Genomic DNA, 227,177 nt, shown 5'->3' on the forward strand with positions numbered 1-227,177 from the left:
GTAAGGGTGGCACCCCTGCGCGCTGCCATACGTCGGGGTAAAGTATGTAACGTTTTGTTAAGCCATTTTGAGCGAAAGCGAGAGTCGCTAAGATACCGCCATGGAAAATACCAGCCACAAGATTCTTGTCGTGGACGATGATCCGCGTCTGCGCGACCTGCTGCGCCGCTATCTGGGCGAGCAGGGCTTCACGGTGCTGGTGGCGGAGAACGCCACCGCCATGAACAAGCTCTGGCTGCGCGAACGCTTCGACCTGCTGGTGCTCGACCTGATGATGCCCGGCGAAGACGGCCTGTCGATCTGCCGCCGGCTGCGCGGTGCCAACGACCAGACGCCCATCATCATGCTGACCGCCAAGGGCGAGGATGTCGACCGCATCGTCGGCCTCGAAATGGGCGCCGACGACTACCTGCCCAAGCCGTTCAACCCGCGCGAGCTGATCGCGCGCATCCACGCCGTGCTGCGCCGCAAGGGCCCGGCCGAAGTCCCGGGCGCGCCGTCCGAGACGCCGGAAACCTTCGCCTTCGGCGACTTCGTCCTCAACCTGGCCACCCGCACGCTGACCAAGAACGACGAGGAAATCACCCTCACCACCGGCGAGTTCTCGGTACTGAAGGTGTTCGCCCGCCATCCGCGCCAGCCGCTGTCACGCGAGAAGCTGATGGAAATGGCGCGCGGCCGCGAGTACGAGGTGTTCGATCGCAGCCTGGACGTGCAGATCTCGCGCCTGCGCAAGCTGATCGAACCGGACCCGGGCAACCCGCGCTTCATCCAGACGGTCTGGGGCCTCGGCTACGTCTTCATCCCCGACGGCGTCAAGTGATCCGGCCCGGCGTACCCAGGTACGCCGGCGACCGGCCCGCTTCGCGCTGACCAACAACCGCTTCCCTTCCGGCCCCTTCCATCGTGGCGACTGCCCTCAGCCGCACGGCCACGCGCTTCTTCGGTTCGCTGTTCTGGCGGACCTTCATGCTGATCGCCCTGCTGCTGGCACTGTCGCTGGTCATCTGGTTCCAGAGCTACCGCCTGTTCGAGCGCGCCCCGCGCGCCCAGCAGGTGGCGATGCAGGTGGTCAGCGTGGTCAAGCTGACGCGCGCGGCCCTGCTCTACTCCGACCCCGCGCGCCGGCGCTTCCTGCTGCTCGACCTGGTGCAGAACGAAGGCATCAAGGTCTACCCGCGCGAGAAAGAAGACGACTTCAAGGTCCCGAACGCCAATCCCTTCCTGACCCAGCTGGTGCAGCAGGAGATCCGCAACCGGCTGGGCGAGGACACCGTCATCGCCACCACGGTCAACGACATCCCGGGCATCTGGGTCAGCTTCGAGATCGAGGGGGATGATTACTGGGTGGCGATCAGCCCGGAACGCTTCGAGCGCGTGTCGGGCGTGCAGTGGCTGTGGTGGAGCGTGGCCGCGCTGCTGCTGTCGATCTTCGGCGCGGCCTTCATCACCGCGCGCGTCAACTACCCGCTCAAGCGCCTGGCCAACGCCGCGCGCGCCATCGGTGCCGGCGGCGACCCGCCGCCGCTGCCCGAGCACGGCGCCAGCGAAGTGGCGCAGGCCAACCACAGCTTCAACCAGATGGTGCGTGACCTGCGCCAGCTCGACGACGACCGCGCGGTGATGCTGGCCGGCATCTCGCACGACCTGCGCACCCCGCTGACGCGGCTGCGGCTCGAGACCGAGCTGTCGCCGGCCGACGAAGCCACGCGCGACGCGATGATCGCCGACATCGAGCAGATGGATGCCATCATCGGCCAGTTCCTCAACTATGCGCGCCCGCCCCAGGAAAGCGCCGAGCCGGTCGACCTGTCGGCGCTGGTGCAGGAAGCGGTGGGCGTCTATGCCGCGCACGACGACGTGCGCGTGCGCGTGCGGGCCAGCGAGCCGGTGATGGCCGTGGCCAGCCGCATGGAGATCCAGCGCATTCTCGACAACCTGGTGGAGAATGCGCGCCGCTACGGCAAGGACGAGGACAGCGGCATGGCCGAGGTGGAGATCAGCACCCACGTGCAGGACAAGGAAGCCGTGCTGACAGTGGCCGACCACGGCGGCGGCGTGCCCGAGTCGCAGCTCACCCTGCTCACGCGGCCCTTCTACCGCCTCGACAGCGCGCGCAGCGAAGCCAAGGGCACGGGGCTGGGGATGTCCATCGTCAACCGCATCCTGCAGCGCAGCGGCGGCCGCCTGCTGCTCGCCAACCGCCCGCCGCCCGCCACCGGGCTGGTGGTCAGCGCCTGTTTCCGGCGCGCCTGAGCGCGCCTGAGCCCACCGGTGCCGCGCGGCCGCTTTCCCGCGCGGCCTTGTCGCCCCGATCTCCCCCGCAGCTTCCAAATGCGCCTCGCGCGGCACTCCCTGCCGCGCGAGGACGGTCAACCCCCACTTTCCTCCCCCGCTGACAGGCTTTTGACAGCCTATGATAGGGAGTTGAAAGGGCTTTGACAGCGAATTGACAGCGACTGGGCGCACACTTGCCGCACACCGCAGCGGGCGCCAGACACCACGTCTCCACCGGCCTCCGGCCAACGCCCGCAGCAAGATCCGCGCGGACCACGCGCACCTCAGAAAACAGGCCCCCGGAACCCACCGGGAGCGTTGGAGAGACAGTCATGTCAGCTACCCCCACCCATAGTCAATCCGGGTTCCGCACGGTATTCCGCGTGGTCAGCGGCAACTTCCTGGAAATGTACGACTTCATGGTGTACGGCTTCTATGCCGCCGCCATCGCCAAGGCGTTCTTCCCGGCGCACAGCGAGTTCGCCTCGCTGATGCTGTCGCTGGCCACCTTCGGGGCCGGCTTCCTGATGCGCCCCCTCGGCGCCATCTTCCTCGGCGCCTACATCGACCACCACGGCCGCCGCAAGGGCCTGATCGTCACGCTGATGCTGATGGCCATGGGCACGCTGCTGATCGCGCTGGTGCCCGGCTACGCGACCATCGGCGTCGCCGCGCCGCTGCTGGTGCTGTTCGGCCGGCTGCTGCAGGGCTTCTCGGCGGGCGTGGAACTGGGCGGTGTCTCGGTCTACCTGTCCGAGATCGCCAAGCCCGGCCAGAAAGGCTTCTACGTGGCGTGGCAGTCGGCCAGCCAGCAAGTGGCGGTGATCTTCGCCGGCCTGCTGGGCGTCGTGCTGCACTCCACCCTGGCCCCCGAGCAGATGACCTCCTGGGGCTGGCGCGTGCCCTTCTTGATCGGCTGCATGATCGTGCCCTTCCTCTTCATCATCCGCCGCTCGCTGGAAGAAACCGAGGAATTCAAGCAGCGCAAGCACCGTCCGAGCGTGGGCGAGATCTACCGCTCGATGGCCGAGAACTGGGGCATCATCCTGGCCGGCTGCATGCTGGTGGTGATGACCACGGTGTCGTTCTACATGATCACCGCCTACACCCCGACCTTCGGCAAGACCGTGCTCAAGCTGGACGACGTCGACAACCTGATCGTGACGATGTGCGTGGGCCTGTCCAACTTCATCTGGCTGCCGCTGATGGGCGCCGTGTCGGACCGGCTGGGCCGCAAGCCGCTGCTGGTGTTCTTCACCGCCGCCACCATCCTGACCGCCTACCCGGCCGTATCGTGGCTGGTCGCCGAGCCCTCCTTCGGCCGCCTGCTGATGGTGGAGTTGTGGCTGTCCTTCCTGTACGGCAGCTATAACGGCGCCATGGTGGTGACGCTGACCGAAGTGATGCCCCCGGCCGTGCGCACCGCCGGCTTCTCGCTGGCCTACAGCCTGGCTACCGCGCTGTTCGGCGGCTTCACCCCGGCCATCTCGACCTACCTGATCCACGCCACTGGCAACAAGGCCGCCCCCGGCCTGTGGCTGACCTTCGCCGCGGTGTGCGGCCTGATCGCCACCCTCACCATCTTGCGCCGCGGCCGCCAGCAATCGGCGCTGCAGACGGCCTGAAGTCAGGCGGACCGGACGAACGGGCGGCGCACGCCGGTGCGCCGCTCGCGCCCTCTCCCTTCCGCTTCCCTGCCGCTTCCCTTCCGCTTCCCTGCCGGATCCCTTCCGAACGGACAGGGGCTGGCGCCATCGGCGCCGCCCCTCCCCCGGCTCCCGGCCTCCCGCAGTGCAGCGCGACCCTCCGCGCCAGACCCGGGCATGCGCCCGCCGCCGTCCCGCCGGTGCTGGAAACCGCACGCTTCGCCGCGATTCCGCATCCTGTCACACGCCTGCCTATCGCCCTGTTTGAGAATATCAATTAGCCCCGCCGGCCGGGATGACGCATAATCAGCACTCATTGCATTGCGCAGCCCAGGCCGGCCAGGCCGGACCGCGCATCGCGTGCGTCTCTCTTAACCCAATCAGGAGAAGTGTCTATGAAGACCGTTGGTGACAAGCTCGAAGCCTTCAACGTCGTCGGCGTCAAGCCGGGTTTCAACAACCACGAAGAGAACGGTCAGTCGGCCTTCGAAGACATCAACGAGAAGTCGTTCGAAGGCAAGTGGAAGATCATCTACTTCTACCCGAAGGACTTCACCTTCGTGTGCCCGACCGAAATCGTGGCCTTCGCCAAGCTGAACAACGACTTCGCCGACCGTGACGCCATCGTGCTGGGCGGCTCGACCGACAACGAGTTCGTCAAGCTGGCATGGCGCCGCGAACACAAGGACCTGAACAAGCTGAACCAGTGGCAATTCGCCGACGTGACCGGTTCGCTGGTCGACCAGCTGGGCGTGCGTGACAAGGAAGCCGGCGTTGCCCTGCGCGCCACCTTCGTGGTCGACCCGCACAACGTGATCCAGCACGTGTCGGTGAACAACCTGAACGTCGGCCGCAACCCGGACGAAGTCCTGCGTATCCTGGACGGCCTGCAAACCGACGAGCTGTGCCCCTGCAACCGCGCTGTCGGCGGCGCCACGCTGTAATCACAGCCAGGCGATGCAGCCGCGCGCTGCCGGCATGCCCTGCCGGCAGCCGTACGCGATGCGGCTGCGCGGGGCCCCGCCCCGTGCAGCCAAACCCGCTGATGCGGGTTTTTTGAGCCCCGAACGATAGGAGAATTTTATGGAATTCCTCGCGACGATCAAGAATCTCATCCCCGACTACGCCAAGGACATCCGCCTGAACGTGGACGGCACCATCGCCCGCTCCTCGCTGGAAGGCAATGACGCGGTCGGCGTGGCCCTGGCAGCCGCCTTCGCCGCCAAGAGCAAGATCATCGTGGACGCCATCCGCAACGCCGGTGTGCTGTCCCCCGAGGAAACCAACGGCGCGCTGACCGCCGCCTCCTTGATGGGCATGAACAACGTCTGGTATCCGTACGTCGAGATGGCCGGCGACGCCGACCTGTCGAGCCAGCCGGCCGGCCTGCGCATGAACGCCTACGCCACCCATGGCGGCGTGGACAAGCGCCGCTTCGAGATGTACGCGCTGGCCGCCTCCATCGTCGGCAAGTGCCATTTCTGCGTGCAGTCGCACTACAAGCTGCTGAAGGACGAACAGGGCATGACCACCCAGCAGCTGCGCGACGTCGGCCGCATCGCCGCCGTGATCTCGGCGGCGGCCAATGTGATCGCGGCCGAGTAAGACTGCCGCGCGCCGGCTCCCAGGGCCGGCGCTTTTGCGCCAGGCGCCCCGCAGCGGGCGGTTCTCCAGCGCGCTCCCCTGGCGGGAGCGCGTTTTTTTCTTGCCGGCGCCGCCCGGCCGACCCGCTGACCTGCCGCTTGGTGTGCGACACCCTGTGCCACGCCATGCGACGGGCTGCGCGCGGGCGCCGGACGGCCTACAATCCAGGAAAAAGGAGACAGCGCCCGCCGCGCCCACCACACCGCCGACATGAGTTCCCTGCCCTCACACACTTCCCCGCGCTTCCGCTACCGTCTCGCCACCGTGCAGGACTGGGGCGACATCGCCGCCGTCACGCAGCAGGCTTACTCGCAATACGAGCTGGAAATCATGGAAGACTGCCGCGCCTCGTTCCAGCGCGGCATGCAGTCGGTGCTGGCCGCGTCCGGCGCCGACATGGAATGGTGGGTGGCGGAGACCGATCACGGCATCAGCGGCGCCGTGCTGTTCTGCCATCCCGGCGCCACCCTGCCGGCACTCGACGGCAGCACCGTCACGCTGGCGCTGCCCGAGGCGCGGCTGCTGTCGGTCAGTCCGGAAGCGCGCGGCCTGGGGCTGGGCCATACGCTGATGCAGGTCTGCATCCAGCGTGCGCGCGACATCGGCGCGGCCACGCTGCTGGTGCGCGCCATGCCCGAGATGCGCTCGGCCGTGCAGCTTTGCGAGCGCATGGGCTTCGTACGGCGCACCGAAGCCGGCTCACGCAGCGGCCCTCTGGCGCGCGTGATCGACTTCAGCTATCCGCTGTCGCCGGCCGAGAACCAGGCGTCGGCAACGTCGGCAAGCTGAACGGCGGCGCCTGCCGCCGCTCCGCTCAGTCCTGCGCGCTGGTGGCCAGTGCGCCGCGCCACAGCAGCACCACGGCCTGCGCCACGATGCCTTCCTGGCGGCCCTCGAAACCCAGCTTCTCGTTGGTCTTGGCCTTGACGTTGCAACGTCCCGGCGCCAGGTCGAGGTCGGCCGCGAGGTTGTCCACCATGGCGCCGATATGCGGCGCCAGCTTGGGCTGCTGGGCGATCACCGTGGCATCGACGTTGCCGATCTCGTAGCCGGCCGCGCGCACGCGGCGGGCCGCCTCGCGCAGCAGCACGCGGCTGTCGGCGCCGGCGAACTGCGGATCGGTGTCAGGAAAATGGCGGCCGATGTCGCCCAGCCCGGCCGCGCCGAACAGCGCGTCGGTGATGGCGTGCAGCAGCGCGTCGGCATCGGAGTGGCCGAGCAGGCCACGATCGTGCGGAATCTCCACGCCGCCCAGGATCAGCTTGCGCCCCGGCACCAGGGCGTGTACGTCGTAGCCCTGGCCCACGCGAATGTCGAAGGGTGTCATGCCTGGTTCGCTCCTTTGCGAGAATCGCCGGCCGCCGGGTCGCCAAGCAACACCTCGGCCAGCGCGAAATCTTCGGGATAGGTGACCTTGAAATTGCGCAGCGAGCCGTTGACCAGGCGCGGACGCAGGCCCAGCCGCTCGATCGCGCTGGCCTCGTCGGTCACCACCGCGCCCTCGGCCAGCGCATCCTGCAGCGCCTGGCGCAGCACGCCGATGCGGAACATCTGCGGCGTCTGCGCCTGCCACAGGCCATCGCGCGCCACCGTGGCGCCGATGCGCGCGTCCTCGCCGGCCCGCTTCAGCGTATCGGGCACCGGCACCGCCAGGATGCCGCCGATGGCGGCGTCGGGGCCATCGCCCTCCACCGCGCGGATCAGCGTATGGATCATGGTCGGCGTCAGCCCGGGACGGGCCGCGTCGTGCACCAGCACCCAGTCGCGGTCGCTGGCGCCCATCTGCGCCAGGTGATGCAGGCCCGCCAGCACCGAAGCGTGGCGCGAATCGCCGCCCACGAAGGCGGTATCGAAACGCAGCCCGGCAAAGGCATCGGCGCCGAAGCGTGCCGCCAGCGGCATGTCGTCCGGGGCCAGCACCAGTGCCGTGCCGCTGATGGCCTCGCAGGCGCTGAAGGCAGCCAGCGCGTACCACAGCATGGGGCGGCCGGCGACGGTCTGGTATTGCTTGGGCAAGGGACCGCCGGCGCGGCTGCCGGTACCGGCACAGGGGATCAGGGCGAAGCGGCGGTCGGACACGGGCAGGACGCTGGGCGTGGCAATGGATGAGGGAAAGGCGGCTGGCGCGGAGCGGGCCTCCGGCCCGCGGCACGCCGCGCCGGTGCGGCGCAGGATCGACGCGCATTCTATAATACGGCCCTTGCCTGCCGCTACGGCAGCGTGCGCCACGGCGCCGCGGATCCGCCACCTGGCGCTTTCGCGCCGCGCGCACGCCACGTCGCGCCGGCAGACCGCACCCCGCCCCGGATCGTTGGCGGGGTGTTTGCGTTGAATCCGGCGTGCGCAGCCAACCGAAGTTCATGCCGCACGCCCAGCCGTCTTTCGCCGTCCCGACACCCGTACCGAACACAGACAACCCCTGACCCGCCGCCGCGCCCGCCAGCCCGCATCGCGCACCGCCGCCCTGCCACCGCGCAGCGCGTGCCGCGCAGCCGATGCCGCCGCCTGCCGCGAACCGGCGCGCCCCATCGACCATGCCCGACGCTCCGTCCCTTCCGCTTCCCGTCTCCCTGCCGCTGCTCAAATCCGGCCAGCGCCATACCGTGGCCGGCCTGCACGGCTCCGCCGACGCGCTGGCACTGGCGGCCTATGCCCGCCAGATGAAAGGACAGGCGCCGATGCTGGCCGTGGTCTGCGCCAGCGCCGTCGACGCGCAACGCCTGGCCGAGGAGATTCCCTGGTTCGCGCCCGAGCTGCGCGTGCGCCTCCTGCCTGATTGGGAAACGCTGCCCTATGACAGCTTCTCGCCGCACCAGGACCTGGTCTCCGAGCGGCTGGCCACGCTGCACGACATCCAGGGCAGCCAGTGCGACGTGATGCTGGTGCCCGCCTCGACCGCGCTGTACCGGCTCGCGCCGCCGTCCTTCCTGGCCGCCTACACCTTCTTCTTCAAGCAAGGCGAGCGGCTGGACGAAAACGCGCTCAAGTCGCAGTTCACGCTGGCCGGCTACGAGCATGTCAGCGCGGTGATGCGCCCCGGCGAATACAGCGTGCGCGGTGGCCTGATCGACCTGTTCCCGATGGGCTCGGCGCTGCCCTACCGCATCGACCTGTTCGGCGACGAGATCGAGACCATCCGCGCCTTCGACCCCGACACCCAGCGCAGCCTGTATCCGGTCAAGGAGGTGCGGCTGCTGCCGGGACGCGAGTTCCCGCTCGACGAAGCCGCCCGCACCGCCTTCCGCGGCCGCTGGCGCGAAGTGTTCGAGGGTGACCCGAGCAAATCGCCGATCTACAAGGACATCGGCAACGGCGTGCCCTCGGCCGGCATCGAGTACTACCTGCCGCTGTTCTTCGAACAGACCGCCACCGTCTTCGACTACCTGCCCGCCGACACCCAGCTTGCCTTCGTCGGCGAGATCGACGAGGCGGTGCGACGCTTCTGGGCCGACACCACGCAGCGCTACAACTTCATGCGGCACGACCGCGAGCGCCCGCTGCTGCCGCCCGCCGACCTGTTCCTCTCCGACGAAGCCTTCTTCATCGCCGCCAAGCCCTACGCGCGCCTGGTGCTGCAGGCCGGCGACGGGCGCGGCGAAGCCGTCAGCGCCACGCTGCCCGACGTCTCCGTCAACCGCCGCGCCGAAGACCCGCTGGTCAACCTGGAAGCGCTGCTGCTCGACAAGCAGCGCCGCGTGCTGATGTGCGCCGACTCGGCCGGGCGCCGCGAGACGCTGCTGCAGTTCTTCGCCGAGAGCGGCCTGCGCCCGCTGCCGGTGGACGACTTCGCCGCCTTCCTGGCCGGCGACAGCCACTTTTCCATCGTGGTGGCGCCGCTGCAGAGCGGCTTCGGCCTGCCCGGCGCCGCCGGCGCCCCGGCCCTGGTCACCGAAGCCGAGCTGTACGCCGGCACCGCGCGCCGCGCCGGCCGCCGCAAGCAGGAACAGGCCAGCACCGTCGATTCGATGGTGCGCGACCTCGCCGAGCTCAAGATCGGTGACCCGGTGGTGCACAGCGAGCATGGCATCGGCCGCTACCAGGGCCTGGTCTCGATGGACCTGGGCAACGGCGATGAAGAGTTCCTGCACCTCGACTACGAGAAGGGCGCACGCCTGTACGTGCCGGTGCACCAGCTCCACGTGATCTCGCGCTATTCCGGCGCCGATCCCGACACCGCGCCGTTGCACCAGCTCGGCTCCGGCCAGTGGGACCGCGCCAAGCGTAAAGCCGCCCAGCAGATCCGCGACACCGCCGCCGAGCTGCTGAACCTGTACGCCCGCCGTGCCGCGCGCGAAGGCTTCGCCTTCCCGCTCTCGCCCAAGGACTACGAGACCTTCGCCGAGAGCTTCGGTTTCGAGGAAACGCCGGACCAGGCCGCGGCCATCGCCGCCGTCATCGCCGACATGACCTCGGGCAAGCCGATGGACCGCCTGGTGTGCGGCGACGTCGGCTTCGGCAAGACCGAGGTGGCGCTGCGCGCGGCCTTCGTCGCCGTGCTGGGCGGCAAGCAGGTGGCCATGCTGGCGCCCACCACGCTGCTGGCCGAGCAGCACTTCCAGAACCTGTCGGACCGCTTCGCCGACTGGCCGGTGCGCATCGTCGAGCTGTCGCGCTTCAAGACCAAGAAAGAGATCGACGCCGCCGTCAAGCAGATCAACGAAGGCGCCGCCGACATCGTCATCGGCACCCACAAGATGCTGTCCGACGACGTCAAGTTCCAGCGCCTGGGCCTGGTCATCATCGACGAGGAACACCGTTTCGGCGTGCGCCAGAAGGAAGCGCTCAAGACGCTGCGCGCCGAAGTGGACGTGCTGACGCTGACCGCCACCCCGATCCCGCGCACGCTGGGCATGGCGCTGGAAGGCCTGCGCGACTTCTCCGTGATCGCCACCGCGCCGCAGAAGCGCCTGGCCATCAAGACCTTCGTGCGGCGCGAGGAAGACAGCGTGATCCGCGAGGCCATCCTGCGCGAGCTCAAGCGCGGCGGCCAGGTCTACTTCCTGCACAACGAAGTCGAGACCATCGAGAACAAGCGCGCCAAGCTGGCCGAACTGGTACCCGAGGCGCGCATCGCGGTGGCGCACGGCCAGATGCACGAACGCGAGCTGGAGCGCGTGATGCGGGACTTCGTCGCCCGCCGCGACAACATCCTGCTGTGCACCACCATCATCGAGACCGGCATCGACGTGCCGACCGCCAACACCATCCTGATCCACCGCGCCGACAAGTTCGGCCTGGCGCAGCTGCACCAGCTGCGCGGGCGCGTCGGGCGCTCGCACCACCAGGCCTATGCCTACCTGCTGGTGCACGATCCGGAAGGCCTCAGCAAGCAGGCCACGCGCCGGCTGGAGGCCATCCAGCAGATGGAGGAACTGGGCTCCGGCTTCTACCTCGCCATGCACGACCTGGAAATCCGCGGCGCCGGCGAGGTGCTGGGCGACAAGCAGTCGGGCGAGATCCACGAGATCGGCTTCCAGCTCTACACCGACATGCTCAACACCGCCGTCAAGGCGCTCAAGGCCGGCAAGGAACCCGACCTGCTGGCGCCGCTGTCGGCCACCACCGAGATCAACCTCGGCACCCCGGCGCTGCTGCCCAACGACTACTGCGCCGACGTGCACGAGCGGCTCTCGCTGTACAAGCGGTTGGCCAACTGCGAAACCGCCGAGGCCGTCGACGATATCCAGGAAGAGCTGGTCGACCGCTTCGGCCGCCTGCCGCCGCAGGCGCTGGCGCTGATCGAGACCCACCGCCTGCGCATCGCCGCGGTACCGCTGGGCGTGCGCAAGATCGACGCCGGCGAAGCCTCGCTGGCGCTGCAGTTCGTGCCCAACCCGCCGATCGACGCCATGCGCATCATCGACCTCGTGCAGAAGAACCGCCACATCAAGCTGGCCGGACAGGACAAGCTGCGCGTGGAAGCCAAGATGCCGGACGTGGCCGCGCGCGCGCAGCAGATCAAGCAGACGCTGCGGCAGCTGAGCTGAGCTGAGCTGAGCTGAGCTGAGCCGGCAGTTCCATTGAGCTTCATTGCGGCCCCGGGTTGGCAGGCCCCCGCCGATCGGGGCGGCCGCCGACCCCGCACCTGATCGCCAAGGAGACCCGAGATGCCGCGCTTCGCCGCGAACCTGTCGCTGATGTACACCGAGCACGACTTCCTGGACCGCTTCGCCGCCGCCGCGCGGGACGGCTTCCAGGGCGTCGAATTCCTCTTCCCGTACGAGCATCCGGCCGCCGAGATCCGCCGGCGGCTCGACGATAACGGCCTGGTGCAGGCCCTGTTCAATGCGCCGCCCGGCGACTGGACCGCGGGCGAGCGCGGCACCGCCGCGCTGCCCGGCCGCGAGGCCGAGTTCCGCGCCGGCTTCGCCCGCGCGCTCGACTATGCCTCGGTGATCGGCAATGATCGCCTTCACGTGATGGCCGGCCTGGTGCCGGCCGGTGCCGAACGCGCGCGCTGCCTCGCCGTGTACCGGGAAAACCTCGCCCACGCCGCGGCCGCCGCGGCCGCGCACGGCATCACGGTGCTGATCGAGCCGATCAACACGCGCGACATGCCGGGCTACCTGCTGAACCGCCAGGACGAAGCCCAGGCCATCCGCCGCGAGATCGGCGCGGCCAATCTCCAGGTCCAGTTCGACTGCTACCACTGCCAGATCGTCGAAGGCGACCTGGCAAAGAAGCTCGAACGCGACATCGGCGGCATCGGCCATATCCAGATCGCGGGCGTGCCCGACCGCCACGAACCCGACCTCGGCGAGCTGAACTACCCCTATCTGTTCGACGTGATCGACCGGCTCGGCTACGCCGGCTGGATCGGTTGCGAGTACCGTCCGCGCGCCGGCACCTCGGCCGGGCTGGGCTGGCTCCGGGCCTACCTGGCGCGCTAGCCTCGGCATGGGCGGCGGCGCCGGCGACACCACACCGCCGCCCCGCGCCTTCCCCGCGCTCCTGCGCGCCGTTTCGCTATACTGGGCCGCGGACCCGGGCACGCCGGCCCTGCTCCGGCGGCCCGTCCGGCCATGGCAGCGGTCGCGCCACCTGAAGCGCATGCAGCGACGGCCGCCACGGTGCGCCTGTATGGAGGCCCCGATGAAATCCTTCCACTGCGGCCAATGCGGCCAGCTGGTGTTCTTCGAGAACGTCCGCTGCGAGCGCTGCGAAGCGCCGCTCGGCTACCTGCCCGACCTCGGCGAAGTCAGCGCCTTCGCGCCCGCCGACGACGGCACCTGGCACAGCCTGCACCCGGCGGCCGCGGGCAAGCCCTACCGCCCCTGCCACAACTACGCGGTGGAAAACGTCTGCAACTGGATGATTCCCGCCGACGCGGCCCACGCCGACGACACGCTGTGTGCCGCCTGCCAGCTCACCGCCACCATCCCCAACCTGGACACGCCGGGCAACCGGCTGCTCTGGTACAAGGTCGAGGTAGCCAAGCGCCGGTTGCTCTACACGCTGGACATGCTGGGCCTGCCGATCGGCACCGGCGAGCTGCCGGCAGACCGGCCCATGCGCTTCGCCTTCAAGGAAACGAGCGAAGACGAGCCGGTACTGACCGGCCACGCCGACGGCCTCGTCACCCTCAATATCGCCGAAGCCGACGATGCCGAACGCGAGCGCGTGCGCGCCCAGATGCACGAGCCCTATCGCACGCTGCTGGGCCATTTCCGCCACGAGATCGGCCACTACTACTTCGACCGCCTGGTGCGCGGCACCCACTGGATCGAACCGTTCCGCGCCCGCTTCGGCGACGAGCGCGCCGACTACCAGGCCGCGCTCGCGCAGCACTACGAGCACGGCGCGCCGCAGGGATGGCAAGAGCAGTACATCAGCAGCTACGCCGCCATGCATCCCTTCGAAGACTGGGCGGAAACCTGGGCGCACTACCTGCACATCGTCGACACCCTCGACACCGCCACCGCCTGCGGCCTGGTGCTGGCGCCCGAAGACGAGCGCCTGCCGCAACTGAGCGACCAGACCGCCGTCGACGAAGCCAGCTTCCACAACCTGATGCAGCGCTGGTTCCCGCTCACCTACGCGCTCAACAGCCTCAACCGCAGCCTGGGCGTGCCGGACGCCTATCCCTTCGCGCTGGCGCCAGCGGTGGTGGCCAAGCTGCGCTTCGTGCACAACGTGGTCAGCGCCGCGCGCCGCGCCGGCCGCGCGGCGATGGCGCCCGGCAGCGCAGCCGCACCCGGAGCGACGGCGGCCGGCAGCAGCAGCGAGGCGGATGGCGCGGCGCAGGGTTGAGGGGGGTGGTTGGCGGGTCTTGTGCCGGGCTGGTGGTGGATGCCGGCCATCACGGCTGGCGCCGGCGCGGAGTGAATGCCGCCGTACTGGCGAATGCCGGCCCTCTCCCCCAACCCCTCTCCCGCAAGCGGGAGAGGGGAGCAAACCGGCGCGGAGCAAATCCCGTCACGCTTGGTGGAGCCAGACGAGATGCGCCAACACGAAGCGCCAAGCGCGCGGACTTGGTTCCTTCTCCCCGCACGGGGAGAAGGTTGGGGAGAGGGGTGGTTCAGCAAGGCGCCACGCGCAAACGAAGCCAAGGGTGTAATCCCGCCCGCAAGCAAAGAAACGAAGCCGACGGTGTGATCCAAGCATCCACGGCCAGCCGGCGCCTGCCCGATCAAACCGCCCCGCCAGCGCTACACTATCGCCAGCAAGCGCCCCCACCCCGGCAAACCCGAACCGCCCGCAGAGACGGCAGAGGAGACAGGACACCCGATCCCCCGGGACCGATCGCCCCCATGCATGGACCACCTGGTCCACAAAGGTGTAGCATCGGTTCCTTAACCTGTTAGCCTGTTAGCCCGTTAGCCAACCCGACGATGCAAGCCGATACCCTCAAGCAGCCCGCCACCGCCCCCGCGGATACCGCACCGCACAAAGGCAGCGCGCTCGACTGGACCCAGCGCCTGGTGACCTACGACACCACCAGCCGCCACTCCAATCTCGGCCTGATCGAGGCCGTGCGCGACCACTTCCTGGCCAAGGGCCTGCGCCCCCACCTCAGCTACAACCCGCAGCAGGACAAGGCCAACCTGTTCGTCACCGTGCCCGCCGCCGACGGCAGCACCGATGGCGGCATCGTCCTCTCCGGCCACACCGACGTGGTGCCGGTGGACGGCCAGAACTGGACCACCGACCCCTTCCAACCCGTGGTGCGCGACGGCAAGCTGTTCGGCCGCGGCACCTGCGACATGAAGGGCTTCATCGGCACCAGCCTGGCACTGCTGCCCACCATCCTGCAGGCCCGGCTGCGCGAGCCGGTGCACTATGCCCTCTCCTTCGACGAAGAGATCGGCTGCATGGGCGCGCCCTACCTGCTGGCCGAACTGCGCGAGCGCGGCGTGCGCCCCTCGGGCTGCATCGTCGGCGAACCCACCAGCATGCGCGTGATCGTGGCGCACAAGGGCATCAACGCCTACCGCTGCTGCGTCAAGGGCTTCGCCGCCCACTCGTCCCTCACGCCGCGCGGCGTCAACGCCATCGAATACGCGGCGCGCCTGATCTGCTTCATCCGCGACATCGCCGACGAGTTCAAGGCCAACGGCCCCTACGACCAGGCCTTCGACGTGCCCTACACCACGGCGCAGACCGGCACCATCCAGGGCGGCATCGCCCTCAACACCATTCCGGCGCTGTGCGAATTCATCTTCGAATTCCGCAACCTGCCCGGCGTGGACCCCGAGGCCCTGTTCCAGCGCATCCAGTCGCACGCCAATGACGTGCTGCTGCCGCGCATGCGCGCCGAGCACCCGGACGCCGACCTGGCCATCAGCAAGATCGCCGCCGCGCCCTCGCTCGACGCCGCCGAGCAAGACGCCATCACCCAGCTGGTGCGCGCCCTCACCGGCGACCGCGAGGTCAACAAGGTCGCCTACGGCACCGAGGCCGGCCTGTTCCAGCGCGCCGGCATCCCCGCCGTGGTGTGCGGCCCCGGCGATATCCAGCAGGCCCACAAGCCCGACGAGTTCGTCACGCTGGAGCAGCTCGCCGAATGCGAGCGCTTCCTCGGCAAGGTGATCGACAGCCTGCGCCTGCCCTGAGCCTGCGCTTGCCCTGAGCCGGACCTGGCTACGCCCGGCCAGGCCCGCCAACCCGATGCAGTAAGCCCCGTCTACCGTAGTACCCGGGCCGCGCTACCCGCCGCGGCCCGGCCTTTGCGTCATGTCCCATAACAAAACGAGGAGACAGCATGACAGCAGTACCGGCAGGCAACACCAAGGCAAACCCCGCCCACGCAAGCGCCGTCGCCCCGGCCTCGCGCCACCCCTGGCGCGCGGTCATCTCCGCCTCCATCGGCAACGCGCTCGAATGGTTCGACCTGGTGGTCTACGGCTTCTTCGCCGTCACCATCTCCAAGCTCTTCTTCCCCACCCATGACGAAACCACCTCGCTGCTGCTGACGCTGGGCACCTTCGGCGTGTCCTTCTTCATGCGGCCGCTGGGCGCCATCGTCATCGGCGTCTACGCCGACCGCCGCGGCCGCCGCGCCGCGCTCACGCTGTCCATCCTGCTGATGATGGTCGGCACGTTCATCATCGCCCTGCTGCCCACCTACGCATCCATCGGCCTGCTGGCGCCGCTGGGCATCGTCGCCGCGCGCATGATCCAAGGCTTCTCCGCCGGCGGCGAGTTCGGCAGCGCCACCGCCTTCCTGGCCGAGCACGCCCCGCAGCGGCGCGGCTTCTACGCCAGCTTCCAGGTCGCCAGCCAGGGCCTCACCACACTGCTGGCGGCCGGCTTCGGCGCCCTGCTCACCGCCACCCTCACGCCCGAGCAGATGCAAAGCTGGGGCTGGCGCGTGCCCTTCCTGTTCGGCCTGGCCATCGGCCCGGTGGCCTACTACATCCGCCGCCACGTCGACGAAACCCCCGAATTCCTGCACAGCGAAGGCACCGCCACGCCGCTGCGCGACACCCTCGGCCACCAGAAAGAACGGCTGCTGCTGGCCATGGGCGTGGTCATCGTCGCCACCGTGTCCACCTACCTGGTGCTGTACATGCCCACCTACGCCGTCAAGCAGCTCGGCCTGCCGCCCTCGGCCGCCTTCGCCGCCACGCTGGCCACCGGCGTGGTGCAGATGCTGTTCTCCCCGCTGGTCGGCCACTGGTCCGACCGCATCGGCCGCATCCCCCTGATGCAACTCGCCGCCGCGCTGCTGCTGGCCACCATCTGGCCCGTGTTCTGGCTGCTCAGCACCTACCCCAGCTTCGGCATGATGCTGGTCGTGCAGATCATGCTGGGCCTGATGATGACGCTCTACTTCGGCGCCCTGCCCGCGCTGGCCTCCGAGATCTTCCCGGTGCAGACACGCACCACCGGGCTCTCGCTGAGCTACAACATCGCGGTGACCATCTTTGGTGGGTTCGCGCCGTTTATCTTGACGTGGCTGATCGGGGCCACTGGCAGCAAACTGGCGCCGAGTTTCTATCTGATTGCGTGTGCGGCGGTGAGTTTGTTTGCGCTCACGCGGACGCGGGATCGGTTGGGGATCCGCTAGCGCCTACCCAAGCCCGAACCTCGCGCCGTGCCGGGCGCGCCCCCATCCAACCAACAAGAAACGGCACAACAGGACCCAAACAGAGGAGAACCATCCCATGGCAGCTCGCCATCCCGCACGCTCCCGAGACAACACGCGCGGCAATCATCGTCGCCCCCTCAGCATGGCCGGCACGCTAGGCACCCTCGCCCTGGCCGCCGGCCTGCTGATGGCGCCGGCCGCGCAGGCCCAGACGGCCGCCGCCCCGCAAGCCGCCACCGCCACCCCGGCCGCCGCCGACCTGCACGCCCAGATCGAAACCCGCGCCAAGGCCATCGAAGCCCAGCTGATCGCCTGGCGGCGCGACATCCACCAGCACCCCGAACTGGGCAACTACGAAGTCCGCACCTCCAAGCTGGTAGCCGACCACCTGCGCAAGCTCGGCATGGAAGTGAAAACCGGCGTGGCCAAGACCGGCGTGGTCGGCCTGCTGAAGGGCGGAAAGCCCGGCCCCGTGGTCGCCCTGCGCGCCGACATGGACGCCCTGCCCGTCAAGGAACGCGTGGACGTGCCCTTCGCCTCCAAGGCCAAGGGCCAATACCTGGGCAAGGAAGTCGACGTGATGCACGCCTGCGGCCACGACACCCACGTCGCCATCCTCATGGCCACCGCCGAAGTCCTGGCCGGCATGAAGGACCAGCTCCCCGGCAGCGTCAAGTTCATCTTCCAGCCCGCCGAAGAAAGCCCCGCCGACTTCGAACCCAACGGCAGCAATATGTGGGGCGCCAAGCAGATGGTCGCCGAAGGCGTGCTCGACAACCCCAAGGTAGACGCCATCTTCGGCCTGCACGTCAGCAGCGGCCTCGAATCCGGCAAGCTCGGCTGGCGCAGCGGCCCCTCCATGGCCGCCGCCGACCAGTTCTGGATCGACGTCAAAGGCCGCCAGACCCACGGCGCCCGCCCCTGGGCCGGCATCGACCCCGTCGTCGTCGCCTCCCAGATCGTGCTCGGCCTGCAGACCATCCGAAGCCGCCAGGTCAACGCCATGCTCGAACCCTCGGTCATCACCGTCGGCACCATCCACGGCGGCAACCGCATGAACATCGTGCCCGAGAAGGTCGAGATGATGGGCACCATCCGCACCTATGACGAAGGCATGAAGAAAGACATCCATGCCCGCATGAAACGCACCACCGAAGCCATCGCCTCCAGCTCCGGCGCCGAAGCCACCTTCAAGGTGGTGGAGCTGTACAACGCCACCGTCAACCAACCCGCGCTGACCGAAAAGATGGCGCCCACCCTGGTGCGCGTGGCAGGAGACGGAAACTGGATGATCGTGCCGAAGGCCACCGCCTCGGAAGACTTCTCCTTCTATCAGGAAAAGGTGCCGGGCCTGTTCTTCAACCTGGGCGTAACGCCCAAGGGCACGGACCTGGCCAAGGCCGCGTCCAACCACTCGCCGGAGTTCTATGTGGATGAACCGGCGTTGGTGAACGGCGTACGCGCCTTGTCCAATCTGACCGTGGACTATATGGTGATGGCGCAACGCTGAGCGAAGCCAACGGGCGGCTGAGTTGCCCTCAGCCGCCCCGCCCGTCGTGGATCCAGGCCAGCGCCGCACCCGCATCCCAACCCATCCAAAACGAAGCCGCTCCCAGCCACCAGGCCGGCCAGCGGCCGACTCTCCTCTCATGACACAAACCATGCAGATTCGCCCGATCCGCCCCGAAGACTACGCCATGTGGAAACCGCTCTGGGACGGCTACAACGCCTTCTACGGACGCTCCGGCCCCACCGCCCTGGCTGATGACATCACGCAGGTGACATGGCAACGGTTCTTCAACCCCATCGAGCCGGTCTTCGCGCTGGTCGCCGAGCAGGACAGCAAGCTGATCGGCCTGGTGCACTACCTCTTCCATCGCGGCACGACCCGGATTGAACCGGTGTGCTATCTGCAGGATCTGTTCACGGATGCGAACGCGCGCGGGCGGGGTTGTGGGCGGGCGTTGATTGAAGGGGTCTATGCGCAGGCCAAGCTGGCGGGGGCTCGGCGGGTTTATTGGCAGACGCAGGTGGGGAATGCGGCTGGGCGGGCGCTGTATGACAAGGTGGCGGAACACAAGGGGTTTATTGTGTATGCGCATGAGATGCCTGCTTGAGCAGAAGCCTCGGCGAGAGATCCGGAAAGCTCGCTTAGTTGGCGCATGCATCCCGCGCTATACTCTGCCCGTCGCTGCAACCACAGCGATCGGGGTTGGAAGCCCGTACACAGGCGGACAAAAACCGTCACACGACGATTTTTGTCCGTCGCGCCTTCGCACGTCCTCAGCGGGCGGGCCTTGGCGGGGGAGCCTTCGGGCTCGCCGGTCCTGTGTCCGGTCTTCCAACCTTGTCATGCGCCCGCCCACCCCATTTGGAAGTGGGGAGCGGATCCACACCGCATACACAGGAGGCCGTACCATGCGCAATCCCGCGCTTTTCTGTATCGAGCCGCTGGCATGTCCCGCATGCCGTTTTCCCACCGCCCCCTCGCTTCGCGTGCCTGTCGCGCACAAGGAGGCTCCCAATGGATAACCCCCGCCAGCACACCCGCTACGGCCTTACCGCCGAGTATCGTAATGCGGACATTCATCTGCATTCGCGCGCGCTCTGCGAAACGCCGTTGACCTTAGCCGCCGAGAAGTCGGCACAGCTTTATGCTCTGCTCTTTCTGGCTCGCGACTGCGCGGAGTCAGGTACGTTCGGTGACCTGAACGCGGAGATTCAGAACCGCGTGCTCACGCTGGCTGCTGGGCTGGCGCACGAGACGTTGGTGTTGAGTGAGTTGGCGGCGCAGGGCGAAGCTGACTCGGCAGCTCCATAACCATTGGGACGAGGCCGGTTTGATGCCGGCCTCGACGGGATCGACTGAGACGCAACCGCTCCATCCTCTTCGACCAGCCTAACTGTTGGCGGCGACAGCCTCTACCGGCCCGTAAGAGGCCTTCACCAGTGAGTCGTTGCCGACCGCTGTGCAGCGATAGGCGGCCATCTATTAAAACGGCCACGCCCCATTTCGCAGTTGACCCGCTGACCTGTCTGATAAAGCCCTGGAATTGCCAACTCATTGAACCCGTTGCGCCAAGACGCGTTCGTTCGGGGCCTTCCGGCGGAGTATCATGCCGTGTGCCATATCTGGACTCACACCGCATGTACGGTCAGAACCGCTCACGAACGACAGGTTCGCGGAAGGGGCCTTCGGCCTGCCGGATAACTCGCGTTGCCTATTTCGACCAGAATCAAATGGGCAAAACCGAATCGACAGAGTTTCCGATCGATCTTCATGTCAATCGACGCTATTAAAAGAAGACCATGAAAAGAGAAATTCCCAGCGCCAACGAAATGCCATCCGTTTTAGACCGGGAGATCGCGGATGCTCAACTCGACGCGTTTGGTCACCGTCATTTTGCTCTCGCGTTACGTAGTCTGATCGAGTCGGAAGATCACCCGACGCCTTTCAGCATTGGCCTTCTCGGTGGCTGGGGTACGGGTAAGAGCAGCATCAAAGAGATGTACATGGCAGAGCTTCGAAACGATGCCACAAAGCACCAGGGCTCGAAGCGATCGGAGAAGATACAGTGCATAACCTTTAATGCATGGCGGTTTGGGGGGCGCGACCAAGACATCAAGCGGGCACTACTGCGCCATGTATTTCTTGAGCTCGGTGGGCACGAGGAAAATCTGCAGGACCGGCTCTTCCGCCAGATCAGCCACGTCACGGAACAGCCCAAACCGACCCTCAAATACTTCTGGGAAACACTTCGCTCCTGGATGCTGCCTATCCCCGCTGTGCTGGCGGTTATGGTCACATTTATCAGCATTCTCGCCGTCAGCAACTGGATCCTCGGCTCCGGTCATGACGCGACCAAGGTAACTTTGACATTGTGTGTGTCGGTTCTCTTTGGATACGTGCTCAAGCACATGAAACCACCAGAAGTGAAGGCCACGTCTGCCATGACGCGCGTGATGCTACCCAGCACCAGTTCGGAGCAGTACGAGGACATGCTGCTTGAACAACTGGCGAGCTACAAGGACGGAAAAGACAAATCCCCCGATGGGCGGAATGGGAAGAAATGTGAACGACTGGTTGTTTTCGTCGATGATTTGGACAGGTTGTCGGCGGAAGAGATGGTGCTCGGTCTGGATGGCGTGCGCACGTTCATGGAGATTCCGAAAGGTCGCCTGCCAGATGGTCTCGGTCTGGTATTTGTCATTTCGTGCGACGAAGGGAAAATTGCGGATGCGCTGGCCAAAGGCCGACGTTCGGCAGATTTGCCCGCGACAGTTTTCAACCGGTTTGATGCCCGGCGGTACCTCGACCGGATCTTCCAGTTCCGCCTGGAGATTCCACCGTCACCCCGTAACGACATGCGAGACTTTGCTACCCGGAAACTGGAAAGCATGGGCGGCGTTGCATCCGATCTCGCAGCACGCGGTGTGCCTCTGGCACCCGTTGTTGACAGAATGATTCATGCAGGCGTGCAGGATCCGCGAAATGCGCTGCAAATTGTCAACGCGTTCGAGCAGTCGTGGTGGCTGGCAAAAAAGCGTGAAGCCGACGGGGTTGGCAGCGATCGCGCAGGCGGGTTGCACGAGGGGGCAGTCACCGACCATCCCATATCACTTGGCGCGCTTTCGGCCCTGAAAGTGAGCTTTCCGGATTTTTATCGCGAACTGCAGGATGACCCTGAGCTTCTCTTTCATTTCACAGAAGTCGTCGTGAGAGGGCAAAGTCTGTCTGAGCGCCCGGAATCCATCCAGCGAATCCTGGCCGACAAGTACCTACTGCCTGAGCCTGCTCCGGTTGGGGAGGAGACTACCGCCAAACAGAAACCGCAGTTGCGACCAGAATACAGGCTGCTACGTCAGTTTCTCGCCGGACTCGTAGGCGTTCGATGGGCGCAGCCACTGGAAAGCCTGCTACTGCTCTCCGAAGATCCTATCTCCCGACGGCTCGGGCCGAAGATTGCTCAATTGCGAAACGCATTCGTATCCGGCGACACCGATGGCGTTCTGGAGGGACTGGGCAGGCATCATGATATTTCGCCTTTGAGCGTCGAGCAGGCAAAGAATCTGTACAACCTCTTTGAAGATCTGAGAGGCGAAACGGAAGCGCGCCGCACGAATGGGGCGCGCGTGATGGCAGACGTAATCGAGCGGATTCCGGATCCTCCTCTCACACAGGTGCTAAACGAGCTTTGCAGGACGCTTGACGACAGTCCAAGCCTACGTTCGCAGTTGGGACCTGTACGGATCAGGAGTCTGCTCACCAAAGCATCAGGTTCCGACAAACGTGCCGTGACTTCTCGCCTCATTGGCGACGCGATGGTAAGCGACGAGGATTTGGGCCTCAAGCTCGACTCCGGTCAGACGCCGAGCCTAGACGAGGCAATTGGGATGATGAGAACCATTGTTGCGCTTGCCATCCGTGTACGCGCGGAACAGGGTTTGGAAGCAAGGGAAGACGCGCTGTTCCTTGACTGGTTGCTGGCTCGAAATGTTCGTGTTCGTAGCGCATCCAGACAGCTCGGCTTTGAGGAACTGGAAGCATGGCTCTCAAACGATACAGGCAGCATCGCGAGTTCTTTGGGGACTCGCTACGTGGATGCACTTGCAAGTGAACTTGAAAAGGACGAGCCGGCAACATTCGACATGGGCGCCGCAATGCAACGTGCTGACGACGTGTTCTCCGCGCAATTGCCTGTTGGGGAAGAGGCACGGCGAGCGACATGGCCAATCGTGTGCCGGTTTATGCAGCTCAGTCAGCCGGGTGCAGTGAGAACCGCCTGGCAAGTCGCCGTGTCAAACGAAGGACTTGCCACAGACGGTGAAATCTCATCGTTCGTCAGTGCATTCGCCACTCGTCTGCTGCACAGCATCACTGACGACAGTTCCGAGGTCGACGTTCATGAGGCATTCCCGGAGCTGATGAAGCTGGTTGTCGCGCGGATAAAGTCGCTCGACAATAGCGCGCTGCAGTGCCTGGTCGAGCTTGCAACAGCATGGAGTCGCAAGGACGTTCTCGCCCGACACGCGTGCGACCTCATCTCTCAACTGCGTCGGGCAAACACTGCCATGGTCACAGCGGTGTTGACCACTTGGGCTCCGCGAGTAATCTCGGATCTTCCCCTGCCCTGTCTCGAGATGCTAACGGAGCTTCTGCCCGGAGAGGATGACAGCCTCAAGGTTGCGGTCACGAACTCAGTGACCACCATTCTGAGCAATGAGTCGATTAACGATGCCATGGCAAACCGTTACTCAGCGTTCATCGGCGGGCTTCCCGCCTCAAACTGGGACAAGACACCGTTCAAGGGGCATCTGGACAGCGCTTTAAGCAATCTCGCCAGCCGGAGCGCAAACGGTAACTATCTTGAAGCGATCTTTCCGCCCATCGCAAAAGTGCTTGCCCATGCGACACCCCAAACACTTGGAACCTCACTGCAGCAGCTCTTCCAGCAGGCCAAGAACTATCCCGGTCACTACGCGTTGCTGCATCGACAGATGGTCGGTCGCTGGCCTGCGTCTGCCCCGACGCTAGCGCCATATGACCCATCTGTACTGTTTGATGAGGCCTGTGCCACTTCGATCGGCCAGGCGGTAACAGTGAAAGACGATGTGCTCAGCTCCGTTTCCGACATGCTCGACCGCAGCGTGGTCGGGCAGGAAAAGCGTGCGCGTCTCATCGAGACCGCATGTGCTCTCTGGAAGGTCGAGCCTCGTCTCGCGCTACCGTTCTTCCGGCGATATCCTGACCTCTCGGTCGAGCAGATTGATTCTCTCGTGAGCACGTTGAAAACTGGCGAGCCTGAACAGATAGCGACACTCAACGAGGCATGGCAGGTCGTGTCACGACACGTCGGGGACGATGCGCGTTGGGCAGTTACCGTTGCGCTGCTTCGTCGCGGTGCCGTTCAGACCAGTGGGGATGCAGACCTGGCCCTAAATGTGTGGCTTTCTGCTCAGGACGAGGGCGGACGTGCGTTGCTGAAAGACCTGCTCGTTGATGCGAATATTGCTGATGAGCAAAGGGCAAGACTCTGGAGACAAGCCATTTCACGCTCCGAGATATTTGACAGAGGGTTCTTTGTTGACTTAATTCCGCGTTCCTTGAGCGTGCAGAACAGCGAGGCCATCTCGGCCGCTATTTTCGACAGCGAACAGATCATTGAAAAGCTGATGAATGATGGCGAAGCACGCTCGGACTTGGCCCGCGGCCTGATGGGCCGGTTCCATGAGTTCAGAACGGAAACGATCAAGGGCCGCGCAGCTGCTATGGCGAACCGACTGGTCGGCAACGTTGCACTGAAGGGGCTGAGCATCGAAAGCCTGACGGCGAGCGATGCTGCGATTCTCTCCGGCGCATTTGGCCCGTCCAGGGAACTGGACCGGATCGGAGACCGAATCCCTAAAGACAATTAGAGGCGTGCTGGCTCGGCGAACTGTTCACACATCGGTTCGTCGTGGTCGCGGTGGTCCCTACGAAGTACGACGCGCACAATTGGGCGACGCGGCCTTCCTGAATCGGGCCCCAATCCGGCCTCGCGTCGGCCTCCCTCCGGCCACCGCGCTCACGCACGTTGGCCAGCCTCCAGTGCCGGAAGCAGAAGACCGACGAAGGTCTCCATCAGGTGATCACTGACGGCCAGCGTCCCCGAAGCGGACAACTCTCCGGCCTCGCCTTTCCCTTCGTGGACAAATTGGAAGCAGACCCGGTCGATTACCGGCTTGAACTTCGGGAAAGCGGCACGCAGGTCATCACTGGCGTTGCCCTGTGACTGGAGTTCCAGCCGGACGCTGGCATGGCCGCCGAGCAGCGCGCCGGCCGCCTTGACCTTGCGTACCACCAGATGCCCAGCCTGCGGCGCGGCACGCAGGACATTCAGCAGCGCAAGCACATCGAAGCGCACGGCCTCGACTGACATGCCTGTCTCCACGACGTCCGACAACACGGTGACGAACGATCTGACTGATCGGGGAGGGTCGATCAGCACGATTAGGTAGCGGCCGCCGCTGATCGCCAGCAAATAGAACCGGAATATGTTGTAGCGCACCGACTCGACGTGCCGGATTTCGCCGAATGGATCCTCGAGTGTCTCCCGCTGGACAAAGCGCTCGATGAAACGGGCCTCGATCCGCTTGCTGCGGACTTCCAGCAACTCGAAACCCAGGCCACTCTCGAGCGTGAAGGCGGACTCTGCCAGGCGCGCAGCGAGCGCCCGCACCCCCAGGTCAAGATGCATCTCAATCCATTTTGTCTTCGCCATTGCCATTTCGCCGTCTGCCTTACAGCTTCTTTGCCACCGCCCGGGCTGCCTCTTCGATGCGCCGGCCCAACGTGGTGTCCTCCCCGTCCGTGAGCCCCGTGCGGGATTTGTTGAAACTCGAGTCTTCCTGCATCTTGTAGAACCCGCGTGGCAGATACGAAAACCTGGTGCAGGTCTCGGGCTCGGAGAACTGCGCCTCGAACTCATAAAGGTCCGGGTCCTGCGCCCGCTCGTTGACGGCCTGCCACACGATCTTCCACAGGTAAAACCCTTTAGCAAAGAGAATTCGCAGTTCGTCGGATTGCAGGACGCCTTCGCCCTTGAGCGACGCTTTGGTGATATGTACGCCGATGTCGACGGTGGGATCCGGTTCCTCGTCCTCACCGTCCCCGTTCAACTTCGGCTTGTAGACATACGCGTCCGTGACATCGTGAAACTTGAAGCCCTTCACATTCTTGATGAGTTCCGTGAAGAACTGCGAGCGCCTGACTGGATCCTGGACATGTTCGAGGGACACTTCATCGATGTCGAGCGTGTCGTCGGTTTCCTTGGCCACATCGGCGATCAAGGTGCGCGTCCACTCATCGACGTGATCATTATGTGGGCCGCTGATGGCGATGTCAGAGCCGGATGCCTCGACGGTGAGAGTGGCCTCCTTGGCGACCACCTGGCGGAATTCTGTGTGATTGAACTGCGTGACCTGGTATTTCACGACGACGTCAAAACTGCCGTTCGCCCGCACCCGGACCGTCGCGACATCGCCTCCCGCGCGGATGGCTTCGCACAGCTTGTGGGCCGCCGTCTCAAACTGGCTGAGTTCCGCCGATTTCGAAACAACCCGCAGCGATGACATCCGTTCGCGACGCACGGGCGAGCCGAACAGCCTGGCCAGGGTCTGATAGTCCTGATAGTCATGGGCCAGGCGCGAATAATAGTTGGCCAGGCTGCGTCGAGGGGTGCCTTTCGAGACGATGATCCCCCGGCTGATGAACAGCTCACGCAGGTGGTGATTTGTAACAGCCGGCAAGTTCAGGGCATCGAAGATCGCCTTGTCGCCAGCACTATAGATGGCCATTTATTTCCCCTTCTTTTCCCAGCCCAGCTCCACCTTCGAGAAAGTCTTCTTCTCGATCTCGAGGATATCGAGTTTGATCGCCTCCAACATTTCCCGCTTGGCCGCGTCGAAGCCCCAGTCATGCAGGTAGGCGTCGATCGCGCGCTGGAAGTGGCTGCGAATATCTTTGTGCGGCTGATGGTGCGCCACTCGGATGCGCAGGGACTGTCCCGCCTGGGGAATCTGGTAGGTCGCGAGGCAATCGAACAGATACATAAACTCCGCATGGCTGTTGCCTGGCCGGTTGTAATAAATCACGTAGCCCGGACCGTGACGCTCAACGGTTGCCTTTTTCTTTTCATCGTACTTTGTCACTGTGTCATGCGAGATGATGAGAAACGGCCCCGCGATCAGTTCGATGGTGGCCGGCGCCTCGTCCGATCGGACTAGCACCCGATGCCTGCGCAACTCGGGATAGAAGAATTGATAGGAGGTTTCCGGAAAGCTGCCTTCCCGATGCAGGCGATTGGCATCCGAGATGATCGTGGTCATGTAATTGATCATCAACGGATCGATCACATGCAGCATCATGTTGGGTTCGAGCGGGAGGTTCTCGGTGCGGATCCCTCGCTCGCCGTGCTCGAACCGACCCGACTTCTTCGGATTGAAGATGTCGTAGAAATGCTTGTCGTACTCCGCGTCGTGGTTGTAGACAAACAATGCGCCACGGATCTCGCTTTCGCCCTCCTCCAGATTATACCGGCTATCCCATTCCTCACTGGATCGTGCACAGTCGATGGTCTGCGCCAATGACTTCAACGCAGCACGCACTGGGGAAGCCGAGATACTGCTGGTCGAATAGCTCTTCAGATCCATATTCATGAGTATCCGACGGTTCAGGTACGGGTCCACATAGCCGAACACAACATCCACCGGATGGGTATGTTCCGCCTTCTCCTTTCCGTTGTGCTTGGTGGCCTTTACGCAGGTGAAATTCTGGTCGAGCAAATCGACGCGTTTCCATCTGAACCACTCGAAGATCTCCTGCGAAATACGATTCGCCATCTCCGCTGTGGGTGCTGTTTCGCCACCGCTCATCTTGCCTCCAATGCCTTGTCAAACGGAACATTATGTGCCATCCAGCGGGACGCGCACCCCCTACCTCCGCAGGGCGTCGGACCCACTACGGATCGCCATTTGCGGCCGATACGCCACACAGGCGTGGTCAGCGCCGATGATATCAACTGCGCTGTAATGTCACGAAAGACGGCTTGTTTCGGCAGACGGCAATGACTGCTCTTTGCCCGACAGCCGGCAGCTTTCAAATGCTGCGCAGACGCACCAGCCTTGCATTAGGTCAGCCCGGCTTTGCCTCGACAAACGCCAACAGAAAGTCGCTCGCCAGCACCACGCACTCATCAAACCCTCGCTGAAAATCGAGACGCTGGATCCTCTCAAACTGCTCCCGCATGATCGGCGGCGCAGCCTGGATCTGCCTGACAAACGCCTGTGCGTGCCGCTGCAGGTACGGGGCAGCAGCAGCCAGCGCCGCCGGCTCGCGATCGATCACCGTGGCCAGGTCGAACAGGTCTCGTGCCGCCGCACGGTCGCCCCGGTGATAGAGCTTCTTGGCCACGATCTCCGCTGCGGTCTCGACCTTGACCGGCTGCCCCATGATTTCCCAGACCTCGAACGGGTGTTCCGTCAGGTTGGCGGCGGCGACGATATCGATCTCGCCGGCTTCCAGGACCAGCTTGACGAAGTTGGCTTGCTCCAGATAGTCGGGTGAGATGGCCTCGGCCGCGTCGCTCAGTCGGGGCGTCACGTAGCCAAGGTATTGCGGGTCCGGTACGAACAGATCGATGTCGCGGGAAAAGCGATGGCGGTACCGGAGCATGAGAACGGTGCCGCCGCCGAACGTCCAGAGCGGCTCGATCCCGCCGTGTTTGCGCACCTCGTCCATCAAGGTGAATGCATGTGGGAACAGGCTTTCCCAGATATCCCCTTTCAGTTCCACCTTCATGCCCACAGTCCTCCGCGCGTCGCCATCAATGCCTGAGCCAGCCTCCGCAGGTTCTTCCAGATCTCTGACGGCCTGCGCTGCCGCCTGGCGGCCACCTCCGCCACCATCTTGGTAACGAGCTGCAGTGGCGCCTCATCCAGCACCTGGGCCAGATGCGCCCGGAAGGCGCTGGGCACTTGGCCAGTAGCCAGCGCCTGCTCCAGTTCCTCCGGCGTCAACTCCCCTGCATAACTGACGCTGGCCCCTTTTGCGGCCATCCACAGTGCCCGCGTCGGCCTTCCCTCGGCTTGCCGCACTGCTTCGGGGTCGTCTACCTCCAGCGTCAGGCCAAGCACGTCCAACAGCCGCCCCAAGGTATCGAGCGTGGCATTGACGTGGCCGTGCTCGATGCCATTGAGGGACTGGCGCGACACATTTGCCATGTCTGCAAGCTGTTGCTGGGTGAGGTCTAGCGCTGTTCGTTTGCGTTGGATGGCTGCGCCAAGCGTTGCTGAGTTCATCCTGTGCTCCATTTTTGTCAAGTATAGGCGACAAAATGCTCGAGCTCGCTCTTTGCGGTCAGAGGTCACTCACAGGTCAGGGGGAGACGCACATCCATCCCTGCCGGTGTCAGACTGCGAGCGGGCCGCGAAACGCTGATGACCTCTCGTCGCAGAATCGATGCGTGGCTATGCCCCATCCTTCTTCGCGCTCGACTCCGTAGTGCCTGGGCACCTTGCGCAGAGATCCAGAGGCCCGTATTCACGCCACTGATATGCGCCATCGAGAAGTCGATGTGGCTTGATGCCCCGCTCTTCCTGGCCCGCGACGGAACGAATCGGGTCTCTTCGACAACCTGAACGAGGAGATCCAGAACCGCCCGCTCACGCTGGCTGCGGCGCTGGCAAATGAGGCGTTGGTGTTGAGTGAGTTGGCTTCGCAGGGCGACGCTACCTCAGCCGCTCCGCAGCCATTGGAGCGAGGGCAGTTTGATGCCGGCCTCGACGGGATCCGCTGACGTGTAGCCGCCCCATGCTCCTCGACGAGCCGAACTGTTCGCGACGACGGCCGCTACCGGCCATGAAGGGACATTCGACGAAGTGCTCCGTTTCATCGACAATGTGAAAACATTCAGTAATCGCGTAAAGTACCCGTCTTACGCGGAGACATAGGCGTCGCACTTCAGTTATCGAACCACTTTTTTAAATTCTATCGACCACAGATTTCTACGAGCGCGCTGATTGGTTAAATTCGGGTTACAGCAGAAACCTAACACAGCCTCAACATCCATCTGACTAAGTCGAAACAAGAAACATGAATCCAAATATCGGCCGAAAGCCACTAATCGTTTGCATAACAGATACCGAGTATGCGGCGGTGAAAGCTAGTTTCCATGAAGGTAGCAGAGAAGTCTTTCAATCCGTGGTGCTGGAACATGGATTTTTCGGTGCGCGGCCAGTGACTCTCTGCAAATTCTCGGAAATGGGATCGCGAGGTGGAGATTCCATCGCACACCGTCTACCGGAGATCCTGGAATATGTATCGCCGACTTTTGTAGTTGAGTTGGGAATCTGCTTTGGCCTTAAAGATGACGTGAAGATCGGTGACATCGCGGTATGTCAATATTCGGCCGACTACGAACTGCAGAAGGTGAACCCCGCATCCAAGCAGTTCCGCACTCGGACTACGAAAGCCGATCCAGAGCTTTATTCTCAGTTGCTGTCGTTTGCGGCTCGAAGTACCTTCTCTTATGGTGTTACTGGCGCCATTTACGCCAGTGGTGACAAGGTTGTTAACAGCCCGACCCTGAAGAGGGAAATTCTTCGCGCTATTCCCGATGCGAAATGCGGGGACATGGAATCTTATGCATTGGGAGTCGTCTGTGACAATAAGCGCATTCCATGGTTGGTTATAAAGGCTTCGTCTGACGATGGCGTGAACAAGGGCGACGAATTTCAAAATTCAGCCGCGGCGGCAAGCGTAGATTTTTTTAGTGCCTTTCTAACAGGTGCCGACGACATTGAAAGCTATTTCGACGTGCCGTACGAAGTTGATTTTCATTCGGGCGCCGAATTCGAATACATATCACGCGAAATTTTTAATGGCACACCAATCAAGGTCGACACCATTGACAACAATCGCACCACTGCAATCATCCATTATCATCCGGAAGTAGAGGACGAATGGGTAATTGTTTATATTTCAAAGGCACACAGCATTCCGGAGACCTTGAGAACCATTTTAAGGAGATTTTCGCATTGCCCGTCGCGCATTGAGGTGTGCATCGCATCCGGCACGAATATGGGATCTACTAATCACTCAGCATATACATCAATACTCAAGGCTGCGGGATGCAAAAAACCCTTTGTCTCAAGGATCGGCGATTTTATTTTTAACAGAATCGTAGCGAAAAAAACTTTCTCGCTTCCAGCTCATTCCCCAGTAAATTACGTTGACCAAGTGGTTTACAAAGGCGATGAGAAATTAGCAGGCGGCCGCGTCTATGCGGATAATTTCTTATCGGACCCTGATGGCAATCGAATAAACCTCAAGCCTATCGCGGTCGTCTTGGGGCAAGGCGGAGTGGGCAAGACGACCTTTTGTCGTAGCTTAGTAAACTTGATTAATGCCAATCAAGAATTCTCCAAGAGGGTGTTGCTGATCACCAAAAGCGACATCATGAAAAACTTTAGTGGCGATTTTGTCACGAGCATTGCTGATCTATATAAAGAATATACGCGTGGATTGGGTGGCCAGACCCCAAGCATTACCCAGCAAGGATTCAAGCTGGCATTGAGCAGTGGGTCGTTGGTTGTCGTGATCGATGGCATTGACGAGATCGAGTCGGCGCTAGGCGAAAAATTCGATATGGAGTCATTTGCGAATTCCATATCTGAACTGAATGAATCTTTGCATTCCTGCCGAGTTTTGGTCACATCGCGCGATGCGAATGCTGGCAGATTGTCCGTGCTGCCGAATGCGGACATCATTTATCTGAAGGGCTTCCTCGAGCCAGATATCGACGTCTTTCTCGCGCACGATAAGCCTGAAATCAAAGTTCGCTTAAAAAAGCTGTTCCCGAAAATCAAGAACGACAGAGGATTTGTAAATCCGTATTTGTTGCATGTGACTCGACAATTCATTGTCAATGGACCTACCGATTCACTTAATCCAATTGACACTCGAAAGCTAAGGCTCACCGACCCATTCGACTACGTCCTTGCCAGATGTATTCAACGAGAAATTGAGAAGCAAAGTCTTTCTATCTCTATCGACGACTACTATGATCTTCTCAATGAGATTGTTATCACACACCACAATCGCATCGATGAAGCAAGTTTCGAAAGCTACATCGATACGTGTCTAGATGACTCGTTTGCTGGACGAACTGGTGCACGCCGCGATCCCTATCTGAAATTCTTTTTAATCGAGGAGCAAGCCGGCACAATCAGCGTGTGCCATCAGGAGTATGTAGCGCAGATATTGCTAAATCGCGCAGCAGAAATATTCATCAATGAGAGTCAAATAGCTGACGGCCATCTGCGAGCTATAGAATCCATTTTCGGTGATGTCAAAAATGAATCGTTCGGCCTACGGGAGCGACTTTGTCAACGTTTGACATCGTCTGAAATTAGTCGAGCGAAGCTGGATGAGGTGCTTAGGCAGTTTCTTCTTAAGTTGAAGGCATTGGCGCCGACCCTTAGAAGGGATAGGGCTATTTATGAGCTTTATTTGTTTGCATTTGATTTCTACCGCGCTCTTTCGCCAAAAGAGCGTCGCGAGATTTTAGTCAAATTTGATTCGTCAACAACTATCAATAAATTATATGTGCTCGGCGATTTTCCTGCAGTCGATTTCTCCGGCTTGATCATCTCCGACAGCGTGTTCCGAAATTACTCCAACTTCTTCAAGGGGACATTCGACTCTGGAACACAGTTCCAAAGATGTGAGTTTTCGAATTGTTCCAGTCGATACAAGATTGAAAACGCTTGGTCGGCACTGTTCAAGGAATGCACACTTGACGAATCCATGAAGCGACTTCTTGCGGTCGGCGAGGAAAAGCGAAAGGATTCGGCTGCCAGAGTAAAATTGGATGTGAAGCAGATTTTTAAAGCGATGCGGCAAGGGCTTGGATTCCATGCCGCAAGCCTGAATCGAATAAAGCTCCAAACGCATCTAGCCTCCGAGCTTAGTTACGAATCGTTCTTGCGCACGCTAGTTTCATGTGGCGTGCTACAACTCGCCGACGATCTTTACAGTGTTTCCAAGGCGGCTGAAATCGACGCTATCGCGCTTTGCGAAGAGGACCATGTGCAAGGGGTGATTACAGAGGCATTGAGCCTGCTGCTCAGTTGATATCCGGCTGATCTCGGCACCTGCGCGCTTGAGGAGACTCGCCGCAAGCGCGTAACAACGAGTTTTGCTTGAACGGCCGCTTTCCGCTTCAGTATGTGTCCGCTTAGGGTTGTGGATTCAACCGGTCGAATCTGCAGCCAGGAGCCGTCATTCACCGCTATGTTCGCCGGCCCCGCAGCCGGAACACCCCGTGAGCCAGGGGCCGCCTTGCTTTGTGGCCGGTGGGCGCCGCACAGCGCAAGCGGCTCTTCACGCGTACAGCCAGGAAAGCAACAGCCCTGCACGTCCGATCAGCTATCATGCCATTCCTCTCCGAAGTAGCTCCCTATGATTTCCATCCGCAATGTCACGCTGCGCCGTGGCGTCAATGTCGTGCTCGACCGCGCGTCCGTCAGTTTCAACCCCGGCGAGAAGATTGGTCTTGTCGGCCGCAATGGCGCCGGCAAGTCGTCCTTCTTCGGCCTTCTCAACGGCACGCTGCACGAAGACAGCGGTGAGTTCTCGATTCCCGCGGCATGGAAGATGGGCCAGGTCGCGCAGGAGATGCCGGAGACCGAGCAGAGCGCGACCGACTTCGTCGTCGAGGGGGACACCGCGCTGTTGGCCGCGCAGGCCGAAGTCGCCGCCGCCGAGGCCAGCGACGACGGCATGCGCATGGCGCACGCCTACATGGCCCTGCACGACGCCGGCGCGCACGATGCCCCTGCACGTGCCCAGGCGCTGATCCTGGGCCTTGGCTTCAGTGCTGCGCAGCTGGATCAGCCGGTCAACAGTTTCTCCGGCGGCTGGCGCATGCGGCTGCAACTGGCGCGCGCGCTCATGTGCCCGTCCGACCTGCTGCTGCTCGACGAGCCGACCAATCACCTGGACCTCGACGCGCTGGTCTGGCTGGAAGCCTGGCTCAAGCGCTATCAAGGCACCCTGGTCGTGATCAGCCACGACCGCGAATTCCTCGACGCGGTGACGCAGGTGACGGTGCACGTCGACAACGCCAAGCTGGTGCGTTATGGCGGCAACTACAGCAAGTTCGAGGAAATGCGCGCGGAGCAACTCGTCTTGCAGCAGGCCGCGATGGCCAAGCAGGCGGAAAAAATCGCCCACCTGCAGAAATTCATCGACCGTTTCAAGGCCAAGGCTTCGAAGGCGAAACAGGCGCAGAGCCGGGTCAAGGCGCTCGAACGCATGGAGAAGATCGCTCCGGTGCTTGCCGACGCAGAGTTCAACTTCGAGTTCAAGGAGCCACTCAGCGTTCCGAACCCGCTGTTGTCGATGCTGGACGCGAGCTTCGGCTACCCGGCGCCGACCGACGCACTGCCGGGCACGCCGCCCACGGTCATCGTGCGGGGCATCAACCGTTCCGTGCTGGCCGGGCAGCGCATCGGCATTCTCGGCGCCAACGGCCAAGGCAAGTCCACGCTGGTGAAGACAGTGGCGCACGCGCTGGCGCCGATTTCCGGCGAAATCAGCGAAGGCAAGGGCCTGAACATCGGCTACTTCGCCCAGCAGGAACTCGACGTGCTGCGCCCGCTCGACACGCCGATGGAACACATGAACCGCCTGGCCAAGGACACGCCGGCGCACATGCGCGCTCCCGGCCAGAGTGGCACTGAACAATCCCTTCGCACCTTCCTCGGCACCTTCAACTTCAGCGGCGACATGGTCCATCAGCCGGTTGGCACGATGAGCGGCGGCGAAAAGGCGCGGCTCGTGTTGTGCATGATCGTGTGGCAGCGCCCCAACCTGCTGCTGCTCGACGAGCCGACCAACCACCTCGACCTGGCCACGCGCGAAGCGCTAGGCATCGCGCTCAACGAGTTCGAAGGCACCGTGATGCTGGTCAGCCACGACCGCGCCCTGCTGCGCGCCGTATGCGACGAGTTCTGGCTGGTCACCAAGGGCGGCGTCGAGCCCTTCGACGGGGATCTGGACGATTACCAGCAGTTCCTGCGCGACGAAGCCCGCCGCATGCGCGAGGAGGCTGCCGCAGCGTAGGAGGTCATTGCCTGACATGGTGAGACAAGGGGCAGGCGTGAGCCTCACGGATTCCGCCTGAAGGTCGCCCGAAGACCGCCATGGAGCGCATCGAGACAGACACGAACTTCGGCACCGAGATCGATCAAGAGGCGCCGCTGTCCGAATCCAATAAGGATTTCTTGCAGGGCGCGGTGCGGGAATTGCCCCTTGCCAAGGCCTTACATAGATTCCCCGCGCATTGGCAAGACGGTTACGTTTGCGTCGGCAAGTCAATCGCCGGCGATGGAGACTCCGTGCCGTGCTGCTTCAGCATGGCCTTGAGTCGTTCTGCCATGGCTTTGGCGCGGGCCATGAAGTCAGCATCGCTGACGGCATCACGACTCGAGGCGGTTGTTCTTGCGATCGTCAGGTAGGCATCGGCGTGGCTGGTACCGGCCAGCGTCGAGGTATCCACCGACATTTTGCTTGCTGTCCGGTCGGCGCCGGATAGCAAGCCACCGCTGGTGCTTGGATCTGCGCCGCCCGCGCTTGCCCCGTCGGACTGCGTGAATCCTGATGTCTCGCTATGGAATACAGCCTGAATCTGCGGGTCTCCAGCCCCTGTAAATTGGCTCACGGGGTCTTTCAATGCCTTCGCCGTATCTGCGATGACTTTCGGCTGAAATTCGAGCAGATACAGGCGGCACATCATCTCTTCAAGTCAGAAGCCGGCGGCCCCCCCGGGTCGAACGATCGGACGCTGACCTACATCTCCACCTTGTCCGACATCACGTTGGACACAGATCCACCAGCGAGTTTTCCGAAAGTCACGGCGGTCGATTGGGACGGGGACGACGTTTAGCGACACGATGGCTCGCAGGCCGATCGCGATACCGCTGGCTGCAACGATCGGACAGAACCCATCGAAGAACGACATTTCATTCGACACAAGAAGCCAAATCCGCGCCAAGAATAGAGATCTCCCAATACTCTATCAATCAGTATGAAAATAGCATTTATTCTCCGCATTGGCTCTTTCACTTCCTGAGCTCACATTGCCACAATCGAAAGGATCAAAATACCATGATGAAAGGAATTGTCCGGCAGGGGGATAAAACAACGCACGGCGGCACAGTACTAGAGGGTATCCCTAACTTCAGGATTCACGGCCTCCCTGCAGCCGCCGTTGGACACATGGTTTCATGCCCTCTTTGCAATGGGGTTTTTCCAATTATCGAGGGCGATACAGGATTTACCGCACACGGCAAGGCTATTGCTTTGCACGGAATGCGAACCGCCTGTGGCGCTCAGTTGATCTCGTCAACGGCGGGCTTCGCTAACGTTGAGCATCCGAGGAGCAGTGCAGTCTTTGCCAGCACCCATAACAAAGACGGATTGCTTCGCGTTCCGGCGTCGCCTCATGATGCCAACAGATTTGATGACCTGTATGTGCTTCTTGATAGCAAAACCCAGGCTCCGTTGGCGAACACTGAATATGCACTTGTGCGAGAAACTGGCGAACCGGAGTTCGGCACGACAGACAACAAAGGGCGAACGCATCTGCTAGCCTCGGAGGCGCGTGCACGGAATGTGCAAATCTATGTAGAGGGTTGACACCATGGCAGACAAACTCGTATCCCCCTCCACAGGCAAGACTCTGATTCCCATTGGCAGCCGCACAACAACGCCGCTACCCGAAAACGAGCCAAAACCGATTCATATTGATCGTGAGTATATCGAAGTGGTCGTCTTCGACAGCTTGCCACGACCGGCATCTGCATTTGGGCACGTAGCAATAGCCATCGACAGAACTGTGTATAGCCGTGCGCATGATAAGTATTTCAAAGGGCCATTCAGAGATTACCTGAATAGCAATACGCAAAAAGTACAGCGCGATGCGATCGGCCTCCATTTATGGGTATCTCCTCGCGAAAGGAAGATCATTATTGATGAGCTAGAGCGGCGCGTCGCCATCGACGCGAAATATAGCGTTTTCGATAATTCGTGCAGTTCGAACGTGGCGGACGTACTTGAAATGGTCGGAGTACTGGCGCATGATCCTCGATATTTTCCAACGCCAGTCTCGCCTGCTGACTTGTTGGCGGTTTTGTCGAAATCGAACCGGCTTGTTGAGCGGAGACTATATCGCAAGGGGCAAAGCTATGAGGGCGGCGCGTCCGGGAATTGGTAGATGGACGTTGATTGGCCTACTAGCGCTGACCGCAACTGCCCTGCTCGCCATCTGGTGGAATGACTATGTCATAGACATGTTTGGACGCACAGCTGAAGCACGCGTCGGTTTGCGCGCAATGGCCAATGACGCAATGGAGGGGACCGGACCCGTTATCGGAACAGTAGAACCAGGCACACGATGCTATCTGTTGCAAGTGAAAATCAAAGGACTTGCAGCATTTCGCATCAAGTGTAGCAACGGCCTGGAAGGGTGGACGGACGAAGCTCAAGCATTCGATCCACCCCTAAGGGTCAGCTTATTCGGAAGGTAGACGAAATCAGGTAGCCTTCCCTGGGGATGCTCTGCACAAACGCGAATCGAGTGTGCTTGGCCGATTAACAGGAGTGAATGCGCCACGACGCCAACCTATCAGCCCGGAGCGAAGCTGGCTGGCGCGCGTGGCGCAGCATTCGCGGACTGCGCGTGAGGCATCGGCGTGAGCCAGAAGCGCACTCATGCCGCTTTCCAACCTATCGACCTGTCTGAGGAAATTAGACCATCACACGCGCCCTGCTGCGCGCCGTATGCGCCGAGTTCTGGCTGGTCACCAAGAGGCGGCGCCAGCCCTCACCGGGCAAGCGTCTGGAGGTTGCGAACCCAATGTGTCGCCGAAAAGCTCGGGCCCGGGTCAGCCAACTACCAAGCCCAGCCAACGGGCGGAGATCGGCAGGAAAGCAGCCTTTCAACTTCAGAAGAATGCTTACTCCTTCATCGACCGACTCGCCCCATCAAGTGGCCTCATCGATGATACGGATCCCTGCTGCCGGTGGGGACGAACGAAGGGGCGCTGGCGCTGGCCGATGCCAACCGGGATATCTCGAAGAAGCGCTTCGCCCAGGCGCGTGCCAGGTCGACACTGCCGCGGCACAGTTGGCGTGAGGCCAAGCAGGCGGTCTTCCACAGGCATGCCGGGCGGGCCGCCACGGTCTCTGAAGATCCGCTGACCACGGCGTCACACTCATGATCGTTGCGCCGTCAGCGCGCGCAGTTCCTCGAGCAGCTTGATCGACGGACCGGGCAGCATGCCGGCCCTTCGACGGAACGCAGTCAGGACTCTCTTGTCGCTGGCGCCTGGCATCTCCAGGGCGTCGATGAGCCCCGCCTTGCGCTCGGCGTCGTACATGGGCTCGGGCATCCAGCCGAGGAAGCCTGAACGCCCGATCAAGCTCTTGAGCGCCATGACGGAGCGGGTCTCGACGACGATGTTGGGCAAGGCCAGGTTCTGTCGCGAAAACACCTTCTTCATGTGCTCGAAAGGCCCGGTTCCCTTCGGAAGCATGGCCCAGCGCTCTTGCAGCGTATCAGCGAGCTTGAGATCTGGCTTTTTTCGCAAAGGATGGCGCCGACCCGCAACCACGTGGCTGGTGTCCTCCCAACGGCAATCCTTGACAGCGACGATCTCGTCAGTGTCTTCGACGTCGACCCCCAGCGCCAGATCGATTTCGTGGGAGACCAGCGCATCAGCAAGGCGATCCCAGACGCCTTCGATGATCTGGACTTGAAGATTTGGCCACTTCTTGATTGTGCTGCCGATGGCCAAGGGAAGCACCAGGCAGGCAATGCTGCCGACTGCGCCGACGCGAATCGTGCCTTTTGCCAAGCCTAGCATCGCCTTGATGTGCTCATTCGCATGCTCGGACTCGCGCTGCAATAGGAGCGCGTGGGGCTGCAAGGCCTTTCCCACATCCGTCAGCTGCATACCCTTCGAGTGGCGCTCGAACAGAGGTGCGCCAACCTGCTCCTCGAGCCGGCGGATGGTGCGACTGAGCGCCGGTTGCGTCACGTTCAGGGCGTTAGCCGCCCGCCCAAGGCTTCCAGACGAAACGATGGCGTTGAAGGCGACAAGATATTGGAGGTCGAAAGTCATGCTTAACGGTAATGACTTTCTCTCAAGAAAGCAATTTTCATGAGGGTGACGAACTTTCACACTTGTGCCATCGAGACTAGTGCTGCGACTCGTGCAGTGCACAACAGAAGGAAAGCGCGCAATGACCGGACCCCTACCACTCGCCGTCGTCGACGCAGCCAAGCAACCCGGCACCGTCACCGTCACCGTTCGCGACGCCGTCGTCGACCTCATGCGTCGTTTCGGCATGACTTCCGTGTTCGCGAACCCCGGTTCCACCGAGCTCCCGATGTTCCGCGATTTCCCAGCCGACTTCCGCTACGTACTGGGCTTGCAGGAGGCTACCGTGGTGGGCATGGCGGATGGCTACGCCCAGGCCACGCGAAACGCTTCCTTCGTGAACTTGCATTCGGCGGCAGGCGTGGGCAATGCGATGGGCAACATCTTCACCGCTCACAAGAATCGCACGCCGATGGTCATCACGGCAGGCCAGCAGGCGCGTTCGATCCTCCCTTTCGACCCATTCCTGTCTTCGGCGCAAGCCACCGAACTCCCCAAGCCCTATGTGAAATGGAGCATCGAGCCGGCGCGCGCTCAAGACGTGCCACAGGCCATCGCGCGGGCGTACTACATCGCGATGATGCCGCCGCGTGGCCCCGTGCTGGTGTCGGTGCCGGTAGATGACTGGGACCAGCCAGCAGAGTTCGTGCCGGCAAGGGTCGTGAGTACGGAGCTTCGCCCGCAGCCTGCCGTCCTGGCACAAATCGGCGACGCGCTGGATGCAAGTCATCGGCCGGCGCTCGTCGTAGGTGCCGCGATCGATCGGGACAATGCGTGGAACGAGGTCGTGGCTCTGGCCGAGGCGCACAACGCCCGCGTGTGGGCAGCGCCGATGTCCGGCCGGTGCAGCTTCCCCGAAGATCATCGGCTGTTCGCAGGCTTCCTGCCCGCAATGCGCGAGCGGATCGTCGAACTGCTCGGCGACCATGACTTGATCCTTGCCATTGGTGCGCCCGCGTTCGCGTATCACGTCGAAGGCGCGGGACCACACATCCCAAGCGGCGCTACGTTGTGCCAACTGACCGAGGACCCGGATACCGCGGCTTGGACGCCGGTCGGCATGTCGGCGGTCGGCAGCATCCGCCTGGGAGTTCTCGATCTGCTCGCCCGCCCGGCGCCCCAGGTTCGAGCCGTGCCGCCGGCCAGGATCAAAGCGCCAAAGGCGGAGCCTTCGCCGTTGATGTCGGTTGCCTACGTCCTGCAGACGTTGGCGCAAGTGAAGGCACCCGAGGACATCGTGGTCGAGGAAGCACCGAGCGCGCGTCCGGTGATGCAAGCTTATCTGCCCATCACCCGCAGCGAAACCTTCTTCACCATGGACAGCGGCGGTCTCGGCTACGGCATGCCGGCAGCAGTGGGCGTAGCGCTCGGCAAACCGGGCAGCCGCGTCATCTGCCTGATGGGCGACGGATCCAGCATGTACTCGATACAGGCGCTGTGGACCGCCGCGCAACTCGAACTGCCGATCACGTTCGTGATCCTGAACAACCGTCGGTACGCTGCGCTACAGGATTTCGCGCCCGTGTTCGGGTTCTCTGCGACCGATGTCGTCCAGGGAACGGAACTGCCTGATATCGATTTCTTGTCGCTGGCCAAGGGCATGGGATGCGCCGCCACGCTCGTCAGCGATGCCGGCGATCTGCGGGCGGTGCTCCAGCTCGCCCTCGCCGCCAAGGCGCCAAACGTCGTGGAGGTTCGGGTCGCCTGAAGACACCGCCGGCTCACGCATTCATTCAAGACCCTTCCGGAGACAAGGCCATGAAGATTTCGATGTTGATCAACGGCGAGCCGGTCCAGGCCCGCCATGGTGCAACCTTCGAGCGGCGCAATCCGCTTGACGGCAGCGTTGCGACGGTCGCGCCCGCGGCCACCGGGGAAGACGCGGTCGCGGCCGTCGACGCTGCCGCTGCGGCCTTCAAGACCTGGTCGCGCACTGGCCCGACCGAGCGCAGAACGCTGCTGATGAAGGCCGCCCAAGCGCTCGAAGCGAAAGCCGAGGCATTCGCGGCAGCCATGGCGGCCGAGACCGGTGCGTCGGCGATCTGGGCCGGCTTCAACGTTCACCTTGCGGCCGGCATGCTTCTCGAGGCCGCATCGTTGACCACGCAGATCGGCGGCGAAATCATTCCTTCCGACGTGCCGGGCAGCCTCGCCATGGCTGTGCGGCAGCCCGCGGGCGTCGTCTTGGGCATCGCTCCCTGGAACGCGCCCGTGATCCTGGCGGTACGGGCCATCGCGACGCCACTGGCTTGTGGCAATACGGTGGTGCTCAAGGGCAGCGAAATCTGTCCGGCGACGCACGGCCTCATCATCGAGGCGCTGCAAGAGGCCGGACTACCCCAGGGCGTGGTGAACTTCGTCACCAATGCGCCGGCCGACGCGGCGGCTGTCGTCGAAGCCATGATTTCGCACCCGGCTGTGCGACGGGTGAACTTCACGGGATCGACCCAGGTGGGCAAGCTCATTGCCGCAACCTGCGCGAAGTACCTGAAGCCCGTGGTGCTCGAACTCGGCGGCAAGGCACCGCTGGTCGTCCTCGACGACGCCGATGTCGACGCCGCCGTCAATGCGGCCGTGTTCGGTGCGTTCGCCAATTCGGGACAGATCTGCATGTCGACCGAGCGGATCGTCGTCGATTCGGCCATCGCCGACGAATTCGTGGCCAGGTTGAGCGCCCGTGCATCGAGTCTTCCGCTCGGTGATCCGCGCCTGGGCCCGGTGGTCCTCGGCTCGGTCGTGGACATGAGCACGGCAAGACGCTGCAACGAACTGATCGATGATGCGCTGGCGAAAGGCGCGAAGCTCGTGGCGGGCGGCAAGGCGGACGACACGCTGATGCCCGCCACCCTGCTCGACCACGTCACGCCGGACATGCGCATCTTCCGCGAGGAGGCTTTCGGCCCCGTGAAAGGCATCGTGCGTGTGCGTGGCGTGGAAGAGGCAGTCGCTTGCGCCAACGATAACGAATACGGCCTCGCCGCCGCGGTCTTCGGCCGTGACGTGGCGCGCGCCATCCAGGTAGCGGGACGCATCGAGTCCGGCATCTGCCACGTGAACGGGCCCACGGTGCACGACGAAGCGCAGATGCCGTTTGGCGGCGTCAAGGGCAGTGGCATCGGGCACTTCGGCGGGAAAGCCGGGGTCGATGCCTTCACCGATCTGCGATGGGTGACCGTTCAAACGAGCCCGCGTCACTACCCCTTCTGAGACGGACACCGCGATGAAAACACAAGTTGCCGTCATCGGCGCCGGCCCGGCCGGGCTGATGAAGCAAGACTGTGGTGGGCATGCGTAGTTTCGTGACCGTGCCGATGCAGTACGGCGCGCAACGTTTCTCTTGGTGGATGACCTCGATGCTGCATCGCTTCCCCGACGCGGACGAGTTCCAGCACAAGGTGCAGCTCGCCGAACTCGACTACGTAACCGGCTCGCGCGCTGCTTCGACAGCGCTGGCCGAGAACTCTGTCGGCTTGCCATTCGACACGCTGGACGACTGAGACGCTTTCCATCAGAGACCGCCCGGGAAGAGGCGGAGGCTGTTCGAAAACGATGGGGTGAGGGATGCCGTTTTCCCACAATTTCCCGGCAGGCGTCCATGCCGGACACCGCTACTGATGCGACCAGGGCGCGCGCACGCCAGAGCGCTCAAACAGGAGACAAGACATGATCGAACGAACCCCGTCAGCCATTGGCGCGCAAGCTTCTCCATCGCGCAACCAATGCCAGCGCATGCTGCCCACGACCTGCAACCCGGGAGTACGCGCATGAACTCCCAAGCGGTTCCCTTCAAGAGCCATGCCGACATCGGCCGGCTGCTCGACGACGGCGCCTATACGACCATGCAAAAGGTCGTGGTCTTCCTGGCAGCCATGTCCATTGTGATGGATGGCTTTGACGGCCAGCTCATCGGCTTCGCGATTCCGTTGATGATCAAGGAGTGGAACATCACGCGAAACGCCTTCGCCCCGGCGGTCGCCGCCGGTCTCATTGGCATGGGGATCGGCAGCGCCTGCGCAGGCCTGTTCGCGGACCGATTCGGCCGCCGGATGGCGGTCATCTCCAGCGTCTTTGTCTTCGGGGCGGCGACCTGCGCCATTGGCCTTGCGCCCAATGTCCTGACCGTGGCGGTACTCAGGTTTGTCGCCGGCCTGGGCATTGGTGGCGCACTGCCGAGTTCGACCACGGTCACGGCCGAGTTCACGCCGGCGCGCCGCAGGACGCTCGCCGTCACGGCCACGATCGTCTGCGTGCCGCTCGGCGGCATGCTGGCGGGCCTCTTTGCCGGTGAAATCCTGCCGATATTCGGCTGGCGCGGACTGTTCTTCATCGGTGGAACCTTTCCCATTGCGCTGGGCACCATCCTTCTGTTCACGTTGCCAGAAACGCCTCGATTCCTGGCACGACATCCGGCACGCTGGGTTGAGCTGGGCAAGCTGCTTGGGCGTATGGGCCATCCGATGGCTGCCGATGCAACGTACACCGATGCCGCGGAACAGCTCGTAGAAAAGCGGGCCGGATTTGGCGCGCTGTTCTCAGACGGCCTGGCGCGCGACACGCTGGCAACCTGGGCTGCGTTCTTCCTGTGCCTTACCGCCGTCTACAGCGCCTTTAGCTGGCTGCCGACGATGCTGGCATCGGAAGGACTGTCGATGGCCGTCGCTGGCTCGGGGTTGACCGCCTACAACCTCGGAGGCGTCATTGGCGCGCTGGTCTGTGCCGTCGCGATAACGCGATTCGGGTCACGTTGGCCACTGGTCCTGTGCTGCGCCGGCGCAGCCGCCAGTGCATTCGCGATGCAGACCCTGAATGTCGGGCGCGACACGCACCTGTTGATCTTCGGCTTCGGTGTACATGGCATGTTCGTCAATGCAGTGCAGTCGACCATGTATGCGCTGTGTGCGTTCATGTACCCCACCAGCGTCAGAGCGACCGGCACCGCGTCCGCGCTGGCCTTCGGACGGCTGGGCGCGATCCTCAGTGCATTCGCAGGAGCCGTGGTCATTACGGCCGGCGGTGCGACGGCTTATCTCGCGCTGCTTGGCACTGCCATGGTGTTGGCGATGCTTGCGCTTCTTGTCGTCTCGCGTCACATCCCGAAGCGCGATGGGCTGCTGAAGCCGGGTTCCGCGGCGGCAATCACCAGCTGAAATTCCTGGGGAAATCATGCGGATCACTATCGTCGGCGCTGGCGCCATGGGCTCGATGTTCGGCGGTTTGCTGGCTGAGTGCGGCAATGCTGTCACGCTGATCGACATCAACGATGCACACATCAGCGCCATCCGCTCGGACGGCTTGCGATTGGTCACGGACAACGGCGATCGGCGTGTGAAGACGCTGAAGATCTGCCGACCGGAAGACGCTCGCGAGCCACCCGATTTGCTGGTGATCTTTACCAAGACGCTGCACACCGGCGCCGCGCTCCAGGGCGTCAAGCACCTGATTGGCCCGGATGTCCATGTGCTGTCCCTGCAGAACGGGCTGGGCAATGTCGAGAAGATCAGCGAGTTCGCCTCCGCCGAGCGCATTCTGATCGGTGTGACCACCTGGCCGGCCGACATGGTCGCGCCTGGCCACGTGCACTCGCATGGCAAAGGTGTCGTCAGACTCATGGCCGCTGACGGCAACGCCCGACCGATCGTCAGCATGGTCTCCGAGACGCTCTCGGCCGCCGGTCTCCAGTGCAGTGCGGACGCCACCGTATGGGCTGCGATCTGGGAGAAGGTCGCGTTCAATGCCGCGCTCAACAGCATTTGCGCCGTCACCGGGTGCACCGTCGATCAGCTCGGCTCTACGCCTGAAGGCAGCCGGCTCGCAGAGCAAGTCGTCGTTGAAGTGCTGTCGGTCGCGCAGCGGCTCGGTATCGACGTGAATCCAGCCAAGTGCAAGGCCAACGTCGCCGGCGCCATTGCTCAGCACAAGGGGCACAAACCATCGATGTTGCAGGACGTTCAGGCCGGACGCCGCACCGAGATCGAAGCGATCAATGGCGCAGCGGTCGCCACGGCCGGGAGCTTGAACATGACACTGCCCGCAACCGAAACGCTGCTGTCGCTCGTGCGCCTCGTCGAGGCGCGGGCAGTTGCCTGTCATCCGTCGCCTGCCTCAGGAACAGATCAAAATGCCCTCCCCTCGAGCGTTTGAATGACCGAAGCCCGACAGCAAGGCACGCGTGCGCTTCGGGCACGCGGAATCCACGCATGCGCCGCTCACGTTCACGAGTGGGCCGGCGATGTCTGCCTTTGCTGCCAGGTGGCTGCGCGGCCGGCCGGTGGCGATCTTGCGCGGCGCCGGACAGGAAGGCAGCACGCGCAGGAAGAAGCGTTTGGCCGCAGCCTTATCGCGGCGCTTCTGCAACAGGATGCCGAGTTCGGGCGCCATGCTCGTCGACCGCACGCCATCGCAGGCAGGGCTCGCCACGCAGCGTCATGAACATCGTGTCGAGATGCCTGGTGCTGCCTGGCTTGCGCCGTGCGTCGATGCGGCAGATGCGGCAGATGCGTTTCGACAACGACAAAGGCCCCGGAAGATCTCCCCGCCCTCGGCAGTGAGATACCCGAGACGTCAATATCAACAGGAACACCGAGCGATGCGCGCCATGCCGCGAAGCGATTTCCATCGATTCATCTTCGTACGCGATCAACGTTGCTCCGTCTTCCCGCCAGGCAGAGACAAGTTCTGAGCATCCCCAATTAACAACCAAGCCAGGAAGCCAAGATGGGCTCACTCGTCAACGTAGAAGATTTCCGGAGACTTGCTCAAGCTCGTCTGCCGAAAATGGTGTTCGATTACATGGAGGGCGGCGCCGAAGGGGAAAGTGGTCTTCGGCATAATCGGGATGTCTTCGAAAAAGTCCGCTTCCAACCTAAGCGCCTAACGGACACCAGCAAGCGTTCGATGGAAGCGTCGCTGCTTGGCAAGCGGTTGCGTGCACCGCTTCTGATCGCCCCCACCGGTATCAACGGCATTCTGTGGCCAAAGGGCGACATCGTTCTGGCGAAAGCGGCCGAGCGATTCGGCATACCTTTCATCCTCTCCACCGCATCAAATTCCTCTATTGAAGAGGTGGCTGACGCAGCTGGCGGCGATCTCTGGTTTCAGCTCTACATCGTGCACAGAAAACTCGCCGAGATGCTTATCAAACGTGCCCTCGCCGCTGGGTACAGCACACTTGTGCTCACGGTCGACGTTGGCGTCAACGGGAAGCGGGAAAGGGACCTGAAGAACAACTTTGGTGTACCCGTGCGCTACACAGCCCGCACACTCATTGACGGACTCATGCACCCGCACTGGTCCTTCAACTTCCTTCGCAACGGCGTTCCACAATTCGGCAATCTCGCATCATCCGCAATGAATGATCCGGAAATTCAAGCCGCCCTCATGACACGGCAGATGGATGCGAGCTTCTCCTGGGATGATCTGGCACGACTGCGAGAACTGTGGCCCCACAAGTTGCTGGTCAAAGGCCTTAGCCGGCCGGATGATGCAAAGCGATGTCAGTCGATGGGGATTGACGGAGTGATTCTGTCAAATCATGGCGGCAGACAACTCGATAGTGCCATCGCTCCGTTCCAAGCACTACCCTCCACGCGCTCCGCGGTGGACATCCCAGTCTTGATTGATAGCGGCATCCGCCGAGGTTCAGATGTGGTCAAAGCTGTCGCAATGGGGGCTTCAGCCGTTCTGCTGGGGCGTGCCACACTATATGGCCTCGCGGCAAAAGGCCCTGAAGGCGTCGACGCCGTACTTGAGATTTTTCGAGACGAAATCGATCGTACACTGGCGCAGATCGGGTGCTCTGATGTCGCACAAGTAGACATCACATACCTGTGGCCTCAAGGCAGCGTTGTGGCATAAATCCTGGGCCGGGAGGGCTGACGTCCAGATCCCGGCGGATACACCGATCGACACCATCGGGGGTGATGGCGCTTACGGCAGCTGTGCTGCTAGGAGTTCTCGCGCTTGCTGATCTCCAGCATCCGCGCGGAGCCGCCACCCTTGCGCCGGTTGTATTCCCAGTACATCAGGCCGGGGGGACTTGGCCGCCGCACGCACGCCGCAGTCGTTGATCTGCTGCTGCATGTTCTTCCAGCGCGAAATGCCCAAGGAACTGGTGACCACCTGACTGCGCAGGGTGCGCAGCCCGAATGCAGCAGCACCTTGCCGTGGCCGCCGGGCAGCGGAGGCGTTTTGCGCTCGACGGCGGTGTTCAGCCCTTGGCTCCCTGGGCCATGGCAGTGCTGGTGGCAATTGCGGGCTGGCGGGCCAGTTCAATGAAGGCCCGCACGTAGTCAATGGCGGTGTCCGCTTCGCGTGCGCCCAGGAAGATCTGCTTGGCGATACCGCGCGCGCCCAGCCGCACAGGCACCACGTCCATCTTGGCCGCGTATTCGTCGACCAGCCAGCGCGGCAGGGCAGCCACGCCGCGGCCGCTGGCCACCATCTGCAGCATGATGTCGGTGGTTTCGATGGCTTTGTGGCGCCTGGGCGTCACGCCGGCCGGCAACAGGAACTGGCTGTATATGTCCAGGCGCTCGATGTCCACGGGGTAGCTGATGAGCACTTCCCGGGTCAGCTGCTGGGGTTTCACATAGGCCGCCGAAGCCAGGGCATGGTCCTTGGCCACGACAAGCACCTGCTCGTAGTCGAATACGGGTTCGAACTTCAGCCCCGGCTTGAACAGCGGGTCGGGCGTGACCAGCAGGTCGATCTCGTAGCCGAACAGCGCACCGATCCCGCCGAACTGGAATTTCTGCTTGACGTCCACATCCACGTCGGGCCATGCGGCCAGATAGGGGGAAACCACTTTGAGCAGCCATTGGTAGCAGGGATGGCATTCCATGCCGATGCGCAGCGCACCGCGCTCGCCCTGCGCGAATTGGCCCAGGCGCTCTTCTGCCAGGTCCAGTTGCGGCAGCACCCGGTTCGCCACCGCCAGCAGGTATTGGCCGGCCTGCGTCAGGCGCAGGCTTCGGCCTTCGCGCAGCCAGATGTCGGCGCCCAGTTGCTGTTCTAGTTTCTTCATGCTGTGGCTCAGGGCCGACTGGGTCAGGTTCAGTACGCCGGCGGCGGCCGTCAACGACCCTTGCTTCTCGACCTGCTGAACGATGCTGAGATGGATGCGCTCAAGCATTCACATGATTCCCATTCATGGATTGGTGAAATAAAACCATTTTACTTCATCGACACACATCCATACCATGCGTTCCCATTGTTCGACTGCAGCCATCTGAAGGCAAAAATGACACGTCCACTTCGAGTCGTAGCGGTTTCCGGCGGACTGCAACGCCCCTCCAAGGCTGCAGCCCTGTCAGAGCACCTGCTGGATCTGATCGCCGACGAAATCCCGTGCCAGCAACGCCTGGTCGAACTGGGCCACCTCGCACCGCAGCTTGCCGGCGCGGTCTGGCGTTCCCAGCTGCCCGATACGGTGGAGCGGGAACTTGCAGCGGTCGAGCAAGCGGACGTCCTGGTGGTGGCAACACCGGTTTACCGCGGCTCTTACACGGGACTGTTCAAGCATTTCTTCGACTTCATTCACCAGGACGCCTTGATCGACAAACCCGTTCTGTTGGCAGCCACCGGCGGCAGCGAACGTCATGCCCTGGTGATCGACCACCAGTTGCGGCCGCTGTTCAGCTTCTTCCAAGCACGCACATTGCCGTTGGGCGTTTACGCGACCGACAAGGATTTCGTGGATTACCGCCTGCGGGACGAGGCCCTGATCGAGCGGGCAAGACTGGCGGTCCAACGGGCATTGCCGTTGGTCAAATTGACGCACCACGCCAGGCCCTCTCTGGCCGATGAAGTGGTTGTGGCCTGAAACAGGAATCGGCTTTTCTCTCAGAGATTAGGTCATGAGATCACAATGAACCAAGAACTTACCTTTCGCCTCAAGGGCATTTGTTTCGATGAGAACTATCGCCCATCGGACAGCACGCGCATCACCACCAACTTTGCCAACCTGGCTCGAGGAAGGAGTCGGCAACAGAACCTGCGCAACACGCTGAGGATGATTGACAATCGCTTCAATGAGTTGGCGCATTGGGACAATCCGACGGGAGACCGCTACGCTGTCGAACTCGAGATCATCTCTGTCGAGATGAATATTGATACCGATAGCCGCAGCAATGCATTCCCGCTGATCGAGATCCTGAAAACCAGCATTCTCGACAAGACTGCGAACAAGCGCATCGACGGTATCGCGGGGAACAACTTTTCCTCCTACGTGCGCGATTACGACTTCAGCGTCTTGCTTCCGGAGTACAACGCCCAGCGCGCGGAATTCAGCACGCCAGACAACTTTGGCGACTTGCATGGAAAGCTGTTCCAGCAATTTGCCAACTCGAGCGCGTACAAGGAGCGCTTCAGCAAGCCGCCTGTCATCTGCATCAGCGCATCGACCAGCAAGACCTATCGGCGCAGCGGGAACTGGCACCCCGTACTGGGTGTTGAGTACCAACAGAATGAACTGTCCTCAACCGACCAGTACTTCGCAAAAATGGGGATGCAGGTTCGGTTTTTCATGCCCCCGAATGGCGTTGCACCATTGGCGTTCTACTTTCACGGCGACCTGCTGGGCGACTACACGAATCTCGAGTTGATCGGCACCATCAGCACCATGGAGACCTTTCAGAAGATCTATCGCCCCGAAATCTACAACGCCAATTCTGCAGCAGGGAATCTCTATCAACCGAGCCTGAAGAACCAGGATTACTCGTTGACGCAGATTGTCTATGACCGGGAAGAACGCAGCCAGCTGGCTGTCAAGCAGGGGAAATTTGCCGAGGAGCACTTCATCAAACCATACAAGAGCGTCCTTGAACGATGGGCTGCCGATTTCGCGCTCTGAGCGGCCAGCATACATAGGCCATTCTTCCGGCATCTCGTCGGCCCAGCGCGCCGGAGCGAATATGGCTGCCTGGCGGCACTCGCATCGGCGCTGCCTGCCGTCCTGCCTCACATCACACACCATCCCGTGGCTGCTCTGGCAGAACGGTCCCGAAGTACGTTTGCCACACCCATCTTTCTTGAAAGGAATCCTCAGATGTTTGAAACCTCCATCGCCGGCAGCCTGCCGAAGCCAGCCTGGCTGGCTGAAACCAACAAACTCTGGCCTCAGTGGAGGGCTGAAGGCGATGCACTGCTCCAGGCCAAGGCCGACGCGACCCTGCTGTGGATCAAGGCCCAGGAAGACGCAGGCCTGGACATCGTGTGCGACGGCGAGCAATCGCGCCAGCACTTCGTGCACGGCTTCCTTGAGCAGGTCGAGGGCATCGACTTCGAGCACAAGGTGAAGATGGGCATCCGCGACAACCGCTACGACGCCATGGTGCCGCAGGTGGTTTCGGCCCTGCGCCTGAAGGGCCGCGTGCATGCGTTCGAAGCACAGCTGGCGCGCGCGCACACGAAGAAGAAGCTGAAGTTCACGCTGCCCGGCCCCATGACCATTGTCGACACCGTGGCAGACCGCTTCTACGGCGACAAGGTCAAGATGGCCTTCGCGTTTGCGGAATTGCTCAACCAGGAAGCGCTCGCGCTGCAGGCCGATGGCGTGGACATTATCCAGTTCGACGAACCCGCGTTCAATGTCTACATGAAGGACGCCGCTGACTGGGGCGTGCAGGCACTCGAACGCGCGGCGCAGGGCTTGACCTGTACGACCGCGGTGCACATCTGCTACGGCTACGGCATCAAGGCCAATACCGACTGGAAGAGCACCCTGGGCGACGAATGGCGCCAGTACGAGGCGGTATTCCCCGCGCTTGCCCGCAGCCGCATCGACCAGGTGAGCCTGGAATGCATCCACTCCCATGTGCCGCCCGACCTGATGAAGTTGCTGGCCGGCAAGGACGTGCTGGTCGGCGTGATCGATGTGGCCAGCGACGTGGTAGAGACCCCCGAGGAAGTGGCTGACACCATCGGCCGGGCGCTGGAGTTCGTGCCGAAGGAGCGGCTGTTCCCGTGCACGAACTGCGGCCTGGCGCCGATGGCGCGGGACGTGGCGTGGCGCAAGCTGGAAGCGCTGGCAGAAGGCACGAGGCTGGCCAAGGAGCGGCTCACCACGGCGTGACGTCCACGCGGTCATCGCGACCAGTCATCCAAGTCGCGCCGTCGGTGGCGCGACACAATACACGCCTGCTGAATCGCCCGGCTTTTCCAAGCTTGCTTGACATCTCAAAGACCGTCGAGCGTTAGGTATGGCTGCTATGTGGCAGTAAGTGGCCCATCACGATTTGGGCCCAGGCTTCCGGCATTCCGAGTCTTCGATACCGATCGAACAGGGTTTCGCGTGGCATGATCGCCCCACAAATCTGATTTCAACTCATTGATTTCACTGAACCAATCCTAATGACGGTCATCAGGCAGGCTTGCGGTGCTCGGCCGCGTGCATCGCGAGGTAGGCTTTGAGGTTCTCGTCACTTATACCCAAGGTGCGCAAGATTTCGGCCATGAAGCTGACCGGGGCGGAGCCGGGAGCTGTGACGACGCGCTGATCGGCAATTGCATAAGGAACATCCTGATAGTGAGAGGCTCCGCGATAGTTCAGTTCCGACAGGTTTTTCGCCGAATTGGAAGTATGGCGGAGGTTGTCGAGCACGCCCGCTTGCGCCAGCACACGGGTACCATCGCAAATGCCAGCGACGACGATGTTTCTTTCATGGGCAGCGGCAACAAGCGCTGCGATATCTGGGGCCATATCTGTTTTCCAGATAGTACCTCCACATACGACTAGCAGGTCAAGCTCATCGAGCAGGATGCTTTCGAGCGCCAAGTGCGGGGTGACGATCATGCCTCCGGAGGAGGTAACTGCGGCGCCATTGGGGGTGGCAAAGCGTGTATCGAAGCCGTAATAGGCACGACCAGTGGAATTGATCAGGGCGGTTTCCCAATCGGAGAAATCTTCGGCGAGAATAGTAATGGCACGAGTCATTGAAGTGTCCTTCTTCATGGTTTCCCACAAAGCCTTAAATCGTAATAGACACTACTGTCATTTTCTGTCAGTAGTGTTGGTTCCTGTGGAGGGATTTCCTTCATTTCGTACCGATCTTTGAGAAGAACGTTCTGGCGGCTGGCGATGTGGATGGCAATGGCACGAGACCAAATTGCGCCATCGATAAGGCTGCAAGTCCTGGCCAGAAGGGGATCACGATGCCCTTCACGACGCAAGCTACCAGGCCGGGCCGTTCAGGCTGGTCTACGAGTTGAGCCAGAAGGCCCGATCGTCATCAATACCGGCACATGCATCTGCGATAGACGCGAGTCTCTTGCACTGACTTATTCCAGGTTTCCCGGCGATGGCCTGGAGATTGTCGAAGAGGGGCAGGAGGAATGGGGGTCATCGAGGAGTTTGCCCTGCAAGCAGTGGATACCCTGCCCGACGGTGCAAGGCCTTGACTTCAGGCGGCGCACGGCAAGGTGGTGGTATCCACTGCCACCACCAGGTAGCGCCAGCTTGCGACGCTTCGCCGTTGCGGACCGGCGTGGCGAGCGGTAGCTTGGCGGTGGGCGTCCACCACCGAGCGCTTCGCCCCGGCCGCAGCGGACTCCTGCGCCGGCGGCGCTCAGAGTTTGTCCATCAACAGGACCAGCCCCTTCCCCTTGATGGCAATGCCTTTGGCATTGCGGACTTCGCCTTCCAGTTGCGCTAGGGTGCCTTTCATCTTCTCGCTCGGCGTCAGAGCCGATACGGTCCAGTGCATGCGCAGCGTGTCACCGGCGCGGATGGCGGACAGGAAGGAGAAGGAGAAATCGACGCCGACCATTGGCGTGATCTCAGAAAAGTGCGTCGCCACCATCGAGGTGAACAGGCTCATGATGTGCGGGCCGGCTGCAATGATCGAGCCGAACCGGGTCGTCCTGGCATAGTCCTCATCGTGGTGCAGAGGATTGAAGTCTTCGCAGAGCCCGGCGAACTTGGCAATGTCTTCGCGCGTCACCAACAGATCGCGGTGAAACGTATGCCCTGGGGCAATCACAGCGTTTCCGAATTGCATGGCAACCTCATCGAGAATGTAGTCTGAAACCAGCATCGTTGCTCTCCCCTACCTGAGCAGGCCGTCCGGGCTGTGCCAGATGCCGTCCAGGCGGCGCTCTGCGCGCGTGCCGGGATCGAGCTTGACCATAAAGCAGGGGTTCTCGACGACGTGCTCAACCGGCGAAAAGGCAGTCTCGCCGCTGCGCAGCTCGAAAGTTAGCCCATCCCATCTGCTGTGCTCGCTCGACTGGAGCGCAGGCGCCCCGAACAATTGACGGACGTCGGCAGCGTTAGCGTCGTCGAACACCGGCAAGATCATCGATCGGCCCTCGCGGCAGTATTGGCACAAGAATGCGCGGACTCGGGACATCGGCATATGCGTCGTCGGCGCCAATACGCTGCGCCCAGGGCCATGCTGCCTTGTCCGCAGCTGTCGCGGCGGTATGGCCAACGAATTGTTCCATACAATTCAATTGCATTCAAATGTATTGTCGGATGGCAGCCTCGCTGGATAGGGTAGTCGGCGTTTTCCCGTGCTGAGCGTGAGGCACCAATGGGGAAGTGTTGCACTTCGCACTTGAATCGCGATTGCGAGCAGTATCGAACATCGGCACAGATCGACATCGAAGGCGGCGAATTACCAGGGAGCCCACCGCCCATTTGCGGATCGCGCCTATTTTAGATTTCGCACATCGCGCACAAAAATCTTTGTCTTTATGACCAATACCGTAGATTCCCTAATCGGCATCTTTGATGCCTCTCTCGAACACTAGGTCGTGGTCAATGTATGGCAGCTTGCAGGCGCGCGCTGAGCCCCAGCCAGAGGAATAGAATCACGGCGACTCTATGCATCATGAATTGAGAGTCAGTACAAATGCGACGGTCACCACTACCTGATATCCCCTGCATCACAGCAGATGTGCGGGCAACGGGGATTGAGCAGAATGGCTCCGGTATTGAGAAATCGCTCGTCATAGTCGCTATTGACTTCTCTTGCACTCTGACGGATCGCAGCAGGCTCTATATCAGCCGCCGGAACACCTAGGTTCTTCAGCAACCCTTCTAGGAAATTAGCCCGGCGCCGCGCAAGTGAGGGAGTGATCCCTGCCGCGTTGTTCTCCCACAGTTCTACAACAGCCTCAAATCCACCAGGCAATGCGCGGCGAGTCTTTTCTCGCCACGCGATCAAGCGTCTAATCTCTTCGCTTGATAGTGCCGCCCTCTTGGAATCAAACTGCATTTCATACTCCAAATAAGGCGGCTTACACGAAAATGCACTCGTTGATGCAAAGAAGAGCAAGAGTACTAGCAATCGACGCATTATGGTCTCCACAACGGCTTCTTGTAGTCCCAGTTTGGGACATTCACTACATAGGCGGCAATGCTGTCGGCATTGGCGATGCAAAACGCGTCGCGTCGCTGCGCTGCTTCTCGCGCTCTTCGGAAAGAATAGTGTGGGTCTTCCGAATCCATCGCCTGCGGGAAGTGAGAAACCTCATGAATCAACGTGCTCAGCTTGCTATCCCTCTCGATCGGCATGCGCGTCTTCGCATCAACCCGCTCATCTTCCAAGCGGCAGAAGATGGTTCCGATAAAGATCGTATAGCTACCATCTGGCTTACAAACGCTCGCCGCAGCCGGCAACTCTCCACCCTTCGCCCGCGGCACACACCCCACCCGCCGCAACCCCTCCTCCGAGTGCCGCTCAAAGTTCGACTCACGCAGGCCACGCATGATCTCGCGCATCCGCGTCAGGCCGTCGCGCAATGTCTTGCGGGTTTCGTGAGACGCCTCGCCAAACCACAGCACGACCTTGTCCCGATCCGCCTCGCTCCACCGCTCCAACTCGCCCAGCCGATCCCCCATCAAGCCGACCGCTTTATCACGCAACCGCATCATCGTGGCGTGGAACTCCGCATTGCTCATGTTGGGGCAGATCAGGCTGTCGTCTTCGGCATAGAGCCGATCCTGCATGTCTTCGATGAGCTTGTTGGATGCGGCGGGAGCCACGTTGCTCGAAAGCGATTCCGCGGGTGACAGCCAGGCGGCGACGGAAAACACCTCGAACTCCGCCAATGTTTGCGAAGACGACATGGTGGGCCGCGTGGCGCAGCGGCAATGCACTCGCGCACCGGCTACGAGGACGTGCTTGCCATTGAAGGCGGCAATCGGATTGGCCTCGTTGAAAACCGGCCCGCCGGACTTGCAGGCCGGGCATGTGGCGAAGTCACCTTCCACGCCGGCGCTTTTGCCATCGATCGTGTAGTCAGCACAGGTGGCATACAGCGCGCCGCCGGTGCTTGATTTGTCGCCGTGTGTCAACGCGTACCGCAAGTCCGTCATGCTTGACTCCTCTCCTTGCCTGGGATTGGGATGAGAAAGCCGAAGGCGGCTGGCCGATACGGGATTCCGCATCGCAGCGAGCTGCTTGTCGCAAGAGCAATCCTGTCCTTTTACTGCGATCGCATTCGGCTAAGTTTGGGAATCGTCGGAAAATCATGCCGAGCCGGCGAAGGCCGCTTGTGAAAGCTCCCCAGATGCAAGCGTTAGGATCCTCGCGCAGCCCCCCCCCGCACTTCAGGAGCACTCATGTTTGGCCACCTCAAATTCGGAGTCAGCGATTACGCAGCAAGCAAGGCGTTATTCCTCAAGGCTCTTGAACCGCTCGGTGCAGCGCTTGCCTTGGAGGGGGCGCCGGCATGCGGCGTCGAGCTTAGCCCGAAGAGCAAGGCTTCCCTTTGCCGGTTCCAGACCGAGGAAAAGCCGGCGCATCTTCATCTGGCGTTCCAGGCTGAGCGTCGCCAGCATGCCGAGGCGTTCTTGCGCGCGGCCCTGGAAGCGGTGCCCAGGACCATGGCGCGCCCGGCCTACGCCCCACTATCCCGCGCACCACTATGCAGCGTTCGTTCTCGGTCCGGACCGGTACAACACCGAGGTGGTTTGCCACGGACCTGCGGCTCTGACGTAGTGCATCCTGCAGCACCGGCTGGTCAAGGCGACATGTGAGAGACTCATCCCTCTACACCCCCTGCGCTTTGCATGCCCACAAAGCCCAACACACTCCTGGCCATGTCCTTGACCATCGCCGCAGCTCAGTCGATTTCCCTCGCTGGCAATATCCCCGCCAACGTCTCGCGCCATCTGAGCGCCATGCAGGTGGCGGAGAACCATGGCGCCCAGCTTCTTGTGTTTCCGGAGCTATCGCTGACGGGATATGAAATGGCGATGGCGCGGGAGCTGGCGATTCGGCCGGATGATCACTCGTTGATCCCGCTCCGCGAACAGGCACGCCGCAGCGGCATGACGGCTGTGGTCGGTGCGCCGCTGCGGTCTGCCGACGATGACAGTGTTTTCATTGCTGCCCTGGTGCTTCGGCCCGACGGCTCTGTTGGCGTCTACACCAAGCAGTATCTCCATGCTGGCGAAGAGGTTGCCTTCACCGCTGGTGACGGTGGTCTCCCCCTGACGGTCGGGGACGCCTCGGTCGCGCTCGCTGTTTGTGCGGATTCCCTCCAGCCGGCGCATGCCGCCCGTGCTGCGGAGTCGAACGCAGACGTGTATGCCGTGGGTTCTGTCATCTCGACAAAGTCGTATCCGGCGGAGAGCAAAAGACTGCGGAGCTACGCTGTAGACCACGAGATGGCCGTCCTGCTTGCCAACCACGGTGCCATGACTGGCGGCTGGGCGTGCGCGGGACGCAGCGCAATCTGGGCCGCGGGCGGTGAGTTGATAGCCGCCGCGCCTGGCCTGGGGGAACGCCTGGTGATTGCCACGCGTGAATCGGGCCAGTGGAAGGGCCAGGTGGTGCCTTTGGCAGCTTAGTCGGCCGTTTCCCCCGCCGGCATCGTTGCCGCGCGCATTGGCTGGGCGGTCACGTCTGCGCCGGCACTTCAATCGTCTGCGATGAAGTTTCCGTGCCGTGCTGCTTAAGCATGGCCTTGAGTCGCTCTGCCAGGGCTTTGGCGCGGGCCATGAAATCAGCATCGCTAACGGCATCACTACTGGCGGAGGTTGTTCTTGCGATCTCCAGGTAGGCATTGGCGTGGCTGTTAGCGCCGAGCGTCGAGGTATCCACGGACATTTGGCTTGTGGTCAGGTTGGTGTCGGATAGCCCGCCACCGCTGGTGCTGGGATCTGCGCCGCCCGCGCTCGCTCCACCGGACAGCGTGAATCCTGAAGCCTCGCTTTGGGATACCGCCGGAGCCTGCTGGTCTCCTGCCCCCGTGTATTGACTCACAATGCCTTTCAATTCCTTCGCCATCTCGGCAAGGACTTTCGGCGGAAACCCGAGCATGTACAGGCGGCGCATCATCTCTTCCAGTTGCTCCAGGCGCTTCCTGGCATAAGCCTTTTCGCTGGCGGAGGCATCCTGGCTCAGCCGGCTCAACGCGGCACGGGTTTCTTCGTTGCGCTTCAGCAGTGCATCGAGAGAAGGCGCAGTCTCAGTGGAAGCGGGCTGTGTCTGCCCTGAGGATTTCGGTGCGTTGGAATAGGGCAGTTCCCCGTTGCCAAGGGAAGAGATGGAAGTGAGCATGGTCAGGCGTCGCCGGTTCTTGTTTGTTGGCTCCAGATTTCGCTGGTGGAGCTTCTAGGTATCGAATCCTTTTTACGGACGTTTCTTGCCTGGATGTAGTGCGAATTTGCGTGAAGCGTATCGATCCGCCTCGACTCCCGACATCACGCTTGCTGCCATGCTCCAACCCAGTCCGCGTCCGTCATGTCGCCCGCTTCTGCGCCGTGTTGCTACGCAGCAAGCGCCTGCTCGGTTGCCCGCCCTACGTCCTGGCGACCCGCCCGAGGACGGCGGCCAGCTCGGCGTCTTCCAGGACCGGCATGATCTCCAGTTCCATCAGGTCGCTCCACTGATAGGCGAACGCGGTGAGCTTGGCCGCATCGTCGGTTTCGAGCAGACCGAAGCCCGACCCGAGATCGGCGCTGGTCCATCTGCCCAGCAGCCGGACGCCCTCCGGCGGCACCCCGCCGGTTCGCAGGAAGCGCTCGATGGCTTCGGCGCGCTGCTCCGTATCCGGAGCCCAATGGAAGGTCATCATGAATTTCATGGCGGCATCTCCTGAGAGTGGGGCCTCCCCTCCTCCTGCTTCACTATACGTTCCGGCGCACCATGCGGATGCGATCGAACGCGACTCCGCACGTGGCGGGATGGGGGTGTGACCTGCCGGGATACCCGGAATGCGCGCCGCCCGACGCCTGTCTCCCGGCGCGCACGGCTGGCGGCGCTAGCAGGTGAGATGCAGGATCGCGTTGGCGCCTTTGGGGTTGGCCTGGAGCGTCTCGATGGCGTCGGCGGTCGGCTGGATGACCAGCTCGACATGGCGCCTTTTGGCCTCGCGCTTCACCTCGTCCATTACCGGCAAGGCGCCGGCTCCGGTGCCGACCACGAGCTTGCTGCAGTTCCAGGGGATGTCTTCCTGGATCGATAGCGGCGTGTGGCCGAACGCTTCGCGGAATGGCTTGGAGGGGCCCTTCCTGCGTTTGCGGACCTTGCCGTGGTCGATGATGACGTCGTGGTCGTATGTGACGCCGTCGATACGGATGGTGCCGAAGGAGAAGGATTCCAACCGCATGGGGGGCTCCGCGGCGCGTTGTGCAGCGCCTGATGCAACGCGTTATGCAGCGCGTTATGCAGCGCGTTATGCAGCGCGCTTCCCGGCGCGCTCGGCGGCGTGCTGCAGGCGGGCCTTCAGTTCCTCGCGTTCGGTGAAGGTCGGGTTGGCCTGCCAGCCGGCCAGTTCGTCTTGCCAGCTCTCCCACGCGTTCTCGTCGAACTCGAAGTCCTCATCCAGCCGCCCGCCGTCGCGCAAATAGGCGCCGGCCACCTGTGTGCCATTCCAGTAGGCAACGGCCACGTCGGAGAAATCGGCGGTGGTCCCGATCGGCATGTCGCGCAGCAACATCGCCAGGTTTGCCTTGAACGCTCGGAAGGCTGGGGAGGTCATGGCGGGCTCCGGTGCGGGGCGGAAGATGATGAAAGCTTGCACCGGATCTTCCGGCGCGTCAATTTGGCGCGTTGACCGGCGCTGCGTGGACGGATGCCGCGCGTGCGCCGATACCGACGGCGCCATGCGGCGTCATCCCCGGAGACATCCGCCCTGATCGGTGTGGAGCTTGCCAGGGTGGGTTCGCGGTCGACCGGACGGACCAGGCGCGGCTGGTATCGCATCGATCGCGCCGTCGAAGGCAAGCGAGACGTGACGATCGGCAGCGGTCATGGCCAGCGCCAAGCGCACCACGCCGGCCGACAAGGCGATGGCGATGGCTGCAGGGCTGCCCCGCTTACTTCTCTTTGGGCCAGAGGATCAGTTGCGTGTTGCGGAAGCTGGCGATCAGGGCATTGTCGCTACCGCGACGGACCTCGGCATCCCAGACCTGGGTGGTGCGTCCTTTGTGGATGGGGCGCGCGGTGCAGATCACGAGGCCTTCGCGGGCCGTTCCCAGCATATTGCTCTTGAGTTCCACGGTGGTGAATCCGCTGGCGCCCGCCGGCAGGCTGCGCACGGTTCCGTAGCCGCAGCATGTGTCCGCGAGCGACACGACCGTTCCCGCATGCAGGTAGCCATTCCAGGCGCCCAAGGCACGGCGCACCTCAAGCGTTGCCACTACCTCATCTGGCTCCACTTTGGTAAAGGTCATGCCAAGAAGACCGGGCAGGTATTCCGCACCAGATGCATTCCATTCTTCCAACGTAGCGGGGGGAGTAATTTCCATTGGTCACCTCGATGGCAGGTAGGGTGGTCAATCATACTAATGGCCTTCTCGGCCAGCTTTCGCGGCGATCGGGATATCGCGCGCTGTCGCGGCGGTTGCCGGCAGATCAACTGGTGGCCGGTCCCGATCGCTGAGATACGCCCTGCTCCGCCGCGCGGATCCACTCTCTGCAATGCACGGAAGCGGGATCGGCCAATGGATTCCAACGCGTCAGTTGCGTTGTTGCTGCAGCCAGTTGAGGACGTCTTCGGCGTTCTGGTCCGGCGGAAAGACGGGGTAGAACACATGTTCGATCACGCCCTGCCGGATGATCAAGGTAAGACGCTTGAGCAGCACCCTGCCGCCCGCTTCGAAGGTGGGAAGGGACAGCGCGTTCGTGAAGGCTCGCTCGTGATCGGACAGCAAGGGAAAGGGCAAATGCAGGCGCTTCGCCCCTTCACACTGGTCCGCGGTGTCTTGCGTTGACAAGCCAAAGATGTGTGCCGCCCCCGCAGCTGCCAGTTCCTTCGCGTGATCACGAAACGCGCAAGACTGAGGCGTGCAACCAGGCGCGCCAGGAATCGTGAACCATCCATCGGTGATGGGCTGGTCGGGACGGTGCATGCGCGGAAATGCGTAGAGGACCGTACGGCCGCTCAAGCGGGAGAGATCGACCACATCCCCGTCGGTGGAGGTCAGTGCCACGTGCGGCAGCGGTTTTCCCGGCAGGTGTCGGGCCGCGCCGTCGTCAGTGGGTGCGGGCAGCGTCGACCAATCGACAGAAAAGACATGGCTCACCATTGCTCCTCTTCTCCTCCTCTCCTCAGGAACGCACAGCGTACAGCAATCGGATGCGTTCGCTGCTGGTATTGCACGCGCTACCGGCCACCCATTGGTGGGGGGCGCTTTGGCATGCGGTGGGGGCAGCGCCGTGCCCTGGCGGGTGGCGGCCCCGAACGGCAGAGTCTTCCTCGCATGCGCGAGCCGCCGAGCCAGCACCCGAGCGTCACGCGCGCCCGACGTTCAAGCAACGCTTCGACCTTGATTCGCCAACCACGCACCATGGAACCCGGCCGGAATCCGTGTCGGCAGATGCACGGTCGCAACCGGTCCGGCAGCAAGATCGCACGCATTCAGCACAATCACGTCGCTGGTATCGGTCGCGCGTCGGTACACGCAACACAGCAACCATCCGTCATCTTCCGCCGTCGCTGTCCGCCGCGGCACGAACACCGGCTCACTGTTCTGATCCCCCGGCGGCACCGCATACCGTTCGAGCGTGCCGCGGTGCCAGTCGTACCGCACGATCCCGCGCAGTTCGACCGGGGTCGGCTGCTCGGCGGCATAGCCATACCGATACGGCCGGCCGGTCCACTGCTCGTTGATCCGCGGCAGCTCGATCCCGTCTTCGCCGACCTGCGTTTCCTCGACCGTCCCCGACTTCAGGTCGATCCGATACCGCCACAGCACCCCGACCGGGTTGTCCTCGAACGCACCGCCGTCTGCCGTGAGCCGCAGGAACCACGGATAGCGGACGGCATCGAGCACGATCGTCGTTTCGTCCGCGTCATAGGCATTGACGACATGCTGGATGAAACACGGCGCGATCTCGAACCATCGCACCTCGCCGCCGTGACGCGGGATCACACCCAGCCGTGAGCCGCGTTCGTGATGCCAGCGCAACGGCATCCGGTGTCCGCGCGCGAGCATGGCGAAGTCATAGCCGACGTTCAGATCGAGCAGGATGCTGTACGTCTCGGTGATCGCGATGTCGTGCATCATCGACGGGGCCGGCAGCGCGATCTCGACGTCCACGGTCGGTTCCCCCCTCGCGTCGGACACGCCATAGCGCAGGAACGGCGCCTTCCAGTCGCCGCGGAACGTCACCAGTTCACCAGTGCGCGGATCGATCTTCGGGTGCGCGGTCATGCCCGTCGCGATGCCCGGATGCCGACGCGCCGGCCCGAGCGTGTCGAGCGTCGAGGTGATCGCCAGCGGCGCGCCGCCTTCGGCCAGCGCGAGGGTTTCGCCGGCGTGCCGGATCACGTTGACGTTCGGATTGGTATCCGGCCACGTCGACATACTTTCCGGCGCATGCGCGCGCGCCCATCGTTGCGTGCGCAGCCAGCGGTTACGGTAGCCGCCCACTCGGCCACGCTCGAATGCGATCCCGTGCAGCATCGCGGCCTCCGGCCACCACGACAGCACACCGTCGCCCTCGAATCGCCCCGACAGCGGGTTGGGGCCGTTGCGCACCAGCACGCCATCGAGATCGTCCGGCACCGTTCCCGTCACGCGCAGCGCGGTGAGCTCCATTTCATGCGCAACCGGCGCGACGGCGCCGGCGTTCAGGTCGAAGGTCGTCATCGGCGTTCCCCGTGGGTGACAGCGCGGCTCACGGCGCGGCTCACGGCGCGGTGCCGAAGCCGGGCGCGAAGGCAGGGGCGCGGACGTCGGACGGCCCGGCTGGCAATCGGTTCGCCGCAATTCGCACGATCGTCTGCGAGCAACGCGCGCGCCGCCTCCTCGAAGCCGCGTCGTAGGCCACCGGCCATTGCGGGCACGAAGGGATACGTGCACACGCGTGCGATGTGGACTGAAGGTATGGGAAGAGTTGTGGGAAGAGGAATCATGGCGGGCATCCCTACTGTGAAGCCGCCAATTTATATCCGGGTAAAATAATTGTCAATATTACCCGGATAAAATCAGGAGAGCGTCACGCCGATGCAGCGGAGGCATGCAGTGCTCCGTGAAATCGGGATTCGGGGTCTGCCCCGCGCCTCAGCCATCCAGGCATGAGCGCAACGTTCGAGCGAGACGGGCCGCTTCCTTGGCATCGGCGATGTTCGCGAAGCCGATCACGAGGCCACGCGGCGTGCGCCGCATACGGCCATTCGCGTACCAGATCGACAGCGGCAACACGGCCAGCCCCGCCTCGCGGGCCCGCGCGGCAACGGCGACATCGTCGACCGGGCCGTCGGGGCCTTCGGTGAACCGCACCGCGAACTGGATTCCGCCGGGTGGCAGTTCGACGCTCAGCCGCTCGCCGAAGGCCTGTTCCAACGCGTGCGCAATCAGCATGCGCCGCTGACCGTACAGCGCACGCATCCGCTTCACATGCCGGGCAAAATGCCCCTGCTCCATGAAATCGGCCACGGCAGCCTGCCATACCGCCGGCGAGCCGGCATTCATGCTGCACGCCACCCGCCCGACGCGCTCGACCGCACGCTCCGGCACCACGGCATACGCGAGCCTCAGGCCGGGGAACATCGCCTTGCTGAACGTGCCGCAATAGATCACGCGATCTTGCCGATCAAGGCTTTTCAACGCCGGCAAGGGCCTGCCCACATAGCGGAACTCACTGTCGTAGTCATCCTCGATGATCCAGCGCGAAGCCTTCTCCGCCCAATCCAGCAGCGCCAGGCGCCTGGTGAGCGACAGCATGTGTCCGAGCGGGCTTTGATGCGATGGCGTGACCAGTGCGAAGCGCGCCCCCGGGTCCAGTTGCATGCCGCGCTCGACGTCGATCCCTTCATCGTCCACCGGCACGGGCACGAACTGCACGCCGGTCTCGGCCAGAAAGTTGCGCGCGAGCAGATAGCCGGGATCCTCGAACCACATGCGGTCGTTCGGCTGAGCGAGACTGCGCAGCACGAGTTCAAGCGTCGCGCGGTAGCCACCGGTAATGAAGACCTGATCGGGCAGGCACGTGACACCGCGCGACAGACCGAGATAGGTGGCAATGCGTTCACGCAGCGGCCGGTAGCCCATCGGATCCGGGTAGGCGAGCATCGTGCGTTCGCCGCTGCGCACACGACGCGAGACCAGGCGGCTCCATATCTTGCGCGGGAATGCGTCCAGTGCTGGCAGCCCTGGCTGCAACGGCCGCGGCTCGCCGCTCATGGCAACGGTGATCGCCACCTGGCGCGGCATCGGCCGGCCATGTGACGCGTCCGGCGTCTTCGCCGTGCCCGCTCCTTGGGCAGCCGGCCGGCCGCGCGAGCCCTGGCGACCCTTTCCATCCGCGGAAGGCATCACTGACGCCGATAGCGAAGGCGAAACGAACGTGCCGGCAGCGCCGCGCATCTCCAGGTAGCCCTCGTCGACAAGGATCGTATAGGCCAGTTCGACCGTGCCTCGCGCCGTGCTCAATTGCGTGGCGAGGCCGCGCAGCGCGGGCACGCGGTCACCCGGACGCAGGAGGCCTGCCGCGATCGCGGTCTTGAAACGCTCGCAGATCTGCAGATAGATCGGCAACGGCTTCCCGCGGTCGATCTCGATGGCCAACGCGGGAGTACGGGTGCTCATGCCAGCCTCGCGGACAAGGAGGAGGAGCCAGAGCAACTTGGCCTAGTCATATCGATCATTCTTGACCCTTATTGATAGGTCATGATTGTTACATACTGCCCCTGGGCGATGCGGCGGCGAGAACGATGCCTTTGCGCAGCGCCCCAGCCATCGCGCATTCCACGCGTTCCTCACGTTCCTCGTGTTCCTCGTGTTTCTTTATCCCTCTGGAGAACCTGCCATGAAGGTCGTCGTAATCGGTGGTTCGGGCCTGATCGGCTCACGTCTGGTCACCCTGCTCAGCGAAGCAGGCCACCAGGCGCTCGCCGCCTCTCCCCGTACCGGCGTCAACAGCGTGACGGGCGAAGGTCTGAGCAATGCGCTCATCGGCGCGGACGCCGTCGTGGATGTGACGAACGCGCCATCGTGGGAACCTCAAGCGGTCCTCGACTTCTTCCGCACCTCGGCGCGCAACCTGGGCAAGACCGAGGTGGCCGCGGGCGTGCGCCATCACGTCGCGCTGTCGATCGTCGGCACCGATCGCATGCCTGAGAACGCGTACTTCGCCGCCAAGGTCGCGCAGGAAGAGGCAATCGAAGCCGCCGGCGTGCCGTACACGATCGTACGCGCCACGCAGTTCATGGAATTCATCGGCGGCATTGCGGACTTCAGTACCGACAGCGGCACCGTGCGCGTCGGCGACGGACAGTTTCAGCCCATCGCCGCGGACGACATCGTGGCGATCCTCGCGCAGGTCGTGCTCTCCGCGCCGCTGAACGGCACCGTTGACATCGCTGGCCCGGATCGGGCGCCCTTCGCCGAGATCATCGCGCGTTATCTGAAATCGGTCGGCGACGCACGCCCCGTCGTCACGGACCGCAATGCGCGGTACTACGGCGGGCTGGTCGAGGAACTGTCACTTGTGCCGCTCGGCGACGCGCGCATCGGCCGCGTCAGTCTCGATCAGTGGCTCGCTCAAGCTAAAGCGGCTTGATTGCGGCTTGATTGCGGCTTGCTGCCCTGCGAAGCCCATCGTTTCACCGCTCGTTTCATCCCTCCTTTCGTTCAGCGGGACATCGCCACGATATGCCGCCAGACCCAACCCCTGTCCTCTGCCAGGAGAACATCATGACGCCACGCCTTAACTATTTTCAGCAATCGCCTGAGCTGTCGAAGAAGCTCGTGGAGCTTGGCACGCTGCTCCAGAAGACGACGATCGAGACCCACATCCGCGAACTCGTCGAGCTTCGCGCGTCGCAGCTGAATGGTTGCGCGTTCTGCGTCGACATGCACGTCAAGATGGCGAGGATCCACGGCGAGCGCGAACTGCGCCTGCATCACGTGGCGATCTGGCGCGAGTCGACGCTGTTCACGCCCCGTGAACGCGCCGCGCTGGCATGGACCGAGGTGCTGACCCGTATTCCCGCCCACGGCGTGCCGGACGACGTCTACGACAGCGTGCGTGCCGAGTACTCCGAGAAGGAGCTGTCGGATCTCACCTTCCTGGTGGGCGCGATCAATAGCTGGAACCGGCTGAACGTGGCCTTCCGCATGGTGCCCGGCTCGTCCGACAAGGCGTTCGGGCTCGACAAGGCCGGCCTGGAGTGATGCCATGAAGCGGATCGTTTCCTTCGTTGCCACCCTGATGTGTTTGTGCCCGATGGCCGTGCGGCCGGCCATGGCCGCGCCGCAGGCGAGCGTGACATCGCTGCGTTCGGAGCCGTTGCCTGAGTATCCGGGCAAGGAAGTCCAGATGATCGTGGTCGACTATCCGCCTGGCGCGGTCGACCCGGTGCATCGCCATGACGCGCACGCCTTCGTCTATGTGCTCGATGGAAGCATCGTCATGGGCGTCAAGGGCGGCAAGGAGGTAGCGCTCAAGGCGGGCGATACGTTCCACGAGGGCCCTGACGACATCCATACGGTCGGGCGCAATGCCAGTTCCACGCAGCCGGCAAGATTCGTCGTGTTCCTGATCAAGAACAAGGGCGCACCGATCCTGACCCCGGTGAAGTAGAAAAGCCGTCTTTCGCGGGCACCGGGAACAGCTGGAGGCATGACAACCCTCCCCTGCAGCCAGTCGAGCGTTTCGGCACAATCGGTGAGCGTCCCGGCACAACGCCGGGCTGCCCTTCCCCATAAACTCGTCTTTCACTTCCCCTACCAAGACGAGTCCCTGATGAAAAGCCAGCTCTTATTCAGCGCGCTTTCCCTCGGCCTGAGCCTCAGCGCCCACGCCGCCGGCTTTACCGTAAGCAGTCGCGACATCAGCAACGGCAAGCCCTTGAGTCATCGAGAGGTGTTCCAGGGCTTTGGCTGCGAAGGCGGCAATACCTCGCCTGAACTGTCCTGGAAAAACGCTCCAGCCGGCACCTTGAGCTTTGCGGTCACCGTCTATGATCCCGATGCTCCCACTGGCAGCGGCTGGTGGCACTGGACGGTGGTCAATCTTCCCGCCACTTCGCGGCAACTGCCCAGCGGTGCCGGCGCCAGCAGCGGCGAGCATTTACCGGCGGGCGCCGTCCAGGGGCGCACCGATTACGGCCAGCCAGGCTTTGGCGGCGCCTGCCCACCTGCGGGGGATAAGCCGCACCGTTATCAGTTCACCGTGTGGGCGCTGAAGGTGGGTAAACTGCCGATCGACGAACAGGCCAGCGGCGCAATGGTGGGCTACATGCTCAATGCCAACGCCCTGGCCAAGGCCACACTGACTGCCACCTACGGACGCTAGCTACGATGAACGCCCCAGCCGGCCTGCAGCATCATGAAAGCCGCATCGATGCCTGTGTCATACGCGCCCGGCAAGCCCATGCACTGCAACGCGTACCGATCTTCGTCAGCGCCTTGTGCCGGGTCCGACAGGGCGAGAAGCGCATGGACTGGGATGACCGCGAAATGCGCGCCGGCAACCAGCACCTGATCCTGCTGCCGGCGGGACGTCAGTTGGGCATTCGCAACTATCCGGGCGCGCAGGGTCATTACGTCGCCGATGTCGTGAGCTTTCCTGCCCAGGCATTGCAGGCGTTCAGCCTGCGCTACCGCGAGCAGATCGGCAACTGGCCCGGACGCACCTCGGACCTGTGCGTTCCGCTGGACCGGCACACCGCCTTGGCCTGGGACAACCTGCTGGAGTGCATTGCCAGCGATGCGCCGGATGCCCTGCGCAGCCACTATGGCGAAGCCGTGCTATTGGCACTGGCCCTCGGCGGCTGGGCTGCACCGCTGCTGCTGGACCGGCGCGATCCATTGTGCGAACGCGTACAGCACATCCTCATGGGCAATCCGGCGCGAGACTGGACAGTGGCTTGCGTCGCCGAACGACTGAACCTCGGGGCCTCGACCTTGCGCAGGCAACTGGCAAACGAGGCCAGCAGCTTCAGCAAGCTCCTGGAAAACGTCAGGCTGGGAATGGCCTTGCAATGGCTGCAGACCACCGCGCGCCCCATCGGGGAGATCGCCGCAGCCAGCGGCTATGCCTCGGCATCGCGCTTTGCCGCGCGCTTTCGCAAGCATTACGGGCTGTCGCCCAGAGCATTGCGGACGGCGATCTAAGCGCGGTCCGAGATCTGCCTCAGGAACCGGTCGTCCGACGCTGACGATAGACGGTCACGCCGTCTTCTTCGCGCGCGGCCAGCGCATTGCGCGCGCCGCAGATCGGGCAGCGGAACAGCGGGCCCTGGCCCTCGTTGACGACGACCACTTCGGTGGACTCCCAGCGGGTTCCGCACGATTGGTTCTGGCAGGTGTAGTAGATGGGCTTTTTCATTTGCGCGGATCGTAGCACGAGATGCGGCGCTTGCCGGGATTCTGAGCCGGGAAGTGAGACCATATCAAGTGTCGTGACAGCGTCGCGACAATCCGCGCTTGCGCAAAGGTGACGGCGCATTGCACCGTTCGGCGCGGCGCGGCACTGGCTCTTCTCTGCGAACCCACTGCCGTACTCCCTCACGAGGTGTTTCGCCAGGATCGGCCAGACCGCCTCGCCATACTCCGCTCGCCTACCGTCCAGGTCCGGAGGCGGCAGCCAAGCCTCCGCCTCTTGCGTAACAACCTTGCCGCCCTCGGTTCCTGGCCACTCGTCGTGCCTGCGCGCGGCCTGCACAACACATCCCGCCACTACGCGCCCGGTGCGCGCCTGCCCTCAGTCATCAAACCCGATGAACGTGGCGGCTTCCTCCACGGACTTTCTATGCGAGACCACCGCATTGGCGGGAAACGTCTCGTCCGGCCACCCCATGGCAATGCAGGTCTGGATCACCTGATCGTCCGGAATCGCCGCTTCCGCGCGGACCACCGGGGACTGCATGATGCCCTGGCTGTTGATGACGCAGCCCAGCCCGCGCGACCAGGCAACGTTGACGATGGCGTTGACGACGCCGCCGCAGTCGAACGGGGCGACGTCGCTGCCATGAATGGAGCGGTCATAGGTCACGATGATGGACACCGGCGCGTCGAACTGGCGAAAGCCGCGCAGCACCCATTCGCGCCGCCCTTCCTGGTCGTCGCGGGCGATGCCCATGGCGGCAAACAGTTGCTTGGCGACGCCGATCTGACGCTCACGGTGGGTACTGTCATAGGCCGGCCCGATGCGGAATTCGCGTGAATCCGGTACGCCGGCCAGGTTGCGTTCCACGTTACCTTGGCGAATGCGGTCCAGGGCGTTGCCGGCCACCACGTAGAAGTTCCAAGGCTGGGTGTTGTATGACGTGGGGGCGCGCATGGCCAGCGCCAGGATCTCCCGCACCAGTTCTTTCGGAACCGGCTTGTCCAGGTAACCTCGGATGCTGCGGCGTTGCTGAATCACTTCATCGAATTTCATGGTCTCCTCGCTGATTGTTATCGGTAGATGGGGGGCGGCAAGGAACGGGAAAGCCGCCCGAGCGGCGAAGCGTCTCGGGCGTCCATGCCGCGATCAAGCCGTGAGGCGGTCAGTGCCTTGGTTGCTCAGCACTCGCCCTTCTTCGCGTGTCCCGGTGGGCAGTGGTAGCCGCCATGCCCACGGTGTCGCTGCTCGTCTTCCCACTCGCGGCGCTGCCAGTAGCGGTGGCCGTCCCAGTAGCGGTCGCCGTGCCAGCCGATGACGATGGCGGGCGCGGGGGCGACCATGACCGGCGCGGGTGCGACCATGACCGGCGCCGGCGCGACGACGACAGGCGCGGGCACGCCGATGTTCACGTTGACGTCCACGGCATGGGCGAGGCCGGACAGCGAGAGGCCGACGCCGGCGAATGCAAGGGCGATCAGTGAGCGTTTCATGTTGTTTTCCCGAGTGTTGTAGAAGCGCGGCGCGACGAGGCGGGGCGTACGAGGCGGAAAGCCTGTTCCGTAGCACGACGCGGCGCCGTTGGATCGCAGTGTGCCGCCGTGCCGACGGGAAGGCGAGCGGATTTTGTTACGGCGGGTTGATCGCGCAGTGGTGGCGCGGGGCCATGGCGCGCGCCAAACTGACAATGCCGCACCGCAATAGGGCATTCGCCGTGGCGCAGCATGTTTGGAACGGCGGCCGGATTTAACGCTTTCAAACGGAACGCCATCAGGTGAACGTGACGCGAACGCCTTGTTACAAAATGCCGCGCGGCCCGCGGCGAACCGGCGCCTGCCCGGCGCCCGCCCGGGCCGGACCCGGGTCACGCAGTGGATTGGTAGGCCATACAGTAGCGACGGGCACTCCAAAGCTCAAATGAATTGTTCGCAGCCTCAGCATGCAACGCCTGCATGGCCGTCCGTCGCCCTGCACGTGAAGGCGAGCGCGCGAGACCGCGGACCAAGTCGCTGGACGGCCGGCCGTGGCAGGCGTAGAAGAGCAGGAAGCCGATGGTTTTCCGTGAAGGGCCCTGCGCGATCTTCATCGCTGGCACGGGCCCATGAGTTCTCTTCCCGAGGGTGGCGAAAATGGCGATCGAGTCCTTTGCAGAGATCAACCCGGCTACTTGTGGCTTGCCGCGCTCACTGGCGACGAAGGCAGGCGGCTTTGTGTTCGTGTCCGGCCAAGTCGCCAGGGACGGAGACGGGCACATCATCCCCGGGGGGATCGAGGCGCATGCCCGCCAGACCTTGGAGAACGTCGCACAGGTGCTCGCGCTGGCGGGTTGCGCGCTCGAGGATGTTGTCAAGGTGACCGTCTGGCTCGAAGACGCCCATGACTTCGCTGAATTCAATCGCGTCTACGGCGAATTCTTTCCTCTCCACAAGCCATCGCGCTCGACTCTGCAGACCAGGAATATGGTCGGGAGCAAGGTAGAAATCGAGGCCGTCGCCTATAAGGCATGAAGCCGGAGCGTGCCCGACCATTGCATTCCTGGCGGTCAGCGCCGATTTCCTCCGCCTGGCCGCCCAGGGAGACGCCGCGCTCAGTCCAGCCGCTCGACGGCGGGCACGCGCACGCGGCCGTCGCGCAGTTCGGCCTTGGGCTCGTAGGCGCGCAGTACCAGGGCGAAGTCGCCGGCCGGGGTCGGCAGCCAGTTGGCGCGCTGGGCCGGATCGGCCGGCGCGTCGCGCTGCATCACGATGTCGATGGCGCCATCCGGGCCGGCCTTGAGGCCGGCGGTGCGGTCGCCGATGGCGTAGCGTCCGATCGGGTTGGGCGTGAAGAACAGCTTGCCGTCCGGCTCCACCTCGTACATCGACAGTGACCAGAACCCGTTGACCGGCAGCGCGCCCGCCGGCAGGCGCAGGCGATAGCGGTGGGCGCCGGAGAGCTTGCGCTGCTGTTGATCGACGAAGCTGACGGGATACATGGCTTCGACGGTCTTGAGCGCCAGCAGCCCGCCCAGGGCGACTTGCGCGCGGTACGCATAGTCGGTGCCGAAATCGCCGAGGTTGTCCTTCGAATAGGACCAGCCCTCGCTCTTGGCCCCGGTGGCCCCGGTGGCCCCGGTGGCCCCGGTGGCAGACAGTCCACCCTTGAGCGAGGCCAGCATGGCCGGCAGTTGCTGCGCCCACAGCGCCTTGACCTCCGGCGACAAGGCATCCCAACGGCAGGCCGCGCCGCAGATGCCGACCGATGCCAGGCGCTGGATCAGCGCGTCTTCATAGCGGGGCGCGGGGTTGCGCGCCAGCATCAGGTTGGCCATGTCGACGAAGGCCTGCGGGCTCTGCTCCACCGGCGGCGCAGCCTGCCACAGGGGCGGCGTCTTGCCGGCGCCCAGTGGCTGCACCTTGAACTGGTCTTGCAGAGCCGTCACGGCGGGCATGTCGGCGTCGCCGTTGACGAGAATGCGCGCCAGCACGAGCACGTCGTTGGCCGGCGCGCGGATCACCTGCGCATTGGGCGGCAGCGGCTGCGTGGTGTCCGGCCCGACCACGACGAAGGTGCCGCCGCGCGTGCCGTTGGCGCGCCGGCCGAGCAGCTCGAAATTGTTGGTCGCCATGTCGAGGAAGGCCAGCGAGTAGTAGCGGCCGGCCATGTCCGGCACCGACAGCGCCACCGGCCCTTGCCGCAGGTCCAGCCACAGCGTGGAGTACGCCGTGTCGTTGTTGGGCGTGGTCACCCAGCGGTCATCCGGGCCGGACAGCTTGTGCTGGTGCAGCCAGGTGTTCAGTTGCGATGCGCCAGGCCTGGCATCCGCACCCAGCATGCGGGCGCGCAGGCGCCCCATCGCGACCAGCGGAAAGGCATAGTCGAAGGCCTGGTGCAGCGTGGCTTCCTGCGACGGCGCGGCAGGCGCCGGGCTCCAGTCCTGCGCGGCCGCGGCGGCAAGGTTGGTGCACAGGCATGCGGCAGCGAAGGCCAGCAGGTGCTTGGCCACGGTGGGGCGTCGTTGGCTGGACGACATGGGTCTCCTCCTCATGTATATCGGCTTGCGCCGATAATATGAGCATTGCTCACATCCTGCCACTCGCGTTCCATGGCCTCGCCAGCAAAGGAAAAACCGCATACAGATCAGTCACTTGCCCGACGCCAGCCACGCCAGGCGCGCTCGCGCGAGAAGGTCGAACTCATCTTGGAGGCGACGCTGCAGATTCTCGACCAGGAGGGACCGGACGCGCTGACCACCAACCGGATTGCCGAGGTAGCCGGCATCAGCATCGGCACGCTCTACCAGTATTTCCCCAACAAGCGGCAGGTACTGGAGGAACTGGCGCAGCGCGAAAGCGATCGCCTGACGGCGGAACTGCTGGCGGTCTTGAGCGAGCCGGATGGACAGTCGCCGGACCAGCGGCTGCGGCAGGTCGTGCGCACCTTGCTCGGCGCCTTCGGCGGACGGCACCGGGCGCGCCGCTTCGTGCTCGAACAAGCCATCGCGCGCGGCGGTAATCCGCTGGTCACGCCCGGGCATGTGTCGACCTTCCTGAGCTCGGCCGGCATCCGCGACGTCGACGGGCGGGTCGTGGCGCTCTCCCCCATCCAGGCCTTCGTGCTGACCCGTTCGATCATGGGTGCCATCGGCAGCGCGCTGACGTATGACGAGCAATGGCTTGCCAGCCCGGCGTTCGAAGACAGTCTGTTCAGCTTGGTGCGCGGCTTTCTGCGCGAGTGTGCCGGCAAGGCGGCAGCGCCTGCGGCTGCGCGCTAGCGCGCAGCATAGGGAAAGCCGGACTTCTCGCTCATCCGGTCAAGCCGCGCCCGCAGGCGGCCGATCTCGGCGGCCAGCTGCGACGCCATGAACGCCAGCGGCCCCGTCTCGGGAGCCGGTACGACGGCCGGCTGCGCTGGGGACACAGCGGGCGCCGGTGCCCGGCCGGTCTCGAGGGCATCGGCCAATGCCAGCAACGCGGAAGCGATGCCGGGGTCATCGCCATCGCCCGGCCCGCTCTCCTGCTCGATCGCGGCCATCAGTTCCAGCGCGCTGACGCACACACGCGCAGCATGCTGGATCTCCTCGAACTCGGCGGCCGGCACGCCGGTCTCCTTGGCGACCGAGGGAATCAGCCCGCGCAGGGGAATGAGCTTCGCCCCCAGGTCCAGCATCGCCGCGCGCTGTTCCGCCGCGTCGGCGAAGCCGTGCCGCATCTTCACATGGACGGCGGCGCTGGCCCGCAGCAGCGCGGCAAGCCTGACGCGCCACGAGTACGAGGCATAGGCCGGCAACGCGAAGGAGAACACCAGCGCGATCGCCGTACCGATGAACACGTCCACCGTGCGCCAGAGGGCGTCATAGACGTTCTGGTTGCCATGCCCGGCGGTGATGACCACGGTGATCGCCGCCAGCAGCGCAATATAGCCGCCCTTGCCGATCGCGTGGTAGGCGCAATAGCCGCAGACCACGGCCATCAGCAGATAGGTCAGCATCGGCGCGCCGAAATAGGACTGCTGCACGATCAACGCCAGCCCGACCACCGCGCCGATCAAGGTGCCGACCCCGCGCTCGGCGGCGCGGCGCCGGATATTGCCGTGATGCTGGATCCCGCCGATCACCACCAGTACCGTGATGGTGGCCCATTCTCCATGCGGGATCCGAATGCCGGTGGTCAACGCAATCGACACCAGCAAGGCGAGCGCAACGCGCGTCGCGTGGAACAGCCTGGCCTGCCGGAAGCGCCTGTTCGAATCAAAAAGGACATCGGTGGTCTTGCGCAGGATATCGAGCATGTTCGCATGGCCGGGGTCGGCTTGACGGTGCTCAAGTGTAAGCCGGCGGCGGCCGCTCAGGCGCCGCGGCCGCCGGGCGTCCGGGGCTCCCGCCTCCCCCTGATCGCGAGGCCCGGGACCGTGACGATCGTGCGATCGGACCTCGCTCGGATCCGCCCAGTCCCAGCTAAGCCCCAGCCCCAGCCCCGTATATCAAATTTTTTGAATGACAATGACAATCGCGACTGCCTGACAGAGCACTTCGCCTAGCTATAGTTCTGCCCATGGACAGCGCGACGGCGCAACGAAGCGAAAGCAGCGCCGCTGTCCAAGCACTCAAATTCATTGAATCAAGAAACCATCGGAGAGCCCCCATGTCGAACGCGAAACTTGAAGTCCTGACCCCGCACAACAGCCAGTTCATCATCATCGACCACCAGCCGCAGATGGCCTTCGGCGTGCAGTCGATGGACCGCCAGACCATGAAGAACAATGTCGTGGGCCTGGCCAAGGCGGCGAAGATCTTTGACGTGCCGACCACCATCACCACGGTCGAGAGCGAATCCTTCTCGGGCTATACCTATCCGGAACTGCTCGATGTCTTCCCCGGCAAGCAGACGCTGGAGCGTACCTCGATGAACTCCTGGGACGACCAGAAGGTGCGCGACGCGCTGGCCGCCAATGGCCGCAAGAAGGTTGTCGTGGCCGGCCTGTGGACCGAGGTCTGCAACACCACCTTTGCGCTGTGCGCGATGCTGGAAGGCGACTACGAGATCTATATGGTGGCCGACGCTTCTGGCGGCACGAGCAAGGAAGCGCATGACTACGCCATGCAGCGCATGGTGCAGGCCGGCGTGGTGCCCGTGACCTGGCAACAGGTCATGCTGGAATGGCAGCGCGACTGGAAGAACCGCGAAACCTACGACGAGGTGATGGCCGTGGCCAAGGAGCACTCGGGCGCCTATGGCATGGGCATCGACTATGCTTACACGATGGTCCACAAGGCCGCGCAACGCACGGCAACCGTGCACGAATCGCTGGCTCCCGTGCACGCGCCGGTGATCGAGCGCTGATGCCCGCCCGCCGCCAGTCATCCCTCGGAGCACACACCATGATTCCAGGTCGAAGCGTGGCCAGCATCGCCCTCCCCCTGGGATGCTGGCTGGCCATCAGCGCCTCCAGCGTGGCGGCGGCAGCGATCGTTGCCACCACGCTGCTCGTCTGATCGCGCCGTCCGCGGGAACCCCCTTCCCCGCGGACATGTCCCTGCACGACAAGCAATCGACGGCCATGCTGCCGGCGGGTGTCTGCCACCCCTCGGCATTGCCGCATCGGCCAAGCGCCCGGGATCGGGCGCTTACGCGGGCCGCAGCGCCCATTTACCGGAGGGATCTCAACCATGAGCGCGAACGTCAACGCATCCAGCCCAACAGCAGCGAGCCAGGATCCCAGCCTCTGGGAACTGTGCCGGGCGCCGATTCTCCTTACCATCGTGGGCGGCGCCATCGACACGATCGGCTTTATCGCGCTGGTGGGCTTCTTCACCGCGCACGTCACCGGAAACCTGGTGCTCGCGGGAGCGGCCTTCGTCAAAGGCGGGGCCGGCTTATGGATCAAGCTGGGCGCCATCCCGCTCTTTATCGCCACGGTCGTCATCAGCAAGATGCTGATTGACCGCAACCGGCAGACCCACCGGACCCTGGGCTGGCTGTTCGTTGCGGAAGCCGTCTTCCTGCTGGGCTTCATGGTCGCCGGCCTGTCGCTCGCACCGTTCGACAACCCGGATGGCGTGGACCTCGCCCTGACCGGGGGCCTCGGCCTCGTCGCGCTTGCCGTGCGCAATACCGCCAGCAAGACCCTGATCAAGCACATCAGCCCCAGCACCATGATGACCGGGAACACCACGCAACTGGGCATCGACCTGTCGAATTTCCTGCGTGCCAGGACACGCGCCGGTTTCCAGGATCTTCTCAAGAGCGCCAGTGTCGTGCTCGGCTTCGTGAGCGGCGCTTTCCTTGGCGCGACCCTCTATTTGACGATCGGCTTCTGGAGCGTCTTTCCCTTTATCCTTCCCATCGCCTACCTGGCGCGGCTGGCCTTTCGCAACGAATTCAAATGAGTGGATGACGTCATGAGCATCAGCAAGAACCGGGTGGAATCCTTCAGCGATGGCGTCATTGCCGTCAGCCTGACACTGATGCTGTTCCAGCTGCAGGTGCCGGAAGGATTCGCACTGAAGGACATCCTCGGCAACGCCTATAACTTCTTCGGCTACGTACTGAGCTTTATCTACGTCGGCATCTATTGGAACAACCATCATCACCTGTTCAAGGTCGCGCGCGGCATCAACGGCAGGATCATGTGGGCGAACCTGAACCTGCTGTTCTGGCTGACCATGGTGCCGTTCACCACCACCTGGACCTGGAAGTCCGACTTCGCGCAGACGCCGACAGCGATGTATGCCTTCGTCCTGTTCATGTGTTCCGTCTCCTACTCCTTGCTCACGAGGCTGATCCTGAGATCCGGCGGCGAACACTCGGAACTCCGGCAGGCCATCGGCAGCGACCTCAAGGGGAAGCTCTCCATCCCGATCTACGCCGTGGCGATCGCGGCCAGCTTTTTCAGCAGCGCAGCCTCGTTCTCCATCCTGACCGTGATGGCTGGCGTATGGTTCTTTCCGGATTCGCGGATCGAAAAATACCTGCTCGCGGACAAGACCCACGAGCTCTGAGGGCATGAGGCTCGGGATCGGACCCGAGGCTCACTCGCTCGGCCGGCGCCGGCACTCGGTCCGATACATCCGGCGGCGCAGGGGTATCGGCTGGCGCGTGCCCCCCTTCTATGGCTTCGACGATGACGTCCTATCCAGGGGCATCGCCTGCCGGATTGCCCTGGTGCAGCATTGCTCCGGCGCGCGAAACCGACGTCTTGCGAGAAGGCGGGCCTCCGGAAAGCCGGGGCCGGCCTCCCGGCCGGCCCCATCGCTACCGCCGTCTTGCCACCGGTGTCACCTCAAGTCGAAGCGGTCCAGGTTCATCACCTTGTTCCAGGCTGCCACGAAGTCCTGGACGAACTTCTCCTGTGCGTCCGCCCCGCCATAGACTTCGCAGACTGCCCGCAATTCAGAGTTGGAACCGAAGACCAGATCGACCCGCGTGCCGGTCCATTTCGGCGCGCCTGACTTGCGGTCGCGTCCTTCGAACACGTCCTTTTCATCCGACAGCGGCTGCCATTCCGTGCCCATGTCGAGCAGGTTCACGAAGAAGTCGTTGGTCAGCATGCCAGGGCGCTTGGTGAGAACGCCATGCTGGGACTTGCCGAAGTTGGCGTCCAGCACCCGCATGCCGCCCACCAGCACGGTCATCTCCGGAACCGTCAGCGTCAGCAGTTGCGCCTTGTCGACCAGCAGCGCCTCGGTCGGGATCGAGAAATTGCCCTGCAGGTAGTTGCGGAAGCCGTCCGCGACCGGTTCGAGCACGGCCATGGCATCGAGGTCGGTCTGCTGCTGCGAGGCATCCATGCGTCCCGGCGAGAAGGGCACCGTGACAGGGTGGCCGGCCTGCTTCGCCGCCTGCTCGACTCCCGCGCACCCGGCCAGCACGATGAGGTCGGCCAGCGAGACTTTCTTGCCGCCCGACTGTGCCTTGTTGAACTCGCCCTGGATGCCCTCCAGCGTGGCCAGGACCTTTGCCAGCTCGGCAGGCTGGTTGGCGTCCCAGTCCTTCTGCGGGGCAAGGCGGATGCGGGCGCCATTGGCCCCGCCACGCTTGTCCGATCCGCGGAATGTCGAGGCCGATGCCCACGCTGTCGATATGAGTTGCGGGATGGTCAACCCGGATGCCAGCACCGTGGCCTTGAGCGCCGCCACATCCTGCGCATCGATCAGCGGATGGTCGACCGGCGGGATCGGGTCCTGCCAGAGAAGCTCTTCTTTCGGGACTTCCGGACCGAGATAGCGTGCGCGCGGCCCCATGTCGCGGTGGGTCAGCTTGAACCACGCCCGGGCAAATGCATCGGCCAGTTGCTCCGGATGCTCGTAGAAGCGCCGCGAGATCTTTTCGTAGACCGGGTCGAAGCGCAGCGAGAGGTCGGTCGTCAGCATGGACGGCGAACGGCGCTTCGACGGATCGGCAGGGTCGGGCACGGTGCCGGCGCCCGCGTCGCCCTTCGGCTTCCATTGATTCGCGCCGGCCGGGCTCTTCGTCAGTTCCCATTCATATTCGAACAGGTGCTTGAAGTAGTCGTTGCTCCACTTCGTCGGCGTGGTGGTCCAGATGACTTCCAGCCCGCTGGTGATGGTGTCACCGCCCTTGCCCGTGCCGAAGCTGCTGCGCCAGCCGAGACCCTGTTCTTCCAGGCCGGCAGCTTCGGGCTCGGGCCCCACGTGAGAAGCCGGACCGGCGCCATGCGTCTTGCCGAAGGCGTGGCCACCGGCGATCAGCGCAACGGTTTCTTCGTCGTTCATCGCCATGCGGCGGAACGTCTCGCGGATGTCGATGGCTGCCGCAAGCGGGTCCGGGTTGCCGTTCGGGCCTTCCGGATTCACGTAGATCAAGCCCATCTGCACCGCGGCCAGCGGGTTTTCCAGGTCCCGCTTGCCGCTGTAGCGCTTGTCGGCCAGCCACTGGGTTTCGTTGCCCCAGTAGACGGATTCGTCCGGCTCGTAGACGTCCTCCCGTCCACCGCCGAACCCGAAGGTCTTGAACCCCATCGACTCCAGCGCGACGTTGCCGGTCAGGACGATGAGGTCGCCCCACGAGAGCTTCCGACCGTACTTTTGCTTGATCGGCCAGATCAGCCTGCGCGCCTTGTCGAGGCTGACGTTGTCCGGCCAGCTATTGGTGGGTGCGAAGCGCTGCTGGGCGGTCCCGACGCCACCGCGCCCGTCGCCGATGCGGTACGTACCTGCGGCATGCCATGCCATGCGGATGAACAGCGGACCATAGTGACCGAAGTCCGCGGGCCACCAGGGCTGCGAGTCGGTCATCAGCGCCTCCAGATCCTTCTTCACGGCCGCAAGATCCAGGCTGTTGAATTCCTTCGCATAGTTGAAATCCTTGCCCATCGGATCCGACTGCGGGGAATTCTGACGAAGGATATGCAGATTGAGCCGCTCCGGCCACCACTCCTGCAAAGATCGGCCGGCACCTGCGGGATGAAGAAACGGGCACTTCGCTTCAGTCGTCATGCGTGTCTCCTTGGTCGCTTGAACTCGAAACTCAACGTACCGCCTTGCAGCAACTCGTCGCCGTCACGCCGTCACGCCGTCACGCCGTCAGTGAGGGAAGGGTCCAAAGGAACAGTGTTCGGATTTCTGCCGATTGGGACGTCACAGTCGCTCTACCATCCTAGAACGCGATGCCGCCCCTGTTCCATTGATTCCAGCTATGGCCGCCATTGCGTTGGGGCCGCCTCCTGCCGCTCAGGGAGGGTCTATAGTGGTTAGCGGTGTGCGTTCCCGGAGACCGGCTGGCCAAGACCATCCTGCTGGAAGACAGCCGCGGCTATGTCACGGCCGTCATCCCTTCCACGCACCACCTGAAACTGTCAGAGCTGCGCGAGCAGACCGGCCGCAGGCTTACGCTCGCGCGCGCGAAGACGGCGTGCGCGAAGTCTTCAAGGATTGCGACCCCGGATCTGCCCCGCCGGTCGGCATGGCGTATGGCACGCAGACCTGGTTGGACGACAGTCTGCTGGCGCATCCCGATGTCTACTTCGAAGCGGGCGACCACCAGGAACTGGTGCACATGAGCCTCGCGCAATTCGTCGACCTGATGGCCGACGCACGGCGCGGACATTTTGCGCACCGCGACATGTAGGGTAGAAACGCAGGCAGAACCGTCCGCCTGCGGCGCCTTGCCGCCACCAGGTCGAGGTTGTCCGGTTCGTACGGGTTCGTGCGGCCGGGGCCATGGCTGCCGGGTCGGCTCTGCCCTTGTGCGGGTCGACGAAGCGCCGATCGATCTATCGATCTATCAATCTATCCGTCGAGCGAACGACCAGCCGAGCGGGCGGCCTCGGCGACCGCCCGGCCCTCAGCCCTCAGCGCCGCTCCTGGCCATCACATCCGAAGCCAGCACGACCACGCCCTGCGCCGAGGGAACGGTCTTGACCAGCGCCTGCGCCACCGCCCGTGCCTGCACCGGCCGGTAGGCGCCGGGAATCAGCGGCGCGAGCAGCTTCGCGATCGGGATCGCGATCGTCTCACCGAGCCGCGGCGGTTGCTGCAAGCCCTCCCGGTAGTCCAGCAGCAGCGACGGCTGGGCGATCACCAGTGCGGTGAGATCCATCGCCTTGAGCGCATCCTCCAGCTCGCCCTTGACGCGGTTGTAGAACACCGAGGAGCGCGCGCTGGCGCCGACCGCGCTGACCAGCCCCACGCGCCGGGCGCCTGCCGCCAGCGCGGCCTCGGCCACGGCGAGGTTGGCCGCCAGGTCCACCGCGCGGAACGCCGCCTGGCTGCCGGCCACCCTGATGGTCGTGCCGAGCGCCAGGTACACCTCGTCGGCCTGGGGCAGCGCTGGCAGCCGGCTGAAATCCACCAGGCGGACCTCGAGCTTGGGATGGCTGACACTCAATGGCCGCCGGCTCAGCGCATGCACCGCCGAAACGTCCGGGTCGACCAGCAGGGCCTGCAGTATCTGGCCGCCGACCAGGCCGGTCGCACCGGCGAGCAGGACCCGTCTCTGATGGTCTGGCGAAGACATGAGCGATTCTCCTCAATGCAGGCGCATGGCGTGACGGGCGCTCTCAGAGGTCTGCCCGCTCCACGCCCGGACGGCGCGATAGAAAGCGTCGGGAACTTCGAAGCCGATGTCGACCGATCGACGCCGCGGACGCTTGCCCGCGAACCTCGTCACACCTTCCTGACGAATTCCGATTTCAGGCTCATGGCACCAAAGCCGTCGATCTTGCAGTCGATGTCGTGGTCACTGTCGACCAGGCGGATGTTCTTGACCTTGGTGCCCATCTTGACCACGCCGGCCGAACCCTTCAGCTTGAGATCCTTGATGACCGTGACCGTATCCCCATCCTGCAGCACGTTGCCCGCGGCATCGCGATAGACCCTGGCTTCTGCCTCCACAGGTGCCGAGGCCTGCGCCGACCATTCATGCGCGCATTCCGGGCAGATATAGAGGCCACCGTCTTCATAGGTGAACTCGGAATGACATTTCGGACAGGACGGCAATGCGCTCATGGCTAACTTCTATGTGTGTGGAGAATGCCGGAAGTATACTGCCCCGCCCAAATGGCAAGCTCCTTTGCAGGATGCCATCCTGCAAACGGGAAACCGGCGCCCGCTTCCCAAGTCAGGCGAGCGCCCGCGGCGCTACGGGGTCGGCGGACCGGCAGGCCTCGGCTGTGCCCGCATTCTCCGGCCGGTTCCATTCGTCGCCCCCTCCTTCCCTGCGCCCGGCCACCCGCCAAGGCCGAGCCGTCTTCGGCTTGCGGGTTTCCCCCACTGCCGGGCACGGATCGCGATGAGAGAATCCCGCGGTACCGCAGGGCTCAAGCGCCCGCACGACGCACCATGCGCAGGCCAACCGAAGGGAGGGACATATGCATCGTTTTGCTTCTCTTGCCGCTATCCCCGTTGCTTTTGCATGCGGCTACCTTGCCGCCCACACAGGGCTGCCACCCGCCCACGCCCAGACCCCACCGGCCACGCTGGCGCCGCAGATCGTCCACGTGGCGGCGATGACCGACGAAGACATCGGGCCGCAGGTGCCCAATATGGGCACCCTGCGTACCAAAGGACTGGTGGCAACGCCGTCGGGAACCATCGCGGTGCAATCGGGCAACGTTCCCAAGCACTATCACACCAGCGCCGACGAGATCCAGTACATCATCTCGGGCAAGGGCACTTTCTGGCTGGGCAATGAACAGCGCGAGGTCGGCCCCGGCGACCTCATCATCATTCCGAAGAGCATCGCGCACGCGGGTTCGGTGGCCACCACCGGCGAATTCAAGGCGCTGGCCATCAAGCTGCCGCCGCAGGCCGCGGGCGATACGCACCTGCTGCCCTGAAGGACGCCGCGATCGCAGCCCCCGGGGAGGGGCACCAGGCCCTTCCCTGCTCTCGCTCCCCTTGTGCGCGGCTTCAGTTATTTCAGTCTTGACAGAAATAACTGAAGGAACTAGATTGCCCCTCATGGAACTTACACCTCTCGCTGAACGGTTCATCCTCCACTGGGGCGAAATGGGCTCAAGATGGGGCGTCAATCGCACCGTGGCCCAGATCCACGCCTTGCTGTATCTGCTCGGGCGTCCGGTCGCCGCCGATGAGATCGCTGAAACGCTTGGTGTCGCGCGCTCGAACGTCAGCACGAGCCTGAAGGAACTCCAGGCCTGGCGCCTCGCGAAAGTGGTTCACGTGATGGGCGATCGGCGGGACCACTTCGAGACCTCCACGGATATCTGGGAACTGTTCAAGCTGATTGTCGAAGGCAGGCGCCAGCGGGAAATCGATCCCACGCTGACCATGCTGCGGGACAGCCTCATGGATCCCGGGCTGGGGAAGGAAAGCAAGGAGGTGGAACAGCGCATGCGCGACACGCTGGAGTTTCTCGAAACCCTCACCACCTGGTCGGATGAGATGTTGCGGCTGCGGCCCGATACCCTGATGAAGACATTGGGCGTAGGGGCAAAGATCAGTCGCGCAGTCAGGCGGAAGGCGAACTGAGGCACGCGGTAACGGACCTAGGGTCCGTATTTTTTGACCTTTTATTTCTGTCCATACAGAAATTTCAGAAACGGAGGAACCCATGGAAACGATCCTGTTGCTTGCATTCCAGCTTGCCGGCCCGGTGGCGATCGGACTGGCCATCACCTGCTATCTGCGCGCGGTGACATTGCGACTGCTGACGGATGTGTGCGGAACGCGCGATCGCGCCGAGTTCTGGGTGCGCGTTTCGGCGGTGCTGACGGTATGCATGCCGCTCTCGCTGGTTCTTCTGGCTGCGACGAGTCCCGTCAAATGCCTCTCCGGCGATCCGGTCTGCGAAGAACTCGTGGTCCGGCAAACGTTCCTCTTCACGCTGCTCGGTTCACTGCTTTCGGTCGCTGCCGTGGCCTGCATGATCGCGCGCTACCTTCCCCAGCCGCAGGCGTCCACGAAGCAACCCGTGGCAGCGACCGCGCAATCGACCGCGGAGGCAGCATGAACATCCTCGTCTGCGGCGCACACGGTTTCATCGGCGCGGCCTTGTGCGACAGGCTCGAGCGCGGCGGCCATCGCGTGGTGAAGGGCGTACGGCATGCCACGGCGGAAGATGAGCGCGCGATCGACTATGCCGGCGCCCTTGGCCCCGATGCATGGGATGCCCTGCTGCAAGGCATCGACGTCGTGATCAACGCGGTGGGAATCCTGATCGAGAAGGGCCGGCAGACCTTCGACAGCGTCCACACCAGAGCACCGATCGCCTTGTTCGATGCTTGCCAGCGGCAAGGTATCCAGCGCGTGATCCAGGTTTCCGCGCTTGGCGTTCCAAGCGGCCTCACGCCCTATTTCCAGAGCAAACTCGCCGCCGACCATCATCTGCAGTCGCTGCCGGTCAGCCATTCCATCGTCAGGCCGGCACTTGTCTATGGACCGTTGGGCGCATCGGCCGCCTTCTTCCGGATGCTCGCGAGCCTGCCCATCCACGCCTTGCCGGCGGGCGGCCATCAGCGCCTTCGCCCCATCCACGTGGAGGAACTGGCTGAAGTCATCGAACGCTTGCTCGATGCGGACGCCGGCGACCGCGGCGTCATCGACGTGGTTGGCGGCGAAGAGGTCGAGTATCGCGAGATGCTGGCCATCTACCGCCAATCGCTCGGCTTCTCCCCCGCCTTGCCGGTGTCGATTCCAGGCGGCTTGATCGGCACCGGCGCGGCACTGCTCGACCGCGTGCCCGGGTCGATGCTGACCCGCGATACCTGGCGAATGCTGCAGGCCGGCAGCACCGGCGATGGCGCCGCGACGGCAAGCCTGCTCGGGCGCCCGGCGCAGAGTCTTCGCGCCTTCATCGGCCCCGATGCGCTTGCGCTGCGCTACCGGGCTCTTCGCACGTGGCAGCCCGCGCTGCTGAGGGGCGTGCTGGCCTTCGTCTGGCTCTGGACCTCGGCGGCCAGCCTGCTCTTCCCCCGCGACGCCACCATGGCACTGCTCGCGCGCGTGCATCTGCATGACACCAGCGCGGTATCGGCATTCTATGCAGCGGTGTGCCTGGACTTCGCTTTCGGCGTCATGACGATCGTGAAGCCGGGGCGCCGCCTGTGGCTATCACAGGCGGCGCTGATCGCGACCTACACGTCGATCATCGCCGTCGCGATGCCGGAAACCCTCTGGGACCCGTTTGGCGCGATTCTCAAGAATCTCCCGATTCTGGCGATCCTGCTCATCCTGCTTAGCGAGGACAACTCGCGATGAACACCTACCTCACGATCAAGGCGCTCCATATCCTCTCTTCGGTATTGCTGGTCGGAACCGGCTTCGGGTCCGCGTTCTACCTCTACTTCGCCCACCGCACGCGATCGGTGCCTGTCATTGCCGCGGTGACCCGGCTGGTGGTGCGCGCCGATTGGTGGTTCACCACGCCAGCGGTACTGTTCCAGCCGATCTCCGGTGCCTGGCTGGCACATCAGGCAGGATGGCCATGGACGAGTTCATGGCTCGTCGCCGCGGCGGTGCTTTATGCCGTCGCGGGGGCCTGCTGGCTGCCGGTGGTCTGGCTGCAGCTTGAGATGGCAAAGATGGCGCGCGTCGCTCATGCCGCCGGATCGACGGCATTGCCGGACCGCTACTGGCGCTTCTCCATGCGATGGGAATGGCTGGGATATCCAGCGTTCCTGGCGATGATCGCGGTCTATTTCCTGATGGTGTTCAAGCCGGCCTGATCGACCGGCACGTGGCACGTGGCACGTGCCACGTGCCGGGGATAGTCCACATCCCTGCCCCTCTCCCCACATAGTTGAATTTTTCAACTATCTGCCTATAATCGCCCCAAGGGCATGCGGGGCATGCCCGCGACCTTGGAGTGGTGGTGTACTCGGACTTCCTGACGTTCAAGCTCGACCTGACCAGTGCCTTGCTGATCGAGCGGGCCAACGTGGCCTACCGCGAGCACTGGGATCTCGATGTGCGCGCGCTGCGTGTGCTGCGCCTGGTGTGCGCTGAACCGGACACGACACCCAAGGAGGTGTCGCGGCGTACACTGGTCGAGAAGACCTTGCTATCCAAGGTCCTTGCCGACCTGGAAGGGCGGGGCCTGATGCGCCGCACCACGCATCCATCGGATCGCCGCAGCGTGATGCTGCGCGCGACGGCGCGCGGCCTGGAAGTGGCGAGGGAGTCCGAGGTGCTGGGATCGGCGCTGGAGGTCGAACTGGCCAAGGCACTGAGCGCCAGCGAGCGCCGCACCCTGGAGCGACTGCTGGACAAGCTTTCGCACGACCTGTTGAGCGCCGGATCCGCCGGCGCCCCCGACTGAGTGTGCCGCCTGCCGCCCCGCCTGCGGCGCGCACGGTAACGACGAGGAGTCTCCCATGCCGAACTGGATCGAAGCGATGGGAAGCGCGATCGACGCGCTCCTGCCCGGACTGGAAGCGATCTACCAGGATCTGCATCGGCATCCGGAATTGTCCATGCAGGAGGTCCGCACGGCATCGATCGCGGCGGACTATGTCGCCGGGCTCGGCTACGAGGTCACGCGCAACGTCGGCGTCACCGGTGTGGTTGCCGTGCTGCGCAATGGCGACGGCCCCACGGTGATGCTGCGCGCCGACATGGATGCCCTGCCGATGGCGGAAGCCACCGGACTCCCCTACGCCAGCACGGTCAAGATGACGGATGAAGACGGCGTCGAGGTGAGCGTGGCGCATTCGTGCGGGCACGACCTGCACGTCACCTGGCTGATGGGCGTGGCGCGCCTGATGGCCGAGCATCGCGCTGCGTGGCGCGGTACGCTGCTGGCCGTCTTCCAGCCCGGCGAGGAGGTGGGGCGCGGCGCGCGCAGCATGATCGACGATGGCATGATGTCCCGCTTCCCCAAGCCCGACGTCATCCTGGGCCAGCACGTGATGGTCGGCCCCGCGGGCACGGTAGGCTATCGCTCCGGCACCATCCTCTCGGCGGGCGACAGCCTCAAGGTGCGGCTGTTCGGGCGCGGCTCGCACGGCTCGCAACCGCAGACGTCGATCGACCCCGTCATCATGGCCGCGTCGACCACCTTGCGCCTGCAGACCATCGTGTCGCGCGAGATCTCGCCGCGGGAGAGCGCGGTGCTGACGGTCGGCGCGCTGCAGGCCGGCACCAAAGAGAACATCATTCCCGACGACGCCACCCTCAAGCTCAATATGCGCACCTTCGACGAGGACGTGCGCGAATACATGCTGGGCGCGATCCGCCGCATCTGCTGCGCCGAGTGCATGGCATCGAATGCACCGCGCGAGCCGGAGTTCACCACGCTCAGCAGCTACCCGCTGACGGTCAACGATGACGCCACCACGCAACGCCTGCGTGCAGCGTTCGAGGCTTGGTTCGGCGAGCGGGCCTACGAGACGCAGCCGGCCGCGGCGAGCGAGGACTTCAGCGTGTTCGGCCGCGCATGGAACGTGCCGTACGCCTTCTGGTTCGTCGGTGGCACGGATGCCGCAACCTATGCCAGGGCGCAAGCGGAAAAGACACTCAACAGGCTGCCCAGCAACCACTCGCCCCAGTTCGCGCCCACCCTCCACCCCACGTTGCGTACCGGCCTGGAAGCCATGCTGTGCGCAGCCGGGGCCTGGCTTGTCCAATGAGGACGGCCATGGTGAATTCCCACGCGGCCTACACCTTCCTCGAACTGGTCGGCACCTTCGCGTTCGCCATCAGCGGTGCCGTCGCCGCCCGGCAGAAACGGCTCGACCTGTTCGGCATCGCTTCGATCGCCTTCATGGTGGCCTGCGGGGGCGGCATCGTGCGCGACGTCTGCATCGGCGCCGTCCCGCCCGCCGGGCTCTCGAACTGGCCCTATCTGGCCACCTCCCTGGCGGCGTGCGGGGTCACCCTCCTCGCGTATCCACAAGTCCGCCGCCTGCGCCAGCCCGTGCTGCTCTTCGATGCCATCGGGCTCGGCCTGTTCGCGGTGGCGGGGGCGCAGAAGTCGCTCGCTTATGGCCATAGCGCGGAGCTCGCGATCCTGCTGGGCATCGTGAGCGCGGTCGGCGGCGGCGTGATGCGCGACGTGCTGCTCTCGCGCGTGCCGGCCATACTCGAGCGCGAGATCTACGCGTCCGCTGCGCTGCTCGGCGCGGCAGTCCAGGTCGGTTTCACCTACGCGGGCTGGACCGCCTGGTGGTCGCCGTGGCTGGCGACGCTTGCATGCGTGGTGCTGCGGCTGGCGTCTCTCTACTTCGGCTGGCGCCTGCCGGCATTTGCGGGACGGCGGGAATGCCTGGCCCGCGATGGCCAATAAGCCCGCTGCCGAGCAGCCGGCCGGCGGGATGCGGCAAGCGCTGTGCAGCCCGCGGCGTCCCGGCCATCGCTCGGCGTGATGCTGCCCCGGCGCGACGGGGGGGCGCGCCCTTCCCCTCGCCCCTTGCCCTGCCGCGCTTGATATATTTTTCGACTTAATTACGCCAGAAAAATATATTGGACGTCTTAGCGCATCTCCCGCACCATCTGCACCAACTGCACATTTCCCCCAGACCGTGCGCCCCGTTACGGCGCGCCAGGAGGCTCAAGCCGCACACCGAGCCTCGACTAGTACAACATAATCCCCGAGGACACGGATGCCTGACTATCGATCGCGAACTTCCACCCATGGCCGCAACATGGCCGGGGCGCGCGCCCTGTGGCGCGCCACCGGCATGAAGGACGGCGACTTCGGCAAGCCGATCATCGCCGTGGTCAACTCCTTCACCCAGTTCGTGCCGGGACACGTGCACCTGCGCGACCTCGGCGCCCTGGTGGCGCGCGAGATCGAAGCCGCCGGCGGCGTGGCCAAGGAATTCAACACCATCGCGGTCGACGACGGCATCGCCATGGGCCACGGCGGCATGCTCTATTCGCTGCCCTCGCGCGAACTGATCGCCGATTCGGTCGAGTACATGGTCAACGCGCACTGCGCCGATGCCATGGTCTGCATCTCCAACTGCGACAAGATCACCCCGGGCATGCTGATGGCCGCCATGCGCCTGAACATCCCCGTCGTGTTCGTCTCCGGCGGCCCGATGGAGGCCGGCAAGATCAAGTCGCCCACCGATGGCCAGGTGATCGCCAAGATCGACCTGATCGACGCCATGATCAAGGCCGCCGACCCCAAGGTCAGCGATGCCGAGGCCGAGGAAGTCGAGCGCAGCGCCTGCCCCACCTGCGGCTCCTGCTCCGGCATGTTCACCGCCAACTCGATGAACTGCCTGACCGAGGCGATCGGCCTGGCGCTGCCGGGCAACGGCACCATCGTGGCCACGCACGCCTGGCGCCAGGGCCTGTTCGAGCAGGCCGGCCGCCTGATCGTCGACCTGTGCCGCCGCTACTACCAGGAAGAAGACGCCTCGGTGCTGCCGCGCCAGATCGCCACCAAGCGCGCCTTCGAGAACGCCATGGCGCTGGACGTGGCCATGGGCGGCTCCACCAACACCGTGCTGCACCTGCTGGCCGCGGCGCAGGAGGCGGGCGTGGACTTCACCATGTCCGACATCGACCGCATCTCGCGCAAGGTGCCCTGCCTGTGCAAGGCCGCGCCGGCCACCGACAAGTACCACATCGAGGACGTGCACCGCGCCGGCGGCATCCTCGGCATCCTCGGCGAGCTGCTGCGCGCCGACCTGATCGACCCCAGCTGCGGCAACGTGCACAGCGGCACGCTGGGCGCCGCGATCGCGCGCTGGGACGTGGCGGGCAGCGGCGAGGATGCCGCGCACAAGTTCTACCGCGCCGCGCCGGGCGGCATCCCGACCCAGGTCGCCTTCAGCCAGGAAGCCACCTTCGACACGCTGGACCTCGACCGCGAGCGCGGCTGCATCCGCAGCAAGGAGCACGCGTATTCCAAGGACGGCGGCCTGGCCGTGCTGTACGGCAACCTGGCCGAGAAGGGCTGCATCGTCAAGACCGCGGGCGTGGATGAGTCGCAGTGGGTGTTCAGCGGCCGCGCGCGCGTGTTCGAGAGCCAGGACGACGCCGTGGCCGGCATCCTGGGCGACCAGGTGCAGGCCGGCGACGTGGTCATCATCCGCTACGAAGGCCCCAAGGGCGGCCCCGGCATGCAGGAGATGCTGTACCCGACCTCGTACCTGAAGTCCAAGGGCCTGGGCAAGACCTGCGCGCTGTTCACCGACGGGCGCTTCTCGGGCGGCTCCTCGGGGCTGGTGATCGGCCATGCGTCGCCGGAAGCGGCGGAAGGCGGCACGGTGGCGCTGGTCAACGATGGCGACATCATCCACATCGACATCCCCAAGCGCCGGATCCACCTCGACGTCTCCGAGGCGGAGCTGGCCAGCCGCCGCGCCGCCATGCAAGCGCGCGGCGCGCGTGCCTGGCAGCCGGAGCACCGCGAACGCGTGGTCTCGGCCGCGCTGCAGGCCTACGCGGCGCTGGCCACCTCGGCCGACCGCGGCGCGGTGCGCGACCTGTCGCAGCTCAAGCGCGGCTGAGCCTCGCCTGCGCCCGGGTGCGACCGGGCGTGAAAAAAGGAAAGCCGGCACGGTCCTGGACCGCGCCGGCTTTCTTGTTTCGGATCGCCTCCCCGCGGATGCTCGCGGCAACAGGTTGCGCAAGGTCTGCCGGACCGCCTCTCAGTCTGTCAGGTAGCGCTCCGCCAGCAGGCTCCAGAACGCGGCCCCGATGGGCAGGTTGTCGTCATTGAAGTCGTATTGCGGTTGCGCGACAGGATCGAACAGAGCGCCGCGGCGATCGTGCCTGCGGATAGGGTGGCCGCTTGAGCCTTGGCGTGAAGGTCCGGCGGACCCACGCGAACGCCGAGGCCGGGGTGCCGACCGAGCCAGCGGCCGGCACCGACACCGCGAGACGCCTGCTCGCCCGGCGTACCACTGGCGCGGGTCAGTTGCCGCCTCGCCCCACCATACCGCGTTCGATCGTCACCCGGTCGAACTCCGGCGCCGCTTTCGTGATCGAGCGTTCGAAGGCCTGGGCATCCTGCTGCAGGCGCTGCAGGATCGCGGGCTCGCTCGCAGCCTTGTCGAACTTCTCCCCGGGATCCCGCCCCAGGTTGTACAGCGTTGGCTTAGCCATGCGGACTTGCAGGCTCTCCTCCGGTTTGCGCCCGGTGACGTCGTAGAAGTTGACCTTCCATTCCCCTTCGCGCCAGGCCTGCAGGCGGCCACGGTAGAAATAGGGCATCACCTGGCGCGGGCTTGGCGCCTGCTCGCGCAGCGTCTTGCCCAGGTCGACCCCGTCGAGGACGGCATCGGGCAGCCGGGCCTTGGCCAGCGCCGCGAAGGTGGGCAGCAGATCGTAAGTGGCGCCGATGCCGTCCACGACCGCGGGACGGATGGTGCCAGGCCACCAGAACAGGGCGGGCACGCGTGCGCCACCCTCATAGGTGGAAGCCTTGCCGTCGCGCAGCATGCCGGCCGACCCGACCAGCTCCTCATACAGGATCCAGGGGCCGTTGTCGCTGACGAATACGACCAGCGTCCTCTTGGCATCCGGGCTGCGCCGCACGGCTTCCATCACCCGCCCCACACTGTGATCGAGCTCGGCAATGGCGTCGCCCACCGGCCCCCCCTTGCTGCTGCCGACGAACTCGGGCGCCGGCATATGCGGCAGGTGAGGCTTCTCATACCCCACCCAGGCCAGGTAGGGCTTGTCGTGCTTGCCACCGATGAAATCGACGACCCGGTCAGTCAGGCGCTTGTTGTAGCCGGGCTGATCCACCGGCTGCTCGACCACCTGGTCGCGGTAGTCGGTCTTGCCGTTGACGACAATCCGCTCGCTCGAGATCAGCGGTGAGTTCCAGTACGCGTTCTTGGGATCGCGGAAGGCAGTCACCGCCTGCCGGTAGTACAGGACGAACAGTTCCTTGGGCGACTCACCCTTGGCGAAGCGCTGCCGCAGTTCCTCGATGCTGACGCCGCCGGGGATGCCGGTGAAGTACGCATCGTTCGACATCGGCATGCCCCACCAGGAGTCGAAACCGTGCCGTGTCGGGTAAGCGCGCGGGGCGTCGCCCAGATGCCATTTGCCGAACAGGGCGGTGGCATAGCCGGCGTCGCCCAGCACGCTGGCGACCGTCGCTTCGCGGTCGGGAAATCCGTAGGGATCGCCTTCGACCTGCACGCTGTTGAGTGCTCCATACAGGCCCGAGCGGGTCTCGACCCGCCCGGTCAGCATGGCGCCGCGGCTGGGCGAGCAGATCGGAGAGCTGACATAGAAGTTGGTCCAGCGCTGGCCTTCGGCCGCCATCCGGTCCAGGTTCGGCGTGCGGAACACGGGATGGCCGTAACTGCCGAGATCGCCCCAGCCCAGGTCGTCGGCGATCAGCAGGATGATGTTCGGGCGGGTATCGGGCGAACCATTCGGGCCGGCAGCGGGCGCCGCCCGCGCCATGAGGGGCGGCACAGTTAGTGCCACGGCCCCGATGATAGGCAGTGCCCATCGACACGCGACGCGCCTGGCGCGCGCCACAGCCAATTGCGCTGGCGCTGGCGACCGCTCCTGCGGCTCCGCCGCGCGACGTCCTCCGATCGCGCTTTGATCCATTTGCTTCATCTCCTCTCAACCCATCAGAACTTGTGACGTATGCCGGTTGCGATCCCCGTCTGGCTGTTCTTCCCTTCGCCAAGGAATGCACCATTCGCGAATCCGATTGCCGGAGAGTCGAGGTTCAGTCCAGAGTTCCGTGCATAGCCAACCGTGAAATAGACGTCGGTGCGCCTGGATAATGCGTAGTCGGCGATGAAACTCAACTGCCAGGGGTTGACCGGGTTGACGTCCGGCTGTGCGGCGTTGGTCTTCAACGTCCTGCGATCATCGTAGTAGTAGCCCAGCGTGAGCGTCAGCGCAGACGTGGCGCTGTAGTTGAAACCGGTCCACCAGAAATTGTCCCGCACCAAGGTGCCGCCTGCAGCGTCCTTGTTTTGTCCCCAGCGATAGCCGGCCATCCACTTGGTCCGGCCCAGCTCATAGCTTGCAGCCAGCGCCAGCTTCTTCGACGTACCGGTACTGCCGGGCACGACCGCAGGGTTCCACTGGTCATAGGTGACGGCGAGGCCAAGGCCTGCCCCCAGGTACATCAGGCCGGCGCCATAAGCGGTATTGTCCTTGGCATGCCCGGGCACTTCCCCCGCGCCCTGCCCGGCAACGGGAGTCAGGCCGAACTTGCTCAGCCCCGCCCCGAAACTGTAGTGCGCCTTCATCGTGAGCGGCCCCGCGACTGCGGTGTACTTCACCGCATTGTCCAGGCCACCGCCGCTAGCCGTCCCGCCAAGCAAAGCTACCGTTGGCTCGAACAAGGGAGCGAACTTGGCCGGCATGAAGTTCCCCAGCGTTTCATACATGCTGGTGTTCTGCCGGCCGAGCGTGATCTGGCCGAGCCGGTCGCTTTGCAAGCCGACGAACGCCAATCTGCCGAATATGGTGCCCGCTCGCGATATCTGCCCCGAGTCGGCGGCGAAACCACTCTCGAGGACAAACAACGCCTTCATGCCCGCCCCCAGGTCTTCCACGCCGCGTATGCCCCAACGCGAGCCCGACATGCCGCCAGCCGCCTCCAGGGAGAATTTGTTGCCCCCCGCTTGCCGTGTCACCGCGCCGGTGACGGGATTGATGACCGGCGCGACCTGCGCCTGGTTGTTGACATACTCGAACGGCACATCGATGACGCCATAGATCGTCACGCCAGACTGTGCATGCGCCACGCCCGTGCCGCCCGCAGCGAGACTCAAGACGGCATGGCACGCAAGATGCTTTTTCCTCCCCACAGCTCTCCTCCTCCTTGTTTTTCTTTCGCGCTCGTCGTCCGAGGCGCGCCTCGGCGTTACGGATACGCTGGTCTGGATCCGGATGCGCAACAACGGCAGCAACGGACCAGGCCAGCTGCCAGCTGCCATTCGCGCGCGCACCAGCAACGCGCGCACCGACAAAATTATCCGATCGGATAATTTATCAACGTCGATCTGGCAGTGTCAAGCGCGACACACGCCCCGCTCATCTCAGTAGAATCCCTGATCCCGCGAGGTGGTTGGATCGTGAAAATGACGGCGTCATCGCGCCGTTCGCGTGGCCCTCGGGGGAAATGGAAGATGCACGTCGCCAGGCAAACCCAGCAGGTAAGGAGCGGACAAACTCGCGCCGGGATAATGGCTATCGCTCCAGCTTCCGTAGCGGCTCACCGCTGAGAAGACATAGGTGCGCGAGATCGGCGCAATACGCGAAAACACAGTCGGCGCCCATTGCGAAGCGGCCCTGGCATTCAGCTTCCGATAGCCGGGCGCCCCTCCTCCTGAGGCCGCCACTACGCGGGCACTTTTTTCGCCGGGCCCTGCCACCACGCAACAACCGGAAGGCAGTTCCTTGCCTTCCGGTCGATTGGTTCTATCGTCAAGGTGCATGCCGCTTCATTTCTGCAATCGAATCATGGCGGCAAGCCACTCGATCTTTCTCAGCACCGCGATATGCCGTAGGCGCCATGCTGGCGATGCCACGATCCGCGCCTGACGAGGATGCGATGGGACTGTGTAAGGTTGTGCCGCGAGGCACGACTAACGTGGCATGGGCGGCGGTTGCCGCTTGACGACTGCCATCGGAGGGAAACGTGAAGACTGCAGAGCGATTCGCGGCAATCAGGCCAGAGCCTCGCACAAGCCCGTCCACCACGATTCAGCCGGCGTGGCTGCGCATCACGCACTGGCTCAATGCCATCGCCGTGATCATCATGATGCTCAGCGGCTGGCGCATCTACAACGCTTCCCCGCTGTTTGCCTTCCATTTCCCCAACGGCATCACGCTCGGCGGGTGGCTGGCCGGCGCGCTGCAATGGCACTTCGCCGCCATGTGGCTGCTGGTGGCCAACGGCCTGTTTTACCTGGGCATGAATGTGCTCACCGGCCGCTTCCAGAGGCGCTTCCTGCCACTTTCCATTTCCGGCGCGCTGCAAGACATGGCCGCGGCGCTGCGCGGGAAGCTCTCGCACGCCAATCTCGCTGAATACAACGCCGCCCAGAAGCTGCTCTATCTCGGGGTGGTCGCCGTCATCGTGGTCACGGTGCTATCCGGTCTCGCCATCTGGAAATCAGTGCAGTTTCCGCTGCTGCGCATGCTGATGGGGGGCTATGACACGGCTCGCTGGATCCACTTCGCCGGCATGAGTGCGATCGCACTCTTCATCGTCGTCCATGTGGTGATGACGGTACTGGTGCCGCGCACGCTCATCATCATGCTGCGCGGCCGCTAGGCTGAGGCAGCTAAACAGGCTGAACAGGGGAATTGCCGTGAGCACACCCGAGAAAATCGTCCGAGTCGACCGCCAGCTGATCCTGCGCGATGCCACCCGGGAGTTGAGCATGCCGTCCCGCCGGCTGTTCGGCAAGCGCGCCATCACGCTCGGCGGATTGCTGCTGCTGACTGGATGCCGCATCACCGACGAGCCGTCAGTAGAGTCCTTCCTGATGGCGGTTTCACGCTTCAATGATCGGGCGCAAGCCTGGCTGTTCGATCCGCGGCGGCTGGCGCCGACCTATCCTGAGTCCATGCTGACGCGGCCGTTCCCCTTCAACGCCTACTACGGCATCGATGAAGTGCCGGAGGTGGACGCCGACGGCTTCCGGCTCGAGATCGGAGGCCTGGTCTCACGCAAGGCGCCATGGACGCTCGACCAGTTGTATGCCTTGCCGCAGACGTCCCAGGTCACGCGGCATATCTGCGTCGAAGGGTGGAGCGCGATCGGCAAGTGGGGCGGCACGCGCTTCTCCGACTTCCTGCAGCGCATCGGAGCGGACGTGACGGCAAAGTATGTGGGTTTCCGCTGCGCCGACGACTACTACTCCAGCATCGACATGCCCACGGCATTGCATCCGCAAACGCTGCTGACGTTCACCTACGACGGCGAACGCCTGCCGCCAAAGTATGGATTCCCCATGAAGCTGCGCATGCCGACCAAGCTCGGGTACAAGAACCCGAAGCACATCGTCGCCATCTTCGTGACCAACAAGTATCCGGGCGGCTACTGGGAGGACCAGGGCTACAACTGGTTCGGCGGTTCCTGAGCGATCACCCGTACCTGACCGGCGGGTTCGCCGGTTTCCTGCTTATCTGACCAAGGAGAACACCATGAAAAAGCGTCTGGCTTTGCTGATTTCCGCTGCAATGCTGCTGGCCGGCAATGCGCTGGCACAGGACACCATGAAGAAAGACGAGATGGGAAAGGATGCGATGGGACAAAGCGGCAGCATGGCGAAGGACACCATGGGCAAGGACGATATGTCGAAAGGCCATATGAGCAAAGGCCACGCCAAGAAGGCTCCGGCGAAGCGAGGCATGAGCAAGGATTCCATGGGGAAAGGCTCCATGGACAAGGACTCCATGGGCAAGGACTCGATGGACAAGGACTCCATGGGCAAGGGCGATACGAAGGAATAGCGGGCTGCATCAAGCGATCCGGCGCTGGTGAGAGTGCCCGGCTCCGGCCATTGCATGAATCGCAGCCGGTCGTGCCCCGCGGCAGCGTTCCGGCTTCACGCGGACCGACGCGGACATTGGCGGGCGCGTCCGGGCGCTCCCACGTCCCCTTTGTGAGAGCGAGCGCCTCCCGGGGCGCAGCATCCCCGGCCCGAGCCCGCCATCGTGCGGGCTTTCTCTCGCTGCCGCCCCTCCTTGGTCGCCCCGATTGCGATCCCGATGCGCGGCGCGATCACCCCGCCCCGACAGGAGCTTTGCCATGAAAATGCAGAAGATCACCCCCTTCCTCTGGTACGCGAAAGAGGCGGAGGAAGCCGCCAGGTTCTACGCTTCGATCTTTCCCGATTCACGTGTCGTGCGGGTCACGGCAATGCCCAGCGATTCGCCGAGCGGCCCGCCGGGTTCCGTCAAGATCGTCGAATTCGTGCTGTGCGGACAGCCGTTCACTGCCATGAGTGCCGGACCGCTCGATCCGTTCAATCATGCGATCTCCTTCGTGGTGCAGTGCGAAGACCAGGAGGAACTGGACCGCTACTGGAATGGGCTGCTCGACGGCGGCGCGCCCGAGCAATGCGGCTGGTTGAAAGACCGCTTCGGGCTCTCGTGGCAGATCGTTCCGGCGGCCCTCGGCGAGTGGATGTCGGATCCCGATCCGCTCAGGGCCCGGCGCACGGCGGATGCCATGATGAAGATGGTCAAGCTCGACATCGGGGCCCTGAAGGCGGCTCATGCGGGGGCCGCCGGCTGAGGCTGCTGCCGCTTTGGGGGGGAATGACGCCGGACCGGCCCCGGCATTCCGCGGCGAGGTCTCGGGGCCATCGCCGGGGGGACGCCGCGGTGTGTCGCCCTCGCGTCAGCCGCCGCCATCACGCCGGACGGGAGCAGCGTGGACGTCCGCCTGGCAGCGCTTCAGCCATGCTCCACGGCAGGGCCGCAGGCCTTTTGATTTGCGATGCAGCGCACCCTGCGACTGGCGGATTGAAACCGCCACGCGCGGACTGAAATATCAATCGGCCGGCAACATCAACTAGGCGGCAAGGTGAACCTGCCGGCTCGTCAAGGCATTATTGACGGCAATCGGAAGCTCCTTGACCCCGATCGGTTTTTTCAAAAGGCAGATATGCTCGGGCAGCCCGCCATTCGATTCGATGACATCATCCGACAGTCCGGTGACGATGATTATCGCGATTTTCTCGTAGATTTCATTTGTCTTGAGCGTATGCAACAGGCGAAAGCCATCGACTCCCGGCATCACAAGATCCAGAATAAGAATATCAGGCTCACACCGGCCTATCGCGATCAGGCCTTCGATCCCGTTCCCCACTGATTCGATTTTCAGGTCCGGGAATCTCGTCCTGATTCCACTCGCATAGAGATCCCTCAAATAGGGATCGCTTTCGATGATCATGAGACGCCTGGAACGCAGCAAACTGCCATCCTGCACCCGCTGCTGCTGGAGAACCAGGGTATCGACGGCTTCCTTCGGAATCCGGCGGTGGCCGCCATCGGTCTTCCATGCCGGCAACTTGCCGGTCTCAACCCACATCTGCACCGTCCGACGAGAAACCCCGAGCCGTTCCGCGGCTTCTTGGGTTGAGTAGAATTCAAAATTCTTGCTCATATCATTATGATCAGATATTTTTATCTGAAGATTAATTCCCTCTTATCCCGCCAGGAACCTTGAAATCCGGGTCGGTCTGTCGAGCGTCGCCCCGCTCGCGCTTTGCCAGCGCACCGCCATCGTTCTAGGCCTCAACCACGCCGCTCCGGCTTCCTGGCGCGTGGCCTGCGCAGCATATCCGGCCTGCACGGACGGCATCAACCGGACGGGCACCGCAAACCGCAAAGACCAGTTCCCCAGGGTCGGCAAATAAGAGACAGGGATGCTTTCTCCCTCCGTGAAAGCATATCTTGATGCGTAGTCTATCAGCTATTCCTGCACTTTCCTTCACCCAAAGGGATTAAAAGTCCGCTTGAAAATCAAACCTTTGCAAACGCAAGGGACGGGGGGGTGCCATGTTTATCTGAACCATCGCAGCGCCATTCTTTTCCGTCGATCGCTTGCGCCTGTTGAAACCCCCATCTCCAGCATGCGCAAACGATCCTTTGCCATCCGTGCGTCATCCTCTTGGCCGCCGCGCGCGCCGTCGGGATTGACAACTCCCAGCGCTGGCACGGCCACGATCGATGGCGGCTCCGCTCGCCTCACCACTACATCCAGCGTGCCGCCGGGTGAACCCGTCCATGCGCCTTTCGCCACTGCCGCGCAGACTCGTCCAGTCCCTTGCTCCGATCCCGCTTCCCCGCGAGCAGGGGGGATGTAAACGTGCAAAATACGAATTTCAAATTGATAAAATGAAAACCACTTCGAGAGCGACGAATCCATCCCGGGCCCATGGCCTCCCTTGGCCTGAAGCGCAGCCTGCCGCCAACGCCCTCGCCAATCCATCAACGATGTCCCCGAGATCATGCAAGGCCTAGTACCGCCGTTATCGCTATTGATCATTCACATTGCCTGGGCCATTCCCACCTCGTTTCTGCTGCGGCGAGCGGGATTTTCCGCCTTGAGCCAGTTGATCCTGCTCTTCCCGCTATTCGGGCCATTTATTGCCATCTGGTTTGCCGCTCTCTGTCACTGGCCGAGATTCAAGAGCCAGGTGCGCCGATTGGAATAGCCGGAATAGCCGGGATCTCTTCCCGGTCACGCGCGCAGCCGGCAGCCACTGCCGCTATTCAGCTGGCGCACGGAGTGCGCCAGCATCGGGGCAAGCCGATCTCAGGCCACAGCAACCGGGCACTTACGCGCGTCCCGATACGGATGCGCGCCCAATGCGGGAACGCCCTTGCGGCACACCGTACAAAAGCCGCACCCGCGCCGATCCGGCGCCGCAATCCAGCCAGTGCCACAGGGCAGCGCATTCTCCGCGACGCGCCTGCTCCGATAACCATTAACCATCCCTCTGCCAGAGAATCAAAGTCACTCATGAATATCGGCAAGATCGCTCTCACCTTCGCGGCCCTCGCCCTCTGCGGCCACGCTGCCGCTCAGTCGGACAACCCGGGAAATATCGAGGCCTTCACCGGCCCTTATATCGGCACCAAGGTCGGCGCCAACATCTCCAGCGTTTCCGGCGCGACCAACCGATCCTCGCATACGACCATCTTCCCCGGTTTCGTCGCCGGCTACGGCTTCGGCGTCGGCCCGGCCGTGATCGGCGCCGAGATCTTTGCCGACCTGCATTTCGGCTCGGCCACCAACAAGGACATCGGGATCGACGCGAAGCTCGGCTATCCGATCGGCAGCTTCATGCCCTATGGCCGGGTGGGGGTCACCGGGACCTCTCCGTCGTACCGCATCCACTATGGTGCCGGTGTGGAGTACATGGCCACCAGGAACATCAGCGTGTTCTCGGAATGGACCGGCGACACCGACCGGGCAGGGGGCAGCCGCTGGGTCAATAACAGCTTCACCATTGGCGTCAACTACCGGCTCCGCTAAAGGAGCGAGGAGCGCGCCCGGCCACCCCCGCTCGCGGCGCTTGCGCAGGCCCTGCGGAAGTCTCCGGCGCACGCGAAAGAGATCCGCTTCCGCTCCGCGCCAGTTTCCCCCGGGGGGGGGGCACCGCTCAGGCAGCAGCCCCTTCGTCAGGGGTAGCCAATAAGTGTATATAAGAAATCTTAAAAGGATAAAATTGAATCTCGTTTGCAGGGATGCCATGGGATTCCCCATTGACATTCCGCTCCTGCCCCACCCTTGCACCCCAAGTGCGAGGGTGGGATCTTTTTCCTCCCGCAACGCAAGCTGCGCTGGCCGCAGAAGCCCGCTCGTCGCGGACCAGCCGACAGCCGTTCGCACCGCGCCACGCACCGCCGCAGCGGACTCCGGCACGCACACCATCCGCCACGCTTGGACCGTCGTCCGGAGCGCGCTTCCCCTGCCGCCCGATATCGCGCGTGAGTTTCGTCCGCCAAGGATCCACCGACATGCCAAAACCTCCGCATGACCCGAGTCACTCCGCAAGGCACGAGGCCGCCCCCGGATCCGAAGGCCTTGCCGCTCCAGCGCCCCCATTGTGCGGCCAGGACATGCAGGCAGGCAGTCCGGATGGCGGCCCCGGCGGGCCCGCGACCGATGACCTCCACCTTCGTTTGTGCAGGCTCTCCAGCCGGCACCGCTCGGTGCTGTACCTGATGCTTCTGGGCCGATCCAACCGGCTCATTGCCGCCGAACTGAACCTGGCCGAATACACGGTCAAGGATCACGTCAAGGTCATCATGACCCGGCTCGGCATCCGCAGCAGGACGCAGATCATCCGCGAACTGAATTCCCCGGCCATGAGGAAATTCCTGGTGAGCTTGTCTCCCCCCATGCACCACGCCCACGGTGAAGGGGATGCGAAAGGCGCAGTGGCGCATCGCGCCATCACCCCGCGGCAGCTGGGCCTGACCGTCCGTCAGGGCAGCGTTCTCTCATTCCTGCTCGAGGGATTGCCCAACAAGGAGATCGCGGCGCGCCTGGGCCTGCGTGACAACACGGTCAAGGAGCATGTCTCGGAGATCTTCCGCCGTCTCGGTGTCGGCACCCGCTCTGAGCTGCTTTCCACGATGCCCGATATCGTGCTGGCCGCACACGACCGCCGCGAGATCCTTTCCGGTCTGTTGCCTGTGCACCGCTGACGGGATATCCCCTCCGGGGCCGATGCCGCGCGCGCCGCGTAGCGGGGGGCCCGGCTCGCCGGCAGCGCCGTACATCGCCATGCTGGCTTCCTCTGGCGCCTACTCCATCGCCGGCAGCAGGATCGACATGCGGAATGCCCCGTTCTCCGCGCCTCTCAGCTGGACAATTCCTCCGCACCCGGCGATGGCATCACCGACCTCCCTGAGGCCCACGTCCAGCCTGTTCGCGTAGGCCCGCGATCCGGCCAGGTGTCTCAGCCGCTCCGGCACCAGATGCCAGGCGATGATGGCATTGGAGCGCGCGAAGACCTCGATCTCCAGCGAGCGCCGGCTGCCCGTGCCGGCGCACAGGTGCCCCGGCGTCGGCGGGGATTCGGCGTCGGAGATGTGCATCACGATTTCCGAGCATGGGAGCCAACGCCGGAGCAGCCAGGACAGATGGATCATGACCAGGCGGAATCGCTGCCCGTTGATGGCAATCGCCGCATCGCCGGACTCCAGGCTGGAGCGCAACCGGACCTCCATGGAGAGGAACCTGGCAATTTCTTCCGCAAGGCCTTGCATGAACGTTTGCGCGGGAACCTGTGCAAGCGTGAGGTAGTCGGCGCCCACCATATCCCGCCAGGTTTCCAGCGCACTCACGCACCATTGAATGGCATGACTCGTGCCATCGCGCGGATGAAGCGCGCCGGCGCTCACGCAATGGGCAAGGCCGTCGACACTGGCGGCAATGATGGCCAGCTTGTCTTTCGCCTCCTGTGCCGTCAGGTCATACACCGCCCTCAACAGCTTGTTGATCTTCACCATGGCTTCTCCGCCGCAAGCCGGTTGGCTGGAACTGAATTCCTGCAGGCTTTTCATTGATCTTCTTGTTGACTCTGTTGCATCCATTGCATCCATTGACACCCCTGATTCCCGTCCGACCACAGCTCGCATCCGTGCGCCAGCGGCGCATGCGCCCCTTGCCCCGGCACATCGACCCGCTTGGTGCAGCGCCGGGCCCCGCCGTCGGCGACTCGCTTCGGCTCGCCGCGACGCGCCACCAGCGATACCACGCATCCCTTGACCATGGAGATGCGCAAGTCCCTGCAGACATCGCGAGCGCCCAGGAACCGCGCAGCCGGCTGCATCGCGCGGCAGGGCCCGCGCCGAGCCGTCGAGCCATCTGAGCGACAGGCGGACTCACAGATGGCCGACGCCCGTCGCGGCACCGGACTGGACGAATCCGGCTGACGGGTAGTTTCATTTTTTCTCGATCCCGAATTAGGACACGAGCTGACGCACCCGCAAATCGATGCACGGGGCCTCAGATGAGGATCGCAATTCCTCTTCCGACCATGCCCTTCGCGCCAGAAATGCTCGACTTGCAGCGCAGTTCGGCCGAATACGCTCAAAGTTACTCCAAATGCGAGTCACTGTTGATAGTGAGTCGCATTCATCCCCCCGTTGGTCGGGTCCAAAAAGCATCAAAACGAAACACCAAAATGATACAAAGTAAACTCGTAGAAATGGCTAGCGGCGCGTGGCCGCGCGGCCCTCCCTGCCCGCAGTGCCGACGCCGTCACCGGCAAGGCGCTCACGGCAATCTGACATGCGTACCGACCCGGCTCACCAGCAGAAGCTTCCGCCAGGATCGCCATCGGTCCGCCAGCCGGCCTGCGCCATCGGGAGGAAAGCAATCAACACGGCCACTCAGCTGCGCGTATCGATCCATCATCGGCCAGTACGCCGGCGGGTTGGGCGCCATGGCAAGCGCGGCGCGCACTGGCCAGGTTCTTTCGAAGGCAAATGGAGTCAACAATTACATCGATGCAGGGTCACATCATGATGGGCACGACGCAAACCGGGGGACAGGATCTCGAGAAATACTTCGCCTCCTATGTGGGAATGGAGGGTGGTAATCCACGCAGCAAGATCTGGTTTTGCGACGTGGCCCCGCATCCTGCCATGCCCGGCCTGCAGCGGCCCCTCGAGCCGGCATTCGCTCCCCCGTCCTGGAATGACAGTTTCAGGAAAAGCCATGGCGCGCAGATGGGGAAATGGCTCGGGCATCAGCGCATCGCAAAGGTCATGACTGCCTGCGTCAGCGCGCTGCAGGGACGGCATGCCGGGCCCCGGGAATGGGAGGACTACTTCCGGGCTTCGCTATATCGCCCGGAGGGGAACGAGTTCAAGATCAATCTGTATCCATTGCCGCTGCGGCCGCGCATGGATATCTCCTGGCGCGACGCCTATGGCCATGATCCCTTGCTGGTGCGCAAGGCGCAGTTCATCGACGTCTGCCATTTCGGCGGTCGCTTCGCCTTTCTCAAGGCCATCACCAGGAACTGGGCACCGCGCGTCGTCGTCTGCATCAACAAGACCTACTCGAGCCAGTACATCGATGCCTTCGGGCTGGCACCGCTCAGGCCAGCGGTCGAGGTGCTGCAGCCCGCCGACCTGACGGTCAAGCTGATCGTCTACCAGGATGCGCAGACACGCTGGGTACTGTGCCCGCCCCTGGCCGGGCCTGTCGGGATGTCATCGGATAGCCAGCTCAGCAGCTTCGGCGAACTGCTTGCGAACTGGTGCCGCGAGCCGGCGCCTGCCACTGTCATGTAAAACCGGAGCGACCATGTTGGCAATCGCTTGCTTTCTGCTCGGCCTGTTCCTTGCGTTCTCCTATCCCGTCTACAGGATCATGCGCCGGGCACATATGAGGATCTGGCTCTATTCCTTCCTGATCATTCCTTTCTTCGGCCCGATGCTCTGCCTCTTTGTCGTGGCATTCGGCAAATGGCCGACGCGTCGCAGACTGAACCGACTGTTCGACTGACGTCTTCGCGCGGGCGGGCGGCGGCCGGCCGCCGCCCGCCCCATGCCAATGAAGAACTCTCGACCCGATGCGCCTGCCCGCTCCTCGCCGCGCGACGCATGGCATCGGGAATGGCATCGCCTGTACGACGAACTGGCGCGGCAGCATGTGCTGCTGCGTGTCGCGCTGGATGCCGTCGGAGACGCCGTGATCACCACGGACAATGCTGAACGGGTCACGTGGCTGAATCCGGTCGCCGAACGCATCACCGGCTGGCGGCTGGCGGAAGCCGTCGGGCTGCGCCTGGCCGACGTCTTCCACATCGCGCCCGCCCCCAGCCTGGCAAGCGCTCAGGAGATGGCGTCGCCAAGCTGGCGCGAGCGCGCGCGCGGCGACCCTCCCCGCCAGAGCGTCCTGATAGCGCGCCATGGCGTGGAGCGCGGCGTCGAGCATTCCGAGGCTCCCGTCCGCAACCAGGCCGGCGAAGCGATCGGCAACGTCCTGGTATTCCGCGACGTGGCCGAACAACGCCGGCTGAGCGAAGAGATTGCCTACCGAGCCACGCACGACCCGCTGACCGGGCTGCTGAATCGCAGCGAGTTCGAGTCGACCGTCCAGCAACGGATCGACAGGGCATCCAGGGACCGCAGCGAGCATGCCCTGCTGTACATCGACCTGGATCAGTTCAAGCTGGTCAACGATGCCTGCGGCCATCGCGTCGGCGACCAATTGCTGCAGCAGGTAGGCCGCATCTTCCAGGCGCAGGCCCGGCCCGGCGACACGGTCGCCAGGCTGGGCGGCGACGAATTCGGCATCCTGCTGGAGAACTGCCCGCTGGCCCATGCGCGGGAAATGGCGGATCGGCTCTGCGCCAGCATGGACACTTTCCGCTTCCTGCACGAGGAACGGCGCTTTCGTATCGGCGCCAGCATCGGGCTGGTGCCGATCGATCGCGATTCGTACGACCTGGCCACCGTCCTGCAGGCCGCGGATGCCAGCTGCTATGCCGCCAAGGAAGGCGGGCGCAACCGGGTCCACGTCTGGCTCGATTCGGACAAAGCGCTGCACGCTCGCCGCGGCGACATGCAATGGGCGGCGCGGCTCGAACACGCACTGGACGACCGCCGGCTGGTGCTTTACGGACAGCGCATCGTCCCGATCGACGACGACCTGCAGGCCCATGCCAGGACAACGCAGATCGAAGTCCTGGTCAGGTTGATCGAACGCGACGGCGCCATCGTGCTGCCGGGCGCCTTCCTGCCGGCGGCCGAGCGCTTCCAGATCGCCTGCCGCATCGACCGCCGCGTGCTGCGGCTCGCCATCGAAGCACTCGCGACGTTCGCGCACGCAGCGCCGCGCAGCATTCTCCACGTGAACCTCTCCGGGCAGTCGATCGGCGACCGCGCCTTCCACCGCGAGGCCCTGGAACTGCTCGACAGTGCCGGCCCGCAGATCAGCCGGCGCCTCTGCTTCGAGATCACCGAGACCGCCGCGATTACCAACCTGGCCGATGCCACCGCCTTCATCGACCAGGTGCGGCAACGGGGATGCGGCGTCGCCCTCGACGATTTCGGCTCCGGCACCTCATCGTTCGGCTACCTCAAGTCATTGAAGATCGACTGCCTGAAGATCGACGGCCAGTTCATCCGCAACATCGGCGAAGACCGGCTGGACGAGGTCGCGGTGCAGTGCTTCGTGGATGTGGCACGCGCGATCGATGTCAGGACCGTGGCAGAGTTCGTCGACAAGCCGCAGGTACTGGAGCGCTTGCGCACGCTGGGCGTCGACTACGCGCAGGGGCACCTGATCCACGAGCCGGAGCCTCTGTGGGATATCTTCGGGCGTCTTGCTGTGGAGGGTGGGTGAGATCGCAGCGGAAGGCTTGTCACTTTGACGCCATTGATCTTGTGCGCGGTCCGACACTCGCGGACGAACACCGACGGACGCAAAATACGCCTAAATCCTTGATTTACTTGGGATGGTGAACCACTGCGGACTGCAGCGGCCAATGACGTGGTGCCCAGAGCGGGCATCACAAAGCAGACGTAACTATTTAATTTCATTGATGATTCATCAAAACTAGATTCATCAATGCCCCTAAGCGTGCCCCTAAAAAATAGCGATGCCACGAAGAGGGTACGCAGGCACTTTCTGGGCGTGCCCATCGTTGTTTACCGGCGACAGTCTACCCGACGGGGTATCCTCGCCATACTGTATATCCATACAGTATTCAGCAGGTGACGCATCACGGGCAATCCCAAGCTCCGCCCGGTCGACAAGTCCGACAGCGACTCGCGCGGGCCCAGCATCAATCCGGCAAACGGCGTCCTGGCGTACATCCCAGGCGACTACGTGCACGTGGCGCGGCAGACGCTCGGCCCCGCCGACAGTGACAACCGCACGCATGCCGAGGTGGTCATCGAGGCCGGCAACTTCGGCACCGTCCGGATCTTCTTCGAGCGGAAGCTCTCCCGCCACCACAAGAGCTACTACCACTATTGGATGGCCTACCGGGCCGAGCCGGTCACCCCGGACACGGCGCACGCTGATGCCGACCACGCGTAGCGGCCGATCGCGCGGCTTCCCGCCGGCGCTGACCAAGGCCGAGCTGCGCGCGCTTTACGAGCGCTGCCCTACCCCGGAGGTCAAGCGCCTGCTGTGGGAGATCGCCCGGCTGCAGGCCCTCGCCCAGCGCGCCCAGGATGTGGCCGACAAGCTGCTGCCGACGGAGCTCGACCAGCTCCTCGTGGCCGAGATCTCGCTTGAGACCGCGATTGCGCCCTACCTGCACGCCCTGCGGACCGCGCTCAAGCGGGAAGCCTGCGTCCTGGCAGGCCGGATCGATTACCCTGGCCCGGCCTCCGACTTCGGGCCGCAGCCCGAGCGAGCGCTCTCCGCCGGCGAGGCCAGGCGCGAGGCCGAGCGGGAAGCCCGGCGCCTCCGCGGCGGGTAGACTTGGATGGCGCGGCCGAGGCGCTGCGCCAACGATCGGGAGGAATCGCCGATGTGCACGAATTACGCCCCAGTGCAGGCCCAGCTGCTGCGCGACGTCTTCGGCGTCGAGCCGCCGCCGTCGGTGTGGAAGCCTAGACCTGGCGCGACTACCTGGCGCCGATTGTGCGCGCCGACCAGGCCGGCCGCCGCGACTGCGTGCTGGCCGGCTTCGGCATGGTCCCCCGGGCCGAGATCAAGCGACGCAACGCCGAACAGGAAGAGCGCACCGGCGCGCCGCCGAAGCTCAAGAATTACGACACGATGAACGCCCGGGCCGAGACGGTCGGCTCGAAGGCGTCATTCTCCGGGCCCTGGAAGAAGGGCCAGGTCTGCCTGGTACCGATAACCGCCTTCTACGAGCCCAACTAGGAGCACGGGCCCAAGTCTGTGCGGTACCGGATCTGGATGAAGGACGAACCGGCGTTCGGGGTAGCCGGACTTTGGAGGGATTGGCCGGATGGGGCCTTCACGTTCACGATGCTGACGGTGAACGCCGCCCGCCACCCGGTGATGAAGCGCATGCACGCACCGGGGAAGGAGAAACGCGGCATCGTGATCGTGCCGCATGGGCAGTGGGTTGACTGGCTGACGTGTCGGGATCCGGAGGTGGCACAGTCGTTTCTGGTGTTGCCACCGGCGGATGTGCTGGGAGTTGGACCAGCACCGATTAATCGCAGTTATCGCTAGCGATCAGCATTTCTAACAATCGCACCCAGTGTCGTAACAAAGCGCTGCGTATCAAGAAAGTAGTTAGGGTATGCAGTCCGAAGAGCATTCAATGACTCAGCCGTAACCAGCACGGCCTCAGAGCCGACCTCTTCCGCCACCTGCTGTTCAGCAATAAGGTAATCTCCTGTCGCCTTTTCAAGCATCGTTCGATGATAACCCGTAATGCGCAACTCAGAGTGTGACGGCCGCAGCACCATCAAGAAATAATGAGAATCACGGTCCGATGCCTCTTCAATCGTATGAAGCGCATGCCCATAATTTGTTAGCTTTGATATCACCTGAAGACCATTCGCCATATCCCGTACGCGCCCATACACATCACTTCGAGATCCCATTCCAGCCAGTGGGGGAGTATTCTCAATATATGAAAATGCTGAGCTTGTCCAAGCGAAGAAATCAAGCCACTCACCTTCGCCTTCACTAGCCTTCAAAGATTGACTCAGAAGGGTGCCAACAGTCTCTACGGCTGTGGCCCATGAGTGCTGCAACCTTGATCGGAGTTGCACCTCGATTTGATGGTTATTGTATGTACCATTCTTATCGCTCCTATACTTGTAGACCAAGTGAATTCCTCTATATCCGGAATCCTTTGGATTTTGAATATAATCCTTTTGATTTACAAGAATATGCTTGATATCACTCTTCAAGTATATGTCGCGGAGTTCCGCCACTTGCGTAGCAGTCGTCAAGACAGCTCGGCAACCGCCTAGATCCTGCATCCGCGACAGGCTCATACTAGGAAAACGCTGTAGCTTTCGGACAATTGATGGGACGCGCTTCAGTCTCTGCGCTACAAGAGCATTACCGTCAATCTTCCGCGCTCTGTTGCGTAGGCCGACTTGAAATGTATTCAGTGGAAAGTTGTGCGAAGCACGCCAGTTGTCCAATACATATAGTGCGGCCGTCTCCGCTGCGTTTCCAGCCTCTTGCCCCGCCAGAACCCTTCCGGCCTTGTCAACCTGACCACGCGAGTATTGTGGTTGTGCCCAACTCATACGTCCCTCCCCCCCTTCTTGTAATTTGGAAAGTGGCGTAAACGATACCATGTTGGGATGCAGGAATGCGATTTGCTTCATCATGCCGGTACCATAGCGCTCAGGTGAGGATTTGGGAAATCCATCTGTCTGTTACAACTTTCTAGTTCTCACCCCGCAATGAAATCTCCTCAGCCACCCGCCCGCGCATCCCCTTCGGCACCCCCTTCAGCATCCGATCGACACTCGGCGTCGCCATCTGCTTCACTTGGTTGATCAGAGCCGGGTTCGTCACCACGATCGGCGATTCCGGGTTCTTCTCGTTCCAGTCCTGCAGCCAGGCTGCCGCCCTCTCCTGCATGCCCTTGTCGCCCTCCGCCAGGCCGCGCGACCACAGGTCCATGATGTTGCTCTGGATCTTCTTCACCAGTGCGATGTCTTGGCGCGCCGGCATCCGGCGGCGGGTGTCCTCGGCGACCACTGTCGGCGTGAAGCCGGCGAACTTCACAATGGCATCGCCCAGGCCAACATCGCTGACCTTGCGGCCCTTGTAGTCGACTGCCTTGTCCGTCATGGCCATTTCCAGGCCGGCTGCGGCGTTGCCCCCCCTTCAGCGGGGGATGCCAAGCCTCAATCGCAGCCAACCTTTGCCGACAATTGGCCTGTTTGGCGATCTCTGCCTACTGCCCACCAAATCGAGCAACATGCGCGCTGGCGACCACCTCATCACCCCCAGAACTGGCTACAAACACCACGGTATATACGTGGGACATGAAAGGGTCATCCATTACTCAGGCTTTGCACAAGGGATGAACAGAGGCGCCATCGAAGAGACAACACTAGCTCACTTTAGTAATGGCGCCCCTGTCCAATGCAGAGAGTACGCCGTGCGGGTCTACAGTCCGGAGGAGACAGTCGAGCGCGCGTATAGCCGCATTGGCGAAGACCTCTACAGCCTGCTCTTGAACAACTGCGAGCACTTCGCGAATTGGTGCATCTTCGGCTTACCCTGGAGCGGACAAGTCAACTCCTTCGTAACTCATGGCGCCTCTGCCGTTGCAGCCTACCTTGGTAAGTCGGAACTGCAGCGCTTGGGCATTGAGGCCTTTTCTGAAATCGCCAAGAGCAAGAGCGCACAGTTCCTCGCGACACAGGCGGTAGCGGGCTTCGCGCTGACGAGCGCCGACTCTGGAGTGAAATCGGCCGTCGCTGCACTCATCGCGCAAGCAGCCTTGCCCTCGCTAGCTCAGAAGTCAACAGCAACCGCTGCACGACTTGCAGTTGGAGGACTGGCGACAGGGTCTCGGACCGCCGCGGGAGTGGCGGCCCTCGCTGGTGGCTCAACGCTCGTCGCAGCAGCAGCCCCAGTTGCGTTGGGATTGGTAGCTGCTTTCGGCGTTGCCAAGGTCTTCGACCTCTTCGGCGATTGACTACCGCGACCGAACTTCAGCCAGGGCGCACGCCCTAATCGGCACAGATTACCCCCTCACGCCACAGTTGGCTCTTGCCACCAGTGTGACCCACCGCCCAGCCGCACGCCCCAGTACATCAGCCACCGGCGCCAGACCAAGCTTCCACCGTCTTTCGGTGCCGCGCAGCGCAATCTCCCAGCGCCCCCAACACCGGCCCCATCACCCAAGCCTGCCAAGCGTCATAGTCAGCCACCACCGGCGCATCCGGCACCTCGCACGGCGCCGCCAGCGCGCTATCGGCAACGTGACTCACTATGCAGCCGCCGGTTTCCCTCCCCAATGCGGCCCGCCACCCAGCCGCACCCCCCAGTACATCAGCCACCGGCGCCAGGCCGGCACGCCAGTGACCGCCGAGGCCTCGCGCAGCACCGCATCCGCCACCGCACGCCGCACCGGGTGCTTGGTGTACAGGAAATCGTGCACCACTGCCGCCTCGTTGGACGTGCCGCCGGCCAGCAGGTAGACCACCGGCAGCCGCGGCACCGACGCCAGGTCGGTTTCGAACCCGGGCGGCACCTCGAAGGTCCGCCCGGCCACGTCCGACTGGTAGACCAGAGGCTCGACCAGGCGCCACAGGCCGTCATCTTGGCCCGTGGCGTTCTCCATGACCAGCTTGGTCAGGAACTGGCTCACGACGTCGCCCCGGCAACCGCCACCGCGGGCGCGGCCGGCGCGCTGGCCGGCGCCGGGGTCGAACTCGCCGCCGGCGTGGCGTACTGCGCGAGCGCGGCCGCCAGCGCCACCTGGAACGCCACCAGCCCGATCTGCACGCCGCTGCGCGCGGCCGGGTCGAGCGGAAGCACGCCCACCACCTGGATGGCGGCCGGCACCTACGTGTTCACCAGCGATTGCACACTCGAGGCGTCGACCGCCGCGCCGGCGGCGCACACGGCGCCGTTGTCCCTCACCAGCTGCGCCAGGATGACCTGCTTGGCCGGGTCGTCGACCGTCATGGCCTGGACCGACTGCAGGGTCGGCTGCACGACCGCGCAGGCCTTGACGACCTGAGCCTGGAAGGTGGCAGCGGCCTGGGGCGCGCCGGCGCAGCCGGCCAGGGAGACGAGCGCGACGATTCCTGCCGCGCACAGCAGCATCAGCTTCTTCATGTGACGTTCCTCTTACGGGTGAATGCCGCGGACGCGGCGGGATGGGACTGCTCAGAAATTCCAGCTGGCGCCGACCATGAGGCGGCCGGCGCGGTCGAAGGTGGCGGTGATCTGGGTGGAGGGCGGGATCTCGACGAAGGCGCGGCAGCAGCCGGTGACGTGCAGGTGCTGGTCGAACAGCGGCACGACCTGGACGTGCTCGATCACGGCACAGCCGGGCAGCGCCAGGGCGACCAGGCACGCGCCGGCGGCCGCCGCGCCGCTACGTCGCATGGTGGATCACCTCCCCCGGCGTGAACTGGTAGCCCTCGCGGCCGAACTTCTGGGCCAGCCACAGGGGGAACGGCAGCGCGTGGATGCCCGCGTCTTTGCCGGTGTGGTGCTGCCGGCAGAGCAGCAGCCCGTTCACCGTCATGTCGTCGACGAAGGTGTGCGGGTCAGCCGGGTCGAAGGCGGCCCAGTCGAACGCCGCGGCGTGCGTCCCGAGCGCGCCGGCGCGCGCGGCGGCCTGGACCGCCGCCCAGTCGATCATGTTGGCGAGCGACCGCTCGATCGGGTGGTGATGGGCTTCCAGCGGCTGGCCACTCTCCTGCGCCGTGGCGCCGCAGACGTAGCAGCGGCCGCCCTCGCGCGCGATCAGCAGCTTCTTCGTGCGTTCGAACAGCGCCGTGGTGGCACGCGGCTCGTGCCCGGGCAGCAGCACGTCGACCGCCAGGGTCTCTTTCTCTTCGTGGGTATCCGTGACGGCCATAGGCCCTCCAGAAATGCAAAGGCCCCGCGCGCGGCGGGGCCTGGGATGCAGGTGGTGCAGGTCTGGTGAAAACCTGCAGGTGGTGCAGGTCAGACGGCAGGCGGCGAGATCACCCGGAACGCCAGCTGGGCAATGTCCACCGAGATTGGCTGCGTGTTGCCGCCGGCGCTCGACGCGCCGATCAGGACCGACACGTTGGCAGCGCCGGGCGGCACGAGCAGGCGCTCGCAGATGACACCGTTCTCGGACGCGCCGGTGTTCGTCTGGCGCAGGTAGGCCGTGCCAATGGTCTGGCTCCAGCTGGCGTTCTGCCACGCCACGCCAAGCATCTGACCGAACGGCCCGGTGATCGCGTCCGCCGTGCCCCACGTCACCGCCGGCGTGCTCGCGCGCAAGCGGCAGGTGACCTCAATCACGCTGCCCGCCACGACGCCGCCGAACGCCAGCGACGACGCACCGACCGCCCCGGCGCTCGCCGGGCGGGTGAAGCGTTGCCAGTTGCCCAGGCACTGGCCATCGTTGACAAGCAGGCCCGTCACGCCGCTGGCCAACTGCACGCCATCGGCCACCGACGTGCTGCCACTTCCCGAGTTGAACAGGCCGTTCTGCAGCAGATTGGCCGGGTCGGAGTTGTAGGTGACCAGCCAGGGCGGCGTGTCCTTCTTCGCCGCCGCGTTGAACTTCGGGTCGGCGAGGACATACGCCGCCAGCGCGCCGCTGCCAAGCACCGTCGGGTGCGTCCCGTCGAAGGTGTACGCCGCCTTCAGAAATGCCGGGTTGTTCGGGTCTTGGAAAGCCGCATTGCAGTCGACCAGCGGGAAGCCGTACTGCGCCTGCATCTGGTAGACCAGCGCGTTCCAGGCATTGATGCCGGTCTGGCTGCCCGGCACGTTGCCGCGCGGCGGGATGGTCCACAGGATCGGCTGGATGCCGGCGGCAATCAGCTGGCGGATCATGGTCGTCACGGCCGCGAAGCCGCTGGCGATCTCCGCCGACGAGTTGTAGTTGTTCGAGCCGCATGCGATGACGCACGACTTGGGCAGCGGGTTCATCTCCAGCACCTGCGGCAGCTGCGACGCCAGCGCTTGTTCCGCGGTCGAGCCAGACACGGCGAAGTCGGCGCCGTAGCGGTAGCGGTAGGTCTGCCCGCTCAAGTAGCACAGATCGCGCAGCCAGTTCGTCAGGCCCGAGTAGGCGATCGCCGAGATGCTGTCGCCGACGCCAACGATGCCGACCTTCTGGCCGGCAAAGGTCAGTGGCGCCGTCACGATTGCCTCAGCCGCCGCGGCCGCGGATGCGGCCGTGGAAGCCGTCGCGGCAGCAGCCGTCGCCGCCGAGGCAGCAGACACTGCCTCCGCAACCGCCTCCTGCGCCGCCGGGCTCAACTCGGCCCCGGCCACGAAGAGGTTCCATTGCATCGGCGTGATGTCCGGCTGGGCGCCGACGCTCGCAGTCAGGGCGGTATAGGCCGAGCCGTTGTAGGTCACGCAGTCGTTGATGGCATAGGCCGCGGTCGACGACCAGGTGCCGCGCAGATTGATGCCAGCGCCCGGCTCGCCTTGCGGGCCAGGCGTGCTTACCAGAATTACGGTCATGCAAAGCTCCGGTGATCAGAATGGAGGGGTTTCGCTCAATGCCAACAAGATCTGGCCGCAGAGGTACTTCATGGGGCTGCCGCCGGGCGTCTCGACGAAGAGGTCATAGACGCCGAACGGCATCGCCCCGAATTGCGGCAAGGCGTACGGTTGTCCCGAATAGAGCGCTGTCGTCGCGCCAGGAACGGTCCAGTTCAGCTGGCCCAGGGGGCCGTTCATCGTGATCGTCCCCGCCTTCGTCGAGAGGTCGATCAGCGCAGTCGGGCTCGACGGCGCCGCGCGGCACTTGAGGTAGACCTGGCAGCCGGTCAGGTCCAGCGGTGTTCTGTCGTCGTTCTGCAGAACCAGCTGGACGTTCCAATCGGCGCCCTGGTCAATCAGGAAATCCAAGCTATCAGCCATAGGGATCCAGGAATGAGAAAGCCCCGCGCGCGGCGGGGCCTGGAGTATGGAGGGGCGGATGGGCGAGGCGCTCAGCCCCACCTGTCTGGAAAGGCGACCATCGGCACTGTCTGGCCGGCCAGCGCATGCGTGCAGTCGCCCAGGTACTGGATCTGCCCGTCCGTCACGAACGTGTGGCAGACCTCCGGCGGATCGCCGTCCATCGGCACAAAGGCCGGATCGACCGCGCGGCCAGTGCGCACCAGCACGCTCGGGGTAAAGGTCGGCCGCTCGACGTGGCCGTTCCAACCCCACCGCGGCCCCGGCCCGGCGCCGTACTGGATCGAATGCGAGACGCCGCAACCCGGGCACCAGAAGGACAGCACTCCGGGCGCCAGCTCGCGCAGGACGTTGGAGAGCGCCCTCATGCGGCAACCCCCAGCGCCGCCTTCGCGCGCGTCCAGAAGTCCTGGCGGTCGGCCCAGCCGTTCGGCAAGCCATCCTTGTTCTTCCCATTGATGGCGATACTCAGGCCCAGGAAGTCGCCGGCGTCCGCGAACCGGTTCAGGTTCTTGGTGTGCCAGTACCACCCAGCCGAGGCAGCCGCGGCCTCCGGCTGCTCGAGCAACCCGGGCATTGCGATCAGGTCCAGGCGGAGGTCGAACCCGCACAGCAGGTAGTTCTTGCGGCCGGTGATTTGGATCAGACCGCGCCCCATGAACCGCTTGCCGTCGCCGACCTGAGTGTTCCCCAGATCCGCCCTGCCCTCATACCGCAGCTGCGCCGGCGTTGGGCCCCAGACTTCGCGCGTGTACGCGAGCTGACCGGATTCGTGCGCGACCTGCGCCAGAAACGCGGCCGCGCGCGCCGGCGTGCTGATGTCGAACCGCGCCGCGGCGTCGGCCAGCAGCAGACCGTAGACGTCGGCGCGCCGCCCGGCTGCCGGCATCACTGCGCGGATGATGGCGGGCGTGATCATGGCGCCAGCTCCTGCTTGGCGTCGGCCATCAGCTCACCGATGTCCTTCCCACGGCGCTTCTCGAACCACCGCACGACGGCGCCGATCACCCACCAGGCCGGCAGGCCGGCGATCACCAGGAACAGCGCGCTGGCGTAGAGCATGCCGAACTCCGGCGGGAGACCGAAAGTCGCGCCCATCGCGCGCGCCGACGTGAACAGATCCGGCGCCCTGGTATTGGCGAACGCCACCAGCGCCGGGCCGAAGACGATCGACGCGAGGACGGACGACACGAGCCGGGCGAACCCCTCCCGCTTCGTCTTCGGCCAGAGCACCATGAAGCCCAGTGCCGCCGCAACGGCGCCGGCGCCGATTTGCAGGCCGAAGAGCTTTGCGGTGGCGCTGACGGCCGCCCCTGTTGCGTAACCGCCGCTGATTGGTTCGGACATTTGTGACCCCCGGAAATGAAAAAGCCCGCTCTGAGGCGGGCAGCGAGAAAGCCACCCGAGGGTGGCCATGTTTGATGGGGGAAGGACCCCATAGCGCCGCGTATAATCTGCGCGACTACGAAAAATGAAGAAATCATGGCCTCCGATCAGCCCACTACCGGCAAGCTCGACTACCTTGAAGGCCTTCGCGGGATCGCAGCGATCGCGGTGCTCGTAGGTCACTCGCTTGGAGCATTCTTCCCGCACCGACAGGCACTTGAGACTGACCTCTTCAGCAGCCTTGGCTTGGCCCATGTGCTCTACGATGGTGGCTTCGCAGTGCTCATCTTCTTTGTCCTGAGCGGCTACGTTCTGACCTACCGTGCTCAGCATCCGGATGGCATCCGCACGCTTGAACGGACAACCATCAAGCGCTACCCACGACTAATGCTGCCTGCATTGGGCTCCATCTTCCTTGCATACGTCTTGCTGGCCAGTGATTTGATGTTTTCTCAGCAGGTCGCCCCCCTCACGGATTCCCTCTGGCTCAGTTGGTTCTACAAGTTTCCGGCCGACCTCAGCGACGCCTTGCGGCAAGGCTTGATCGGCGCTGTCCTACTTGGGGAGACGTCCTACAACTCAAGCTTGTGGACAATCAGTATTGAGTTCTATGGCGCGCTACTTGTGATCGGACTTGCGATCCTTTTCAGGAATGCTGGCCTATGGCGGCTCATTGCCTTCGTGGCATCAGGGGCACTGGCGATATGGCATTTTGGAACGACTGGCGTCTACTACGCCTCGCTCATCGCTGGCCTCGTCCTCTCCAGCATACAAATGAAACGCGCCTGGCATTCAGGCTTTGCCGTAGCCTGCTGCGGTCTCGCACTCTTCCTTGGGGGCATCAACGATGGCCCACAATACGCTTGGATCAACGCACTGGATCTCACCGTAAATCGCCACGAGATCGACAAGGCAACGGCGGCGAAATCCCTGGCGGCAATTCTGCTTGCGCTGGCAATCCTGAAGAGCGGGGCACTACAGAACTTCCTATCCAGCCGCATCTGCAAGTACCTCGGCCGCGTATCGTTCTCCGTCTACCTGCTGCATGTCCCAATCATCTGCAGCGCAGGTTGCCTCACGTACCTGCAAGCACACTCCGTCATGTCACACCGCGCCGCCGGCCTTCTCTCCATTGCCGTAAGCGTTGCCGTGACAATGATTCTGTCGCACTTCTATGCGCGCGTAGTCGACAACGGCGCGATCTCGCTGGCGAGCAAGCTCGCAAATGGAACTCTCAAGCGAGACGACACTTTGACGCAGCAAGCCGCCTAGCCCATGCCGCCAGCCCTTATTGCGGCTGGCTAGGCCATACGATTGGCTGGACGGTCAGGTCGAGCCTGTTCAGGGCAACCCGAAAAGACTTCCATGCATTCAGCGCGGAGACTTCCGCCGTTGTTGCAATGCCCAGATCAACCGCGTCCTGCAAGGGCGCGATCCTAAGTGCCGCCTCTGCCATCAATTGGCCCCGCTTTACTTGCGCGGCATAGAGTAAGTCCGCTGCAGTTGGCCCCGGCACATCAGCCAAACATGGGGCGCCGTCAGCGCCGGCCCGAATTAACTTTCCATCTTCCTGGCCGGCTTGGAGTGCTTCGTAGTGGCTTTGATCGATCTCCACGGCGTCTTTCGGGATTGCGCCGCCATTGATTTCAGAATCATAGAAGCCTTGAGTGCTCGGGGCATAAAACATAGCCATACTCTTCTCCAATTGATTAATTTCCGATGGCAAACCAGCGGACTTGCTTTGAGAGGAGCGCGCCCGAGCTGTCTCGAACCACAACCCGGTATTGGGTCAGCCCGACTCCGGAGATATTGACATATCCGAATTCAGCATCGACGCTCGTAGAGAACTGTCCGACGATTGCAAAATTGTTGTTCGGGAATGCAATCGGCAGACTGGCTGTTTGTGCCCCGCCTGTAGGGGTCAAGCTTCCCCATTGCAAGATCAAGGGGCCGCCAGCCGTGGGGATTTTGATGTACCCGCCTGCGCTAAGGGAGGACAGGAATTGCCCGAGGCTCACCGCATGCTGGCTCTGTGTAGCCGGCGCTACCTGCTGCGCGCCACCAGAGCACTCCATCACGACCCATGCACCGTTCTCGCCGTTGACCGTCGATGCCACGACGTACAACAGGCACGCAACGCCTTTGGCGACGAGCTCGCCGCCTTGAAGCGGCTGCAGGCCCAGCCCAAGAATCGGCTTCGCGCCCAGGCCGTCGACGTTGAGCGTTGACGCGCCGGTGTTGGCGTTGGCAATCGACACATCCAGCGTCAGCCCGGACGACGTCGGGTAGGCCGTGAAAGCTGCCAAGTTGGAGACCACGTAGGCATTCGCTGCGCCGGTGTCGGCGAGAACCGGATTCTGGCGCGCGGTCACCGAGATCGCCGTGGCCAGGTTGGCCAGAAGCGTCGCGGTCGTGCCGTCATCGATCGCCGTCTGGCCGGTGTTGGCGACGATGAACTGCGCCAGGACCGCCGCCATGAGGCCGCCCTGGCGCCAGACCTTGTTGAGCTGCGCCGAGGGCGCGACGCCGGCCGAAAAGCCATTGGCAATCAGCGAGGTGAGCGCCGCGTACTGAGCCTGTGTCAGCACGTTGGCGCCCGACCCGGCAGCGAAGGGCAGGAAGTCGTTCTGGATGGGCATTGGGGTTCCGGAAATGAAGAAGCCGCCCGAAGGCGGCCTGTATCGAAGTGCTGAGGATCAGGCGGAGACCGCCCACGAGCCGGCGTCAAAGCCGGCGACGTACTGGTTGGAAACGTCGAACCCGAAGAGCGAGGTATCGTTGACGGACGGCACGACGTAGCTGGCGTGCACCCCCTCCGGCTTGAGCGGCAGATAGCCGCCGGAGAACAGGGCACGCAGCAGCGCGCTCGGGATCTCCCCCGAGACGCCCACCGTCATCGTCATGTCCTGGTTGTCCTGGATGAAGATGTTGCTGGCTGAGCCGGCGAACAGGTTCGAGTAGGCCGCCGCGGCGCCTGGCACCGTCCCATCCCAGCTGTTCGCCGCGATCTTGGCTCGGATCAGCGTCCTGAACGTGCCGTCATCGAGCGACGTCAGGCCGGTGCTGGGATCGAACGGGCCCTGCCAGTTGCCTTGGTCGAAGCCCAGGCCTGCGGTGTCGAGCGAGAAGTAGACGTTCAGTGGTGTCCGGACCTGCCGCCTGATGCCGGCCCACAGGCCGACGGCGTCGAGCTGCACGCCAACGGCGTTGTCCAGGTCAAATGCCGCCGGGATCGACTGCATGACGTTAATCTGGTCGCCGAAGCACTGCGCGACGACAGCCACCATGGCCATGAACTTCGGCTTGTCCGCGTGCTGGGCGGTGATCAGCGCGGTGTAGTCGGATGCCTGTGCCATGTCATGTCGCCGTGATCGTCACGCTCGCAGGTGTCGCCTGGCCGGCGTGGTTGAAGGCCAGCGGCACGTCCGGGGCGCCGGCGCCGCCGGGCCCACTCAGCGTCAGCGACGTGATGCGGAACGTGTTGCTGCCAGGCACTGACTTCGCGGCCGCCAGAGCGGAATCCCATTCGACGAAGCCACTTGGCGCGCCGCCGATCACCACCGAGTTGATGTATGCGGCCACCGCGGCCTGGATCGCCGCGCCGACGGTCGACGTGTAGCCGGGGAGCGCCTTCAACGTGATCGCGCAGGTGATGGCGTCGTACGTCGGCCGGTAGAAGCTGATCGGATGGGCGATGCCGTAGGCGTCGGTCACGTAGATGGTCGTCGTGCCGTAAGTGCCGCACCCCGGCCCCTTCTTGGCGGCGATGGCCTGCGCGATCGCCGTAGCGTCGCCGCCCTCCACCACCAGGTAGATCTTGTTGGCAGGGATGCCATTGGCATCGACGACGCTCGTGTCGTTCTCATAGGGGGTCACGCGGGTCACGCCTGGCACCGCCCACACCGCCCCGACCGTCCCCTCCAGGACCGTCCGCGACGGCAGCGCCGTCGACGTGGCCTGTCGCGCCTTCAGCTGGGAATCGGTTTCGACTGGCTCGCCGGCTTGGGCGGCACTCGCGTTGGTGACCGACTGCCAACCCAGCGTCGGCGTCGCGATGTGGTTGACCGCGCCGACCCCAGCCTGCACCGCGCCGGCCGTCTGGCAGGTTGCCGTCACGGTGATGGTGCCGCTCGGCGGGATCGTGACCGTCGTCGGCAGCGCCCACTTGTTGCCGTTGGCGTCTTGCGTCACGCCGTTGGTGATCACGGTGCCCGCCACGCCGATGATGATCTGGTCGACCGTCGAGTTGCTCGGCGTATTGCGCTGCAGGCCGTTGATCTTGACGACGCTGGACAGGTTCGCGCCCTGCGCCGTGGCCGGCGAGAAGGCGTTGTCGACCCGCCCGAGCTGATCGTCTTCGAGAACGTGCCACGGTTGGCCACGCGCGGCCGGCACCTGCTCGACCAGATTGGCCAGATCCTGAGGCACTACGGCTACGTGGTGAACGAGACCACGCACGACTGTGGTGTGATCGGCGGGCTGGCGCAGAGCCGCAAGCGGTTCCTCCTGGTCGCACGGCACACCGCGAAGGTGCAGGCGTTCCTGTACGAGCCACCTGTGCGACGCCTGCAGGGCGTAGGTACTGTGCTGGGCCGCATGCCGCTGCCCGGTGCGACCGCCGGCGGCCCGATGCACCGCGTGCCAGCGTTGCAGTGGAAGACGTGGGTGCGCTTGGCCTTTGTCGAGGCCGGCAGCGACTGGCGCAGCCTGAACAGGTTCTCCGCTGGGGTGAAGCGTCCGGTGCCATCACGGCTGGCACCAATCCCGGTCAGGGCACGTTCAGCGTCGCGGATCCGCGCCATGGCGGCACACCGAAGAACGAATTCCGGATCGTGCCTTGGCAGCAGGCTGCTGGCGCCGCTACCAGTGCACACGGCACCGGGCAGTGCGTCCAGGATCCGCGCGCTTCGACCGGCTTCGAAGGCGCTGGCAAGTACCGAGTCACCGGCTACGGCGAGCCGGCCGGCACGGTCATCGCGCGCAGCGACACCGGCCAGGGTGCATTTGCTGGGGCCGACCCGCGCCCGGGCATGCGCCGCGAGCGCGGCGATGCCTACCTGACCGGCGGTCACTACGGCGTGGTCGGCTGGGATCAGCACAGCGGCGCTGTTTCGGCAGCTGCCGGTCATGACAACGGGCGATGCTCGGTCGCTGACCCGCGGTTGCCCCTGGCCAACGACAAGCTGGTAGCCGTCATCCGTGCCCTGGATGGAACCTGGCACCGCCCCTTCACCACGCTGGAGCTGGCGGCCCTGCAAAGCCTTATCGATCCGGAGGAGATGTGATCGCCTGATCCGAAGGTGCAGCGGGAAATAGATACCTTCGACACTTACAACCGCGCCGCCCTGATTGGCCCCAAGGCCTTCAAGCTGGACGGCGAGAGTGATCAGGCCTGGCGCGAGCGCATCGGCAACGCGGTACCACCGGACGCCGCCCAGGCGATCGCTGAAGTGATGGGCACCACGCTGCTGCTGGCCGAGACTGGCGAGACCTTCAGTCTGTCGTCGACGCCGGTGTGGGTGCGGCCAGTGGCTATCGCGTTGACCGTAGCACAGCAAACCGAGGGTGCAGGATGCTAGCCGTTATCGCGAATCCAGGCCCTCCCCCAATCTCTCGCGTAGGAGACGGCTTCCTCTTCAGTCGCGAAGTGATCAAGGGATGGGTACAGCCGCGTAATCAACTCTGCGCCATCGTGGCCGGTTGTGATGCACACCTGGGCCCCGAACCTCCCGTCGGCCATAGGCATTGGATCGCAGTCCAGCAAGTACTCAACGTTGTTGTGGGTCAACTTGAAGCCATGTTTCGTCGCCATCACCATCTCCGACAGAAATGATGAGGAATCCTAGCATGCTAAAAGAACGCCCCATCCTCTTCTCCGGCGCTATGGTGCGCGCCATCCTCGATGGCCGGAAGACGCAGACGCGACGGGTCGCCACGCGGAAGCGCGGCTGGCCGATCCACTTCGTCGGCGGCGGCCCCGTGGGCGGCCCGGACTGGAACGACCCGAGCTGCTGGGGATTCGAGGATCCCGACACAACAACCTGGTGGCTCCTGAAGTCGGATGGGGACGGCTCGTGCCAGATCCCGTCTCCCTACGGCCAGGCCGGCGACCGCCTGTGGGTGCGCGAGACGTGGCAAGGCCCGATGTGAGATGGAGACTGGGAGGATCGCCCGGAAGATCCGCACTCGCCGAAGTATTGCGAGTACGCAGCCGACGGCGGCCCTCCCCCGGAATTCACGGACGCCGAGGACAACCTGCGTCAAGGCTGGAGGCCATCAATCCACATGCCCCGCTGGGCCTCGCGCATCCTGCTGGAGGTCACCAGCGTGCGCGTCGAGCGGCTGCAGGACATCAGCGAGGAAGACGCGCTGGCCGAGGGCGTGTTCAAGCAAGGCCCCAGCGGCCGGCTGCCTATCGGCCAGTGCGTTGAGCGCGCGACCGATGGTATCGAGGTCGTCTATATGCACCGCGGCATGGCCGTCGACGAGTATCGCGCTCTATGGGAGCAGCTCAACGGCCCCGGCGCCTGGGAGGCCAATCCCTGGGTGTGGGTGGTGGAGTTTCGGAGGGTCCAATGCGCGAACTGACGCTGGACGAATATCGACAGGCCCGCGCGGCCATACAGGTCGAACGTTACCGCGGCACCGCCCCGTCTCTCGACGACTGGGAGCCGGTCATGGTAGCCGGCGCGCTGGTAAGCCTGCGGCGCCCGCGCACTCTGGTGTGCAGCCCACAGGGACTGGCGGACCTCTTCCCGTGTCTCGTTCGCAAATCGGAGGCCCCATGAAGCGCCTGATCACCCAGACCCTCGTCGGCGAGGCCGGCGCCATTCTCTCGGACTGCGAGCAGTACCGCTACCGCCTCTGGCGCGAGTGGGACAGCAGCCGGCCGGCGCTCGGCTTCATCATGCTCAACCCGTCGACGGCAGACCACCAGGTCGACGACCTGACCATCACCCGGTGCCTGCAGCGCGCGATCGCCGGCAAGTACAGCCGCCTGGAAGTGGTCAACCTCTTCCCGCTGCGCTCGACTGATCCGGATGGGTTGCTGACGCACCCAGCGCCACTCGGCGAGCGCGCGGACCAGAACGACGCCGTCATCATGGACGCGATCGACCGGTGCGCGATGGTCCTCTGCGCTTGGGGCGCCCACAAGGCGGCGCCGACGCGCGCGGCCGAGGTGCTGCGCATCGTCCGGATGTGCGGCCGCGGGAACCTGCTCTACCACCTCGGGCTGAACCAGGACGGCAGCCCGAAGCACCCGCTCTACATCGCGGCCAAGACCCGGCCACAGCGGTTCACCACGGAAAAGGGCAACGCGCCATGAAAACAATCAAGCTACTACCCTGCCCGTTCTGCGGGCTGCCAGTCTAGATGAAGACCTCGCAAGCCTGGTCTGCCGCCAGTTGCACCGACGTCGCTTGCTGTAGCCACCAGATCGCGCTGACGCACCAGAGCGAGGACAGCGCGGCAGCGGCGTGGAACCGCCGCGTTTCGAGTGGCTTGGCAACAGGGAACTCCCAGTAAAATCACGGGAGCACTCCGGCCAGACGAACTGCGTTACAGCTCACCCTCTTCGTGCTTCTTCAGTGCTCTATGCAAAGCGTTCCAGGCAGGACCCCCTGCCTCCCCGCCAAGCTTGGCAGCACGAAGGACGTTCGAGCCTTCAAGTTGGCGGGCAATCCTGCCCACTTCAGTTTCCTGCAGATTTCGAATGAAGGGATATTCCCGTTGCAACTGCTTGGCGCCAAGTACGATCTCCGCCAGCCTGTTTTTACCGGCACCCAGCGGTAACTCCTGCGCATCATGAGCACTCGCGGTTCGACGCAAGCGCTTCATCTCAGATGTCAGTTTGGAGAGCATTGCATCCTGCTCTGCGGACCGCTCCGCAGTGCGCTTTGCTTCCTCGAGAGCCTCTTCCATCTTAGCAATTGCGTCATCTCGCTCCTGCTCCGATGCTCGCTGCTGCTCCGCCGCGTTAACGGCATAGGCTGACAGAACTTGGACGAAGCTTCCCATTTCGTCAGCTGCCCCAGCCATCCTGTTGAAGATAGTCAGAAAGTACTCGAGCAGGGGATCGTTAGAGAAATTGGGATAGCGAATGGTGTGGTCAATCTCACTCCAACCCTCCTCGAAAATCGTCCGGACCTGCACTTCCACCAGGACATCTCGCTTGCCAGGTCGTGTCGACGCAACGTAGTGAACCGAGCGGTATCCGAATTTGTGTTCTTGCACAACGAACCCATGCTTCCGAAGCTCTTCCCGGAACTCGTCCGAGTCTCCACCGCGAACGTATGCAACAGGGTCTTCGCACAGCTGCCACTCGTCACGAATGCCAACATCAACTGAAAAACAATCAGCTTTGAAGAGGTGTAGCGCGCGAATCCCTACCAGATCGGTGACGACCTTGTAGTAGTTTTCAACCGAGATGGTTCGGTACTTCTCTTGGACGTCCTCGGCAGCGCATTTGCGAATGATCTTCTCAAGCAGATGCTCCACATTCTTAACGCGGAACCGTACAGAATGCACGGCATCGATACGTTGAATCATTCGCGCGAACAGCTCGGCCGTCGTTACAAGCGATTCCTCGCTGGCAAGATGGTCAATGGCGATCGCTTCAAGGACCGCCCAATCACAACCGCTTTTGATCCAAACCGCCTCGCTGATACGGTTCCTTTCCAAAAATTGTTCTCTTGTCAGTTCGAACATGCTCAATTCTCCCGTTTATCGTGCTTTTGTTGCCGCGCCGTCGCCAAGAAGTCGGCCCAAGACTGCATCATTTGCCGGCGCTCGGGCAGGTACTGCGCGTGGATGTAGGCGGCGCGCACCTTGTTGCGCTCGACGTGCGCGAGCTGGCGCTCGATGACGTCGGGCCGATAACCCAGCTCGTTCAGCGCGGTCGACGCCAGGCCGCGAAATCCGTGTCCCGTCATTCGTGAGTGGTAGCCCAGACGATAAAGCGCATACAGCATCGTGTTGTTGCTGATGTGACCGCCGCGTCCGCGCCCGCTGAAGAAGACGAACTCGCGCCGGCCGGTGAGCTCGCGCAGCTCGGCGAGCACCCGCAGGGCCTGAGCGGACAGCGGCACGACATGAGGGTCACGCATCTTCATCCGCTCGGCGGGAATGCGCCACTCCGCCTTGTCCTCGTCGAACTCTTCCCAGCGCGCCTGGATCAGTTCCTTGGTGCGGACAAGCGTGAGGGTCATGAGCTGCAGTGCCAGGCGTGTCACCGGGTCGCCCGAATAGGCATCAATGTCGCGCAGCAGCTGCGGCAGCTCGGCGAGCGGGATTCGAGTCTGGTGTTGGACGGGCGCCGAACGCAGCGCCGAGACGCTGTCGATGTCGGCCGCGGGATTGCGGTCGCACACGCCGCTGATGATTCCGTAGTGGAAGACGCCGCGCATCCGCTGCAGCAGCCGCTTCGTCGTCTCGCGCACGCCGCGCGCCTCGACCTTGCGCAACACTTCCAAGATGGCAGGCGCCCGAATGTCAGCGACCGACATGGCCCCGATCTCCGGAAAGACCTCCCTTTCCATGGAGGCAATCACCCGGGCGGCGTGGCTCTCGGTCCAGCTTTCCTTCTGCGTCTCGAACCAGCCGCGGGCCACCGCCTCGAATGAATGGCCAGCAGCAATCTTGGCTGCCCGGCGCCCTTCTTCCTTGACGACACCCGGATCACGGCCCGCGGCCACTTGGGCGCGTGCTGCCTCGCGCTGCGCGCGCGCCTGGGCCAGGGAAACCGTAGGATAGGCCCCGAAGCCAAGGCGGCTCTCACTGCCGGACGGCCGGATGTATTTGAAGCGCCAGAGTTTCCGCCCGTCGGCCATGACCTCGACATAGAGGCCTCCCCCGTCGAACAGCTTATAGGGCCGCTCGCGCGGCTTGGCGTTGCGGATCTTCGTGTCGGTCAGTGGCTCAACGGTACGGGGCACCGGGAATGGGGGCATCAGCGATGCCCCTAAGAATGCCCCAAAAAGTGCCGGATGCCAACGTTCGACAGCGAACGACGACGGACGCTGAATGCGCCTAATGCCTTGATTTACTTGGGATGGTGTACCACTGCGGACTGCAGCGGCCAATGACGTGGTGCCCAGAGCGGGACTCGAACCCGCACGCCTCGCGGCGCTACCCCCTCAAGATAGTGCGTCTACCAATTCCGCCATCTGGGCAAGGGGGCGCATTGTAACGGCTGGAAGCGATTTTGTGAACTGGTGCGCGTCGATCCATCCATTGCGAGGCGGGTTTCCGCGTTCCCGGCAGGCCTCTCGCACGCGGCATTCGCGGTCGGCAGGCCCCCGCGGCGGCCGGGCCGCCCGCGGGTACACGCTTAACCGAGCAGGTACTCCCGCGCCATCGTCCGTGCCCGGTGCAGGCGGCTCTTGGCGGCGGCCTGGCTGATGCCCAGGCGCTCGGCAAGTTCCCGCACGGTCAGTTCCTCGAAGTCGCGCAGCAGGATGATCTGGCGATAATCCGCCGGCAAGGATTCGAGGGCGCTGGCCAGCTCCATGCGCAGGCCCTCGCGGGAATGCGAGCCCAGCCAGTGGTCGAGCTTTTCCTCGTCGTAGGGATCGAAGCGGAGCGCCTTGCGTCCCAGCCGGCGGCATTCCCGCTCGACCACACGGAACAGCCAGCCCGAGAGCGCGGCCAGCGCGCGCAGCGAGCCGATGTGGCGTGACAGGATCAGCAGCGCTTCCTGCACGGCGTCGTCGACGTCGCTGACCAGGCAATGCCGCTTGGCGTAACGCCGGATATCCGGCTGGCACAGGCGCAGGATCTCCGCCAGCGCAGCGGGATCCCCGGTCTGGGCTTGCTGCAGCAGCGGCAGGTGTTGCTCGGCAACCTTCATGTCAGTTCCGCCGGGTGACGGCGCCCTTGTCCAGGCGCCGCCCGACCATGGCGCACATCGGGCAGAAGCCTACCAGGCCGGATACCACGATGCCAGCGGCGGCGAGCGCTCCGGCGATGCGCCAGCTAGCGGGCAGCCAGGCCAGCGCACCGGCGACGGCAAGCGCTCCGGCAACGATGCGCAGCATGCGCTCCCAGCCCGGCACATTCTTCACGTAGAACATCGTCATCTCCTGAAAGTCGAGGAAGTCCCTCGACCGACAAGAGGCAGCGGACGCGCGAGAGGATTCGCGCACGAGCAAAAAAGGGGCGTTCGACGAGTTCCGAGCGGCTGAATTATCACATTCCGTCGCCGACAGCCGGCCGCCGGATCGACGCCGCCTGCCCCGCCCGCTTCGTCACCCGGCCTCGGCCAGTGCCTCGCCGGCGATCTTGGGCCGCATGTCCAGCACGCGCCGCGCCTTGCCGGTGGTGGCACGCTCGATGCCGTTCGCGTCCACCACCTGTACCTGCGTGGTGACGCCGACGTAGGTCTTGATCTGGGCCTTCAGCTCGCGCTCCAGGACTGCCCTGCCCTCCGCGCCCAGCGCCCCCGCGGCCTCCGGGCGGGCTTCCACGCGCACGGCCAGGGTATCGAGATGGCCGTCGCGCGTCACCACCAGCTGGAACTGCGGGGCCAGCGCAGGCGTCTTCAGGATCAGTTCCTCGATCTGCGACGGGAACACGTTCACGCCGCGGATGATCAGCATGTCGTCGGAGCGGCCGGTGATCTTGCCGATGCGGCGCATGGAGCGCGAGGTCGGCGGCAGCAGGCGCGTCAGGTCGCGCGTGCGGTAGCGGATCACCGGCAGGGCTTCCTTGGTCAACGAGGTGAACACCAGTTCCCCTTCTTCCCCGTCCGGCAGGACTTCGCCGGTGACGGGGTCGATGATTTCCGCGTAGAAATGGTCTTCCCAGATGACCGGCCCGTCCTTGCTCTCCACGCATTCGCAGGCCACGCCCGGTCCCATGACCTCGGACAGGCCGTAGATGTCGACCGCGTCGATGCCCGCGCGCGCCTCGATCTCCGCCCGCATCGCGTCGGTCCAGGGCTCGGCGCCGAAGATCCCGAGCTTCAGCGAAGTCTCGGTCGGGTCCATGCCCTGGCGCATCATCTCTTCGATGAGGTTGAGCATGTAGGACGGCGTGACCATGATGATGTCCGGCTGGAACTCGCGGATCAGCTGCACCTGCTTCTCGGTCTGGCCGCCCGACATCGGCACCACCGTGCAACCGGCCCTCTCCGCGCCGTAGTGCGCGCCCAGGCCGCCGGTGAACAGGCCATAGCCGTAGCTCACGTGCACCAGGTCGCCGGGCCGTCCGCCGGCGGCGCGGATAGAGCGCGCCACCACGGTAGCCCAGGTATCGAGGTCGCGCGCGGTGTAGCCCACCACGGTGGGCTTGCCCGTGGTGCCGCTCGAGGCGTGCACGCGGGCGATCTTCTGGCGCGGCACGGCGAACATGCCGAAGGGATAGTTGTCGCGCAGGTCCTGCTTGACCAGGAAGGGGAACTTCGACAGGTCCGACAGCGACTTCAGGTCATCCGGCGCCACGCCCGCGGCATCGAAGGCGCGGCGATAGTGCGGCACGTTGTCGTAGGCATGGCGCACGCTCCATTTCAGCCGTTCCAGCTGCAGCGCCTGCAGTTCGTCGCGGCTGGCACGCTCGATCGGTTCCAGCTCGTCGGGGTGGGGGATGCGTTGGACCATTGTCTACTCCATCGTTGTCATCATGGCGCCGGATACGAGGGGGGCGGCGCGCGGGCACTGCGGATGCTGCGGATGCTGCGGGTGCTGCGCAGGAATCAGAGATGCGAGCGGCTTTGCACCACGCGGAAGCGGTTGGCCACGAACGCCGCGTCGGACAGCGACGCATTGGCGGCGGGGTTCGCACCGGTGGCATGGAAATCGCTGAAGGCGGCCGACTGGTTGACGAAGACGGCGCCGGTCAGGTTGAACGACAGCGCCACGCCGGCGTCCTCCGCCGCATCGCGGATGGCATCGGCCACACCATCGTCGGTGGTGTAGGCCGACAGCGTCAGCGCGCCATGCTCCTTCGCGCCGCGGCGGGCCAGCGCGATGCTGTGCGCGGTGTCCTCGGTGGCCACCACGAAGGAGATCGGGCCGAACAGTTCCTGCATGATCTTGCCTTCGTCGCTGGCATCGGTCTTCAGCACCAGCGGCGTATGCACGCGCGCGCCGGGAAATTCCGGGTGTACCAGGGCACGGCTGTCGACCACGATCTCGCCCAGTGCGCGCGATGCCGCGATGCGCTGCACCACGCCGTCGTTCTGGATCGCGCCGAGCAGTTCCACCGCCTTGGCGGGATCGCCGGTCAGCTTGCCCACGGCTTCGCCGATGGCGGCGGCCACCTGGTCGAAGCTCAAGCGCCCTTCCGGCGTCTCGATGCCGTCCTTGGGCACATAGATGTTCTGCGGCGCCGTGCACATCTGGCCGGAGTACAGGGCGAGCGAGAACGCGATATTGCGCACCATGCCCTTGAAGTCAGCGGTGGAGTCGACGACGATCTGGTTGACACCGGCCTTCTCCGTGAAGACTTGGGCCTGCCGGGCGTTGCGCTCCAGCCAGTCGCCGTTGACGGTGCTGCCGGTGAAATCGATCAGGCGCACTTCGGGGCGCAGTGCCAGCGTCGACGCCATGTGTTCGCTGGGATCGTTGGCCACCAGGGTGACGATATCGGGATCGAAGCCGGCTTCCGCCAGCACTTCGCGCGCCACTTCCACGGTGATGGCCAGCGGCAGGATGGCGCCCGGATGCGGCTTGACCACCACGGCATTGCCGGTCGCCAGGCTGGCGAACAGGCCGGGGTAGCCGTTCCAGGTGGGGAAAGTGCAGCAGCCGATCACCAGGCCCACGCCGCGCGGTACCACGGTGTACTGCTTTTCCATGCGCAGCGGCTCGTTCTTGCCCTGGGGCTTCTCCCACAGCGCGCGCCTGGGGATGCGGCGCATCTCGTCCCAGGCATAGGCCACGGCTTCCAGGCCGCGGTCCTGCGCGTGCGGACCGCCTGCCTGGAAGGCCATCATGAAGGCCTGGCCGGTGGTGTGCATCACCGCATAGGCGATTTCGAAGCTGCGGCGGTTCAAGCGCTGCAGGATCTCCAGCGAGACGCCGACCCAGGCCTCGGGGCCGGCCTTGCGCCAGGCCGGCAGTGCCTGCGCCACGCCGGCGAAGAGCTGATCGAGATCGGGCTTCGGATAACGCACGCCCAGTGCCATGCCGTAGGGCGAGACTTCCTGGCCCGCCTCGCCCACGGTGCCGGGCTGGGACAGCGCGAACGGCCGGCCCAGGCGCGCCTCGAAGGCGGCGCGGCCGTCCGCGTTGGCGCTCTCACCGTAGGCCTTCGGGCTCGGCATTTCGACGAACGGGCTCCAGTAGCCGCGCGTGGCGATGGCTTCGGTGGCTTGCTCCAGCAATGCCTGGTGGCGGGTGAAAAACGGATGGGACACAGCTTGCTCCGGGAAAACGGCGACTGCCTGCCTGGATGGCATGGACGGCGTGATGGATGGGTTGGATACTTGGATACCTGGCAGCGCTCCGGCTGTCAGGTTTCCTGGTCGAAATCGATGACCAGCTTGTCGCTGACGGCGTAGCTCTGGCAGCTCAGGATGAAGCCGCGCGCCACCTCGTAGTCCTCCAGCGCGAAGTTGACGTCCATGTCCACCTCGCCCTCGATACGCTTGCAACGGCAGGTCGAGCAGACACCGCCCTTGCAGGCGTACGGCAGTTCGATGCCTTGGGCCAGCGCGGCGTCGAGCACGGTCTCCTTGTGCTTGTCGAGCGTGAAGCGGCGCGTGCGGCCGTCCTGGATCACGGTCACCTCGCACTGCTGCCGGCCCACCTGCTTATGTACGTGTGCCACCGGCCGCGCGGCAGGAAGGCTGGTGGCGAACAGCTCGCGCTTGATGCTCGCCTTGTCCACCCCGCTCTCCTGCAGGGCCTGCGCCACCTCTTCCATCATCGAATGCGGGCCGCAGATGAAGGCCACGTCGATGTCCTCCGGCTTCACCCAGTGGCGCAGCAGGGCCCGTACCTTTTCGCCATCGATGCGGCCGTTGAACAGCTCGATGTCGAGTTGCTCGCGGCTCAGCACGAAGACCAGGTTGAAGCGTTCCAGGTAGGTGTCCTTCAGGTCTTCCAGCTCTTCCTTGAACAGCACCGACGACGAGGCGCGGTTGCCGTAGAACAGCGTGAAGCGGCTGCCGGGCTCCGTCATCAGCGTGGTCTTGATGATCGACAGCATCGGCGTGATGCCGCTGCCGGCGGCAAAGGCGACGTAGTGGCGGCGATTGGCTTCGGCCAGCGGCACGTGGAAGTGTCCAGCCGGCGGCATCACTTCCAGCGTCATGCCGGGGTGCAGCGTGTCGTTCGCCCAGTTGGAGAAGCGCCCGCCTTCGACCCGCTTGATGGCCACACGCAGGCGCCGGTCCTGCACCGCCGAGCAGATCGAATACGAGCGGCGCACGTCTTCGCCGTCGATGCCGGCGCGCAGCGTCAGGTGCTGCCCTTGCACGTAGCGGTAGGCATCGGCCAGCGCGTCGGGCACGGCGAAGGTCACTGCCACCGCATCGCGGGTCTCGCGGGTGACCGAAGCCACCGTCAGCTCATGGAATTTGCTCATCTCCCCACCTGTCTCGTTCAGTGAGCCTTGAAGTAATCGAACGGCTCCTTGCAGTCGCCGCAGCGGTACAGGGCCTTGCATGCCGTGGAGCCGAACTGGCTGACCAGGCGGGTGTGGCGCGAGCCGCAGTGCGGGCAGGCCACCACCAGTGCCGGCGAGGCCTTGCGGCCGATGGCAAGCGAGCCGCCGGCGCCGCGCAGGCCGCTGATGTCGATGGCCTGCTCCGCCGGCGGCGCGATGCCGTAGCCCGACAGGCTGGCCTTGCCGCGCGCGCTCATCCAGTCGGTGGTCCAGGCCGGGGCCAGGCGCGTCTGCACGCTGACGTGCCCGACGCCGTGCGCCGCCAGCGTGCGCTCGATCTCCTCGCGGATCGCCGTCATGGCCGGACAACCCGAGTACGTCGGCGTGATGGTGACGACGCAGGTGTCGTCCAGCCAGGCCACATCGCGCACGATGCCCAGGTCCACCACCGAGATCACCGGGACTTCCGGGTCCGGCACCTTGTCCAGCCAGGCCCAGACCTGGTCCAGGCTGGCGCGCTCGGCAACTGTCGCTGACATGGCGGCCTCCCTCACCAGCTGGCGCCCGGATAGGCGCGCTGCAGGAACTGCATCTCGGCCAGCAGGTAGCCCAGGTGCTCGCTATGCCGGCCCTGGCGTCCGCCGCTCTGCGCCCAGCCGCCGGCCGGGCGGCTCAGCGTCGCCTCGTCCAGCACCTCGTTGACATGGCGCAGCCACGCGCCGGCCAGCGTGGCCGGGTCGACGGCCACACCCTGCGCCGCCAGCGCCGCGTCGGCGGCATCGCTTTCGAACAACTCGCCGGTGAACATCCACAGATCGTCGAAGGCCTGCTGCATGCGGCGCCGGCTTTCCACGGTGCCGTCGCCCAGGCGCACCACCAGGTCGGCGCTGCGGCGCGCGTGGTAGGCCACCTCCTTCAGCGACTTGGCCGCGATCTCGGCGATGCGCGCATCGGCGCTGTGCTGCAGGCCGTCGAGCAGGAAGTAGTGCCAGGTGTCGAACAGGAACTGGCGTGCCAGCGTATCGGCATAGCTGCCGTTGGGCTGCTCGACCAGCAGCAGGTTGCGGAACTGGTGCGCGTCGCGCAGGTAGGCGAGCTGGTCGGCGCTGCGGCCGGCCCCCTCCACTTCCCCGGCATAGCCCAGCCACAGGCGCGTCTGGCCGATCAGGTCCAGCGCCACGTTGGTCAGGGCGATGTCCTCTTCCAGGGCGGGGCCGCGACCGCACCATTCCGACAGGCGCTGGCCCAGTACCAGCGTGCTGTCGCCCAGGCGCAGCAGGTATTCGAGCTTGTGTTGGTCCATGGTGGAGTCGTCCTCGCGCGCTGCCATCAGATGTGCTTGACCTCTTCCGGCATCGGGAAGAACGTCGGGTGCCGGTAGATCTTGCTGTTGGCGGGCTCGAACAGCGGGCCCTTGTCGCCCGGGCTGCTCGCCATCACGTCGGCGGCCTTCACCACCCAGACGCTGACGCCTTCGTTGCGGCGCGTGTAGACATCGCGCGCATGGTTGATGGCCATCTCGCCATCGGGCGCATGCAGGCTGCCCACATGCTTGTGGGCCAGGCCGTGCTGGCTGCGGATAAAGATCTCCCAAAGCGGCCACTCTTTCATGGCAACTCTCCTGTCAGGTTGGCGGTGGGTCGGCGCGCCGGCTGGCGCGCCCGGTGTCAGGCGGCGGCGCGCTCTGCCTTGTCGGCGTGCGCCACCAGGGCGTCGCGGAACCAGGCGCCGTCGTCCCAGGCCTTGACGCGCGTGCGCAGGCGTTCGCGGTTGCACGGCCCGTTGCCGCGCAGCACGTTGTAGAACTCGTCCCAGTCGATGGCGCCGAAGTCGTAGTGGCCGCGTTCCTCGTTCCACTTCAGGTCCGGATCGGGAACGGTCAGGCCCAGGTACTCGGCCTGCGGCACGGTCTGGTCGACCATCTTCTGGCGCAGTTCGTCGTTGGAGAACAGCTTGATGCGCCACTGCATCGATTGCGCGCTGTTGGGCGAATCGGCGTCGGACGGGCCGAACATCATCAGCGCCGGCCACCACCACCGGTTCAGCGCGTCCTGCGCCATCTGCTTCTGCTCCGGCGTGCCGCGGCACAGCGCCAGCAGGATGTCGTAGCCCTGGCGCTGGTGGAACGACTCTTCCTTGCATACCCGCACCATGGCACGGGCATAGGGGCCGAAGGAACAACGGCACAGCGGCACCTGGTTGATGATGGCGGAACCGTCCACCAGCCAGCCGATGGCGCCGATGTCGGCCCAGCTCAGCGTGGGGTAGTTGAAGATGCTGGAGTACTTGGCCTTGCCGGCGTGCAGGTCATCCAGCAACTGGTCGCGCGACACGCCCAGCGTTTCCGCCGCGCTGTAGAGATAGAGGCCGTGGCCCGCTTCATCCTGGATCTTGGCCAGCAGGATCGCCTTGCGTTCCAGCGTGGGTGCACGGGTGACCCAGTTGCCCTCGGGCAGCTGTCCCACGATCTCGGAATGCGCATGCTGCGAGATCTGGCGGACCAGCGTCTTGCGGTAGGCCTCGGGCATCCAGTCCTTGGCCTCGATCTTGATGCCGGCATCGATGCGCGCCTGGAACTCGCGCTCCTGCGGGTCCATTTCGTCCAGCGCGCGAAGCCTTGTCGCCCCCGTCTCCACCAGTTGTGCGTACATCCCGTGCTCCGTTTTTCCAGGCCTTGACCTGCGTCAAACCGTCTCGATGAAGGGGATGATAGTGATACAATTTGATTCAAACAATCGATGTTTCTGTATCACTTTCAAGGTGTACGCATGGCCACCCGCCTGGATATCGACACCGTTTCTCCCCAGCTTGCGCGGCTCGCCCGCGGACTCAAGCTCGGCGCCAATTCGATGCTGGTGACCTTGTTCGGCGATGTGGTGGCGCCACGGCCGCAGGCGCTCTGGCTGGGCAGCCTGATCCACCTCGCGGAACCATTCGGCATCAACGACCGGCTGGTGCGCACCGCGACGTTCCGGCTGGCCGCGGACGACTGGCTCAGTGCCACGCGCCTCGGACGGCGCAGTTACTACGGGCTGTCGGAAGCGGGATTGCAGCGTGTGACGCACGCGGGCAAGCGCATCTATGCCGGCGAAGCGGCACAGTGGGACGGACGCTGGACCCTGGTGCTGGTGCGCGGCGACGCCCGCGCCACCCTGCGGCAGCAACTGAAGCGGGAGCTGTTGTGGGAAGGCTTCGGCGCCATCGCTCCCGGCGTGTTCGCCCATCCGCGAGCGGACGCGTCATCGCTGCGGGAAATCCTCACTGCCGCCAAGGCGCTCGACTATGTGGCGGTGATGGAGGCGGCCAGCCTGGCCGCCTTCTCGCTGGAGCCGCTGCAGGTCCTGATGCAACAGACCTTCCGGCTGGGCGACGTGGCCGCCGCCTGGCAGGCGCTGCTGCGCCGCTTCTCGCCGCTGCTGGACAGTGCCGCCGGCCTGGCGCCGGTCGACGCCTTCTTCCTGCGGGCCCTGCTGCTGCATGAGTACCGCCGCGTGCTGCTGCGCGACCCCGACCTGCCCGAAGCCCTGCTGCCGGCCGACTGGCCGGGCCGCACCGCACGCATGATGTGCCGCGACATGTACACGGCATTGCTGGACGCCAGCGAAGACTACCTGCACGCTACAGTGGAGACCGCCGACGGCCCGCTGCAAGGCGCCAGGCGCGAGTTGCGCAAGCGCTTCGGCGCCGGCACCGCGCGCCCGGCCGGACAGCCGGCTGCCTGAAGGCCGCCTGTCCGATGGCCCGCGGCCGCGCCGCGGCCTTCCTTCACTTCAGCAGCTTGTCGAAATCCCGGTCGAGCCGGGCCAGCGAGGCATCGATGGCACCGCGGCGCGCCTGGATCCACGCCTGCTGCCGCGCCAGATCCTGCTCGGCGGCCTTCAGCATGCGTTCCATTTCCGCCGGCTGCGGGCCGCCGGAGGTCACACGGTGGTTGACGATGGCCACCGGGTCGAGCGCCGCGCGGAACTCCGCCTCGCTCATCGGGAACTCGGTACTGCCGTAGTCGTGCACCGACTCCGCATAGATGCGCCTGGCCTCGGCGTAGGGAAAGGCACTGGGCCTGATGTCGTGCGCCTTGGCGTAGTCGACCAGGTTGGAGGCGAAGTGATGACCGACGCGGAACGGCAGCTTGTACTTGCGCATCAGCTCGTCGGCCAGCTCCTGCGACGCGGTCCAGTCGCTGTCCAGTTCCTCCAGCGCGCGCTGGCGGTCGATCACCAGCGCCGTCATGATGCGGTCGAGCCCTTGCAGCGCGGTCACCGCGCTCTGCACCATCTGCCCGTTGGTCACCGCATCCTTGGCGTCGGACATGCCCGGCGGCAGGTTGTGCGCGCGGATCACCGGCCCCATGGCCAGCGTGATCGCGGTGGAGGCCTTCTCGCGGGTGGAATTCAGCAGGCCGGGATTACGCTTCTGCGGCATCGCGCTGGACACATAGGTATTGCCGCCCCCTTCCTGCAGCAGGATCCATGGGCGCGGCTGCGCGTACTGCGTCATCACGTCCTCGATGAAGCCGCCGACGTGCAGGGCGATGCTGGTGACGATGGCGCCGACCTCCACCGGCAGGTCGACCGCGCTGATCTGCGACGCATCGTAGGCGTTGTCGACCAGGGCGGAGAAGCCGAGATAGCCCGCCATGCGCTGGCGGTCGAGCGGCCAGCCGGTGCCGTTGAGCACCGTGGTGCCCATCGGCGAGCGGTCGATACGCTGGTAGGCCTCGCGCAGGCGCTGCGCGTCGCGTTCCAGGCCGGCCTGGATCCCGAGCAGGTAGTGCCCGTAGCTGTTCGGCTGCGCCGCCACGCCATTGGTGTAGTTGGGCACGATGGTGCCGGCATGCTGGCGCGCCAGCTTGACGATGGTGGCCGAAGTCTTGTCGAGCTGGTCGGCCAGACCCAGCACCTCTTCGCGCAGCATGGCCGCGCGCACCGTGGCCAGCATGTCCTGGCTGGAACGCCCGGCGTGGATCAGCGTGACCTCCTGTCCGGCGGCCTGGATCATCAGCGGCTCGAAGGTGATCACCAGGGACGGGCGCTTGCCGCCGGGCTTGTCGCCGTCGGCCAGCACCTTGGCGATGCCGCCGGCCACGCGCGGCGCCAGCGTCCGCTCGAGCAGCCCCTCGTCGGTATTGATCACCGTCGACGCCTTGTTGATCTCGCCCAGCCAGAAGAAGGCATCGTGCCTGGCACCGTCCGCGGCCAGCGCCGCCTGCGGGGCAGCCACGGCCAGCCAGGCGAGCGCGCTCGACACGGCCAGGGTTCTCAGGCGATGGGGGGATCGTGCGGTGGGCATGGGGTCTCCTTGGTTTTCATCCTGCCCGGCGTTCGCGGGCTGCCACGGAGGCGCACCATACACCAGATCGGCCGTGCGCGAGGGCGCACGGATGTCCTCCCCGCCGCTCAAACCCGCCCGCGCAGCGGCTGCAGCAGGTGCCCCAGGCCGTTGTGGTCCAGCTCCTGCATCAACGCCAGCAGGCGGCCCAGCTCGCCCGGAGGGAAGCCCTCGCGCGCGAACCAGTTCAGGTAGTTGCCGGGCAGGTCGGCGATCAGCGTCCCCTTGTACTTGCCGAAGGGCATCTTGCGTGTGACGAGCAGGAGGAGGGATTCGCTGTCGGGGAGCATGGTGGTGGGCCGGGAACGACTGGCCGGCATTGTAGCGCCGTGGTAGCGCCGTGATGGCCTGCAGCACCCTGTGCACGACGATGGCACGCAGGCGCCCGCCAGGGTGGCGGACGCCTGCCGGCGGCCTCACAGCGCCTCCACCAGCCGCTTGTCGCTGTTGTGGCAATACTCCGCACACGCCGCCCGCGCCGAATTGGCCGCGCCGTGCACGAACAGCGGCGCATCGGCGCGCCGCGACATCGACACCACGATGGAGGGCGGCGCCGGCTGCAGCGGCAATTCCACCACCTCGCCGCTCTCGATCAAGCGGTCGACGAACAGCCGCGGGATGGCGGCCACACCGAAACCGTCGCGCACCAGCTGGACGATCACGGCAATCGACGGCGAGCCGGTGATGCGCGTCTCCGACAGCGGCACGCCGTGCACGCCGGCGAGCTTGGCCACGATGTCTTCCAGCGCGCGATGCGGCGCGGTGCCGCGGCCGAAGGTGAGGATGGGGTGCTGCAGCACCTGCAAGGCGAGCGGGCCGCGCGTATGCGACAGCAGGCCGGCACGCGCCACCCAGTGCACGGGGTAGTTGGCGAGCGCATTGCACACCACATTGCTTTCGTCGCTGCCTTCGACACGGATGATGAGGTCGAGCTCGTCGGCGATCAGCCGGCGCTGCAGCACCACGCTCACATCGGCGGTCAGTTCGACTTCCAGCTGGGGATAGTCGGCGGCCAGGCGCCGCATGTAGTGCGGCAGCCAGCTATGCACCACGGTCTCGATCACACCCAGGCGCAGGCGCCCGCGGATCTTGCTGTCCCCCGAGGCGGCGGCATGCAGGCGGCGCGCCGCCTCGACCACGCTCCTGGCGTAGCCGAGCAGGTACTCGCCGTTGGGGGTCAGGCGGAACTCGCGGCTCTCGCGGTCCACCAGCACGGTCTGCAACTCGTCCTCCAGCGCCTTGATGCGTTGCGAGATGGCCGCTGGCGTCGCATGCAGAGCGGCCGCGGTTGCACGGAAGCTGTGCAGCTTGGCCAGCGTGACGAAGGTCTCCAGGAAGCGCGTATTCATCTGGCTGCCGCCCGTATCGACGCGGAAGACATCGAGTTGCCTGTGCGTTCACCGCAGTTCACGCCCAAGGCGCATGCGCACCGGCAGAGGGAAATCAAGGGAAAACCCGTATAAACGTTAAGAATTGCTTTACAGGGATGCCAATAAAAAGTCGTTGGCGACAGAAAATTTTACTCCCTATCGTTCAGGTCAGACACGACCACGTCATTCCGACATGCCCCTGACGATGCCCACCCACCCGACCCCTTTCGACTTCCGCCAGGCCGTGCGCAGCGGCCAGTTCCGCGGCCCCACCGCCGGACACTGCGGCGACTACGCGCAGGCCAACCTCGCCATCCTGCCGGCGGCGCACGCCGGCGATTTCCTGCGCTTCTGCCAGGCCAATCCGAAGCCCTGTCCCTTGCTGGGCGTGGGCGAGCCGGGGCAGTGGCATGTGCCGGAGCTCGGGCGCGAGGTCGACATCCGCAACGACGTGCCGGCCTACAACGTCTACCGCGACGGCAAGCTGGCGGAAGAGACCGATTCCCTGGCCGAGCTGTGGCAGAACGACTTCGTGGTGTTCGCCATCGGTTGCTCGTTCTCCTTCGAACAGATGCTGGCGCAGGAGGGCATTCCGCTGCGGCATGTGGAAGAAGGCCGCAACGTGCCGATGTACCGCACCCGCGTCGCCAACCGGCGCGCAGGCGTGTTCGGCGGGCAGCTGGTGGTGTCGATGCGGCCCATGCGGGGCGCCGACGCCATCCGCGCGGTGCAGATCACCAGCCGCTTTCCCGCCGTCCATGGTGCGCCGATCCACATCGGCGACCCGGCCGAGCTGGGCATCGAGGACCTGTCACGGCCCGAGTTCGGCGACGCTGTCACCGTCAAGCCGGGCGAACTGCCGGTGTTCTGGGCCTGCGGCGTCACGCCCCAGACCGCGATCATGGCCGCCAGGCTGCCGCTGGCGATCGCGCACAAGCCGGGCCACATGCTGGTGACCGACATCCGCAACGCCTCGCTCGCCGTCTTCTAGCCTCGCCGCCCCGCCTGCCCCGGCACCTTTTTCCGACTTTCCCGCCCTTGCTTCGCCGTTCCCCCTCACGCACCCAGGAGCGTTTCATGGACCACCAGACCCCCGCGATGGCCCCCCCTATCCCGCCCAAGACGTCGGCCGATGCCGGCGGCAACCTGTTCTCCTGGTACGGCGACGCTGCGCCGCGCGAGAAACGCGCCTTCTGGAGCTGCAAGGTCGGCTACATGCTCGACGGCATGGATACGCAGATGCTGTCCTTCGTCATCCCGACCCTGGTCGCCACCTGGGGCATCAGCCTGGCCGACGCCGGCTTCATCGGTACGCTCACCTTGCTGGCCTCGGCGCTGGGCGGCTGGGCCGCCGGCATCCTGTCGGACCGCATCGGGCGCGTACGCACGCTGCAGCTGACGGTGCTGTGGTTCGCCGTCTTCACCGGCCTGTGCGGCCTGGCGCAGAACTACCACCAGTTGCTGGCGGCGCGGGCGCTGATGGGTTTCGGCTTCGGCGGCGAATGGACCGCCGGCGCGGTGCTGATCGGCGAGGTGATCCGCGCCAAGGACCGCGGCAAGGCTGTCGGCCTGGTGCAGTCCGGCTGGGCCATCGGCTGGGGCCTGACGGCCATCCTGTATTCCGTGCTGTTCTCCGTCCTGCCGGCGGAGTTGGCATGGCGCGCGCTCTTCCTGGTGGGCCTGCTGCCGGCACTGCTGGTGGTGGTGATCCGCCGCTATGTGAAGGAACCGGACGTCTATGAGAAGGAAAAGGCCGCGCAGGGCAAGGCCAGCGACCATCCGCGCCTGACCGAGATCTTCCGTCCCGCGCTGCTGTCGACGACCATCCGCGCGGCGCTGCTGGCAACCGGCGCGCAGGGTGGCTACTACGCCATCACGACCTGGCTGCCGACCTTCCTGAAGACGGAGCGCCACCTGACGGTGATGGGCACCGGCGGCTACCTGGCGATGATCATCTTCGGCTCGTGGGTGGGCTACCTCGTCAGTTCCTACCTGACCGACCGCCTCGGCCGCAAGCCCAACTTCATCCTGTTCGCGCTCGGCTCGATGACGATCGCCTTCAGCTACACCATGCTGCCGCTGACCAACGGCGCCATGTTCTGGCTCGGCTTTCCGCTCGGCTTCTTCGCCTCCGGCATCTTCAGCGGCATGGGTGCCTTCCTCACGGAACTGTTCCCGACCCGCGTACGTGGCTCCGGCCAGGGCTTCTGCTACAACTTCGGCCGCGCGGTCGGCGCCCTCTTCCCCTTCCTGATCGGCGCGCTGTCCAAGGAATACGGCCTGGGCACCAGCATCGGCATCTTTGCCGCGGCGGCCTACGGGGTGCTCATCCTGGCGGCGCTGACGCTGCCGGAGACACGCGGCCGGGAACTGGAAGCGGCCGGCGCGTAACGATGCACAACGACGCATAGCAACGCATCGCAACGCATAACAACGCACGACAATCCACGACGACGCACGCGTCATCCACAGCCGGCGGCACCGGGCTCGCGCAGCGAGCGGCCGGCCGCCGGCCGACCCGCGTGGCGCGTCAGCGCGAATTGAACATCGGATGCCGCGCGCAGGCCGACAGCACGATGCGCTCCGACTGCGACAGGTAGTCATTGAGCAGCGCCGCGCTCTCGGCCAGCTTGCCCGCTTCGAACAACTGCAGGATGCGCAGGTTCATGTCGACGTAGGGACCGTGCAGGAACTCGGCGTCCTGCAGGATGCCGAAGGCCAGGCGCTGCTCGGCCAGCAGGTGGGAGAACATGGTCTTCAAGCGCTCGCTGTCGGCCAGTTCGACGATGGCCATGTGGAAGTCCATATTGGCCGTGCCCACGCCTTGCCAGTCACCCTGCGCCCGGCAGCGCAGCCCCATCTCGACCGCGGCGCGCAGGTGCCGCACCGCCGGATGGCTCGGGTAGGCCTGGGCCAGCGCCTGGCACTCGATCAGCCGGCGCACGCGGTAGATATCGACGATGTCCGCGATGCCGGGCACCGCCACCGAGACGCCGCGGTTGGGCTCGTGCTTGAGCAGGCCCTCCTTGGTCAGGACGCGGAAGATCTCGCGCAGGGTATTGCGCGAGATCTGCAGGCTTTCGGCGAGGGCGGCTTCGGACAGGCGCTGGCCAGGCAGGAAATCGCCTTGCACGATCCTCTGGCGGATCTCGTCGGTGACCCGTTCGGCCAGGTTCTTGGTATCGGGACTGGATGTCATCTAGCGTTGGCTCATGCGTGGTCGGGCCTGCGCTCCTGTCCGGCCGGCCAATCGCGGTAGCGCAACCCGGCGCCGGACGGCCGCGCTGGCATGTTAGCGCACTCTGCCGGGCGATTTGCACCGGTTAGGCGCATATCCGCGCACCATTGTCGACCTAGGTGTATACCATGATCGTCAACTTTCACGGATTGTTCAACAATCTTATAACCATAGTTGATCGAAAATACGATCTGACTATTCATTGCCGGCACTACCTGCACTGTATGTGTATCGCCAGACAAGATGAGAGGGAGTTGGCGCCGATCGCGCCGATCGCGCCGATCGCGCCGCTTGACCGATCCCCTGCGTACGTGGCCCGACACTTTGTGCCATCCACGCCGCGACACGGATCCCGGCCCTGCCCTCCCGCTGCCGCGGTGCTGACGCATCGGAGCCGTGCCTACTCGAATTGACCGCTCGCGGAGTCTCCTCTTGCGTTTCCTACCCGTCTCCCTGAATGCGCTGCTGGTGGAACTGGCCGACCTGGACCAGACGCTGGCCCTGCTGGCCTCGCTGCAGCGCGAGCCCCTGCCCGGTGTGGAGGAACTCGTGCCTGCGGCACGGACCATCCTGGTCCGCTTCCGCCCCTCGGCCTGCGGCCTGGCGCAGCTGGTGCAGACCATTGCCGCGCGCGACCTGAGCCAGCGCGCCGAGCGCAGCGCGACCCTGGTGGAGATCCCCGTCCACTACGATGGCGAGGACCTGGCCGAGGTGGCGCAACGGCTGGGCATCACGCCGGAAGAGGTGGTCCGCCGCCACACCGGCAGCGAATACACCGTGGCCTTCACCGGCTTCGCGCCGGGCTTTGCCTACCTCTCCGGCGGACACCCGAGCTTCGACGTGCCGCGCCGGACCACGCCGCGCACGCGCATCCCGGCCGGTGCCGTGGGCCTGGCCGGCACCTTCAGCGGCGTCTATCCGCAGGCCAGCCCCGGCGGCTGGCAGATCATCGGCGTGACGCCGGTGGCCATGTGGGACCTGGGCCGTGAGCAGCCGGCGCTGCTGCAGCCCGGCTACCGTGTGCGCTTCGTCGATATCGCCACGCTGGAGGCCGGCGCGCGCGCCGCCTGGGATGCCGACAGGGGCCGCCGCAGCAGCGACAGCAGCGGCGCGCCCGCCCAGGCCGCCGGCGGCCGCAGCCGCGCCGACCTCGCCCCGGGCCAGGCCGCGCTGCAGGTCAAGGCCACTGGCCTGCTGACCGTGTTCCAGGACCTGGGCCGCCATGGCCAGGCCGGGCAAGGTGTGTCGGCCTCGGGCGCGATGGACCGGGCGGCGCTGAAGACGGCCAACCGCCTGGTGGGCAACCCCAGCGACACGGCTGCGCTCGAGACCGTGGGCGGCGGCCTGCAACTGCAGAGCCTGGGCGAGACCGTGGTGGCCGTGACCGGCGCCGATGCGCCCCTCACGGTGAAGACCGCCGACGGCCGCCGCTGGCCCGTGCCCGGCCACCAGGCGCTTGCCCTCGCCGACGGCGACGTGCTGGCGATCGGCCAGCCGACGGCCGGCGCACGCTGCTACGTGGCCGCGCGTGGCGGCTTTGCCGTGGCGCCGGTGCTCGGCAGTTGCGCCACCGACACCCTGGCCAACGTCGGTCCCGCGCCGCTGGCCGTGGGCGAGGTGCTGGGCCTGCGTCCGGCGGCGGCCGGCGCCGTGGTGGGCGATCCGGTGCCGCCCGCGGCCGACCTGCCCACGCTGGAGCAGGAGGTCGTGCTGGACGTGGTGATGGGCCCGCGCACCGACTGGTTCACGCCTGAGGCCGTGGCCCGCCTGGCCGGCCAGCGCTGGCAGGTCACGCCCCAATCCAACCGTGTCGGCCTGCGCCTGGCGGGCGACGTGCCGCTGGAGCGCGCCGTGGGCGGCGAACTGCCCAGCGAAGGTACCGCCCTGGGCGCCCTGCAGGTGCCGCCCAGCGGCCAGCCCGTGCTGTTCCTGGCCGACCACCCGCTGACCGGCGGCTATCCCGTGATCGCCACCGTGGCGCCGCACCACCTCGACCGCGCCGGACAGATCCCGGTGGGCGCCTGGCTGCGCTTCCGCCCGATCCGCGCTTTCGAAGACCTCTCTCCAACCGACGCCGCCGGCAAGGCTGGCACCCTGTGAGCCCCATCATGAAGAAAGTCCTGGTTGCCAACCGCGGCGAGATCGCCGTCCGCATCATCCGCGCCTGCGCCGACTACGGCGTGCAGTCGGTGGCCGTCTACGCCAATGCCGACCTCGACGCCGTGCACGCCCGCCTGGCCGACGAAGCCTACGGCCTGGACGGCGACCGGCCGGCCGATACCTACCTCAACATTCCCAAGCTGCTGGAGATCGCCCGGCGCAGCGGCGCCGATGCCGTGCACCCCGGCTACGGCTTCCTCTCGGAGAGCGAGGCCTTTGCGCGGGCGGTGATCGATGCCGGCCTGCGCTGGATCGGCCCCTCGCCGGCCACCATCGCCAAGCTGGGCGACAAGGTCGAGGCGCGCAAGATCGCCCTCCAGGTGGGCGCCCCGCTGGTGGCCGGCACGCCCGACCCGGTCAAGGATGCCGGCGAGGTGCTGGCCTTCGCCGAGCAACACGGCCTGCCCATCATCATCAAGGCCGCCTTCGGCGGCGGCGGCCGCGGCATGAAGATCGCATGGCGCATGGACGAGGTGGAAGAGCTCTACCACTCGGCCGTGCGCGAGGCCGTCACGGCCTTCGGCCGCGGCGAGTGCTTCGTCGAGCAGTTCCTCGACAAACCCCGCCATATCGAGGCCCAGGTGCTGGCCGACACCCACGGCAACGTGGTGGTGCTGGGCACGCGCGACTGTTCGCTGCAGCGACGCAACCAGAAGCTGGTGGAAGAAGCGCCCGCGCCCTTCCTCAGCGACGCCCAGCGCGAACGCATCCACAGCGCGGCACGCGACATCTGCGCCGCGGCCGGCTACACCAGCGCCGGCACGGTGGAATTCCTGCTCAGCACCGGCGGCGCCATCTCCTTCCTGGAGGTGAACACCCGCCTGCAGGTGGAGCATCCGGTGACCGAACAGACCACCGGCGTGGACCTGGTGGTGGAGCAGCTGCGCGTGGCCGACGGCCTGCCGCTGTCCGTCACCGCCACGCCCGCGCCGCTGGGCCATTCGATCGAGTTCCGCATCAATGCGGAGGACGTCGGCCGCGGCTTCCTGCCCACCCCCGGCCCGGTGCAGCGTTTCGAGGCACCGTCGGGCCCCGGCGTGCGCGTCGATGCCGGCGTGCAGACCGGCTCGGTGGTGCCCGGCACCTTCGACTCGCTGATGGCCAAGCTGATCGTCACCGGCGCCACCCGCGAGCAGGCCCTGGCCCGCGCGCGCCGGGCCCTGCGCGAGTTCCACATCGAGGGCGTGGCCTCGGTACTGCCCTTCCACCGCACTGTCGTCGACCACCCGGATTTCCTCGGCGCCGATGGCTTCCGCGTGCATACCCGCTGGATCGAATCCGACTTCGCCGAGCCGCTGGCCGCCGCCGTGCGCGCCGAGCCGCAGCCCGACACCGGCCTCTTGCGCACCGTCATCGAGATCGACGGCCGCCGCGTGCGCCTGGGACTGCCGGCGCAGCTGATGCGCGGCCTGGCCGATGCGCCTGGGGCCACCTCCGCCGGCCCCGCGGGCGAGGCCGCCGGCGCCTCCGAAGCCGACCTGCTGGCGCCGATCGCCGGCACCGTGCACGCCTGGAAGGTGGAAGCGGGCGCCGAGGTCCAGGAAGGCGACCTGGTGGCCGTGATGGAAGCCATGAAGATGGAGATGCAGGTCCACGCGCATCGCGCCGGACGCATCACGCTGCACGCCAGCCCCGGCAGCGCAGTGGCAGCCGGCGCCCCGATCGCGACGATCGGCTGAGCGCGCGCCGGCCCTTGCGGCCGGCCGGAGGCGGGCGCGCGGCTCAGTCCGCCCGCAGCATGCGCGTGGTCATGGCCACGGTGAAACAAAGTCTCGCGGTGCCGGTGGACGGGCAGGACGGGGCCTGAGCGCGCCTCTCCCCCGTCGACGGCGGCAATCGGCACGATCCGAAACACATTGCTCCCTCCTGCTGAATAAGCTGCCAGGCAAGGCCCGCCTGCGCGCACCCCGTCCGCGCGCCCCGCGGTCGAGCGCGCCACCGTGCCAGCGCGGGAATTGCAGGTTGCCGGCACAGCTATCCGGCGCCCCGCAAAGGTTGTCAATTGACAACCGACAATGAGACAACTATGCTGAGGACCCGATGCGTCGTGCCGCCCATCCCAAGAAGGAAGTCGAAGCCGCATTGCGCCATGCGGAAGCCAACGGCTGGCGCGTGGTGCCGGGCGGCGGGCATGCCTGGGGCAAGATCTTCTGCCCATACGACGATCAGGAATGCCGCTGCGGTGAATTCTGTATCGCCTGCGTCTGGAGCACGCCGCGTAATCCTGGCAATCACGCGCGCGCCTTGATGCGCGTGGTGGATCACTGCGTGTGGCACCGCGAGGCGATGCAATGCCGGAAGGGCCAGTCGAGCCAGAAGGATCAGATGAACCAGATGGGCCAGATGGGCAGGAAGGACCGTAAGAACGGGAAGGACCAGGGGCACCATGGAATACACATTCACCTTGAAATACCGCCTGCCCATGCAGGACTGGGAGCCGGATGCGCTCGCCGAACGCCTGGGTGCCGCCGGCTGCGACGATGCCCTCGTCGGCATCGGCCAGCCGGGCCGCATCGCGCTGGAGTTCACCCGCGAGGCCGAGTCGGCCGAGGCCGCGCTGCTCGGCGCGTTGTCCGATGCGCGGCAAGCGATGCCCTCCGCCCGGCTGGTCGAGGCCGCACCGGATTTCGTCGGGCTGACCGACGTGGCCGACGTGGTCGGAGTCAGCCGCCAGAACGTGCGCAAGCTGATGCTCAGCCATGCCACCAGCTTTCCTTCCCCGGTGCATGAAGGCTCTGCCGCCATCTGGCACCTGGCCGAGGTACTGGCCTGGTTCCGCGCCAAGGGAGGCTACCCGCTGCCGGAACCCCTGGGCGAACTTGCCGTCGTGACCATGCAGGTCAACCTGGCTCGCCAGGCCGGCCAGCTCGTTCCCAGGATAGGCAAGGAGGTCAAGGCGCTGCTCGGATAAAGCCCGCAGCCGGCGGCAGGCAAGGGGCAACGGGGTGGCGGCGCGGGTGCCGGCTCGCCGGTGCCCCCTTGGCCGCCTGGCCGCCTGGCCAATTGGCCAATTGAGCAATTGACCACCCCGCGGCTTGCTTCCGACGACGTCCGCCAGATTCGCCGCGTCCCGCCATGGACTTCCGTGCCGCCGCCTGATACGATGCCTTGGCTTTCAAGACGCCCTCCCGGTCCGCCGGGAGGGCGTTTCCTTTTGGTTCCCCCACCCGAAAGGAAATCTTGAAATGAAGCAAGCCCCAATCCCCGCCCGCCTGGGCTACGTCCGGCATGGCAATGGCCCGGAGCGGGTCCTGGTCCTGCACGACTGGCTCGGCGACCACCGCAACTACGATGCCGTGCTGCCCTATCTCGACGGCAGCGCGTTCACCTATGTCTTCGCCGACCTGCGCGGCTACGGCGAATCGATCGCACTGACCGGTGCCTGCTCGGTGGAGGAGATTGCCGCCGACTGCCTCGCGTTGGCCGACCGGCTGGGCTGGCCGCGTTTCCACCTGATCGGCCATTCGATGACCGGCATGGCGGTGCAGCGCATCGCCGCCGACGCCCCGGCACGAATCCAGCGCGCGGTGGCGGTATGCCCGGTCTCCGCCGCCGGCAACCGGCTCGACGCAGACGCCAAGGCATTCTTTGCCAGCACCGCCGAGAACGACGATGCGCTGCGCCGGCTGTTCCGCTACGTCAGCGGGGGGCTGTCCGCGCGGTGGGCCGACGTCAAGCTGCAGCAGAACCGCAGCGCGGTCTCGGCAGCCTGCCGCGCCGGCTATCTCGACATGCTGGTGCATACGGATTTCGTCGACGATGTGCGCGGCCTCGATATCGAACTGCTGGTGATCGTCGGCGACAAGGATCCGGGCCTGGACGAGGCCGCCATGCGGCGCACCTTCCTGGCCTGGCATCCACGGGCCCGCCTGTTGGTGGTGCCGAACTGCGGGCACTATCCGATGCAGGAGTGCCCGCCCTGCTTCGCCACCGTGGTCGAGGCCTTCCTGCGCGGCGAGGGCCAGGGCTTACTTGATCCTGCGCAGGCAAAGCCGAAGGTGCAAGCGGCAGAGTGAGGCCCGGTCATTGCCCTGAGCCTTGATACCCCATCGCCAGACCCGGATCTCCGCTGCCCCGTGCGCGTGAATCTGGCGGCAAGGGCCCGGCGCCGCCCTGGACACTAGCCCCGTGCGGCCGTCCAGCGCCGGTAGCGCCGGGTCTCCCAATAGGTGGCGAACTGCTGCCCGACCAGGGCGCGCAGCGGCGAAACCTGCGCATCGGTACGCCGGCCGGCACCCAGGCGCTTCAGCTGGAACTTGACCATCGCCATATTGGCCAGCGATCCCAGCGCCTTGTTGTTCCAGGTGATCGGGCGCAGCACCGGCGCGCTGTCCTTGCCGGCCTGCCAGTCGCGCGGCAGGTTCGGCTCGAGCGACAACGCGGTGGCGATGCCGGCCATGGCGATGCCGCTCTGCACGACCTGCTCGGCCACCGCCCGGCGCCGGATGCCGCCGGTCACCATCAGGGGCATGCGCGCCACCGCGGCGATGTCGTGCGCGAACGAGAGGAAGTAGGCCTCGCGCGCGAGCGTGCGGCCGTCGCGCGCCTGCCCCTGCATGGCTGGCGCCTCATAGCTGCCGCCCGACAGTTCCACCAGGTCCACCTGCAGCGGATTGAGCATCTCCACCACGCTCCGGGCGTCTTCCGGACTGAAGCCGCCGCGCTGGAAGTCGGCCGAGTTCAACTTGACCGCCACCGCGAATCCTGGCGACACCGCCTCGCGCACCGAGCGCACGATGTCGAGCAACAGGCGCGCGCGGTTCTCGAGGCTGCCGCCCCAGCGGTCCTCCCGCCGATTGCTCAGCGGCGACAGGAACTGGCTCAGCAGATAGCCGTGGGCGGCGTGGATCTGCACGCCGGTGAAACCGCTCTGCTCCGCCAGCTGTGCCGTGCGCGCGAAGCGCCGGCGCACCTCCTCGATGTCTTGCTCGCGCATGGCCTGCGGCACCGGGAACTGCTTGGAAAAGGCCCCCAGGTCCATGGCGACCGCCGACGGCGCCAGGGTGGCCTGCCCCATCGCCGCGGGCATCTGCCGCCCCGGGTGATTGATCTGCATCCAGACCTGGGCACCCGCGGCACGCGCCGCCTGCGCCCAGCGCCGGAAGCGGTCGAGGTGCGCATCGTCCTCCAGCACCACGCCGTTCGGACCGGTCATGGCGCGGTGGTCCACCATCACATTGCCGGTCAGGATCAGGCCGGACATGCCGCGCGCCCACGCGCCGTACAGGCGCACCATCGCCTCAGAGGGCGCATGGTCGGCGTCGGCCATGTTTTCTTCCATGGCGGCCTTGGCGAGTCGGTTCGGAATCACTGCGCCATTGGGCAGGACCAGGGGTTGGAACAGCGGCATGGTGGCCTCCAGGTTTGACGAAGCCCCAACCTTAAGATTAAAGTCAACTTTAATGTCAAGCAGCGGAGAGCGCACTATGAAGATCGGTGAACTGGCCAGGCTCAGCGGGATCGCCGCCTCCCGCATCCGCTTCTACGAGGCCGCCGGCCTGCTCCGGCCGGCGCTGCGCCACGCCAATGGCTACCGTGAGTACGCGCAGGAAAGCCTGACGCGGCTGCAGATCATCCTGCGCGCCCAGGGCGCCGGCTTCTCGCTGGACGAGATCCGCTCCCTGCTGCCGCCCGACCTGGGCCAGTGGCCGCGCGAGGAGATACTGCAGGCCTTGCGGCGCAAGGTCGACGAGATCGAGGCCTTGCAACGGCAGCTCGCCCAGAGCAGGAGCGGCCTGCTGGCATTGATCGAGGACATCGACGGCTCGGGCGAACACATCGGAGGCGAAGACTGCGCGGCTCGCGCCCGCCAGGTGCTGGAGCGCATCGAAACGGCCGAGGCCGCCCCGGGGCCCGTCGAAGCGCCGATGCGGCGCCGCAGGCGGCAAGCGTGAACAGGCACCTGGCGCCACGCCCGGGCGGCAGCCGGCCGGCCAGCAGGCGCCGTTGTACACTAGGCGCCTTGCGAAGCGCGCCTGCCCGCGGCGGCCGCCTCTCGCAGCGGCCGCATGCGCCGCGGGCGCGGGAAACGCCTGTCCCGCCCGGCGGCCCGGCCGCGCCCACCTGACTTCCGACAACACAGGACGCCTCTTGCATTTCCCCTACGAGTGGCAGATCGGCTGGCGCTACACCCGCGCCGGCAAGCGCGCCAGCCGCAATGGCTTCATTTCCTTCATCTCGATGATCTCGATGTCCGGCATCGCCCTGGGGGTGGCCGCGCTGATCGTGGTGCTGTCGGTGATGAACGGCTTCCAGAAGGAGGTGCGCGACCGCATGCTGTCGGTGCTGTCCCATATCGAGATCATGGCGCCCGGTGCGCTGCCCGACTGGCAGCGCACCGCCGCCGAGGCCATGCGCAGCCAGGAAGTGATCGGTGCGGCCCCCTATGTGGCGGCGCAAGCCATGCTGACGCGCGAGGACAAAGTGCGCGGCGTGCTGCTGCGCGGCGTCGACCCGGCCCAGGAGCCCAAGGTGTCGGACCTCGGCAAGCAGTTCCGCGCGGGCGCGCTGGATGATCTGCGGCCCGGCGAATCCAGCATCGCGCTGGGCAACGAACTGGCCAGCGCACTGGGCGTGCAGGTGGGCGACAAGATCATGCTGGCGACCGCGCGCGGCGGCGCCATTTCGGCGGCCGGCGCGCTGCCGCAGCTGCGGCAGTTCACCGTGGTCGGCATCTTCTCGGCCGGGCATTTCCAGTTCGACAGCAGCATCGCCCTGGTCAACCTGCAGGACGCCGAGGCGCTGTTCCAGTTGTCGGGCCCCACCGGCGTTCGCCTCAAGCTGGCCGACATGCAGCGCGCGCCGGACGTGGCCAACCAGCTCGCCGGCACACTCACCGGCGAGCTCTACGTGCGCGACTGGTCGCAGCAGAACCGCCAGTGGTTCGCCGCCGTGCAATCGCAGAAGCGCATGATGTTCGTGATCCTGACGCTGATCATCGCCGTGGCCGCGTTCAACCTGGTGTCGACGCTGGTGATGACGGTCACCGACAAGCAGGCCGACATCGCCATCCTGCGCACCATGGGCGCGCAGCCCGGCTCAGTCATGAAGATCTTCATCGTGCAGGGCGTGCTGATCGGCTTCATCGGCACCCTGCTGGGCGTGGCCGGCGGCGCACTGATCGCCTTCAACATCGACGTGATCGTGCCCTTCATCGAACGCCTGCTGCACGTCCACTTCCTGCCGCGCGACATCTACTTCATCAGCGAGCTGCCCTCGGACCCGAGCCTGCACGACATCGCCACCATCGGCCTCACCTCCTTCGGCCTGTCCACGCTGGCCACCCTCTATCCGAGCTGGCGTGCCGCCCGCGTCAATCCGGCGGAAGCGCTGCGCTACGAATGAGGCCGGGCTGAGGCCGCGGGGCGCGGCGCCTGCAGCGGATCCACTGCGTCATCCGAAAGGCAGCCCCGATCGACAGCGCCTGCAGGGGCCGTCGACCCGGACGCACCGCCGCTCGGGGGCGCTTTCTCCGGCGCAATGGACTAGCGGGCGACGTAGTTCCCGCTCGCCTCCGACCAGCGATACGTCCTGCGCCACTTGCCGCCGCGCTCGCGCAACTGCAGGTCGTGAAAGCCGGCCGTGGCCGCGCCCTGCACGTTCAACAGGTTGCTGCCTTCGTACATATCGTGGTTGCGCGTGCCGTCCTTGTTCCAGTCGCCGGCGATCATCTTGTAGTACATCATCGGCGCCGTGAACACGACGCGCAGCGCCTCGCCGTCCACGCGGAACAGGTAGAGCGCCTCGAAGGAGGCGCCACCGCCGGCATACCCTTCGCTCCAGCCGGCGCGCACCCCGAAGGCCAGTTCGTCGTCGCGGATGCGGTATGGCGCGAGATCGAAGCGCAGCCAGCTCTCCGGCATGCCCGCCTGCGTGTCGCCACCCTCGAGGGCCTGGGGTGAATCGAGATTGCTGCCGGCCCAGGACGTGGGCGCCTCGACCGGCCCGCGCGTGCGCGCCAGCAGGCGCGGCTGGCCGCCGGCCCCGCGCTCGAACACACCGAACCACGCCTGCGCCTGCTCGGTCCGGCATTGATCGGGCCAGTACTTCCGCTCATTGGCCGCGGCCGCGGCAGACCGCGCCACGCAGACGATCGCCACATAGCTGTCCGGGCGCGCCGGCCAGGGCCTGGCCCCGGCCAGCACCAGCGCGGCGGGGTCGCCGCCCGGCACCAGCGCCGCCAGCAGGCCCTTGGCGGTGAAGCCTTCCGGCAAACGGACGCCCAGGCCATCGGGCTGCGCCGCGCCACGGATCTCGCGGTCGTAGACCGCGCGGGCCTCGGGCGTCTTGAGGACGCCGCGCGCCTGGTCGATGGAACGGGCGGTGCCTTCGGCGCGGGCCGGAAGCGCAACCGCGAGGGCCAGCAAGGCGCCGGCCAGGAGGGGCCTGTGGAGGACGGAATGCGGCATGGGCAGCGAAGCGTAGTCGAAAGAAAGACCGCGGCATGTGGCGCGGCCCGGGCATTCTGCCGCGTTTGTCCGCAGCCCTCAAGCCGCGGATGCTTCCCGTGGCGCGCGAAGCCTCGTGACCAGCGCATGGCATAGAATCCTTCTTCGTATCCGGAGATGGCCGGGCATGCGAGGCTGATGCCAGGCGTGCCTCGCGCCTCCCGACCACCCCGCCCCGGGCGACATCCGGTCACCGCATGCGGCAACGCCCAACCTCCCGAACGACATGATCGCGCCGCTGATCCTCCCGCCGCGACCGGAGCTCGCGCCCTGGATCCACCACATCCTGCTGATGCCGCTGCGCGAGAGCTGCGTGTCGCAATTGCCCGCGGTGTTGAGCCCGGCCATCCTGATCTTCGCGCGCGGCAGCGGCTGGCAGCAGCCGGAACACGACGCCAGCGCGCCAGCCCCACTGCCCCGCGCAGGCTTGTCAGGCCCCCGGCTGCGGCCGGCGGCGACCCGCAGCGCGCCGGACACCTGTGTCATCTCCATCCTGTTCCGCCCCGGCATGCTGGCGGAAGCGCTGGGGCCGGGTCTCAACGAACTACGCGGGCAGACAGTGCCGCTCGATGCGGCCTTCCCACCTGCGCAAGTGGCGCGCATGCTGGCGCGCATCGATGAGGATGGACAGCCGGCCCGCTGGATCGAGCATGCCCAGCAATGGCTGGTAGACAACCTGCGTCCGCGCGCCAATGCCCACCGCGCGCGCCTCGAGCTCGGCGACCCGCGCCTGCTGTTCGCCCCCGCCGCGCAGCTGGCAGGCAGCCTCGGCATCGGGCAGCGCCAGTTCGAACGGCGCATGGACCGCGTCTACGGTACCACCCTGCGCGACCTGAGGCGGCTGGCACGCTTCGGCCTGAGCCTGTCGGACCTGCTGACCGGCGCCGGATGGCGCGGCCGCCTCGCCCACCTGGCGCAGCACTACGGCTATTTCGACCAGCCGCACATGGTGCGTGAATTCGTCGCGCTGACGGGGCACGCACCGGCCCGGCTGGTGCAACTCGCGGCCGGCGACGACGCCGGATTCTGGATCTACCGCTTCGCTCGGCGCGACTTTCGCTCACTGTTCCTGACCAGGCAGGCGGCCGCGCTGGAGGCTGCCGGGCTGGGCTGACGAAGGAAGCCGGCCCGCCCGGCGCTCAGCAGCGGTAGGCTGCCCCGTCCCGTTCCAATAGGCGCAGCAGCGCCGTCCATTCGCGGTCGAGGTGTACCGTGTCGAGGTAAGCGTAGTCGTCGTGCTGCCGGGCCGCGTGTTCGCAGACTTCGGGCGACGGAATGATGAGCTCCTGGCCGGCCGAAAGCGTGGCAAGCTGAATCTCGCAGGCCCGATTCAGGTAGAACATGCGCGTGAAGGCTTCGGCGACCGCCGGCGCGGGTGACAAACAAGAAATTGGCGCGGCTAGGGCAAGCCCGGCTGATTGCGTAGAAACCCTGAGTCCAGGCTGGTGCAGCGCGGCCACACCAGTCTCCGGTCTGGTGCGCCACAGCAACGTCATGCACGTGATCGGCGCAAGCGCGCCGTGAGCAGTGCCGTGCGTGCCCGGCAATGAGGCCATGCCTGCGGCCCCCACCGCATAACCTTCCTCGGCATGGTTCTTTGACGCCTGCCGGTGCCCCTCGCAGAATAGGCCCGCTGCGGCAGCGCCCAAGCCAGCCCTGCCCGATTCCGTGATGCCGCCCGACCGAGGAGCCCTCTTGCACGTCGCCCCCACCGCCCCCCGCCGCCTGCTGGCGGCTGCCATCACGCTCGCCACCGCCATTGCCGGCCTTTGCGCGGCGCCCGCCGCGAGCGCCGGCGAACTGCCCAAGGTGATCCACCTGGCAGCACCCGAGCAGGGCAGCCAGGGCAAGTCCTTCGCCGGCGCCGGGCCGGTTTCACTGGCCTATGCCAGCAAGGCGATCGAAGCCGAGTTCGCCAAGGATGGCGTGCAGGTGGAGTGGAAATTCTTCAAGGGTGCCGGGCCCGCCATCAACGAGGGCCTCGCCACCGGCCAGCTCGACGTGGTCTTCCTGGGCGACCTGGCAGCGGTGATCGGCCGCGCCAGCGGCCTCAGGACACGGCTGGTGGCCAGCGCGGGCCGCGGCGCCAACAGCTACCTCGCCACCGCGCCCGGCTCGAACATCCGCAGCTTCAAGGATCTCAAGGGCAAGCGCGTGGCCGTGCTGCGCGGCACGGCCTACCAGCTGCCGTTCGACCGCTTGCTGAAGGCGGAAGGCCTGTCGCAAAAGGACGTGCGCTTCACCAACCTGGACTGGCCCACCTCCAAGGCCGCCGTCGTCAACAAGGACATCGACGCCACCTTCGGCGGCGCCGACCTGCAATTGCTCAAGCTCGCCGGCAGCGCCGACATCCCGGTCAGCACCAAGGGCCGCGGCGACCTGTACGCGATCCACTCCACCGTGATCGCCACCGAGGACTTCGCCGGCAGGCATCCCGAGGCGCTGACGCGTATCGTCAAGGTGCTGGTGCAGCAGGCGCACGCGGCGGCGAGCGGCGCCATTCCACGCGAGACGCTGTTCCAGCGCTTCCATGACATCAGCGGGCTGCCGGTGCAGCTCTTCTCCAGCGAGTTCGAGGGCACCGACATCAAGGCACGCTACTCGCCCCTGCTCGACGCGGGCTATATCGCCCACTTCGGCGACGTGATCGAAGGCGCCAAGGCGGCCGGCATCGTGCGCCAGGGCTTCGATCCCAAGGGCTGGGCGGATCCGCGCTTCCTCGACGAGGCGCTCAGGACGCTGAAGCTGCAAGGATTCTGGACCGCGACCAGCGCCGCCAGCGCCCACGCCGCGGGCAAGTGAGCGCGCGGCAAAAGACCATCGTGCAACACGGACCACACGAAGGACCACGCGAGACACAGGCCATGCCCACACGCCCGAACATCCTCTTCATCCTGGCCGACGACCTGGGCTGGGCCGACCTCGGCGTCTATGGCCAGACCGGCTTCGCCACCCCTCATCTCGATCGCCTCGCCGCGCAAGGCGTGCGCTTCACGCAGGCTTACGCCAATTCGGCGGTCTGCTCGGCGACCCGCTTCGCGCTGATCACCGGCCGCTACCAGTACCGCCTGCGCGGGGGGCTGGAGGAACCGATCGCCCGCCCGCGCGACGGGCTCGGCCTGCCACCGGAACACCCGACCTTGCCCTCGCTGCTCAAGGCAGCCGGCTACGACACCGCGCTGATCGGCAAGTGGCATCTCGGCCATCCCCCCGCCCACGGCCCGCTGCGCAGCGGTTATGACCGCTTTTTCGGCAACCTGGGCGGCGTGGTGGACTATTTCACGCACAAGCCGGGGGTCGGCGCCGATGTACCGCGCGACTTGTGGGAAGGCGAGGTGCCGGTCGAGCGCAGCGGCTACTACACGCAGATCCTGGCCGACGAGGCCGAGGCCTATGTGCGCGGCCGCGTCGACCATGCCCGCCCCTTCTTCCTGTCGCTGCATTTCACCGCGCCGCACTGGCCCTGGGAGGGCCCGCAGGACGAAGCGGTCTCACGCGAACTGCGCGATCTGTTCCACTACGACGGCGGCAACCTGAAGAAGTACGGCGAGATCGTGCAGTCGCTCGACGCGGCCGTCGGGCAGGTACTCGGCGCGCTCGACACCACCGGCCAGGCGCGCGATACCCTCGTGGTCTTCACCAGCGACAACGGCGGCGAGCGCTTCTCCAAGACCTGGCCCTTCACCGGCCAGAAGACCGAGCTGCTCGAAGGCGGCCTGCGCGTGCCGACGCTGTTGCGCTGGCCGGCGCGGCTGCAGCCCCAGGTACAGGAGCAGGTCACCATCAGCATGGACTGGCTGCCCACCCTGCTGGCCGCCGCCGGCAGCGCGCCCCATCCGGACTGGCCCAGCGATGGCGAGAACATCCTGCCGGTGCTGGAAGGACGCGCCCCCGTGCATGCGCGCACGCTCTACTGGCGCTACAAGGCCCAGGCCCAGCGCGCCGTGCGCGACGGCGACTGGAAGTACCTGAAGATCAACGACAACGCCTTCCTGTTCGATGTCGCCGCGGACGAGCGCGAGCGCGCCAACCTGCGCGACAAGCATCCTGAAGTGTTCGCGCGGCTGCAACGCCAATGGGAAGACTGGAACGCCGGCTTCCTGCCGATCACCGACGCGGTCTTCACCCACGGGCTCACGCCTGATATCCAGGCTGACCGCTATGTGCCGGAGCGCGCCAGCCGGGTGCACCCAGGCCGATCGAACTAGCCAACAGGTGTTTTCCCTCTTCCCTCACGGAGAGGGGAGCGAACCGGCGCGATGCGAACCCCGTCGAGCCGGCCGTAGCCGCCGCGACGCACCCGGGTCGATCGGACTAGGCTTGGACTTCGATGACCCGGTCCAGCCGCGCCGCGCCGCCTGCCATCAGGCCGGCGATGCGTCCGTCTTGCGTCTCCAGTTCCACCTCGATCACGCTCGGCGACGGCGGCCGCATCAGCCAGCCCTGCTCGATGCGGATCGCCGTCTGCGCCACGCCCAGGCGATCATGCAACAGGCAGGCCAGCGGCCCCGCGGCCGTGCCCGTGGCCGACTCCTCGTCGATGCCGTAGCGCGGCGCGAACATGCGCGTGCCCGCGTGGCGCCCCGCCTGGCGCGTCTCGCGCGAGAACAGGTAGTAGCCCACCAGGCCGAGTTCCTCGCTGACGGCGGCAACCAGGGGCAGCACCGGCTGGACCGACGCCACCGTTGCGGCGTCGGGCAGCGCCACCATCAGGAAGGCATTGCCGGTATCGACGACCACCGGCGCCAGCGTGGCGCCGGGCTGGCCGGCGGCCAGCCCCAGCGACGCTGCCACGCGCCGGCCCAGCGCGGATTCCGGCGCCACCTCGGTATAGACCGGAGCACGCTGCTCCATCAACACCCTGCCGGTGTCGACCTGGATGCGGCGCGTGCCGTCGATGGTCTCCTTGGTGGCGGGCCCGCTGCCGATCCGGCCGAGGTCGCGCAGCAGCGAGAACGCGGCGATGGTGGCATGGCCGCAGTGAGCGATCTGGCGCGTCGGCGTAAAGAACTCCAGCTTGACGGTGGCGCACGCCGAGCGCGAAACGAAGGCCGTCTCGGACAGGCCGACGCGTGCGGCGATGGCGAGCTTCTGCGCGGTGCCGAGGGTATCGGCGGCGATCACGACGCCGGCTGGATTGCCGCCGGCGGCGCCGTCGATGAGCGAATGGACGAGATGGACTGGAATGGGCATGGGAGGCTTCCTGCTGGCGCGGCCCCACACCCCCTGTGACGGGCAGCGGCCTTGCGCCTGGGACAAGCAATGTACCAGAGCCGTCGCGGCGCGCCTTGTCCTCGCCGGGGCCTTGCCCAATGCTACGCAGCGCCGCCGCCTTCCCTCTCGTCGCCGCACACGAGCGCGGACCACGGTAGCTGTCACTGCCAAGGAGTTCAAACGGATGTCCGAACCGGAATGCGCTGGCCAACCACCACGCGTTCCTGATCTACCGCAAGTTGCCGTGGTGCAGCGCCAGCGGCTAGTCCGAAGGTATGGGTCGGCCGCTGCAAGGTATGGTTCCCGCACCGCGGCAATTCGATGACTATAGTCAATGCCTTACACGGTCATCAAATAATCCAATTTCCGTGCTGCGATGAGAGGCCCTACCATTTGCGGGCAATGCTCGGCCCCCACACCCCTCACCGAAACCGAGCGGTGAAGTGCTAACGATCCAAGGAACCTGTCCATGACGACTGAAGCAAAATGTCCGTTCCACCATACCGCCGGCGGCGGCACGTCGAACCAGGATTGGTGGCCTGACCAACTGAACCTGAAGATCCTGCACCAGCATCCCGCCATGTCCAATCCGCAGGGTGAGGCGTTCCACTACGCCGAGGCCTTCAAGAGCCTGGACCTGGCCGCGGTCAAGGAAGACCTGCGCGCGCTGATGACCGATTCGCAGGACTGGTGGCCCGCCGATTTCGGTCACTACGGCGGACTCTTCATCCGCATGGCATGGCATAGCGCCGGCACCTACCGCACCGCCGACGGCCGCGGTGGCGCCGGCTCGGGCCAGCAGCGCTTCGCGCCGCTCAACAGCTGGCCCGACAACGTCAGCCTGGACAAGGCGCGCCGCCTGATCTGGCCGATCAAGCAGAAGTACGGCAACAAGATCTCCTGGGCCGACCTGATCATCCTGACCGGCAACGTCGCGCTCGAATCGATGGGCTTCAAGACCTTCGGTTTCGCCGGCGGCCGCGTCGACGCCTGGGAGGCGGACGAAGACGTCTACTGGGGCGCCGAGACCAAGTGGCTCGACGACAAGCGCTACAGCGGCGATCGCGAGCTGGAAAACCCGCTGGCAGCAGTGCAGATGGGCCTGATCTACGTCAACCCGGAAGGCCCGAACGGCAACCCCGACCCGGTCGCCGCCGCGCGCGACATCCGCGAGACCTTCGCGCGCATGGCCATGGACGATGAAGAAACCGTGGCGCTGATCGCCGGCGGCCATACCTTCGGCAAGACCCACGGCGCCGGCCCGGCATCCCACGTGGGCCCCGAGCCGGAAGCGGCCGGCCTCGAAGAACAGGGCCTGGGCTGGAAGAGCAGCTTCGGCACCGGCAAGGGCCGCGACGCCATCACCAGCGGGCTCGAAGTTACCTGGACCACCACGCCGACGCAGTGGAACCACGACTTCTTCAAGCACCTGTTCGAGTACGAGTGGGAACTGACCAAGAGCCCTGCCGGCGCGCACCAGTGGAAACCCAAGGGCGATGCCGGCGCCGGCACCGTGCCCGACCCGCAGGATCCCGCCAAGCGCCGTGGGCCGACCATGCTGACCACCGACCTGTCGCTGCGCTTCGACCCGGCCTACGAGAAGATCTCGCGGCGTTTCTACGAGAACCCCGAGCAGTTCGCCGATGCCTTCGCACGCGCCTGGTTCAAGCTGACCCACCGCGATATGGGCCCGCGTGCTCGCTATCTCGGCCCGGAAGTGCCGGCGGAAGAGCTGCTGTGGCAGGATCCGGTGCCGGCCGTCGACCACAAGCTGATCGACGCCCAGGACATCGCCACGCTCAAGGCCAAGGTACTGGCCTCGGGACTGTCGGTGCCGCAGCTGGTATCGACCGCCTGGGCCTCGGCCTCGACCTTCCGCGGCTCGGACAAGCGCGGCGGCGCCAACGGTGCGCGCATCCGCCTGGCTCCGCAGAAGGACTGGGAGGCCAACCAGCCGGAGCAGCTCGCCAACGTGCTGGAGACGCTGGAGGCCATCCGGGCCGAGTTCAACGGCGCGCAGCGCGACGGCAAGAAGGTATCGCTGGCCGACCTGATCGTGCTGGCCGGCGCCGCCGCTGTCGAGCAGGCCGCGAAGAATGCCGGCCACGTGGTGACGGTGCCGTTCGCAGCGGGCCGCACGGACGCTTCGCAGGAACAGACCGACGTCGCCTCGATGGCGGTGCTCGAGCCCATCGCGGACGGCTTCCGTAACTACCTGAAGGGCAGGTACACCATCCCGGCGGAAAAACTGCTGATCGACAAGGCCCAGCTGCTGACGCTGACGGCGCCGGAGATGACGGTCCTGCTGGGCGGCCTGCGCGTGCTCGAAGCCAATGTGGGGCAGACCCGCCACGGTGTCTTCACGCAACGGCCGGGCGCGCTGAGCAACGACTTCTTCGTCAACCTGCTCGACATGCGCACGGAATGGAAGCCGGTGTCCGACGCCAAGGACGTGTTCGAAGGGCGCGACCGCACCTCCGGCCAGATCAGGTGGACCGGCACGCGCGTCGACCTGGTGTTCGGCTCGAACGCGCAGCTGCGCGCGCTGGCCGAGTTCTATGGCAGCGCCGATGCCGAGGAGAAGTTCGTGCATGACTTCGTCGCGGCCTGGAGCAAGGTGATGAACCTCGACCGCTTCGACCTGGCCTGAAGCGCCGGCGCCGCCTGAGCCTGCCGGGCCCGGCATGGCCGGCGGCGGCCGTCCGATGCGGCGCGCCGCCCGCTCCCGAACGATGGCCGATCGCGAGATCGGCCATCGTCATTTGCCGCCGGCATATCGACAAGGCGATCATGCGGTGAGGAGGTGAGGAGGTGAGGAGGTGAGGCAGTGAGGCAGCGGCTCGCTGCGCGAACCGCGATCCCGGCGCAGGCATGGGCACCGCGACAACGCCCGGCCGTCCCTCGCTCAATGTGCAACAAAGACGGTGAGCACGCCCGTATAGCCGTACAAGTGATCCCGGGCAATCTCGCCACCGGCGAAGAATCCGGCCAGCGGCAGCTCACCCAGCACCCCGCGCAAGGCCTGCAACTCGGCATTGGGCGCGCCGAAATGCGGTCCGCCCCGGCCGCAGCAACTGACGTAGACCGCTCCCGCGGCCCGCCCTGCCCCACGGCGCCCGAGCTCGGCCCGCACTTCGCCAGCCATGCGCACCAGGTCTGCCAGCGCCGCGTCGGGATTGCGCCGGCAGAAGGCCAGCGGCACACCTGGCTCGGCCACGTCGGCCAGCGCCAGCACCCGATGCAGCACGTCTACGCCGATCACATGCCGTACCAGCGTGTCGGTGCCGAAGGTACCCGGCTGGTGCGGCGCCTGCTCGACCCCGCCGCCCAGTCCGGCCAGCGTTCCCGACAAGGCCTCGGAGAGCAGCTCCAGTGGCGCGTCGCGCGCCAGTCCGAGATCCTGCAGCACGCAATCGAGGGCGGGCCTGCCGTCCAGCGCGATCAGCAGGTTGCGTTCGGCGCGCGTCACGGTACGGCTCGGGCCGATCGGCTGGCAGCCCTGTGTCACCCGCGCCACCAGTTCCACATCGGCATTGAACAGCACACCGGACAGGCCACCGCCGAGCACGTCGTCGGCCACGTGCAGCGGCCGGCGGCGCGCCGACGCCACGCCGCCGAACAGATAGCCGGTGGCAGTGCGTGCGCTCAGTTCGCGCAGCAGGTCCTGGAGATCGGGCGTGCCGCCGTCGGCATGCACCTGCGCGGTATGGGCAGAGAACCCGGACGTCGGGCCGGGCAGCGGCCGCCGCCCGGAGAAGAGTCGGAACGACTGGCTGGGCAAGGGCGCCAGCATCAGCACCAGGGCCGGTTCGTCGATGTACTCGACCCCGTTCGCGCACACGCCGACACCGTCGGCCCCGACCCAGGCCACACCGGGCCAGTCCTCCTTCAGTTCGGCCAGGATCGCCTCGGCCGCCTCGGCGTAGTCCTCGCCCAGGTAGCACCAGCCGAGCGTGAGCGGAGCGGCCGTACCGTCGCGCGCCCGGCGCACGGCAGCCTGCATCTCGAGTTGCCGCTGGCATTCGGCCAGCGCCTCCCGCCAGCGGACGTGAGCCGCATGGGCACAAAGGAAGGATGCCTCGGACATGGCAGGATCTCCGCATGCCGGACGGCCGCGTGGCCCGGTCGTCCGCCGGCACGCCTCGGCGCCGGCATCCCGGGCCGCGCGCGGCGCGCCCTCGTTCCACTGTAGGTCACGGGCGCCCGCTTTGCCCGCTTGCGGCGCGGCGGCACGCGGCCTTGGCCGTGCCCGCACGGGCAGCGGCGCAAACCCGCGTGCCCGCCCCGCCTCACTCCGTCAGCGTGACGCCAGGCAGGAACTCGATGCCGGTGCGCTTGACCAGTTCCTGGTAGCTGATGGGACGGCCTGCGCGCGCCGAATCGGTGTTCTCGATCCAATGCGCCCAGGCGCGGTGGTTCGACGGATCGTAGACGAGCTTGAAGAGGTATTGCGGCACCCATACCTGGCCCGGGCCGATGGTGCTCGGCGTGCTGCCGTAGACCGGCCCGGTGATCACGTAGATGTCGCCCTTGGCGCGTCGCGCGTACTTGCGCGTCGCCTGCTCGATACCGGCCCAGCTGCGGCGGTTGTTCTGGGGCGCCTGCGGCACCATATTGGCCAGCGAGAAGCTCTGTGCCATCGCAGTGGCGCTGGGCATGTCGCCGGCCGGTGCCATGTGGCCGCGGTCGTAGCCCGACCCCTTGTAGTCGTCCAGCTCCGCGCGTTCAGCGCGAGGCAGGCGCGCATCGGCGAAGAAGCGGTTGGTGCGCTGCTCGTCCTGGGCGTCCTCTACCTGCGCCGCGTTGATCCGCTCCGCCACGTAGACGGGCGTCTTGGTGGTGCCGGAATGCAGGATCGCGAAAGAGTCGAAGCACAGCGCGCGCGGCTTCAGGTTCTGGGCCTTGTGAAGCTGGGGAACCGCGCCTTGGGCGAAGAACTGCTGGCAGCCGGCGAAATCGGCGGCGGCGTGAGCGGCCGTGGTGATGCCGAGAAACAAGGCGGTCGATGCGGCCAGCCTGAAAATACGATGCATGAATTCCTTCCTGAAATGCTGGATTGCCCTTCCCGACTGGTAGAAAGGGGCCGGAAGGATAACATTCGTGCCCGCGGCAGGTGACCTTGTTTCAACTCGTAACGGGAATCAGCAAATTCTGAGTTGGCCGGCTCCGACGCGATGCCGCCCGGCGCGCCGGCGAACCATTCGTTGCTCCGCGGAACCCAGCCCCCACACCATCGACAGGGTCATTCAAACGCATCGAGCAGGCCCGATCGATGCATCGTATATTTCCGATATCAATTTGGAGATTCCCCGATTCATGGTTCGCAAGACAGCGAAGCAGAGAGCGAAGCAAGCGGCGCCGGAGGCAACCGGCGATACGCCAGCGCTGGACGTGGATACGATCCACAAGGCGCTGGCCAATCCGGTGCGGCGCAATATCCTGGCGTGGCTGCGCACGCCGGAAGCGTATTTCTCGGCGCAGGAATATCCGCTCGACCTCGGTGTCTGCGCGGGGCTGATCGATGCGCACGCCGGACTGTCGCAGTCCACCGTATCCGCCCACCTGGCCACCCTGCAGCGCGCCGGCCTGATCCGCGCCAGGCGCATCGGCCAATGGGTCTTCTTCAAACGGGACGAGGCCACCATCCAGGCCTTCCTCGACCAGCTTCACCAGGAGCTTTGAGCCGCACAGGCCGCGCCGACGGCGAGCCGCCGCGAACGCGACCGTGCCTTTCCCCTCCCCAACCGCAAGGCGGACAACCATGCCCACTCTTTTCGATCCCCTCCGACTCGGCGATCTCGAATTGCCCAACCGCGTCATCATGGCGCCGCTCACGCGCTCGCGCGCGGTGGGCGGCCAGCGCGTGCCCAATGCCCTGATGGCGCAGTACTACGTGCAGCGTGCATCGGCCGGCCTGATCCTGTCGGAGGCCACCGCCGTCACGCCGCAGGGCGTCGGCTATGCCGATACCCCCGGCATCTGGAGCGACGAGCAGGTCGCCGGCTGGAAGCAGGTGACCGACGCCGTGCACGCGGCCGGCGGCCGCATCTTCCTGCAACTCTGGCACGTGGGCCGCATCTCCGACCCCGTGTTCCTCGACGGCGACCTGCCGGTGGCGCCGAGCGCCATCGCCGCCCAGGGCAACGTCAGCCTGGTCCGGCCCAAGCGCCCCTACGTCACGCCGCGCGCGCTGGAAACCGAGGAGATCGCTGGGGTGGTGGCGGCCTTCCGGCATGGCGCCGAGAACGCCAGGAAGGCAGGTTTCGACGGCGTGGAAGTGCATGCCGCCAACGGCTACCTGATCGACCAGTTCCTGCAGGACTCCACCAACCATCGCACCGATGCCTACGGCGGCCCGATCGAGAATCGCGCGCGCCTGCTGCTGGAGATCACCGATGCCTGCATCGAGGTGTGGGGCGCGGGCCGCGTCGGCGTCCACCTGGCACCGCGCGGCGACGCGCACGACATGGGCGACTCCGACCCCGCCGCCACCTTCGGCTACGTCGCACGCGAGCTCGGCAAGCGCGGCATCGCCTTTCTGTGCGCGCGCGAAGCGCTCGGCGAGAACCGCCTCGGGCCGGCGCTGAAGGCAGCCTTTGGCGGCGTCTACATCGCCAACGAGAAGATGACCAGGCAGAGCGCCGCACAGGTGCTGGCCGCCGGCGAAGCGGATGCCGTGGCCTTCGGCCAGCTCTTCATCGCCAACCCCGACCTGCCGCGCCGCCTGCATCTGAACGCGGAGTTGAATGTGCCGCGCCCGGAGACCTACTACCATCCGGGTGCCGAAGGCTACGTCGACTACCCGGCCCTGGCCTGAAACGATACCTGGCCCGCGTTCCAGGTCCGCACAGCAGGTCCGCACAGCAGGTCCGCATGGAAGGCCCGCCTCGCATCGGCGAGGCGTCCGGCCGGCTGGCCGCGTCGCACGAGGCCGGCGACACCCGCCGGGGTGGCGCCGGCCGCTAACGGCCGCTTTCGTCGTCGAGCGGCAGGATGGCATCGTCCTCCCAGCGGCTGACAGCATTGACCAACCGGTACTGGGCGAGAAAAAACAGGATCAGGGCCAGCAGCGCCAGGCCGGCCAGAACGAAGCGATGCCACATGGCTGTTTCCCCATAGGGATCCGTTGTCGGTGCATGCATGAGGGACGGCCGGCAGGCAATGCAAGCGCTCCCTCTTGCCTGGCTCAAGGCTATGCCAGTCTCCATACAGGCCGCGTGAAGATCGCGGCGCTCCCGATCAAAATGCGGTAAAGCCCGCGCCGCTAGCCCGGACGCCGCGCGCCGGCTGCACCGTGCTGACGCGCGCGCCCGGCCAGCAGCCGTCCCGCCAGCCCGAACGCCACCAGGTTGCCGGCCACCACCAGCACCAGGCCCGCCACGGCCAGCGCCGACCAGCGGTAGTCCTCGAACACGGTCGAGGCCGCGAGCGCCACGATCGGGAACAGCACCGTGCAGTAGGCCGCACGCTCCGGCCCGATCCGTCCCACCAGGGTCAGGTAGGCGGTGAAGCCGATCACCGAGCCGGGCACGGCCAAGTAGAGCAGCGCGCCGAGGTAGAGCGGGCCGGTATCCGGCCGGAAGGAAAGCCCGGCCAGCCAGGCGCCGGCGCTCAGCACCGCGGCACCGATCAACATGGCCCAGGCATTGGTCACCAGCGGATGCAGGCCCATCGCCTGCATCCGGCTCGACTGCAGGTTGCCGGTCGAGAAGCACAGGGTCCCGGCGAAGGCCACCGCCAGCCCCTGCCACAGGGCGTGGTCGGCCGCATGCCCCGCCATCTGCTGGTAGAACAGGCAAGCGATGCCGGTCAGCCCCAGCAGCGCGCCGAGGATGGCCTGGCCCTGCAGCGGGCGCCCCATGAACAGGCGGCCGTTGATGGCATTGAGCAGCGGCGCGGTGGAGAACACCACGGCCACCAGGCCGCTCGGCACCACCTGCTCGGCATAGTAGAAGCACAGGAAGTTCAGGCAGAACAAGGTCACCCCCTGTGCGGCGAGAATGCGCCACGCCGCGCGCGGCACACGCACGCTGCGCCGCGTCAGGCGCAGCAGCAGGAACAGCACCGCTGCCGCCAGCCAGAAGCGCCAGGCAATCGACACCGGCGGCGGTACCACGCCGAGTTGCCATTTGATCGCGATCCAGGTGGTGCCCCAGATCAGTACCGTCAGGATGTAGAGGAAGAGATTCATCGCAGGGGGAACAGGAAGGCCGGGCAAGGCCGGGGAAAGCCGCCGGAGCTGCCGCCCCCGGCCTTGTCGATCATGCTGCCGCTTTCCTTGCCGGGGCCATTGTCCAGAATTGCGGTCTTTTCCCGCCGGCAGCCGCGCGGGCGGCGCTTGCGCTTATACTGGCCCGCATCATGCGCCATCGCCCCACCGTTCCCGCCCGCACCGACGCCGGGATCCCCTTCGGCCTGCAGTCGGTCTGCCGCACGCTCAGCGAGGCCAATGCCACGCTCGAGCGCTTCGCCTGGCTCGGCGACGGGCTGGCGATCGCCGAATGGACGCGCATCACCGAAGAGACCGAGACCTCGTACGAGCAGCCGGGCCACCACACGCTGTCCTGCTACCTGGACGGCGGCTACCGCACCGAGCGCCAGAAAGTACCCGGCTTCGGCGCCCCGAGCCGGCTGTGCGCGCTGCCGAGCGACCACGAATCGCGCTGGTGGGTACGAGGCGAGATGCACTTCCTGCACCTGTATTTCCTGCCCGAGCATTTCACCCGGCGCGCGGTGCAGGAACTGGACCGCGAACCACGCGAACTGACGCTGGCCGACCGCACCTACTTCGAGGACGCACGCATCGACGCGCTGTGCCGCGCGCTGCTGCGCGAGCGCTGGGACGATGCCGACGGCAGGCTGCGCGTCAACGAAGCCGCGCATGAGGTACTGAGCCAGCTGCTGCGCGGCCAGAGCGTCAACCGCGCCGGACTGCGGCCGCGCGGCGGCCTGTCGCCGGCGGTACGGCGGCGCCTGCGCGAATACATCGAAGCCCATCTCACCCAGCCGCTCACGGTGGGGGAACTGGCCGACCTGGCCGCGCTGTCCGAATACCATTTCACGCGCATGTTCCGCCTGTCCTTCGGCAGTGCGCCCCATGCCTGGGTGGCCGAGCAGCGGCTGGCCAGGGCGCGCGCGCTGCTCAAGACCACCGCGCTGCCGCTGGCGCAGGTTGCGGCGCAATGCGGCTACGCCAACGCGGCCCACCTGAGCCACCGCTTCCGCGACGCGCACGGCGCGCCGCCGAATGCGTACCGGCTGGCGCTGCAGGCAAGCTGAACGGCCGAGGCCGGGGCCGGCCCTGCTTCAGCGCACCGCCCGCGCCGCCTCCCACAGGTCCCGGCCGCCCAGGCCCGCATGCCAGGCGCGGAACTGTGCACGCCAGCCCTGGAAGGGCTCGCCCAGCACGGGGCGCGGGTCGCCGCTGAGGTCGTAGGCCATGCCTTCGATCAGCCATCCGGGCCCGGTCGCAACGGCCACGTTGCCCAGCGTCTCCGCCTGCCGGTAGTGGATCAGTTCATGCGCGACGTAGTAGGACTGCCAGCCGCGCGGTGCCACCGCCAGGCCGAAGTCGCCCACCGCCGCCGCCGCGCGCCGGCCCAGGCCGAAGGTGTCGGCGCAGGCCTGCGTCGAGCAGAACACGAGGCGGGGCCGGCCGTGGAAAGGGCCCACGGCCGCGGTGGCGGTGGCATAGCCCTGCGCGTAGAGTTGCTGCGCCTCGGCCAGCCGCCCCACGTCGTCCATGCAGAGATCCGCGCGCGGACATTGGACGCCCGGCATCCACCCGGGCACCGCTGCGCGCAGCGGCTTGACGAAGGCCAGCGCGGCCAGCGGCATGACGATGGCCAGGATCGGCAGGGCGGCGAGCGCAAGCTTGAGTTTTCGCATCGGTCAGGGGTCGGCAGGGGATTGCGGAAAAGTATGGGAAGGCGCAGGAGGGCATTGTAGCGAGCGGCACCGGCCTTGCGCACCGGTCCGTGTGTACCGACCGGCGCGGACGCCGGGCGCAGCCCTCAGGCGAACCGCTTCGCTCCGGCCACGCACAGCACCACCACCGCCGTCGCCGCCACCATGGTCCACGCGACCGGCTCATGCAGCAGCCAGGCGGCCAGCATCAGGCCGAACAGCGGTTGCAGCAGTTGCAGTTGCCCGACGCCGGCGATACCGCCCAGCGCCAGCCCGCGGTACCAGAAGATGAAGCCCACCAGCATGCTGAACACCGAGACATAGGCCAGCCCGGTCCAGGCGCCGCCGCCGATGCCCTGCCAGGTGGCCGGCAGCGTGAACAAGGCCAGTGCCGCCATCAGCGGCAGCGCCAGCAGCAGCGACCAGGAAATGACCTGCCAGCCGCCGAGGCGGCGCGACAGCACGCCGCCTTCGGCATAACCCAGCCCGCACAGCACGATGGCCGCCACCATCAGCAGGTCGCCGGCCGACGAGCCGCCGCTGCCTTGATGCAGCGAAAAGCCAGCCACGGTGGCGGCGCCCAGGCCCGAGAACAGCCAGAACACCGGGCTTGGCCGCTCGCCGCCGCGCAGCACGCCGAACAGCGCGGTGGACAGCGGCAGCAGGCCGATAAAGACAATGGAGCGTGCCGAGGTGATGTGCTGCAGCGCCAGCGCCGTCAGCAGCGGGAAGCCCACCACCACGCCCAGGGCGATCACCGCCAGCGGGACGAGGTCGCGCCGCGCCGGCCGCGCCTGGCGCAGCGCCGCCAGGAACACGGCGCCGAGCAAGGCGGCGATGACGGCCCGCGCCGAGGTCAGGAAGAGCGGCGAGAAGCCGCCCACGGCGACCCGCGTCGCCGGCAGCGAGCCACTGAAGATCAACACGCCCAGCAGTCCGCTGCCCCACCCTTTTGCCATCGTTGCCATCTCTCCGCTCTCTCCGTCCCGGCGTCCGCACTCATCCTTCAAGCACACGATGCTAGGCCCTCCTATCTGGCCTGGGCAGAGACAGTCCAATACAATCCGAAAGAACTGTATGGATATGCGCTGCCACACACTTTGCAGTGCGGCGGCACAGCGACGCGGCAGCATCGCGCACGGGGCACGACGGCAATGACGGCAATCACCACCGCCACGAGCAGGCAAGGCGACACGCAGGACGAGGCTGGCACGCGGACCGGCAAGGTCATGGCGGCCATCCGCGCCAAGGTGGCGAGCCGCGCGCTGGCCACCGGCGACCGCCTGCCGTCGATCCGGCGCTTCGCCGCGGCCCAGGGCGTTTCACCTTCGACGGTGGTGGAGGCCTATGACCGACTCGCCGCCGAGGGCCTGATCCGGGCCCGGCGCGGCTCCGGCTTCTATGTTGCCGCCACCGTACCGGCGCCGATGGCACTGGCGGCGGAGCCGGCCCGTGAACATGCAGTGGATCCGTTCTGGGTCTCGCGCCAGTCGCTCGATGCCGATCCGGCCGTGCTGAAACCCGGCTGCGGCTGGCTGCCCGAGGACTGGATGCCGCACGCCGCGCTGCGCCGCGCCTTGCGCGCGCTGGCACGCGCTGAGCCCGCGCTGCTCGCCGACTACGGCAGCACGCGTGGATCGCTGGCACTGCGCCGGCTGCTGCTGGGCCGCTTCGCCGAGGAAGGCCTGGAGGCCGCGCCCGCGCAGCTCCTGCTGACCGGCTCGGGCACGCAGGCCATCGACCTGATCTGCCGCTTCCTGCTGCAGCCCGGCGATACGGTCCTGGTCGACGATCCCTGCTATTTCAACTTCCAGGCGCTGCTGCGCGCGCACCAGGCCCGCGTCGTCGGCGTACCCTACACCCCGTCCGGTCCCGATGTGACGGCCTTCGAAACGGTGCTCGCCTCGGAGCAGCCACGCCTCTACCTGACCAACTCCGCGCTGCATAACCCGACCGGCGCCTCGCTCTCGCCGCAGACCGCCCACCGCGTGCTGCGCGCGGCGGCCGCGCATGGCCTGACCATCGTCGAGGACGACATCTTCGCCGACTTCGAGCCCGAGCCTTCGCCGCGCCTGGCGGTGCTGGACGGTCTGGAGCGCGTGATCCGCATCGGCAGTTTCTCCAAGACGCTGTCCGCCTCGGTGCGCTGCGGCTATATCGCCGCCCGTGCCGACTGGATCGAAGGACTGGTCGACCTGCAGGTGGCCACCAGCTTCGGCGGTGCGAGCCCGGTGGCGACCGAACTGGTCGGGCAGGTGCTGGCCGGCGGCGGCTACCGCAAGCATATGGAAGCACTGCGGCGGCGGCTCTCGCAGGCGCGGCGCGACATCGCCGCGCGGCTCGCGCCGCTGGGCATCGATCCCTGGCTGATGCCGCGCGGCGGCTTCTACCTCTGGTGCCGCCTGCCGGACGGCCTGGACTCCACCGTGCTGGCCCGCCTGGCGCTGGCCGATGGCGTGGTGCTGGCGCCGGGCAATGTGTTCAGCGTGTCGCAGTCGGCCGCCTCCTTCCTGCGCATCAACGTGGCGCAGTCGGGCGACCCGCGCGCGCCGGAGACGCTGCGGCGCGTGATGGCGGCGGCGCGAAGCTGAGCCGGATCGGTCCGGCTAATCGAACACGGCCATACACTCGATCTCCACGCGCGCCCCCAGCGCCAGCCCGCTCGCGCCCAGCGCGCTGCGCGCCGGATAGGGCGCCTGGAAGAATTCCTTGTAGACCTCGTTGAAGGCCTGCCACTCGGCGATGTCGGCCAGCATGATGGTGCACTTGGCGACGCGCTGCAAGGACAGGCCGTGGGCTTCCAGCGCGACGCGCACATTCATCAGCGCCTGCCTGGCCTCCTCGCGGATGCCGCCGGGCACCAGGCGCGTGGTGCCCGGCACGATGCCCATCTGGCCGGACAGCAGCAGCCACTGGCCAACCCGCACACCTTCGGAGAACGGCAGCCCCGCCGGGAGGATCTTGCCGGAGTTCAGGAATTCCATGTCGTACCCTCCAATGAGCGGCGGCCGGCGCCCGGGCCGGGCGCCGCCATCCGCACCGAGGTCGAGAACGGCACCAAGGCGAAAGGCGCGGTGCCCTGCGCACCGCGCCTGCTCGGCGCCCGACCTTGAGTGTAGGAAAAGCCGGCACGCTTGGCGTGCCCGTCAGCAAGTCCGTGGAACACCTCCTCTTACCCGGCCCGCCTTACCGAGCCGGGCTGCCGGTGGCTGCCGGCGACTGCGCGATGCGGCTCTGGCGGCGCAGGTTCTCGGTGGTGCCACCACTGCCGTCGGCACGCCAGCCCGGCGGCATCAACACGTAGCGCAGCGCGTCCCACGGATTGCCGGCCGCAGCCATGTCGCGCGCCAGGCTGATCCAGTGCTCGAACTGGTTGCGCAGCGGGTTGCGGGTATGCGACGGCGTCACCAGGCCGTAGCGGCAGGGCTCGTCGGCACGTTCCTCGACATAGGTGCCGAACAGGCGGTCGAACACGATCAGCACGCCGCCGTAGTTGGCATCCAGGTAGTCGACGTTGGAAGCATGGTGCACGCGGTGCGCCGACGGCGTGTTGAAGACGTATTCGAACCAGCCGAGCCTGGATATCCAGGTGTTGTGCAGCCAGAACTGATACATCAGGTTCAGGCTGACGGTGGCCAGCACGACCTCGGGACGCACACCCAGCAGCACCAGCGGCGTGAAGAAGACAGCGGTGCCGGAGAGCTTGCCGGTCCAGCCGAGCCGGAAGGCCGAGGACAGCGATAACTGGTTGGGCGAGTGTTGGACCGCATGCGTGGCCCAGAAGAAGCGCACGCGGTGCGAGGCACGGTGGTACCAGCAGTAGCAGAACTCCTGCCCGAGGAAGAGCGGCAGCACCGTCAGCGCGCTGTCGAGCGGAACCGTGTAGAAGCGGTGCTCCCAGGCGAAGTGGAAGACCGGCGCGGCCAGCGACAGCGGTAACAGGGCCAGCAGCTTGCGGCCGGCCAGGTCGGCCAGCGAGAGCCAGGCCTCCGACCAGTCGAACGGCTTGCCGCCGCGACGGCTCCGCCAGGTAAGGACGGCGGCCTCGATCAGCTGGCGGTACTGCTGCGCTTCGTGCAGCGTCCCCGGCTGGAACGCGCCGCCGATATCTTCGCGGGCTACGTCGAGACCCTCGACGCAATGCTCGCCGCCATGCCCGCCGGCGCTGCCGCCGCCACCGCCGCCGGCCTCGGCGCACAGCCGCAGGCGCCGCCGGCCGCGGCGCCGCAGCCCACGCCCAGCCCGCTGCGCTTGCTCCGCGACTACCAGCGCGACGTCTTTCTCGACGTGCTGCAGCGCCGCCTGCCGCCGGAACTGCTGGTGCGCTGGCAGGACAACGGCGACGAGCGCGTATGGATACGCCTGCGCCACGCCGGCCCCGCCGGCGCTCCCGCCTGGCTGCCCCTGCCCGTGATCGAGGACGCACGCGCCGGCGGCCTGACCGCCACCGTGCTGATGTCGGCTGTGCTGGCCCTGCTGGCCGCATTGACCGGCTATTGGCTGCAGCGGCACATCAACCGCCCGCTGCAGGAACTGGCGCATGCCGCGCGCCTGCTCAGCGCTGGCCAGGCGCCGGTCGCGCTGCCCACCGACGGGCCGACCGAGATCGCCCAGGTCAGCACCGCCTTCAACCAGATGACGCAGGCCCTGCAGCAGGCCGAGGCCACGCGCTCGCTGATGCTGGCCGGCATCTCCCACGATATCCGCACGCCCCTGACCAAGCTGCGCCTGGCCATGGCGATGGCAATCCCGCGCGGTGCCGACGACAGCTTCGTCGCCGCGGTCGAGGGCTACCTGGACCAGATCGACACGATCCTGCAGCAGTTCATGGACTACGCCGGCAGCGGCGAGCGCGAGCCGCCGGAAACAGGCGACCTCAACGCCCTGGTCGGCCGCCTGGCTGCGGATTTCGCCGGCCTTGGCCACGAATTCGAGCTATCGCTTGGCGCCTTGCCGCCGCTGCCGTTCCGCCCCGTCAGCCTGATGCGCCTGCTGATGAACCTGATGCAGAACGCCATCGTCTACGGCAAGCACGGCCTGGCGGTGCGCACCTGGCGCGAAGGCGACAGGGCCTGCATCGCCATCTGCGACCGCGGCAGCGGCCTCAGCGCACCGGAACTGGAAGCCCTCAAGGCCCCCTTCAGCCGCGGCAGGAACGCGCAAGGCCACGCCGGCGGCACCGGGCTCGGCCTGGCCATCGTGGAGCGCATCGCACGTCTGCACGGTGGCACGCTGCACTTCCGCCCGCGCGCCGGCGGAGGGCTGGAGGCGGTGGTGGCGTTGCCGCTGCACGCGAGCGCTGCCTAGAAATACCGGCTGTGCCGAGGGGGGGCACGGTCTGGGACCGTGCCGGCTTTCCTTTTTTCACGCCCGGTCGCACCCGGGCGCAGGCGAGGCTCAGCCGCGCTTGAGCTGCGACAGGTCGCGCACCGCGCCGCGATCGGCCGAGGTGGCCAGCGCCGCGTAGGCCTGCAGCGCGGCCGAGACCACGCGCTCGCGGTGCTCCGGCTGCCAGGCGCGCGCGCCGCGCGCTTGCATGGCGGCGCGGCGGCTGGCCAGCTCCGCCTCGGAGACGTCGAGGTGGATCCGGCGCTTGGGGATGTCGATGTGGATGATGTCGCCATCGTTGACCAGCGCCACCGTGCCGCCTTCCGCCGCTTCCGGCGAGGCATGGCCGATCACCAGCCCCGAGGAGCCGCCCGAGAAGCGCCCGTCGGTGAACAGCGCGCAGGTCTTGCCCAGGCCCTTGGACTTCAGGTACGAGGTCGGGTACAGCATCTCCTGCATGCCGGGGCCGCCCTTGGGGCCTTCGTAGCGGATGATGACCACGTCGCCGGCCTGCACCTGGTCGCCCAGGATGCCGGCCACGGCGTCGTCCTGGCTCTCGAACACGCGCGCGCGGCCGCTGAACACCCACTGCGACTCATCCACGCCCGCGGTCTTGACGATGCAGCCCTTCTCGGCCAGGTTGCCGTACAGCACGGCCAGGCCGCCATCCTTGGAATACGCGTGCTCCTTGCTGCGGATGCAGCCGCGCTCGCGGTCGAGGTCCAGCGTGTCGAAGGTGGCTTCCTGGCTGAAGGCGACCTGGGTCGGGATGCCGCCCGGCGCGGCGCGGTAGAACTTGTGCGCGGCATCCTCGCCGCTGCCCGCCACGTCCCAGCGCGCGATCGCGGCGCCCAGCGTGCCGCTGTGCACGTTGCCGCAGCTGGGGTCGATCAGGTCGGCGCGCAGCAGCTCGCCGAGGATGCCGAGGATGCCGCCGGCGCGGTGCACGTCCTCGATGTGGTACTTGTCGGTGGCCGGCGCGGCCTTGCACAGGCAGGGCACCTTGCGCGAGATGCGGTCGATGTCGGACATGGTGAAGTCCACGCCCGCCTCCTGCGCCGCGGCCAGCAGGTGCAGCACGGTGTTGGTGGAGCCGCCCATGGCCACGTCCAGCGCCATGGCGTTCTCGAAGGCGCGCTTGGTGGCGATCTGGCGCGGCAGCACCGAGGCGTCTTCTTCCTGGTAGTAGCGGCGGCACAGGTCGACGATCAGGCGGCCGGCCTGCTCGAACAGGCCCTGGCGCCAGGCGTGCGTGGCCACGATGGTGCCGTTGCCCGGCAGCGCCAGGCCGATCGCCTCGGTCAGGCAGTTCATCGAGTTGGCGGTGAACATGCCGGAGCAGGAGCCGCAGGTGGGGCAGGCGCTGCGCTCGACTTCCTCGGCCTCGGCATCGCTGACCTTGGGGTCGGCGGCCTTGATCATGGCGTCGATCAGGTCGATCTTGGCGATCACCTGGCCATCGGTGGGCGACTTGATCTTGCCGGCCTCCATCGGGCCGCCGGAGACGAACACGACGGGGATGTTCAGGCGCATGGCGGCCATCAGCATGCCCGGGGTGATCTTGTCGCAGTTGGAGATGCAGACCATGGCATCGGCGCAGTGCGCGTTGACCATGTACTCGACCGAATCGGCGATCAGTTCGCGCGAGGGCAGCGAATAGAGCATGCCGCCGTGGCCCATGGCGATGCCGTCGTCGACCGCGATGGTGTTGAATTCCTTGGCCACGCCGCCGGCGGCTTCGATCTCGCGCGCCACCAGGGCGCCGAGGTCGCGCAGGTGCACGTGTCCCGGCACGAACTGGGTGAAGGAGTTGACCACGGCGATGATCGGCTTGCCGAAGTCGCCGTCCTTCATGCCGGTGGCGCGCCACAGGGCGCGCGCCCCGGCCATGTTGCGGCCATGGGTGGAGGTGCGGGAACGGTATTGCGGCATGATCTGTCTCGAACGTATGTTGTGGGGCGCAAAGCACGCAATTATAAAGCGCGGCATGGCGCCCTGGCCGGACAGCCACGCCCCGTCCGCCTGCCCGGCACGAAAAAGCCGGCCAAGGGGCTTGCAAAGCCCGTCCGCTTCGCTATAATTCGCGGCTTCCGCGCCCAGATGGCGGAATTGGTAGACGCACTAGGTTCAGGTCCTAGCGGTGGCAACACTGTGGAGGTTCGAGTCCTCTTCTGGGCACCATATTTGAAAGGCAGATGATCGCAAGATCATCTGCCTTTTTCATTTGCCCGCCCAGAAAGTCAGGTGCCTGCGCACCTGACGTGGGGACTCGAAGGGCCTGGCTTGCAAGCCAGGCCGGGGTCGCGCCAGTGTGACCGAGTCCTCTTCTGGGCACCATATTTGAAAGGCAGATGATCGCAAGATCATCTGCCTTTTTCATTTGTCCGCCCAGAAAGTCAGGTGCCTGCGCACCTGACGTGGGGACTCGAAGGGCCTGGCTTGCAAGCCAGGCCGGGGTCGCGCCAGTGTGACCGAGTCCTCTTCTGGGCACCATATTTGAAAGGCAGATGATCGCAAGATCGTCTGCCTTTTTCATTTGTCTGCCCAGACCAACCGCGCATTCCCCCACTCTTTCCTACCCACTGCGGGGCAGCGCCGCGAACCATGCGGCAAGGGGCTTGATCCACGCGGAGGATTCTGTATAATTCGCGGCTTCCGCGCCCAGATGGCGGAATTGGTAGACGCACTAGGTTCAGGTCCTAGCGGTGGCAACACTGTGGAGGTTCGAGTCCTCTTCTGGGCACCATATTTGAAAGGCAGATGATCGCAAGGTCATCTGCCTTTTTCATTTGTCCGCCCAGAAAGTCAGGTGCCTGCGCACCTGACGTGAGGACTCGAAGGGCCTGGCTTGCAAGCCAGGCCGGGGTCGCGCCAGTGTGACCGAGTCCTCTTCTGGGCACCATATTTGAAAGGCAGATGATCGCAAGATCGTCTGCCTTTTTCATTTGTCTGCCCAGACCAACCGCGCATTCCCCCACTCTTTCCTACCCACTTCGGGGCAGCGCCGCGAACCATGCGGCAAGGGGCTTGATCCACGCGGAGGATTCTGTATAATCCGCGGCTTCCGCGCCCAGATGGCGGAATTGGTAGACGCACTAGGTTCAGGTCCTAGCGGTGGCAACACTGTGGAGGTTCGAGTCCTCTTCTGGGCACCATATTTGAAAGGCAGATGATCGCAAGGTCATCTGCCTTTTTCATTTGTCTCATTTGTCCGCCCAGAAAGTCAGGTGCCTGCGCACCTGACGTGGGGACTCGAAGGGCCTGGCTTGCAAGCCAGGCCGGGGTCGCGCCAGTGTGACCGAGTCCTCGTCCGGGCACCGGAGGTTAGTGCGCGACCGCCCGCTTGCGCTGCCGCTTGACCTCATACATACGCATGTCGGCCTGCTTCAGCGCGCTTTCCGTGCTGAGGCCGATCGGATCGAGCGAGACCACGCCAACGCTGGCGCCATCGTATGCGAGCGCCTGGCCGCCCAGCACATAGTGCCCCGCGGTGGCCGCCGTAACGCGTGCCTGCAGCAGCCGCGCGGCACGTTCGGCCTCGCCCGCCTCCGGCGCCAGCTCCGGACCGACAAAGACGAATTCATCTCCGCCGATCCGGCTCAGCATGTCCATCACGCGCAGGCTCGAAGCCAGCCGGCGCGACACCTCCTGCAGGAATATGTCTCCCGCCTGGTGGCCATACCGGTCGTTGATCGCCTTGAAGCCATCGAGATCGATGCAGCCGACCAGCACCTTGGAACGTTCACGCACGGCCCGCGCCAGCAGACGCTGCAGTTCGTCTAGCAAGGCGCGGCGATTGGGCAGGCCGGTGAGGGCATCGGTCAAGGCATAGGCAGCCAGGCGCTCGTTGGCGGCGCTCAGGCGCGCCAGCAGCGCTTCGCGCTCGACGAAGTTGGCGACGATGCTGGAGAACAATTGCAGCACGGACTGCGCCGCCGGCGGCAGCGGCTGGCGGTCGGCAGATGCCGCACACAAGGTACCGAGCAACTCGCCATCCTCGGCCCGCACCGGTGCGCTGACATAGGTCTGGATGCCGAGCTGGCGCGCAGCCCCGGAGTCGCCCCAGCAGCCCGGCACATCGTCGGTGACCATCCTTCCCGCATCGAGCGCCCGCTTGCACAAGGTGTCCGCCCAGGGCACCGACAGTCCCTCGGGTATCGTCATGCTGCCCGTGTTGCGGGCGAACCGTACGTGCTGGACGTTCTCGACCAGATCGACCGACGTCAGGTACGTCGATTCCAGGCCGGTCACCTCGCCCAGCATTTCCAGCAAGGGCCGCGTCAGTTGTTCGATGGTCTTGGCTGCCGGCAGCGTCGCCGACAGCTGGCTGAGAATGGAATCCAAGATGAGAGCCTCTCGGCGTGGGTGGCGGTCAGTACGGGCCGGCAGCGGTGCCACGCCACCGCCGGCTCGCGGGGACACTCCCCGCGCAGCAGCTATGGTGCATGAAACGGCCGTTTGCCCGCCAACTTTAGCCGCAATGCCGGCCACGGAGCTGTCGCCGCCGGGGAGTCTACAATAGCGTTTCCCGGGCCCGCGCGGCCCGCCAGCGAGGAGTCCCCCCGTGAACATGCAGCGACTACCGGCCATCGCGCTGCTGGCCCTCGCCGCCCTGGCGTGCAGCCTGCCGGCGCAGGCCGGCGTGCACGAGGCAGCACACGACATCAAGGAAGGGACCAAGGAGGCCGTCCACAAGACCGGCGAAGCGGCGCGCGAGGCCGGCCACGGCATCGCGCACGCGACCAAGGCGGTCGGGCATGGCATCGCGCATGCCACGCGCGAGGGCGTCCACGCCGTCAAGCACGCCTTCCACAAGGATGAGCGATAGCGTGGCCACGGCCGGCATGAGCCGCACCGCCTGCACACCTTCCTGACGACCCGCTTCGGCCTGGTCGCCGATCCTGGAGCGCGCGGCGACGGCAGACCTGTTTTCTCGGCACGGTCGACTGGCGACCCGGCAGCTCGACCCGCATCCTGCGGGCGCAATGGCAGGCGGATCGTGTATTGCGCCTTCGCCTGTGCCCGTCCTCGGCCAACAACAACAGCGTGTTCGTGACGCTGCCGGCCAGAAGAGCTCATTCATGCCATCGGCAGCGCGATTGCGCTCTGGCACGCCGCAGCGGCGGCCAGCCGTGAGCGCCATGCCACCCAGCAAGCGGCGCAGGGCTACGACGTCGCGCCTTCGCCGTTCCTGACATCCATCACGAAGCGGTCGCGCCCTGCCCGCTTGGCGCGGTACATGGCCGCGTCGGCCTTCTGCACCAGGGCATCGAGCCGCGCCACCGCGGGCCGCTCGCAGGCAGCGCCCACGCTGATGGTGACGAAACGCTGGCCGGCGACGCCGCCGTGCGCCAGCCCGAGCGCACGCACCGCCAGCACCAGGCGCTCGCCCACCGCGCGCGTTTCCGCCGCCGTGCCGCCAGGCAGCACTACAGCGAATTCCTCGCCGCCCAGGCGCGCGCAGAAGCCGTCCGGCCGGGCGACGATGCCGGCGATCGCACCGGCCACCTGGCGCAGGCAGGCGTCGCCCGCGACGTGGCCATGCAGGTCGTTGTATGGCTTGAAGTTGTCGACATCGAGCACCAGCAGGCCGATCGAGGTGCCCTGCTCGCAGGCCTCGGCCACCGCGGCCTGCCCTTCACGCTCGAAATAGCGCCGGTTGAACAGGCTGGTCAGCACATCGTGTTCGAGATCCGCCGCCATGCGCGACAGGCGCTCCTCGGTGGCGCCAAGCCGCACGGTCAGGGCCAGTTCACGCGAGCGGTACTGGCTGACGTCGCGCAGGAAGGCGAGCGTGCCGACCACCTTGCCATCGAGGCGGCGCACCGTCTCCAGCGACACCTCGTACTCGGTCCCGGCTTCCGTGCGCGGTACCAGGCCCGGTGGCGTGCCATCGCCCGCCTGTGCCACCAGCACCGCCCATTCGGCCGGCACCGCCTCGCCCGGGCGCAGGGCTGGCAACATGCGCGCCGCGGCGGGGTTGAAATCGACGATGCGCAGGTCGGTGCTGACCACCACGCAGCCTTCGCGCAATGAATCGAACACGCGCAGCCGCGCGTAGTGGGCGATGTCGTCCAGGTGGGGGCGCAGCGCGCACAGCCACAGCAGCGCGCTCATCAGCGAGAAGGTGGCCGGAGTCAGGTCGCCGCCGAGCGGCCCGGTCCAGCGCAGCATGTAGGCCAGGTGGGCCAGCAGCGGCAGCACCAGGCTGCCGGCCAGCACCGCGCGCCCGGCCCGCGTCAGGCTGCCATTCGGCACGCGCGCGGTCAGCAGGAAATAGAGGCTGAAGAAGAGCAGGCCGTAGGTCCACGCGGCCGCCGCGAAGTAGGCGGGGCCATGCGAGAACACCGCCACCGGCAGCACGCCGCCGGGCGTGGTCGTGATAGCGCTCCAGATCAGGTGGTGCCGCTCGTTGGTGAAGACCAGGGCGAGCATCAGCAAGGCCACCAGCACCGGCACCGACAACAGCGACCAGCGGATGACGTGGCGCGGCCGGCTGATCTGCACCATGGCGCAGAGCCAGCCGATGGGCACCGCGGCGATGCCGAGGTACTGGAACTTGGCCCACCAGATGCGATCGGCCAGGTCGAGCGCGTTGACCTCCATCAGCCGGCCCCCGCTCCAGATCGCCGCGCCGGCCGTCAGCACCAGGAAGGACTTGACGGTGGGATCATCCCGGCGCGACCAGGCAGCCACGGCTACGCCAAGGCTGCCGACCACCGCGAAGGCGAGGCACAGGATGAGTATGTACGAGGGCATCCGACGAGACGATTATGCGGGGCAGCGCGCGGCCGAGCCGAGTCGGACGAATTATATGCGCGACCAGCGCCCCGCCGGCCGCCGGGGCGGAATGCCATGAATGCACGGCCAGGCATGGCATCGCCGGCTGCGCCGATTACAATATCGCCTTTGCCGCCGCACCCCGTGCGACCTGCGCGGCACCCGATCGCCGTCCGCCATGTCCCTGATCCTCCAAAGCCTCGCCCCGCTCGCCCCCGCCGATCTCGACGCCATCCGCTCCCTCGCCCAGGCTCCGGGCCTGTCGCTGCGCAGCGACACCGTGGCCGGCGCCGCAGACAGCGCGCCGCTCACGCCCGCGCTGCGCGAAGCGCTCGATACGTACTGCGGCCCGCGCGCCATCGACTGGGCCATCGTGCCGGACGGCCGCGCCCTGTCCGACTTCCGCCTGGTGGCGATGGACATGGACTCGACCCTGATCACCATCGAGTGCATCGATGAGATCGCCGACTTCTGCGGCCTCAAGGCCGAGGTCTCGGCCATCACCGAGGCGGCCATGCGCGGCGAGATCACCGACTTCAACGAGAGCCTGCGGCGCCGCGTCGCGCTGCTCAAGGGCCTCGACGCCAGCGTGCTCGACCGCGTCTACGACGAGCGCCTGCGCCTGTCGCCGGGCGCCGAACGGATGCTGCAGACGGTGCAGGCGCTCGGCCTGCGCACGTTGCTGGTCTCGGGCGGCTTCGTGCATTTCACCGAGAAGCTCAAGGCGCGGCTGCGGCTGGACTTCACCCGCGCCAATACGCTGGAAATCGTCGACGGCAAGCTGACCGGCCAGGTGGTCGGCGAGATCGTCAATGCGGACGTCAAGGCCCGCACGGTACAGGAAGTGTGCTCGGAGATCGGCGCGCAGCCCGGGCAGGCCATCGTCATGGGCGATGGCTCGAACGACCTGAAGATGATGGCGGTGGCCGGCCTCTCGGTCGCCTTCCGCGCCAAGCCGGTGGTGCGTGCGCAGGCCAGCGTCGCCTTCAACCACGTCGGCCTGGACGGACTGCTGCAGTTGTTCCCGCACTGAGCGGGACGCCGCCGGGGGGGCAACCGACCTCCCCGGCCCGGCCTACCTCCGCCCTGGCTTGCCGTACGCCGCGCTTCGCGGCTGTGCGCCGCCCCCCCTTCGCGCCCCCCCCTTCGCGCCACCCTTCCCCGCCCCTTCCCCCACCGTCCCTCCTCGTTCCCCTCGCGTTCACCTTGCATCATGAAATGCGAATCACTATCATTCCTATTTTTGGGAATTGGCTGATCCATTCATGCTCGCGCTTGCCGCCCTGTGCTGCCTCGCCGCGGCCTGCTGCCTCTACCTGGCGGCGCCGAACCAATTGCTGCTCCCCCCGTCCGCGAGCCCCGCTGCCGCGAGCAGGCGGCACCGCGCTGGGCTGGTCCTGGGCACGCTGCTGGCGCTGCTGGGACTGGTGCTGTGGCGGCAGGCCCTGGGCTGGCCCGCGGCGGTTTCGGCGACGCTGGTCGCCGTGCCTTGCAGTCTGAGCCTGTGCCCCTTCTTCGGTGCCTATGCTTTCAGCCGGCGCCAGCACGGCCTGCCGGCGCGCCGGGCGCATGCGGGAGGCCGGGCATGAGCGCCGGCATGGGAACGAAATGGCTGGCCGGCACGCTGCTCGGCCTGCCACTGGCCATCGCCGCCTGCGGCCTGGGCGCCAGGCTCACCCCCGGCGGCTGGGAGCGCGGAGCGGTGATCGCGGTGACGGCCTGCCTGCCCTTGTGGGTGGCCGTGATCTCGGCCAGCGTGCTGTTCCGCAGCAGCCGCGCCGCCTGGCTGTGGCTGCTGGCCGGCAACCTGCTCGCCTTCGGCGCGCTGGCGGTGGCCCGAACCTTCACCGCCATGGGAGGCACGGCATCATGAAGGCCGCCACCCTGCGCCTGTACCAGACCCTGCACACCTGGGTCGGCCTGATGGCCGGCTGGGCCCTGTTCATCGCCTTCTTCGCCGGCGCCCTCACGGTCTTCCACGAGGAACTGCACAGCTGGCAGAGCGTGCACCGTGCCCGGCATGCGGCCGCCGCGCCCGCCGGCGCCCCGGACGGCGCCAGCGTCGACCGCTTCGTGCAAGCGCTGGTGGCCAGCCATCCCGCGGCCGCCGCCAGCGTCTACGTGAGCCTGCCCACGGCCGGCGAGCCGGAGCTCTCGGCCTACTGGCAGGAAAAGAACGGCGCCTGGCAGTTCACGACCGCCAGCCGCCTGGCTGCCGGCAAGACCTCGCCTGCCGAGACGTCGCTCGAGCGCGTGCGCGGCGAACTGGCCAACTTCCTCAACTCCCTGCACTACTCGCTGGGCCTGTCGGACGCCGGCATGTACCTGATGGGGGCGATCAGCGTGCTGTACGGACTGGCCCTGGTGTCGGGCGTGCTGCTGCACCTGCCGCGCCTGAAGAAGGACCTGCTGGCGGTGCGTCCCGGGCGCAACCTGAAGCGCTTCTGGATGGACGCGCACAATGTGCTGGGCCTGTTCAGCCTGCCCTTCCACCTGGTCTTCGCCGTGACCGGCGCCATGTTCTGCCTGTCGATGGTGCTGGTGATGGCATTCGACACGCTGGCCTTCGACGGCAAGCTGATGCCGGCGGTGCCCCGCCTGACGGCGGCCGCCCCCGAGGTGGACAGCGCCGGCCGGCCAGCGCCGCTGCTGCCGGCCGCCACCCTGCTGGCCGCCGCGCGCGCAGGCGGCGGCACGGCCTTCACACCGACCTCGATCCGCTACCAGCGCATCGGCGACGCCAACGCGGTGGCCGAGGTGCGCGGCAACGCGGACGGCGCGCTGGGCAGCTATGGCTCGATCGCGCTGCACGCGGCGGCCGGGCAGCCGCGCAGCGGCCAGGTCATGGGCGACCAGACCCCGGCCGGCCGCGATACCAACCATGCGGTCTACAGCGCCATGTACGGCCTGCACTTCGGTACCTTCGGCGACGTCGCGCTGCGCTTCGTCTACCTGGTGGCCGGGCTGGCCGGGGCCTTCCTGTTCTATTCGGGCAACCTGCTGTGGATCGAGTCGCGCCGCAAGCAGCGCCAGGCCGTGCAGCCGCGTGTGCACAAGCTGCTGGCACAGGCCACCGTGGGCGTCTGCCTGGGCTGCTGCCTCGGCGTAGCGGCCGCCTTCAGCGGCGCCCTGCTATGGCCTGAGCGGCCGGCCGCTCAGGTCTACTTCCCGGTCTTCCTGGCCGCACTGGCCTGGTCGCTGCTGCGCCAGCCGGCGCGTGCGGCACTCGACCTGCTCTACGCGACCGTCGCCGCGACGGCGCTGATCCCGGTCTGCAGTGCGCTGGTGGCGGGCGATCCGTTCTGGCGCGCCGCCCAGCGCGGCGACTGGGCCGTGGCCGGCTTCGACATCGGCGCCCTGGCCATGGCCTGCGGCTTTGCCGCACTGGCCCATGCCACCCGCAAGCGTGCCCGCAGCGGCCCCTTGGACTCCGTCTGGGCCCTGCCCCCGGCCCGGCCGGACGGCGCGACAGGCGTGGCCGCCACGGCGCCGCCAGTCCTGCCCGGGCCGCCGCCACGCCACTGACGGCGCAAGGCGGCGCGGGGCCATACAGGCCCCACCGCCCCCGCTCATGCGCTCATGCGCTCATGCGCCCAGCTTGGTTTCCAGCGCGCGGCGCAGGTCGGCGATCAGGTCGCGCGTGTCCTCCAGCCCGATGTAGAGCCGCACCAGTTCGCCGGCATGCTGCCAGCCCTCCGGCGGCCAGCTGCCCGCCGGGCGCATCGACGGCACGTGGTAAGGCACGGCCAGGCTGTGCGCCCCACCCCACGACCAACCGATGGCAAAGCGCTCCAGCGCCTCTACGAAGGCGTCCACCTGCGCGCGCGTGTAGCGCTCGTGCAGCACGATGGCGAAGAGGCCGGTGGCGCCGCTGAAGTCGCGCCGCCAGAAGGCATGGCCCGGGCAGTCCTGCAATGCCGGATGGAGGACCTTGACCACCTCCGGCCGCTGGCTCAGCCATTCGGCCACCTCGCGTGCCGCGCGGTCATGCGCGGCCAGCCGCACCGGCAGGCTGGGCAAGGCGCGCAGCACCAGGAAGCAATCGTCGGCGGAAACACCCCAGCCCATCAGCATGCGGGTGCGCTTCAGGCGCGCGTGCAGCGCCTCGTCGCGGCTCAGCACCGCGCCCATCAGCACGTCGCTGCCGCCCGACTGGTACTTGGTCAGCGCCTGCACCGAGATATCGATCCCCTTGTCGAAAGGACGGAAGTACAGGCCCGCCGACCAGGTGTTGTCGATGGCCGTCAGCACGCCGCGCTCGCGCGCCGCCGCCACGATGGCCTCGCTGTCCGGCACCTCCATGGTCACCGAACCGGGCGACTCCATCCAGATCAGGCGCGTATTGGGCCGGATCAGGGCGGCGATGCCGGCACCGATCATCGGATCGTAGTAGCGCACCGTCACGCCGAAGTCGCGCGCCAGCCATTCGCCGTGCTCGCGGTTGGGTCCGTAGACGTTGTCGGGCACCAGCACGTCGTCGCCGCTGCGCAGCAGCGCGAAGTAGACCAGCGAGATGGCAGCCAGGCCCGACGGCAGCAGCAGCGTATCGCGTGCGCCCTCCAGCTTGGCGAGGTGCTGGCACAGTGCCTCGCTGGTCGGCGTGGCATGGAGGCCGTAGCGCCAGTAGGTGGTGCCGGCATCGCCGTGCGCACGCAGTTCGGCGAGATTGCGGAAGACCACGGTGGAGCCGCGCCAGGTGGGCGGCGAAAAGGAATCGAATCCCGGCGGGATCTGCAGGCCGGGCTGGACGGCGAGCGTCTGCGGATAGGCGCCGTCGTCATCGGACGGCACGGCGCTGGTGGACGGGTCGGTCGGGGTCTGGTCGGACACGGCGGCTTCCTTGTCTGGCGCACGCCCGCTTCGCCGCCCCGGCACGCATCGCGCCGCGCGGCGCCAGCGGGGGAACGGCGCCGCGGCGCGCCCGTTGCTCGATGCGCCTGCGCGGCGGACGCGCAGGCAATCCAAGAGTCCGGAGATCCGGGCGGATCCCCGGTCAGGTGATCGAAAAGGCTTCGAGCTTACCAGCAATCGCCGCGCCCTCCCACCCGTGGTGGTGGCGCGGCGCAGGATGACGAATCCGCGCGGCTAGCGCGGCGTGATCGACGACTTGGGCGGCGGCGGCGCGTAGGTGATGCCGCTGGACGGTCGCATGTCGAACGGCGGGATCACCAGCAGGCCCAGCGGCCGGATCATGAAGGGCAGCACGATGGCGGGATTGAGGGCGTCGGTCCAGGTGCCGCGCACTACGCCGGCCGCATCGATCTGCCCTTCCCAGTTGCCGGTGACGTGGGTGCCGTCATCCGACTCCTCCATCAGGAAGCCGCCGTTCTCGTATTCGCCCGCCAGCAGGCGCACGCCCGGCCGGTTGCCGAAAGCGTACTCGCCGTGCACGCTGTCGCGCTCGTCCGGCTTGGGACCGAGGCGCAGCCGTACCGGCTGGTCGCCGAGCGTGCCGGCGTAGACCGGCAGCCTGGCGTATTCGGGGCGCGGCGCCAGCGGCGCCGCCTGCCCGGTGGACAAGGTGGTGCCACGGCGCGACTCGCCGTCGCGGATGGCCTGGTTCAGGCCCAGCGCGCCGTCGACGGGTGCCGGCACCACCGGCATCGCGGTGCCGCCCGTCGACAATTCGGTGCCACCGGCGGCCAGGGCCGGCACGGCCGCCGCAAGTCCGGCACAGCACAGCAGCAGGGCCGGCAGCAGGCGGCCGGCGCGTCCGCGGCCCGCCGGCGCGGCCGGCTCGGCCCGGCCGGGGAACGTGCGCTGGCAGCCCATGCCGTGCCGCATGCTTACAGGCGCTCGAAGATGGCGGCGATGCCCTGGCCGCCGCCGATGCACATGGTCACCAGGGCGTAGCGGCCTTGCACGCGTTGCAGCTCGTACAGGGCTTTCACCGTGATCAGCGCACCGGTGGCGCCGATCGGGTGGCCCAGCGAAATGCCCGAACCATTCGGGTTGACCTTGGCGGGATCCAGGCCCAGCGTCTTGGTGACCGCGCACGCCTGCGCGGCGAAGGCTTCGTTGGCCTCGATCACGTCCAGGTCGGCCACCGACAGGCCCGCGCGCTCCAGCGCCTTGCGCGTGGCCGGCACCGGACCGATACCCATGATCTTCGGGTCGACCCCGGCGTGGCCGTACGAGACCAGGCGAGCCAGCGGCTTGAGGCCGCGCCGCTCGGCTTCGGCGCGCTCCATCAGCACGACCGCGGCAGCAGCGTCGTTCAGGCCCGAGGCATTGCCAGCCGTGACCGTGCCGTTCTCCTTGGCGAAGACCGGCTTGAGCTTGGTCATGTCGTCCAGGGTGGCGTCATGGCGCACGTGCTCGTCGGTGTCGAACTGGATATCGCCCTTGCGCGACTTGAGGGTGACGGGGACGATCTGGTCCTTGAAGTAGCCCGCCTTGATCGCCGCCGAAGCGCGGCGGTGCGATTCCAGCGCGGCCTCATCCTGCTGCGCGCGCGAGATGTCGTACTCCTTGGCGACGTTCTCGGCGGTCACGCCCATGTGGATGGTGTGGAACGGGTCGTGCAGCGCGCCCAGCATCATGTCGATCAGCTTGGCATCGCCCATGCGCGAGCCCCAGCGCGCGGCCGGCGCCAGGTAGGGAGCGCGGCTCATGCTCTCGGCACCGCCGCCGATGGCCACGTCGGTATCGCCCAGCAGGATGGTCTGCGCCGCGCTGACGATGGCCTGCAGGCCCGAGCCGCACAGGCGGTTGACGGTCAGGGCCGGCGCGTCGATGGTGACGCCGCCGTTGACGGCCGCCACGCGGGACAGGTACATGTCCTTGGGCTCGGTCTGGATGACGTTGCCGAACACCACATGGCCGACGTCGCCGCCGTCCACTTTGGCACGGGCCAGCGCTTCACGCACCACCAGGGCGCCCAGCTCGGTCGGGGCCAGGTCCTTCAGGCTGCCGCCGAAGGTTCCGATCGCGGTACGAACGCCGCTGACTACCACCACTTCACGCGTCATGTCTCGTCTCCAAGAGGTTATGTTGCGGTGCACAGTATAGCGCCGCCTGGCCGGAATCGAACGGTCGTACTTTTACCTAATGCGGCATTGCGGCAGCGCAAAAAAGTGGCGCATAGAGCGCGCAAATCCCTTCGAAAACCTCAGATCTCGCCCCACAGATCGTGGCCATCGGCGCCCGTGATGCGCACGTCGACGAACTCGCCAACGCGGTAGCGCTGGGAATGACGCGTGACAGGGGCGATGTAGACCAGGCCATCGATCTCCGGCGCATCGGCCGCCGAGCGCCCGATACCGCCGTCCTGGTTGATCTCGTCGACCAGCACGCGCAGCGTCTGGCCGACCTTGCGCTGCAGGCGACGTGCCGACACCGCCTCGGCCACCTCCATGAAGCGCGCGCGGCGTTCCTCGCGCACCTCGTCGGGCAGCGCGCCAGGCAGCTCATTGGCCGTGGCGCCTTCCACCGGCGAATAGGCGAAGCAGCCAACGCGATCCAGTTCGGCCTCGGCAATGAAGTCCAGGAGGGTCTGGAACTCTTCCTCGGTCTCGCCCGGGAAGCCCGCGATGAACGTGCTGCGGATGGTCAGCTCCGGGCACACCGCGCGCCAGGCGCGGATGCGGTCCAGCGTCTTCTCGGCGTTGGCCGGGCGCTTCATGCGCTTGAGCACATCGGGATGGGCATGCTGCAGCGGCACGTCCAGGTAGGGCAGCACGCCCTCCTGCGACATCAGCGGGATGATCTCGTCCACATGCGGGTACGGATAGACGTAGTGCAAGCGCACCCAGGCACCGTACCGGCGTGCCAGCTCGCCCAGCGCCGCGACCAGCTCGGTCATGCGGGTCTTGAGCGGGCGGCCGTCCCAGAAGCCGGTGCGGTACTTGACGTCGACGCCGTAGGCGCTGGTGTCCTGCGAGATCACCAGCAGCTCCTTGACGCCCGACTTGAACAGGTTCTCGGCCTCCAGCATGACCTCCGCCACCGGACGCGAGACCAGGTCACCGCGCATCGACGGGATGATGCAGAAGGAACAACGATGGTTGCAGCCCTCGGAAATCTTCAGGTAGGCGTAATGCTTGGGCGTGAGCTTGATGCCAGCCGCCGGCACCAGGTCCGTGAACGGGTCATGCGGCTTGGGCAGATGCGTGTGCACCGCCTGCATCACCTCGTCCAGCGCATGCGGACCGGTCACGGCCAGCACCTTCGGGTGCACGCTGGTGATGATGTCGTTGCCGCTCGCGTCCTTCTTCGCTCCCAGGCAGCCCGTGACGATGACCTTGCCGTTCTCGGTCAGCGCCTCGCCGATGGCATCCAGGCTCTCCTGCACCGCCTCGTCGATAAAACCGCAGGTATTCACCACCACTAGGTCGGCACCGTCGTAGGTGCCGCTGATGGCATAGCCCTCGGCGCGGAGCTGGGTGATGATCTGCTCGGAGTCGACCAAGGCCTTCGGGCATCCAAGGCTCACGAAGCCCACATTGGGGATATGGTCTTTCTTGGTCGTTGATTCTGCGGGGTTTTTCACGGTCACATCCAGATGTGGGGCGGGCGAGGCGGGGCATGGCCGCCTGGCGGTACAAGGCCAACCGCGCATTTTAACCGTTTGCGAAAATTTCTCGGCGCCTGATCCCCGACATGGGCTGGCGGACCTGCTGTCGTCTGGTTCGTCGCGTCGGAGGACCGGGCTGTCCTGCCCTGCCCTGCCTGGGCTGGCGCGGTCGGGCGGGCCTGCCAGGCGGTGGGTCCACTGTTGGCCATCCAATAGCGTAGGCAGACAAGCTCGACAAGATCGCCAGGGGTGCCGAGAGGGCCACGCTGTTTCAGATAGGCCGGCGCTGCGACGGTCAAGAAACGGCGTGACGGTTGCGGGAGCGTTACCAGGCGGGACTCCGGCACTTCGCCCAGCATGACGGCAAAGTCGAATCGTTCCGCGGCCATGTCGACATGCCTGTCAGTCAGCGTCAACTCGATATCCAGTCCCGGATGGGCCGCCAGCCACTCACTGAGCGCCGGTGCCACCACATATTGGCTGAAGCTCACCGGCACGCAAAGCCGCAGCTTCCCACGCCACGGCTGGGCCTCCCCGGCCAATCTGCTGCGGGCGTCCTCGATGGCCGTCATGCCTTGGCGGCAGACGTCGAAGAACGCCTCCCCATCGCTGGTCAGGGTGATCTGCCGCGGCGAGCGGTGGAATAACTGGATGCCGAGTAGTGCGTCAGGCGATCGAACAGGTCCCAGGTGTAGCGGCTCTCCTTGCCCTGGTGCCAGCGCTTGCTGAGGTTGCCCCGCGCGTCGTACTGGTAGTGGGTGCCGGCGTATCGCTTGAGCAGATTGTCCAGCGCCCTGATGCGCGGCATGTGCTGGCGATCCGCCTCCCGCTGCTCGGCCGGATCGATCAGGTTGCTCGCCGGGTCGAACGCAAAGGTTTCATGGCCCAGGCGGCTCTGTGCTTCGAGCAACCGGCCCACCGGGTCGTAGCGGTAGGCCAGCTGGCCGCGCCGCGTGTCGTAGATATCGGTGAGCTGGCCGCTGGCGTCGTAGCGGTAGCGGCGCACCAGCAGGCGATTGCCGCCACCGCTCTGCGCGGCCGGCCCCACGGGCTGGAGCGTGTCGCGCGCCAACTAGCCGGTGGCTTCCTCGTACTGAGAGCGCATGGTAGCGCCATCGAAGTCCGTCAATTTTTAACGAGCGATCAGGAATACGAAATACAAAATCAACCCACGCTGCCCTGCGAGCCGCTGGCGATCAGGCTGGCGCCGCAGGCGGTCTTCATGTTGTGCAGCGCCACCGGCACACCGCCAATGTCGTAGCTGCTGCTGCCCTCGGCGATGGGGAAAACGCCCTTGCACTTCGGGCAGCTCACCAGATGCCCCAGGCCGGCGATCTTCCGGCCGTTGAGATCGGTATTGTCAAAGCCCTGCATGACCACGCCGCCGTGGTCTGTCATGTCGCCTTCGCGAACGATGTCTTGCATATCCACCCCCATTTAGATTTGGCCGTGCTGAGGAAATCAGCACGGCTTCGACTTACCGCTCTCCATGAGAAAGTAAATCTAACCTAACCCGTCCCTGTCGGTCTAATTCTCTATGCATTTAAAATCCATCGCCAATTTTCCGGCCTCAACACTAAACTCGGCATGCAATATTGGCTCCGATCTTCCCCCTCCTTGCCATAGTCGACACTCTGCCCCCCCAAGCCCCAACTTCGTTCATTTCATAAAAATCAAAATCAAAAACCCCCGATCTTGAGCAAATGCAAATTTCAGCGGTGGAACAGTCCATGTCGGCATTTTCTCGAAATACCCAGAAAGCGCCCCATACATCTCATCATAAACATTCACCTCTATATTAAATTCACGCCTCAACCCACCCTTATCTCCGTTATTAAAAAATTCAAGAAATCGACATATCAATTCGTATGCCTCACGAGCCCTTTCCATATTCACCCCCTATAATTCACTTTCGCTTACTAGGAATCCTAGTCGATGACCCCGCCCCAGCACCTAACCCGGACAAATATCCTCGAGCCTTAACAGGCCGCTGAAGTACTCACCGCGCAAGCGGTCAGTACTTCAGCGGCCTGCTAGGGCTCCCGTTGCACGGGGACGGGGGCCAGCACGCTGAGATCGAGTCCATTCGCCTCGAATCGCTGCACGACTTCCTTCAAAAGGCCCTTATCGCTGGTTAGGGAGCCGATCGCCGTCGCCGATTCGCGGCACTTCTCAAGGCTTTCAGCACAGCGGTGATCAGTAGGCATCCTGCTGGCCCGCGCCGCTATATTGATGGCCAGCATGACGATCATGACGTTCGGGACATGTTTGCCTTGATAGAAGTCGGCAAGCGAGGCATCCAAGCGCTCCCATTCGCGTCGGGCAACGTCGCCCGCATTCTCACAATCGTCAAAGCTAGCGGCACGGGAGGTTCCGCCCTCGCCAGTGCAGACGAGGGCAACCTTGCTTCCTACATGCCATGTGGCCATGCGCGACGCCTGGTCACCATGGGCTATCGCTCGCACTTGGGTTGCGCCCGTGTCGGCAAACACGAGCACCGCACGATCAGCGCCGTCTGGCCATACCGCAGCAGCGATGCCCGATACGAGCACCCGTCTATTCAGGAACCGGTGATTGGCCTTGCCGTCATCTTTGCTTTCGTAGGCCTGCGCGATGTCCTGTGCTATCGCAACATCGATATTCAAGACCTGTGCGGCGTAGCTCTCTTGTCCCGCTGCGAATGCACGCACATCATCCTGTCGGCCAATCGTTAAAAGAGCAGTTTCAACTTCACTAGGAACATAGCTGCCTGCGATAGCTATACCCGGCATGCTCACTGCAACAAAGAACAAACAAATAAGCACTCGCCGCCCCATATCCCGGACTCTAAGATTTCGGTCGACTTCATCATTAAAATTACACTCCATCCCATTCACCCTCCATTCTGCAATCCTGTCCGTTTAACGCCCTATGAAAAACTTTAGATTGGCCGGAAAATTACAGCCTTGCTTCTCGCCCCACATCGTCAACATCACGCCGCCAAGTATCATCAACGCTCCGCCATACATCGTCGCCAACATCAGTATGGAAAACCTCTTATTCTCGAATTTGAACACGCGACGATACATCTCGAACATGCCAGCCACCGTATTTGGATTGATTCCTCGACTCTTGCAAAACCTGCTCGAGATTAAAATTGCAGAAACGAGCATAACAACACATACGCAGACGATGGAAATTCTATAGATTTGAATGTATTCACACATCACTTAACCTCAAAGCCTGGCAAATTCACGCCTGGAGAAAACGGCATTTCGATTTCTTGGCCAATACCAGCACCAATCCCGATATAGACCTCCGGAAATATCGATGTTGTCTGCGTTATATCGACCGAGAGGATTCCGCGACTAAATCCGACGGCGGGGCCAACCTTTAGTGACCCTGCGCTTGGATCTCTAAGCCGAATTCCGCAAGACGCCGACACCCGCTTACCGGCCGCCATCATTGGGATGCTCGGCTGGACGCTGATACCATCCTTTTCATTCACGGAAGCCCCCACTGAAAGACCAGTTCCAGCAGCGAGCATTGCCCCTGCACGGCATTCCCCAGTTGCTATTGGACGGCGCGTTGGAGATACCATCTCCGTCGCCTGTTCTGGGCTATAGCCCTGATCTATCGCCCACTTGAGCATGCTTGCTCGCTGAGCCGCTCCGGGCATATCGAAGCTTGCGAGACTCTGCAGCCCCAACGGGTCGGTACCCATGGTCGGCGCGTTTCGCACATAGGCATACAGGTTATAGCCACCGCGCAGCCCGATCGGGTCTTTCGACACGTAGCGCCCGACTTCCGGGTCGTAATAGCAATAGCGGTTGTAATGCAAGCCGGACTCCGCATCATGATGCTGGCCAAGAAAGCGGATCGGGTTGGCGCGGGAGACTGCCCCGCTCGCCTCGCGAATCACCTCACGTGCCTTCCCCCAAACCGAATACTCTGCATTCCATACGATTTCGCCACACTCGTCCGTTAGTTCCTGCGGTGTGCCCAAATGGTCGCACTGGTACCAGGCCATGCAGTCAATCGACGGGGCGGACGGCTCGTGCCGTACAGATTGCGCCACCGGCACGAAGCTGCCCGGCTCGTACACGTAGTGCGTGGTACGCGCGCCGAAGCCGTCCTCGTCGGCGATCTTGCTTTCCCACGCCAGCGTGTCGCCATCCCAGCCGTACAGCGTGAAGCCGCATTGCAGTTCGCGGTTGCGCCTGACCCGCTCGGCGCGGTTCCAGTGCGGCCCGGCCTCTCTTCTTTCCTCGTAGTGGGCCTTGCTGTACTTCGTCAGGCGCCGGCCGAGGGCGTCGTAGCTGTAGTCCGCCTGCAGCCGCTCGTCTTCGTAGTGCGTGAGCCGGTCGAACAGGTCCCAGGTGAAACGACTTGCCTTACCGTTATGCCAGCGTTGGGTCAGGTTGCCCCGCGCGTCGTACTGGTAGTGGGTGCCGGCGTATTGCTTGAGCAGGTTGTCCAGCGCCTTGATGCGCGGCATGCGCTGGCGCTCGGCCTCGCGCTGTTCGGCCGGGTCGATCAGGTTGCTGGCCGGGTCGAAGTCGAAGGTTTCGTGGCCCAGGCGGCTCTGTGCTTCGAGCAACCGGCCCACCGGGTCGTAGCGGTAGGCCAGTTGGCCGCGCCGCGTGTCGTTGATGTTGGTGAGTTGGCCGCTGGCATCGTAGCGGTAGTGGCGCACCAACAGGCGGCTGCCGCCAGCGCTCTGCGCAGCCGGCCCCACGGGCTGGAGCGTGTCGCGTGCCAACTAGCCAGTGGCTTCCTCATACTGATAGCGCGTGGAAGCGCCATCAAGGTCCGTCAATTTTTAAAGAGCGATCAGGAATACGAAATACAAAATCAACCCACACTGCCCCACGACCCGCTGGCGATCAGGCTGGCGCCGCAGGCGGTCTTCATGTTGTGCAGCGCCACCGGCACGCCGCCAATGTCATACCCATCGGCGATGGGGAAAACGCCCCTGCACTTCGGGCAGCTCACCAGGGCCCCAGGCCGGCGATCTTCCGGCCGTTGAGGTCGGTGTCGGCAAAGCCCTGCATGACCATGCCGCCGTGATAGGTCATGTCGCCTTCGCGAACGATGTCTTGCATATCCACTCCCATTTGATTTGGCCGTGCTGAGCCAATCAGCACGGCATCGGCTTACCGCTCTCCATGCGGAAGTGAACCTGACTCCGTTCTTGTCAAGGAATGGGATGATTTGAGAAAACTACCACTTCACCATCGGGATAGTTTCCTTCCCAACCACACGGAATACCACCATCAAGGTAAATCCGTTCAATCTGCTTCCACAACGGATGGACCTCTCCGTAGGCGTAGCAGTGAAGTAATCTTGAAAAATCACCCTCCATATTGTGAATCAATGAAGATTCATTTACTCCAGAGTAATTTTCCCATGAATTTGATCGAGCATCTCCATAATTTTATTTTCGATGCTGCGCGGCATATCTGGCCAAGCAGGAGTAATAGACTCCAAAATTGCCTGCCAATCCGGAAATTGGTCTCCAGAATCATCAGTAGAGTACTCGGCCGCCCGCAAAGCATCAAAAATAACTTTTTTACCAGTAGCGACACCTTTATATGGCCCATCAAAGAAAATTGGCCTCTTCACATAATCAAGGATCAGCTTCGCATCCCTCTCTACGTCAATCCATGCTTTCATAACCAACTCCCTCTAACGCGTCATCGCTACCTGTTCTTTTCCCACATCACGCTCGGGCCTGATGTGATTTTATTTAATTCTCCAGCATCATCATAGTGAAACTCCCAATGAGCTTCAGAATCAGTCCTATTCGAAGCCCCACGTGCAGCTACTGGGCGACCAGACAAATATTCGTAGAGAAACGCAAAAAACGCGCCTCCCTCTCCAACTCCCATGTACAGCTTAGAATCTTTTCCTAAATTGATAAATCGACGCATACCGATCACTCTGGAACTGCGCCTTTCCAGCCGGTGCATGCTCTTGCACGAAATGCTCAGAATGGTGACTCCCCCTTCCTCGGTCATACGAAAGAAATCAGCGTCGAGCGCTTGAATGCTTGGCTCACTAGGCATTACAGTAACCAAGTGCTGCCCCCCCAGAAAGCCGGCGCAATATTTACCTAGCCATCGAGCTTCATCAACGTCTTTGTATTTCCTCTTAACAAGCTTTGGAGAAGGAAACCCTCCTCGCTCAGCTTCGTAAGGGGCAGGCGAGAAATAATCACCGGCCGAAAACCTCCACTCATCAATGGTGGAGGCCACTCTCAAATACTCGTCATACCAATCCAGTTTTGGCTGCCCCTCAAATTCATAATGAAGAGCTCCAAGCTGATTTTTAATTAATGGCTCTTGTAAAAGCATATTTTTATCCTAATCACAACAGCAATCAAACGTCGCCTTCCAAGATCCTGATTCTAGGCGTCGACCTAAATCCTTCAGTGCGTTCTCCACGTTTCCTCCACGCTTTTCAACGCCTTTAAGCACTTGATAAATCAGTTTATCGTTAAGTGCACTGTGAACATGTCGACCAGCATGATAGTTGCCATTGCTTACAGCGCCCGCTCGTCCGGGGTGGCCTGGTGCTGCCACTTGAGTGTTACTCGTCCCCCATAAAACTGCCCCGTTTGAAGCGGAGTCAATACCGATGTCACTGCGTTCAAGAATCTCACGAGATTTCTGAACATGGCTGTTGGGCATTCCTTTCCGACAGTTTTCCTGAACAATGTGGTGCGGAGTCTGGCCAGGGAGCACAGGTCGACCAGCGCGCTCAAGATTCGTCTTGAGCTTCGCAGCAGTCAATCCCAACGGGTCTAGATACTCGTTCGGATTCGGACCAAACTCGTAAACGTTAATCCCACCCGCATACCCAATCGGATCCCTGCCAACAAACCGCCCCACCTCCGGATCGTAGTACCGATACCGGTTGTAATGCAGCCCCGTCTCGTGGTCATGGTACTGCCCCTGGAACCGGATCGGATTGCGCAGCTCGACACGGCCATCCGATGCCTTGCGCAGCGCCTCTTTCACCACGCCCCACGCACGATACTCCGCCGTCCACGCAATCTCGCTGTGCTCGTCCGTCAGTTCCTGCGGCGTGCCGAGATGGTCACACTGATACCAGGCCAAGCTGTTGATCGGCGGCGCTGGTGGCGGAGGGCCCCACAGCGGGTCTTCGTCTTGCCGGTAGTAGTCGCCATACTCTGGCTGGTCGAGCAGTTCGATAGCATCGTCGCGCACCGCCTGCGCCACCGGCACAAAGCTGCCCGGCTCGTAGACGTAGTGCGTGGTGCGCGCGCCGAAGCCGTCCTCGTCGGCGATCTTGCTCTCCCACGCGAGGGTGTCGCCATCCCAGCCGTATAGCGTGAAGCCGCATTGCAAGTCGCGATTGAGCTTGACACGCTCGGCGCGGTTCCAGTGCGGGCCGGCCTCGCGGCGCTCCTCGTAGTGGGCCTTGCTGTACTTCGACAGGCGCCGGCCGAGGGCGTCGTAGCTGTAGTCCGCCTGCAGACGCTCGTCTTCGTAGTGCGTGAGCCGGTCGAACAGGTCCCAGGTGTAGCGGCTTTCCTTGCCGTTGTGCCAGCGCTTGCTCAGATTGCCCCGCGCGTCGTACTGGTAGTGGGTGCCGGCGTACTGCTTGAGCAGGTTGTCGAGCGCCTTGATGCGCGGCATGCGCTGGCGCTCGGCTTCGCGCTGCTCCTCTGGGTCGATCAGGTTGCTGGCCGGGTCGAACGCGAAGGTTTCGTGGCCGAGGCGGCTCTGTGCCTCCAGCAGCCGGCCCACCGGATCGTAGCGATAGGCCAGTTGGCCGCGCCGCGTGTCGTTGATATCGGTGAGCTGGCCGCTGGCGTCGTAGCGGTAGCGGCGCACCAGCAGGCGACTGCCACCGCCGGTCTGCCCGTGCGGGTTGGCTTCGTGGGTGAGCACCTGTTCACTGAGACGGCCCATGGCATCCCACTGCTGGGTTTGCAGCAGGCGGTTACCCTGGGTGCGGACGACTTCGCGGTGCACGTCGTCGCGTTCGTAGCTGACGAGTTCGCGCTCGTCGAGCTGCAGCGCCAGCAGGTGGCCGCTGCCGTAGGTGAGCCAGCTTACGCGATGTCCATCGGGGCGCACGGTGGCGATGCGCTGGTTGAGCGCGTCGTACTCGTGCTGCCATACCGCCACCAGCGGCTTGCCCAACCGGGTGTAATGCTGGTGCTCGCGCACCAGGTTGCCTGCCTCGTCGTGGAACCATTGCAGGCGGCTGTGCGCGTTGGTGGCCAACGCGAGGTTGCCGTTGAGGTCATACGCGAAGCGTTCCACCTGCCAGTCCTGCTCGTGCGGCGGCGTCTCACCGGTTTGCAGCGCCGCGCGGCGTTCTGCAAGACGGCCCATGGCGTCGAAGGTATAGGCCATGATGCGCTGGCCGTCCACGGCGCGCATCAGCTTGCCGGTTTCTTTCTCGTACTCGTAGCGGGTAGTCGCGCCGTCAAAGCCAGTTTCCGCTAGCAGGCGGCCCATCGGGTCGTAGTGGAACTCAGCGTCGCGGCCGTTCTCGTTGCGCAGCGCGGTGAGCTGGCCGAGCTTGTCCCACTGGTAGCGCAGGCGCTGGCCGGCCGCGTCTACCCGGCTGGCGAGCAGCCCGGCCTCGGTATAGTCCCATTCGGTGCGCCGCCCCAGCGCGTCGACGTGGGCCAGCAGGCGCCCTTCGGCGTCGCGCTCGAAGTGCTCTTCGCTGTTGTCCGGGTGGCGGATGGCGGCAAGCTGGCCGGCCTCGTAGCGGTAGCGGGTGACGTTGCCCGCCGCGTCGGTGAACTGCACGAGCTGGCCGCGCTCGTCGTAGGCCCAGGCGCTGGCCGAGCCCGAGCAGTCCACATAGCGGGTAAGCTGACCGTTGGTGTCGTATTCGAGTTGCTTGGTCTTGCCGCTGGCGTCGGTGATGCCGATGGGCAGGCCCATCGGGTTGTAGGCGTACTCGGTCTTGTTGCCGAGCGGATCGATGGCTTCGATCAGCCGGCCGCGCGTGTCGTAGTCGCGCAGCCAGAGGCCGCCCTCGGCGTCGCTGATCTTGATCAGTTGGTCCTGGGTATCCCACGCGTAGTGCACCACCGTGCCATCGGCGCAGATGTGCTCCAGCAGGTTACCGGTCTCGTCGTAGGCGTAGCGGTCTTCGCTGCCATCGGTGTGGATGTGCTGGATGACGTTCTTGGCGGCGTCGCGGAACAGCCATTCCGAGATACCGTCGGGATGGCGAACGCGATAGGTGTAGCCAAGGCTGTCGTAGTAATGCCAGGTTTCCTGCCCATGCGCGTCGGTAACGTAGGTGAGGCGAATGTTCGGGTCCCACTCCAGGCGCACCTCGAAGCTGCCGTCATCGGCCCACTCGTGCACGGCGCGGGCATCGGGGCCTGTGCCTTGCCACTCCAGGTTCATGCCGCGGCCGGTGCGATCGGTGTAGCGGGTGACCAGGTGGTGTTGGTACTGGTAGGTCCAGACGGCGGCGTTCTCGTCCTGAGCCAGCGTGAGGTCGCCGGCCTCGTCGTAGCGGTACAGGCTCAGTTGGCGCTGGGGCGCATCCTCGCCCATCAGCCACAGGCCGATGATGCGGCCGTGGGCATCCACGTCGGTGCCGAGGTGGGTGTGCGGCTGGCTGGGGTCGTCCTGGTAGGTGACGATGTCGGAGAGCACCACGCGCTCGCCCACACGATGGTCGTAGCCGAGCAGCAGGCCGGCGCCACCGCGCAATTCGATCTGCGTGAGCAGATAGCGGTCGCCATGGCGCTGGTAGGTTTCGCGGCGCTCGAAGCCACGGCACAGCGCCAAGCTGTTCTCGCCGGTCCGGATCAGCGTGAGGTCTTCGATCAGGTCTTCGTGGAGTTCGCCGATCTTGGGCAGCGGATAGTTTTTGCTGCGGCCATCTTCCCCGTGGTAGCGCAGCCCATCCCCCACCACATCGAAGCGCGTGGTGTAAGGGGTGATCCAGCGCGCGCCCAGTTCGCCCGTGTCGTAGGCACCCAGGCTGGAGCGGTAGGTGCGCGTCCATTCGATGGGGAATGGCCCGGACAGCGCGAAATCGGTGTGGGGCAGGATTTCGCTGCCCATGGCGAAGCTGATGCTGCCGCAGGTGGTCGGGCAGGTGCCGTTCTTGCCGTTGGCATCGCCCTCTGCACGGCGCTCTCTCGGGCGCACCTCCATTTCCCCGTTGCCACGCTGGTTCCGGGCGGTGCTGGTCTGGCCGTGCCGCACATTGCCTGGTTGACCCAGCGATCGGCGCGCACGCCACCCGCGAACGGAAGACTGCAGCGCCAGCAGGAAGTAGCCGATGCTGTTCATGACCGCGGGGTCGTTCAGGGCGATGATCTGCTTGCTCAGCTCGGCGCCCAATGGCTTTATCTTCTCCGCCTGCTCGATGACAGCAGCCCCGACGCTTTTAGGAAGCAGCAGGCCTACCATCTTGTTGGCGGCGGCCTTGCCGAGCGCATTCTGGAAGCTGACCAGGGCGCCGAAGATGTTCTCGAACTTGTTGTTCGGGTCGTGCCAGCCCTTTTCCAATTGCAGGACGCCCTCCTTCAGGGAACCAGCGGCGTTGAGGTCCCCTTTTGCCAGCGCCACCAAGCCCTTGGAGAGTTGCTCGACGATCTGCTGGCCGTAGTTCGCCGCGGCGGAAAGCATCGAGTCGAGCTGGCTCTGCGCGGTCGCCACGAACTTATCGAGTTCGCCTTCGTTGCGGGCGTTGAGATGATTCTGAATCAGGTTCAGCAGCGAGTCGCTCAGCGCCATCGTGCCCCTGAGCTTGATCTCCTGCCGAACGGCGTAGAGCGCCGGCCTCAAGGACATGCGCGCGGCGGCCATTTGAGGCGGGACCGGAATCACGCCGATCAAATTGATGCCCAGGCTGACGTAGTCGAGCAGTTCGCGTTTGTTCTTCTTGGACAGCTCCACGATGTCGTTGAACACATCGATGAGGGCCATGATATTGCCTACCACAGGCAAGCCGCCGGCCACGGTCTTGATGCGGTCCAGGGTGATCATGTCGTCGCTGATCGAGCGCAGCCAGGCATCGAATGCGTTGATGCTGGCGTCGACGTCAGCGGACTGGACTTCTTCCAGCGGGGTCAGTGCTAGCTGAGGTTCGCGGCTGTTGTTCTGCTTTTCCATACAGTGTTCTCAGGCGTGAAATGCCCACCAGATCGGGATCTGGTGACGCATATTGGCAATGGACGGCTGGTGTACTGACAGGTTTGGCTCCGCGCCTGGCTACGTGCGGCTGCGATACAAGGTGACGACCTTCAGCAACTCCGAGAGCAGCAGCAGCCCGAGGTTGAGCGGCAGGCTCGCCCCCTCGCCCGCGTGCAAGAGCCATGGAATGAATGACAGAGATGGCACCGCCAAGAGCAGGCGCAGCGGTACCTGGGCATAGGCCAGCGGCCGCGCGTAGCGGCTGCCCCGCAGAAACAGGCAGGCCGACACGGCGATGGACACGGTGAGCAGCAGGGACAGGCCGAGCCCGACGGCCCCGTAGCCGCCCTGCTCGTGCAATTGCCCGAATGCCTGAATATCGTCGTACAGCGGAACGCGTCCGATGGCGAGGTTGAGCCAGAACAAGCGGATCAGATAGAGCAAATCCAGCCCGCCCCAGAACAGGTAGAGGGGGCGCGTCACGACGGCACCTCCCATTGGGGATCTGATGCGGGCCCTGGATTGGCCGTACTCTGCCGTACCGGCGTCGGGGGCCACGCTGGCGCGCCGCGATAGCTGCTCTTGTCCCAGGGGGCGGCCGGGTCGGCGCCAAACCGCACGCGTGCGGGACCGGGAGCCAGGCCAACGACAAGGGCGCGGCCGGCTTCGTCCAGCGTGCCGGCGAAGACTCGCCCCCGGGCATCTTCGACCTCGTAGCTGCCATGGCTGACCGCCACGCCGTTGGCGTAGGTGTTTTCGAGCTGCAGGCGTGTTTCTTTCATGGTTTGACTCCCTTGATTTCATGCACTTCGTCGGCGACAGCGGGTTGCCAATGCCACGACTTGCCGCCGATGGCCCAGGCATCGTCGCCTTCGAGATAGCGTTGCTTGATCTTCCGGGTCTCGCCGTAGGCATGGACGGCCGAGTTGTCTCTGAGCCACGGGTCGGCATCCGCAGGGAGCGGCTTCCACTTCTGGATCTTGTCGCGCGTGGTGTTCATGTAGTCCTTGCCGTCGGAGCCGAACAGGCGCCCTTCGTCACCCATGGAGGTCAGGCGATTGATGAACATGACCCCGGTGTTCTTGATGCCGTGGTAGTCGTTGTCCGTGGTGACCCAGCGGCCGGGGCCCGCCCCGGGCACGGCGCCAGCGGTCAGTGATTTGGCCAGGGCCGGCGTTGCGCTGGCTCCTGCCGCGGCATTGGAAAAGGACTTGGCGAGGGCCGGTGTAGCCGCCTGGGGAGCAGCGGCCTGAGCCTGGCTCGCCAGCCTCGGCGCACGGTGGGTGGCGCCTGTCTTCGGCTCTCTGGGCCACGGCGGCGTATCGAACTCGCTGGATTTGTCCCAGGGATCGACCTCGCTCAGACCGAATCTGATTTTCGCAGGGCCCGGCGCTGCGCCCGCTACCACGGTTTGCCCCGCAGAATCCAAGGTGCCTTTGAATATCCGTCCGAGGGCGTCTTCGACCTCATAGGTCCCGGTACGTACGCCCCTGCCATTGGCATAGCGGTTGAAGAGCTCGAGATTGCCCTGGCTGGGCTTGGGCGGCTCGGGAAAGCTGGCAGCTCGGCTCTTGGGCCCGGTGTAGCTGAACCTGGCCGCGTGGCCCGTGTAGCGCCCGCTGGTCTGGTGAGTGATGCCGCCCGCGTTGTACACCGTCGCGCTGCCGCCGCCGTTGATGACCAGCTCGGTCTTGGCGTTCAGCGTGATGCGCTCGGCGGTGTGCGTGATGTTGAGCTTGGCCAGCAGGTTGATGCTGTCCTTCAGCGCGCGAATGTCGATGTCCCCTGCCGCCGCAATCAGGCGATAGCCCAGGCTCTGCACGAACAGGCGCATGCCACGGCTGGCGCTGGCGAGCAAACGCTTGCCGCTGGTCAGGCTGATGTGTTCCGTACTGCTGAGCGCGATGTGTTCGCCGCTGGCGATATGGGTCGAGCCGGGCGTGCTGGTGGCGATGCCGACCGGGCTGGCGATGACGACGTACGGCTGCGCGAACTCGGGAAAGTTGTTGCTGGACGGGTCGCCTGGGCCGTTGCCGACGATGCCCTGGTGTTGCTTCTGCAGCGCCTTGGCGACCGCATCCTGGTCCCCCGCTTCCTGCGCCTGCACTTCGCGGGCCTGGGTGCCGAAGCCCTCCTGCTGCTCGCCGGCCACGTGCAGACGGGCGGCGGTTTCCTTGAGGTCCTTGTGGTGCTCGCTGGCGCGCGGACGCGGCTCGGTGGTCAGCAGCAGGCCGGAGCCGGCGCGCACCGCGCCGTGCTCGTCGGTGCGCAGCTCGAAGCCCTTGCCGCGCGCCTTGCCGCCGCCCGGGCGCGGGTGGACGAGGTAGCCCAGGTTGAGCGCGCTGGCGCCCTGGTCGCTGCGCAGGGTGGTGCTGATCTCGCCATGGGTGTCGTCGAACAGCAGTTCGTTGTTGCGCCCGGCATTGTGCTCCTTGCTCTTGATGGTGCTGAGGATGTTGTGCCTGGGCAGTTCATAGGGCGGGCGCTGCAGCGCCATGTAGGTTCTGCCGATCACCAGAGGCTGGTCGCAGTCACCGTCGACGTTGCCTACCAGTACCTCTTGGCCGATACGCGGGATGGCCATGTGCCCCCAGGTGGCGCCGGCCCAGTTCTGCGAAACGCGGATCCAGCAGGAACTGTGCTCGTCGGACTTGCCCTGCCGGTCCCAGGTGAACTGGACCTTGACCCGGCCCCACTCGTCGCAGTGGATTTCCTCGCCCGGCGGGCCGACGACGATGGCGACCTGCGGGCCATCGATGCGCGGCTTGGCCATGGGTGCGGGACGCCATTCCACATCATCGGGAACCAGCTCGGCGGTGTAGCTGTAGTGGGTGCCCTGCTCCGCGTCGGCGCTTTCCTCGGCCTGGCTGGTGTGCTGCACGCCGCGGTGCCTGATGCGCAGGGCCCGCCAGCCGCGGTTGAGGTCGGCGCGCGGATGGCCGGTGAGGTCGAAGGCCAGGCCGGGCACCAGGCGCGCGTCATCGCCTTCCACTTCGGCGGTACGCGCGTCGCCGCGCAGCCCGCGCAGGCGGGTGCGGGTGAAGGGCTGCCCAGCCGCGTCTTCCTTGTAGCGGCCGGGGAATTGGTAGACCTCGTAGTCCTGCCCCTGGTGGTCGAGCTGCGCGCCGTCGTGTTGATGCTGCTGGTTGTAGGTCGGGTGCTTGAAGGTGTAGTCGCGCTGGGTCTGCCGCGCGGTGCGCACGCGCTCGCTGTAGCGAAAGCGGCGCAGCGCCGGCGTGGGCTGGTCGCCGCCCGGCGTGGCGTTGTATTCGACCGGGCCGCCGTCGATGGCGCCGAAGATGTAGAGATTGTCCCCATGCACCAGGCGGTGGCTGGCATCGGCGAAGGCAAAGGCGTAGTAGAAGCCCTCTTCCGCGGCCAGCCGGGCGAGGAAATGCAGGTCGCTGTCGCCCGCCTGCACGCAGTACTCGCGCGGCAGGTGCGTCTCGGTCACCAACTGTTCGTAGTCGGTGATCCCGTGCTCCTTGAGCACCGCCGAGAGGATGTCGGGCACGCTCTGCCGCTGGAAGATGCGCCAGTCGGCGCACAACCCCGTACGCGCGAGCTTGGGTTCGACCACGGCGCGGTAACGGGTGCGGCGAAAGCCGGTGTCTCCTTGCTCGAAATCACTGACCACGCCGTGGACGTAGCGCACGGGCTGGTCGGCGCGCCAGATGGTGAGCTGCGCGGGCTGGTCGAGCACCGCCCCGAAATCGATCGACGGGTCGGTGCTGGCCAGGTCGACCGACAGCGTGAACGGCTGGCTCAGTCCCTCTTCCAGGTCGAACGAGACCACATCGAACTCGAGGCCCCCCGCCTTGAAGGTGAAGCGCATATCGGATTGCCGAGGCATGGTGTGTTCCCCATCAGGAAAGAGTGGCAGGCGTAGGTCGCCGCGGGGCCTGGAACTAGCGCTTGAGGGTGGCGTCCAGCGCGCGCAGCACCTGCTCGGTACTGCTGCCCAACTGAACGCTGAAGTAGCCATACGCGCCGCTGAGCAGCAGCAGCGCGCAGGCCCAGGGCGTCCACCACGGCAGTTGCCCGCCGAGCCGGTAACGGCGCGTGGCGATATTGCGGCCGCCATCGGTGAGCTTTTCCGGGACGTCGCCACGCAAACCGCGCAACACGTGGTGCAGCCGGTCGATGATGTGGTTGAGCGATTCCTCGCGGTTGTTGCGCACACCGTACTTGCCGGTGAAGCCCAGGCACAGGCAGAGGTACTTGAACTCCAGTACGTCACGGTACTTGGCGGGTTCCACTAGCATGCGGGCGAGCACGGTGAAGAATTTCTCGCCGCCCCACGTCTCGTTGTGGAAGTGGCTGAGCAGCGAACGCTTGGCCCATATCGAGTCGGAGCCGCCCCAGGAGGCAGCCATCACGGCCTCGTCGATGAAGGCGCACAACGCATAGCGGAAAGCCAGCTGGGTGGCGCTGTCGTAGCTGTGCTGGCGGATTTCCTCGTCCAGCGCGCTGATCTGGTCGCGCACGGTTTGATAGAGCTTGCCGATGTCGTCGCAGCGCTCCAGCCGGCGCAGGCGAATCACCAGGCCCAGCAGCGGCTGCGCGCCGTCCACCAGAGGATTCCAGCCGTGGCCGCGCAGCTGGAAACTCAGGTCGGGGTCGCCGTTGAGCTGTTCGATGCGCTGGTAGCCGACGGTCTGGCTGAGTTCGTCTGCTGCGGCATGGCCGGGCGCCGGGCGCGAGCGCAGCGTGCGCGGGTCGTCGAGGGAAATGGTCGTGGTCATGTCATTGGCTCCGGATGGCCCAGAACTGCATTTCCAGTTCCGGGAAGTCGCCGGCGACGTGGAAGCCGAAGCCGGATGTCTGTTGCGTCATGACCTGCCACGCCGGATGCGTGCGATCGAGCTCGAAATAGATGAAGCCGGCGTGATACGGCAGATAGCGCGGCGCCACGTGCAATTGCTTGAGCGGAATGCCGGGCAGTTGCAGGCTGACCAGTTCACCGAGGCGCTCCATCGAGGTGACCTTGGCTTGCTGGACGAACAACTGGCGCAGGTCGTCCGCGGACATCCGGGCGCGCACGGCGAGCACGAACTCCGCGCCTTCGATCAGCGTGCGATCGTGCACCTCGGCGGTGAGCGAGCCGTAGCGCTGCTCGATGATCGGCAGCGACACCGCGCGGGGCTGGAGCACGGTGCTCAGGGTCCGCCGCAGGGTATCCATGAGCATGCGGAAGGACACGCGTGGGTCGTCGTGCTGATAGGCCGGGTACTCCTGCGGCAGACGGCCCTCGTCGGTGAAGGTCACCAGTTCGCCGCAGGCCTGGATGAAGGCCACGTAGAGGTGCTCGGGATGGACATGCCGCTTGCGCGACAGGTAGCTGAACCAGGGCTGCAGGCGGTTGATGACTTGCAGCAGGTTGAAGTCGGTGATGTCGGCCACGCCAGACTGCCCGGCTGAGCCGATGCGCTCCGCGATACTCTTGGCGCGCTCGCGCATCAGCCCCGCCACCTCGCCGACGAAGCGATGCAGCGGCGCGATGGCGCTCACGGACAGGCTGGTGGGATAGAACCCGTTGTCGTCCAGCACCAGGCTGCCATCCGGGCGGCGGTCGAGAATGCGGCACATGGCGATGCCGGTGAAGGCGCTGCGGTCCTGCTGCTCCAGAGCGAACTGCAGGTTGGGGACCGCGAGGTCCACCGGCTGGTGGTCGCCTTCGAGGCTGTGCGTGTCACGCACGGCTTCCGTGCGGGCCACGTAGCGCGCGTTGGCATAGGTGTCCGGCCAGCGGACTTCCAGGCCGCTGTCCTGCTTGAGCGGCAGCGTTAGGTAGACCGTCTGATTGGCCACGCTGGCATCGGTGATGGCCAGGGGTTCCGGCGCGGGCTGCTCGCCGGGAATGTCGATGACGGTGCCGTCAGGCATCACGCCGCGCGCCCGCACGATGGCTACCTTGCCGAAGGCCAGGTACTCATGGTTGAGCTCCAGCTCGCTGAAGCCGTACAGATGGTCGCTGACGCTGTTCAGGCGCTGGTTGACGTGGTACTCGGCGGCTCGGGCCTGCTGCTGGAAATGCTGGGGTTGGACGAACAGTCCTTCACCCCAGAGAACGGCGTTGCGTGTGGTCATGGCGTTACCTGGATTCGCGATGAATTGGAAGCGGCCGGCAGGTCCGCAGCGGAAGGCACCGGCCCCGCCGGCAGCGGCGGGACGACCTCCGCTTCCGGCAACTTCGAGATCGGCTGCTCGGAGGCTTCATCGATGGATGAGGACGGCACGGCACAGGCAGCCGGTGCGGGTGCGGCGGGTAGCGCGACGGGTAGCGCAGCAGGTGGCGCGGGCCGCCCCTCGCGCGTCAGGCTCACGCTCGTTTCGCTCAACTTGACCAGCAAGGAGTATTTGCGGCCCTTGGGTTCGATCGGCATGGCCTGCTTCCAGGCCACCGCGTTCGCATCGTGGAAGTCCGCAATGACGGCGACGAAGCGCGTGCCGTCGCGGACTTCGCCGAAGGGCACGAATTTGAACTGTCCAGGCAACAGCAGGTAGTCGTCTGCGGCCAGGTAGGTGCTTCCCAGCGTTGTCTTCAGGTCCTTGCGTAGTTGCTCGAGGTCGGCATTGAGCAGCAGGGAGTCGTCCTTGAGCTGCACGATCTTGAAGGCGATCGGGGTTCCGGGTGCCTTGGCCGGCTTCGACTGGGCGGTCGACGGTGTAAAACTGTGACGGCGACCATTGGCATCGTACTGCCCCAGTTCCTGGCCCTGCCGGCCGCCTGCCCCCGTGCTCGGTAGCGGAGGCACGGCCGCCTGCCCGCTCGACTGGCCGGCTCGCGGACGCGCAGATGGCGTGCCGGCACCGGCCGCGGGACTCGCGACAAAGGTGGACGCATCGGCGCCGCCGCGCACGTGCTTGAGCAGCAGTTCGAGGTTTTCCAGGAACTCGGACTTGTTGGCGCTGGCGAAGCGCACGGTATAGGGACCGTCTTCCTCGTCCTGCCCGTCGGTAGCTTCGACCTCGGGCACCTGATGCTGCCCGTTGGGATTGACGTCGTGGTCGGCATACAGGCTGAGGCCGACCTGGGTCGGCTGGTCGTCATCCACGCCCACCTGGATGGACGGGTCCATCAGAACCTGCCCCGTTTTCTTGAAGGCATTGCCGATGGTGCTGCAGCCCATGAGCAGCATCAGCGGCATCAGCGCGCAAACGAGCCGCTTCATCGCGGCTCCTGACGCAGGGCCCGGTCATAGGCCTGCTCGAAGACTTCCCAGAACAGTTTCTCGAAGCCTTGCTGGCGAGAGGACGCCAACTCGTTGTAGTAGTGGGTGTACATCTGCCAGTTCCAGTCCGCTGCCTCGGTTTGCTGGACCTGGACCGGCCGATAACGCTGGAAGCGCTGCTGCAACTGCTCCGGCGAGAAGGCGCGTAGCAGGGCCTGGAGGCTCGCGTCAATGGCCTCGATCAGCGCGGTCTGGTGCCGTTGCACCTGGGCGAGGCTTTCCTCCACGGCGGCGGATGGCGACAGGTGCACGACGCTGCGTTCGCTGGAGAACAGCGCGCGCACGGTCTCCGGGTAGCCCAGCCCCAGGCGCAAGGGGTTGTCCTCGATGGGCTGGAGCGTGCGGGCCAGCGGCGCCAGATTGCGCCCCTTGCCGTCCTGGGTACGCTGCAAGGCAGTGATGCCGTGAATGATGGCGCTCAACGTTCTGCCGATTTCCAGCAAGAGCGCTTGTCCCATCCGAGGATCGACCACGCCGACCGAGGCCCCCAGCCCTTCCACCAGGGGCTGGATCAGGGCATTGGCGTCGCCGGTCGAAACGGCACGCGAGTAGGACTGAGACATCGTGGATTCTCCAGATAAGGTCTTGGGCGAGCCGGACACGGCTTCGAATCGGGTACGGGCGTGGTTGGCCTGGGTCTGGCTGGGACTGAGTCCGTAGTTCGCCGGATCCAGCGGGGCAATGCCGAGTGCCGGCTCACGCCGTTGTTGCTCGGCATCCAGGGCGGCCAGCGGATCGCGTTCCTCCGCGGGCCGGCGCTCCCTCGCAAGATCATCGAAGGCCCTGAAATCGGGCTGGCGCGGCCCCGCATCCAGCGGCCTGCCGGTCTCGACCGCGGGGTGCAGGCCCGCGCCCGGCTCGTTGAGCAACTCGCCGACCGAACGCTGCAGCAGCGGCTGGCTGTTGGCCAGATGTGCTTCGGCCGTCTGCAGATGGACGGTGACCTGGTAGGCGCCGATATGCAGCATGTCGCCGTCGCGCAGACGCGCGGCCGTGCCGCGCCGCAACGGCGTCTCGGCGTCGTTGACGCGGGTGGCGCCGCTCTGGTCGCGCACGCAGTAGCTGTTGTCGATCCAGGTGATCTCGCAGTGAATCGCCTGTACCTGGCCCCGGCCGTCATCGAGCAGCCAGTCGGCGCCACGGCTGCCGATGGTGCCGCCGGCGTGGCCGAAGCTGTGCCGCGCGGTGCTGCCGGCGCGCAGGGCATGGGTATTGGCAACGAGGAGTTCGAGGCGCTGCGTGTCTGCCGACGCCTGGCTTGTTGGAGGAATGGGCGTGTTCATAGTCGCACCTTGATACGCACGGGGGTTCGAGTGGCGTCGTCACCGTTGACGAAAGTGGTCCAGCCAAGATGCGAGCCACGCGCCCGGCTCAGGTTGAAGGACTCGACTTGCGCCGGGCGAAGCCGCAACTCCAGATCGAAGGCCATCGGGTCGCGCAGCAGGAACTCCATGAGCTTGCGCAGCCGTGCGAAGTCCTCGCCGCTGGGCAGGAAGTGGCGGAAGCGCTCCTGGTCGAGATCGGAGATGACGACGGTGAATTTGTTGTGGCAGATGCGTACCCGCTTGCCGATCACGAAGCTGTCGCCGATCTCGCCATTGCGCCTGCCCAATGACAAGCGCTGCGCTGACGGGATGTCGACGTAGCGAACCTCGAATTCGCGCACCTGGACGGATTTCAAGGCGAAGCAGTCGGCCACGATGCCCGCGACCATAGATGCTGAGCGGCTGCGGTTGATGATGGAGCCGGCAAAGCTGAGCAGACGGCTCCAGGGCAACGGCGTCGCGCCGCGCAAGTCGCCGTTGCCCAGGCCGACGAGGGCAAATACATAGCGGGAGAAGCCATCGCTGGCTTCGCTGCGGAAGCGAATGTGGTAGCGATACTTGCGCCATGCCCGGTGCAGCAGCGTGAGCAGGCGGTGGTGAAAGAAGTCGAGGAAGGCCGGGCGAATGCCGATGCCCTGCCCATGCTCATAGGCCAGGCGGTCCAGGTAGTAGCCCGGCAACGGCGAGTCCGGGCCGTGCAGCCCGAAGAAGTTGGCCTGCACCTGGTAGTCGCTGGCGGAGCTGTCGGGCATGCGCGCGGCGAAGCTGATGTCCGACGCCGGAAACGCCAGCCCCGCCGAGCTGCTCAGGCGGATGCGCCAATGGGCGTTCCCGAGCGGATCGCTCGCCTCCAGGTCGTCGTCGTGCAGCGCGTGCAACTGCTCCAGCAAGCGGAAGAAATCGTAGGTCTTCGCGCCGGCGAGCACCGCGTCGGCTAGATCAGGGGTTGTTTTCCGATCCGCAATGGCCATTGGTAGTGCTCGTTGTTGCTGGTGTTGATGACTTCCAGCACGTGGAAGGAGTTGATGCTGGCGTAAAGCGCCAGGAAGTGGCTCAACACGCTGCCGAACAGGTAGAGGTCACCCTCGCAAAGGAAGGCATCCTGATCAAGTTTCAGCGTCGTCTTCAGGCCTCGGATGGGCAGGCCCTTCATGAGCCAGTCCATCGGCTTGGTCTCGGCCTCGCCGATGCCGGCCAGGCGCTTGCTGCTGGCCCGCGCGTGCTGGATGTCATGCAGCGCGGCAAAGTCGTAGGCTCGCAGGACCGCCTTGAGTGGCTCGGCCGAGAGCAGCGACAGGTAGTTCAGCGACAGGTTGGAGATCAGGCTCCACTGGAGGTCGCCGTCCAGCACCGGGCGATAGGATGGCGTCGGACGCGTGATGTTGCGGCAGCGGCTGTAGGACGGCGCCCTCTCCGATCCTTCGCAGATATCGCCCACGTCCAGCGCGAGCGGGAGGTCGCGATTGGTGCAGGTCAGCGACAGCGAGACCGTTTCGGTCTGGTCGACATACTCGCTTGCGTCGGCGCGCTCGAAGGAGACGGCATGGTCGAGGCCGCTGCCATCAAGCGCGTTGTCTATGTGGGTCCGGTAGTAGATCGCGGTGCGACCTTCGGCATGCTCGACTTCATGCGCCATCGACTCGAATGGGCGGAAGATACGCAGCCCGTCGCCACGTCGTCCATCCGCGCGGCGGCGCAGACCCTTGACTTCGTCGATGCTGAAGATTTCGTAAGCTTGCGGCTGCTGCCCCGCAGGGTAGACGGGCTGTTGCGCGACCTTGCCGTCGATCCTGAGCGGCTCGGCGTCGTGAGCGAACAGATTCACCGCGGGGGTGCAGTACAGGGCAAGGTCGCCATCGCGCAGGCGGATGCCCGGCGGCATCGGCCGGCTGAAGTGGAATTCGATCCGGACCGTCTCCTGGCTGGTGGACGGCCAGAACGGCGCCAGGCCGCTCAACCTGAAGGAATGGAAACGCTGGGGAAAAACGAAGTACTCCTGCAATATCCGGTAGCCGTCGAAGGCATTTTTCGGATACGGCAGCAGGGCTTCGTCCTGCTCGAAACCAGGAAACTCCACCTGTCGCCTGGGCAGCGAGAATGCCTTGCCGTCGAGGTCCACCCTGACCTTGTCGAGGTACTGGGCCAACCAGAGATAGAGCGTCTGCGCCGTGGTGTCGTCGCCACTGAGCTGAAAATCGAGCCGGTCGCAGTCCATGAGGCTGGGCGGGTTGTCGGTCAGGAACGACAGCTCGACCGTCAGGATCGACTTTTCTCGCGAGTGGGCATCGCTCACCCGGGTCATCTTGAGTGGCAGCAGGTGAACGTCCGCGCAGGTGCGAAAGCGGCACTGGACGCCATCGACCGGGCGCGACAAAACGAGGGTTCCCTTGGGCACGGTTTGTCGCTGCGTGATGGCGGTCTCGACCGGCTCAAAGCAGATGATGGTCGAGCTCGGTAGCGGCCGAAGGTAGTTCGGCCACAGCAGTTGCAGCATCGAGTGAGTCAGCTCGGGCAGATCGTCTTCGATCTTGAGCCGCAGCTTGGCGGTCAGGAAGCCGAAGCCCTCGAGCAGTCGCTCGACGTCGGGGTCGCTGCTCTCCCCGCCAAGAAAACGGGAGAGTTGCGGATTGTCACGGGAAAACTCGCGGCCGAAGCGACGTAAGTAGTCGAGCTCTTCTCGGAACTTGCGGCGTAATGTCATGGCAACGACGTTCCATAGCGGACCGCGCGGCGGCTCAGGCGAACCGCGCGGTCCTGTTGTGATGCTGAAGTACCAGGTCGAGCTCGATGCTCTCGTGTGCGTTGCGGACCGGCACCAGGCAGTGCAGCCGGAAATGCAGATCCATCGGGCGCGTGCCGTCCGTGAGTGGCTGCACGTGCGTCACCTTGACCCGTGGCTCGAACTCGCTGACCACGGACTGGATGTGCTCGCTCAAACGGTGCCGCAGATCGGCACTGCCGACCGCGATGTCGTTGAAATCGGGCAGGCCCAATTCAGGACTGCTGGACGAGCAGCCCTGCCGTGCATTGAGCACCCACTCGAGATGCCGCTTGATGGCCTGGATGCGTTCGGCGGCCAGATCCTGGCTCGTTCGCAAACGTCGCGGCGCGAGCTCGGGATCAAGCCGCTCGAACAGACTTCCCTGTCCGAGCGTTCTCGGCATGGTCTATGCTCTCGTCATTCCTTGTCGAGCCTGCCGACCAGGGACAGTTCAAAGTTGGCACCCATGTACTTGAAGTGCGGACGCACCGCGAGCGACACCTGATACCAGCCCGGATCGCCGGCCACGTCCTGCACGATCACGCGGGCGGCCCGCAGCGGGCGGCGGCTGCGCACGTCGGACGAGGGGCTCTCCTGGTCGGCGATGTATTGCTTGAGCCAGTTGTTCAGTTCGCGCTCGAGGTCCTGGCGCTCTTTCCAGCTACCGATCTGCTCGCGCTGCAGCACCTTGAGGTAGTGCGCCAGCCGGTTGACGATGAACATGTACGGCAGTTGCGTGCCGAGCTTGTAGTTCGTCTGCGCGGCCTGCCCTTCCTCGGTCTTCGGGAAGATCTTGGGCTTTTGCACCGAATTGGCGGAGAAGAAGGCAGCGTTGTCGCTGTCCTTGCGCATGGTCAGCGGGATGAAGCCGGCTTCGGCGAGTTCGAACTCGCGGCGATCCGACACCAGGACTTCCGTGGGGATCTTGGCCTGCAGCTGGCCGAGGGATTCGTACAGGTGGACCGGCAGATCGTCCACCGCGCCGCCGGACAGCGGGCCGATGATGTTCGGACACCAGCGGTATTTGGCGAAGCTGTCGGTGATGCGGTTGGCGAGCAGGAACGAGGTGTTGCCCCACAGGTAGTTGGCGTGGTCGCCATTGATGCCTTCGCGGTAGACGAAGGTGCGCGTCGGGTTGTCCAGCGGGTCGTAGGGCTGGCGCAGCAGAAAGCGCGGCATGGTCAGGCCCAGGTAGCGCGCATCCTCGGATTCGCGCAGGCTACGCCATTTGGCGAAGCGGGGGCCTTCGAAGATGTCGCTGATTTCCTTCAGGTTGGGCAGTTCCTGGAAGCTTTCCACGTTCAGGAATTCCGGACCGGCGGCAGCCAGGAACGGCGCGTGGGCCATGGCGCCAACCGCGGCCACATAGCCAAGCAGCTTGATGTCCGGCGCCGAAGGGCCGAAGGTGTAGCTGCTGACCATGCAACCCACCGGCTCGCCACCAAACTGGCCATAGCCCGCTGTGTAGGCATGCTTGTAGAGGCCGCTACGGGTGATATCGCCTGCCCCCTCGAAGTCTTCCAGCAGCTCGGCCTTGCCAACATGCATGAAGCCGATCCGGATGTTCTCGCGGGTATCGGTGTTGTCGGCCAGATGCTTGAGCTGTCGCCAGTGGGACTCCAGGTTCTGGAAGAGCGGATCGTGGAGGATCTCGTCCATCTGGACAGTGAGCTGCTCGTCGAGCCGGGCAATCATGCTGTCCACCAGCATCTTGTTGATGGGCTGCTCGCGATCGCCCGTCTTGAGCATTTCGGCAATGAACGCAGCAACGCCGCGCTCGGCGATCGCATAGCCCTCGTGACTGGGCTCGATGCGGGTCTGCGCCATGATCTGTTCGAGCAGACCTTGGGGTTGGGCCATTTCAGCCAGGGCAACAGCGCTTTCGGTTTTCATGTTCGTGTCCTTGAAGCCGCGGGGTTATTGGAAGATCTGCCGCAGGAGTCGCATCAATCGGACGAGCCGTCGAGCGCCTGGCTCAGCTCTTGCGCGAGCTTGCTCCGTGCCGCCTCATCCCCAAGCAGGGCCTGCAACTGCTTGCGGAACGCAGGCACGTTGCCCATGGGTCCCTTGAGGGCGACCAGCGCCTCGCGCAGCTCCAGGAGCTTGCGCAGTTCGGGCACCTGCCGGGCGACGGCGTCAGGACTGAAATCCTTGATGTGCTTGAACTGAAGATCGATGGTCAGCGTGTCGTCGGCGCTGGCATTGCCGAGGCGCAGGGGAACGGCGGTCTTCAAGGCCACGCCCGCTTCACCGAGCACCTCGTTGAAGTTGTCCTTGTCGACATACACCACCGGCCTGTCTTCGATGGCGGTTTCTTCTTCGTGCCCCTTGAAATCGCCAATCACCAGCATATTCAAAGGCAGCTCGATCTCCGCCTGCTGATTGCCCGTTGCCGGAACATATTTGATATTGACGCGCTCCTTCGGGGCTACCGATGCCGTGCTCTTCGCCATAAATACTCCTTATCTTGAGGATGCTGGAAATTCGCTCTTAGCCTTAAACCGCCGTATGGCCATCTGGCTCGAAACCTGCTTGTTTTGGGAAATCTCCCAAAACTCCATGATTCTCGGAAATCATGACGCTCAGAAGCGCTTGCGAGACATACGCAGACACACGCGGCCCACCCGAATAATTAAGGTCACTCAATTCCCGAGTCAATAGGACACGCCTGATATTTCGATCAGAGCGGAACGAAATATCGCGCAAGAACGAGACCGAGAAAATTTTTGCATTTATTGAGAATTTTCCGAACAAAAATCAATCAATATCCCATTCATTAGTTGGGAGTATTATGTTTCCTTAATGGGCAAACTATTCCCGGCCGTATCGACTTCTCTGCGGACAACTTCGACGCTTGACGTTGCTCGCCCGTTTCCAACCGTTCTTGATGGGTTGTGCTTCATGATCCAAATTGCGCTCTCGGCAGTGTTCGACCGTTTGAATCCTCCCTCCCGGCAAGCCCTGGAAGAGGCTGCGAGCCTCTGCATCAGCCAGCAAGGCGCCGAAGTCACGGTGCCGCATGTGCTGCTCAAGCTGGTGGACCTGCCGTTGGGAGATGTCCGGCTGCTATTGCGCCAGGCCGGGCTGGATCCGGACGCGGTGCGTCAGGCGCTATCGGCCAATTTCCCAAACCAGGAAGTTTCCGGTGGGCAATACCCGTCGTTCTCACCGTTGCTGGTCGAGCTGTTGCAAGAGGCTTGGCTGCTGGGTTCGCTGGAGTGGAACCAGAACGCCATCCGCGGCGGCAGCCTCCTCCTGGCGGCGCTGCTGAACCCCGGCCGCTATCTGCCGCTGTCCGCAGTGCGTCTGTTCGATGGCGTCAACCGGGAAGCCTGGCGCAAGAACTTCCTGTCGCTGGTCGCGAATTCGGCGGAAGCGCCGCAGGCGTCGGAGCGTGTCCCCTTCCCCGTCCTCGCCAAGTCTGATTCGGCGCTGGCCAGGTACGGCCACGATTTCACCGCCCAGGCGCGTGAGGGACGGCTGGACCCGGTGCTGTGCCGTGATGGGGAAATCGATCTGATGATCGACATCCTGTCGCGCCGCCGCAAGAACAACCCGATCGTCGTGGGCGAGGCCGGTGTGGGCAAGAGCGCGGTCATCGAAGGCCTGGCGCTGCGCATCGTCCAGGGGCACGTACCCGAGCCGTTGCGCTCGGTGGCGCTGTGGGGATTGGACCTGGGCGCCCTGCAGGCCGGCGCGTCGGTCAAGGGCGAGTTCGAGAAGCGGCTGAAAGCGGTCATCGAGGAAGTGAAGACCGCCGCCACGCCGATCATCCTGTTCATCGACGAAGCGCACACCTTGATCGGCGCGGGCAATGCGGCTGGCGGCAGCGATGGCGCCAACCTGCTCAAACCAGCGCTGGCCCGGGGAGAACTCCGCACGATCGCGGCCACCACCTGGTCGGAATACAAGAAGTTCTTCGAGAAGGACGCTGCGCTCAGCCGGCGCTTCCAGCTGGTCAAGCTGGATGAGCCGAGCCCCGAGACCGCCGTCCATATCCTGCGGGGGTTGCGGGACACCTACGAGCGCGCTCACGGGGTCTACATCTCCGACGAGGCCTTGCAGGCCGCCGCCCGGCTTTCGGCGCGCTACTTGTCGGGCCGGCAGTTGCCCGACAAGGCCATCGACGTGCTTGACACGGCTTGCGCGCGGGTGGCGACGGCACTCGCCGAGCCACCCAGGCGCTTGCGGGCGCTGGAGCACGAGCTGCTGCAGATCGACGCGGAGTCGGCGCTGGTGCAACGGGATCAGCGTGCCGGCCTGTACGCTGACGCGCGACGGCTCGATGCGCTTGAGAGCGCGCGCAGCGGGGTCCAGCAGAAAATGGATGCGCTGCAAACAGCCTGGTCAGGCCAGAAGCCGCTGGTCGACGAAATCCAGGCGCTGCGGTCGTCGCTGGCAAGCGCCGACATCCCCGACGCTGGCGAACGCTCCAAACAACTGTCGGCCAAGGTGGTGGAACTGGCGGCGCTGCAACGCCAGGGCGCGCTGCTGCATGCGGAGGTAGGCCGTGAGCAGATCGCGCAGGTCATCGCCGACTGGACCGGCATTCCGGCGACAACCATCAGCAGCGACCAGATGGCGCGCCTCGGGAACTTGCCGGGGATGCTGCGGGAACGGGTCAAGGGGCAGGACGCCGCCATCGAGCACATTCACCGGCATCTGCTGACCGCGGTGGCGGATCTGCGGCGGCCCGGAACGCCCCTCGGTGCCTTCCTGCTGGTCGGCCCCAGCGGCGTGGGCAAGACGGAAACCGCCCTGGCCCTGGCCGACTCGCTGTTCGGTGGCAAGCACTTCCTGACGACGATCAACATGTCCGAGTTTCAGGAAAAGCACACCGTGTCGCGTCTGCTCGGCGCGCCGCCGGGATACGTCGGCTATGGCGAAGGCGGCGTGCTGACCGAGGCGATCCGCAAACAGCCCTACTCGGTAGTCCTGCTCGATGAGGTCGAGAAGGCGCACCCGGACGTGCTGAACCTCTTCTATCAAGCCTTCGACAAAGGTGAGCTGGCCGACGGCGAAGGTCGATTGATCGACTGCAGGAATGTACTGTTCTTCCTGACCTCGAACCTGGGATTCGACCAGCAAGAGAGTGATTTGACCGACCGGGACGGGGCCGCCCTCCGGGAGCGCCTGCTGCAATTCTTCAAGCCGGCACTGCTGGCAAGAATGCAGGTCGTGCCCTATCGCTATCTGGATGATCGCGTGCTCGGAGACATCGTGGAAAGCCGCTTGCAACGACTGATGAAGCAGTTCGTCCAGCGCTATGACGCGACCTTGTCGGTGTCCGCGAGCGCCAGCGACGAACTGCGCAGGCGCTGCACCCGCCATCAAAACGGTGCACGCATGCTGGATGCGAGCATCGATGGCGAGTTGTTGCCGCCGCTGTCCTTGTCCGTCCTGCAGCGGCTGGCCGAGCGCACGGCGTTCCGGCACGCCGAGCTGTCGTGGAACGGCAGCGCCTTCGAGGCCGTCGTGGAATGACGCCACCAAAGCAACTGGAGCCGATCGAGGTCGCGCGCATCGCGCGCGACTTGGCCTGGGCGACACACCCCGAGGCGCTGGCAGCCGTCATCCTGCAAGCGGCCGTGGACAGCGGCGCGTCGAGCCTGGGACTGTGCTATCGACTGGACCAGACAAGTGACTGCTTGCTGCCGCTGTCCTGCGTGCCGGAAAGAACGCCTGCTCTGCCGGAGCTGGATATGGGCGAGTTGGACAATCCCCTGGTCTATGGCCTGGTCAGCGGTCACCCCTGCATGGTCGAGCACATCGCCGGCATGGTCGGCGTGGGCCGTTCTTTCGAGCAGTTGCGCGAACGTTTCATGCCTGGGAGCGGCGCCTGGATTCTGCCGCTGCGCGACGCCAATCAGCATGCCTTCGCGGTCCTGGCGCTGCTCGGAGAGCCTGCGGCACTACACGCTTTGCGCGAGTCTGCGCTGTGGCAGGCACTGCTGCAAATCCATGAGCACCTGTTCTCCAGCCTGCAGCAGAACCTGGGCGATGCGGCGCGGGCCCGTTCAGCCGACGCTGTGCGCGCGCAAACGCATACCCGCGCACGCGAGCGAGCGGCCAGACTATTGGCCGCTGAGTTCGTCGGCGTGAGTCCGGCGGTCCGTGAACTGCGCAGCGACATGCTGAGCATGACGGACTCGAACCTGGCCATCCTGATCACTGGCGAAACAGGGGCAGGCAAGGATCACGCGGCCTGGCTCATTCACCAGACGGGCAGCCGCCAGGGAAAATTCGTGCCGGTGAACTGCGCGGCCATCCCCAAGGATCTGATCGAGGCCGAGCTGTTCGGCAACGAGCGGGGCGCCTTCACCGGCGCCAGCCAGGCGCGCGCGGGACTCGTGGCGGAGGCCGATGGCGGCACGCTGTTCCTCGACGAGATTGGCGACATGCCGCTGGAATTGCAGGGCCGGCTACTGCGCGTGCTGAACGAGAAGAAGTACCGCCCGGTGGGCGCGACGCAGGAGCGTCATTCCGATTTCCGCCTGATATGCGCCACCCACCAGCCGCTGCCTCAACGCATCGCCGAGGGGAGCTTTCGGGAAGACCTGTACTTTCGCATTCGCCAGCAATGCCTGCACGTGCCTGCGCTGCGCGAGCGGCCGGAGGATATTCCCGTCCTGGCCGAGCACGTGCTGCTGCAATACAACCGCGAGCGGCAGGCACACATCCCGGGCATCAGCGCCGACGCATTGCGCATGCTGCAGATGCACCCGCTGCCCGGCAATGTCCGGGAACTACGCAACCTCATACTGGTGGCCGCCGAGCGCACCGAGCGCGGCCAGGCCATCGCGCCACAGGCATTGCGCGAACTGCGCCCTCCTGCCACACGAACAGCCCCCCTCCCCGCCACCTCGACGCTGCCGCTACCGCTGCATGAGCTGTGGGAGACCGACGATCTGCCCGGCGCGCTGGCGGCTTTCGAATGCCACCTGATAAGCGAACGCCTGCGTCAGGCCAACGGCTCGCGCGCGCTCGCGGCGCAAAGCCTGGGCATCCCCAAACGCACGCTGGCACGGAGATGCCAGCGCTGGAGTATTTTTCAGGAGGACTCCGCACCATGAGATCACTGAGCATGGCGCTGGTTTGCACAGCACTCGTGGCCGGATGTGACGCCAGCAAACAGAATGCCGCCGCCGGCCCGTCCGCAGCGGCCCTGTCCGCCACGAATACCTGTACCGCCATCGTGTCGTCAGTGGAGCGGCTGGCCTGCTTCGATGCGATTGCGGGAACGCCTCCAGCACCAGTTGCGACGACTTCAGCCGCGCAAAGCGACGATGCAGCGGCCAGCGACCGGAAACCGGCGACACGGCCAACGATCGTCGAACTGGTCCGCCGCAATGAGACGGAACGTGGCGTGGGAGAGACGGGATTCCGGCTTTCGCGCAGGGAGGAAGCGATACCAGGCCGTTGGAGCGTGGTGATGTCCGCGCCGACGTTGGGCGACGCTGCCGCGCCGCCGATCCTGGCGATCAGCTGCCTGTCGAACATCTCGCGTTTGCAATTGCTGGCAACACAACCGATCGCGCCCAACCGGATGAACATCCGGCTGCTGCTGGACGGGCAACCCATCTCGGCCTCGGTGCCATGGCAGGTACTCGAAGACGGCACGGTCGTGGACGCGGGACGGGGCCTGGTCGCCATCGAGCAACTGCGATACCTGGTCAAGGCCGGCGGTCGTTTGCAGGTCGAGAGCGACTATGCGCCGTTCTCCGGACTGCAGTTCGATGCAAGCAACCTGCACAACCTGATGAAGCAGCAGCGTGAGGCCTGTCACTGGTGATCAACCTGCCTCCCCTGGATCTGGATGCATTGCTCGGCACGCTGGATGCCAAACAGCCGGCTGGCGTGTTCGATGAAGAAGACGAGACGTACCAGGGCATCGAGCATGAAATGGTCAAGCTCGGCAGCCTGGGGGAAGCCAATATCGACTGGTCTTACGTCGATGAAGCCTCGCGTCAGTACCTGAGCACCCAGTGCAAGCATTTCCGCGTGGCCGGCCATCTGGTCACAGCCCGCCTTCGCCCCCGCACCTGGCCCCACTGGACCGAGGCGATGCTGGTGCTGGCCGGCATGGTCGAGCGCTACTGGGAAACCAGCCAGCCCAAGCCCGGGCCGCGTGGCCTGCTGGCCAAACGCAAGCTGCTCGCCTTGCTGGTGGAGCGGCTGAGTCAGGCGCTGGAAGCGCTGGATCGGAAAACCTACAACCCCGGGCTGCAGGATCAGGCGCAACGGGCCTTCGACCGATTGCAGGCAGAAGCGACCGCTGCGCAGCTGGACGTATCGATGCTATCCCGGCTGGAAGCACAGATGCACCGGCATGTCGAGAGCACCCTGTTCCCGGAGCCGGTGGCGCTCAAGCCGAGCGATGGCCAACAAGGTGGGCGCGCACTGAGCGACGCCTTCTTTCAGCCGAGCGAAGTGCCGAAGTCCGGCGATGAACGCGAGGGACGCCGGACGTTGTTGACGATGGCGGAATTCATCAACGAGCAGGACATCTACGACCCCGCCGGCTACCAGTTGCGGCGTTTCGCGCTGTGGGCGCACCTGCGGACCACACCGCCGGCGAAGCGCGACCAGTTCACGGAACTGATGTGTGTGCCGGTCGATACCGAAGAGAGCTATCGCGAGGCGATCTCGACCAATTCGGTCAGCCCGCTGGTGTTGCTGCGCGTGGAAAAGAGCGTGACCAGCTCGCCCTATTGGCTACGCGGCAGCTTCTTTGCGGCAGCCATGGCGGCCCGTCTGGAGATGCCGGCCGTAGCGGAAGCCATCCGTCACGCGGCCGAACGTTTCCTGCTGCGCCTTCCCGGCTTGAGCGACCTGCGCTTCGCCGACGGGCGCCCCTTCGTCGACCGCGACACCTTGGGCTGGATTGGCAATGCCGAAGCGCGGCCTGCGGCTGCGCGAGCACCGCAGGAGTTCGCGGAACTGCGCGAGGAGCTGGCCAGCCGGCTGGACACCGAAGGCGTGGAGCCAGTGCTGCGCCGCCTGCAGGCGCACCAGGCCACGTCAAGTGGCCCACGTCAGCGTTGCCACGCAACCGTGATTGCGGCAGACCTGCTGAAGTCGAGAGGCCTGGATTGGCTGGCTGAAGAACTCTATGCGAACGCCAGCCGGCTGATGAAAGGCGTCACGGTAGATCAATGGGAGCCCGAACTGTTCCAGCACCTCGCCAAGCACGTACCGGCGCAACAGGAAAACGAACATAGACGAAGCCAGTCGCAAGGAGAGAGAAAATGAAATACTGGTCGCTGCTCAAGCGATATGCCGCCCCCCTGCTGCGTTGGGTCAAGGGCGGCATGCCCCTGCTGCTGGTACTGGGGCTGCTGTTCCTGTTGATCGCCATCTGGTGGCTGGGGCCGCAGTGGGTCTGGCGTGATCGGCATCCTCTGGCGAGCCTGGGCGCCCGGGTCGGGCTGACCCTTGCCCTGCTGATGGTTCCCGTGGTGACCTGGGCCCTGGTGCTGCGGGCCAGGAACCGCCGGCTGGAAGCCGAGCGTCAGCAAGCCCGTGCCGTGAAGGAAGACCCTGTGCTTATACATATCCGTGCGCAGGAGAAGTCCCTGGACGCCAACCTGGCGGTGTTGCGCTCCCACCTGCGAGGCCGCCAGGGCCTGTACCAATTGCCGTGGTATCTCGTGCTCGGGCAGGAGGACGCCGGCAAAACCAGCTTCATCAACCGCAGCGGCCAGAACTTCTCGCTCACGGGCGAGATCAAGGCTGGCGGTCACGGCACGTTCGTCGATCCCGACCTGATCTACCGGACCGATTGGTGGATCGGCGACCAAGCCGTGCTGATCGACCCGCCCGGGGAGTTGATCAGCCAGTTCCCCACAGCAGAGCGTTCGGACGGTACCCCCGAGTCGGCATCGACTACCGACGCAGGAGAAGCGCCGGCTCGCGAGCCGCGTGGAGAGCCGCCCGAGACTCGGGCCCGCCTCTGGCAGCATCTGATCGACTGGCTGGGCAAGAACCGCTCGCGGCGACCGCTCAATGGTGTGGTGCTGATCGTCGATCTGCCTTCGCTGCTGGGCCAGAACGCGAGCGAGCGCAAGGCACTGGCCGTCCTCTTGCGCACGCGCCTGGCGGAACTGAGCCGGCATCTCGGAACCCGTCCGCCGCTGTATGTCGTCCTCAGCAAGTTCGACCTGCTGGAGGGTTTCGAGCAATTCTTCGCCAGGCTGCCGAAGACGGAGCGGGAGGATATCTTCGGATTCACTTTCACGCTGGATTCCGCGCGGCAGTACGACGCCTGGCAGACAGAGCTCGGCCAGCGCTACGCCGACTTCATCGATGGCCTGAACAATCAGGTCTTCGATGTCTTGAACGATGCGAAGTCGCTGCCGATACGCGAGGCGCTGTTCTCTTTTGTCGGGCAGATAGCCGGCATGCGCACCGTGCTGTTCAACTTCCTTGATGACGTGCTGGGCAGCGATCGCTACGGCACTCCCGCCTTGCCGCGAGGCGTGTACTTCACTTCGGTTCACCAACAGGGGCTGCTGCACAACGCTTTCGTCGACAACGCCTCGCAGACCTATGGTGTGCGAACGCTGGTGCCCTTGGCACAGCCGGCGGGACGCTCCATGGTGTACTTTGCCCAACAGGTGTTCCAACGGGTCATCTATCCGGAAGCCGGCCTAGCCGGCGACAACCTGAAGGTGCTGGCCGACAAGAAACGGAATCTGGCCGTGGGCTTCGGCGTCGCGGCGCTAGGCAGTGCGGTCGTGATCGGCGGCTGGTATCACTACTACACCGTGAATCGTGCGCAGGTGGCGAGTGTGCTGGAGAAGAGCCGAACGTTCGCCAGCAACGCGATCGACGGAGGACAGGACCCGACCGGACGCAATCTGCTGCTGCCGCTGGACCAGCTCCGCGATGCGGTGGCCGTCTACGGCGACTACCGTGAAGCGTGGCCGCTGGTATCCGGCATGGGTCTGTACCAGGGGCGCAAAATCGGCCCGAAGGTGGACGAAGCCTATCTGCGGCTGCTCTCGACGCGCTTCCTGCCGCAGTTGGCCAGCGGGGTCATGACGCAACTGAATGCCGCGGCGGACGGCTCGGACGCGCAACTCAGCGCCCTTCGGGTGTATCGCATGATCGAGGACCGTGCCAACCGTCGAGCCCCCTTCGTGGAAGACTGGATGAGAAAGGAGTGGCAGGCGGCCTTTCCTGGCGAGGCGCCAGTGCAACGCGCCTTGTCGAGCCATCTCGATTACGCGCTGAAGTACGCCGATGTGTCGCTCCCGCAGTATGCCGCCCGGATTGCCGATGTGCAGCAGCAGTTGCGGCAGATTCCCCTGCCGCAGCGCATCTACATGGCGATGCGCAGCCAGGCAGGCGACGTCCTGCGGACGCCGCTGGATCTGCGCAATGAGATCGGTCCGGCCTATGACATCGTCTACCAATCCACCGCAGCGGCAGCCGAGGGGGGCGAAAACCAGGGCACGCGCATCGACGCGCTGCTGACCGCCAAGGGCTATAGGAACTACTTCGAGCCGCGCAATCAGGATGTCGCCAGGCTGGCCGTCATTGACCAATGGGTGCTTGGAGAACGGCGGAATGTCGACTATTCGGAAGCAGACAAGCAGGCGCTCGTCGCGCGCGTGCGTGCGCTGTACAGCCGTGACTACATCGAGAATTGGCGCCGCGGTCTCAACCAGCTCGAGGTGGCCAACTTCGATGATATCGGCACCGCCGCCAACGTACTGGGCGCAGTGAACAGCCCGGCGGCGCCCCTGCGCCGGCTTCTGGAGACCGTGCGCGACAACACCGATCTGACGCCCAAGGCGACGTCTGACGCGGCGCGGAACGAAGGTGCAGCCACCACGGCAAAGAGCGATGCTGGCGGCGAAGGCCAGGAGATCGCCAAGATTGCTCAGGCCTTCACCCCGCTGACGGCGTTGCTTGAGGCCAAGGGCGAGAAGCCTTCCTATCTGGACGAGACGATGCAGGCCATCGGCAGCGTCCAGGACTTGTTGGTGAAGGTACAGGACAGCCCGGACCGAGGGAAAGCGGCGCTGACGGTGATGCTGGACCGCTTTGCGCTGCGCGGCGCCGATCCGTTCGGCAATCTGCATCGGGTGGCTACCGGCCTGCCGGAGCCCCTCAATCGGCAGGTGAAGAAGCTGGCCGACGAGTCCTCCGACGTGCTGCTGATCGAGGCGCTGCGCGAGCTCGAAAAGCGCTGGAATGCCGAGGTCTTCAGCTTCTATAGCCAGCGCCTGGCCAACTACTATCCGTTCAACCCGAACAGCCGCACCGATGCCTCCGTCGAAGACTTCACCGCCTTCTTCGGGCCGCAAGGCAAATTGCAGGACTTCAAGGACAAGTACCTGAAGCTGTTCCTGGAGGACAACCTGGAAGCGCTCTATTCGGAGCGTCGAGGGGGCTACCTGATGCGCACCGACGTGCCAAAGCAACTGGAAGCCGCCGACCGGATCCGCGATGCCTTCTTCAACAGCCGCGGTGCGATGGCCGTGCATTTCACACTCGAGCCGCTTGGCCTGGCACCCACGCGACGGAGCAGCGTGCTGAATCTTCAAGGACAACTGATCACCTATAACCACGGTCCCAGCGAGACCGTCGGCGTCATCTGGCCCAACACGCTTGGCGGTAGCCCCGAAAGCCGCATGACGCTGGTCAATGGCGATGGCAACAGCAGCAGCCTGGTCTACAAGGGCTCGTGGTCACTGTTCCGTCTGCTGAGTCAGGCACGGCTCAATGGCGCAACGGCTACCAGCGTCGACCTCAGCTTTACAGCCAGCGATGGCGGCATGCGTTACCGGATCACCGCGGACAAGAGCAACAACCCGTTCACCCAGCGCTTGTTCCACGGTTTCGCGCTACCAGGTACGTTGCTGCAATGAGCGTCATGCCAGCACTCGCCCGATGCTGCGCGTATCACGCTTGCCCGGTGTGAGCAGGTCGCCCTCTACATCAAAAGCGGCATTGCGGGCTGGTTCGCGGAGGGAGTTCCGATGATGGGCCGGACTCTCTCCAGCGACCGGGTCATTCCTGACCCGAGCGGGTCAAGACTGACCCGTATTTTTCTCTTTTATTTCAATAGCTTGGCTGATAACGGGTCAGCCTTGACCCATCTGCAAGGAACTGCTGCCTTGTCTCGTCGGCTCGAAACGCTCCGGCACACGCCGAGCCAAAACATAAGCCATTGATTTACATATTTATTTTATGAATCCCGGCAACCTGGCACAGCCATTGCGATGTAGCGGTCGCCGTCACTGATGGCACGTCGGGCCAAGGGGGCCCGCCATAACAAACGGAGTAACGCTATGCCTACACCCGCTTATATCAGCATCCAGGGCAAGACCCAAGGCAACATCACGCAAGGCGCCTTCACCGCGGATTCCGTCGGCAACGTCTACCAGGAAGGCCACGAGGATCAGATCCTGGTGCAGGAAGTCGAACACCTGATCGCGACACCGACCGACCCGCAGAGCGGCCAGCCGTCGGGCCAGCGTGTCCACAAGCCATTCATCTTCACCTCGCCGCTCAACAAGGCCACGCCGCTGCTGTATCAAGCTCTGGCCTCCGGCGAAATGCTGCCCGAAGTGGAAGTGAAGTGGTATCGCACGTCGACCGAAGGCAAGCAGGAACACTTCTTCACCACCAAGCTCGAAGACGCCACCATCGTCAACATCAGCACCGTCCTCCCGCATGCGCAGGACGCCAGCAAGGCCGAGTACACCCAACTGGTGAAGGTGGCCATGGCGTATCGCAAGATCACCTGGACCCACGCCATCGCCGGCACCGAGGCCTCCGACGACTGGCGCAAGCCGCAAGAAGGCTAAATCTGCCTGATGACAAGGCTGGCGCACTGCCAGCCTTGCTCGACCGTCTCTGGAGCCGTCGCACAGGGAAGCAAAAGCAACGCTTCCCAGTTGTCTAGCCACGATCGGACAACACCAGGTCGAATTAGCGCAGCCGCCAAGACGCGATTCGAACAGGCTGACCGAGCGCGTCTTGGCATGCAGGCATTCCGCCCCCGGCAAACCCTGCCCGGCTGGATTCGCAATCATGCGGAAGTTGAAACTTGCTCCGCGCAAGCAGCCCGCTTGCGGCAAGGCCCGCACGAAACGGGCCGTCACCCGTCCGCAGGCTAGTGACCGATAACGACCTGAAAGACCAGGCCGGTCGGAATCGCTACCAGGAAATAGTCTCCGCCCACCCCGACCCATTGATAGCCGCGAGGCGGCGGCGTCAACCGGTGTTCGCGCCAGTTGTCGATGACGTACTGCCGGTCGCGATATTCAGGGGGGAGCCTGTCGCCCTTGTGCCAGCCGCCCCGGGGCGGCATGCGTCCCTCGGGCCCTCGATCCCGGTCAGGCCCTCGATCGCGCTCGGGTCCGCGGCCTCGATTCTCCTGGCCAGGTGGTGGTCCGCCGCGATGATCGCGGTCATCGCGGTCCTGCGCAAAGCCCGTGGCGGACGACATGGCGATAGCCGCCAGCAGCAGACTGGAGAGCAACTTGGACTTCGTCATTCAGGATCTCCTGCGCCTCATTCATGGCAAGGCGCATGAACGAGTGTAGGCCGGCCCCTTGTTCACAATTGTTAGCGATTATTTCGGCCTTTTGCACTGGGCACCCCTCTTCCGGCTATTTCAGACGTGTCGGACAAGATGCAAAATGCGCTGCACGCAGGTAATCGGTCGCTTCCGATCCCATCTGCCAACGCAGCATCCACAAAGTACCACCTACATCCTGGAACGCCACGCCATGGCATGGTGGGGCGATGAACCGGGGCGGCGAACGGGCCACGGTGATCAATGATCCGGCCCGGCCCGCCGATAACAAACACGAGACCCTCCCGACCCGACTGTCCATGAAAGCGCTGAAGTACATCATCGTCACCTCGCTCCTGATCGTCGCGTTCAAATTCCTGCTGGCACTGAACGCAACCATGAACGGGTCATACCACGCGAGCGAGGTCAGCCGCATGGTGCCATTCCTGTTCATCCTGGCACTTGCGGCCGCGCTCTACCTGGTCGTATTCGCGATCAGGAAGGTCTTCCCGACTCGAGCAACAAGCGCTATGAGCACGACTGACACGAATAGCACGACAAGCCGGGGCAGCGAAGTCGCCGAAGCCGCCAAGTTCGACGCAAGCGCGCTGCCGCCGGATGCGGCCCAAGTCGCCCTGGGTCGGGCTAATGTGAAAACTCCGGACGTTACGGCCCCCGCACCACAAACGGATGTGCAAAACGGAGTGCACGGCGGAGTGCAAGGCGGAGAAGCGGCCGAGGGCCGGCCGGACAGCGCCATGCTTCGCTTCTTCCCGAACCACGCCGGGAAAGCAGCCTCGATACCGGCCGTCCAACCCATAGGGGCAGGTGCTGCAGGAACTCCGGCAGCCCCGGCCAATACGATGCACCGCTTTTTTCCACAGCACGTGGACCGCGCCGTGGCTGTGCCAGCGATTGGCGGCGTCCTGGGCGATACTCAGCGAGCCCTGAACCCCGCCCCTCTTGCATCGCCGGCAGCGGGCCCCGAGACCCAGGCCCCGCATGCAGCGGCACCAGACGAGATGGGAGCGGAGCCCGGCAGCCAGGACCATGCCGCGCGCGCAGATCTCGCCGAGCCCGCAAGGGGTGCCACATCGGATGTCGATGCGCGCGAGCAGAGCGAGCAGGCGCCGCAGTTTCGCCAGGAGATCCGGCGTCTCGAGATGACGGATGACACGGCCCAGCGCGCGGCAGGTCTCGGACGACTGCGCTGGCTGGTAGCGGCCCCGCTGGGATTATTGGGAACGCTGTTCCTGATCGCCGGGAGCGATGGAGGCAGCCTGCTGCTCGGCGGATTCGGTGGCTTGATGCTCGTGCCCGCCGTTCTGAAGGGCTGCGGCGTCAAGTAAGAACGAGGCGGGAAGACCGGGCTCGGCCCGAGGAGCGCTGCCCCGGGACTCGCGACCGTGCCGCCGCGAGAAACCGTTCTGCGGCACCCGCCGGAGGGGCGCGTGCCGCCAGGGCTTACTTCTTGTCCTGCGGCGGCTGGTTGAAGGGGAAGGCGCCGAACATGCTCTTGGCCTGGTTCTGCATCTGCTCCTGCATCTGCACGAACAGGTTCTTGCTCTGCTCGATGTAGTTGCTCATCATGCCCTGCATCATCGGCGCCTGCATGTTCATGAACTGGGACCACATATCGGGGCTGAACGCCTCGCCCGAGTACAGGCCCTTGGAGTTTTCGGCGAGCTTGTTCTGGATATCGATGAAGGCCTGGATGTTCTTTTCCAGGTAGGTGCCCATCATGCCCTGCATCGCGTGGCCATAGAAGCGGATGATCTGCGACAGCATGGCGCTGGAGAACATCGGCACGCCGCCGGTTTCTTCTTCCAGGATGATCTGCAGCAGGATGCTGCGGGTCAGTTCCTCGCCCGACTTGGCATCGACGACCTTGAATTCTTCCGAATCCATCACGAGCTGCTTGACGTCAGCCAGCGTGATATAGGTACTGGTCTGCGTATCGTAGAGCCTGCGATTTGGATATTTCTTGATCAGTCGCTCTGCGCCCTTTTTTGTCGTGGCCATCGGTGCTCTATCCTTGTATCGTCGCTGATGCACGCTGCTGCACCGCATCCTGTGCGATGCGCAATGTCGTTATCGTCCGCGCCCCCGCGGGAATCCACATCCACAGCGCGTGCGCCTGATTGGTGCCGGCTGTGCCGCTGTCCTGATTCTATGCCCAACAAAGCACTAAGGAAAGCGGCCCGGCTTAAGGAAAACCCGCAAGAATAAACGGTTTGCGGGCCGTCAGGCCCGCAAACCGTTATCGTGATGGCACTGCATGGACCTTCCTTGTGCAGCGCGCCGATTGCGCCGCAGCAAGACCCCTGCCGGGTTGGCCCGGCGGGCCTCAGCCCATGTGCAGTCCGCCGTTCAGCGAGAAGTCGGCGCCGGTCGAGAAACCGGACTCATCCGAGGCCAGCCACGCGCAGATCGAGGCGATTTCCTCGGGCGCGCCCAGGCGCTTGACCGGGATGGTGCCGACGATCTTGTCGAGCACGTCCTGGCGGATGGCCTTGACCATGTCGGTGGCGATATAGCCCGGCGACACGGTGTTGACCGTCACGCCCTTGGTCGCCACTTCCTGCGCCAGGGCCATGGTGAAGCCGTGCAGGCCTGCCTTGGCGGTCGAATAGTTGGTCTGGCCGAACTGGCCCTTCTGCCCGTTGACCGACGAGATATTGACGATGCGGCCCCAGCCACGGTCAACCATGCCGTCGATGACCTGCTTGGTCACGTTGAACAGCGAGGTCAGGTTGGTGTCGATCACGGCGTCCCAGTCGGCGCGGGTCATCTTGCGGAAGACCACGTCACGGGTGATGCCCGCGTTATTGATCAGCACATCGACCTCGCCGACTTCGGCCTTGACCTTGTCGAAGGCAGCCTTGGTCGAATCCCAGTCCGCCACGTTACCTTCGGAGGCGGTGAAATCGAAACCCAGGGCCTTCTGCTGCTCGATCCATTTCTCGCGACGGGGCGAGTTCGGACCGCAGCCCGCGACGACACGGTAGCCATCCTTGGCCAGACGCTGGCAGATCGCGGTTCCGATTCCGCCCATGCCGCCGGTCACATATGCAATGCGCTGAGACATATCCACTCCTTGTTGGCTCTTTCTTATTGACGCCGGCACACGGGAGAGCACCCGCGCACCGGCACACCCCTCACTGACGCTCGACTGCCAGCGCCACGCCCATGCCGCCACCGATACACAGCGAGGCCAGGCCCTTCTTCGCACCACTGCGCTTCATCTCGTGCAGCAGCGTCACCAGGATACGGCAGCCCGATGCGCCGATCGGGTGGCCGATGGCGATCGCACCGCCGTTGACGTTGACCTTGGAGGTGTCCCAGCCCATCTGCTGGTGCACGGCCAGCGCCTGTGCGGCGAAGGCTTCGTTGATCTCCATCAGGTCGAGGTCATTGACACCCCAGCCGGCGCGCGACAGGCAGCGCTTGGAAGCCGGCACCGGCCCCATCCCCATCACCTTCGGGTCCACGCCCGCGTTGGCGTAGGACTTGATCGTGGCCAGCGGGGTCAGGCCCAGCTCCTTGGCCTTGGCAGCCGACATCACCACTACGGCCGCGGCGCCGTCGTTGAGCCCCGACGCGTTGCCGGCGGTCACGGTGCCGCTCTTGTCGAAGGCGGGCTTCAGGCCAGCCATCGAGTCCACCGTGGCGCCATGGCGGACATACTCGTCCTGGTCGAAGGCGAGCGGTTCGCCCTTGCGCTGGGGGATCAGCACGGGAACGATCTCCTCGGCGAACTTGCCGGCCTTCTGCGCCGCTTCAGCCTTGTTCTGCGAGGCCACGGCGAAGGCGTCCTGGGCTTCGCGCGTGATGCCGTATTCCTTGGCCACGTTCTCCGCCGTGACGCCCATGTGGTACTGGTTGTAGACGTCCCAGAGGCCGTCGACGATCATCGAGTCGACCAGCTTGGTGTCACCCATGCGGAAGCCGTCGCGCGAGCCCGGCAGTACGTGCGGTGCCGCGCTCATGTTCTCCTGGCCGCCGGCGACCACGATCTCGGCTTCGCCGGCGATGATGGCGTTGGCTGCCAGCATCACGGCCTTCAGGCCCGAGCCGCACACCTTGTTGATGGTCATGGCCGGCACCGAGCTCGGCAGGCCGGCCTTGAGCGAGGCCTGGCGGGCCGGGTTCTGGCCGGACGCCGCGGTCAGCACCTGGCCCATGATCACTTCGCTGACCTGCTCGGGCTTGAGGCCGGCACGCTCCAGCGCAGCCTTGATGACAATGGCGCCCAGTTCGGGGGCGGGAATCTTGGCGAGCGATCCGCCGAACTTGCCGACCGCGGTACGCGCGGCGGATACGATGACAACGTCGGTCATTTGGAGTCCTCTTGAAAAATGTCCGGATACCTGGCGTGGTAGGCGGAATGCACAACGGCCGGGCAGACAGGGTGGCGCGGCATGGCCGCGCCGCCCGTCATGCCTTGGCCTTGACGTAGCGGCCCGGCGCCGGCTCGATGGCCGGATAGTGCTGGTTGC

At 65.1% G+C, this 227,177-nt stretch carries 204 protein-coding genes, 4 tRNA genes and 10 pseudogenes (1 of these 218 cut by a window edge); 103 read left to right on the forward strand and 115 right to left on the reverse strand.

The window, feature by feature from the left end; translation table 11 throughout:
* Positions 1-100: 100 nt before the first annotated feature.
* The 6 genes from ompR to BKK81_RS11670 all read left to right on the forward strand — a co-directional run bounded on the left by ompR (position 101) and on the right by BKK81_RS11670 (position 6,356).
* Positions 101-823 (forward strand): osmolarity response regulator transcription factor OmpR, encoded by a 723-nt coding sequence (gene ompR / locus BKK81_RS11645; RefSeq protein WP_006576352.1) that lies wholly within the window; start codon positions 101-103, stop codon positions 821-823.
* An 83-nt stretch (positions 824-906) separates the two neighbouring features.
* Positions 907-2,256, forward strand: a complete 1,350-nt coding sequence (locus tag BKK81_RS11650; protein WP_071012983.1) for an ATP-binding protein — start codon at positions 907-909, stop codon at positions 2,254-2,256.
* A 353-nt stretch (positions 2,257-2,609) separates the two neighbouring features.
* Positions 2,610-3,902 (forward strand): MFS transporter, encoded by a 1,293-nt coding sequence (locus BKK81_RS11655; RefSeq protein ID WP_071012984.1) that lies wholly within the window; start codon positions 2,610-2,612, stop codon positions 3,900-3,902.
* 416 nt (positions 3,903-4,318) lie between these two features.
* A complete protein-coding gene (locus tag BKK81_RS11660; RefSeq protein ID WP_071012986.1) occupies positions 4,319-4,867 on the forward strand; it encodes a peroxiredoxin in 549 nt (182 codons plus the stop codon).
* A 139-nt stretch (positions 4,868-5,006) separates the two neighbouring features.
* Positions 5,007-5,528: a carboxymuconolactone decarboxylase family protein gene (locus tag BKK81_RS11665; RefSeq protein WP_071012988.1), complete on the forward strand. Its 522-nt coding sequence runs from the start codon at positions 5,007-5,009 to the stop codon at positions 5,526-5,528.
* Between the two features lie 249 nt (positions 5,529-5,777).
* The gene (locus tag BKK81_RS11670) at positions 5,778-6,356 is read left to right on the forward strand and encodes a GNAT family N-acetyltransferase (protein ID WP_071012989.1); all 579 of its coding nucleotides are present in this window, start codon (positions 5,778-5,780) and stop codon (positions 6,354-6,356) included.
* 25 nt (positions 6,357-6,381) lie between these two features.
* Here the strand turns inward: BKK81_RS11670 and ispF are convergent, their stop codons facing one another.
* On the reverse strand, positions 6,382-6,894 hold the full coding sequence (gene ispF, locus BKK81_RS11675; protein WP_071012991.1) for a 2-C-methyl-D-erythritol 2,4-cyclodiphosphate synthase: 513 nt from the start codon (positions 6,892-6,894) through the stop codon (positions 6,382-6,384).
* Entirely contained in the window at positions 6,891-7,646 is a 756-nt protein-coding gene (ispD, locus tag BKK81_RS11680) for a 2-C-methyl-D-erythritol 4-phosphate cytidylyltransferase (RefSeq protein ID WP_156811246.1), read from the reverse strand. The genes ispF and ispD overlap by 4 nt, the downstream gene beginning before the upstream one ends.
* A 416-nt stretch (positions 7,647-8,062) precedes the next feature.
* Between ispD and mfd the strand changes: the two genes are divergently transcribed.
* The 9 genes from mfd to BKK81_RS11725 all read left to right on the forward strand — a co-directional run bounded on the left by mfd (position 8,063) and on the right by BKK81_RS11725 (position 24,513).
* The gene (mfd, locus tag BKK81_RS11685) at positions 8,063-11,554 is read left to right on the forward strand and encodes a transcription-repair coupling factor (protein WP_442873378.1); all 3,492 of its coding nucleotides are present in this window, start codon (positions 8,063-8,065) and stop codon (positions 11,552-11,554) included.
* Between the two features lie 120 nt (positions 11,555-11,674).
* On the forward strand, positions 11,675-12,457 hold the full coding sequence (gene otnI / locus BKK81_RS11690) for a 2-oxo-tetronate isomerase (protein WP_071012995.1): 783 nt from the start codon (positions 11,675-11,677) through the stop codon (positions 12,455-12,457).
* Between the two features lie 202 nt (positions 12,458-12,659).
* Positions 12,660-13,817 (forward strand): zinc-binding metallopeptidase family protein, encoded by a 1,158-nt coding sequence (locus BKK81_RS11695; protein ID WP_071012996.1) that lies wholly within the window; start codon positions 12,660-12,662, stop codon positions 13,815-13,817.
* 581 nt (positions 13,818-14,398) lie between these two features.
* Complete coding sequence (gene argE / locus BKK81_RS11700; RefSeq protein WP_071012998.1) at positions 14,399-15,619, forward strand: acetylornithine deacetylase; 1,221 nt, start codon at positions 14,399-14,401, stop codon at positions 15,617-15,619.
* 149 nt (positions 15,620-15,768) lie between these two features.
* Positions 15,769-17,076, forward strand: a complete 1,308-nt coding sequence (locus BKK81_RS11705) for an MFS transporter (RefSeq protein WP_083384077.1) — start codon at positions 15,769-15,771, stop codon at positions 17,074-17,076.
* A gap of 97 nt (positions 17,077-17,173) precedes the next feature.
* Positions 17,174-18,607 carry an amidohydrolase gene (locus tag BKK81_RS11710; RefSeq protein WP_197523914.1) on the forward strand — a complete coding sequence of 478 codons (1,434 nt, stop codon included), beginning with the start codon at positions 17,174-17,176 and terminating at the stop codon, positions 18,605-18,607.
* A 151-nt stretch (positions 18,608-18,758) separates the two neighbouring features.
* Positions 18,759-19,214, forward strand: a complete 456-nt coding sequence (locus BKK81_RS11715; RefSeq protein WP_442873379.1) for a GNAT family N-acetyltransferase — start codon at positions 18,759-18,761, stop codon at positions 19,212-19,214.
* A 407-nt stretch (positions 19,215-19,621) separates the two neighbouring features.
* Positions 19,622-19,918: a hypothetical protein gene (locus BKK81_RS11720; RefSeq protein WP_071013003.1), complete on the forward strand. Its 297-nt coding sequence runs from the start codon at positions 19,622-19,624 to the stop codon at positions 19,916-19,918.
* Positions 19,919-20,406: 488 nt separating this feature from the next.
* Positions 20,407-24,513, forward strand: coding sequence for a P-loop NTPase fold protein (locus BKK81_RS11725; RefSeq protein WP_071013004.1), 4,107 nt, complete (start codon positions 20,407-20,409; stop codon positions 24,511-24,513).
* 149 nt (positions 24,514-24,662) lie between these two features.
* Here BKK81_RS11725 and BKK81_RS11730 read toward each other — a convergent pair whose 3' ends face one another.
* The 5 genes from BKK81_RS11730 to BKK81_RS11750 all read right to left on the reverse strand — a co-directional run bounded on the left by BKK81_RS11730 (position 24,663) and on the right by BKK81_RS11750 (position 28,935).
* Entirely contained in the window at positions 24,663-25,358 is a 696-nt protein-coding gene (locus BKK81_RS11730; protein WP_156811248.1) for a hypothetical protein, read from the reverse strand.
* A 19-nt stretch (positions 25,359-25,377) separates the two neighbouring features.
* Positions 25,378-26,433: a hypothetical protein gene (locus BKK81_RS11735; protein ID WP_071013008.1), complete on the reverse strand. Its 1,056-nt coding sequence runs from the start codon at positions 26,431-26,433 to the stop codon at positions 25,378-25,380.
* The gene (locus tag BKK81_RS11740; protein WP_071013010.1) at positions 26,434-27,510 is read right to left on the reverse strand and encodes a hypothetical protein; all 1,077 of its coding nucleotides are present in this window, start codon (positions 27,508-27,510) and stop codon (positions 26,434-26,436) included. It abuts the gene before it with no gap.
* Between the two features lie 259 nt (positions 27,511-27,769).
* Positions 27,770-28,435: a nucleotidyl transferase AbiEii/AbiGii toxin family protein gene (locus BKK81_RS11745; protein WP_071013011.1), complete on the reverse strand. Its 666-nt coding sequence runs from the start codon at positions 28,433-28,435 to the stop codon at positions 27,770-27,772.
* A complete protein-coding gene (locus BKK81_RS11750; RefSeq protein ID WP_071013013.1) occupies positions 28,432-28,935 on the reverse strand; it encodes a helix-turn-helix transcriptional regulator in 504 nt (167 codons plus the stop codon). Before BKK81_RS11750 ends, BKK81_RS11745 begins: the two co-directional genes overlap by 4 nt.
* Before the next feature lie 793 nt (positions 28,936-29,728).
* Here BKK81_RS11750 and BKK81_RS34250 point away from each other — a divergent pair.
* Together BKK81_RS34250 and BKK81_RS11755 are read left to right on the forward strand one after the other, a co-directional pair.
* Entirely contained in the window at positions 29,729-32,770 is a 3,042-nt protein-coding gene (locus BKK81_RS34250; protein ID WP_083384080.1) for a phosphorylase family protein, read from the forward strand.
* A 327-nt stretch (positions 32,771-33,097) separates the two neighbouring features.
* Positions 33,098-34,762, forward strand: coding sequence for an ABC-F family ATP-binding cassette domain-containing protein (locus BKK81_RS11755; protein WP_071013015.1), 1,665 nt, complete (start codon positions 33,098-33,100; stop codon positions 34,760-34,762).
* Between the two features lie 232 nt (positions 34,763-34,994).
* Here BKK81_RS11755 and BKK81_RS35385 read toward each other — a convergent pair whose 3' ends face one another.
* Positions 34,995-35,435: a hypothetical protein gene (locus tag BKK81_RS35385; protein ID WP_156811250.1), complete on the reverse strand. Its 441-nt coding sequence runs from the start codon at positions 35,433-35,435 to the stop codon at positions 34,995-34,997.
* A 371-nt stretch (positions 35,436-35,806) separates the two neighbouring features.
* On the opposite strand from BKK81_RS35385, the gene BKK81_RS34255 reads away from it, so the two are divergent.
* Entirely contained in the window at positions 35,807-36,337 is a 531-nt protein-coding gene (locus tag BKK81_RS34255) for a PAAR domain-containing protein (RefSeq protein ID WP_197523915.1), read from the forward strand.
* 4 nt (positions 36,338-36,341) lie between these two features.
* Positions 36,342-36,914 (forward strand): lipoprotein N-acyltransferase Lnb domain-containing protein, encoded by a 573-nt coding sequence (locus BKK81_RS34260; protein WP_083384081.1) that lies wholly within the window; start codon positions 36,342-36,344, stop codon positions 36,912-36,914.
* A 1,000-nt stretch (positions 36,915-37,914) separates the two neighbouring features.
* On the opposite strand, the gene BKK81_RS11770 is transcribed toward BKK81_RS34260, so the two are convergent.
* On the reverse strand, positions 37,915-38,823 hold the full coding sequence (locus tag BKK81_RS11770; RefSeq protein WP_071013020.1) for a LysR family transcriptional regulator: 909 nt from the start codon (positions 38,821-38,823) through the stop codon (positions 37,915-37,917).
* Positions 38,824-38,944: 121 nt separating this feature from the next.
* Between BKK81_RS11770 and mdlC the strand changes: the two genes are divergently transcribed.
* The 5 genes and pseudogenes from mdlC to BKK81_RS11795 all read left to right on the forward strand — a co-directional run bounded on the left by mdlC (position 38,945) and on the right by BKK81_RS11795 (position 45,003).
* Entirely contained in the window at positions 38,945-40,570 is a 1,626-nt protein-coding gene (gene mdlC, locus BKK81_RS11775; RefSeq protein ID WP_071013022.1) for a benzoylformate decarboxylase, read from the forward strand.
* Positions 40,571-40,620: 50 nt separating this feature from the next.
* On the forward strand, positions 40,621-42,069 hold the full coding sequence (locus tag BKK81_RS11780; protein WP_071013024.1) for an aldehyde dehydrogenase: 1,449 nt from the start codon (positions 40,621-40,623) through the stop codon (positions 42,067-42,069).
* 116 nt (positions 42,070-42,185) lie between these two features.
* Positions 42,186-42,359, forward strand: a pseudogene (locus tag BKK81_RS11785) (4-hydroxybenzoate 3-monooxygenase); the annotation flags it as partial.
* A 267-nt stretch (positions 42,360-42,626) separates the two neighbouring features.
* Complete coding sequence (locus BKK81_RS11790; RefSeq protein ID WP_071013027.1) at positions 42,627-44,009, forward strand: MFS transporter; 1,383 nt, start codon at positions 42,627-42,629, stop codon at positions 44,007-44,009.
* A 16-nt stretch (positions 44,010-44,025) separates the two neighbouring features.
* Entirely contained in the window at positions 44,026-45,003 is a 978-nt protein-coding gene (locus BKK81_RS11795) for a ketopantoate reductase family protein (RefSeq protein ID WP_071013028.1), read from the forward strand.
* A 3-nt stretch (positions 45,004-45,006) separates the two neighbouring features.
* Here BKK81_RS11795 and BKK81_RS34265 read toward each other — a convergent pair.
* Positions 45,007-45,334: pseudogene (locus BKK81_RS34265) on the reverse strand (DDE-type integrase/transposase/recombinase); the annotation flags it as partial.
* 242 nt (positions 45,335-45,576) lie between these two features.
* Between BKK81_RS34265 and BKK81_RS34270 the strand changes: the two are divergent.
* A complete protein-coding gene (locus BKK81_RS34270) occupies positions 45,577-46,716 on the forward strand; it encodes an alpha-hydroxy-acid oxidizing protein (RefSeq protein WP_083384082.1) in 1,140 nt (379 codons plus the stop codon).
* Positions 46,679-46,798, forward strand: a pseudogene (locus tag BKK81_RS37015) (IS5/IS1182 family transposase); the annotation flags it as partial. The gene BKK81_RS34270 and the pseudogene BKK81_RS37015, both read left to right, overlap by 38 nt.
* Before the next feature lie 13 nt (positions 46,799-46,811).
* Here BKK81_RS37015 and BKK81_RS36905 read toward each other — a convergent pair.
* Both BKK81_RS36905 and BKK81_RS11800 read right to left on the reverse strand, forming a co-directional pair.
* Positions 46,812-46,977: pseudogene (locus tag BKK81_RS36905) on the reverse strand (epoxyqueuosine reductase QueH); the annotation flags it as partial.
* A gap of 91 nt (positions 46,978-47,068) precedes the next feature.
* The gene (locus BKK81_RS11800) at positions 47,069-47,992 is read right to left on the reverse strand and encodes a LysR family transcriptional regulator (RefSeq protein WP_071013030.1); all 924 of its coding nucleotides are present in this window, start codon (positions 47,990-47,992) and stop codon (positions 47,069-47,071) included.
* Positions 47,993-48,100: 108 nt separating this feature from the next.
* Here BKK81_RS11800 and msuE point away from each other — a divergent pair, with 108 nt between their 5' ends.
* The 3 genes from msuE to BKK81_RS11815 all read left to right on the forward strand — a co-directional run bounded on the left by msuE (position 48,101) and on the right by BKK81_RS11815 (position 50,932).
* Positions 48,101-48,682, forward strand: a complete 582-nt coding sequence (msuE, locus tag BKK81_RS11805) for an FMN reductase (RefSeq protein WP_071013032.1) — start codon at positions 48,101-48,103, stop codon at positions 48,680-48,682.
* 45 nt (positions 48,683-48,727) lie between these two features.
* Positions 48,728-49,711: a DUF1852 domain-containing protein gene (locus BKK81_RS11810; protein ID WP_071013034.1), complete on the forward strand. Its 984-nt coding sequence runs from the start codon at positions 48,728-48,730 to the stop codon at positions 49,709-49,711.
* 195 nt (positions 49,712-49,906) lie between these two features.
* The gene (locus BKK81_RS11815; protein ID WP_071013036.1) at positions 49,907-50,932 is read left to right on the forward strand and encodes a methionine synthase; all 1,026 of its coding nucleotides are present in this window, start codon (positions 49,907-49,909) and stop codon (positions 50,930-50,932) included.
* Between the two features lie 288 nt (positions 50,933-51,220).
* On the opposite strand, the gene BKK81_RS11820 is transcribed toward BKK81_RS11815, so the two are convergent.
* The 5 genes from BKK81_RS11820 to BKK81_RS11835 form a co-directional block, all read right to left on the reverse strand.
* A complete protein-coding gene (locus BKK81_RS11820; protein ID WP_231907912.1) occupies positions 51,221-51,811 on the reverse strand; it encodes a DJ-1/PfpI family protein in 591 nt (196 codons plus the stop codon).
* A gap of 613 nt (positions 51,812-52,424) precedes the next feature.
* A complete protein-coding gene (locus BKK81_RS11825; protein ID WP_083384083.1) occupies positions 52,425-52,892 on the reverse strand; it encodes a MaoC family dehydratase in 468 nt (155 codons plus the stop codon).
* Between the two features lie 12 nt (positions 52,893-52,904).
* Positions 52,905-53,150, reverse strand: a complete 246-nt coding sequence (locus BKK81_RS11830; protein WP_156811252.1) for a hypothetical protein — start codon at positions 53,148-53,150, stop codon at positions 52,905-52,907.
* A gap of 576 nt (positions 53,151-53,726) precedes the next feature.
* Positions 53,727-54,077: a hypothetical protein gene (locus BKK81_RS35390; RefSeq protein WP_156811254.1), complete on the reverse strand. Its 351-nt coding sequence runs from the start codon at positions 54,075-54,077 to the stop codon at positions 53,727-53,729.
* 80 nt (positions 54,078-54,157) lie between these two features.
* The gene (locus BKK81_RS11835) at positions 54,158-55,180 is read right to left on the reverse strand and encodes a M35 family metallo-endopeptidase (protein WP_071013040.1); all 1,023 of its coding nucleotides are present in this window, start codon (positions 55,178-55,180) and stop codon (positions 54,158-54,160) included.
* 246 nt (positions 55,181-55,426) lie between these two features.
* Between BKK81_RS11835 and BKK81_RS36400 the strand changes: the two are divergent.
* A pseudogene (locus BKK81_RS36400) lies at positions 55,427-55,805 on the forward strand (VOC family protein).
* Positions 55,806-55,906: 101 nt separating this feature from the next.
* The gene (locus BKK81_RS11840; protein WP_071013041.1) at positions 55,907-56,659 is read left to right on the forward strand and encodes a carbon-nitrogen hydrolase family protein; all 753 of its coding nucleotides are present in this window, start codon (positions 55,907-55,909) and stop codon (positions 56,657-56,659) included.
* A 49-nt stretch (positions 56,660-56,708) separates the two neighbouring features.
* On the opposite strand, the gene BKK81_RS11845 is transcribed toward BKK81_RS11840, so the two are convergent.
* From BKK81_RS11845 to pdxR, 8 genes are all read right to left on the reverse strand, one after another.
* Positions 56,709-57,371 (reverse strand): hypothetical protein, encoded by a 663-nt coding sequence (locus BKK81_RS11845; protein ID WP_156811258.1) that lies wholly within the window; start codon positions 57,369-57,371, stop codon positions 56,709-56,711.
* Between the two features lie 241 nt (positions 57,372-57,612).
* Positions 57,613-57,897, reverse strand: a complete 285-nt coding sequence (locus BKK81_RS11850) for a DUF3303 domain-containing protein (protein WP_071013045.1) — start codon at positions 57,895-57,897, stop codon at positions 57,613-57,615.
* A 177-nt stretch (positions 57,898-58,074) separates the two neighbouring features.
* Positions 58,075-58,422 (reverse strand): MTH938/NDUFAF3 family protein, encoded by a 348-nt coding sequence (locus BKK81_RS11855; RefSeq protein ID WP_071013047.1) that lies wholly within the window; start codon positions 58,420-58,422, stop codon positions 58,075-58,077.
* A 66-nt stretch (positions 58,423-58,488) separates the two neighbouring features.
* Entirely contained in the window at positions 58,489-58,920 is a 432-nt protein-coding gene (locus BKK81_RS11860; protein ID WP_231907913.1) for a hypothetical protein, read from the reverse strand.
* Between the two features lie 211 nt (positions 58,921-59,131).
* A complete protein-coding gene (locus BKK81_RS11865; RefSeq protein ID WP_071013049.1) occupies positions 59,132-59,563 on the reverse strand; it encodes a PaaI family thioesterase in 432 nt (143 codons plus the stop codon).
* A 210-nt stretch (positions 59,564-59,773) separates the two neighbouring features.
* Entirely contained in the window at positions 59,774-60,343 is a 570-nt protein-coding gene (locus tag BKK81_RS11870) for a peroxiredoxin (protein ID WP_071013051.1), read from the reverse strand.
* 222 nt (positions 60,344-60,565) lie between these two features.
* The gene (locus tag BKK81_RS11875) at positions 60,566-61,909 is read right to left on the reverse strand and encodes a carotenoid oxygenase family protein (protein WP_071013056.1); all 1,344 of its coding nucleotides are present in this window, start codon (positions 61,907-61,909) and stop codon (positions 60,566-60,568) included.
* Between the two features lie 414 nt (positions 61,910-62,323).
* Complete coding sequence (gene pdxR, locus BKK81_RS11880) at positions 62,324-63,850, reverse strand: MocR-like pyridoxine biosynthesis transcription factor PdxR (protein ID WP_071013059.1); 1,527 nt, start codon at positions 63,848-63,850, stop codon at positions 62,324-62,326.
* Between the two features lie 220 nt (positions 63,851-64,070).
* Here pdxR and BKK81_RS11885 point away from each other — a divergent pair, with 220 nt between their 5' ends.
* The 5 genes from BKK81_RS11885 (at position 64,071) to BKK81_RS11905 (ending at position 67,381) form a co-directional block, all read left to right on the forward strand.
* Entirely contained in the window at positions 64,071-64,823 is a 753-nt protein-coding gene (locus tag BKK81_RS11885) for an SDR family oxidoreductase (RefSeq protein WP_071013061.1), read from the forward strand.
* A 134-nt stretch (positions 64,824-64,957) separates the two neighbouring features.
* Positions 64,958-65,437 carry a carboxymuconolactone decarboxylase family protein gene (locus BKK81_RS11890; protein ID WP_071013064.1) on the forward strand — a complete coding sequence of 160 codons (480 nt, stop codon included), beginning with the start codon at positions 64,958-64,960 and terminating at the stop codon, positions 65,435-65,437.
* Between the two features lie 4 nt (positions 65,438-65,441).
* Positions 65,442-65,846, forward strand: a complete 405-nt coding sequence (locus BKK81_RS11895) for a cupin domain-containing protein (protein ID WP_071013066.1) — start codon at positions 65,442-65,444, stop codon at positions 65,844-65,846.
* 162 nt (positions 65,847-66,008) lie between these two features.
* Positions 66,009-66,560: a kinase inhibitor gene (locus BKK81_RS11900; protein ID WP_071013069.1), complete on the forward strand. Its 552-nt coding sequence runs from the start codon at positions 66,009-66,011 to the stop codon at positions 66,558-66,560.
* A 5-nt stretch (positions 66,561-66,565) separates the two neighbouring features.
* Positions 66,566-67,381: a helix-turn-helix transcriptional regulator gene (locus tag BKK81_RS11905; RefSeq protein ID WP_071013071.1), complete on the forward strand. Its 816-nt coding sequence runs from the start codon at positions 66,566-66,568 to the stop codon at positions 67,379-67,381.
* Between the two features lie 19 nt (positions 67,382-67,400).
* On the opposite strand, the gene BKK81_RS11910 is transcribed toward BKK81_RS11905, so the two are convergent.
* From BKK81_RS11910 to BKK81_RS11920, 3 genes are all read right to left on the reverse strand, one after another.
* Entirely contained in the window at positions 67,401-67,595 is a 195-nt protein-coding gene (locus BKK81_RS11910; RefSeq protein WP_071013074.1) for a hypothetical protein, read from the reverse strand.
* A 375-nt stretch (positions 67,596-67,970) separates the two neighbouring features.
* Positions 67,971-68,648, reverse strand: coding sequence for a nitroreductase (locus tag BKK81_RS11915; RefSeq protein ID WP_071013077.1), 678 nt, complete (start codon positions 68,646-68,648; stop codon positions 67,971-67,973).
* A 125-nt stretch (positions 68,649-68,773) separates the two neighbouring features.
* Complete coding sequence (locus BKK81_RS11920; RefSeq protein WP_071013080.1) at positions 68,774-69,085, reverse strand: hypothetical protein; 312 nt, start codon at positions 69,083-69,085, stop codon at positions 68,774-68,776.
* A gap of 636 nt (positions 69,086-69,721) precedes the next feature.
* On the opposite strand from BKK81_RS11920, the gene BKK81_RS11925 reads away from it, so the two are divergent.
* On the forward strand, positions 69,722-70,099 hold the full coding sequence (locus BKK81_RS11925) for a RidA family protein (RefSeq protein ID WP_071013082.1): 378 nt from the start codon (positions 69,722-69,724) through the stop codon (positions 70,097-70,099).
* A gap of 80 nt (positions 70,100-70,179) precedes the next feature.
* Here BKK81_RS11925 and BKK81_RS11930 read toward each other — a convergent pair whose 3' ends face one another.
* Complete coding sequence (locus BKK81_RS11930; RefSeq protein ID WP_071013085.1) at positions 70,180-71,604, reverse strand: DUF1254 domain-containing protein; 1,425 nt, start codon at positions 71,602-71,604, stop codon at positions 70,180-70,182.
* Between the two features lie 168 nt (positions 71,605-71,772).
* Here BKK81_RS11930 and BKK81_RS11935 point away from each other — a divergent pair, with 168 nt between their 5' ends.
* A complete protein-coding gene (locus BKK81_RS11935) occupies positions 71,773-72,345 on the forward strand; it encodes a TetR/AcrR family transcriptional regulator (RefSeq protein WP_157903211.1) in 573 nt (190 codons plus the stop codon).
* On the opposite strand, the gene BKK81_RS11940 is transcribed toward BKK81_RS11935, so the two are convergent.
* On the reverse strand, positions 72,342-73,361 hold the full coding sequence (locus BKK81_RS11940) for an FUSC family protein (RefSeq protein WP_071013092.1): 1,020 nt from the start codon (positions 73,359-73,361) through the stop codon (positions 72,342-72,344). The genes BKK81_RS11935 and BKK81_RS11940 overlap by 4 nt on opposite strands.
* A gap of 353 nt (positions 73,362-73,714) precedes the next feature.
* Here BKK81_RS11940 and BKK81_RS11945 point away from each other — a divergent pair, with 353 nt between their 5' ends.
* From BKK81_RS11945 to BKK81_RS11955, 3 genes are all read left to right on the forward strand, one after another.
* Complete coding sequence (locus tag BKK81_RS11945) at positions 73,715-74,413, forward strand: hydrolase (RefSeq protein WP_071013095.1); 699 nt, start codon at positions 73,715-73,717, stop codon at positions 74,411-74,413.
* A 326-nt stretch (positions 74,414-74,739) separates the two neighbouring features.
* Positions 74,740-75,459: a YoaK family protein gene (locus tag BKK81_RS11950; RefSeq protein WP_071013098.1), complete on the forward strand. Its 720-nt coding sequence runs from the start codon at positions 74,740-74,742 to the stop codon at positions 75,457-75,459.
* A gap of 12 nt (positions 75,460-75,471) precedes the next feature.
* Positions 75,472-76,071, forward strand: a complete 600-nt coding sequence (locus tag BKK81_RS11955; protein ID WP_071013100.1) for a TMEM175 family protein — start codon at positions 75,472-75,474, stop codon at positions 76,069-76,071.
* Positions 76,072-76,347: 276 nt separating this feature from the next.
* Here BKK81_RS11955 and katG (BKK81_RS11960) read toward each other — a convergent pair whose 3' ends face one another.
* Complete coding sequence (gene katG, locus BKK81_RS11960) at positions 76,348-78,528, reverse strand: catalase/peroxidase HPI (RefSeq protein WP_071013103.1); 2,181 nt, start codon at positions 78,526-78,528, stop codon at positions 76,348-76,350.
* 260 nt (positions 78,529-78,788) lie between these two features.
* Here katG (BKK81_RS11960) and BKK81_RS11965 point away from each other — a divergent pair.
* A pseudogene (locus tag BKK81_RS11965) lies at positions 78,789-79,159 on the forward strand (aminoacyl-tRNA deacylase).
* 216 nt (positions 79,160-79,375) lie between these two features.
* Here the strand turns inward: BKK81_RS11965 and BKK81_RS11970 are convergent.
* Complete coding sequence (locus tag BKK81_RS11970; protein WP_071013106.1) at positions 79,376-80,047, reverse strand: NAD(P)H-binding protein; 672 nt, start codon at positions 80,045-80,047, stop codon at positions 79,376-79,378.
* A gap of 149 nt (positions 80,048-80,196) precedes the next feature.
* Positions 80,197-80,538, reverse strand: a complete 342-nt coding sequence (locus BKK81_RS11975) for a zinc ribbon domain-containing protein YjdM (RefSeq protein ID WP_071013110.1) — start codon at positions 80,536-80,538, stop codon at positions 80,197-80,199.
* Positions 80,539-80,900: 362 nt separating this feature from the next.
* Here BKK81_RS11975 and BKK81_RS11980 point away from each other — a divergent pair, with 362 nt between their 5' ends.
* The 9 genes from BKK81_RS11980 (at position 80,901) to ilvD (BKK81_RS12020) (ending at position 88,955) form a co-directional block, all read left to right on the forward strand.
* Entirely contained in the window at positions 80,901-81,368 is a 468-nt protein-coding gene (locus tag BKK81_RS11980; RefSeq protein ID WP_071013113.1) for a cupin domain-containing protein, read from the forward strand.
* Between the two features lie 124 nt (positions 81,369-81,492).
* Positions 81,493-82,023 (forward strand): GbsR/MarR family transcriptional regulator, encoded by a 531-nt coding sequence (locus tag BKK81_RS11985; protein WP_071013115.1) that lies wholly within the window; start codon positions 81,493-81,495, stop codon positions 82,021-82,023.
* Between the two features lie 82 nt (positions 82,024-82,105).
* Complete coding sequence (locus BKK81_RS11990) at positions 82,106-82,504, forward strand: hypothetical protein (protein ID WP_071013118.1); 399 nt, start codon at positions 82,106-82,108, stop codon at positions 82,502-82,504.
* Positions 82,501-83,751, forward strand: a complete 1,251-nt coding sequence (locus BKK81_RS11995; RefSeq protein ID WP_071013119.1) for an SDR family oxidoreductase — start codon at positions 82,501-82,503, stop codon at positions 83,749-83,751. The genes BKK81_RS11990 and BKK81_RS11995 overlap by 4 nt, the downstream gene beginning before the upstream one ends.
* On the forward strand, positions 83,748-84,218 hold the full coding sequence (locus BKK81_RS12000) for a DUF2269 family protein (protein ID WP_071013122.1): 471 nt from the start codon (positions 83,748-83,750) through the stop codon (positions 84,216-84,218). The genes BKK81_RS11995 and BKK81_RS12000 overlap by 4 nt, the downstream gene beginning before the upstream one ends.
* Positions 84,219-84,364: 146 nt before the next feature.
* Positions 84,365-84,811 carry a MarR family winged helix-turn-helix transcriptional regulator gene (locus BKK81_RS12005; RefSeq protein ID WP_071013125.1) on the forward strand — a complete coding sequence of 149 codons (447 nt, stop codon included), beginning with the start codon at positions 84,365-84,367 and terminating at the stop codon, positions 84,809-84,811.
* Positions 84,812-84,866: 55 nt separating this feature from the next.
* On the forward strand, positions 84,867-86,120 hold the full coding sequence (locus BKK81_RS12010; protein ID WP_071013127.1) for a M20 family metallopeptidase: 1,254 nt from the start codon (positions 84,867-84,869) through the stop codon (positions 86,118-86,120).
* Positions 86,121-86,131: 11 nt separating this feature from the next.
* The gene (locus BKK81_RS12015; RefSeq protein WP_071016403.1) at positions 86,132-86,776 is read left to right on the forward strand and encodes a trimeric intracellular cation channel family protein; all 645 of its coding nucleotides are present in this window, start codon (positions 86,132-86,134) and stop codon (positions 86,774-86,776) included.
* Between the two features lie 316 nt (positions 86,777-87,092).
* On the forward strand, positions 87,093-88,955 hold the full coding sequence (gene ilvD / locus BKK81_RS12020) for a dihydroxy-acid dehydratase (RefSeq protein WP_071013130.1): 1,863 nt from the start codon (positions 87,093-87,095) through the stop codon (positions 88,953-88,955).
* A 406-nt stretch (positions 88,956-89,361) separates the two neighbouring features.
* On the opposite strand, the gene BKK81_RS12025 is transcribed toward ilvD (BKK81_RS12020), so the two are convergent.
* A complete protein-coding gene (locus BKK81_RS12025) occupies positions 89,362-91,023 on the reverse strand; it encodes a sulfatase-like hydrolase/transferase (RefSeq protein WP_083384086.1) in 1,662 nt (553 codons plus the stop codon).
* A 23-nt stretch (positions 91,024-91,046) separates the two neighbouring features.
* The gene (locus BKK81_RS12030) at positions 91,047-92,399 is read right to left on the reverse strand and encodes a porin (RefSeq protein WP_231907914.1); all 1,353 of its coding nucleotides are present in this window, start codon (positions 92,397-92,399) and stop codon (positions 91,047-91,049) included.
* A gap of 677 nt (positions 92,400-93,076) precedes the next feature.
* On the opposite strand from BKK81_RS12030, the gene BKK81_RS12035 reads away from it, so the two are divergent.
* From BKK81_RS12035 to BKK81_RS12050, 4 genes are all read left to right on the forward strand, one after another.
* A complete protein-coding gene (locus tag BKK81_RS12035) occupies positions 93,077-93,715 on the forward strand; it encodes a cytochrome b/b6 domain-containing protein (protein ID WP_071013140.1) in 639 nt (212 codons plus the stop codon).
* Positions 93,716-93,752: 37 nt separating this feature from the next.
* On the forward strand, positions 93,753-94,526 hold the full coding sequence (locus BKK81_RS12040; RefSeq protein ID WP_071013143.1) for a molybdopterin-dependent oxidoreductase: 774 nt from the start codon (positions 93,753-93,755) through the stop codon (positions 94,524-94,526).
* A gap of 64 nt (positions 94,527-94,590) precedes the next feature.
* Complete coding sequence (locus tag BKK81_RS12045) at positions 94,591-94,899, forward strand: pentapeptide MXKDX repeat protein (RefSeq protein WP_071013146.1); 309 nt, start codon at positions 94,591-94,593, stop codon at positions 94,897-94,899.
* 298 nt (positions 94,900-95,197) lie between these two features.
* On the forward strand, positions 95,198-95,686 hold the full coding sequence (locus tag BKK81_RS12050; RefSeq protein WP_071013149.1) for a VOC family protein: 489 nt from the start codon (positions 95,198-95,200) through the stop codon (positions 95,684-95,686).
* A gap of 279 nt (positions 95,687-95,965) precedes the next feature.
* Here BKK81_RS12050 and BKK81_RS12055 read toward each other — a convergent pair whose 3' ends face one another.
* A complete protein-coding gene (locus tag BKK81_RS12055; RefSeq protein ID WP_071013152.1) occupies positions 95,966-96,559 on the reverse strand; it encodes an excisionase family DNA-binding protein in 594 nt (197 codons plus the stop codon).
* Between the two features lie 399 nt (positions 96,560-96,958).
* Complete coding sequence (locus BKK81_RS35400; RefSeq protein ID WP_156811260.1) at positions 96,959-97,444, reverse strand: hypothetical protein; 486 nt, start codon at positions 97,442-97,444, stop codon at positions 96,959-96,961.
* 477 nt (positions 97,445-97,921) lie between these two features.
* On the opposite strand from BKK81_RS35400, the gene BKK81_RS12060 reads away from it, so the two are divergent.
* The gene (locus BKK81_RS12060; RefSeq protein ID WP_071013155.1) at positions 97,922-98,437 is read left to right on the forward strand and encodes an outer membrane protein; all 516 of its coding nucleotides are present in this window, start codon (positions 97,922-97,924) and stop codon (positions 98,435-98,437) included.
* Positions 98,438-99,117: 680 nt separating this feature from the next.
* Positions 99,118-99,615 (forward strand): LuxR C-terminal-related transcriptional regulator, encoded by a 498-nt coding sequence (locus tag BKK81_RS37020; protein WP_231907915.1) that lies wholly within the window; start codon positions 99,118-99,120, stop codon positions 99,613-99,615.
* Between the two features lie 99 nt (positions 99,616-99,714).
* Here BKK81_RS37020 and BKK81_RS12070 read toward each other — a convergent pair whose 3' ends face one another.
* The gene (locus tag BKK81_RS12070) at positions 99,715-100,476 is read right to left on the reverse strand and encodes a hypothetical protein (RefSeq protein WP_156811262.1); all 762 of its coding nucleotides are present in this window, start codon (positions 100,474-100,476) and stop codon (positions 99,715-99,717) included.
* A 963-nt stretch (positions 100,477-101,439) separates the two neighbouring features.
* Between BKK81_RS12070 and BKK81_RS12075 the strand changes: the two genes are divergently transcribed.
* The 6 genes and pseudogenes from BKK81_RS12075 to BKK81_RS12100 all read left to right on the forward strand — a co-directional run bounded on the left by BKK81_RS12075 (position 101,440) and on the right by BKK81_RS12100 (position 106,090).
* On the forward strand, positions 101,440-102,216 hold the full coding sequence (locus BKK81_RS12075; protein ID WP_156811264.1) for a transcriptional regulator: 777 nt from the start codon (positions 101,440-101,442) through the stop codon (positions 102,214-102,216).
* A 13-nt stretch (positions 102,217-102,229) separates the two neighbouring features.
* Positions 102,230-102,430, forward strand: a complete 201-nt coding sequence (locus tag BKK81_RS12080; RefSeq protein ID WP_071013168.1) for a hypothetical protein — start codon at positions 102,230-102,232, stop codon at positions 102,428-102,430.
* A gap of 48 nt (positions 102,431-102,478) precedes the next feature.
* Positions 102,479-104,275, forward strand: a complete 1,797-nt coding sequence (locus BKK81_RS12085; RefSeq protein WP_071013169.1) for an EAL domain-containing protein — start codon at positions 102,479-102,481, stop codon at positions 104,273-104,275.
* A 492-nt stretch (positions 104,276-104,767) separates the two neighbouring features.
* Positions 104,768-104,974 (forward strand): hypothetical protein, encoded by a 207-nt coding sequence (locus BKK81_RS12090; RefSeq protein ID WP_156811266.1) that lies wholly within the window; start codon positions 104,768-104,770, stop codon positions 104,972-104,974.
* Positions 104,958-105,362, forward strand: coding sequence for a hypothetical protein (locus BKK81_RS12095; RefSeq protein WP_071013175.1), 405 nt, complete (start codon positions 104,958-104,960; stop codon positions 105,360-105,362). Before BKK81_RS12090 ends, BKK81_RS12095 begins: the two co-directional genes overlap by 17 nt.
* Positions 105,363-105,577: 215 nt before the next feature.
* A pseudogene (locus tag BKK81_RS12100) lies at positions 105,578-106,090 on the forward strand (SOS response-associated peptidase family protein).
* Here BKK81_RS12100 and BKK81_RS34290 read toward each other — a convergent pair.
* Both BKK81_RS34290 and BKK81_RS12105 read right to left on the reverse strand, forming a co-directional pair.
* Complete coding sequence (locus BKK81_RS34290) at positions 106,087-107,211, reverse strand: RelA/SpoT domain-containing protein (protein ID WP_083384090.1); 1,125 nt, start codon at positions 107,209-107,211, stop codon at positions 106,087-106,089. The pseudogene BKK81_RS12100 and the gene BKK81_RS34290 overlap by 4 nt on opposite strands.
* 58 nt (positions 107,212-107,269) lie before the next feature.
* A complete protein-coding gene (locus BKK81_RS12105) occupies positions 107,270-107,680 on the reverse strand; it encodes a hypothetical protein (protein ID WP_071013178.1) in 411 nt (136 codons plus the stop codon).
* A gap of 46 nt (positions 107,681-107,726) precedes the next feature.
* On the opposite strand from BKK81_RS12105, the gene BKK81_RS34295 reads away from it, so the two are divergent.
* Positions 107,727-108,536 carry a lecithin retinol acyltransferase family protein gene (locus BKK81_RS34295; protein WP_197523916.1) on the forward strand — a complete coding sequence of 270 codons (810 nt, stop codon included), beginning with the start codon at positions 107,727-107,729 and terminating at the stop codon, positions 108,534-108,536.
* Between the two features lie 294 nt (positions 108,537-108,830).
* Here BKK81_RS34295 and BKK81_RS12110 read toward each other — a convergent pair whose 3' ends face one another.
* The 10 genes from BKK81_RS12110 to BKK81_RS12155 form a co-directional block, all read right to left on the reverse strand.
* Positions 108,831-109,211 (reverse strand): DUF1353 domain-containing protein, encoded by a 381-nt coding sequence (locus BKK81_RS12110; protein WP_197523917.1) that lies wholly within the window; start codon positions 109,209-109,211, stop codon positions 108,831-108,833.
* Positions 109,208-109,408 carry a hypothetical protein gene (locus BKK81_RS12115; protein ID WP_071013181.1) on the reverse strand — a complete coding sequence of 67 codons (201 nt, stop codon included), beginning with the start codon at positions 109,406-109,408 and terminating at the stop codon, positions 109,208-109,210. The genes BKK81_RS12110 and BKK81_RS12115 overlap by 4 nt, the downstream gene beginning before the upstream one ends.
* Positions 109,409-109,684, reverse strand: a complete 276-nt coding sequence (locus BKK81_RS12120) for a hypothetical protein (protein ID WP_071013183.1) — start codon at positions 109,682-109,684, stop codon at positions 109,409-109,411.
* 51 nt (positions 109,685-109,735) lie between these two features.
* Positions 109,736-109,957, reverse strand: coding sequence for a hypothetical protein (locus tag BKK81_RS12125; RefSeq protein ID WP_071013186.1), 222 nt, complete (start codon positions 109,955-109,957; stop codon positions 109,736-109,738).
* Positions 109,947-110,435, reverse strand: a complete 489-nt coding sequence (locus BKK81_RS12130; protein ID WP_071013189.1) for a hypothetical protein — start codon at positions 110,433-110,435, stop codon at positions 109,947-109,949. Before BKK81_RS12130 ends, BKK81_RS12125 begins: the two co-directional genes overlap by 11 nt.
* Positions 110,436-110,524: 89 nt before the next feature.
* Positions 110,525-112,030 (reverse strand): GDSL-type esterase/lipase family protein, encoded by a 1,506-nt coding sequence (locus BKK81_RS12135; RefSeq protein WP_071013192.1) that lies wholly within the window; start codon positions 112,028-112,030, stop codon positions 110,525-110,527.
* 15 nt (positions 112,031-112,045) lie between these two features.
* A complete protein-coding gene (locus tag BKK81_RS12140) occupies positions 112,046-112,432 on the reverse strand; it encodes a hypothetical protein (RefSeq protein ID WP_071013194.1) in 387 nt (128 codons plus the stop codon).
* Between the two features lie 71 nt (positions 112,433-112,503).
* Positions 112,504-112,839, reverse strand: a complete 336-nt coding sequence (locus tag BKK81_RS12145) for a DUF6527 family protein (RefSeq protein WP_071013197.1) — start codon at positions 112,837-112,839, stop codon at positions 112,504-112,506.
* On the reverse strand, positions 112,836-113,390 hold the full coding sequence (locus tag BKK81_RS12150) for a glycoside hydrolase family 19 protein (protein WP_071013198.1): 555 nt from the start codon (positions 113,388-113,390) through the stop codon (positions 112,836-112,838). The genes BKK81_RS12145 and BKK81_RS12150 overlap by 4 nt, the downstream gene beginning before the upstream one ends.
* Positions 113,387-113,818: a hypothetical protein gene (locus BKK81_RS12155; protein ID WP_071013202.1), complete on the reverse strand. Its 432-nt coding sequence runs from the start codon at positions 113,816-113,818 to the stop codon at positions 113,387-113,389. The genes BKK81_RS12150 and BKK81_RS12155 overlap by 4 nt, the downstream gene beginning before the upstream one ends.
* 135 nt (positions 113,819-113,953) lie before the next feature.
* On the opposite strand from BKK81_RS12155, the gene BKK81_RS12160 reads away from it, so the two are divergent.
* Positions 113,954-115,129: an acyltransferase family protein gene (locus tag BKK81_RS12160; RefSeq protein ID WP_071013205.1), complete on the forward strand. Its 1,176-nt coding sequence runs from the start codon at positions 113,954-113,956 to the stop codon at positions 115,127-115,129.
* Positions 115,130-115,145: 16 nt separating this feature from the next.
* Here BKK81_RS12160 and BKK81_RS34300 read toward each other — a convergent pair whose 3' ends face one another.
* Genes BKK81_RS34300 through BKK81_RS12175 form a run of 4 tightly spaced genes read right to left on the reverse strand, consistent with a single transcriptional unit; the run spans position 115,146 to position 118,285 of the window.
* Entirely contained in the window at positions 115,146-115,550 is a 405-nt protein-coding gene (locus BKK81_RS34300) for a tail fiber assembly protein (RefSeq protein WP_083384092.1), read from the reverse strand.
* A gap of 16 nt (positions 115,551-115,566) precedes the next feature.
* Positions 115,567-116,496 (reverse strand): gp53-like domain-containing protein, encoded by a 930-nt coding sequence (locus BKK81_RS12165; protein WP_071013208.1) that lies wholly within the window; start codon positions 116,494-116,496, stop codon positions 115,567-115,569.
* Between the two features lie 57 nt (positions 116,497-116,553).
* Entirely contained in the window at positions 116,554-117,213 is a 660-nt protein-coding gene (locus BKK81_RS12170) for a DUF2612 domain-containing protein (protein WP_071013211.1), read from the reverse strand.
* Between the two features lies 1 nt (position 117,214).
* Positions 117,215-118,285: a baseplate J/gp47 family protein gene (locus BKK81_RS12175; protein ID WP_197523983.1), complete on the reverse strand. Its 1,071-nt coding sequence runs from the start codon at positions 118,283-118,285 to the stop codon at positions 117,215-117,217.
* Between BKK81_RS12175 and BKK81_RS34305 the strand changes: the two are divergent.
* From BKK81_RS34305 to BKK81_RS12200, 4 genes and pseudogenes are all read left to right on the forward strand, one after another.
* A pseudogene (locus BKK81_RS34305) lies at positions 118,193-119,436 on the forward strand (DNA cytosine methyltransferase); the annotation flags it as partial. The gene BKK81_RS12175 and the pseudogene BKK81_RS34305 overlap by 93 nt on opposite strands.
* A gap of 268 nt (positions 119,437-119,704) precedes the next feature.
* Positions 119,705-120,007 (forward strand): hypothetical protein, encoded by a 303-nt coding sequence (locus BKK81_RS36405; RefSeq protein ID WP_231907916.1) that lies wholly within the window; start codon positions 119,705-119,707, stop codon positions 120,005-120,007.
* Between the two features lie 135 nt (positions 120,008-120,142).
* Positions 120,143-120,445: a hypothetical protein gene (locus BKK81_RS36410; protein ID WP_231907917.1), complete on the forward strand. Its 303-nt coding sequence runs from the start codon at positions 120,143-120,145 to the stop codon at positions 120,443-120,445.
* A 196-nt stretch (positions 120,446-120,641) separates the two neighbouring features.
* Complete coding sequence (locus BKK81_RS12200) at positions 120,642-121,184, forward strand: DUF1643 domain-containing protein (RefSeq protein WP_071013221.1); 543 nt, start codon at positions 120,642-120,644, stop codon at positions 121,182-121,184.
* A gap of 233 nt (positions 121,185-121,417) precedes the next feature.
* Here the strand turns inward: BKK81_RS12200 and BKK81_RS12205 are convergent, their stop codons facing one another.
* The 12 genes from BKK81_RS12205 to paaA form a co-directional block, all read right to left on the reverse strand.
* Positions 121,418-122,566, reverse strand: a complete 1,149-nt coding sequence (locus tag BKK81_RS12205) for a hypothetical protein (protein ID WP_071013224.1) — start codon at positions 122,564-122,566, stop codon at positions 121,418-121,420.
* A 2-nt stretch (positions 122,567-122,568) separates the two neighbouring features.
* Positions 122,569-123,807, reverse strand: coding sequence for a tyrosine-type recombinase/integrase (locus BKK81_RS12210; protein WP_071013227.1), 1,239 nt, complete (start codon positions 123,805-123,807; stop codon positions 122,569-122,571).
* A gap of 137 nt (positions 123,808-123,944) precedes the next feature.
* Positions 123,945-124,029 (reverse strand) — tRNA-Leu (locus BKK81_RS12215).
* Positions 124,030-124,187: 158 nt separating this feature from the next.
* Positions 124,188-124,706, reverse strand: coding sequence for an RNA polymerase sigma factor (locus tag BKK81_RS12220; RefSeq protein ID WP_071013230.1), 519 nt, complete (start codon positions 124,704-124,706; stop codon positions 124,188-124,190).
* 1 nt (position 124,707) lies between these two features.
* Entirely contained in the window at positions 124,708-124,929 is a 222-nt protein-coding gene (locus BKK81_RS12225; protein ID WP_071013232.1) for a YgaP-like transmembrane domain, read from the reverse strand.
* Positions 124,930-125,103: 174 nt separating this feature from the next.
* The gene (gene paaK / locus BKK81_RS12230) at positions 125,104-126,453 is read right to left on the reverse strand and encodes a phenylacetate--CoA ligase PaaK (RefSeq protein ID WP_071013235.1); all 1,350 of its coding nucleotides are present in this window, start codon (positions 126,451-126,453) and stop codon (positions 125,104-125,106) included.
* 95 nt (positions 126,454-126,548) lie between these two features.
* A complete protein-coding gene (gene paaN, locus BKK81_RS12235; protein ID WP_071013238.1) occupies positions 126,549-128,213 on the reverse strand; it encodes a phenylacetic acid degradation protein PaaN in 1,665 nt (554 codons plus the stop codon).
* A 95-nt stretch (positions 128,214-128,308) separates the two neighbouring features.
* Positions 128,309-129,385 carry a 1,2-phenylacetyl-CoA epoxidase subunit PaaE gene (paaE, locus tag BKK81_RS12240; RefSeq protein ID WP_071013240.1) on the reverse strand — a complete coding sequence of 359 codons (1,077 nt, stop codon included), beginning with the start codon at positions 129,383-129,385 and terminating at the stop codon, positions 128,309-128,311.
* A gap of 17 nt (positions 129,386-129,402) precedes the next feature.
* Positions 129,403-129,945, reverse strand: coding sequence for a 1,2-phenylacetyl-CoA epoxidase subunit PaaD (gene paaD / locus BKK81_RS12245; protein ID WP_071013242.1), 543 nt, complete (start codon positions 129,943-129,945; stop codon positions 129,403-129,405).
* An 11-nt stretch (positions 129,946-129,956) separates the two neighbouring features.
* A complete protein-coding gene (gene paaC, locus BKK81_RS12250; RefSeq protein ID WP_071016406.1) occupies positions 129,957-130,709 on the reverse strand; it encodes a 1,2-phenylacetyl-CoA epoxidase subunit PaaC in 753 nt (250 codons plus the stop codon).
* A 26-nt stretch (positions 130,710-130,735) separates the two neighbouring features.
* Positions 130,736-131,017, reverse strand: coding sequence for a 1,2-phenylacetyl-CoA epoxidase subunit PaaB (gene paaB, locus BKK81_RS12255; RefSeq protein WP_071013245.1), 282 nt, complete (start codon positions 131,015-131,017; stop codon positions 130,736-130,738).
* Positions 131,018-131,073: 56 nt separating this feature from the next.
* A complete protein-coding gene (paaA, locus tag BKK81_RS12260; protein WP_071013247.1) occupies positions 131,074-132,057 on the reverse strand; it encodes a 1,2-phenylacetyl-CoA epoxidase subunit PaaA in 984 nt (327 codons plus the stop codon).
* A gap of 117 nt (positions 132,058-132,174) precedes the next feature.
* On the opposite strand from paaA, the gene paaX reads away from it, so the two are divergent.
* Complete coding sequence (gene paaX, locus BKK81_RS12265) at positions 132,175-133,128, forward strand: phenylacetic acid degradation operon negative regulatory protein PaaX (protein WP_071013250.1); 954 nt, start codon at positions 132,175-132,177, stop codon at positions 133,126-133,128.
* Positions 133,129-133,171: 43 nt separating this feature from the next.
* Here paaX and BKK81_RS12270 read toward each other — a convergent pair whose 3' ends face one another.
* From BKK81_RS12270 to BKK81_RS12280, 3 genes are all read right to left on the reverse strand, one after another.
* Positions 133,172-134,695 (reverse strand): argininosuccinate lyase, encoded by a 1,524-nt coding sequence (locus BKK81_RS12270; RefSeq protein ID WP_071013252.1) that lies wholly within the window; start codon positions 134,693-134,695, stop codon positions 133,172-133,174.
* Between the two features lie 107 nt (positions 134,696-134,802).
* A complete protein-coding gene (locus BKK81_RS12275) occupies positions 134,803-135,024 on the reverse strand; it encodes a DUF3820 family protein (protein WP_071013255.1) in 222 nt (73 codons plus the stop codon).
* A 126-nt stretch (positions 135,025-135,150) separates the two neighbouring features.
* On the reverse strand, positions 135,151-136,083 hold the full coding sequence (locus BKK81_RS12280; protein WP_071013258.1) for a LysR family transcriptional regulator: 933 nt from the start codon (positions 136,081-136,083) through the stop codon (positions 135,151-135,153).
* 226 nt (positions 136,084-136,309) lie between these two features.
* Between BKK81_RS12280 and BKK81_RS12285 the strand changes: the two genes are divergently transcribed.
* Together BKK81_RS12285 and BKK81_RS12290 are read left to right on the forward strand one after the other, a co-directional pair.
* Positions 136,310-137,095 (forward strand): putative hydro-lyase, encoded by a 786-nt coding sequence (locus BKK81_RS12285; RefSeq protein WP_071016408.1) that lies wholly within the window; start codon positions 136,310-136,312, stop codon positions 137,093-137,095.
* Positions 137,096-137,202: 107 nt separating this feature from the next.
* Positions 137,203-138,495, forward strand: coding sequence for an MFS transporter (locus tag BKK81_RS12290; RefSeq protein ID WP_156811369.1), 1,293 nt, complete (start codon positions 137,203-137,205; stop codon positions 138,493-138,495).
* A 139-nt stretch (positions 138,496-138,634) separates the two neighbouring features.
* Here the strand turns inward: BKK81_RS12290 and BKK81_RS12295 are convergent, their stop codons facing one another.
* Positions 138,635-139,303 (reverse strand): GntR family transcriptional regulator, encoded by a 669-nt coding sequence (locus tag BKK81_RS12295; protein ID WP_071013263.1) that lies wholly within the window; start codon positions 139,301-139,303, stop codon positions 138,635-138,637.
* Between the two features lie 471 nt (positions 139,304-139,774).
* Between BKK81_RS12295 and pxpB the strand changes: the two genes are divergently transcribed.
* From pxpB to BKK81_RS12315, 5 genes and pseudogenes are all read left to right on the forward strand, one after another.
* The gene (gene pxpB, locus BKK81_RS12300) at positions 139,775-141,442 is read left to right on the forward strand and encodes a 5-oxoprolinase subunit PxpB (protein ID WP_071013265.1); all 1,668 of its coding nucleotides are present in this window, start codon (positions 139,775-139,777) and stop codon (positions 141,440-141,442) included.
* An 8-nt stretch (positions 141,443-141,450) separates the two neighbouring features.
* Complete coding sequence (locus tag BKK81_RS12305) at positions 141,451-143,181, forward strand: acetyl/propionyl/methylcrotonyl-CoA carboxylase subunit alpha (protein ID WP_071013268.1); 1,731 nt, start codon at positions 141,451-141,453, stop codon at positions 143,179-143,181.
* A 361-nt stretch (positions 143,182-143,542) separates the two neighbouring features.
* A pseudogene (locus BKK81_RS36415) lies at positions 143,543-143,782 on the forward strand (hypothetical protein); the annotation flags it as partial.
* Positions 143,783-143,888: 106 nt separating this feature from the next.
* The gene (locus BKK81_RS12310; protein WP_071013271.1) at positions 143,889-144,413 is read left to right on the forward strand and encodes a helix-turn-helix transcriptional regulator; all 525 of its coding nucleotides are present in this window, start codon (positions 143,889-143,891) and stop codon (positions 144,411-144,413) included.
* A gap of 274 nt (positions 144,414-144,687) precedes the next feature.
* Positions 144,688-145,518: an alpha/beta fold hydrolase gene (locus BKK81_RS12315; protein ID WP_071013274.1), complete on the forward strand. Its 831-nt coding sequence runs from the start codon at positions 144,688-144,690 to the stop codon at positions 145,516-145,518.
* A 104-nt stretch (positions 145,519-145,622) separates the two neighbouring features.
* Here BKK81_RS12315 and BKK81_RS12320 read toward each other — a convergent pair whose 3' ends face one another.
* Positions 145,623-146,852: an NADH:flavin oxidoreductase/NADH oxidase family protein gene (locus BKK81_RS12320; protein ID WP_071013276.1), complete on the reverse strand. Its 1,230-nt coding sequence runs from the start codon at positions 146,850-146,852 to the stop codon at positions 145,623-145,625.
* Positions 146,853-146,928: 76 nt separating this feature from the next.
* Between BKK81_RS12320 and BKK81_RS12325 the strand changes: the two genes are divergently transcribed.
* Both BKK81_RS12325 and BKK81_RS12330 read left to right on the forward strand, forming a co-directional pair.
* Complete coding sequence (locus tag BKK81_RS12325; RefSeq protein ID WP_071013279.1) at positions 146,929-147,396, forward strand: MerR family transcriptional regulator; 468 nt, start codon at positions 146,929-146,931, stop codon at positions 147,394-147,396.
* Between the two features lie 196 nt (positions 147,397-147,592).
* Positions 147,593-148,846 carry a lipoprotein-releasing ABC transporter permease subunit gene (locus BKK81_RS12330; protein WP_071013281.1) on the forward strand — a complete coding sequence of 418 codons (1,254 nt, stop codon included), beginning with the start codon at positions 147,593-147,595 and terminating at the stop codon, positions 148,844-148,846.
* A 140-nt stretch (positions 148,847-148,986) separates the two neighbouring features.
* On the opposite strand, the gene BKK81_RS12335 is transcribed toward BKK81_RS12330, so the two are convergent.
* Positions 148,987-149,910: a hypothetical protein gene (locus BKK81_RS12335; RefSeq protein WP_071013283.1), complete on the reverse strand. Its 924-nt coding sequence runs from the start codon at positions 149,908-149,910 to the stop codon at positions 148,987-148,989.
* Positions 149,911-150,175: 265 nt separating this feature from the next.
* Here BKK81_RS12335 and BKK81_RS12340 point away from each other — a divergent pair, with 265 nt between their 5' ends.
* Entirely contained in the window at positions 150,176-151,063 is an 888-nt protein-coding gene (locus tag BKK81_RS12340; RefSeq protein WP_071013286.1) for an AraC family transcriptional regulator, read from the forward strand.
* Positions 151,064-151,088: 25 nt separating this feature from the next.
* Here BKK81_RS12340 and BKK81_RS36420 read toward each other — a convergent pair whose 3' ends face one another.
* Positions 151,089-151,445 carry a hypothetical protein gene (locus BKK81_RS36420; protein ID WP_231907918.1) on the reverse strand — a complete coding sequence of 119 codons (357 nt, stop codon included), beginning with the start codon at positions 151,443-151,445 and terminating at the stop codon, positions 151,089-151,091.
* A gap of 199 nt (positions 151,446-151,644) precedes the next feature.
* On the opposite strand from BKK81_RS36420, the gene BKK81_RS12350 reads away from it, so the two are divergent.
* Both BKK81_RS12350 and BKK81_RS12355 read left to right on the forward strand, forming a co-directional pair.
* Positions 151,645-152,751, forward strand: a complete 1,107-nt coding sequence (locus tag BKK81_RS12350; RefSeq protein WP_197523919.1) for an ABC transporter substrate-binding protein — start codon at positions 151,645-151,647, stop codon at positions 152,749-152,751.
* A 62-nt stretch (positions 152,752-152,813) separates the two neighbouring features.
* Positions 152,814-154,157, forward strand: a complete 1,344-nt coding sequence (locus BKK81_RS12355; protein ID WP_071013292.1) for a sulfatase family protein — start codon at positions 152,814-152,816, stop codon at positions 154,155-154,157.
* A 106-nt stretch (positions 154,158-154,263) separates the two neighbouring features.
* Here the strand turns inward: BKK81_RS12355 and BKK81_RS12360 are convergent, their stop codons facing one another.
* Positions 154,264-155,142, reverse strand: coding sequence for a PhzF family phenazine biosynthesis protein (locus BKK81_RS12360; RefSeq protein ID WP_071013294.1), 879 nt, complete (start codon positions 155,140-155,142; stop codon positions 154,264-154,266).
* Positions 155,143-155,632: 490 nt separating this feature from the next.
* Between BKK81_RS12360 and katG (BKK81_RS12365) the strand changes: the two genes are divergently transcribed.
* The gene (gene katG, locus BKK81_RS12365) at positions 155,633-157,813 is read left to right on the forward strand and encodes a catalase/peroxidase HPI (RefSeq protein ID WP_071013297.1); all 2,181 of its coding nucleotides are present in this window, start codon (positions 155,633-155,635) and stop codon (positions 157,811-157,813) included.
* Between the two features lie 255 nt (positions 157,814-158,068).
* On the opposite strand, the gene BKK81_RS12370 is transcribed toward katG (BKK81_RS12365), so the two are convergent.
* Positions 158,069-159,250, reverse strand: a complete 1,182-nt coding sequence (locus BKK81_RS12370; protein WP_071013299.1) for an FIST signal transduction protein — start codon at positions 159,248-159,250, stop codon at positions 158,069-158,071.
* A gap of 202 nt (positions 159,251-159,452) precedes the next feature.
* Positions 159,453-160,196: a DNA/RNA non-specific endonuclease gene (locus BKK81_RS12375; protein WP_071013302.1), complete on the reverse strand. Its 744-nt coding sequence runs from the start codon at positions 160,194-160,196 to the stop codon at positions 159,453-159,455.
* A 352-nt stretch (positions 160,197-160,548) separates the two neighbouring features.
* On the opposite strand from BKK81_RS12375, the gene BKK81_RS12380 reads away from it, so the two are divergent.
* Entirely contained in the window at positions 160,549-160,845 is a 297-nt protein-coding gene (locus BKK81_RS12380) for an ArsR/SmtB family transcription factor (protein WP_071016412.1), read from the forward strand.
* A 79-nt stretch (positions 160,846-160,924) separates the two neighbouring features.
* Positions 160,925-161,980: an alkene reductase gene (locus BKK81_RS12385; RefSeq protein WP_071013304.1), complete on the forward strand. Its 1,056-nt coding sequence runs from the start codon at positions 160,925-160,927 to the stop codon at positions 161,978-161,980.
* A gap of 145 nt (positions 161,981-162,125) precedes the next feature.
* Here the strand turns inward: BKK81_RS12385 and BKK81_RS35410 are convergent, their stop codons facing one another.
* Together BKK81_RS35410 and BKK81_RS12390 are read right to left on the reverse strand one after the other, a co-directional pair.
* Complete coding sequence (locus tag BKK81_RS35410; RefSeq protein WP_156811272.1) at positions 162,126-162,266, reverse strand: hypothetical protein; 141 nt, start codon at positions 162,264-162,266, stop codon at positions 162,126-162,128.
* Positions 162,267-162,427: 161 nt separating this feature from the next.
* Positions 162,428-163,354 (reverse strand): DMT family transporter, encoded by a 927-nt coding sequence (locus BKK81_RS12390; protein ID WP_071013306.1) that lies wholly within the window; start codon positions 163,352-163,354, stop codon positions 162,428-162,430.
* 170 nt (positions 163,355-163,524) lie between these two features.
* Between BKK81_RS12390 and BKK81_RS12400 the strand changes: the two genes are divergently transcribed.
* Positions 163,525-164,442: a helix-turn-helix domain-containing protein gene (locus BKK81_RS12400; protein ID WP_071013311.1), complete on the forward strand. Its 918-nt coding sequence runs from the start codon at positions 163,525-163,527 to the stop codon at positions 164,440-164,442.
* Between the two features lie 27 nt (positions 164,443-164,469).
* Here the strand turns inward: BKK81_RS12400 and BKK81_RS12405 are convergent, their stop codons facing one another.
* Both BKK81_RS12405 and BKK81_RS36025 read right to left on the reverse strand, forming a co-directional pair.
* Positions 164,470-165,051 carry a hypothetical protein gene (locus tag BKK81_RS12405; RefSeq protein ID WP_071013314.1) on the reverse strand — a complete coding sequence of 194 codons (582 nt, stop codon included), beginning with the start codon at positions 165,049-165,051 and terminating at the stop codon, positions 164,470-164,472.
* A gap of 125 nt (positions 165,052-165,176) precedes the next feature.
* Positions 165,177-166,037 (reverse strand): DMT family transporter, encoded by an 861-nt coding sequence (locus BKK81_RS36025; protein WP_071013316.1) that lies wholly within the window; start codon positions 166,035-166,037, stop codon positions 165,177-165,179.
* A gap of 186 nt (positions 166,038-166,223) precedes the next feature.
* On the opposite strand from BKK81_RS36025, the gene BKK81_RS12415 reads away from it, so the two are divergent.
* Complete coding sequence (locus tag BKK81_RS12415) at positions 166,224-167,660, forward strand: aminotransferase-like domain-containing protein (protein ID WP_071013319.1); 1,437 nt, start codon at positions 166,224-166,226, stop codon at positions 167,658-167,660.
* 15 nt (positions 167,661-167,675) lie between these two features.
* Here the strand turns inward: BKK81_RS12415 and BKK81_RS12420 are convergent, their stop codons facing one another.
* The gene (locus BKK81_RS12420) at positions 167,676-168,053 is read right to left on the reverse strand and encodes a RidA family protein (RefSeq protein WP_071013322.1); all 378 of its coding nucleotides are present in this window, start codon (positions 168,051-168,053) and stop codon (positions 167,676-167,678) included.
* 202 nt (positions 168,054-168,255) lie between these two features.
* Positions 168,256-169,176, reverse strand: a complete 921-nt coding sequence (locus BKK81_RS12425) for a sterol desaturase family protein (protein WP_071016414.1) — start codon at positions 169,174-169,176, stop codon at positions 168,256-168,258.
* Between BKK81_RS12425 and BKK81_RS12430 the strand changes: the two are divergent.
* Positions 169,123-170,376: pseudogene (locus BKK81_RS12430) on the forward strand (ATP-binding protein); the annotation flags it as partial. The gene BKK81_RS12425 and the pseudogene BKK81_RS12430 sit on opposite strands and share 54 nt — an antisense overlap.
* A gap of 90 nt (positions 170,377-170,466) precedes the next feature.
* Here BKK81_RS12430 and ilvD (BKK81_RS12435) read toward each other — a convergent pair.
* Positions 170,467-172,329 (reverse strand): dihydroxy-acid dehydratase, encoded by a 1,863-nt coding sequence (gene ilvD, locus BKK81_RS12435; RefSeq protein ID WP_071013325.1) that lies wholly within the window; start codon positions 172,327-172,329, stop codon positions 170,467-170,469.
* A gap of 162 nt (positions 172,330-172,491) precedes the next feature.
* Here ilvD (BKK81_RS12435) and BKK81_RS12440 point away from each other — a divergent pair.
* The 3 genes from BKK81_RS12440 to BKK81_RS12450 all read left to right on the forward strand — a co-directional run bounded on the left by BKK81_RS12440 (position 172,492) and on the right by BKK81_RS12450 (position 173,552).
* Positions 172,492-172,578, forward strand: a tRNA-Leu gene (locus tag BKK81_RS12440).
* Between the two features lie 478 nt (positions 172,579-173,056).
* Positions 173,057-173,143 (forward strand) — tRNA-Leu (locus BKK81_RS12445).
* Between the two features lie 322 nt (positions 173,144-173,465).
* A tRNA-Leu gene (locus tag BKK81_RS12450) sits at positions 173,466-173,552 on the forward strand.
* A 169-nt stretch (positions 173,553-173,721) separates the two neighbouring features.
* Here BKK81_RS12450 and BKK81_RS12455 read toward each other — a convergent pair.
* Positions 173,722-174,741 (reverse strand): sensor domain-containing diguanylate cyclase, encoded by a 1,020-nt coding sequence (locus tag BKK81_RS12455; RefSeq protein ID WP_157903217.1) that lies wholly within the window; start codon positions 174,739-174,741, stop codon positions 173,722-173,724.
* Between the two features lie 226 nt (positions 174,742-174,967).
* Between BKK81_RS12455 and BKK81_RS12460 the strand changes: the two genes are divergently transcribed.
* A complete protein-coding gene (locus tag BKK81_RS12460) occupies positions 174,968-175,225 on the forward strand; it encodes a hypothetical protein (protein ID WP_071016418.1) in 258 nt (85 codons plus the stop codon).
* A gap of 338 nt (positions 175,226-175,563) precedes the next feature.
* Here BKK81_RS12460 and BKK81_RS12465 read toward each other — a convergent pair whose 3' ends face one another.
* Positions 175,564-177,156: a histidine kinase N-terminal 7TM domain-containing protein gene (locus BKK81_RS12465; protein ID WP_071013327.1), complete on the reverse strand. Its 1,593-nt coding sequence runs from the start codon at positions 177,154-177,156 to the stop codon at positions 175,564-175,566.
* 199 nt (positions 177,157-177,355) lie between these two features.
* Here BKK81_RS12465 and serB point away from each other — a divergent pair, with 199 nt between their 5' ends.
* From serB to BKK81_RS12485, 4 genes are all read left to right on the forward strand, one after another.
* Positions 177,356-178,210: a phosphoserine phosphatase SerB gene (gene serB / locus BKK81_RS12470; protein WP_071013330.1), complete on the forward strand. Its 855-nt coding sequence runs from the start codon at positions 177,356-177,358 to the stop codon at positions 178,208-178,210.
* Positions 178,211-178,442: 232 nt separating this feature from the next.
* Positions 178,443-178,766 carry a hypothetical protein gene (locus BKK81_RS12475; protein ID WP_071016420.1) on the forward strand — a complete coding sequence of 108 codons (324 nt, stop codon included), beginning with the start codon at positions 178,443-178,445 and terminating at the stop codon, positions 178,764-178,766.
* A gap of 8 nt (positions 178,767-178,774) precedes the next feature.
* Positions 178,775-179,050 carry a hypothetical protein gene (locus BKK81_RS12480; RefSeq protein WP_418235859.1) on the forward strand — a complete coding sequence of 92 codons (276 nt, stop codon included), beginning with the start codon at positions 178,775-178,777 and terminating at the stop codon, positions 179,048-179,050.
* Complete coding sequence (locus BKK81_RS12485) at positions 179,047-180,702, forward strand: PepSY-associated TM helix domain-containing protein (protein WP_071013335.1); 1,656 nt, start codon at positions 179,047-179,049, stop codon at positions 180,700-180,702. The genes BKK81_RS12480 and BKK81_RS12485 overlap by 4 nt, the downstream gene beginning before the upstream one ends.
* 60 nt (positions 180,703-180,762) lie before the next feature.
* Here BKK81_RS12485 and BKK81_RS12490 read toward each other — a convergent pair whose 3' ends face one another.
* From BKK81_RS12490 to tssB, 25 genes are all read right to left on the reverse strand, one after another.
* Positions 180,763-181,968 (reverse strand): cystathionine beta-lyase, encoded by a 1,206-nt coding sequence (locus tag BKK81_RS12490; RefSeq protein WP_071016423.1) that lies wholly within the window; start codon positions 181,966-181,968, stop codon positions 180,763-180,765.
* Positions 181,969-182,262: 294 nt separating this feature from the next.
* Entirely contained in the window at positions 182,263-182,961 is a 699-nt protein-coding gene (locus BKK81_RS12495; protein WP_231907919.1) for a hypothetical protein, read from the reverse strand.
* A 2-nt stretch (positions 182,962-182,963) separates the two neighbouring features.
* Positions 182,964-184,148 (reverse strand): beta-ketothiolase BktB, encoded by a 1,185-nt coding sequence (gene bktB, locus BKK81_RS12500; RefSeq protein ID WP_071013337.1) that lies wholly within the window; start codon positions 184,146-184,148, stop codon positions 182,964-182,966.
* A 140-nt stretch (positions 184,149-184,288) separates the two neighbouring features.
* Entirely contained in the window at positions 184,289-185,668 is a 1,380-nt protein-coding gene (gene rimO, locus BKK81_RS12505) for a 30S ribosomal protein S12 methylthiotransferase RimO (protein ID WP_071016427.1), read from the reverse strand.
* Positions 185,669-185,670: 2 nt separating this feature from the next.
* Positions 185,671-186,264, reverse strand: a complete 594-nt coding sequence (locus tag BKK81_RS34315) for a LysR substrate-binding domain-containing protein (RefSeq protein ID WP_083384095.1) — start codon at positions 186,262-186,264, stop codon at positions 185,671-185,673.
* Between the two features lie 41 nt (positions 186,265-186,305).
* Positions 186,306-186,764 carry an RHS repeat domain-containing protein gene (locus BKK81_RS12510; protein WP_071013340.1) on the reverse strand — a complete coding sequence of 153 codons (459 nt, stop codon included), beginning with the start codon at positions 186,762-186,764 and terminating at the stop codon, positions 186,306-186,308.
* 92 nt (positions 186,765-186,856) lie between these two features.
* Positions 186,857-187,117 carry a PAAR domain-containing protein gene (locus BKK81_RS12515; protein WP_071016429.1) on the reverse strand — a complete coding sequence of 87 codons (261 nt, stop codon included), beginning with the start codon at positions 187,115-187,117 and terminating at the stop codon, positions 186,857-186,859.
* A gap of 608 nt (positions 187,118-187,725) precedes the next feature.
* Positions 187,726-188,559, reverse strand: a complete 834-nt coding sequence (locus BKK81_RS34320) for an OB-fold protein (RefSeq protein WP_083384096.1) — start codon at positions 188,557-188,559, stop codon at positions 187,726-187,728.
* 338 nt (positions 188,560-188,897) lie between these two features.
* Positions 188,898-190,433, reverse strand: a complete 1,536-nt coding sequence (locus tag BKK81_RS12525) for an RHS repeat domain-containing protein (protein WP_071013346.1) — start codon at positions 190,431-190,433, stop codon at positions 188,898-188,900.
* Positions 190,434-190,525: 92 nt separating this feature from the next.
* Positions 190,526-190,666, reverse strand: a complete 141-nt coding sequence (locus BKK81_RS36030; RefSeq protein ID WP_231907920.1) for a PAAR domain-containing protein — start codon at positions 190,664-190,666, stop codon at positions 190,526-190,528.
* A 393-nt stretch (positions 190,667-191,059) separates the two neighbouring features.
* Positions 191,060-191,347: a hypothetical protein gene (locus tag BKK81_RS35420; RefSeq protein WP_156811276.1), complete on the reverse strand. Its 288-nt coding sequence runs from the start codon at positions 191,345-191,347 to the stop codon at positions 191,060-191,062.
* A 26-nt stretch (positions 191,348-191,373) separates the two neighbouring features.
* The gene (locus tag BKK81_RS35425; RefSeq protein ID WP_156811278.1) at positions 191,374-192,027 is read right to left on the reverse strand and encodes a hypothetical protein; all 654 of its coding nucleotides are present in this window, start codon (positions 192,025-192,027) and stop codon (positions 191,374-191,376) included.
* Positions 192,028-192,036: 9 nt separating this feature from the next.
* Positions 192,037-196,803 (reverse strand): RHS repeat-associated core domain-containing protein, encoded by a 4,767-nt coding sequence (locus tag BKK81_RS12535; protein WP_071013348.1) that lies wholly within the window; start codon positions 196,801-196,803, stop codon positions 192,037-192,039.
* Between the two features lie 99 nt (positions 196,804-196,902).
* Complete coding sequence (locus tag BKK81_RS12540) at positions 196,903-197,307, reverse strand: arginine:ornithine antiporter (RefSeq protein ID WP_156811280.1); 405 nt, start codon at positions 197,305-197,307, stop codon at positions 196,903-196,905.
* On the reverse strand, positions 197,304-197,606 hold the full coding sequence (locus BKK81_RS35430) for a hypothetical protein (protein WP_156811282.1): 303 nt from the start codon (positions 197,604-197,606) through the stop codon (positions 197,304-197,306). The genes BKK81_RS12540 and BKK81_RS35430 overlap by 4 nt, the downstream gene beginning before the upstream one ends.
* Positions 197,603-200,677: a type VI secretion system Vgr family protein gene (locus BKK81_RS12545; protein WP_083384097.1), complete on the reverse strand. Its 3,075-nt coding sequence runs from the start codon at positions 200,675-200,677 to the stop codon at positions 197,603-197,605. The genes BKK81_RS35430 and BKK81_RS12545 overlap by 4 nt, the downstream gene beginning before the upstream one ends.
* A gap of 55 nt (positions 200,678-200,732) precedes the next feature.
* Positions 200,733-201,569: a type IVB secretion system protein IcmH/DotU gene (icmH, locus tag BKK81_RS12550; RefSeq protein ID WP_071013356.1), complete on the reverse strand. Its 837-nt coding sequence runs from the start codon at positions 201,567-201,569 to the stop codon at positions 200,733-200,735.
* A gap of 1 nt (position 201,570) precedes the next feature.
* Entirely contained in the window at positions 201,571-202,914 is a 1,344-nt protein-coding gene (gene tssK / locus BKK81_RS12555; RefSeq protein WP_071013359.1) for a type VI secretion system baseplate subunit TssK, read from the reverse strand.
* Positions 202,911-203,975, reverse strand: a complete 1,065-nt coding sequence (tssJ, locus tag BKK81_RS12560; protein ID WP_197523922.1) for a type VI secretion system lipoprotein TssJ — start codon at positions 203,973-203,975, stop codon at positions 202,911-202,913. Before tssJ ends, tssK begins: the two co-directional genes overlap by 4 nt.
* Positions 203,976-203,995: 20 nt before the next feature.
* Positions 203,996-205,342: a type VI secretion system-associated FHA domain protein TagH gene (gene tagH, locus BKK81_RS12565; RefSeq protein ID WP_071013365.1), complete on the reverse strand. Its 1,347-nt coding sequence runs from the start codon at positions 205,340-205,342 to the stop codon at positions 203,996-203,998.
* Positions 205,339-206,355 (reverse strand): type VI secretion system baseplate subunit TssG, encoded by a 1,017-nt coding sequence (tssG, locus tag BKK81_RS12570; RefSeq protein ID WP_071013367.1) that lies wholly within the window; start codon positions 206,353-206,355, stop codon positions 205,339-205,341. The genes tagH and tssG overlap by 4 nt, the downstream gene beginning before the upstream one ends.
* A complete protein-coding gene (tssF, locus tag BKK81_RS12575) occupies positions 206,319-208,085 on the reverse strand; it encodes a type VI secretion system baseplate subunit TssF (protein WP_071013370.1) in 1,767 nt (588 codons plus the stop codon). Before tssF ends, tssG begins: the two co-directional genes overlap by 37 nt.
* A gap of 34 nt (positions 208,086-208,119) precedes the next feature.
* Positions 208,120-208,548 (reverse strand): type VI secretion system baseplate subunit TssE, encoded by a 429-nt coding sequence (gene tssE, locus BKK81_RS12580; RefSeq protein ID WP_071013372.1) that lies wholly within the window; start codon positions 208,546-208,548, stop codon positions 208,120-208,122.
* 14 nt (positions 208,549-208,562) lie between these two features.
* Positions 208,563-210,038, reverse strand: a complete 1,476-nt coding sequence (tssC, locus tag BKK81_RS12585) for a type VI secretion system contractile sheath large subunit (protein WP_071013375.1) — start codon at positions 210,036-210,038, stop codon at positions 208,563-208,565.
* Between the two features lie 53 nt (positions 210,039-210,091).
* Positions 210,092-210,598 (reverse strand): type VI secretion system contractile sheath small subunit, encoded by a 507-nt coding sequence (gene tssB, locus BKK81_RS12590; RefSeq protein ID WP_071013378.1) that lies wholly within the window; start codon positions 210,596-210,598, stop codon positions 210,092-210,094.
* Between the two features lie 448 nt (positions 210,599-211,046).
* On the opposite strand from tssB, the gene tssH reads away from it, so the two are divergent.
* The 6 genes from tssH to BKK81_RS12620 all read left to right on the forward strand — a co-directional run bounded on the left by tssH (position 211,047) and on the right by BKK81_RS12620 (position 221,965).
* Positions 211,047-213,629, forward strand: a complete 2,583-nt coding sequence (tssH, locus tag BKK81_RS12595; RefSeq protein WP_071013380.1) for a type VI secretion system ATPase TssH — start codon at positions 211,047-211,049, stop codon at positions 213,627-213,629.
* The gene (locus BKK81_RS12600; RefSeq protein ID WP_071013383.1) at positions 213,626-215,218 is read left to right on the forward strand and encodes a sigma 54-interacting transcriptional regulator; all 1,593 of its coding nucleotides are present in this window, start codon (positions 213,626-213,628) and stop codon (positions 215,216-215,218) included. Before tssH ends, BKK81_RS12600 begins: the two co-directional genes overlap by 4 nt.
* Positions 215,215-215,937, forward strand: coding sequence for a type VI secretion system-associated protein VasI (vasI, locus tag BKK81_RS12605; protein ID WP_197523923.1), 723 nt, complete (start codon positions 215,215-215,217; stop codon positions 215,935-215,937). Before BKK81_RS12600 ends, vasI begins: the two co-directional genes overlap by 4 nt.
* The gene (gene tssA / locus BKK81_RS12610) at positions 215,934-217,397 is read left to right on the forward strand and encodes a type VI secretion system protein TssA (RefSeq protein WP_197523924.1); all 1,464 of its coding nucleotides are present in this window, start codon (positions 215,934-215,936) and stop codon (positions 217,395-217,397) included. Before vasI ends, tssA begins: the two co-directional genes overlap by 4 nt.
* Complete coding sequence (gene tssM, locus BKK81_RS12615; RefSeq protein ID WP_071013388.1) at positions 217,394-221,023, forward strand: type VI secretion system membrane subunit TssM; 3,630 nt, start codon at positions 217,394-217,396, stop codon at positions 221,021-221,023. The genes tssA and tssM overlap by 4 nt, the downstream gene beginning before the upstream one ends.
* Before the next feature lie 423 nt (positions 221,024-221,446).
* A complete protein-coding gene (locus BKK81_RS12620; RefSeq protein ID WP_071013390.1) occupies positions 221,447-221,965 on the forward strand; it encodes an Hcp family type VI secretion system effector in 519 nt (172 codons plus the stop codon).
* A 308-nt stretch (positions 221,966-222,273) separates the two neighbouring features.
* Here BKK81_RS12620 and BKK81_RS34325 read toward each other — a convergent pair whose 3' ends face one another.
* On the reverse strand, positions 222,274-222,657 hold the full coding sequence (locus tag BKK81_RS34325; protein WP_083384099.1) for an RcnB family protein: 384 nt from the start codon (positions 222,655-222,657) through the stop codon (positions 222,274-222,276).
* Between the two features lie 341 nt (positions 222,658-222,998).
* Between BKK81_RS34325 and BKK81_RS12630 the strand changes: the two genes are divergently transcribed.
* On the forward strand, positions 222,999-224,027 hold the full coding sequence (locus tag BKK81_RS12630; RefSeq protein WP_156811283.1) for a hypothetical protein: 1,029 nt from the start codon (positions 222,999-223,001) through the stop codon (positions 224,025-224,027).
* Positions 224,028-224,142: 115 nt separating this feature from the next.
* On the opposite strand, the gene phaR is transcribed toward BKK81_RS12630, so the two are convergent.
* The 4 genes from phaR to phaC form a co-directional block, all read right to left on the reverse strand.
* Positions 224,143-224,700, reverse strand: coding sequence for a polyhydroxyalkanoate synthesis repressor PhaR (phaR, locus tag BKK81_RS12635; RefSeq protein WP_071013398.1), 558 nt, complete (start codon positions 224,698-224,700; stop codon positions 224,143-224,145).
* Between the two features lie 325 nt (positions 224,701-225,025).
* Positions 225,026-225,766 (reverse strand): 3-ketoacyl-ACP reductase, encoded by a 741-nt coding sequence (locus tag BKK81_RS12640; protein ID WP_071013401.1) that lies wholly within the window; start codon positions 225,764-225,766, stop codon positions 225,026-225,028.
* 70 nt (positions 225,767-225,836) lie between these two features.
* Complete coding sequence (locus BKK81_RS12645; RefSeq protein ID WP_071013403.1) at positions 225,837-227,018, reverse strand: acetyl-CoA C-acetyltransferase; 1,182 nt, start codon at positions 227,016-227,018, stop codon at positions 225,837-225,839.
* 97 nt (positions 227,019-227,115) lie between these two features.
* Positions 227,116-227,177 carry the 3' end of a class I poly(R)-hydroxyalkanoic acid synthase gene (gene phaC / locus BKK81_RS12650; protein WP_071013406.1) on the reverse strand. The gene runs 1,717 nt beyond the window's last position, so only the last 62 of its 1,779 coding nucleotides appear in the window; its start codon lies beyond the right edge, outside the window; its stop codon occupies positions 227,116-227,118.

Source organism: Cupriavidus sp. USMAHM13, assembly GCF_001854285.1.
In the GTDB taxonomy this organism is placed as follows: Bacteria; Pseudomonadota; Gammaproteobacteria; order Burkholderiales; family Burkholderiaceae; genus Cupriavidus; species Cupriavidus malaysiensis.

What these genes read in the sequence shown, in the direction of transcription:
- BKK81_RS12000 (WP_071013122.1), top strand. Translation starts at nt 83,748, where the DNA reads ATGAACACCTACCTCACGATCAAGGCGCTCCATATCCTCTCTTCGGTA.
- BKK81_RS11790 (WP_071013027.1), top strand. Translation starts at nt 42,627, where the DNA reads ATGAACTCCCAAGCGGTTCCCTTCAAGAGCCATGCCGACATCGGCCGG.
- BKK81_RS12165 (WP_071013208.1), bottom strand. Translation starts at nt 116,496, where the DNA reads ATGCCCATCCAGAACGACTTCCTGCCCTTCGCTGCCGGGTCGGGCGCC.
- BKK81_RS12085 (WP_071013169.1), top strand. Translation starts at nt 102,479, where the DNA reads ATGAAGAACTCTCGACCCGATGCGCCTGCCCGCTCCTCGCCGCGCGAC.
- BKK81_RS11860 (WP_231907913.1), bottom strand. Translation starts at nt 58,920, where the DNA reads ATGGCGCCGTCGGTATCGGCGCACGCGCGGCATCCGTCCACGCAGCGC.
- ilvD (WP_071013325.1), bottom strand. Translation starts at nt 172,329, where the DNA reads ATGCCGCAATACCGTTCCCGCACCTCCACCCATGGCCGCAACATGGCC.
- BKK81_RS12150 (WP_071013198.1), bottom strand. Translation starts at nt 113,390, where the DNA reads ATGATCACGCCCGCCATCATCCGCGCAGTGATGCCGGCAGCCGGGCGG.
- BKK81_RS11950 (WP_071013098.1), top strand. Translation starts at nt 74,740, where the DNA reads ATGAGCGCGAACGTCAACGCATCCAGCCCAACAGCAGCGAGCCAGGAT.
- BKK81_RS12200 (WP_071013221.1), top strand. Translation starts at nt 120,642, where the DNA reads ATGAAGCGCCTGATCACCCAGACCCTCGTCGGCGAGGCCGGCGCCATT.
- BKK81_RS12515 (WP_071016429.1), bottom strand. Translation starts at nt 187,117, where the DNA reads ATGCAAGACATCGTTCGCGAAGGCGACATGACAGACCACGGCGGCGTG.
- BKK81_RS12355 (WP_071013292.1), top strand. Translation starts at nt 152,814, where the DNA reads ATGCCCACACGCCCGAACATCCTCTTCATCCTGGCCGACGACCTGGGC.
- BKK81_RS12415 (WP_071013319.1), top strand. Translation starts at nt 166,224, where the DNA reads ATGACGGCAATCACCACCGCCACGAGCAGGCAAGGCGACACGCAGGAC.
- paaX (WP_071013250.1), top strand. Translation starts at nt 132,175, where the DNA reads ATGGCCACCCGCCTGGATATCGACACCGTTTCTCCCCAGCTTGCGCGG.
- BKK81_RS12080 (WP_071013168.1), top strand. Translation starts at nt 102,230, where the DNA reads ATGTTGGCAATCGCTTGCTTTCTGCTCGGCCTGTTCCTTGCGTTCTCC.
- otnI (WP_071012995.1), top strand. Translation starts at nt 11,675, where the DNA reads ATGCCGCGCTTCGCCGCGAACCTGTCGCTGATGTACACCGAGCACGAC.
- BKK81_RS12325 (WP_071013279.1), top strand. Translation starts at nt 146,929, where the DNA reads ATGAAGATCGGTGAACTGGCCAGGCTCAGCGGGATCGCCGCCTCCCGC.
- BKK81_RS34250 (WP_083384080.1), top strand. Translation starts at nt 29,729, where the DNA reads ATGAATCCAAATATCGGCCGAAAGCCACTAATCGTTTGCATAACAGAT.
- BKK81_RS12485 (WP_071013335.1), top strand. Translation starts at nt 179,047, where the DNA reads ATGAAGGCCGCCACCCTGCGCCTGTACCAGACCCTGCACACCTGGGTC.
- BKK81_RS12400 (WP_071013311.1), top strand. Translation starts at nt 163,525, where the DNA reads ATGCGCCATCGCCCCACCGTTCCCGCCCGCACCGACGCCGGGATCCCC.
- phaR (WP_071013398.1), bottom strand. Translation starts at nt 224,700, where the DNA reads ATGGCCACGACAAAAAAGGGCGCAGAGCGACTGATCAAGAAATATCCA.
- BKK81_RS12120 (WP_071013183.1), bottom strand. Translation starts at nt 109,684, where the DNA reads ATGAAGAAGCTGATGCTGCTGTGCGCGGCAGGAATCGTCGCGCTCGTC.
- BKK81_RS11955 (WP_071013100.1), top strand. Translation starts at nt 75,472, where the DNA reads ATGAGCATCAGCAAGAACCGGGTGGAATCCTTCAGCGATGGCGTCATT.
- BKK81_RS34325 (WP_083384099.1), bottom strand. Translation starts at nt 222,657, where the DNA reads ATGACGAAGTCCAAGTTGCTCTCCAGTCTGCTGCTGGCGGCTATCGCC.
- BKK81_RS11780 (WP_071013024.1), top strand. Translation starts at nt 40,621, where the DNA reads ATGAAGATTTCGATGTTGATCAACGGCGAGCCGGTCCAGGCCCGCCAT.
- BKK81_RS12025 (WP_083384086.1), bottom strand. Translation starts at nt 91,023, where the DNA reads ATGGATCAAAGCGCGATCGGAGGACGTCGCGCGGCGGAGCCGCAGGAG.
- BKK81_RS12075 (WP_156811264.1), top strand. Translation starts at nt 101,440, where the DNA reads ATGATGGGCACGACGCAAACCGGGGGACAGGATCTCGAGAAATACTTC.
- tssF (WP_071013370.1), bottom strand. Translation starts at nt 208,085, where the DNA reads ATGACATTACGCCGCAAGTTCCGAGAAGAGCTCGACTACTTACGTCGC.
- BKK81_RS11850 (WP_071013045.1), bottom strand. Translation starts at nt 57,897, where the DNA reads ATGAAATTCATGATGACCTTCCATTGGGCTCCGGATACGGAGCAGCGC.
- BKK81_RS12320 (WP_071013276.1), bottom strand. Translation starts at nt 146,852, where the DNA reads ATGCCGCTGTTCCAACCCCTGGTCCTGCCCAATGGCGCAGTGATTCCG.
- bktB (WP_071013337.1), bottom strand. Translation starts at nt 184,148, where the DNA reads ATGACGCGTGAAGTGGTGGTAGTCAGCGGCGTTCGTACCGCGATCGGA.
- BKK81_RS34270 (WP_083384082.1), top strand. Translation starts at nt 45,577, where the DNA reads ATGGGCTCACTCGTCAACGTAGAAGATTTCCGGAGACTTGCTCAAGCT.
- BKK81_RS35385 (WP_156811250.1), bottom strand. Translation starts at nt 35,435, where the DNA reads ATGATGTGCCGCCTGTATCTGCTCGAATTTCAGCCGAAAGTCATCGCA.
- BKK81_RS12060 (WP_071013155.1), top strand. Translation starts at nt 97,922, where the DNA reads ATGAATATCGGCAAGATCGCTCTCACCTTCGCGGCCCTCGCCCTCTGC.
- paaD (WP_071013242.1), bottom strand. Translation starts at nt 129,945, where the DNA reads ATGTCAGCGACAGTTGCCGAGCGCGCCAGCCTGGACCAGGTCTGGGCC.
- BKK81_RS12145 (WP_071013197.1), bottom strand. Translation starts at nt 112,839, where the DNA reads ATGAGGGCGCTCTCCAACGTCCTGCGCGAGCTGGCGCCCGGAGTGCTG.
- tssJ (WP_197523922.1), bottom strand. Translation starts at nt 203,975, where the DNA reads ATGCCGCTGATGCTGCTCATGGGCTGCAGCACCATCGGCAATGCCTTC.
- ompR (WP_006576352.1), top strand. Translation starts at nt 101, where the DNA reads ATGGAAAATACCAGCCACAAGATTCTTGTCGTGGACGATGATCCGCGT.
- BKK81_RS11670 (WP_071012989.1), top strand. Translation starts at nt 5,778, where the DNA reads ATGAGTTCCCTGCCCTCACACACTTCCCCGCGCTTCCGCTACCGTCTC.
- BKK81_RS12275 (WP_071013255.1), bottom strand. Translation starts at nt 135,024, where the DNA reads ATGCTCCCCGACAGCGAATCCCTCCTCCTGCTCGTCACACGCAAGATG.
- BKK81_RS12050 (WP_071013149.1), top strand. Translation starts at nt 95,198, where the DNA reads ATGAAAATGCAGAAGATCACCCCCTTCCTCTGGTACGCGAAAGAGGCG.
- BKK81_RS12105 (WP_071013178.1), bottom strand. Translation starts at nt 107,680, where the DNA reads ATGACGGACAAGGCAGTCGACTACAAGGGCCGCAAGGTCAGCGATGTT.
- BKK81_RS11665 (WP_071012988.1), top strand. Translation starts at nt 5,007, where the DNA reads ATGGAATTCCTCGCGACGATCAAGAATCTCATCCCCGACTACGCCAAG.
- BKK81_RS12370 (WP_071013299.1), bottom strand. Translation starts at nt 159,250, where the DNA reads ATGTCCGAGGCATCCTTCCTTTGTGCCCATGCGGCTCACGTCCGCTGG.
- BKK81_RS34315 (WP_083384095.1), bottom strand. Translation starts at nt 186,264, where the DNA reads ATGACGGCCATCGAGGACGCCCGCAGCAGATTGGCCGGGGAGGCCCAG.
- icmH (WP_071013356.1), bottom strand. Translation starts at nt 201,569, where the DNA reads ATGACCACGACCATTTCCCTCGACGACCCGCGCACGCTGCGCTCGCGC.
- BKK81_RS36405 (WP_231907916.1), top strand. Translation starts at nt 119,705, where the DNA reads ATGCTAAAAGAACGCCCCATCCTCTTCTCCGGCGCTATGGTGCGCGCC.
- BKK81_RS11885 (WP_071013061.1), top strand. Translation starts at nt 64,071, where the DNA reads ATGAAGGTCGTCGTAATCGGTGGTTCGGGCCTGATCGGCTCACGTCTG.
- tssM (WP_071013388.1), top strand. Translation starts at nt 217,394, where the DNA reads ATGAAATACTGGTCGCTGCTCAAGCGATATGCCGCCCCCCTGCTGCGT.
- BKK81_RS11655 (WP_071012984.1), top strand. Translation starts at nt 2,610, where the DNA reads ATGTCAGCTACCCCCACCCATAGTCAATCCGGGTTCCGCACGGTATTC.
- BKK81_RS12125 (WP_071013186.1), bottom strand. Translation starts at nt 109,957, where the DNA reads ATGCGACGTAGCGGCGCGGCGGCCGCCGGCGCGTGCCTGGTCGCCCTG.
- tssC (WP_071013375.1), bottom strand. Translation starts at nt 210,038, where the DNA reads ATGAAAACCGAAAGCGCTGTTGCCCTGGCTGAAATGGCCCAACCCCAA.
- BKK81_RS11825 (WP_083384083.1), bottom strand. Translation starts at nt 52,892, where the DNA reads ATGCTGGTTTCAGACTACATTCTCGATGAGGTTGCCATGCAATTCGGA.
- BKK81_RS11895 (WP_071013066.1), top strand. Translation starts at nt 65,442, where the DNA reads ATGAAGCGGATCGTTTCCTTCGTTGCCACCCTGATGTGTTTGTGCCCG.
- BKK81_RS11910 (WP_071013074.1), bottom strand. Translation starts at nt 67,595, where the DNA reads ATGAAAAAGCCCATCTACTACACCTGCCAGAACCAATCGTGCGGAACC.
- BKK81_RS11975 (WP_071013110.1), bottom strand. Translation starts at nt 80,538, where the DNA reads ATGAGCGCATTGCCGTCCTGTCCGAAATGTCATTCCGAGTTCACCTAT.
- tssK (WP_071013359.1), bottom strand. Translation starts at nt 202,914, where the DNA reads ATGACCACACGCAACGCCGTTCTCTGGGGTGAAGGACTGTTCGTCCAA.
- BKK81_RS12390 (WP_071013306.1), bottom strand. Translation starts at nt 163,354, where the DNA reads ATGAATCTCTTCCTCTACATCCTGACGGTACTGATCTGGGGCACCACC.
- BKK81_RS12140 (WP_071013194.1), bottom strand. Translation starts at nt 112,432, where the DNA reads ATGGCTGATAGCTTGGATTTCCTGATTGACCAGGGCGCCGATTGGAAC.
- BKK81_RS11705 (WP_083384077.1), top strand. Translation starts at nt 15,769, where the DNA reads ATGACAGCAGTACCGGCAGGCAACACCAAGGCAAACCCCGCCCACGCA.
- BKK81_RS11715 (WP_442873379.1), top strand. Translation starts at nt 18,759, where the DNA reads ATGCAGATTCGCCCGATCCGCCCCGAAGACTACGCCATGTGGAAACCG.
- BKK81_RS12295 (WP_071013263.1), bottom strand. Translation starts at nt 139,303, where the DNA reads ATGACATCCAGTCCCGATACCAAGAACCTGGCCGAACGGGTCACCGAC.
- paaA (WP_071013247.1), bottom strand. Translation starts at nt 132,057, where the DNA reads ATGTACGCACAACTGGTGGAGACGGGGGCGACAAGGCTTCGCGCGCTG.
- BKK81_RS11845 (WP_156811258.1), bottom strand. Translation starts at nt 57,371, where the DNA reads ATGCTCACTTCCATCTCTTCCCTTGGCAACGGGGAACTGCCCTATTCC.
- BKK81_RS12055 (WP_071013152.1), bottom strand. Translation starts at nt 96,559, where the DNA reads ATGAGCAAGAATTTTGAATTCTACTCAACCCAAGAAGCCGCGGAACGG.
- BKK81_RS11875 (WP_071013056.1), bottom strand. Translation starts at nt 61,909, where the DNA reads ATGACGACCTTCGACCTGAACGCCGGCGCCGTCGCGCCGGTTGCGCAT.
- BKK81_RS11985 (WP_071013115.1), top strand. Translation starts at nt 81,493, where the DNA reads ATGGAACTTACACCTCTCGCTGAACGGTTCATCCTCCACTGGGGCGAA.
- BKK81_RS34290 (WP_083384090.1), bottom strand. Translation starts at nt 107,211, where the DNA reads ATGATGAAGCAAATCGCATTCCTGCATCCCAACATGGTATCGTTTACG.
- tssG (WP_071013367.1), bottom strand. Translation starts at nt 206,355, where the DNA reads ATGGCCATTGCGGATCGGAAAACAACCCCTGATCTAGCCGACGCGGTG.
- BKK81_RS11890 (WP_071013064.1), top strand. Translation starts at nt 64,958, where the DNA reads ATGACGCCACGCCTTAACTATTTTCAGCAATCGCCTGAGCTGTCGAAG.
- BKK81_RS12645 (WP_071013403.1), bottom strand. Translation starts at nt 227,018, where the DNA reads ATGACCGACGTTGTCATCGTATCCGCCGCGCGTACCGCGGTCGGCAAG.
- BKK81_RS11940 (WP_071013092.1), bottom strand. Translation starts at nt 73,361, where the DNA reads ATGCTCGATATCCTGCGCAAGACCACCGATGTCCTTTTTGATTCGAAC.
- paaE (WP_071013240.1), bottom strand. Translation starts at nt 129,385, where the DNA reads ATGAGCAAATTCCATGAGCTGACGGTGGCTTCGGTCACCCGCGAGACC.
- BKK81_RS12155 (WP_071013202.1), bottom strand. Translation starts at nt 113,818, where the DNA reads ATGTCCGAACCAATCAGCGGCGGTTACGCAACAGGGGCGGCCGTCAGC.
- BKK81_RS12095 (WP_071013175.1), top strand. Translation starts at nt 104,958, where the DNA reads ATGCCGACCACGCGTAGCGGCCGATCGCGCGGCTTCCCGCCGGCGCTG.
- BKK81_RS11930 (WP_071013085.1), bottom strand. Translation starts at nt 71,604, where the DNA reads ATGTCGTCCAGCCAACGACGCCCCACCGTGGCCAAGCACCTGCTGGCC.
- katG (WP_071013103.1), bottom strand. Translation starts at nt 78,528, where the DNA reads ATGACGACTGAAGCGAAGTGCCCGTTTCTTCATCCCGCAGGTGCCGGC.
- BKK81_RS11905 (WP_071013071.1), top strand. Translation starts at nt 66,566, where the DNA reads ATGAACGCCCCAGCCGGCCTGCAGCATCATGAAAGCCGCATCGATGCC.
- BKK81_RS12620 (WP_071013390.1), top strand. Translation starts at nt 221,447, where the DNA reads ATGCCTACACCCGCTTATATCAGCATCCAGGGCAAGACCCAAGGCAAC.
- ilvD (WP_071013130.1), top strand. Translation starts at nt 87,093, where the DNA reads ATGCCTGACTATCGATCGCGAACTTCCACCCATGGCCGCAACATGGCC.
- BKK81_RS11925 (WP_071013082.1), top strand. Translation starts at nt 69,722, where the DNA reads ATGGCGATCGAGTCCTTTGCAGAGATCAACCCGGCTACTTGTGGCTTG.
- BKK81_RS12290 (WP_156811369.1), top strand. Translation starts at nt 137,203, where the DNA reads ATGGCCCCCCCTATCCCGCCCAAGACGTCGGCCGATGCCGGCGGCAAC.
- paaB (WP_071013245.1), bottom strand. Translation starts at nt 131,017, where the DNA reads ATGAAAGAGTGGCCGCTTTGGGAGATCTTTATCCGCAGCCAGCACGGC.
- BKK81_RS11870 (WP_071013051.1), bottom strand. Translation starts at nt 60,343, where the DNA reads ATGGTGAGCCATGTCTTTTCTGTCGATTGGTCGACGCTGCCCGCACCC.
- BKK81_RS11745 (WP_071013011.1), bottom strand. Translation starts at nt 28,435, where the DNA reads ATGAAGGTGGAACTGAAAGGGGATATCTGGGAAAGCCTGTTCCCACAT.
- BKK81_RS12340 (WP_071013286.1), top strand. Translation starts at nt 150,176, where the DNA reads ATGATCGCGCCGCTGATCCTCCCGCCGCGACCGGAGCTCGCGCCCTGG.
- BKK81_RS12480 (WP_418235859.1), top strand. Translation starts at nt 178,775, where the DNA reads ATGGGAACGAAATGGCTGGCCGGCACGCTGCTCGGCCTGCCACTGGCC.
- BKK81_RS35425 (WP_156811278.1), bottom strand. Translation starts at nt 192,027, where the DNA reads ATGCTTTTACAAGAGCCATTAATTAAAAATCAGCTTGGAGCTCTTCAT.
- BKK81_RS12640 (WP_071013401.1), bottom strand. Translation starts at nt 225,766, where the DNA reads ATGTCTCAGCGCATTGCATATGTGACCGGCGGCATGGGCGGAATCGGA.
- BKK81_RS12405 (WP_071013314.1), bottom strand. Translation starts at nt 165,051, where the DNA reads ATGCGAAAACTCAAGCTTGCGCTCGCCGCCCTGCCGATCCTGGCCATC.
- BKK81_RS11995 (WP_071013119.1), top strand. Translation starts at nt 82,501, where the DNA reads ATGAACATCCTCGTCTGCGGCGCACACGGTTTCATCGGCGCGGCCTTG.
- BKK81_RS12535 (WP_071013348.1), bottom strand. Translation starts at nt 196,803, where the DNA reads ATGGAAAAGCAGAACAACAGCCGCGAACCTCAGCTAGCACTGACCCCG.
- BKK81_RS11990 (WP_071013118.1), top strand. Translation starts at nt 82,106, where the DNA reads ATGGAAACGATCCTGTTGCTTGCATTCCAGCTTGCCGGCCCGGTGGCG.
- BKK81_RS11735 (WP_071013008.1), bottom strand. Translation starts at nt 26,433, where the DNA reads ATGGCCATCTATAGTGCTGGCGACAAGGCGATCTTCGATGCCCTGAAC.
- BKK81_RS12315 (WP_071013274.1), top strand. Translation starts at nt 144,688, where the DNA reads ATGAAGCAAGCCCCAATCCCCGCCCGCCTGGGCTACGTCCGGCATGGC.
- BKK81_RS11795 (WP_071013028.1), top strand. Translation starts at nt 44,026, where the DNA reads ATGCGGATCACTATCGTCGGCGCTGGCGCCATGGGCTCGATGTTCGGC.
- BKK81_RS35400 (WP_156811260.1), bottom strand. Translation starts at nt 97,444, where the DNA reads ATGATCAATAGCGATAACGGCGGTACTAGGCCTTGCATGATCTCGGGG.
- BKK81_RS11920 (WP_071013080.1), bottom strand. Translation starts at nt 69,085, where the DNA reads ATGAAACGCTCACTGATCGCCCTTGCATTCGCCGGCGTCGGCCTCTCG.
- BKK81_RS12205 (WP_071013224.1), bottom strand. Translation starts at nt 122,566, where the DNA reads ATGTTCGAACTGACAAGAGAACAATTTTTGGAAAGGAACCGTATCAGC.
- msuE (WP_071013032.1), top strand. Translation starts at nt 48,101, where the DNA reads ATGACACGTCCACTTCGAGTCGTAGCGGTTTCCGGCGGACTGCAACGC.
- BKK81_RS12460 (WP_071016418.1), top strand. Translation starts at nt 174,968, where the DNA reads ATGCAGCGACTACCGGCCATCGCGCTGCTGGCCCTCGCCGCCCTGGCG.
- BKK81_RS35410 (WP_156811272.1), bottom strand. Translation starts at nt 162,266, where the DNA reads ATGTGGCATCGCTTCGTTCTGGCCGGCCTGGCGCTGCTGGCCCTGATC.
- paaC (WP_071016406.1), bottom strand. Translation starts at nt 130,709, where the DNA reads ATGGACCAACACAAGCTCGAATACCTGCTGCGCCTGGGCGACAGCACG.
- BKK81_RS12225 (WP_071013232.1), bottom strand. Translation starts at nt 124,929, where the DNA reads ATGTTCTACGTGAAGAATGTGCCGGGCTGGGAGCGCATGCTGCGCATC.
- BKK81_RS11970 (WP_071013106.1), bottom strand. Translation starts at nt 80,047, where the DNA reads ATGTCTTCGCCAGACCATCAGAGACGGGTCCTGCTCGCCGGTGCGACC.
- BKK81_RS34260 (WP_083384081.1), top strand. Translation starts at nt 36,342, where the DNA reads ATGGCAGACAAACTCGTATCCCCCTCCACAGGCAAGACTCTGATTCCC.
- BKK81_RS34295 (WP_197523916.1), top strand. Translation starts at nt 107,727, where the DNA reads ATGCCAAGCCTCAATCGCAGCCAACCTTTGCCGACAATTGGCCTGTTT.
- BKK81_RS11695 (WP_071012996.1), top strand. Translation starts at nt 12,660, where the DNA reads ATGAAATCCTTCCACTGCGGCCAATGCGGCCAGCTGGTGTTCTTCGAG.
- BKK81_RS34320 (WP_083384096.1), bottom strand. Translation starts at nt 188,559, where the DNA reads ATGGAGTGTAATTTTAATGATGAAGTCGACCGAAATCTTAGAGTCCGG.
- BKK81_RS35420 (WP_156811276.1), bottom strand. Translation starts at nt 191,347, where the DNA reads ATGAAAGCATGGATTGACGTAGAGAGGGATGCGAAGCTGATCCTTGAT.
- BKK81_RS12420 (WP_071013322.1), bottom strand. Translation starts at nt 168,053, where the DNA reads ATGGAATTCCTGAACTCCGGCAAGATCCTCCCGGCGGGGCTGCCGTTC.
- paaK (WP_071013235.1), bottom strand. Translation starts at nt 126,453, where the DNA reads ATGGTCCAACGCATCCCCCACCCCGACGAGCTGGAACCGATCGAGCGT.
- BKK81_RS12465 (WP_071013327.1), bottom strand. Translation starts at nt 177,156, where the DNA reads ATGCCCTCGTACATACTCATCCTGTGCCTCGCCTTCGCGGTGGTCGGC.
- BKK81_RS12495 (WP_231907919.1), bottom strand. Translation starts at nt 182,961, where the DNA reads ATGCGGCACGGCATGGGCTGCCAGCGCACGTTCCCCGGCCGGGCCGAG.
- BKK81_RS35430 (WP_156811282.1), bottom strand. Translation starts at nt 197,606, where the DNA reads ATGAAAGAAACACGCCTGCAGCTCGAAAACACCTACGCCAACGGCGTG.
- tssH (WP_071013380.1), top strand. Translation starts at nt 211,047, where the DNA reads ATGATCCAAATTGCGCTCTCGGCAGTGTTCGACCGTTTGAATCCTCCC.
- BKK81_RS11945 (WP_071013095.1), top strand. Translation starts at nt 73,715, where the DNA reads ATGTCGAACGCGAAACTTGAAGTCCTGACCCCGCACAACAGCCAGTTC.
- BKK81_RS11855 (WP_071013047.1), bottom strand. Translation starts at nt 58,422, where the DNA reads ATGCGGTTGGAATCCTTCTCCTTCGGCACCATCCGTATCGACGGCGTC.
- BKK81_RS12475 (WP_071016420.1), top strand. Translation starts at nt 178,443, where the DNA reads ATGCTCGCGCTTGCCGCCCTGTGCTGCCTCGCCGCGGCCTGCTGCCTC.
- BKK81_RS11720 (WP_071013003.1), top strand. Translation starts at nt 19,622, where the DNA reads ATGGATAACCCCCGCCAGCACACCCGCTACGGCCTTACCGCCGAGTAT.
- BKK81_RS11810 (WP_071013034.1), top strand. Translation starts at nt 48,728, where the DNA reads ATGAACCAAGAACTTACCTTTCGCCTCAAGGGCATTTGTTTCGATGAG.
- argE (WP_071012998.1), top strand. Translation starts at nt 14,399, where the DNA reads ATGCAAGCCGATACCCTCAAGCAGCCCGCCACCGCCCCCGCGGATACC.
- BKK81_RS11980 (WP_071013113.1), top strand. Translation starts at nt 80,901, where the DNA reads ATGCATCGTTTTGCTTCTCTTGCCGCTATCCCCGTTGCTTTTGCATGC.
- vasI (WP_197523923.1), top strand. Translation starts at nt 215,215, where the DNA reads ATGAGATCACTGAGCATGGCGCTGGTTTGCACAGCACTCGTGGCCGGA.
- BKK81_RS11820 (WP_231907912.1), bottom strand. Translation starts at nt 51,811, where the DNA reads ATGAAGAAGGACACTTCAATGACTCGTGCCATTACTATTCTCGCCGAA.
- BKK81_RS35390 (WP_156811254.1), bottom strand. Translation starts at nt 54,077, where the DNA reads ATGCAGTTTGATTCCAAGAGGGCGGCACTATCAAGCGAAGAGATTAGA.
- BKK81_RS11660 (WP_071012986.1), top strand. Translation starts at nt 4,319, where the DNA reads ATGAAGACCGTTGGTGACAAGCTCGAAGCCTTCAACGTCGTCGGCGTC.
- tssB (WP_071013378.1), bottom strand. Translation starts at nt 210,598, where the DNA reads ATGGCGAAGAGCACGGCATCGGTAGCCCCGAAGGAGCGCGTCAATATC.
- BKK81_RS34300 (WP_083384092.1), bottom strand. Translation starts at nt 115,550, where the DNA reads ATGGCTATGTTTTATGCCCCGAGCACTCAAGGCTTCTATGATTCTGAA.
- BKK81_RS11740 (WP_071013010.1), bottom strand. Translation starts at nt 27,510, where the DNA reads ATGAGCGGTGGCGAAACAGCACCCACAGCGGAGATGGCGAATCGTATT.
- BKK81_RS12305 (WP_071013268.1), top strand. Translation starts at nt 141,451, where the DNA reads ATGAAGAAAGTCCTGGTTGCCAACCGCGGCGAGATCGCCGTCCGCATC.
- BKK81_RS12335 (WP_071013283.1), bottom strand. Translation starts at nt 149,910, where the DNA reads ATGCCGCATTCCGTCCTCCACAGGCCCCTCCTGGCCGGCGCCTTGCTG.
- tssE (WP_071013372.1), bottom strand. Translation starts at nt 208,548, where the DNA reads ATGCCGAGAACGCTCGGACAGGGAAGTCTGTTCGAGCGGCTTGATCCC.
- BKK81_RS11815 (WP_071013036.1), top strand. Translation starts at nt 49,907, where the DNA reads ATGTTTGAAACCTCCATCGCCGGCAGCCTGCCGAAGCCAGCCTGGCTG.
- BKK81_RS34255 (WP_197523915.1), top strand. Translation starts at nt 35,807, where the DNA reads ATGATGAAAGGAATTGTCCGGCAGGGGGATAAAACAACGCACGGCGGC.
- BKK81_RS12135 (WP_071013192.1), bottom strand. Translation starts at nt 112,030, where the DNA reads ATGACCGTAATTCTGGTAAGCACGCCTGGCCCGCAAGGCGAGCCGGGC.
- BKK81_RS12045 (WP_071013146.1), top strand. Translation starts at nt 94,591, where the DNA reads ATGAAAAAGCGTCTGGCTTTGCTGATTTCCGCTGCAATGCTGCTGGCC.
- BKK81_RS11865 (WP_071013049.1), bottom strand. Translation starts at nt 59,563, where the DNA reads ATGGAAATTACTCCCCCCGCTACGTTGGAAGAATGGAATGCATCTGGT.
- BKK81_RS12385 (WP_071013304.1), top strand. Translation starts at nt 160,925, where the DNA reads ATGCCCACTCTTTTCGATCCCCTCCGACTCGGCGATCTCGAATTGCCC.
- tagH (WP_071013365.1), bottom strand. Translation starts at nt 205,342, where the DNA reads ATGAACACGCCCATTCCTCCAACAAGCCAGGCGTCGGCAGACACGCAG.
- serB (WP_071013330.1), top strand. Translation starts at nt 177,356, where the DNA reads ATGTCCCTGATCCTCCAAAGCCTCGCCCCGCTCGCCCCCGCCGATCTC.
- BKK81_RS12545 (WP_083384097.1), bottom strand. Translation starts at nt 200,677, where the DNA reads ATGCCTCGGCAATCCGATATGCGCTTCACCTTCAAGGCGGGGGGCCTC.
- BKK81_RS12285 (WP_071016408.1), top strand. Translation starts at nt 136,310, where the DNA reads ATGCCCACCCACCCGACCCCTTTCGACTTCCGCCAGGCCGTGCGCAGC.
- BKK81_RS12130 (WP_071013189.1), bottom strand. Translation starts at nt 110,435, where the DNA reads ATGGCCGTCACGGATACCCACGAAGAGAAAGAGACCCTGGCGGTCGAC.
- BKK81_RS11835 (WP_071013040.1), bottom strand. Translation starts at nt 55,180, where the DNA reads ATGACGGACTTGCGGTACGCGTTGACACACGGCGACAAATCAAGCACC.
- BKK81_RS11900 (WP_071013069.1), top strand. Translation starts at nt 66,009, where the DNA reads ATGAAAAGCCAGCTCTTATTCAGCGCGCTTTCCCTCGGCCTGAGCCTC.
- BKK81_RS12070 (WP_156811262.1), bottom strand. Translation starts at nt 100,476, where the DNA reads ATGAAAAGCCTGCAGGAATTCAGTTCCAGCCAACCGGCTTGCGGCGGA.
- BKK81_RS11755 (WP_071013015.1), top strand. Translation starts at nt 33,098, where the DNA reads ATGATTTCCATCCGCAATGTCACGCTGCGCCGTGGCGTCAATGTCGTG.
- BKK81_RS12010 (WP_071013127.1), top strand. Translation starts at nt 84,867, where the DNA reads ATGCCGAACTGGATCGAAGCGATGGGAAGCGCGATCGACGCGCTCCTG.
- mfd (WP_442873378.1), top strand. Translation starts at nt 8,063, where the DNA reads ATGCCGCCGCCTGCCGCGAACCGGCGCGCCCCATCGACCATGCCCGAC.
- BKK81_RS11915 (WP_071013077.1), bottom strand. Translation starts at nt 68,648, where the DNA reads ATGAAATTCGATGAAGTGATTCAGCAACGCCGCAGCATCCGAGGTTAC.
- BKK81_RS11725 (WP_071013004.1), top strand. Translation starts at nt 20,407, where the DNA reads ATGAAAAGAGAAATTCCCAGCGCCAACGAAATGCCATCCGTTTTAGAC.
- BKK81_RS11710 (WP_197523914.1), top strand. Translation starts at nt 17,174, where the DNA reads ATGGCAGCTCGCCATCCCGCACGCTCCCGAGACAACACGCGCGGCAAT.
- pdxR (WP_071013059.1), bottom strand. Translation starts at nt 63,850, where the DNA reads ATGAGCACCCGTACTCCCGCGTTGGCCATCGAGATCGACCGCGGGAAG.
- BKK81_RS12160 (WP_071013205.1), top strand. Translation starts at nt 113,954, where the DNA reads ATGGCCTCCGATCAGCCCACTACCGGCAAGCTCGACTACCTTGAAGGC.
- BKK81_RS12600 (WP_071013383.1), top strand. Translation starts at nt 213,626, where the DNA reads ATGACGCCACCAAAGCAACTGGAGCCGATCGAGGTCGCGCGCATCGCG.
- BKK81_RS36420 (WP_231907918.1), bottom strand. Translation starts at nt 151,445, where the DNA reads ATGACGTTGCTGTGGCGCACCAGACCGGAGACTGGTGTGGCCGCGCTG.
- BKK81_RS12360 (WP_071013294.1), bottom strand. Translation starts at nt 155,142, where the DNA reads ATGCCCATTCCAGTCCATCTCGTCCATTCGCTCATCGACGGCGCCGCC.
- BKK81_RS12210 (WP_071013227.1), bottom strand. Translation starts at nt 123,807, where the DNA reads ATGCCCCCATTCCCGGTGCCCCGTACCGTTGAGCCACTGACCGACACG.
- BKK81_RS36025 (WP_071013316.1), bottom strand. Translation starts at nt 166,037, where the DNA reads ATGGCAACGATGGCAAAAGGGTGGGGCAGCGGACTGCTGGGCGTGTTG.
- BKK81_RS12310 (WP_071013271.1), top strand. Translation starts at nt 143,889, where the DNA reads ATGGAATACACATTCACCTTGAAATACCGCCTGCCCATGCAGGACTGG.
- BKK81_RS11730 (WP_156811248.1), bottom strand. Translation starts at nt 25,358, where the DNA reads ATGGCGAAGACAAAATGGATTGAGATGCATCTTGACCTGGGGGTGCGG.
- mdlC (WP_071013022.1), top strand. Translation starts at nt 38,945, where the DNA reads ATGACCGGACCCCTACCACTCGCCGTCGTCGACGCAGCCAAGCAACCC.
- BKK81_RS12170 (WP_071013211.1), bottom strand. Translation starts at nt 117,213, where the DNA reads ATGGCACAGGCATCCGACTACACCGCGCTGATCACCGCCCAGCACGCG.
- BKK81_RS12220 (WP_071013230.1), bottom strand. Translation starts at nt 124,706, where the DNA reads ATGAAGGTTGCCGAGCAACACCTGCCGCTGCTGCAGCAAGCCCAGACC.
- BKK81_RS12375 (WP_071013302.1), bottom strand. Translation starts at nt 160,196, where the DNA reads ATGCATCGTATTTTCAGGCTGGCCGCATCGACCGCCTTGTTTCTCGGC.
- katG (WP_071013297.1), top strand. Translation starts at nt 155,633, where the DNA reads ATGACGACTGAAGCAAAATGTCCGTTCCACCATACCGCCGGCGGCGGC.
- BKK81_RS11840 (WP_071013041.1), top strand. Translation starts at nt 55,907, where the DNA reads ATGTCCTTGACCATCGCCGCAGCTCAGTCGATTTCCCTCGCTGGCAAT.
- BKK81_RS11770 (WP_071013020.1), bottom strand. Translation starts at nt 38,823, where the DNA reads ATGACTTTCGACCTCCAATATCTTGTCGCCTTCAACGCCATCGTTTCG.
- ispF (WP_071012991.1), bottom strand. Translation starts at nt 6,894, where the DNA reads ATGACACCCTTCGACATTCGCGTGGGCCAGGGCTACGACGTACACGCC.
- BKK81_RS11800 (WP_071013030.1), bottom strand. Translation starts at nt 47,992, where the DNA reads ATGCTTGAGCGCATCCATCTCAGCATCGTTCAGCAGGTCGAGAAGCAA.
- BKK81_RS11750 (WP_071013013.1), bottom strand. Translation starts at nt 28,935, where the DNA reads ATGAACTCAGCAACGCTTGGCGCAGCCATCCAACGCAAACGAACAGCG.
- BKK81_RS12280 (WP_071013258.1), bottom strand. Translation starts at nt 136,083, where the DNA reads ATGAATACGCGCTTCCTGGAGACCTTCGTCACGCTGGCCAAGCTGCAC.
- BKK81_RS36410 (WP_231907917.1), top strand. Translation starts at nt 120,143, where the DNA reads ATGCCCCGCTGGGCCTCGCGCATCCTGCTGGAGGTCACCAGCGTGCGC.
- BKK81_RS12630 (WP_156811283.1), top strand. Translation starts at nt 222,999, where the DNA reads ATGAAAGCGCTGAAGTACATCATCGTCACCTCGCTCCTGATCGTCGCG.
- BKK81_RS12270 (WP_071013252.1), bottom strand. Translation starts at nt 134,695, where the DNA reads ATGCCCACCGCACGATCCCCCCATCGCCTGAGAACCCTGGCCGTGTCG.